Origin of the sequence: Nocardia sp. NPDC060249 (assembly GCF_042728755.1) — a bacterium.
Lineage (GTDB): Bacteria > Actinomycetota > Actinomycetes > Mycobacteriales > Mycobacteriaceae > Nocardia.
The window spans coordinates 1-230686 of the sequence record NZ_JBHXAQ010000001.1; the positions used below are offsets into that span (position 1 = coordinate 1).

Annotated in this window: 211 protein-coding genes, 3 tRNA genes and 1 other RNA gene (1 of these 215 cut by a window edge); 115 read left to right on the plus strand and 100 right to left on the minus strand. The window is 68.2% G+C overall.

Annotated elements, in window-relative coordinates; translation table 11 throughout:
- Positions 1-147: 147 nt before the first annotated feature.
- Positions 148-738 carry a DUF4352 domain-containing protein gene (locus ACFWFP_RS00005; RefSeq protein ID WP_379292288.1) on the minus strand — a complete coding sequence of 197 codons (591 nt, stop codon included), beginning with the start codon at positions 736-738 and terminating at the stop codon, positions 148-150.
- Between the two features lie 310 nt (positions 739-1048).
- On the opposite strand from ACFWFP_RS00005, the gene ACFWFP_RS00010 reads away from it, so the two are divergent.
- From ACFWFP_RS00010 to ACFWFP_RS00020, 3 genes are all read left to right on the plus strand, one after another.
- The gene (locus ACFWFP_RS00010) at positions 1049-2986 is read left to right on the plus strand and encodes an N-6 DNA methylase (RefSeq protein WP_379292289.1); all 1938 of its coding nucleotides are present in this window, start codon (positions 1049-1051) and stop codon (positions 2984-2986) included.
- A gap of 116 nt (positions 2987-3102) precedes the next feature.
- Positions 3103-4623, plus strand: a complete 1521-nt coding sequence (locus tag ACFWFP_RS00015; RefSeq protein WP_379292290.1) for a serine/threonine-protein kinase — start codon at positions 3103-3105, stop codon at positions 4621-4623.
- Positions 4624-4796: 173 nt separating this feature from the next.
- Complete coding sequence (locus ACFWFP_RS00020; protein WP_379292291.1) at positions 4797-5807, plus strand: hypothetical protein; 1011 nt, start codon at positions 4797-4799, stop codon at positions 5805-5807.
- Here ACFWFP_RS00020 and ACFWFP_RS00025 read toward each other — a convergent pair.
- The gene (locus tag ACFWFP_RS00025; protein ID WP_379292292.1) at positions 5804-6121 is read right to left on the minus strand and encodes a hypothetical protein; all 318 of its coding nucleotides are present in this window, start codon (positions 6119-6121) and stop codon (positions 5804-5806) included. The two genes, ACFWFP_RS00020 and ACFWFP_RS00025, sit on opposite strands and share 4 nt — an antisense overlap.
- A 193-nt stretch (positions 6122-6314) precedes the next feature.
- On the opposite strand from ACFWFP_RS00025, the gene ACFWFP_RS00030 reads away from it, so the two are divergent.
- Positions 6315-7172: an Ig-like domain-containing protein gene (locus tag ACFWFP_RS00030; RefSeq protein WP_379292294.1), complete on the plus strand. Its 858-nt coding sequence runs from the start codon at positions 6315-6317 to the stop codon at positions 7170-7172.
- 25 nt (positions 7173-7197) lie between these two features.
- Here the strand turns inward: ACFWFP_RS00030 and rsgA are convergent, their stop codons facing one another.
- Positions 7198-8223, minus strand: coding sequence for a ribosome small subunit-dependent GTPase A (gene rsgA, locus ACFWFP_RS00035; RefSeq protein WP_379293701.1), 1026 nt, complete (start codon positions 8221-8223; stop codon positions 7198-7200).
- A complete protein-coding gene (gene aroA / locus ACFWFP_RS00040; RefSeq protein ID WP_379292295.1) occupies positions 8199-9491 on the minus strand; it encodes a 3-phosphoshikimate 1-carboxyvinyltransferase in 1293 nt (430 codons plus the stop codon). Before aroA ends, rsgA begins: the two co-directional genes overlap by 25 nt.
- A 111-nt stretch (positions 9492-9602) precedes the next feature.
- Here aroA and ACFWFP_RS00045 point away from each other — a divergent pair, with 111 nt between their 5' ends.
- Both ACFWFP_RS00045 and entS read left to right on the plus strand, forming a co-directional pair.
- The gene (locus tag ACFWFP_RS00045) at positions 9603-10370 is read left to right on the plus strand and encodes an SOS response-associated peptidase (protein WP_379292296.1); all 768 of its coding nucleotides are present in this window, start codon (positions 9603-9605) and stop codon (positions 10368-10370) included.
- On the plus strand, positions 10367-11608 hold the full coding sequence (gene entS / locus ACFWFP_RS00050; RefSeq protein ID WP_379292298.1) for an enterobactin transporter EntS: 1242 nt from the start codon (positions 10367-10369) through the stop codon (positions 11606-11608). Before ACFWFP_RS00045 ends, entS begins: the two co-directional genes overlap by 4 nt.
- On the opposite strand, the gene ACFWFP_RS00055 is transcribed toward entS, so the two are convergent.
- The 6 genes from ACFWFP_RS00055 to ybaK form a co-directional block, all read right to left on the minus strand.
- On the minus strand, positions 11609-12592 hold the full coding sequence (locus ACFWFP_RS00055) for an ABC transporter substrate-binding protein (protein ID WP_379292299.1): 984 nt from the start codon (positions 12590-12592) through the stop codon (positions 11609-11611).
- A 28-nt stretch (positions 12593-12620) separates the two neighbouring features.
- The gene (locus ACFWFP_RS00060) at positions 12621-13436 is read right to left on the minus strand and encodes an ABC transporter ATP-binding protein (protein ID WP_379292300.1); all 816 of its coding nucleotides are present in this window, start codon (positions 13434-13436) and stop codon (positions 12621-12623) included.
- A complete protein-coding gene (locus ACFWFP_RS00065; RefSeq protein WP_379292301.1) occupies positions 13433-14518 on the minus strand; it encodes a FecCD family ABC transporter permease in 1086 nt (361 codons plus the stop codon). The genes ACFWFP_RS00060 and ACFWFP_RS00065 overlap by 4 nt, the downstream gene beginning before the upstream one ends.
- Positions 14512-15531, minus strand: coding sequence for a FecCD family ABC transporter permease (locus ACFWFP_RS00070; RefSeq protein ID WP_379292302.1), 1020 nt, complete (start codon positions 15529-15531; stop codon positions 14512-14514). The genes ACFWFP_RS00065 and ACFWFP_RS00070 overlap by 7 nt, the downstream gene beginning before the upstream one ends.
- A 184-nt stretch (positions 15532-15715) precedes the next feature.
- Positions 15716-16027, minus strand: coding sequence for a hypothetical protein (locus ACFWFP_RS00075; RefSeq protein ID WP_379292304.1), 312 nt, complete (start codon positions 16025-16027; stop codon positions 15716-15718).
- 87 nt (positions 16028-16114) lie between these two features.
- Positions 16115-16591: a Cys-tRNA(Pro) deacylase gene (gene ybaK / locus ACFWFP_RS00080; protein ID WP_379292307.1), complete on the minus strand. Its 477-nt coding sequence runs from the start codon at positions 16589-16591 to the stop codon at positions 16115-16117.
- A 240-nt stretch (positions 16592-16831) separates the two neighbouring features.
- Here ybaK and ACFWFP_RS00085 point away from each other — a divergent pair, with 240 nt between their 5' ends.
- The gene (locus ACFWFP_RS00085) at positions 16832-17467 is read left to right on the plus strand and encodes a sigma-70 family RNA polymerase sigma factor (RefSeq protein ID WP_174552018.1); all 636 of its coding nucleotides are present in this window, start codon (positions 16832-16834) and stop codon (positions 17465-17467) included.
- Positions 17468-17487: 20 nt separating this feature from the next.
- Entirely contained in the window at positions 17488-17745 is a 258-nt protein-coding gene (rsrA, locus tag ACFWFP_RS00090) for a mycothiol system anti-sigma-R factor (protein ID WP_378993575.1), read from the plus strand.
- 72 nt (positions 17746-17817) lie between these two features.
- On the opposite strand, the gene ACFWFP_RS00095 is transcribed toward rsrA, so the two are convergent.
- Positions 17818-17892 (minus strand): 50S ribosomal protein bL37, encoded by a 75-nt coding sequence (locus ACFWFP_RS00095; protein ID WP_022597109.1) that lies wholly within the window; start codon positions 17890-17892, stop codon positions 17818-17820.
- Between the two features lie 85 nt (positions 17893-17977).
- Between ACFWFP_RS00095 and ACFWFP_RS00100 the strand changes: the two genes are divergently transcribed.
- A complete protein-coding gene (locus ACFWFP_RS00100; RefSeq protein WP_379292309.1) occupies positions 17978-18193 on the plus strand; it encodes a biotin/lipoyl-binding carrier protein in 216 nt (71 codons plus the stop codon).
- Positions 18194-18224: 31 nt separating this feature from the next.
- Positions 18225-19739, plus strand: a complete 1515-nt coding sequence (locus tag ACFWFP_RS00105; protein WP_379292311.1) for a sensor histidine kinase — start codon at positions 18225-18227, stop codon at positions 19737-19739.
- Between the two features lie 116 nt (positions 19740-19855).
- Here ACFWFP_RS00105 and ACFWFP_RS00110 read toward each other — a convergent pair whose 3' ends face one another.
- Both ACFWFP_RS00110 and ACFWFP_RS00115 read right to left on the minus strand, forming a co-directional pair.
- Positions 19856-20110, minus strand: a complete 255-nt coding sequence (locus ACFWFP_RS00110; RefSeq protein WP_022567051.1) for a WhiB family transcriptional regulator — start codon at positions 20108-20110, stop codon at positions 19856-19858.
- A gap of 251 nt (positions 20111-20361) precedes the next feature.
- Positions 20362-21306, minus strand: coding sequence for a diacylglycerol/lipid kinase family protein (locus ACFWFP_RS00115; protein ID WP_379292313.1), 945 nt, complete (start codon positions 21304-21306; stop codon positions 20362-20364).
- 146 nt (positions 21307-21452) lie between these two features.
- Between ACFWFP_RS00115 and ACFWFP_RS00120 the strand changes: the two genes are divergently transcribed.
- Positions 21453-21851 (plus strand): hypothetical protein, encoded by a 399-nt coding sequence (locus ACFWFP_RS00120; RefSeq protein ID WP_378633443.1) that lies wholly within the window; start codon positions 21453-21455, stop codon positions 21849-21851.
- A gap of 1 nt (position 21852) precedes the next feature.
- Here the strand turns inward: ACFWFP_RS00120 and ACFWFP_RS00125 are convergent, their stop codons facing one another.
- From ACFWFP_RS00125 to ACFWFP_RS00145, 5 genes are all read right to left on the minus strand, one after another.
- On the minus strand, positions 21853-22530 hold the full coding sequence (locus ACFWFP_RS00125) for an endonuclease V (protein ID WP_379292314.1): 678 nt from the start codon (positions 22528-22530) through the stop codon (positions 21853-21855).
- Between the two features lie 2 nt (positions 22531-22532).
- Positions 22533-23018, minus strand: a complete 486-nt coding sequence (locus ACFWFP_RS00130; protein WP_379292316.1) for a GNAT family N-acetyltransferase — start codon at positions 23016-23018, stop codon at positions 22533-22535.
- Positions 23015-23632 carry an acid phosphatase gene (locus tag ACFWFP_RS00135; protein WP_379292318.1) on the minus strand — a complete coding sequence of 206 codons (618 nt, stop codon included), beginning with the start codon at positions 23630-23632 and terminating at the stop codon, positions 23015-23017. Before ACFWFP_RS00135 ends, ACFWFP_RS00130 begins: the two co-directional genes overlap by 4 nt.
- Before the next feature lie 23 nt (positions 23633-23655).
- Positions 23656-24891: a hypothetical protein gene (locus ACFWFP_RS00140; RefSeq protein ID WP_379292320.1), complete on the minus strand. Its 1236-nt coding sequence runs from the start codon at positions 24889-24891 to the stop codon at positions 23656-23658.
- 137 nt (positions 24892-25028) lie between these two features.
- Positions 25029-26720 (minus strand): DEAD/DEAH box helicase, encoded by a 1692-nt coding sequence (locus ACFWFP_RS00145; RefSeq protein ID WP_379292322.1) that lies wholly within the window; start codon positions 26718-26720, stop codon positions 25029-25031.
- A gap of 481 nt (positions 26721-27201) precedes the next feature.
- On the opposite strand from ACFWFP_RS00145, the gene ACFWFP_RS00150 reads away from it, so the two are divergent.
- The 3 genes from ACFWFP_RS00150 to ACFWFP_RS00160 all read left to right on the plus strand — a co-directional run bounded on the left by ACFWFP_RS00150 (position 27202) and on the right by ACFWFP_RS00160 (position 30541).
- A complete protein-coding gene (locus tag ACFWFP_RS00150; protein ID WP_379292324.1) occupies positions 27202-28254 on the plus strand; it encodes an alpha/beta hydrolase in 1053 nt (350 codons plus the stop codon).
- A 94-nt stretch (positions 28255-28348) separates the two neighbouring features.
- Positions 28349-29779, plus strand: a complete 1431-nt coding sequence (locus tag ACFWFP_RS00155) for an RNA-guided endonuclease TnpB family protein (RefSeq protein WP_379292326.1) — start codon at positions 28349-28351, stop codon at positions 29777-29779.
- 72 nt (positions 29780-29851) lie between these two features.
- On the plus strand, positions 29852-30541 hold the full coding sequence (locus ACFWFP_RS00160; protein ID WP_379292328.1) for a ferritin-like fold-containing protein: 690 nt from the start codon (positions 29852-29854) through the stop codon (positions 30539-30541).
- A 16-nt stretch (positions 30542-30557) separates the two neighbouring features.
- Here ACFWFP_RS00160 and ACFWFP_RS00165 read toward each other — a convergent pair whose 3' ends face one another.
- The gene (locus ACFWFP_RS00165; protein ID WP_379292330.1) at positions 30558-31415 is read right to left on the minus strand and encodes a helix-turn-helix transcriptional regulator; all 858 of its coding nucleotides are present in this window, start codon (positions 31413-31415) and stop codon (positions 30558-30560) included.
- A 115-nt stretch (positions 31416-31530) separates the two neighbouring features.
- Here ACFWFP_RS00165 and ACFWFP_RS00170 point away from each other — a divergent pair, with 115 nt between their 5' ends.
- Positions 31531-32067, plus strand: coding sequence for a YceI family protein (locus ACFWFP_RS00170; protein WP_379292332.1), 537 nt, complete (start codon positions 31531-31533; stop codon positions 32065-32067).
- A gap of 99 nt (positions 32068-32166) precedes the next feature.
- Entirely contained in the window at positions 32167-32394 is a 228-nt protein-coding gene (locus ACFWFP_RS00175; RefSeq protein ID WP_067450585.1) for a DUF3107 domain-containing protein, read from the plus strand.
- Between the two features lie 59 nt (positions 32395-32453).
- Here the strand turns inward: ACFWFP_RS00175 and ACFWFP_RS00180 are convergent, their stop codons facing one another.
- Positions 32454-33137, minus strand: coding sequence for a TetR/AcrR family transcriptional regulator (locus tag ACFWFP_RS00180; RefSeq protein ID WP_056812916.1), 684 nt, complete (start codon positions 33135-33137; stop codon positions 32454-32456).
- Positions 33138-33344: 207 nt separating this feature from the next.
- Between ACFWFP_RS00180 and ACFWFP_RS00185 the strand changes: the two genes are divergently transcribed.
- The 7 genes from ACFWFP_RS00185 to ACFWFP_RS00215 all read left to right on the plus strand — a co-directional run bounded on the left by ACFWFP_RS00185 (position 33345) and on the right by ACFWFP_RS00215 (position 41806).
- Complete coding sequence (locus ACFWFP_RS00185; protein WP_379293702.1) at positions 33345-34421, plus strand: DUF3152 domain-containing protein; 1077 nt, start codon at positions 33345-33347, stop codon at positions 34419-34421.
- Positions 34422-34540: 119 nt separating this feature from the next.
- The gene (gene moeZ / locus ACFWFP_RS00190; protein ID WP_379292334.1) at positions 34541-35722 is read left to right on the plus strand and encodes an adenylyltransferase/sulfurtransferase MoeZ; all 1182 of its coding nucleotides are present in this window, start codon (positions 34541-34543) and stop codon (positions 35720-35722) included.
- A 110-nt stretch (positions 35723-35832) separates the two neighbouring features.
- On the plus strand, positions 35833-36684 hold the full coding sequence (locus ACFWFP_RS00195) for a TIGR02569 family protein (RefSeq protein WP_379292335.1): 852 nt from the start codon (positions 35833-35835) through the stop codon (positions 36682-36684).
- 172 nt (positions 36685-36856) lie between these two features.
- A complete protein-coding gene (locus tag ACFWFP_RS00200; RefSeq protein ID WP_379292337.1) occupies positions 36857-38713 on the plus strand; it encodes an SCO2524 family protein in 1857 nt (618 codons plus the stop codon).
- Positions 38714-38717: 4 nt separating this feature from the next.
- Entirely contained in the window at positions 38718-39638 is a 921-nt protein-coding gene (locus tag ACFWFP_RS00205) for an SCO2523 family variant P-loop protein (RefSeq protein WP_379292338.1), read from the plus strand.
- A gap of 157 nt (positions 39639-39795) precedes the next feature.
- Entirely contained in the window at positions 39796-40797 is a 1002-nt protein-coding gene (locus ACFWFP_RS00210) for an SCO2522 family protein (protein WP_379292340.1), read from the plus strand.
- Between the two features lie 40 nt (positions 40798-40837).
- Positions 40838-41806 (plus strand): SCO2521 family protein, encoded by a 969-nt coding sequence (locus ACFWFP_RS00215; RefSeq protein ID WP_379292342.1) that lies wholly within the window; start codon positions 40838-40840, stop codon positions 41804-41806.
- Here the strand turns inward: ACFWFP_RS00215 and ACFWFP_RS00220 are convergent, their stop codons facing one another.
- The 4 genes from ACFWFP_RS00220 to ACFWFP_RS00235 form a co-directional block, all read right to left on the minus strand.
- Entirely contained in the window at positions 41807-42664 is an 858-nt protein-coding gene (locus ACFWFP_RS00220; protein ID WP_379292343.1) for a hypothetical protein, read from the minus strand.
- Positions 42661-43194, minus strand: a complete 534-nt coding sequence (locus ACFWFP_RS00225; protein ID WP_379292345.1) for a GNAT family N-acetyltransferase — start codon at positions 43192-43194, stop codon at positions 42661-42663. Before ACFWFP_RS00225 ends, ACFWFP_RS00220 begins: the two co-directional genes overlap by 4 nt.
- A 153-nt stretch (positions 43195-43347) precedes the next feature.
- Positions 43348-44832 carry an MFS transporter gene (locus tag ACFWFP_RS00230; RefSeq protein WP_379292346.1) on the minus strand — a complete coding sequence of 495 codons (1485 nt, stop codon included), beginning with the start codon at positions 44830-44832 and terminating at the stop codon, positions 43348-43350.
- Positions 44833-45037: 205 nt separating this feature from the next.
- Entirely contained in the window at positions 45038-45709 is a 672-nt protein-coding gene (locus tag ACFWFP_RS00235) for a FadR/GntR family transcriptional regulator (protein WP_379292347.1), read from the minus strand.
- A 380-nt stretch (positions 45710-46089) separates the two neighbouring features.
- On the opposite strand from ACFWFP_RS00235, the gene ACFWFP_RS00240 reads away from it, so the two are divergent.
- From ACFWFP_RS00240 to ACFWFP_RS00270, 7 genes are all read left to right on the plus strand, one after another.
- On the plus strand, positions 46090-47235 hold the full coding sequence (locus ACFWFP_RS00240; RefSeq protein ID WP_379293703.1) for an MFS transporter: 1146 nt from the start codon (positions 46090-46092) through the stop codon (positions 47233-47235).
- Positions 47236-47568: 333 nt separating this feature from the next.
- Positions 47569-49023, plus strand: a complete 1455-nt coding sequence (locus ACFWFP_RS00245; protein ID WP_379293704.1) for a nitrate/nitrite transporter — start codon at positions 47569-47571, stop codon at positions 49021-49023.
- A gap of 30 nt (positions 49024-49053) precedes the next feature.
- Positions 49054-51603: a nitrite reductase large subunit NirB gene (gene nirB, locus ACFWFP_RS00250; protein WP_379292348.1), complete on the plus strand. Its 2550-nt coding sequence runs from the start codon at positions 49054-49056 to the stop codon at positions 51601-51603.
- Positions 51604-51666: 63 nt separating this feature from the next.
- Entirely contained in the window at positions 51667-52047 is a 381-nt protein-coding gene (gene nirD / locus ACFWFP_RS00255; protein ID WP_379292350.1) for a nitrite reductase small subunit NirD, read from the plus strand.
- Positions 52044-53288, plus strand: a complete 1245-nt coding sequence (locus tag ACFWFP_RS00260) for a uroporphyrinogen-III synthase (protein WP_379292352.1) — start codon at positions 52044-52046, stop codon at positions 53286-53288. The genes nirD and ACFWFP_RS00260 overlap by 4 nt, the downstream gene beginning before the upstream one ends.
- Positions 53282-54019 (plus strand): sirohydrochlorin chelatase, encoded by a 738-nt coding sequence (locus tag ACFWFP_RS00265; protein WP_379293705.1) that lies wholly within the window; start codon positions 53282-53284, stop codon positions 54017-54019. The genes ACFWFP_RS00260 and ACFWFP_RS00265 overlap by 7 nt, the downstream gene beginning before the upstream one ends.
- Positions 54020-54097: 78 nt before the next feature.
- Complete coding sequence (locus tag ACFWFP_RS00270) at positions 54098-54838, plus strand: DUF3824 domain-containing protein (RefSeq protein ID WP_379292353.1); 741 nt, start codon at positions 54098-54100, stop codon at positions 54836-54838.
- Here the strand turns inward: ACFWFP_RS00270 and ACFWFP_RS00275 are convergent.
- Entirely contained in the window at positions 54822-55772 is a 951-nt protein-coding gene (locus ACFWFP_RS00275) for a GlxA family transcriptional regulator (protein ID WP_379292354.1), read from the minus strand. The genes ACFWFP_RS00270 and ACFWFP_RS00275 overlap by 17 nt on opposite strands.
- A 128-nt stretch (positions 55773-55900) precedes the next feature.
- On the opposite strand from ACFWFP_RS00275, the gene ACFWFP_RS00280 reads away from it, so the two are divergent.
- The 6 genes from ACFWFP_RS00280 (at position 55901) to ACFWFP_RS00305 (ending at position 63846) form a co-directional block, all read left to right on the plus strand.
- Entirely contained in the window at positions 55901-56845 is a 945-nt protein-coding gene (locus tag ACFWFP_RS00280) for an NAD-dependent epimerase (RefSeq protein ID WP_379292355.1), read from the plus strand.
- A 99-nt stretch (positions 56846-56944) separates the two neighbouring features.
- Positions 56945-61249, plus strand: coding sequence for an amino acid adenylation domain-containing protein (locus ACFWFP_RS00285; protein ID WP_379292356.1), 4305 nt, complete (start codon positions 56945-56947; stop codon positions 61247-61249).
- Positions 61246-61923, plus strand: a complete 678-nt coding sequence (locus ACFWFP_RS00290) for a DUF6875 domain-containing protein (protein WP_379292357.1) — start codon at positions 61246-61248, stop codon at positions 61921-61923. Before ACFWFP_RS00285 ends, ACFWFP_RS00290 begins: the two co-directional genes overlap by 4 nt.
- A gap of 56 nt (positions 61924-61979) precedes the next feature.
- Positions 61980-62945 carry an alpha/beta hydrolase gene (locus ACFWFP_RS00295; protein WP_379292358.1) on the plus strand — a complete coding sequence of 322 codons (966 nt, stop codon included), beginning with the start codon at positions 61980-61982 and terminating at the stop codon, positions 62943-62945.
- A gap of 35 nt (positions 62946-62980) precedes the next feature.
- Positions 62981-63313 (plus strand): TfoX/Sxy family protein, encoded by a 333-nt coding sequence (locus ACFWFP_RS00300; RefSeq protein ID WP_379292359.1) that lies wholly within the window; start codon positions 62981-62983, stop codon positions 63311-63313.
- Positions 63314-63393: 80 nt separating this feature from the next.
- On the plus strand, positions 63394-63846 hold the full coding sequence (locus ACFWFP_RS00305; protein WP_379292360.1) for a VOC family protein: 453 nt from the start codon (positions 63394-63396) through the stop codon (positions 63844-63846).
- A 55-nt stretch (positions 63847-63901) separates the two neighbouring features.
- Here ACFWFP_RS00305 and ACFWFP_RS00310 read toward each other — a convergent pair whose 3' ends face one another.
- The gene (locus tag ACFWFP_RS00310) at positions 63902-64330 is read right to left on the minus strand and encodes an Ig-like domain-containing protein (protein WP_379292361.1); all 429 of its coding nucleotides are present in this window, start codon (positions 64328-64330) and stop codon (positions 63902-63904) included.
- A gap of 177 nt (positions 64331-64507) precedes the next feature.
- Between ACFWFP_RS00310 and ACFWFP_RS00315 the strand changes: the two genes are divergently transcribed.
- Positions 64508-64729, plus strand: a complete 222-nt coding sequence (locus ACFWFP_RS00315) for a hypothetical protein (protein ID WP_379292362.1) — start codon at positions 64508-64510, stop codon at positions 64727-64729.
- 144 nt (positions 64730-64873) lie between these two features.
- The gene (locus ACFWFP_RS00320) at positions 64874-67471 is read left to right on the plus strand and encodes a LuxR C-terminal-related transcriptional regulator (RefSeq protein ID WP_379292363.1); all 2598 of its coding nucleotides are present in this window, start codon (positions 64874-64876) and stop codon (positions 67469-67471) included.
- 2 nt (positions 67472-67473) lie between these two features.
- Here the strand turns inward: ACFWFP_RS00320 and ACFWFP_RS00325 are convergent, their stop codons facing one another.
- Positions 67474-68091 (minus strand): TetR/AcrR family transcriptional regulator, encoded by a 618-nt coding sequence (locus ACFWFP_RS00325; RefSeq protein WP_378632776.1) that lies wholly within the window; start codon positions 68089-68091, stop codon positions 67474-67476.
- Positions 68092-68205: 114 nt separating this feature from the next.
- On the opposite strand from ACFWFP_RS00325, the gene ACFWFP_RS00330 reads away from it, so the two are divergent.
- The 6 genes from ACFWFP_RS00330 (at position 68206) to ACFWFP_RS00355 (ending at position 75809) form a co-directional block, all read left to right on the plus strand.
- Entirely contained in the window at positions 68206-69579 is a 1374-nt protein-coding gene (locus ACFWFP_RS00330; RefSeq protein WP_379292364.1) for a flavin-containing monooxygenase, read from the plus strand.
- Positions 69576-70724 carry a serine hydrolase domain-containing protein gene (locus ACFWFP_RS00335; protein WP_379292365.1) on the plus strand — a complete coding sequence of 383 codons (1149 nt, stop codon included), beginning with the start codon at positions 69576-69578 and terminating at the stop codon, positions 70722-70724. The genes ACFWFP_RS00330 and ACFWFP_RS00335 overlap by 4 nt, the downstream gene beginning before the upstream one ends.
- A 2-nt stretch (positions 70725-70726) precedes the next feature.
- Positions 70727-71770 carry an NAD(P)-dependent alcohol dehydrogenase gene (locus tag ACFWFP_RS00340; protein WP_379293706.1) on the plus strand — a complete coding sequence of 348 codons (1044 nt, stop codon included), beginning with the start codon at positions 70727-70729 and terminating at the stop codon, positions 71768-71770.
- Positions 71771-71781: 11 nt separating this feature from the next.
- Positions 71782-73434: a class I adenylate-forming enzyme family protein gene (locus tag ACFWFP_RS00345; protein ID WP_379292366.1), complete on the plus strand. Its 1653-nt coding sequence runs from the start codon at positions 71782-71784 to the stop codon at positions 73432-73434.
- A gap of 13 nt (positions 73435-73447) precedes the next feature.
- Positions 73448-75187 carry an amidohydrolase family protein gene (locus ACFWFP_RS00350; protein ID WP_379292367.1) on the plus strand — a complete coding sequence of 580 codons (1740 nt, stop codon included), beginning with the start codon at positions 73448-73450 and terminating at the stop codon, positions 75185-75187.
- Between the two features lie 286 nt (positions 75188-75473).
- Positions 75474-75809: a hypothetical protein gene (locus tag ACFWFP_RS00355; RefSeq protein ID WP_379292368.1), complete on the plus strand. Its 336-nt coding sequence runs from the start codon at positions 75474-75476 to the stop codon at positions 75807-75809.
- 13 nt (positions 75810-75822) lie between these two features.
- Here ACFWFP_RS00355 and ACFWFP_RS00360 read toward each other — a convergent pair whose 3' ends face one another.
- From ACFWFP_RS00360 to ACFWFP_RS00380, 5 genes are all read right to left on the minus strand, one after another.
- The gene (locus tag ACFWFP_RS00360; RefSeq protein ID WP_379292369.1) at positions 75823-76983 is read right to left on the minus strand and encodes an NADH:flavin oxidoreductase; all 1161 of its coding nucleotides are present in this window, start codon (positions 76981-76983) and stop codon (positions 75823-75825) included.
- Positions 76984-77117: 134 nt separating this feature from the next.
- The gene (gene narI / locus ACFWFP_RS00365) at positions 77118-77873 is read right to left on the minus strand and encodes a respiratory nitrate reductase subunit gamma (RefSeq protein WP_379292370.1); all 756 of its coding nucleotides are present in this window, start codon (positions 77871-77873) and stop codon (positions 77118-77120) included.
- Complete coding sequence (narJ, locus tag ACFWFP_RS00370; RefSeq protein ID WP_379292371.1) at positions 77870-78550, minus strand: nitrate reductase molybdenum cofactor assembly chaperone; 681 nt, start codon at positions 78548-78550, stop codon at positions 77870-77872. The genes narI and narJ overlap by 4 nt, the downstream gene beginning before the upstream one ends.
- Entirely contained in the window at positions 78547-80226 is a 1680-nt protein-coding gene (narH, locus tag ACFWFP_RS00375; RefSeq protein ID WP_379293707.1) for a nitrate reductase subunit beta, read from the minus strand. Before narH ends, narJ begins: the two co-directional genes overlap by 4 nt.
- A 173-nt stretch (positions 80227-80399) precedes the next feature.
- Entirely contained in the window at positions 80400-84110 is a 3711-nt protein-coding gene (locus tag ACFWFP_RS00380) for a nitrate reductase subunit alpha (RefSeq protein WP_379292372.1), read from the minus strand.
- Positions 84111-84822: 712 nt separating this feature from the next.
- Here ACFWFP_RS00380 and ACFWFP_RS00385 point away from each other — a divergent pair.
- The gene (locus tag ACFWFP_RS00385) at positions 84823-85614 is read left to right on the plus strand and encodes a helix-turn-helix transcriptional regulator (RefSeq protein WP_379292373.1); all 792 of its coding nucleotides are present in this window, start codon (positions 84823-84825) and stop codon (positions 85612-85614) included.
- On the opposite strand, the gene ACFWFP_RS00390 is transcribed toward ACFWFP_RS00385, so the two are convergent.
- Positions 85611-86444: an alpha/beta fold hydrolase gene (locus ACFWFP_RS00390; RefSeq protein ID WP_379292374.1), complete on the minus strand. Its 834-nt coding sequence runs from the start codon at positions 86442-86444 to the stop codon at positions 85611-85613. The two genes, ACFWFP_RS00385 and ACFWFP_RS00390, sit on opposite strands and share 4 nt — an antisense overlap.
- Positions 86445-86660: 216 nt before the next feature.
- On the opposite strand from ACFWFP_RS00390, the gene ACFWFP_RS00395 reads away from it, so the two are divergent.
- The gene (locus tag ACFWFP_RS00395; protein ID WP_379292375.1) at positions 86661-87560 is read left to right on the plus strand and encodes a hypothetical protein; all 900 of its coding nucleotides are present in this window, start codon (positions 86661-86663) and stop codon (positions 87558-87560) included.
- Positions 87561-87573: 13 nt separating this feature from the next.
- On the opposite strand, the gene ACFWFP_RS00400 is transcribed toward ACFWFP_RS00395, so the two are convergent.
- The 5 genes from ACFWFP_RS00400 to ACFWFP_RS00420 all read right to left on the minus strand — a co-directional run bounded on the left by ACFWFP_RS00400 (position 87574) and on the right by ACFWFP_RS00420 (position 94264).
- The gene (locus tag ACFWFP_RS00400; RefSeq protein ID WP_379292376.1) at positions 87574-88722 is read right to left on the minus strand and encodes a hypothetical protein; all 1149 of its coding nucleotides are present in this window, start codon (positions 88720-88722) and stop codon (positions 87574-87576) included.
- 9 nt (positions 88723-88731) lie between these two features.
- Entirely contained in the window at positions 88732-89427 is a 696-nt protein-coding gene (gene mtnC / locus ACFWFP_RS00405; RefSeq protein WP_379292377.1) for an acireductone synthase, read from the minus strand.
- Positions 89424-89993, minus strand: coding sequence for an acireductone dioxygenase (locus ACFWFP_RS00410; RefSeq protein WP_379292378.1), 570 nt, complete (start codon positions 89991-89993; stop codon positions 89424-89426). The genes mtnC and ACFWFP_RS00410 overlap by 4 nt, the downstream gene beginning before the upstream one ends.
- Positions 89990-91816: an S-methyl-5-thioribose-1-phosphate isomerase gene (gene mtnA, locus ACFWFP_RS00415; protein ID WP_379292379.1), complete on the minus strand. Its 1827-nt coding sequence runs from the start codon at positions 91814-91816 to the stop codon at positions 89990-89992. The genes ACFWFP_RS00410 and mtnA overlap by 4 nt, the downstream gene beginning before the upstream one ends.
- A gap of 114 nt (positions 91817-91930) precedes the next feature.
- A complete protein-coding gene (locus ACFWFP_RS00420; protein WP_379292380.1) occupies positions 91931-94264 on the minus strand; it encodes an arylsulfatase in 2334 nt (777 codons plus the stop codon).
- Positions 94265-94527: 263 nt separating this feature from the next.
- On the opposite strand from ACFWFP_RS00420, the gene ACFWFP_RS00425 reads away from it, so the two are divergent.
- The 4 genes from ACFWFP_RS00425 to ACFWFP_RS00440 are packed head-to-tail and all read left to right on the plus strand — an operon-like array spanning position 94528 to position 99834.
- Positions 94528-96105, plus strand: coding sequence for an ABC transporter substrate-binding protein (locus ACFWFP_RS00425; protein ID WP_379292381.1), 1578 nt, complete (start codon positions 94528-94530; stop codon positions 96103-96105).
- Positions 96102-97061: an ABC transporter permease gene (locus ACFWFP_RS00430; protein ID WP_379292382.1), complete on the plus strand. Its 960-nt coding sequence runs from the start codon at positions 96102-96104 to the stop codon at positions 97059-97061. Before ACFWFP_RS00425 ends, ACFWFP_RS00430 begins: the two co-directional genes overlap by 4 nt.
- A 23-nt stretch (positions 97062-97084) precedes the next feature.
- Positions 97085-97918 carry an ABC transporter permease gene (locus ACFWFP_RS00435; RefSeq protein ID WP_379292383.1) on the plus strand — a complete coding sequence of 278 codons (834 nt, stop codon included), beginning with the start codon at positions 97085-97087 and terminating at the stop codon, positions 97916-97918.
- Positions 97915-99834, plus strand: a complete 1920-nt coding sequence (locus ACFWFP_RS00440; protein ID WP_379292384.1) for a dipeptide ABC transporter ATP-binding protein — start codon at positions 97915-97917, stop codon at positions 99832-99834. The genes ACFWFP_RS00435 and ACFWFP_RS00440 overlap by 4 nt, the downstream gene beginning before the upstream one ends.
- A gap of 30 nt (positions 99835-99864) precedes the next feature.
- Here the strand turns inward: ACFWFP_RS00440 and ACFWFP_RS00445 are convergent, their stop codons facing one another.
- The 4 genes from ACFWFP_RS00445 to ACFWFP_RS00460 form a co-directional block, all read right to left on the minus strand.
- On the minus strand, positions 99865-100023 hold the full coding sequence (locus tag ACFWFP_RS00445) for a hypothetical protein (protein ID WP_378920493.1): 159 nt from the start codon (positions 100021-100023) through the stop codon (positions 99865-99867).
- A gap of 285 nt (positions 100024-100308) precedes the next feature.
- Positions 100309-102048 carry an NTP transferase domain-containing protein gene (locus ACFWFP_RS00450; protein ID WP_379292385.1) on the minus strand — a complete coding sequence of 580 codons (1740 nt, stop codon included), beginning with the start codon at positions 102046-102048 and terminating at the stop codon, positions 100309-100311.
- Positions 102049-102182: 134 nt separating this feature from the next.
- A complete protein-coding gene (locus tag ACFWFP_RS00455) occupies positions 102183-102473 on the minus strand; it encodes an MGMT family protein (RefSeq protein ID WP_379292386.1) in 291 nt (96 codons plus the stop codon).
- Positions 102474-102477: 4 nt separating this feature from the next.
- Positions 102478-103266: an alpha/beta fold hydrolase gene (locus tag ACFWFP_RS00460; protein ID WP_379292387.1), complete on the minus strand. Its 789-nt coding sequence runs from the start codon at positions 103264-103266 to the stop codon at positions 102478-102480.
- 116 nt (positions 103267-103382) lie between these two features.
- Here ACFWFP_RS00460 and ACFWFP_RS00465 point away from each other — a divergent pair, with 116 nt between their 5' ends.
- From ACFWFP_RS00465 to nudC, 4 genes are all read left to right on the plus strand, one after another.
- Positions 103383-107126 (plus strand): ATP-dependent helicase, encoded by a 3744-nt coding sequence (locus ACFWFP_RS00465; protein ID WP_379292389.1) that lies wholly within the window; start codon positions 103383-103385, stop codon positions 107124-107126.
- A complete protein-coding gene (locus ACFWFP_RS00470; RefSeq protein ID WP_379292390.1) occupies positions 107123-110776 on the plus strand; it encodes an ATP-dependent helicase in 3654 nt (1217 codons plus the stop codon). The genes ACFWFP_RS00465 and ACFWFP_RS00470 overlap by 4 nt, the downstream gene beginning before the upstream one ends.
- 117 nt (positions 110777-110893) lie before the next feature.
- Entirely contained in the window at positions 110894-111949 is a 1056-nt protein-coding gene (locus tag ACFWFP_RS00475; protein WP_378632844.1) for a potassium channel family protein, read from the plus strand.
- A 39-nt stretch (positions 111950-111988) separates the two neighbouring features.
- Complete coding sequence (gene nudC, locus ACFWFP_RS00480; protein ID WP_379292391.1) at positions 111989-112891, plus strand: NAD(+) diphosphatase; 903 nt, start codon at positions 111989-111991, stop codon at positions 112889-112891.
- A 9-nt stretch (positions 112892-112900) separates the two neighbouring features.
- Here the strand turns inward: nudC and ACFWFP_RS00485 are convergent, their stop codons facing one another.
- Positions 112901-113134 carry a mycoredoxin gene (locus ACFWFP_RS00485; protein ID WP_143876199.1) on the minus strand — a complete coding sequence of 78 codons (234 nt, stop codon included), beginning with the start codon at positions 113132-113134 and terminating at the stop codon, positions 112901-112903.
- Positions 113135-113251: 117 nt separating this feature from the next.
- On the opposite strand from ACFWFP_RS00485, the gene ACFWFP_RS00490 reads away from it, so the two are divergent.
- The 3 genes from ACFWFP_RS00490 to ACFWFP_RS00500 all read left to right on the plus strand — a co-directional run bounded on the left by ACFWFP_RS00490 (position 113252) and on the right by ACFWFP_RS00500 (position 116316).
- On the plus strand, positions 113252-115408 hold the full coding sequence (locus tag ACFWFP_RS00490; RefSeq protein WP_379292392.1) for an ATP-dependent DNA helicase UvrD2: 2157 nt from the start codon (positions 113252-113254) through the stop codon (positions 115406-115408).
- Between the two features lie 110 nt (positions 115409-115518).
- The gene (locus ACFWFP_RS00495; protein ID WP_379292393.1) at positions 115519-115851 is read left to right on the plus strand and encodes a hypothetical protein; all 333 of its coding nucleotides are present in this window, start codon (positions 115519-115521) and stop codon (positions 115849-115851) included.
- A 138-nt stretch (positions 115852-115989) separates the two neighbouring features.
- Positions 115990-116316 (plus strand): WhiB family transcriptional regulator, encoded by a 327-nt coding sequence (locus ACFWFP_RS00500; RefSeq protein ID WP_379292394.1) that lies wholly within the window; start codon positions 115990-115992, stop codon positions 116314-116316.
- 64 nt (positions 116317-116380) lie between these two features.
- Here ACFWFP_RS00500 and ACFWFP_RS00505 read toward each other — a convergent pair whose 3' ends face one another.
- A complete protein-coding gene (locus tag ACFWFP_RS00505) occupies positions 116381-116965 on the minus strand; it encodes a helix-turn-helix domain-containing protein (RefSeq protein ID WP_379292396.1) in 585 nt (194 codons plus the stop codon).
- Positions 116966-117154: 189 nt separating this feature from the next.
- On the opposite strand from ACFWFP_RS00505, the gene ACFWFP_RS00510 reads away from it, so the two are divergent.
- Both ACFWFP_RS00510 and ACFWFP_RS00515 read left to right on the plus strand, forming a co-directional pair.
- Positions 117155-118258, plus strand: coding sequence for an aryl-sulfate sulfotransferase (locus ACFWFP_RS00510; protein ID WP_379292397.1), 1104 nt, complete (start codon positions 117155-117157; stop codon positions 118256-118258).
- Positions 118246-119559 (plus strand): uracil-xanthine permease family protein, encoded by a 1314-nt coding sequence (locus ACFWFP_RS00515; RefSeq protein ID WP_379292398.1) that lies wholly within the window; start codon positions 118246-118248, stop codon positions 119557-119559. The genes ACFWFP_RS00510 and ACFWFP_RS00515 overlap by 13 nt, the downstream gene beginning before the upstream one ends.
- Positions 119560-119581: 22 nt before the next feature.
- Here the strand turns inward: ACFWFP_RS00515 and ACFWFP_RS00520 are convergent, their stop codons facing one another.
- The 3 genes from ACFWFP_RS00520 to ACFWFP_RS00530 form a co-directional block, all read right to left on the minus strand.
- Positions 119582-120931: an ABC1 kinase family protein gene (locus tag ACFWFP_RS00520; protein WP_379293708.1), complete on the minus strand. Its 1350-nt coding sequence runs from the start codon at positions 120929-120931 to the stop codon at positions 119582-119584.
- A gap of 61 nt (positions 120932-120992) precedes the next feature.
- Complete coding sequence (locus ACFWFP_RS00525) at positions 120993-121868, minus strand: TOMM precursor leader peptide-binding protein (protein WP_379292399.1); 876 nt, start codon at positions 121866-121868, stop codon at positions 120993-120995.
- A gap of 208 nt (positions 121869-122076) precedes the next feature.
- Entirely contained in the window at positions 122077-123534 is a 1458-nt protein-coding gene (locus ACFWFP_RS00530; RefSeq protein WP_379292400.1) for a zinc-dependent metalloprotease, read from the minus strand.
- A 127-nt stretch (positions 123535-123661) separates the two neighbouring features.
- Between ACFWFP_RS00530 and ACFWFP_RS00535 the strand changes: the two genes are divergently transcribed.
- Positions 123662-124687: a PDZ domain-containing protein gene (locus tag ACFWFP_RS00535; protein WP_379292401.1), complete on the plus strand. Its 1026-nt coding sequence runs from the start codon at positions 123662-123664 to the stop codon at positions 124685-124687.
- Here the strand turns inward: ACFWFP_RS00535 and ACFWFP_RS00540 are convergent, their stop codons facing one another.
- Complete coding sequence (locus ACFWFP_RS00540) at positions 124688-125266, minus strand: PPA1309 family protein (protein WP_266292347.1); 579 nt, start codon at positions 125264-125266, stop codon at positions 124688-124690.
- 156 nt (positions 125267-125422) lie between these two features.
- Here ACFWFP_RS00540 and ACFWFP_RS00545 point away from each other — a divergent pair, with 156 nt between their 5' ends.
- Positions 125423-128404 (plus strand): UPF0182 family protein, encoded by a 2982-nt coding sequence (locus ACFWFP_RS00545; protein WP_379292402.1) that lies wholly within the window; start codon positions 125423-125425, stop codon positions 128402-128404.
- Between the two features lie 73 nt (positions 128405-128477).
- Here ACFWFP_RS00545 and ACFWFP_RS00550 read toward each other — a convergent pair whose 3' ends face one another.
- The gene (locus ACFWFP_RS00550) at positions 128478-129020 is read right to left on the minus strand and encodes a transglycosylase family protein (RefSeq protein WP_379292403.1); all 543 of its coding nucleotides are present in this window, start codon (positions 129018-129020) and stop codon (positions 128478-128480) included.
- A 357-nt stretch (positions 129021-129377) separates the two neighbouring features.
- Between ACFWFP_RS00550 and ACFWFP_RS00555 the strand changes: the two genes are divergently transcribed.
- Positions 129378-129451: transfer RNA gene (locus ACFWFP_RS00555), tRNA-Met, on the plus strand.
- 71 nt (positions 129452-129522) lie between these two features.
- Here ACFWFP_RS00555 and ACFWFP_RS00560 read toward each other — a convergent pair.
- The 4 genes from ACFWFP_RS00560 to ACFWFP_RS00575 form a co-directional block, all read right to left on the minus strand.
- Positions 129523-129780, minus strand: coding sequence for an HPr family phosphocarrier protein (locus ACFWFP_RS00560; protein WP_101466146.1), 258 nt, complete (start codon positions 129778-129780; stop codon positions 129523-129525).
- Positions 129781-129806: 26 nt separating this feature from the next.
- Positions 129807-132035: a fructose-specific PTS transporter subunit EIIC gene (locus tag ACFWFP_RS00565; RefSeq protein WP_379292404.1), complete on the minus strand. Its 2229-nt coding sequence runs from the start codon at positions 132033-132035 to the stop codon at positions 129807-129809.
- Positions 132036-132240: 205 nt separating this feature from the next.
- Complete coding sequence (locus tag ACFWFP_RS00570; RefSeq protein ID WP_379292406.1) at positions 132241-133230, minus strand: 1-phosphofructokinase family hexose kinase; 990 nt, start codon at positions 133228-133230, stop codon at positions 132241-132243.
- Positions 133227-133994, minus strand: coding sequence for a DeoR/GlpR family DNA-binding transcription regulator (locus ACFWFP_RS00575; protein WP_379292407.1), 768 nt, complete (start codon positions 133992-133994; stop codon positions 133227-133229). Before ACFWFP_RS00575 ends, ACFWFP_RS00570 begins: the two co-directional genes overlap by 4 nt.
- A 263-nt stretch (positions 133995-134257) precedes the next feature.
- On the opposite strand from ACFWFP_RS00575, the gene ACFWFP_RS00580 reads away from it, so the two are divergent.
- Complete coding sequence (locus tag ACFWFP_RS00580) at positions 134258-135076, plus strand: amino acid-binding protein (protein WP_379292408.1); 819 nt, start codon at positions 134258-134260, stop codon at positions 135074-135076.
- A gap of 3 nt (positions 135077-135079) precedes the next feature.
- Here ACFWFP_RS00580 and ACFWFP_RS00585 read toward each other — a convergent pair whose 3' ends face one another.
- A complete protein-coding gene (locus ACFWFP_RS00585; protein WP_378899520.1) occupies positions 135080-135304 on the minus strand; it encodes a hypothetical protein in 225 nt (74 codons plus the stop codon).
- Between the two features lie 80 nt (positions 135305-135384).
- On the opposite strand from ACFWFP_RS00585, the gene ACFWFP_RS00590 reads away from it, so the two are divergent.
- On the plus strand, positions 135385-136560 hold the full coding sequence (locus ACFWFP_RS00590) for an alpha-hydroxy-acid oxidizing protein (protein WP_379292409.1): 1176 nt from the start codon (positions 135385-135387) through the stop codon (positions 136558-136560).
- A 134-nt stretch (positions 136561-136694) separates the two neighbouring features.
- Positions 136695-137447 (plus strand): DUF6319 family protein, encoded by a 753-nt coding sequence (locus ACFWFP_RS00595; RefSeq protein WP_379292410.1) that lies wholly within the window; start codon positions 136695-136697, stop codon positions 137445-137447.
- 1 nt (position 137448) lies between these two features.
- On the opposite strand, the gene ACFWFP_RS00600 is transcribed toward ACFWFP_RS00595, so the two are convergent.
- Positions 137449-138954 (minus strand): diguanylate cyclase, encoded by a 1506-nt coding sequence (locus tag ACFWFP_RS00600; protein WP_379292411.1) that lies wholly within the window; start codon positions 138952-138954, stop codon positions 137449-137451.
- Between the two features lie 291 nt (positions 138955-139245).
- Here ACFWFP_RS00600 and galK point away from each other — a divergent pair, with 291 nt between their 5' ends.
- Entirely contained in the window at positions 139246-140352 is a 1107-nt protein-coding gene (gene galK, locus ACFWFP_RS00605) for a galactokinase (protein ID WP_379292412.1), read from the plus strand.
- Positions 140353-140431: 79 nt separating this feature from the next.
- Here the strand turns inward: galK and ACFWFP_RS00610 are convergent, their stop codons facing one another.
- The 11 genes from ACFWFP_RS00610 to ACFWFP_RS00660 form a co-directional block, all read right to left on the minus strand.
- The gene (locus tag ACFWFP_RS00610; RefSeq protein ID WP_379292413.1) at positions 140432-142015 is read right to left on the minus strand and encodes an alkaline phosphatase D family protein; all 1584 of its coding nucleotides are present in this window, start codon (positions 142013-142015) and stop codon (positions 140432-140434) included.
- 70 nt (positions 142016-142085) lie between these two features.
- Positions 142086-142418 carry a hypothetical protein gene (locus tag ACFWFP_RS00615; protein WP_379292414.1) on the minus strand — a complete coding sequence of 111 codons (333 nt, stop codon included), beginning with the start codon at positions 142416-142418 and terminating at the stop codon, positions 142086-142088.
- Positions 142419-142483: 65 nt separating this feature from the next.
- Positions 142484-143944 carry a PepSY-associated TM helix domain-containing protein gene (locus ACFWFP_RS00620; RefSeq protein ID WP_379292415.1) on the minus strand — a complete coding sequence of 487 codons (1461 nt, stop codon included), beginning with the start codon at positions 143942-143944 and terminating at the stop codon, positions 142484-142486.
- A gap of 112 nt (positions 143945-144056) precedes the next feature.
- Positions 144057-144617, minus strand: a complete 561-nt coding sequence (locus tag ACFWFP_RS00625) for a hypothetical protein (RefSeq protein WP_379292416.1) — start codon at positions 144615-144617, stop codon at positions 144057-144059.
- 66 nt (positions 144618-144683) lie between these two features.
- Positions 144684-146342, minus strand: coding sequence for an acyl-CoA synthetase (locus tag ACFWFP_RS00630; protein ID WP_379292417.1), 1659 nt, complete (start codon positions 146340-146342; stop codon positions 144684-144686).
- A 126-nt stretch (positions 146343-146468) separates the two neighbouring features.
- Positions 146469-148097 carry an acyl-CoA synthetase gene (locus ACFWFP_RS00635; protein WP_379292418.1) on the minus strand — a complete coding sequence of 543 codons (1629 nt, stop codon included), beginning with the start codon at positions 148095-148097 and terminating at the stop codon, positions 146469-146471.
- A gap of 101 nt (positions 148098-148198) precedes the next feature.
- Positions 148199-148693 carry an ArsR/SmtB family transcription factor gene (locus tag ACFWFP_RS00640; RefSeq protein ID WP_379292419.1) on the minus strand — a complete coding sequence of 165 codons (495 nt, stop codon included), beginning with the start codon at positions 148691-148693 and terminating at the stop codon, positions 148199-148201.
- A gap of 98 nt (positions 148694-148791) precedes the next feature.
- Positions 148792-149424, minus strand: coding sequence for a hypothetical protein (locus tag ACFWFP_RS00645; RefSeq protein ID WP_379292420.1), 633 nt, complete (start codon positions 149422-149424; stop codon positions 148792-148794).
- Between the two features lie 167 nt (positions 149425-149591).
- The gene (locus ACFWFP_RS00650) at positions 149592-149969 is read right to left on the minus strand and encodes a hypothetical protein (RefSeq protein WP_379292421.1); all 378 of its coding nucleotides are present in this window, start codon (positions 149967-149969) and stop codon (positions 149592-149594) included.
- Positions 149966-150268 carry a type II toxin-antitoxin system Phd/YefM family antitoxin gene (locus ACFWFP_RS00655; RefSeq protein ID WP_379292422.1) on the minus strand — a complete coding sequence of 101 codons (303 nt, stop codon included), beginning with the start codon at positions 150266-150268 and terminating at the stop codon, positions 149966-149968. The genes ACFWFP_RS00650 and ACFWFP_RS00655 overlap by 4 nt, the downstream gene beginning before the upstream one ends.
- Positions 150269-150333: 65 nt before the next feature.
- On the minus strand, positions 150334-151317 hold the full coding sequence (locus ACFWFP_RS00660; RefSeq protein ID WP_379292423.1) for a diiron oxygenase: 984 nt from the start codon (positions 151315-151317) through the stop codon (positions 150334-150336).
- 223 nt (positions 151318-151540) lie between these two features.
- On the opposite strand from ACFWFP_RS00660, the gene ACFWFP_RS00665 reads away from it, so the two are divergent.
- A complete protein-coding gene (locus tag ACFWFP_RS00665; protein ID WP_379292424.1) occupies positions 151541-152503 on the plus strand; it encodes a DUF5996 family protein in 963 nt (320 codons plus the stop codon).
- A 22-nt stretch (positions 152504-152525) separates the two neighbouring features.
- On the opposite strand, the gene ACFWFP_RS00670 is transcribed toward ACFWFP_RS00665, so the two are convergent.
- The 5 genes from ACFWFP_RS00670 to ACFWFP_RS00690 all read right to left on the minus strand — a co-directional run bounded on the left by ACFWFP_RS00670 (position 152526) and on the right by ACFWFP_RS00690 (position 157927).
- Positions 152526-153539, minus strand: coding sequence for a TIGR03617 family F420-dependent LLM class oxidoreductase (locus tag ACFWFP_RS00670; RefSeq protein WP_379292426.1), 1014 nt, complete (start codon positions 153537-153539; stop codon positions 152526-152528).
- A 95-nt stretch (positions 153540-153634) separates the two neighbouring features.
- Positions 153635-154111 carry a nuclear transport factor 2 family protein gene (locus ACFWFP_RS00675; protein ID WP_379292427.1) on the minus strand — a complete coding sequence of 159 codons (477 nt, stop codon included), beginning with the start codon at positions 154109-154111 and terminating at the stop codon, positions 153635-153637.
- Positions 154112-154297: 186 nt separating this feature from the next.
- Positions 154298-155512, minus strand: coding sequence for an acyl-CoA dehydrogenase family protein (locus ACFWFP_RS00680; RefSeq protein WP_379292428.1), 1215 nt, complete (start codon positions 155510-155512; stop codon positions 154298-154300).
- A gap of 30 nt (positions 155513-155542) precedes the next feature.
- The gene (locus ACFWFP_RS00685; protein WP_379292429.1) at positions 155543-156940 is read right to left on the minus strand and encodes an acyl-CoA dehydrogenase family protein; all 1398 of its coding nucleotides are present in this window, start codon (positions 156938-156940) and stop codon (positions 155543-155545) included.
- 225 nt (positions 156941-157165) lie between these two features.
- Positions 157166-157927: an alpha/beta fold hydrolase gene (locus tag ACFWFP_RS00690; RefSeq protein ID WP_379292430.1), complete on the minus strand. Its 762-nt coding sequence runs from the start codon at positions 157925-157927 to the stop codon at positions 157166-157168.
- Between the two features lie 60 nt (positions 157928-157987).
- On the opposite strand from ACFWFP_RS00690, the gene ACFWFP_RS00695 reads away from it, so the two are divergent.
- Positions 157988-158392 carry a MerR family transcriptional regulator gene (locus ACFWFP_RS00695; RefSeq protein WP_379292431.1) on the plus strand — a complete coding sequence of 135 codons (405 nt, stop codon included), beginning with the start codon at positions 157988-157990 and terminating at the stop codon, positions 158390-158392.
- A gap of 22 nt (positions 158393-158414) precedes the next feature.
- On the opposite strand, the gene ftsX is transcribed toward ACFWFP_RS00695, so the two are convergent.
- The 6 genes from ftsX to ACFWFP_RS00725 form a co-directional block, all read right to left on the minus strand.
- A complete protein-coding gene (gene ftsX, locus ACFWFP_RS00700) occupies positions 158415-159317 on the minus strand; it encodes a permease-like cell division protein FtsX (protein WP_378953048.1) in 903 nt (300 codons plus the stop codon).
- Positions 159317-160006: a cell division ATP-binding protein FtsE gene (gene ftsE / locus ACFWFP_RS00705; protein WP_379292432.1), complete on the minus strand. Its 690-nt coding sequence runs from the start codon at positions 160004-160006 to the stop codon at positions 159317-159319. Before ftsE ends, ftsX begins: the two co-directional genes overlap by 1 nt.
- Positions 160007-160060: 54 nt before the next feature.
- Complete coding sequence (locus ACFWFP_RS00710; protein WP_378632946.1) at positions 160061-160216, minus strand: hypothetical protein; 156 nt, start codon at positions 160214-160216, stop codon at positions 160061-160063.
- Positions 160203-161060, minus strand: a complete 858-nt coding sequence (locus ACFWFP_RS00715) for a mechanosensitive ion channel family protein (protein WP_379292433.1) — start codon at positions 161058-161060, stop codon at positions 160203-160205. Before ACFWFP_RS00715 ends, ACFWFP_RS00710 begins: the two co-directional genes overlap by 14 nt.
- A gap of 128 nt (positions 161061-161188) precedes the next feature.
- A complete protein-coding gene (gene prfB / locus ACFWFP_RS00720; RefSeq protein ID WP_379292434.1) occupies positions 161189-162307 on the minus strand; it encodes a peptide chain release factor 2 in 1119 nt (372 codons plus the stop codon).
- Between the two features lie 45 nt (positions 162308-162352).
- Positions 162353-163210: a helix-turn-helix transcriptional regulator gene (locus ACFWFP_RS00725; protein ID WP_379292435.1), complete on the minus strand. Its 858-nt coding sequence runs from the start codon at positions 163208-163210 to the stop codon at positions 162353-162355.
- A 141-nt stretch (positions 163211-163351) separates the two neighbouring features.
- Here ACFWFP_RS00725 and ACFWFP_RS00730 point away from each other — a divergent pair, with 141 nt between their 5' ends.
- The 8 genes from ACFWFP_RS00730 to ACFWFP_RS00765 all read left to right on the plus strand — a co-directional run bounded on the left by ACFWFP_RS00730 (position 163352) and on the right by ACFWFP_RS00765 (position 170625).
- Positions 163352-163933 carry an NADPH-dependent FMN reductase gene (locus ACFWFP_RS00730; protein WP_379292436.1) on the plus strand — a complete coding sequence of 194 codons (582 nt, stop codon included), beginning with the start codon at positions 163352-163354 and terminating at the stop codon, positions 163931-163933.
- 121 nt (positions 163934-164054) lie between these two features.
- A complete protein-coding gene (hisN, locus tag ACFWFP_RS00735) occupies positions 164055-164840 on the plus strand; it encodes a histidinol-phosphatase (RefSeq protein ID WP_379292437.1) in 786 nt (261 codons plus the stop codon).
- A gap of 94 nt (positions 164841-164934) precedes the next feature.
- The gene (recQ, locus tag ACFWFP_RS00740; protein ID WP_379292438.1) at positions 164935-166911 is read left to right on the plus strand and encodes a DNA helicase RecQ; all 1977 of its coding nucleotides are present in this window, start codon (positions 164935-164937) and stop codon (positions 166909-166911) included.
- Positions 166912-167011: 100 nt separating this feature from the next.
- Positions 167012-167245 carry a hypothetical protein gene (locus ACFWFP_RS00745; protein WP_379292439.1) on the plus strand — a complete coding sequence of 78 codons (234 nt, stop codon included), beginning with the start codon at positions 167012-167014 and terminating at the stop codon, positions 167243-167245.
- Between the two features lie 321 nt (positions 167246-167566).
- Positions 167567-168175: a YdcF family protein gene (locus ACFWFP_RS00750; protein ID WP_379292440.1), complete on the plus strand. Its 609-nt coding sequence runs from the start codon at positions 167567-167569 to the stop codon at positions 168173-168175.
- Positions 168176-168304: 129 nt separating this feature from the next.
- Positions 168305-169243 (plus strand): acyl-ACP desaturase, encoded by a 939-nt coding sequence (locus ACFWFP_RS00755; RefSeq protein WP_379292441.1) that lies wholly within the window; start codon positions 168305-168307, stop codon positions 169241-169243.
- 48 nt (positions 169244-169291) lie between these two features.
- A complete protein-coding gene (gene smpB, locus ACFWFP_RS00760) occupies positions 169292-169765 on the plus strand; it encodes an SsrA-binding protein SmpB (protein ID WP_378920812.1) in 474 nt (157 codons plus the stop codon).
- Complete coding sequence (locus ACFWFP_RS00765; protein WP_379292442.1) at positions 169762-170625, plus strand: EamA family transporter; 864 nt, start codon at positions 169762-169764, stop codon at positions 170623-170625. The genes smpB and ACFWFP_RS00765 overlap by 4 nt, the downstream gene beginning before the upstream one ends.
- Before the next feature lie 4 nt (positions 170626-170629).
- Here the strand turns inward: ACFWFP_RS00765 and ACFWFP_RS00770 are convergent, their stop codons facing one another.
- Positions 170630-171928, minus strand: coding sequence for an ABC transporter substrate-binding protein (locus ACFWFP_RS00770; RefSeq protein WP_379292443.1), 1299 nt, complete (start codon positions 171926-171928; stop codon positions 170630-170632).
- A gap of 225 nt (positions 171929-172153) precedes the next feature.
- Between ACFWFP_RS00770 and ssrA the strand changes: the two genes are divergently transcribed.
- Positions 172154-172526: a transfer-messenger RNA gene (gene ssrA / locus ACFWFP_RS00775) on the plus strand.
- Positions 172527-172737: 211 nt separating this feature from the next.
- Here ssrA and ACFWFP_RS00780 read toward each other — a convergent pair.
- Entirely contained in the window at positions 172738-172968 is a 231-nt protein-coding gene (locus ACFWFP_RS00780; RefSeq protein ID WP_379292444.1) for a hypothetical protein, read from the minus strand.
- A gap of 214 nt (positions 172969-173182) precedes the next feature.
- Here ACFWFP_RS00780 and ACFWFP_RS00785 point away from each other — a divergent pair, with 214 nt between their 5' ends.
- The 9 genes from ACFWFP_RS00785 to ACFWFP_RS00825 all read left to right on the plus strand — a co-directional run bounded on the left by ACFWFP_RS00785 (position 173183) and on the right by ACFWFP_RS00825 (position 179605).
- Entirely contained in the window at positions 173183-173923 is a 741-nt protein-coding gene (locus ACFWFP_RS00785) for a multiprotein-bridging factor 1 family protein (RefSeq protein WP_379292445.1), read from the plus strand.
- On the plus strand, positions 173920-174090 hold the full coding sequence (locus tag ACFWFP_RS00790) for a hypothetical protein (protein WP_379292446.1): 171 nt from the start codon (positions 173920-173922) through the stop codon (positions 174088-174090). Before ACFWFP_RS00785 ends, ACFWFP_RS00790 begins: the two co-directional genes overlap by 4 nt.
- Positions 174091-174239: 149 nt before the next feature.
- Entirely contained in the window at positions 174240-174512 is a 273-nt protein-coding gene (locus tag ACFWFP_RS00795) for a hypothetical protein (RefSeq protein ID WP_379292447.1), read from the plus strand.
- Positions 174513-174575: 63 nt separating this feature from the next.
- Positions 174576-174848, plus strand: a complete 273-nt coding sequence (locus ACFWFP_RS00800; protein ID WP_379292448.1) for a hypothetical protein — start codon at positions 174576-174578, stop codon at positions 174846-174848.
- A 209-nt stretch (positions 174849-175057) separates the two neighbouring features.
- Positions 175058-175387, plus strand: a complete 330-nt coding sequence (locus ACFWFP_RS00805; RefSeq protein WP_379292449.1) for an ArsR/SmtB family transcription factor — start codon at positions 175058-175060, stop codon at positions 175385-175387.
- A gap of 14 nt (positions 175388-175401) precedes the next feature.
- Positions 175402-176082 carry a cation transporter gene (locus tag ACFWFP_RS00810; RefSeq protein ID WP_379292450.1) on the plus strand — a complete coding sequence of 227 codons (681 nt, stop codon included), beginning with the start codon at positions 175402-175404 and terminating at the stop codon, positions 176080-176082.
- A 2-nt stretch (positions 176083-176084) separates the two neighbouring features.
- A complete protein-coding gene (locus tag ACFWFP_RS00815; RefSeq protein WP_379293709.1) occupies positions 176085-176693 on the plus strand; it encodes a methyltransferase family protein in 609 nt (202 codons plus the stop codon).
- Positions 176694-176936: 243 nt separating this feature from the next.
- The gene (locus ACFWFP_RS00820; RefSeq protein WP_379293710.1) at positions 176937-178262 is read left to right on the plus strand and encodes a PQQ-binding-like beta-propeller repeat protein; all 1326 of its coding nucleotides are present in this window, start codon (positions 176937-176939) and stop codon (positions 178260-178262) included.
- A gap of 281 nt (positions 178263-178543) precedes the next feature.
- Positions 178544-179605, plus strand: coding sequence for a hypothetical protein (locus ACFWFP_RS00825; RefSeq protein WP_379292451.1), 1062 nt, complete (start codon positions 178544-178546; stop codon positions 179603-179605).
- A gap of 18 nt (positions 179606-179623) precedes the next feature.
- Here the strand turns inward: ACFWFP_RS00825 and ACFWFP_RS00830 are convergent, their stop codons facing one another.
- Positions 179624-179833 carry a DUF5302 domain-containing protein gene (locus ACFWFP_RS00830; protein ID WP_379292452.1) on the minus strand — a complete coding sequence of 70 codons (210 nt, stop codon included), beginning with the start codon at positions 179831-179833 and terminating at the stop codon, positions 179624-179626.
- A 111-nt stretch (positions 179834-179944) separates the two neighbouring features.
- Here ACFWFP_RS00830 and ACFWFP_RS00835 point away from each other — a divergent pair, with 111 nt between their 5' ends.
- Positions 179945-180832: a hypothetical protein gene (locus ACFWFP_RS00835; protein ID WP_379292453.1), complete on the plus strand. Its 888-nt coding sequence runs from the start codon at positions 179945-179947 to the stop codon at positions 180830-180832.
- On the opposite strand, the gene ACFWFP_RS00840 is transcribed toward ACFWFP_RS00835, so the two are convergent.
- Positions 180810-181634 carry a DUF1266 domain-containing protein gene (locus ACFWFP_RS00840; protein ID WP_379292454.1) on the minus strand — a complete coding sequence of 275 codons (825 nt, stop codon included), beginning with the start codon at positions 181632-181634 and terminating at the stop codon, positions 180810-180812. The two genes, ACFWFP_RS00835 and ACFWFP_RS00840, sit on opposite strands and share 23 nt — an antisense overlap.
- A 140-nt stretch (positions 181635-181774) precedes the next feature.
- Between ACFWFP_RS00840 and ACFWFP_RS00845 the strand changes: the two genes are divergently transcribed.
- Positions 181775-182470: a DUF6597 domain-containing transcriptional factor gene (locus ACFWFP_RS00845; protein ID WP_379292455.1), complete on the plus strand. Its 696-nt coding sequence runs from the start codon at positions 181775-181777 to the stop codon at positions 182468-182470.
- Between the two features lie 125 nt (positions 182471-182595).
- The gene (locus ACFWFP_RS00850) at positions 182596-183084 is read left to right on the plus strand and encodes an NUDIX domain-containing protein (protein WP_379292456.1); all 489 of its coding nucleotides are present in this window, start codon (positions 182596-182598) and stop codon (positions 183082-183084) included.
- On the opposite strand, the gene ACFWFP_RS00855 is transcribed toward ACFWFP_RS00850, so the two are convergent.
- The 4 genes from ACFWFP_RS00855 to ACFWFP_RS00870 all read right to left on the minus strand — a co-directional run bounded on the left by ACFWFP_RS00855 (position 183060) and on the right by ACFWFP_RS00870 (position 186102).
- Positions 183060-183458 (minus strand): VOC family protein, encoded by a 399-nt coding sequence (locus ACFWFP_RS00855; RefSeq protein WP_379292457.1) that lies wholly within the window; start codon positions 183456-183458, stop codon positions 183060-183062. The two genes, ACFWFP_RS00850 and ACFWFP_RS00855, sit on opposite strands and share 25 nt — an antisense overlap.
- Positions 183459-183510: 52 nt before the next feature.
- Complete coding sequence (locus ACFWFP_RS00860) at positions 183511-183924, minus strand: arsenate reductase ArsC (RefSeq protein ID WP_379292458.1); 414 nt, start codon at positions 183922-183924, stop codon at positions 183511-183513.
- Positions 183925-184065: 141 nt separating this feature from the next.
- The gene (locus ACFWFP_RS00865) at positions 184066-185367 is read right to left on the minus strand and encodes a D-arabinono-1,4-lactone oxidase (protein WP_379292459.1); all 1302 of its coding nucleotides are present in this window, start codon (positions 185365-185367) and stop codon (positions 184066-184068) included.
- Between the two features lie 57 nt (positions 185368-185424).
- Positions 185425-186102 carry a TetR/AcrR family transcriptional regulator gene (locus ACFWFP_RS00870; protein WP_379292460.1) on the minus strand — a complete coding sequence of 226 codons (678 nt, stop codon included), beginning with the start codon at positions 186100-186102 and terminating at the stop codon, positions 185425-185427.
- Positions 186103-186231: 129 nt separating this feature from the next.
- Here ACFWFP_RS00870 and ACFWFP_RS00875 point away from each other — a divergent pair, with 129 nt between their 5' ends.
- The 12 genes from ACFWFP_RS00875 to ACFWFP_RS00930 all read left to right on the plus strand — a co-directional run bounded on the left by ACFWFP_RS00875 (position 186232) and on the right by ACFWFP_RS00930 (position 199087).
- Complete coding sequence (locus ACFWFP_RS00875; RefSeq protein WP_379292461.1) at positions 186232-187725, plus strand: MFS transporter; 1494 nt, start codon at positions 186232-186234, stop codon at positions 187723-187725.
- A gap of 171 nt (positions 187726-187896) precedes the next feature.
- Positions 187897-188313 carry a fluoride efflux transporter FluC gene (locus ACFWFP_RS00880; protein WP_379292462.1) on the plus strand — a complete coding sequence of 139 codons (417 nt, stop codon included), beginning with the start codon at positions 187897-187899 and terminating at the stop codon, positions 188311-188313.
- Positions 188314-188377: 64 nt separating this feature from the next.
- Complete coding sequence (gene crcB, locus ACFWFP_RS00885) at positions 188378-188740, plus strand: fluoride efflux transporter CrcB (RefSeq protein WP_379292463.1); 363 nt, start codon at positions 188378-188380, stop codon at positions 188738-188740.
- A gap of 47 nt (positions 188741-188787) precedes the next feature.
- Entirely contained in the window at positions 188788-190425 is a 1638-nt protein-coding gene (gene pgm, locus ACFWFP_RS00890; RefSeq protein ID WP_379292464.1) for a phosphoglucomutase (alpha-D-glucose-1,6-bisphosphate-dependent), read from the plus strand.
- Positions 190422-191753 carry an MFS transporter gene (locus tag ACFWFP_RS00895; RefSeq protein ID WP_379292465.1) on the plus strand — a complete coding sequence of 444 codons (1332 nt, stop codon included), beginning with the start codon at positions 190422-190424 and terminating at the stop codon, positions 191751-191753. Before pgm ends, ACFWFP_RS00895 begins: the two co-directional genes overlap by 4 nt.
- A 65-nt stretch (positions 191754-191818) precedes the next feature.
- Complete coding sequence (locus ACFWFP_RS00900; RefSeq protein ID WP_379292466.1) at positions 191819-192559, plus strand: DsbA family protein; 741 nt, start codon at positions 191819-191821, stop codon at positions 192557-192559.
- 181 nt (positions 192560-192740) lie between these two features.
- Positions 192741-192813: transfer RNA gene (locus tag ACFWFP_RS00905), tRNA-Ala, on the plus strand.
- 116 nt (positions 192814-192929) lie between these two features.
- Positions 192930-193529, plus strand: coding sequence for a Uma2 family endonuclease (locus ACFWFP_RS00910; protein WP_379292468.1), 600 nt, complete (start codon positions 192930-192932; stop codon positions 193527-193529).
- A gap of 73 nt (positions 193530-193602) precedes the next feature.
- Positions 193603-194436: a DUF6585 family protein gene (locus ACFWFP_RS00915; RefSeq protein WP_379292469.1), complete on the plus strand. Its 834-nt coding sequence runs from the start codon at positions 193603-193605 to the stop codon at positions 194434-194436.
- Between the two features lie 141 nt (positions 194437-194577).
- A complete protein-coding gene (locus ACFWFP_RS00920) occupies positions 194578-194892 on the plus strand; it encodes a WXG100 family type VII secretion target (protein WP_379292470.1) in 315 nt (104 codons plus the stop codon).
- A gap of 3 nt (positions 194893-194895) precedes the next feature.
- Complete coding sequence (locus ACFWFP_RS00925) at positions 194896-197775, plus strand: hypothetical protein (protein ID WP_379292472.1); 2880 nt, start codon at positions 194896-194898, stop codon at positions 197773-197775.
- Between the two features lie 295 nt (positions 197776-198070).
- Entirely contained in the window at positions 198071-199087 is a 1017-nt protein-coding gene (locus ACFWFP_RS00930; RefSeq protein ID WP_379292473.1) for a fatty acid desaturase family protein, read from the plus strand.
- 3 nt (positions 199088-199090) lie between these two features.
- Here the strand turns inward: ACFWFP_RS00930 and ACFWFP_RS00935 are convergent, their stop codons facing one another.
- Positions 199091-199609, minus strand: a complete 519-nt coding sequence (locus tag ACFWFP_RS00935) for a winged helix-turn-helix transcriptional regulator (protein WP_379292474.1) — start codon at positions 199607-199609, stop codon at positions 199091-199093.
- A gap of 60 nt (positions 199610-199669) precedes the next feature.
- Here ACFWFP_RS00935 and ACFWFP_RS00940 point away from each other — a divergent pair, with 60 nt between their 5' ends.
- Positions 199670-200314: a dihydrofolate reductase family protein gene (locus tag ACFWFP_RS00940; RefSeq protein WP_379292475.1), complete on the plus strand. Its 645-nt coding sequence runs from the start codon at positions 199670-199672 to the stop codon at positions 200312-200314.
- Between the two features lie 141 nt (positions 200315-200455).
- Here the strand turns inward: ACFWFP_RS00940 and ACFWFP_RS00945 are convergent, their stop codons facing one another.
- From ACFWFP_RS00945 to ACFWFP_RS00965, 5 genes are all read right to left on the minus strand, one after another.
- Positions 200456-201946, minus strand: a complete 1491-nt coding sequence (locus ACFWFP_RS00945) for a DUF4246 domain-containing protein (protein WP_379292476.1) — start codon at positions 201944-201946, stop codon at positions 200456-200458.
- A gap of 78 nt (positions 201947-202024) precedes the next feature.
- The gene (locus ACFWFP_RS00950; RefSeq protein ID WP_379292477.1) at positions 202025-204544 is read right to left on the minus strand and encodes a polynucleotide kinase-phosphatase; all 2520 of its coding nucleotides are present in this window, start codon (positions 204542-204544) and stop codon (positions 202025-202027) included.
- Entirely contained in the window at positions 204545-205942 is a 1398-nt protein-coding gene (locus tag ACFWFP_RS00955; protein ID WP_379292478.1) for a 3' terminal RNA ribose 2'-O-methyltransferase Hen1, read from the minus strand.
- 47 nt (positions 205943-205989) lie between these two features.
- Positions 205990-207333, minus strand: a complete 1344-nt coding sequence (locus ACFWFP_RS00960) for a permease prefix domain 1-containing protein (protein WP_379292479.1) — start codon at positions 207331-207333, stop codon at positions 205990-205992.
- Positions 207324-207680 carry a PadR family transcriptional regulator gene (locus tag ACFWFP_RS00965; protein WP_379292480.1) on the minus strand — a complete coding sequence of 119 codons (357 nt, stop codon included), beginning with the start codon at positions 207678-207680 and terminating at the stop codon, positions 207324-207326. Before ACFWFP_RS00965 ends, ACFWFP_RS00960 begins: the two co-directional genes overlap by 10 nt.
- 175 nt (positions 207681-207855) lie before the next feature.
- Between ACFWFP_RS00965 and ACFWFP_RS00970 the strand changes: the two genes are divergently transcribed.
- Entirely contained in the window at positions 207856-208563 is a 708-nt protein-coding gene (locus ACFWFP_RS00970) for an LppP/LprE family lipoprotein (RefSeq protein ID WP_379292481.1), read from the plus strand.
- A 33-nt stretch (positions 208564-208596) separates the two neighbouring features.
- Here ACFWFP_RS00970 and ACFWFP_RS00975 read toward each other — a convergent pair whose 3' ends face one another.
- Positions 208597-209760 carry a metallophosphoesterase gene (locus tag ACFWFP_RS00975; RefSeq protein ID WP_379292482.1) on the minus strand — a complete coding sequence of 388 codons (1164 nt, stop codon included), beginning with the start codon at positions 209758-209760 and terminating at the stop codon, positions 208597-208599.
- Positions 209761-210019: 259 nt separating this feature from the next.
- Between ACFWFP_RS00975 and ACFWFP_RS00980 the strand changes: the two genes are divergently transcribed.
- Positions 210020-211108 (plus strand): alpha/beta hydrolase, encoded by a 1089-nt coding sequence (locus ACFWFP_RS00980; protein WP_379292483.1) that lies wholly within the window; start codon positions 210020-210022, stop codon positions 211106-211108.
- Positions 211109-211172: 64 nt separating this feature from the next.
- On the opposite strand, the gene ACFWFP_RS00985 is transcribed toward ACFWFP_RS00980, so the two are convergent.
- From ACFWFP_RS00985 to ACFWFP_RS00995, 3 genes are all read right to left on the minus strand, one after another.
- Complete coding sequence (locus tag ACFWFP_RS00985; protein WP_379292484.1) at positions 211173-215279, minus strand: arabinosyltransferase domain-containing protein; 4107 nt, start codon at positions 215277-215279, stop codon at positions 211173-211175.
- A gap of 118 nt (positions 215280-215397) precedes the next feature.
- The gene (locus ACFWFP_RS00990) at positions 215398-216291 is read right to left on the minus strand and encodes a serine hydrolase (RefSeq protein ID WP_379293711.1); all 894 of its coding nucleotides are present in this window, start codon (positions 216289-216291) and stop codon (positions 215398-215400) included.
- 38 nt (positions 216292-216329) lie between these two features.
- The gene (locus ACFWFP_RS00995) at positions 216330-217205 is read right to left on the minus strand and encodes a LysR family transcriptional regulator (RefSeq protein WP_379293712.1); all 876 of its coding nucleotides are present in this window, start codon (positions 217203-217205) and stop codon (positions 216330-216332) included.
- Positions 217206-217373: 168 nt separating this feature from the next.
- Here ACFWFP_RS00995 and bla point away from each other — a divergent pair, with 168 nt between their 5' ends.
- The gene (gene bla / locus ACFWFP_RS01000) at positions 217374-218291 is read left to right on the plus strand and encodes a class A beta-lactamase (protein WP_379292485.1); all 918 of its coding nucleotides are present in this window, start codon (positions 217374-217376) and stop codon (positions 218289-218291) included.
- On the opposite strand, the gene ACFWFP_RS01005 is transcribed toward bla, so the two are convergent.
- Positions 218284-218892: a TetR/AcrR family transcriptional regulator gene (locus ACFWFP_RS01005; protein ID WP_379292486.1), complete on the minus strand. Its 609-nt coding sequence runs from the start codon at positions 218890-218892 to the stop codon at positions 218284-218286. The two genes, bla and ACFWFP_RS01005, sit on opposite strands and share 8 nt — an antisense overlap.
- A 35-nt stretch (positions 218893-218927) precedes the next feature.
- Between ACFWFP_RS01005 and ACFWFP_RS01010 the strand changes: the two genes are divergently transcribed.
- From ACFWFP_RS01010 to ACFWFP_RS01045, 8 genes are all read left to right on the plus strand, one after another.
- The gene (locus ACFWFP_RS01010; RefSeq protein WP_056812467.1) at positions 218928-219335 is read left to right on the plus strand and encodes a RidA family protein; all 408 of its coding nucleotides are present in this window, start codon (positions 218928-218930) and stop codon (positions 219333-219335) included.
- Between the two features lie 251 nt (positions 219336-219586).
- Positions 219587-220792 carry an SGNH/GDSL hydrolase family protein gene (locus tag ACFWFP_RS01015; protein WP_379293713.1) on the plus strand — a complete coding sequence of 402 codons (1206 nt, stop codon included), beginning with the start codon at positions 219587-219589 and terminating at the stop codon, positions 220790-220792.
- A 197-nt stretch (positions 220793-220989) separates the two neighbouring features.
- Positions 220990-222384 (plus strand): sensor histidine kinase, encoded by a 1395-nt coding sequence (locus ACFWFP_RS01020; RefSeq protein ID WP_379292487.1) that lies wholly within the window; start codon positions 220990-220992, stop codon positions 222382-222384.
- A complete protein-coding gene (locus ACFWFP_RS01025; protein ID WP_101466218.1) occupies positions 222381-222791 on the plus strand; it encodes a roadblock/LC7 domain-containing protein in 411 nt (136 codons plus the stop codon). The genes ACFWFP_RS01020 and ACFWFP_RS01025 overlap by 4 nt, the downstream gene beginning before the upstream one ends.
- Positions 222788-223132 carry a DUF742 domain-containing protein gene (locus ACFWFP_RS01030; protein ID WP_379292488.1) on the plus strand — a complete coding sequence of 115 codons (345 nt, stop codon included), beginning with the start codon at positions 222788-222790 and terminating at the stop codon, positions 223130-223132. The genes ACFWFP_RS01025 and ACFWFP_RS01030 overlap by 4 nt, the downstream gene beginning before the upstream one ends.
- A gap of 43 nt (positions 223133-223175) precedes the next feature.
- Complete coding sequence (locus tag ACFWFP_RS01035) at positions 223176-223724, plus strand: ATP/GTP-binding protein (protein ID WP_379293714.1); 549 nt, start codon at positions 223176-223178, stop codon at positions 223722-223724.
- Positions 223724-224977 (plus strand): cytochrome P450, encoded by a 1254-nt coding sequence (locus ACFWFP_RS01040; protein WP_379292489.1) that lies wholly within the window; start codon positions 223724-223726, stop codon positions 224975-224977. Before ACFWFP_RS01035 ends, ACFWFP_RS01040 begins: the two co-directional genes overlap by 1 nt.
- A 29-nt stretch (positions 224978-225006) precedes the next feature.
- Entirely contained in the window at positions 225007-226194 is a 1188-nt protein-coding gene (locus ACFWFP_RS01045) for a cytochrome P450 (protein WP_379292490.1), read from the plus strand.
- 58 nt (positions 226195-226252) lie between these two features.
- On the opposite strand, the gene ACFWFP_RS01050 is transcribed toward ACFWFP_RS01045, so the two are convergent.
- The 3 genes from ACFWFP_RS01050 to ACFWFP_RS01060 all read right to left on the minus strand — a co-directional run bounded on the left by ACFWFP_RS01050 (position 226253) and on the right by ACFWFP_RS01060 (position 228224).
- Positions 226253-227398, minus strand: a complete 1146-nt coding sequence (locus ACFWFP_RS01050; protein WP_379292491.1) for an acyl-CoA dehydrogenase family protein — start codon at positions 227396-227398, stop codon at positions 226253-226255.
- A 22-nt stretch (positions 227399-227420) separates the two neighbouring features.
- Complete coding sequence (locus ACFWFP_RS01055) at positions 227421-228026, minus strand: QsdR family transcriptional regulator (protein WP_379292492.1); 606 nt, start codon at positions 228024-228026, stop codon at positions 227421-227423.
- Between the two features lie 125 nt (positions 228027-228151).
- Positions 228152-228224: transfer RNA gene (locus ACFWFP_RS01060), tRNA-Glu, on the minus strand.
- A 120-nt stretch (positions 228225-228344) separates the two neighbouring features.
- On the opposite strand from ACFWFP_RS01060, the gene ACFWFP_RS01065 reads away from it, so the two are divergent.
- Complete coding sequence (locus ACFWFP_RS01065; protein ID WP_379292493.1) at positions 228345-229298, plus strand: DNA polymerase domain-containing protein; 954 nt, start codon at positions 228345-228347, stop codon at positions 229296-229298.
- Positions 229299-229315: 17 nt separating this feature from the next.
- Here the strand turns inward: ACFWFP_RS01065 and ACFWFP_RS01070 are convergent, their stop codons facing one another.
- Positions 229316-229876 carry a heme-binding protein gene (locus ACFWFP_RS01070; protein WP_379292494.1) on the minus strand — a complete coding sequence of 187 codons (561 nt, stop codon included), beginning with the start codon at positions 229874-229876 and terminating at the stop codon, positions 229316-229318.
- Positions 229877-230197: 321 nt separating this feature from the next.
- Between ACFWFP_RS01070 and ACFWFP_RS01075 the strand changes: the two genes are divergently transcribed.
- Positions 230198-230686, plus strand: the beginning of a protein-coding gene (locus tag ACFWFP_RS01075; protein WP_379292495.1) for a sensor histidine kinase. Its footprint extends 708 nt past the window's final position; the window shows 489 of its 1197 coding nt (coding positions 1-489); the start codon lies at positions 230198-230200; the stop codon falls past the right edge of the window.

Here is a 230686-nt window from a genome sequence, read left to right on the forward strand (position 1 = left end):
GGCGCCCCCGCCGTCTTTTTTGGGGTGAACCCCAACATTATCCCCCCCCCCCCCCCCCTCGGCGGTTTCATCCCCAAACCCCCCCCCCCCCCCACCCCCCGGGGGGCCCCCTGGTTTGGCGGGCCCCCCCACGCCGGTGCGGGACCACTACTTCAGTGCGACGCGGGCTCCGCTCGAGAATGCCGAGTCGTGGAATTCGACCGCGGTGGGGACGGTGCCTACCGGGACGTCGAAGACGAGGACCATCGAGGTCTTGTTGCCGGGGTTGATCTCGGCGGAGAGCTGGTCGTTGACGTTGATTTCGGCGGTGGTGTCATTGGCGAACTCGCGGCCCTGAGCATCGATCAGCTTCTGGTTCGAGCCGAAGTAGCTCTGGGCGACGGTGGAGGTGTTGGCGACGTCGACGTAGACCAGGATGAATTCGCCCTGCGCGGTCTTCTGCAGGAACTGGTTGTCGCCGACAGTGGTGACCGGCGGATCCACCTTCGTCACGGTGAATCCGAACTTGCCGTCGCGCACCTCGGTCCCCGCGGGAGCCGCGATCGATGCGGTCTGCTCGGCCTCGGCGACCTCGTTGGCGGCGGTGCCGATCAATGCCGCACAGCCGCCGAACAGGACGAGCACGGCAAAGACGAACCCGCCGAGCACCCACGGCCACACCTTCATCTTGCGCGGCGGCTGCGGGTAGTAGGGCTGCTGCGGGGCGGCGGGACGGGTCGGGTACTGGGGAGTGGTCATGGTGATCGTCCTCTTCTGGGAGCGTCGTCGGTCGCCGTGGCACGACCGATCGCGGCCTCGATGGGCCGTGTGGTGCGGGGTGGTGCATCGACGAAGGAATCTGCGAGAACTGGTGTCTCACAGCGATATTCGTGTGCGGGAAGCGGCTGATCGGGTTGTCGCCGTTCCGTTGAGAAGGACGCTACACCTACGCAACGTCGATAGCAACAGGGAAACAATGTTTTCACTGTGGACGTTGAAAACATGTGTACTGACGTCGGGTTATGTCAACGATGATGTGTAAGGTTTGACCTTGACCAGAGGAGACCCCTTGTCAGACTCGACGCCCACCGTCGCCGCCGCCGAGATCTCCCGGCTGGCCGGCGTCACCCGTGCCACCGTGAGCAACTGGCGCCGCCGGCATGCCGATTTCCCCGCGCCGGTACCGGGCGGCTCCGAATCGCGGCCGCTGTTCGACCTCGCCGAGGTGCGGCAGTGGTTGCGGGGGCACGGTGTCACCGCGGCGGATTCCCCCGTGCAGCGTTTGCGTACCGTGCTGCGTTCGGAGGTCGCACCCGAGGATGTCGCCGGGCTGATGGCATTCGTGGCGGACCCGGCGGGCGAGGCGAAGGACGCGGCGCACGAGGCGGTGCGTGCCTCGATCGGCGAAGTGGGCGTGCAGCAGACTCTCGCGGTGCTGGCCGAACGCGGTCTCGACGGTCCGAGTACCGGCATCTACCCGACCGACCAACCCGTTGCCGCGTTGATGGCCGACGTGCTCGCCGCCTCCGCGTCGCCCGCTGCGCGCTCGGTGCTCGATCCGGCGTGCGGTGGCGGCACGCTGTTGCTCGAGGCCGCTCGGATCGGCGCCGAACGGCTCGATGGTCAGGACATCCTGCCCGTGCAGGCGAGTCGCACCGCCGCGCTGCTCGGCGCGCTCGCCCCAGGCGCGGTCGCGGATATCCGCGCGGGCGATGCTCTGCTCGCCGACGCGTTCACCGATGTCGAGGTCGACGCGGTGCTCTCGAATCCTCCCTATTCACAACGAGATTGGAGTGCCGACGAGCTGGCGCTGGATCCGCGATGGGTGTACTCGGTGCCCCCGCGCAGCGAATCCGAACTTGCCTGGGTGCAGCACGCCATCGCCCACCTGCACCCCGGCGGCACCGCTGTGCTGCTGCTCCCACCCGCTGTCGCGGCCAGGTCCTCGGGCCGGCGGATACGGATGGAGCTGTTGCGGGCGGGCGCGTTACGTGCGGTGATCGCCTTGCCGCCCGGCGCGTCGACACCGCGACAGGTGGGGCTGCAACTATGGGTCCTGCGTCGCCCGGGTAAGGGGAATCCGAGCGACACCCTGCTGTTCGCCGACACGACCCGGTTGCCCGATCATGGTGGGGATCAACCGGATTGGCACGTCCTCGCCGAAACAGTCGTCAACGCGTGGCATGCCTTCGACAAGGGCGACGACGCCACCGTCCCCGACGTGACCGCCGTGGTCCGCGTGATGGACGTTCTCGACGACGACGTCGACCTCACGCCCGCCCGTCAGGTGCGTGCCGCCGTCGACCCGGACAGCGCTTCGGCCTCGGCCCGCACCGCCATCGGCCACCTCGGTGCGAACCTCGCGGAACTGCATTCCGTCGTAGACGCTGTGCGCGAATGGGATTCGGCGCCCGGCACGGTGTGGCGCCATGTGGCGGTCGGCAACCTGATCGCCGGCAAGGCCGTGCGAATTGTCACGAGTACCTCCGACGCGGCGGCCGACGACGCCGCCCCGCAACGACCGGTACTCACCGGCCACGATCTGCTCACCAGCCGCGCCCCCTCCGGGCTCACCACCCCAGGCGCCCCGGTCGGCGACCCGATCGAGGAAGGTGACGTCCTGGTCTCGCGCCTGCGCGACGACCACGGCGCCGCCCAGGGCACCCGCGTCGCCGAAGGCGCCGACATCGGCGCCGTCCCCGCGCCCGGCGTCCTCGTCTTCCGCACCGACCCCACCCGCATCGACCCCTGGTTCTTCGCCGGCTTCATCGGCAGCCCCGACAACGCCGCCGCCATGTACGGCACCACCACCATCCGACTCGATCCCGCCCGCCTCCGCATCCCCATGCTCCCCCTCCCCGACCAGCAGACCTACGGCGCGGCCTTCCGCCGCCTCCACCACCTCCGAGTAGCCGCCCACACCACCGCCACCGCCGCCCACCGAGCCGCCGACCTCATCGCCACCGGCCTCACCGCAGGCGCCCTGGAACCCCACCCCGGCAACTGACCGACCCGACTCGCGTTCGGGTGCCGAGCGCGCTGTCGGTTCGACGTTGCCGCCGCAGGTCGGTGGCGCGCAGTATCGTGCGGGGAACCGTGTCGGGTGTCGGGTCGGAGGTTGGGGTGCGCGAGGTCATCGACGGGCGGTATGAGATCTCCGGGGCCCTGGGGGCCGGCGGGATGGGGCAGGTCCTGTTGGGGTACGACGCCGTGCTGGATCGGGCGGTGGCCGTCAAGCGGATCGCGGTGGGGCAGTTCGTGGCTCGGGGCGATCTGGCCGAGGAGTTCGTTGCGCGGTTTCGGCGGGAGGCCAGGGTGACCGCGCGAATTCGGCATCACGGTGTACCGCAGGTGTTCGACGCGGTGCTCGACTCCGATGCCGAGAGTGTGTATCTGGTGCTGGAGCACATCGAGGGCGTGACGTTGCGGGATTATGTGGCCGGGGTGGGGGTGCTGCCGATCGACTGCGGGGTCGCCATCGCGGCGCAGATCGCCACCGTGCTGTCGCACGCCCATGTGCTGCCGGTGGTGCATCGCGATCTGAAACCGGCGAATGTGCTGGTGGCGGGGGATGGGACGGTGAAGGTGATCGACTTCGGGATCGCGGCGCTGCTCGACGGGAGTACGAGCCGGATCACCCGGACCGGGTCGGTGCTCGGGACCGCCGCGTATATGTCGCCGGAATTGGTGAACGGGCAGGATGTCGGGCCACGGGCAGACCTGTACGCGCTCGGCTGCATCATGCACGAGATGTTCAGCGGCCGAGGCGTCTTCGAAGCCCGATCGGAGTTCGATACGCACAATCGGCACCTCTCGGAGCCGCCGACGCCACTGCGCACGCTCCGTCGCGAGGTGCCCGCGCAGATCGAACAGCTGGTCCTGGACTTGCTCGCGAAAGATCCGGCCGACCGGCCTGCCACGGCCCGCGATGTCTACGACCAGCTGCTGCCGTTCCTCCCCGGACCGGGGACGCCCGAGAGCCCCGCTCCTGCCGGGTATCCCGATCCGACACGAATCTTCCGCCGCCCCAATCCGCCCGCCGATACGGCGCCGGAACCCGCGGCGCGACGGTCTGCTCCCGGCAAGTCCGCGACCGGCGGCCTCGTCGACAGTGCGGCCCGTTACCGCGAACTGTGCGAACTCGGCCGCTTCGCCCAGGCTGCCGAGGCGCTGGTCACCGCCGTCGACGAGGCGGAGCACCGCTACGGCTCACACAGCCCTCAGCTCGGCGAACTGCACCGCGACATCGCCACCGCCTTCACCCACAGCGGCGAACACCGCCGAGCGCTGAGCGAATGGGAGCGCGTCGAGACAATCGAACGGCAGGTGGGCGCTACGAGCCGGGTGTGGCAGGCCAGGATCGCCGCGGTCGAGTGCCGGGCCACACTCGGCGACCTCACCGCGGCCGCGGCGGTGGACGAGTTGTACCGGCTGTTCGGTGAGATCCGCGCCGCGGACAACGAATTCGGTGACGCCGCCGTGGCGGTGCGCCTCGCCATCGCGGAACTCCTGCCCGCGGTGGGTGATCAATCGAGGGCCCGGCGATTTCTCACGCAGCTGCGAAACGATCTCGAAGTACTCCGGCCGCCGGAAGATCCGGTGCGTCGACGGGTCGAGCAGCTGGCTGTCGAACTGCACCGCTGACAGGTTCGGCGTTTCCGCGCGGCGCAGCTGCCGGAGCGGAAAGGGCTGCCGTCGAGGCGCGGTCACGGGCGTCTCGGTCGTCGGACCCGCCGAGTATGCTCCTCGCATTCGCCGACGGGGGAGCGCGTCGGCAGTCGGTGCGGCCGCGAACAGGTGGTTCGCACGGAAGGGGAGTGGGCCAGGTGCAGGTGTTCGCCAAGTTCGGGTGGGTCGTCGGGCTACTGGCCGGTGCCTTCAGCATTCTGCTCGGGATCGTCGGCTACTTCACCGGCATCGACCATGCCAGCATGCTCGAAATCGTGCTGGCGGTGGCCTTTCTGGTACTCGGTACCGCACTGGCCGGCGCGTCGATGTGGCAGCTCGTGGCCGGCGACCGGCATCGGCGGCCCGGCCCCGGTGTGCCACCGCCCGGCTACGGGCCGTCCTGGAATGCCGGTGCGCCCCCGATGCAGGCGCCCCCGCGTCCGGCAACGCCGCCGATCCCCTATCCGCAGGTGCCTCGCGATCCCCCGGAATCGCCGTCGTATCCGCGGTCGCCCTACACCCCACCGTCGGCGCCGATCACGCCGACGGTCGCGCATGCCCCCGAGTGGCAGACCCGCACCCGCACCGCACACCACTGGCTGCCCACCGGAATCCCCTACGCGAGCGCACCCACCGGCGTCCTCGGTTCTCCCGCCGACCTCGACCGCGACAGCTCCGCTGCCATCCCGCTACGCGTGCGCGACGCCGTCCGCGAAACGATCGCGATCGAGGGCCCCATCGAGCGCAGCCAACTGGTAGCGCGGGTCGCCCAGCGATTCGGTGTGCACAAACCCTCGGAGAAGCAGCAGATCTGTGTCCTCGGCGAGGTGCCGGAATCGCTGATGCGCGCTACCTCGTCGGGTGTGTTCGTCTGGCCGTCCGACGTGGACCCGTCGACTTGGCGCGGCTTCCGCTTCACCCCGCCGACGGTCTCGCGCGCCATCGACACCATTTCCGCCGAGGAAATCGTCAACGCGATAACCCAGGTGGCACAACGCAATCAGCATTCGTTCGACGAGATGGTCTGGGCCACACTCACCCAGTTCGGTCATGAACGCACCGGTGCCGCGGAGGACCGCATCGAAGCGTGTCTGACCATGGCGGTCCGGCGAGGACGCCTCGCCCGCGACCCCGACGGCCGCTACCGCGCACTGGTCTAGGCCGGGAGGGCGGGCAGGGTTCTCGTGTGGGTGATCTCGGGGGTGACGGTGATGATGTCGCAGGCGGCGACGATGCGGTCGGGCAGGTCGGAGCCGAGGTGGGTGAGGCTGGGGGTGACGATCGCGGCGGCTTCGGTGGTGGTGACCACGTCGAGCAGGCGGCCGATCGGGTCGGCGGTGCGGTCGCTGAAGACGACGGTCTTGGTGAAGCGGTAACCCAGACGCTCGGCTAGGGAACGGATCTGCGTTTCGTCCCAGGACTGGGCGACACCCGAGATGTCGCGGCGCAGGTATCCGATCGCCGGTGGCTTCATGGGCATGACGGTACCGGCGGACAGTGTCGTGGTTGTGAACGCGAGCGAACGCGAGTCGAATTCGAAATCTGAACGAGATCTATTTCGGATTTGGATCCGCCGGGGGACCATGGCGTGATCTACTGCTCGCCACTCGGGCGAATCAGCGCCTCGACGACGTCGAGGGCGTCCGGCACATAGTTGGAGACAGATGATGGTGGACAGAAGAGTGCAGCGAGCGGCCGTTTTCGCCGCCGCGGCGGGGCTGGCGATGACGGCGTTTCAGGGCTCGGCCGTAGCCGCTCCGGGAGCGATTACCTGGGACGACGGCAACAGCCGCTTCACCCGGACGGTATCGAACACCAACCCGGTGGTCGGCGACACGATCACCGTGACCACGAAGTTCGAGCGCACCGGCATCCCGGTGGAATACATCTACTCGATCAAGGACCTGCACCCGGCGTGCCTGACGCCGGTCGCGGGCTCGGCCAAGATGTCGGGCGACGCCGTCTCGATCGACACGTCGTCCTCGGACTGGATCCGCGCCGAGTTCGGAATCACCAAATACCCGGTGTACCCCAACATCTCGCCGAAGTCGCAGACCTTCGAGATCCAGTACAAGGTCGGGGTGAACTGCGCCCGCGACACCCCGCTGCCGACCTCGATGCACTACGGCGGGTCGCTCGGTGACGGTATCTACCAGGCCAAGGGACCGGCCGTCACGGTGTCGGGCGACGCCGTGTCCAGCACCACCATCACCGCGGTGTCGGGTGCGCAGGTCGGCAAGGCCGTCACGCTGGAAGCGAGCGTGGCCCCGGCCGCGGCGGGCGGCACGATCCAGTTCAAGGCGGGCGACAACGTGCTCGGCGACATCCCGGTCGGCGCGAACGGCAAGGCGAGCATCGTCTGGACGCCCGGCGCCCCGGGTGCCTACACCATCGGCGCGGCCTTCTCCGGGCGCAGCGGGGTGGCGAGTTCGTCGAGCAGCGCGACGGTGACCGTGGCCGAGGTACCGACCGACGGCGGTGGCGACGGCGGCGGTGGCGTCGACACGGGGTCGTTCAGCTTCTGAGCCGCACCCGGCACGGAATCGGTTGCTACCAAGCGTCGTTGGCGATCAGCGCGGTCAGCAGCGTACGAATCGCGGCGACCCGCCGTTCCGTGCCGGGCAGCTGATCGAGCGCGCATTCCGGATCGGCGGGCGGGCCGAGATGGGTGCAGCCGCGCGGGCAGTCCTCGATGGCGCCGGCGAGGTCGGTGAACGAGGCGATCACATCGTCGGGAGTGATGTGGGCGAGGCCGAACGAACGCACGCCGGGAGTGTCGATCACCCAGCCGCCTTCGGGCAGCGGCAGAGCCACCGACTGGGTGGAGGTGTGCTTGCCCTTGCCGACACCCGACACCTCGCCTACGGCCCGATACGCGTCGGGCACAAGACGATTCACCATCGTCGACTTACCGACACCGGAGTGCCCGATCAGCGCGGTGAGCCGGTCGTTCAAGATATCCAGCACCGGTTCCATCGGATCGTCGATGCCCGCGTAGAGGATCTTCAGATCGAGACCGTCGAAGGCGGAAGCGAATTCGGATTCCGCGACCAGGTCGCGTTTGGTGAGCACCAGAATCGGTTCCAGCCCACCGGCATACGCGGCCACCATCGCCCGCTCGACGAAACCCGTGCGCGGCGGCGGATCGGCCAGCGCGACCACGATGAACAGCTGCTGGGCATTGGCGACGACGATGCGTTCGAACGGATCGGTGTCGTCGGCGGTGCGGCGCAGCACGGTGCCGCGCTCGCTCACCCGCACGATCCTGGCCAGGCTGTCGGGCCTGCCGGTGAGGTCGCCGACCACGTCGACCTGATCGCCCACGACGATCGGGGTGCGGCCCAGCTCGCGGGCGCGCATGGCGACGATGCGCCGGTCGGCGTCCCCGTCGAGCACACATCCCCAGCGGCCGCGGTCGACGGCCACCACCATGGCGGCCTCGGCGTCGGCGTGCTGCGGACGGGTCTTGGTGCGGGGACGCGACGACGCCTTACCCGGGCGTACCCGGACGTCGGATTCGTCGTAGCTGGCTGAGGAGCGCCCCTGGCGGCTCAGCGCGCCACTCCCTCGCCGGATAACGCGGAAGCCAGCATCTGCTCCCACAGCGCGACGAAGGTCGGCAGGGTCTTGGCGGTGGTGCCGATGTCCTCGATCTCCACGCCCGGCACACGCAGGCCGAGAATCGCACCGGCGGTGGCCATTCGGTGATCGGCGTAGGAGTGCCACCGACCACCGTGCAGCGGGGTCGGGACGATCTCGAGGCCGTCCTCGGTCTCGGTGACATTGCCGCCGAGGCGATTGATCTCGGCGGAAAGGGCCGCGAGACGGTCTGTTTCGTGCCCACGCAGATGGGCGATGCCACGCAGCCGCGAGGGGGAGTCGGCCAGTGCGGCCAGCGCGGCGACGGTGGGGGTGAGCTCGCCGACGTCGTGCAGGTCGATGTCGATGCCGGCCAGGCGTTCGGGGCCGTGCACGGTGAGGATGCCGTCGAAGATACGGGCCTCGGCGCCCATCCGGACGAGGATCTCGCGGATCACGTCACCGGGCTGGGTGGTGCCGCGCGGCCACATCGGGATGCTCACCTCGCCGCCGGTCACCGCGGCCGCCGCCAGGAACGGGGTGGCGTTGGACAGGTCGGGCTCGATGTCCCAGTCGACCGCGCGGATCGGGCCGGGCGCCACGGTCCAGGTCTGGGCATTGCCGGAATCGGCGGGGGTCTGCACGGCCACGTCGGCGCGGCGCAGCATCTCGACCGTCATCTCGATGTGCGGCATCGACGGCAGTGCCTTGCCGTCGTGGTGGACGGTGATGCCCTCGTCGAAGCGGGCGGCCGAGAGCAGCAGCCCCGAGACGAACTGCGAGGAACCCGACGCGTCGATGGTGACGGTGCCGCCGCGCAGCGCGCCGGTGCCGTGCACGACGAACGGCAGCGCGTCACCGTCGACATCGAGACCGAGCTTGCGCAGGGCGTCGAGAATGGTGGTCAGGGGGCGCAGCTTCGCCTGCTCGTCGCCGAAGAACGCGACATCGCCCGTGGCGAGGGCGGCGGCGGGCGGCAGGAATCGCATGATGGTGCCCGCGAGCCCGCAGTCGACAGCGGCACTGCGCAGGGGCGCCGGGGTGATCTCGAGAATCTCGGCATCGCCGGTGATCTCGGTGCCGAGGCCGCGCAGGGCCCCGATCATCAGATCGGTGTCGCGGCTGCGCAGCGCGCCGGTGAGCGTGGACGGCCCATCGGCCAGTGCGGCCAGGATGAGCGCGCGGTTGGTGATGGACTTCGATCCGGGCAGGGTCACGGTCGCGTGGACGGGGACCTCGATATGGGGCGCAGGCCAGAAACTCACGTCCCCATCTTCGCTTATGTGCGGTTCGGACGCACCGGTGGTGCGCCTTTCGGCGTGGGGCGGTGTCGTCGGCGGGCCCTGATGTCGGTCCCCGCGCGTATCTTGACCTTTATGTGTGGACGATATGCGACGACCACGAATCCGGGCCGGTTGGCGGCCGAACTGGACGCTGTCGACGAGACGGGGCTCGACGAGCCGGACGCCACCGTCAGCTACAACGTCGCGCCGACCACCCAGGTGCTCACCGTCGTGGAGCGGCACGCGCACGGCGAACCCGACGACGACCCGCGCCTGCGGATCCGGCGGATGCGCTGGGGCCTGATCCCGCACTGGACCAAGGCGGCCGAGCCCGGCGTACCCGCCAAGGGCAAACCGCTGTTCAACGCGCGCGCCGACAAGGCCACCACCGCGCCCTCGTTCCGCGATTCGGCCAAGCACAAGCGCTGTCTGGTGCCGATGGACGGCTGGTACGAGTGGCTGGTCGAGCCGGCGCCGACCGGTAAAGGCAAGGCGGTGAAGCGGCCCTTCTACATGTCGCACAGCGACGGTTCCCTGCTCTACATGGCCGGACTCTGGTCGGTCTGGCGTGATCGCAGCCTGCCCGATGCCGAGCCCCTCATGTCGTGCACGATCCTGACCACCGACGCGAGCGGCGAACTGGCCGGCATCCACGACCGGATGCCGTTGCCGATGCCGCGCGAACACTGGGACGCCTGGCTCGACCCGGATCACCCGGCGCCCGCCGAGCTGCTGCGACCGCCCTCGCAGGCGGAGCTGGCGACGATCGTGGCGCGCCCGGTCTCCACTCTGGTCAACAACGTGCGCAACAACGGGCCGGAGCTGCTGGTGCCCGACGGGACCCGCGACCTCGCGCAGTGAGCGCGGTGACCTCGCGACAGTTCACGATCGATCTGGCGCCGCTGCGGACCAGCCCCGCCTTCCGCACGCTGTTCCTGGCCCGCACGATCTCGGTGTTCGGCATCGGATTCCTGGTGGTCGCCCTGCCGATTCAGGTCTATCAACTCACCGGGTCGACCGCGCGGGTCGCCACGGTCGCGACCATCATCGGGGTCTCGGCCTTCGCGGGCACCCTGATCGGTGGGACCGCGGCCGATCACTACGACCGGCGGACGGTCATCGTCGCCTCGCGTGCCGCCGCGACCGCCGGTTTCGCCCTGCTCGCGGTCAACGCGATGCTGCCCGAACCGCGCCTCTGGCTGATCTTCGTGTGCGCCGTCGTCGACGGCTTGACCGGCGGCATCTCCGAGACCGCGCTGGTCGCCGCGATGCCCAACCTGATCGCACCCGGCAAACTGGCCGCGGGCGCGGCGCTGATGGCCCTGACGGCCGACCTCGGGTCGATGGCCGCCCCCGCGCTGGCAGGGCTGCTCATCGCCTGGCTCGGGGTCGCCGCCAACTTCTGGCTGGCTGCCGGGGCGAGCCTGGTCACCACCGTGCTCATCGCCCGGCTCGGCCCGATGATCGCCGAGCGAGGGCACGCCGAATCGCCGGTGCGGGCGGTGCTGTCGGGCCTGCGCTTCGTGGTCGGGCACCGGATCGTCGGTGCGACGCTGCTGATCGGCTGCGTGACCATGCTGATGTCCGGGTGGACCGTGCTCGTCCCGGAGTACGTGAGCGAGGTGCTGCACGGCGGCGAGACGACGGCGGGTCTGCTGTTCGCCGCGCCCGCGGTGGGCGCGGTGCTCGGCTCGCTCACCTCGGGCTGGACCGGGTCGATCCGGCGCGGCGGGCAGGTGGTCTTCGTGTCCACGCTGGTGTGCGCGGCCGGGATCCTCGGCGCCGGACTCGCCGGCGTCACCGCGGTGGTCTTCGCCGGCCTGGCCGCGCACGGTGCGGGCCGGGTGGTGAGCGATATCGCGCGATTCGCGGTGGTGCAGGCCGCGACGCCCGACGAGTTCCGCGGCCGGGTGTCGGGCCTGTGGACCGCGCAGCTCACCATCGCTTTGTCGGTGGGCGCGGTGGTGGCCGGTCTGGTGTCGAGCGCCGTGCCCACCCGCGAGGTATTCCTGGTCTACGGCGCGGGCGGCTGTGCGCTGACCATCCTCGGCTGGTGCGGGCTCGGCACGCTGCGAAGGTTGGGCGGCGCGCCGCGGTGACTATCCCGCCGCGGCGATCCTGGCGAGTTGCGGTGTGATCCGGTCCAGCGCGAAGCGCAGCGATTTCGGGGTGCCGGCCGACAGCGCCTGCACGGTCGGATCGTTCTCCGGCAGTTTCACGGCGCGACCGTCACGAACCACGGCCAGCGAATTGATCAGGGTGTCGTTCTCCAGGTCGGCGAACGGCAACCCGATGGTGGTGAAGAGCGCGGTCTGCGCGTCGAGGTCGCCCACCCGTTCCACCGGGACCTGCGCGAAGAACCCGGAACTCTGTAGCCGGGTGATCGGGGGATTCGGCACGAATCCGAGCTCGGCGAAGAAGTCGAAGCGGGCGTCGCCCGCCAGGTAGGCGCCGTAGGCGGTGCCGAACTTGGCGCCGTAGACGAAGGTCTTGTTCGCGAATTCCGGGTGCTCGCGCTTGACCGTCTGCTGCGCGTCCGTGGTCTCGGCGATGATCTTTCCCGCCTCGTCGCGCTTGCCGAGGGCCGCGCCGATGATCTCGGCCTGGGTCTGCCAGTTCACCGCGTAGTCGGCGGTGCCGTCGGGCGCGGTGACCACCGGCGCGATCTTGCGCAGATTGTCGACGACCGCGCTGTCGGCCTCGGCCCGCACATCGAGGATCAGGTCGGGGTCGAGCTCCTCGATCTGCTGCATATTGAACTCACCGGCACTCTGCGCCGAGATCAGTTCGGGAGTCGCGCCCCCGAACGCCGCCGCGTCCCACTCGCCGACGCCCTTGGTGGCCGCACCGAAGCCCATCCAGTCGTAGACGGCCACCGGCGGCACGCCGAGCTCCGCCGCGACCGCGCCGTCGGACCAGCCCAGCGCCACCACCCGCGGCTGATCGGGCAGCGCGTAGCCGGGCGAGCCGTCGGGGTCGTTGAACACCTCGTGGGTGGCGTTGTCGGATTTCACGCAGGCGGTCGAGGCCAGGATCATGCTCGCCAGTACCGCGACGGCCACGCTGAGACGTCGTGTCGACATGGTTCTCCTTCTCGGTTGAGTCCGGTGGTCACACGCTGTCGATGCGGACCGCGCCCGCGGCCAGCGGAACCACCAGCGGTGTTGCGGTCTGTGGATCATCGATGACCTGGGCGTACACGCCGAAGACCTGTTCGACCAGCTCGGCGGTGATGATCTCGGCGGGCGGGCCGACGGCCGCGATCTCGCCGCCGCGCATGGCGATGATGTGGGACGCGTAGCGGGCCGCCTGATTGAGATCGTGCAGCACCGCGACGAGGGTGGTGCCGCGCCGATTGAGGTCGACGCACAGCTCGAGCACTTCGATCTGATGACCGAGGTCGAGATAGGTGGTCGGCTCGTCGAGCAGCAGGATCGGCGTCTGCTGGGCCAGTGCCATCGCGATCCACACCCGCTGGCGCTGCCCGCCCGACAGCGCCTCGACCGGCCGGGTCGACAACTCGGTGAGCCGGGTGACCTGCAGCGCCACGTCCACCGCGTGCTGGTCCTCGTCGGTCCACTGCCGGAACATCTTCTGATACGGGAAGCGCCCGCGCGAGACCAGATCGATGATGGTGATCCCCTCCGGGGCGATCGACTGCTGCGGAAGCAGCCCTACCTCGCGAGCGAACTCCTTGCCGCCGTACCCGGCCACCTCGCGTCCGTCGAGCAGCACCGCGCCGCCCTGCGGGCGCAGCAGCCGCGACAGCGCCCGCAGCAGCGTCGACTTTCCGCACGCGTTGGGCCCGACGATCACGGTGAACGACCCGTCCGGCACGACGACGTCGAGGTCGGCGATGACGGTGCGTTCGCCGTACCCGACCCGCAGTCCGGTACCGGTGAGCCGGGCCTCGAAATTGCTTGTCACGGCCTTGCCTTTCGGGACTGGGCGAGCAGCAGGAACAGCAGATAGACCCCGCCGAGCGAGGTGGTGACAACCCCGACCGGGAGCATGGTCTGTGGCGCGAGGATCGTGCGCGCCACCGCCTCGCTGGAGACCAGCAGGGTGGCGCCGACCGCCGCCGAGGTGACCAGCGGAATGCCCGCGCTCGGCGTGATCCGTGCCGCGACCTGCGGTGCGACCAGCGCGACGAAGGCGATCGGCCCGACGATCGCGGTGGTCGCCGCCGCGAATCCGACGCCGATCACCAGCAGGATCACCTGGGTGCGCGCGGTGTCGACACCCTTGCTGCGGGCCGAGTCGGTGCCGAGCTCGAACATCCGCATCCGTGGCGCCACCACGATCAGCGCCGGAACCAGCACGGCCAGTGTCGCGAACACCGGAACGGTGTCGGCCATCGTGAGATCGCGCAGATTGCCCATGCCCCACGCGGCCGCCACGCCGGCGTTCTGCACAACGGAGGTGGCGATCAGATAGCCGTTGAACGACAACAGCATCGCCGAGACGCCGATCCCGACGATGATGAACCGGAAATCGGCGGTCCCGCCGCGCATCCCGAGGAAATACACGACGAGCGCGGTGAGCAGGCAGCCGAGCAGCGCGCCGATCGTGGCGCCGCCCGAGCCGAGCCCGAGCACCAGCATCGCTGTCAGCGCCCCGGTATTGGCGCCGGTGGTGAACCCGATGATGTCCGGGCTGCCCAGCGGGTTGCGGGTGATGGTCTGAAAGATCGCACCGGACAGCGCGAGTGAGGCTCCGCCGAGAATCGCGGTGACGACCACCGGCAACCAGGTCGCGACATGATTGGCGGGCGCACCCCCGACGCGACCGGCGAGCACCTCGACGACCTGCACGAACCCCAGCCCGGGCGCGCGGGTCGTGCTCGCGCCGAGCGACCACACGCCCACCACCGCGGTCACCACCAGCAGCGCGACGGTGATCGCCACCGAGATGATGTCCACGCGCAGACTCAGCCCGATCGCGGGCACGCGCAGGAACCGCACCCGGCGGGGCCAGCGGGCGGGCAGCGGGGACTCGGCGGTCACCATTGCGCCCCCTTCGCCCGGCTCGCCAGCCAGATCAGCACCGGTGCGCCGAGGAACGCGGTCACCATCCCGACCGGCAGTTCGCTGGTCGTGGCCACCCGGGCGACGAGGTCGGAACCGACCAGCACGATCGGCCCGACCACCAGGCACAGCGGAATCATCCAGCGATGATCGGGCCCGACCACCATGCGCACGGCGTGCGGCACCATCAGACCGACGAATGTGATCGGCCCGACCGCCGCGGTGGCCGCGCCACACAGCACCGTCACCACCACGAAGCCGACCGCGCGCACCGCGGTGACCGGCACGCCGAGCGCGTTGGCCCGGTCGTCGCCGAGGGCGAGCGCGTTCAGATATCCCGACAGCGCGAGCGCGCCGACCGACCCGATCAGCACCAGCACCCAAGTGGCCGACAGCTGCGGCCACCCGCGCCCGTCGAGCGTGCCGATCAGCAGCCCGCGGATGGCGTCGAAAGTGCGGGGATGAATCATGGTGAGGCCGAACGCGAGTCCGCTGAGCATCGACGCGATCGCGACGCCGGTGAGCACGAGTTTGGCCGGGCTCGCCCCGCCGATGCCGCGCGAGCCGACGAAATACACCAGCACCGACGCGACGAACGCGCCGCCGAGCGCCCACCAGAGGTAGTCGGTGCCCGCGGCACCGACCATGACCGAACCGAGCACCATCGCGAAGTACGCACCGGAGTTCACGCCCAGAAGGCCGGGGTCGGCCAACGGATTGCGGGTGAGTCCCTGCATCACCGCGCCGGCGACGCCGAGCGCGGCGCCGACCAGGGCGGCCAGCAGCGTGCGGGGAATGCGCTGCTCCCGGATGACACCGAGAGTGGTCGGCCCGCCCTCGTTGAACAGGGCGCGCCAGGCGTCGTCGATCGTGAAGTCGCCGCTGCCGACGAACAGTCCACCGGCCAGCAGGCCGACCAGGACCGCGACCAGCGTCAACAGCACGGCGGTGCGTGACAGTGGTGTCCGCTGTGTGGTCACGGTGGCTCGGGACACAGCGGCTATTCCTCGCTTCGCGACGCTCCGGTTGGTGGCCGGGAACGTTGCTGCCACCGCTCGCAGTTAGTTTAGCCTCAGATTAGCTGCGGAGGGCGGAGCCGCGCTGTGGGCGAGGTTCGCGAACGACGCGGCCGGGCGGGGCGTCCGTGGAGACGCCGTCGCCCGGCCGCGTGCGAGTTCGTCAGAGCGAGCAGGGCACCGAATCGGTGGCGATGTTCAACCCGCACTTGATGACTCCGGTGATCAGATCGATCACCTCGGTGGCGACCCCACCGCCGAGCTTCTCGGCCTTCTCGGCCTTTTCGTCGGTCTCGGGTGCGGTCTTGGGCGAATTCTTCGGCGTGGTGCCCTGGCCGTTGAGCGGATAGTCGCCGGGTTCGGCCTGCGACGGCGGAACCACCTGCGGGACCGCGGTGGCCGGGGCTGAGGTGGCGGCGCCGACAGTGATTACCAGGGCACCGGTCAGGGCGGCGATCGTCGAACGAGCGGACATTTTCGCATCACATCCTCGGGTCGAATCGGTCGTACCGGGCGCAGAATGCGTCGAAGTTATTCGGAACGAAGCGCCGACCGGATTGCCTCAGCTGGTGATCGAGGCGGTGACGGCCGCGCACGCGCGCACCAGATCCGCGGGCGCCAACTCGATTTCGAGGCCGCGTTTGCCGGCACTGCACAGCACCCGATCCCAGTCGAGCGCGGAGGCGTCGACAACAGTGGGCAACTTCTTGCGCTGACCCAGCGGCGAAACCCCGCCCAGCACATAGCCGGTGGTGCGCTCGGCCTTGGTCTTGTCGGCCATGCTCGCCTTCGGCGCGCCGAGCGCGGCGGCCGCCGCCTTCAACGACAATCGCGCGGGCACCGGCAGGACGGCCACCGCGAGCGCACCGGATGAGAGTTCGATCACCAGCGTCTTGAAGATCTGCTCGGCGCGCACTCCCAGTGCGTCGCCGAGGGCCTCGACCGCTTCGTCGCCATAGGACTCGGCTCGCGGATCGTGGGAATAGGAGTGCACCTCGTGTGCGATACCGCCCAGGGCCTTGATCGCGGGAGTCGACATAAGCGGTCACCTTAATCGCGGCCACGCCCGGTCCGGCAACCACTTTTCTGCCGGTACGGGAACACGAATGCGGGGGTGCATGTTGCACACAGGTGACAAGCCAACGCGGCCAGACGACGTGAAGGAGAGAGAGTGACACTGCTGCTCGAGGAGCGTCCTGTCCTGCCACGGGGTGCGCGATTGCCTATCGATTCCGTCGTGCCGGTAGATTCGGCTACTACGGCGATCGAAGGGATTGGTGTGACGAGCGACGACGACGTGGTGTCCGACGGTGCGTCCGGCACAGAAGTCGACGAAGCCGAGCTGGCGGCCCGGTTCGAGCGCGATGCGCTCCCGATGATCGACCAGCTCTACGGCGCCGCCCTGCGCATGACCAGGAACCCGGCCGATGCCGAGGACCTGGTGCAGGAGACGTTCGTGAAGGCGTTCCAGGGGTTCAAGTCCTTCCGGGAGGGCACCAACCTGCGTGCCTGGCTGTACCGGATCCTGACCAACACCTACATCAACTCCTACCGCAAGAAGCAGCGTCAGCCCGCGCAGTACCCGACCGACGAGATCACCGACTGGCAGCTGGCGGCCACCGCCGAGCACTCCTCGGTGGGTCTGCGCTCGGCCGAGGTGGAGGCGCTCGACGCCCTGCCCGACGATCAGATCAAGTCCGCGCTCCAGCAGCTGCCGGAGGAATTCCGGATGGCGGTGTATTACGCCGATGTCGAAGGCTTCCCGTACAAGGAAATCGCCGACATCATGGGCACCCCCATCGGTACCGTGATGTCTCGGCTGCACCGCGGACGCAAGCAGCTCAAGGGCCTGCTCGCCGATGTGGCGCGCGAACGTGGATTCGACCGTGGGGAACGCCAGGAGGTAGTCAAGTGAGTGACGATCCCGATCTCGACATGGACTGCACCGCGGTCCTCGCGGATGTGTGGCTCATGCTCGACAACGAGTGCGATCAGGCCACTCGCCAGCGCTTGCAGGAGCACATGGATCACTGCAGCCCGTGCATCGAGGCCTACGGCATCGAGGAGAAGATCAAGGGTCTGCTCAGCCGCAAATGCGGTGGCGAGCACGCTCCCGAAGGTCTGCGCGACCGGCTGAAGCTCGAGATCCACCGGACGATCTCGGTCACCAGGATCGAGACCACCGAAGGCTGATCAGCCCCGGAAACAACAACAGCACGCTCTCGTGGAGAGCGTGCTGTTGTCGTCTGTGCGCAGCGGCACGACTCAAGCGTTAGGACGCTTGCCGTGGTTTGCGGCGTTGCCCTTGCGGCTGCGCTTCTTACGTCCACGCTTACCCATGGGAGCTCCCTTCTATGTCTGGTCGAGAGCCATTGTTTCACGTGTGGTTGGCTGTAGCTTCGGCGGATACTAACGAAGGGGTGCCATGCCTGAAGAAGTGCGCGCGGAGATGGTCTCGACCGTGCTCGCTGTCGAGGTCACTGTGGGCGAACACGTCCGGGTCGACCAGACACTGGTGCTGCTCGAATCGATGAAGATGGAGATCCCGGTGCTCACCGAGATCGAGGGCGACATCACGTCGGTCGACGTGAGCCCGGGTCAGGTTCTGCAGGCGGGCGACCTCATCGCCACCATCGCGTAAGTCACCCGAGCAACGAAGCGGTAGATCCAGCGTGTCAACACTGAGCGAGCTCCTGGCCGAACACACCGACCTTCCCGGCATCGCCGTGGACCATCTGCAACGGGTGGTGGGCGATTGGCAGTTGCTCGCCGACCTCTCGTTCTCCGATCTGCTGCTGTGGGTGGGCGCGGGCCCGGTCGTCGACGGTTCCGATGTGGTGTGTGTGGCCCAGATCCGGCCGACGACCGCGCCGACCGTGCATCTCGACGACAAGGTCGACACCACCGCCTCGCGCGCCGACTTCCCCCAGGTCTTCGATGCCCTGCTCAGCGGGAACACGGTGCGCACCGACACCGAGGTCGAGGTGAGCGGGGTCTACCACCCGAGTCCGGTGCACGCGGTGCGCGAAGCGATTCCGGTGCGCTGCGGCGACGATGTGATCGCCGTGCTCAGCCGCGATTCCGACCTGGCGCGCTCGCGGGTCCGCAGCACCCTCGAAACAGCGTATGTGTCATGCGCCGACGATCTGTGCCAGATGATCGCCGACGGCAGTTTCCCGACGCCCGAGGATCGGGCGGCCACGCACTCCAGCCCGCGCGCGGGCGACGGTTTCATCCGCCTCGATACCGAGGGCATCGTCGTCTACGCGAGCCCGAACGCGCTCTCGGCCTATCACCGGATGGGGATGCAAGCCGATCTCGTCGGCCAGGATCTCGCGGTGACCACCCGTTCCCTGATCACCGATCCGTTCGACGCCCAGGAAGTGGTGGCCGATATCCAGGCCGCGCTCGCCGGGCGAACCGGGCGCCGGATGGAGGTCGAGGCACGCGGGGCGACGGTGCTGTTGCGCACCCTGGTGCTGCGTCCGGGCTGGGAACTGGCCGGGCCCGCGGTGCTGGTCCGCGATGTCACCGAGGTGAAGCGGCGCGATCGCGCGCTGCTGAGCAAGGACGCCACGATCCGCGAGATCCACCACCGGGTGAAGAACAACCTGCAGACCGTGGCGGCGCTGCTGCGATTGCAGGCCCGCCGTACCGAGAACCCGGAAGCCCAAGTGGCACTGACGGAATCGGTGCGCCGGGTCACCTCCATCGCCTCGGTACACGAGATGCTGTCGATGTCGGTGGACGAGGAAGTCGACCTCGACGAGGTCATCGACCGGCTGCTGCCGATCATGGCTGATGTGGCGACGGTGCACACCGCGCGGATCAAGGTACGCCGCGCGGGTTCGCTCGGGGTGTTCTCCGCCGAGCGGGCGACGCCGCTGGTGATGGTGTTGACGGAACTGGTGCAGAACGCGATCGAGCACGCCTTCGACGCGGGGGAGAACGGTACCGTGACGATTCGCTCGGAACGTTCGGCGCGCTGGCTCGACGTGATCATCTCCGACGACGGCCGTGGCCTGCCGTCAGGGTTCAGTCTGGAAGGTTCCGACCGGTTGGGATTGCAGATCGTGCGCACCCTGGTGACCTCGGAACTCGGTGGCTCGATCGGTTTGCATCCCGGTGCCGATGTGGGCACCGACGCGGTGTTGCGGGTTCCGCTCGGGCGTCGTTCCGGGCGCTGACACTGCGGGAAAGCGCAGGCGGGCAACAATAAACCCGGCACCAGGAAGGTGCCGGGTTCTCACACATGCGTTACCGGACCGGGGGCTGATGGCCCGGCAACGCCAGGTCCGTCGACTTAGACGGAGGTACGCGTACGGGTGCGCGCGTTGCGCCGCTTGAGCGCGCGACGCTCGTCTTCGCTCATTCCACCCCACACGCCGGCATCCTGCCCGGACTTGAGGGCCCATGACAGGCAATCGGCCGTGACGGGGCAGCGGGCGCAGACCAGCTTGGCATCGGCAATCTGCGCGAGCGCAGGACCACTGTTACCCACCGGGAAGAACAGTTCGGGGTCCTCATCGCGACAGATGGCCTTGTGGCGCCAGTCCATTCCTCTGCTCCTTTGCGAGGGCGCCACAAAGGGCGCCTGTAGTTAGTGGATCGTTCACTTGTGCGACTCGAATGTTTCCGCACGGTTGCTTGTGAATGCTTTCACGATCACCGTAGATGTCAATAGGTCTCCGGCGCACCGTGGGGGAGATCACGCTCTAGGCCCCCACAAGGGGAACCTGCCCGGTCCTTTGTACTCGCGTCTGCGGGTTTTCGCAGCGCAACCAGGAGATTTTTCTTGCCCTCCGGTGGTCAGGACGGCTTGGGCGCCACCACGTCGAGCACGCTGGGGACGGATGTGAAATGCACCATCTTGCGTTTTCCGATGAAGTCGCCATCGATTTGCAGGCCGATCTCCTCGCCCGTCTCGATTCGCACGGACGGTACGTCGTCGGCGCGGAAAAGTATGGGCGACTTGGGGTTTCCATTCTCGGCCAGCAACTGCCGCGCAAGCAGCAGCGTGCGGGTCACACTCATCGACTGCACCGCGAACACGCCGAGGCCCGATTCGAAGGTGGTGGTGGGATTCGTGCGAATCGGACGGTCCTCGAGATAGGTCCACGGACTCGAATTCGTGACGAAGGCGTAATAGACCTGCTCGACCGGATCTCGTCCTGTGACCTCGAGGGTGACGCTCGGATCCTGGCGCCGAGCCCGGAAGAACTGCCGGACCGTGGTGCGCAGATAGCGCGCGGGCGTCGCCTTGCGGCCCTTGGCGCGCGCGGTGTCGATCGACTCGCACACATCGGCGTCGAGCCCGACGCCCGCGCTGAAGGTGAACCATCGGTCGTCGGCGAGGCCGAGCCCGATCCGGCGGTCGGCGTCGCGCGCCAGCAGATCGATGAGCTGGTTGGTTGCTGTCACCGGATCGGGGGAGATGCCCAGCGCGCGGGCGAAGACATTCGCCGAGCCGCCCGGGATGATCCCGAGCCGCGGGCGCCACACCTGGTCGTCGCCGACCTGGGGCACCGGCAGGAAGCCGTTGATGGTCTCGTTGACCGTCCCATCGCCACCGTGCACGACGATCAGGTCCATTTCCTGCGTCGATGCCCACTGGGCCAGTTCGGCCGCGTGGCCGCGATGCTGGGTGTGCGCAACGGTCAGCTGCGTTCGGCTCTCCAAGGCGTGGGCGAGCAGATCCCGGGTGGCCGGGGTCGTCGAGGTGGCATTGGGATTGACAATGAGCAGCGTCCGCACAGTGCCGAGGGTAGTGCGCGCGGGCGAACACCCGGCGCGCGCCGGGCGCCACGACGCGTCGTCGTAGGCTGGGGCACGTGGCAGAGCAGGACGTGACAGACGGTGACCAGCGCGAGGGCGGCGACCAGGTGTCGACCGGTATCCCGATGACGGTGCGCGTCGCGGGTGGGCTGGTTTCGCTGGAGGGGCTGGCCGGGGTGGTGACCGCGATCGTGCTGATCGTGCGGGCGCTGACCGGACACGATCAGTCCGCGGCCAGCGGGGTCGGCACCGCGATCTGGTTCGGGGTGCTGTTCGGCGGGGTACTCGCCGCGGGCATCGGACTGCTGCGCGGTAAACGCTGGGGGCGGGCGATCGCGGTCATCGCGAACGTGTTGCTGCTGCCGGTGGCCTGGTCGTTGCTGACCGACTCGCATCAGCCGCTGTGGGGGAGTTTGCTGGGGCTCGTCGCGGTCGCCGGATTGGCCGCGTTGTTCGCCCCCGCCACGAGTCGATTCATGGCTCAGGACTACGGCGAGATCCCCGAGGACGACGAGCGACCGTAGGTCAGGCCGTGGCCGCGCGCAGTGCCTCGCGGCACAGGTGGTCGGCTCGGCGGGTGGTCTCGGGTTGCCGGAAACCCTGCGTGAGGGCCAGTACCCGGTCGCAGGCGGTATCGAGGTCGATGCGGTGGCCGACCGAGACGAACAGCGGCTTCACCTCGTCGCGCGTGCGCAGGGCCCGCCCGACGACCTCGCCGTCGATCGTCACGTCGCTGGCGTCCCCGCGGCGCGGACCCGGCGCGCGGTATTCGCCCCACACCGATTTCGCGACACCGATGGTCGGAATTCCGGTGAGCAATCCGACGTGGCACGCCAATCCGAAACGCCGGGGATGCGCCACACCCTGTGCGTCACACACGAGCAGATCCGGTGTGGCAGTGAGCTTTTCCAATGCGGCAACCGTCGCGGGCAGTTCCCGGAACGCGAGTAGACCCGGCACATAAGGGAATTCCGAAATGCCTTGTGCGACTGCTGTTTCCACCGTTTCCATGGTGGCGATATCGATAATTACCGCGGCCGTCGCGACGGTGCCGTCGCCGGCATACGCCGAATCAATTCCGGCCGCTGTCGAAAATTGCGGCGGCGCGGGATTTTCGGTGGATACCGACGGGCGGAGTTCGTCCTGGAGGGCGATCGCCTCGTCGGGCGTCCGTGGCCACTCGTGCGGCAACGCGATGCGCATGTTCAGCTCGCGGTGGCGGCCAGCGCCGACAGTTCGGCACCGGCGAGGCGATAGCCGATCCACTCGTCTTGCGGTGCGGCGCCCAGGGATCGGTAGAACTCGATCGACGGCGTGTTCCAGGTGAGCACCGACCACGACACCCGGCTATAGCCGTGTTCGACCGCTTCGGCGGCCAGCGCCGCGACCAAGGCGCGCCCGAGTCCCGTACCGCGGGTCTCGGGTCGCACGTACAGGTCCTCGAGGTAGATGCCGTGCACGCCGTCCCAGGTGGAGTAGTTCAGGAACCAGATGGCGCAGCCGACCACGTCGCCGTCGTTGTCGGCAACGTGCGCGAAGAGCGCGGGAGCGGGCCCGAACAGCGCGGACCGCAGCTGCTCCGGGGTGAGCGTGCACTCGGCGGGCGCCTTCTCGTACTCGGCCAGATCGTGGACGAGCCCGACCATCGCCGTCACGTCGGCGGGAGTGGCGCGGCGGACCAGTGCGCTCATCGGCGGACTCCTTCGATCGGCTCGGTGCGGGTCGTCAGGTTGTGGCCCCAGATGGAGCGGGCGTCGTGGTCGAAGCCGAGCACGCTCACCGCACCGGTCGACATCGCGAACCGGCGGCCCTCGCGCACCGCGAACTCCGCCCAGCGCGCGATCAGCACCCGCGAGAAGTGCCCGTGACCGACCAAGACGACGTCGCGCCGCGCCAGCTGCGGCTCGACCCTGGCGAGCACCCGGTCGGCCCTGGCGCCCACCTGCTCGGCCGTCTCCCCGCCGGGCACGGGCGCGGTCCACACCGTCCAGCCGGGGACGGTCTCGCGGATCCGCGCGGTCGTGATGCCCTCGTACTCGCCGTAGTTCCACTCGACCAGATCGTCGTCGACCTCGATCGGCGACAGGCCCGCCAGCTCGGCGGTGTGCCTGGCTCGCAGCCGCGGACTGGTGAAGCAGAGCGGATCGCGCAGGTCGAGCGACTTCAGCACCAGTCCTGCCGCGACAGCCTGGGCTTCGCCCAGCTCGGTCAGCGGCAAGTCGGTGAAGCTGGTGTGCTTGCGCTGACTCGACCACTCGGTTTCGCCGTGGCGTAGCAGGACCAGGCGGGCATCGGGTGTGGACATGGGTCCATCATGGCAGTGCGGGTTCAGCCGAGCGCGTAGAGCTGTCCGCCACGGCGTTCGAAGACCGTGTTGCCCAGGACGGCGGTGGAGATGGTGTCGCCCCGGTAGTCGGTGCGCGCGAGCGGGATCTGGGCGACGGTCGCGCCGTTGCCGCTGTCCACCGCGAGCTGCCCGCCGGGGACCGGGACCAGCAGCCTGCCCGCCATCAGGGCGGGCGTGCCGAGCGCGTCGCGCACCGTCCAGACCGGCTGTAATGTGCTGGAGCTCAAGGCGATCAGGCTGTCGCCGGTGAAGACATAGATCGCCGAGCCGAGGCGGGTCACCGTGGTGCGCTCGTGCCACGGGGCGGCGAGCTGGTGGGTCGCGATCTCGTTGCCGGTGCCGTCGTGCACGGCGATTCTGGCCGGCAGTCCGAGGCCGGTCGCGGTGGCGGGCGTCGGCGGGTAGTAGACCGCGATCTTGTTGTCCGACACCGCGATCACCCGCGTCTCGGGTGCGTCGGCGCCCGGTGCGGTGAGCACCCGCGAACCGTACTCCTCGGGGGCGGTCGATTCCTTCGGCGCCGGATTGAGCACTGTCAGCCGGTCGGTCGCGTCACCCGGGCAGCGCTCGAGCACGGCCAGACGCGAGGAACTCGACGCGGCCGACCGCAACGCACATCCGCTGCGCGGCTGGGTATTCGGATTCACCGGGGCATCCACATAGCCGTACTCGAGGGTGCGTACCAGATCCGAACGCCACATCTCCAGCCGGTTCGCGCCGAGCGCCAGCAGGTAGGTGCCGTCACCGCTGACACGGATCTCGTCGTCCATGTAACTGCTGCGCGCGACCCGGCGCTGACCGGTATCGGCCTCCAGCATCACCGACTGGCTGCACCCACGCTGATCGCGATAGGTGGCGATCACGGTCCCGAACTGCGACTCGACCCCGCACAGCGGCATATCCCGGCGATACCACCACAGCTGATTACCGGTGACGGGATCGCGCCCACTCACGGTGCCGTGGTCGCCGGTCACCACCACATTGCCCGACGTGAGCGCCCGCCTGCTCGACTCGTCGGCGGCATGCCACTGCTCGCGCAGGGTGGTGGGCAGCTGGGTGGCAGCGGTGACGGTGGGGGCGGGGGAGGCCGCCGTCACCGAATCCGTGCCGGTGGCATCGGCGCGCGCCCATACGACGAACGCCGCCACCACGAGGGTGACGGCGATCGCGACTGCTACGAAGATATCGGCGCGCGTCCGCCGTTCGGGTGCGAGCACGAAGGCGACACTAGCCGATCGGCATCACCGGGCCGAGTTCGCCGTCGCGTGCGCGGGTGACTCGGCGGTGACGGGTTCGCGGGTGTGTGCCAGGTGGCCGTGGGAGGGCGGGGTGAATCGACCTCCCACGGGTCGGGTCAGGCGTCTACGGTGGCGGCCGCGTCGGAGGCGGTGGCTTCCGCGGGCTTGCGGCGGCGCCTGCGGCGGGCCGGCTTGGCCGTGTCGTCGTTGTCGGCCGGGGCCGATTCGGGGGCGTCGGTGGCGGGCTCGCTCGCCTCGGTGGTCGCTGCTTCGCCTGCCTCGGCGGGCTTGCGGCGGCGGCGCCTGCGGCGGGCGGGCTTGTCGCCGTCGGCCGCTTCGTCGGCGGTGTCCGCCGACTCGGTGGGCGTGGTCGGCTCGGTGCCCTCGGCCTCGGCCTTGCCACCACGGGTGCGGCGGCGGCTGCGCGAGGACTTGGGGCGCTCGGTGCGCTCCTCGACTACAGCGTCGTCGTCACGGGTGGGGGCCGCCGGCTTGCGGATCACGCCGGTGATGCCCTCGGGGATGCCGAGGTCGCTGTAGAGGTGGGGGGAGCGCGAGTAGGTCTCGGCGGGGTCGGCCATGTTCAGGCCGAGTGCCTTGTTGATCGACTCCCAGCGGTGCAGCTCGTCCCAGTCGATGAGGGTGATCGCGACGCCGGTGCGGCCGGCGCGGCCGGTGCGGCCGATCCGGTGCACGTAGGTCTTCTCGTCCTCGGGGCACTGGTAGTTGATGACGTGGGTGACGTCGTCGATGTCGATACCGCGCGCGGCGACATCGGTGGCGACGAGCACGTCGATGGTGCCCTTACGGAACTTGGTCAGCGCCTTCTCACGGGCGATCTGACCGAGGTCGCCGTGCACGGCACCGACGTTGAAACCACGCTCGGCGAGATCGTCGGCCACCTTCTGCGCGGTGCGCTTGGTGCGGGTGAAGATCATCGTCGCGCCGCGCGACTCCGCCTGCAGCACGCGCGCGACCAGCTCGGCCTTGTCCATCGCGTGGGCCCGGTAGACGAACTGCGCGGTGCGATCGTGCACCGCGGAGTCGTTGGCGAGCTCGGCGCGGATGTGCGTCGGCCTGGTCAGGAAGGTGCGGGCGAGGGTGATGATCGGGCCGGGCATGGTGGCCGAGAACAGCATCGTCTGACGCTTGTCGGGCACCATCGACAGGATGCGCTCGATATCGGGCAGGAAGCCCAGGTCGAGCATCTCGTCGGCCTCGTCGAGCACGAGCACGCCGATCTTGCCGAGGATCAGGTGGTTCTGGTTCGCCAGATCCAGCAGGCGACCGGGGGTGCCGACGACCACGTCGACGCCGTCGCGCAGGGCGGCGATCTGGGTGTCGTACGGGCGGCCACCGTAGATGGCGGCGACCTTCAGCGAACCCTGGTGGTTGGTCAGGTACTTGCTCGCGTTCTCCAGGTCCTTGGTGACCTGGATGCACAGCTCACGCGTCGGCACGATGACCAGTGCGCGCGGGGTGCCGTCGAGCGGGGTGGTGCCGGTGTCGGCGGTGGCGATGCGGTGCAGCAGCGGCACGCCGAAACCGAAGGTCTTGCCCATGCCGGTACGGGCCTGGCCGATGAGATCCTCGCCGGCCAGTGCCAGCGGCAGGGTCAGTTCCTGAATCGCGAAGGTGCGTTCGATCCCGATCTCACCGAGTGCGCGCACGATTTCTTCGCGCACGCCCAATTCGGCGAAACTCGGCGGGATGTGGGTGTTGTCCAGTTCGGCCGTCAGGAGTGTGTCGGCCAAACCGGGTTCCTGTTCGACAGTGATCTTGCTCAGTGTTCGTGCCTTCCTCGTCATTGCATCTCGCACGCACGAGGTGGGGCGGGCCGGTCGGCCCGCGACGACCACATACCCGCCTGTGATATTCACCGGGCCGGCGCCGGATAACCATCGCCGACCAGGCGTGATGCGTGGTCGTCGAGACGGTGTCATCGGCGCGGCGCTGCGGTGATGCGGATTCGTTGCGCGCACATTTTCTTCGACATTGCTGTCCGGGCAACGCCGCTGTCCGCCCGCGCTGTGCGCCGGTGGAGTGCCACGCCGCGGAGTATGTCCGGGCGTCGAAACCAGCGTTGTCCACGGAGATTGTAGCGTGATATTCTGCGGAATCCGAATTCCGACGTGGTTGAATGCCGCGTGAATACGGGCTCGCCACGGGATTACCTCGGCACGGGTGGTGTGTCGCAGCGCAATTCATCGGCGCCGGATTTCGCGCGTGTCCACCGGTGTAATCGAGCTCACTGGTACCGGCGGTACTGTGTGTGAGACATTTCTAGTCGTGAGTATCACCGACACCGTCACCACTGCCGCGCGCAACGCCTGGGCGCTGAGCTTCGGCGCGGGCATCGAGCCCGTCGACCCGGCGCCCTCGGCCGTGCTGTGGGACGAGCCGCACCGTCTGCTGCGTCGATACGATACCGAATTCCAGTCTGCCGCAAGCGATTCCGCGGTTCTGCTGGTGCCGCCGCTGGCCGCGCCCGCCACCTGCTTCGATCTGCGCCGCGACCAGAGCCTGGCCCGCTACCTGGTGGAGACCGGCCGCGCGCCCTACCTGGTCGACTACGGCGACATCACCTTCGCCGATCGCCGGATGGGCTTCGAGGACTGGGTCATCGACATCCTGCCCGAGGCGATCCTGCGCGTGAGCGCCGATCGCGGCGGGGCCCCGGTCGACCTGATCGGCTGGTCCGTCGGCGGCATGTTCTCGCTGCTCACCGCGGCTGCGAACCCGGAGTTGCCGATCCGCTCGGTCACCGGGGTCGGCCCGCCCCTCGACTACGACAAGATGCTCGGTATCCCGCAGCTGCGTGCTGTCGCCGGCCTCACCGGCGGCTGGGGCTCCACCACGGTCGTCCGGGCCGCGGGCGGCATTCCGGCGCCGCTGACCAAACTGGCCTACCGGCTCGCCGCCTACGACCGTGAACTGGCGCGTCCGAGATTCATCGCCGGCAATATCGCCAACACCGCGACCCTGGCCAAGATGGAATCCATCGATCGTTTCCAGGCCGCCATGCCCGGCTACCCCGGCCGCTTCTACAACCAGCTGTGGGGCCGGATGATGCTGGCCAACGACATCGGCAACGGCAAGCTCGAACTGCGCGACCGAACCATCGAACTCGCCGACGTGCGCGTGCCCGTGCTCCTGATCGGCGGCAAGTCCGACGTGATCACCCCCAAGGCCGCTGTCGAGGCCGGTGTACGCACACTGTCGGGCTCGCCATCGGTCACCTACGAGGTCGTGCCGGGCAGCCACCTCGGCATTCTCGCCGGCCCGCAAGCGCGCGAAACCACCTGGGCACACCTGGACAAATTCCTGGCCGAACGCGACTGAGCGCCGATCGGACCAAGCTCTAGGAAATCTGAGAACTCGGTCGGGTTGGCCTCGAACAATTCAGTGTTGGTGTTCTGTGTCACACTCTCCGATGATGAGCCGCCATACGAGCTTCCGGTATCAACTCGACCCCACAGTCGAGCAAACAGTAGTGCTCGCTCGTCATGCTGGAGCTGCTCGGTATGCGTTCAACCACAGCCTCGGTGCTGTCACAACGGCCCTCCGCCTCCGCAAGAGCTCGCCGGACCATCGGGTGCCGTGGACCGGGTTCGATCTGATCAACGCGTTCAACACCTGGAAGAAGACCGAAGCCGCCGGACGAGTAATCGCTGTCGATCCGGACGGAACAGCCGAGGTGGTGGTGACCGGGCTGGCGTGGCGAACCGAGGTCTGTCAGCAGGTGTTCGAGGAAGCTGCTGTCGACTGCGGACATGCCCTGAAAGCGTTCTCGGACTCTAGGACCGGGAAACGCGCGGGTGTGCGGGTCGGGTTCCCTCGTTTCAAGAAGAAAGGCAAGACCATCCCGTCGTTCCGGATCCGGAACAAGCACTCCAAGACCGGGCGAACGAAGATCCGAGTCGGTGACAACGACAGTCCCCGGTCGGTGACATTGTCCGGGATCGGTGCGATCCGGGTGCGGGCAGATACTCGCCGGCTGCGGCGCCTGCTCGCCGGAGACCGCGCGAGGATTCTGTATGCCACAGTTTCATACCGGGCGGCACAGTGGTGGATCAGCCTGACCTGCGAAGCTTCCGATCTGCACCCGGTTCACCGTCATCAGCCGCGAGAACTGGGTGATCACGGTGGTTGGGTCGGGATAGACCGTGGGCTGAGTGTGTTCGCTGTTGCCGCGACCGCTGGCGGGGCCGAAGTCACCCGCATCGTCGCGCCCAAACCCCTGGCCGCCGCCCTGGACAGGCAACGTCACCTGGCGAAGTCGGTCTCACGCAAACAGAAAGGTTCACATAATCACCGGCAAGCCACCGCCAGGCTGGCCCGCCACCACCACGGGGTTGCCAATATTCGTCGTCACTTCGCCCATCAGGTCGCCAACACGCTGGTCAAAACCCAAGACCGGCTCGTGATCGATGACCTGCATGTGGCGGGGATGGTGCGAAACCGTCGTCTGGCGCGGGCGATCAGCGATGCTGGATGGGCGGATTTCGCTCGCATGTTGACCTACAAGCAAGCATGGCGGGGTGGCGTGATCACAATCGCCGACCGTTGGTTCCCATCGAGTAAACGATGCTCGGCGTGCACGACGATCAATTCGACCCTGACGTTGGCGGATCGGGTGTTCGTCTGCGAGTGCGGGTTTCGCGGCGACCGTGATCACAACGCGGCGGTCAACCTCGCGCAATGGCCGATGATTCACCAAGACTTCTCACGATCCCCGGACCCCCGAGCAGGGGGCCGGGTCACCAAAGTCCGCCGACAGATCGGCTCTGACCGACACACTGTGAGTGTTGGTGAAACCAGTCTGGTTGACGCGGAAACCGAAGCTCGAACCACGCTGGTGGCATGAGCTGAGGACGCCCGAGAAGGGCGGTGTCTGGACGCGGTCAGAGTATTCAGACACGCTGTATTGTTGACGGTCATGGGAGCCCAGACCTCTGCCGCGCCGGAATTCTTCTCGACCCAGCCGCTTGCCGCGGACCACGCGGGGGTGACGGAACTGTTCGCGGTCCTCGCCTATGGCGAGCTGTCCGCGTTCTACCGGCTTGCCGAAGAGGCGAAGCAGGCGCCGTCGCTGCGCGGCCGGATCGGCGTCGCCAAGATGGCCGCTGCCGAGCTCGCGCACTTCGAGACCCTGGAAGCGGCGCTCACCGAGCGCGGCGCCGACGCCGAAGCCGCGATGGCGCAGTACCAGGGTGCGCTGGACTCGTACCACGCCTCCACCGACCCGTCGACCTGGCTCGAGTCGATGGTGAAGTTCTACGTCGCCGACGGCCTGGCCGCCGACTTCTACACCGAGATCGCGGGCGCGCTGCCCACCGAGGTCTCCGATGTGGTGCGCGATGTCCTCGCCGAGACCGGGCACTCGCAGTTCGTGGTCGACGAGGTCCGCAGCGCGGTGGCGGCCAGCCGCTCCGAGCGCGACCGCCTCACGCTGTGGGGACGCAGGCTGCTCGGCGAGGCGATCACGCAGGCGCAGTTCGTGATGGCCCAGCGCGACGAGCTGGCCGAGCTGGTCCTCGCCGCCACCGGCGACCTCAACGGCATCGCGACCCTGTTCGACCGCATGCAGCAGCGGCACGCGGCCCGTATGGCCGAACTGGGCCTGTAGCCGGGGCGATCAGTCGTCAGCCACCGATCGCGTGGTGCTGGACCAGGCGCAATTCCGGTGTGCGGGATACGGTTTCGCGCGGTAGCCAGATCACGACCTGTTGATCGTTGTCGGCGGCCAGCGTCTGCACCGTGTAGGTGATGGTGCCTCGGGTGGGGTGCTCGAAACCGAGCAGGGTGGGCAGATCCTCCGCGAGGCGGTGGGGTTGCCAGCGGCGGGCGAACTCGGGTTCCTCGCACAGGTCGGCGATGAGTTCGGCGACGCGTTCGTCGTCGGGGCGACGCAGGCGCGTTCTGGCGAGCTGGTCGGCGAGCTGGTCGGCGAACTGGGCCCAGTCGGTGACCGTGGCGCGGGCGAGCGGATGGCGGAACGCCCACAGGGCCAGGTTGACCAGGTCGGGATTGTCGAGCAGGCCGAGCGGGGCGGCCAGTTCCGACCACGCGGTGTTCCAGGCCAGCACGGTGGCACGGGGGCCGAGCGCGAACGCCGGGGTGGGGTCGAGCGAGTCGAGCACACCGCGCAGTGCGGGGGAGACCTGATCGAGGGCGGGATCGAAAGCGGTACTCGGGCACCGGGCGTCGCTGCTGGTGGTCAGGGCCAGCCAGGCGAAATGGCCCCGCTCGGTGTCGTTGAACCGCAGGGCGGTGGCGAGCGCGTCGACCACCGCCATCGACGGGTTGGTGTCGCGGCCCTGTTCGAGCCGGGCCAGATAGTCGGCACTGACACCGGCCAGCACCGCGACCTCTTCACGGCGCAGTCCGGGGGTGCGACGTCTGCCGCCGCCGGGCAGGCCGACGTCGGCCGGATTCAGCTCGGCTCGGCGGGCGACGAGAAGTTCCGCGAACGCCGAACGAGCGCCTGGATGATCTGCCATGTCTGCGCCTACCATGTCTCGATGGTGCCTGGTCATGGCGTTGTCAGCCACGCCCTGCCAGGACCAGGATAACCGCGGTCTGGTTAACGGACCGTAGTCCGGTCAGGGTGGAGACATGACTTCCTCGACACAGACCCAGCAGTTGAAGACCGGATCCTGGGCCCTCGACACCGCCCACTCCTCGGTCGCGTTCACCATTCGCCACCTCGGGATCGCCAAGGTGCGCGGCGGCTTCACCCGCTTCCAGACCGAGTTCGTCGTCGACGAAACGGGCGCGGCCACCCTCGGCGCCACCATCGAGCTCGATTCCTTCGACACCAGCAACGCCGACCGCGACGCCCACATCCGTCAGGCCGACTTCCTCGACGTCGCCAATCGCCCGACCCTGAGCTTCCGCGCCACCCAGCCGGTTCGGGTCGCCGAAACCTTCACCGTCACCGGTGAGGCCACCCTCGGCGCGATCACCCAGCCGCTGACCCTCGAGGTCGAATGGGGCGGCATCGCCGACTTCCCCGACGGCACCCGGCACGCGGGCTTCTCCGCCACCGGCGCCATCAAGCGCACCGACTTCGGCGTCGGCGTCGCCATGCCGGGCATGCTGTCGGACACCGTGAAGATCGAACTCGAGATCGAACTGATCGAGCCCGCCTGATCCGTTCGCTCAGAGCGCAGGCGGCTGTGACACCGGTGTCGGCGGCCTGCATTAGCCTGGGACCTGACAACACAGGACTCTTACGTTCGGAGGTTGGCCGTGGAGGTCAAGATCGGTATTTCGGATAGCCCGCGCGAGCTCGTGATCAACAGTGCGCAGAGCCCTGATGAGATCGAGGCGCTGGTGTCCGATGCGCTGAGCGGCTCCGCCGGTGTCGTGTCACTCACCGACGAGAAGGGCCGCAAGTTCCTGATCCAGGCCGCGAAGGTCGCCTACGTGGAAATCGGCTCCCCGGCCGTCGGCCGAGTCGGCTTCGCCACGATCTGAGCTGCGAACACAAAATGCCCCGCCGTTGCGATGGCGGGGCATTTTTCGTCTTTGCGGACTCAGAGGTCCTGGGAGTACGCGCGCTGGGCGGCGGTCAGCGGCACGTGCTTGAGGCCACCCCACGCCAGTGACACCGTGGTGTCCACGGCTTCGTCCTTGGGAACCGGGCGGTCGGCTTCGAGCCAGTAGCGCGCCGAGAACTGGCTGGCGCCGACGAGGCCGACGGCCAGGATGCGGGCGCGGTACGGATCGAGACCCGAGTCGTGGGCGACCAGATCGAACACCGCGTCGACGCACGCCTCGGTGGCCTGCTCGACCCGGCGCTGCACCTGCGGTTCGCTGGTGAGGTCGGATTCGAAGACGAGGCGAAAGCCCTGCATCTCGTTGTCGACGAAATCGAAGTACGCGGCGACCGCGGCCCGCACGCGCTGCTTGTTGTCGGTGGTGGAGCGCAGCGCCTGGCGCACGCTCGACACCAGGATGTCGACATAGTTCTGCAGCACCGCCAGGTACAGCTCCAGCTTGCTGGCGAAGTGCTGGTACAGCACCGGCTTGCTGACCCCGGCTACCTGAGAGATCTCGTCCATGCCCGCCGCGTGGTAGCCGCGCTGGACGAAGACCTCGCTGGCGGCGAGCAGCAACTGCTGGCGGCGCTCGTCGCGAGGCAGGCGGGTGCCGCGTTTGGCCGGGACCGTCTCCGGCACCGATCGGCGCGAGGGCATGCGGTCCACGAGGTCAGTCATCTCTGCTCTCTATAGTCGATTCCCCTGGCCGCCGGGTGTGCGGTCGGGTATCCCACGAACGATACTCGCACGGTGTTCGCCCTGCGTCTCGCCCTGGAAATGTAGTACCAGCCCACGGAGTTCGCCGGGCCGTAACCGGGCTAACTCCTGCGGCCGCCCGCACGGCGGATGAGCGCACTGTGAGAATGTGATGGGGTGACCGACCGGATGGATGACCATGCCGACGGCGGGCGCGATGTCGCTCGCTCCACGCAACCCTCCGAGTCCGGTGCTGTCACGTCGACGCCGGAGGGGCGGGAGTTGCAGGTCTACGACCCGCTCGGGCTCTATCAGCCCGCCGACCGATCCCGCCAGCCGCTGCGTGCCCGCTGGGATCCCACCGACCACGACAACGGCCGCCCGCGCAGCCCACAGCGTGCAGCGAAGAAGCAGAGCGCGCTCGGCCGATTCGTCTCCGCCTACGGGTGGCGTGCCTACGCGTTGCCGGTGCTGCTCGCCATCACCGTGCTGGTCGTCGTCGACGCGGTACGCACCGGACCGATCCCGCCGCCCGGCGATCCCGGCTTCGGAGCGCTGAGTCCCAAGGTGGCCCAGTCCGGCATCATCGGCGCACCCCCCGGCGACGGTAAGTTCCCCGCCGATCTGCCGTTGGGAGCGCTGCCGGAAGGCGGTGAGTACGTCGAGCGCGCGGCCGGTACCTGGCATGTGGTGCCGGGCACCAGCGCCCAGGTCGGCGTGGGCACCGAGCGCGTGTTCCGCTATACCGTCGAAGTCGAGGACGGTATCGACACCGCACCGTTCGGTGGCGACATCGCGGTGGCGAAGATGGTGGAGACCACCCTGGCCAACCCGAAGAGCTGGACCAACGACCCCAAGTTCGGCTTCCAGCGCATCGACGCGGGCCCGGCCGACTTCCGGCTCTCGCTCACCTCTCGCGAAAGCACCCGCGCCGCGTGCGGCTTCGAGATCCCGATCGACTCGTCGTGCTACAACGCCGACCTGGACCGGGTGGTGCTCTCGGAGGTCCGCTGGGTCCGCGGCGCCCTGGCCTTCGACGGCGACATCGGTTCCTACCGGCAGTACCAGATCAACCACGAGGTCGGCCACGCCATCGGCTACCACGGCCATCAGCCGTGTGAGACCGACGGCGGGCTCGCCCCGATCATGATGCAGCAGACCTTCGGCACCAGGAACAACGACATCGCCCTGCTCGACCCCCACGGCGTGGTCCCCGCCGACGGCAAGAACTGCCGCTTCAACCCCTGGCCGTACCCGCGCGGATAGTGGCCTCGCCCATGCGGGAACATGAACGGGGAAGAACAGCGCGGCAGGTCTTGTTGTAGTCAGCAGAGCGGCCACCGGTTCACGGCCGCGCCCGCCGCCATAGATACAGGAGTTCTCACGTGTCTCTTCAAGGGACGTTGCCGCCGCTCGTCGAGCCGGCCGCGGAACTGACCAAAGACGAAATCGCTCGCTACAGCAGGCACCTGATCATCCCCGATCTCGGTGTCGACGGTCAGAAGCGGTTGAAGAACGCCAAGGTCCTCGTGATCGGCGCGGGCGGCCTCGGCTCGCCTGCCCTGCTCTATCTGGCCGCCGCCGGTGTCGGCACCCTCGGCATCGTCGAGTTCGACGAGGTCGACGCCTCCAACCTGCAGCGCCAGATCATTCACGGCGAATCCGATATCGGCCGTCCCAAGGCCGACAGCGCCCGCGATTCCATCCTGGAGATCAACTCCGGGATCGACGTGCGGCTGCACAAGATCCGTCTGGAGCCCGAGAACGCCGTCGAGCTGTTCGCCGGCTACGACCTGATCGTCGACGGCACCGACAACTTCGCCACCCGGTACCTCGTCAACGACGCCGCCGTCCTCGCGGGCAAGCCGTACGTGTGGGGCTCGATCTACCGCTTCGAGGGCCAGGTCTCGGTGTTCTGGGAAGATGCCCCGGACGGGCGCGGCATCAACTACCGCGACCTGTACCCGGAGGCCCCGCCGCCGGGCATGGTCCCGTCCTGCGCCGAAGGCGGCGTGCTCGGCGTGCTGTGCGCGTCGATCGGCTCGGTGATGGTGACCGAGGCGATCAAGCTGATCACTGGCATCGGCGAGACGCTGCTCGGGCGCCTGATGGTCTACGACGCACTGGACATGAACTACCGCACCATCAAGCTGCGCCGCGACCCACAGCGTGAGCCGATCACCGAACTGATCGACTACGACGCGTTCTGCGGTGTCGTGTCGGAGGAAGGCACCGCGGCCGCGGCCGGGTCGACGATCACCGCCGCCGAGCTCAAGGACCTCCTCGACGCCGACAAGGTCGAGCTGATCGACGTGCGCGAGCCGGTGGAATGGGACATCGTCCACATCGCGGGCGCGACGCTGATCCCCAAGGACCGCATCCTGTCGGGCGAGGCGCTCTCGGAACTGCCGCAGCACAAGCCGATCGTGCTGCACTGCAAGACCGGCATCCGATCGGCGGAGGCGCTGGCCGCGTTGAAGCGCGCCGGTTTCGCCGACGCGACGCATCTGCAGGGCGGCGTGGTGGCCTGGGCCAAGCAGATCGATCCGTCGCTTCCGGTCTACTGACCCGATAGCCACCGGTTTGCGACCTCGCCGCGTGTTGCGGTGAGGTCGCAAAGTGGAGTACACAGCGTGCCTTGGGTCGCCTGCGGTGATAACGGGGTTACGGTACGGCCGTGACCTCAGTCGAACCTCCCGAGCATGTGCGAGCCACATTCGGGCTTCGCGAAGTGACACCGGTTTCCCTCGGGGACTGGGACGGTGGCTGGCGCATGGGTGACGTGGTGCTCAGCCCCGTCGCCGACCACGCCAGGGCCGCGTGGTCGGCGAAAATCCGCGAGCACCTGGCGGTCGACGGGCTGCGGGTGGCTCGGCCCGTCCGCGCCACCGACGGCCGCTATGTTGTCTCCGGTTGGCGCGCCGACACTTTTGTGGACGGCGCTCCCGAGCCCCGCCACGACGAGGTCGTATCGGTCTCGCTGCGTTTGCACAAGGCGACAGCGGAATTGGAACGCCCCCGCTTCCTGGTCCAGCCGCCCGTCGCCCCGTGGGTCGACGTGGACGTGTTCGTGGCGGCCGACCGCGCCGCCTGGGAATCGGTCCCGCTGCGCACTCTGCGGGCGGGCGGGGTTCCCGTCGCCACGACCCCCGACGGCCAGCGTTCCCTCGAACTGATCGGCCAGCTCTCCACCCTGCGCAAACCCGTCCGCAGCCCCGACCAGCTCGTCCACGGTGACCTCTTCGGCACCGTCCTGTTCACCGGCGCCCATACCCCCGGCCTCACCGACATCACTCCTTACTGGCGCCCCGCCACCTGGGCCGCCGGGGTCGTCGTGGTCGACGCACTGGCCTGGGGCGGGGGCGATGACGGCCTGCTCGACCGCTGGGCCACCCTGCCCGAATGGCCCCAGATGCTGTTACGCGCCTTGATGTTCCGCCTGGCGGTTCACGCGCTGCACCCGCGTTCGACCCCCGAAGCGTTCCCCGGCCTCGCCCGCACGGCGGACATGGTCCGTTTGGCGCTGTAAGAGCGAATTGCGCGCATCGTGACCATTGGGTCGTATGTGATCTCAAATCCGTTGAGACCCAACGTTTCCTGCACGCCCACATGCTATCTTCATCGTGCATCGCCGCCATGTGTCCTGCCCTGGACCCGGGGGACCCACCGCGGCCCGTCACGAGCGGTGAGGATTGCTACGGGTGAGAATCCAGCCCAGACAGCAGATTCTGGATATTTGGAGCGCCATGCTCTCGGCCTGCTACCGGGACGAGAAATGGCACTGGGACGGCGTCCTCGACGCCAATTCGATCAGCGATTCCGAACAGCTGCTGTGCCTGTTGTATCCGGCGACGGAGATCGAGAGTTTCGCGCTGGATCGGCCGGACGCGATGTCCGACGACGTCAAAGTGGCGTTGGAGGCTTTCGGCGGGCAGGCCAGAATCGGCATCACGGTGCTCGGGCTCGCCGAGGAGTACCTGGCCCGCAACACCGGCGAAGACGGACTACCCCGCTTCGACGCGGGTAGTTATCTGCGCGCATCCGAGGACGGCGAACCGACGCAGGCGCAGCACACACTGGAAGTGGTGGACGGATACTCGCTGTCGGTCACCGTGTGCATCGCGGCGCTCGGCTTCGCGCGCGTCTTCGATCGGTGGGCGCGCACCGAGCGGCGTAAGGACATCAGTACCCGGCTCACCGAGCTGAGCGCGGGTTTGAGCACGCGACTGACCGCGGCGATGACGGGCCTCGTGCGCAGCTTCGTGGTCAACACCGCCTCACCCCGCTCGCCGTCGGGCAAAGCGATGCTCGGGATGCTCAATCAGTCGGGCCAGCCCGAGAAGGCCGTGATCGATGCCGTCGCCCGCAGCCTCGAGCGCGTGCGCGCCCGGCTGCGCAGCGACGTCACGCTCGGCCGGGCGCCGGAATCCGAACTCGACGACGAGGATCTGCTCTTCGAGTGTGGCTGGAGCTGGGGCATTGTCCAGGGGGCCGACCCCGTCGATTTCGTGCCCGCGGCGATCGGCTCCGGCGTGGGATTCGCCGACCCCCGGCCCTATCTCTACTTCACCATCACCGCGCTCGACGGCATCAACGATGTGCTGTCGCAACGAACCAGAGAGCTCGACCTGCTCGACGAAACCCAGTACCGCCTGGCCGAGGCGCTGCGGCTGCGCTGGGACATCACCCAGCGCTACTGGTCGACCGTCGCCCGTTTCGGCACCGGAACCTGGCCGCTGGAAGACATTCCGTGGCGCACCTCCGACGGCGAGGAATCGGACTATTTCAGTCTCATCGTGTCGGCGGTGCTGATCCAGGAACTGGTGGCCCGCACCGCCTCCGATGACGATCTGACCAGAGCGATCGGCATTTTCGACGAGTTGGCCAGGCGCGGCCGCATCATCCGCAGACCGACGCAAGCCGATCCGTCTGTCGCCCTGCACTATCCGGGCGTCCGGATGAAGCTGCGCGGGAGCGAACTGGTCGAGGGCGGTGGGCCACGGCTGGAATGGATCGCCTCGGATTTCGCGCCCGTGCTGCTCAAGCGCTCGCTGCAGGCGGCTCGCCTGTCCGGCAACATCACCGCGCGCGACCGGTTGATGGAGTTGGCGAAGCAGGTGATGGATCACCTCGATCTGCGCATGATCTCAGACGGTGACGCGGCCGGCCTGTGGGACGACCCCGGCGCGGCATTCGGTGCGGTGGCCCGATCGGGGCAGACCCTGCCGTCGTGGTACATGACCGAGCGTGTCATCGAATGCCTGGTGGCCGCCGACCGCACCTACCGGGAGGCGCCGTTGCGATCGCCCGCGATGGTGGTCCGGGCGGTCGAGCTGCTCAACGAGGCCGAGCACCTGCTGAATCAGGAAATGCTCAATGTCAGCATCGAGGACACCTCGGCCAATCGCATCGCGCTCGACGGTGTCGAGCAGCAGCTGGCCAGGGCGAGAGATGTGGTGAATCTGCAACCGGGAACGGCGTTCACGCTCGCCTCGGCAGCACTGATCGAACTCGATCGACTCGCCTACGCACGCCTCGACGCGATGAGGAGCACCTGATCAGATGATCGTCTTCGCCACCTCCGACAAGGGCGGAACGGGCCGGTCAGTGACCAGTTGCAACCTGGCCTACCGGCTCAGTCTGCGCGGCATCAGTACGGCCTATCTCGACTTCGACTTCGGCTCACCCACCGCGGGCGCCCTGTTCGAGATCGGCTCGGTCGAACGCGGCACGCAGACGGGCAACGGACTGCACTCGTATCTGCGCGGCCACAACAGCCTGCACCAGCGCATCGACGTGCGGACGAGCACCAATCGGGATGCGTTGCGCAGCCAGCGCTCGCGCGGTGGCAAGTTGGTGCTGCTGCCGGGTGACGAGGGCGGTGGCGAAGCCATGTCGGCCAACGATCCCAAGGTGGTACGGCGCTGCCGTGAGCTGCTCCTCGATCTGGACAGCACCTTCAAAGTGGTGATCGTCGACCTCAGCGCCGGCCGATCGGTGGCGATGCAGATCGCGCTGGAAGCCACCCGGCCGCTGGACATGCCGGACAAGGAAGTCTGCTGGCTCGTCTATCACCGGTGGACCCGGCAGCACTTGATGGCCGCGCAGGGTTTGGTGCACGGGCCCAAGGGCTTGCTGAAGACGGGGGTCGAGCTCGGGTACGTGCCCGAAGACCTGCTGGCCCGAATCCGCTTCGTGCGCACCGCTGTTCCCCGGGTCACCGATGAGCATGCCGCCAGCGGCGGCCCGCAAGCGGCGTGGTTGCTCAAACAGAACGACGCGCTGCGTTCCCTCGCCGCGGAGTATCGGCTCGGTGCGGGCGCGCTACTGGGGGAGACGCCGGTGGAACCGGTGCTGCAATGGCGCGAACAGATCGTGCTCGACGCCGATGTCAATGCGGGTATCGCCAATCGGGCGACGGTGGAAGCTTTCGAAGAGCTGGCGCGCAGACTGTGGGACAGGGCGACGTGGGTTCGGGTGTAGTCGCCGCAGGTGCCGACCATTGACATCTGGACAAAAGTTGCGAAAGGAACTGGGGGAAGGGAAGATTCGAAACGGCGTGTCGAAATCTAATTCGCCGCTCCGTGGCTAGAATCGCACGCGGTTCTGTCCGGGAACGGTTGACAAAGGGGCTGTAGTTGTGGGTGGCGCCGTCTACGCCGAGTCGACGGCGTCTGTGCGTGTCGAAGCTGTTCCACTGGCGCACGTATCGATCGAAGTCGGTCATTTCTACATGTCCGATCTGATCAACGGTGAAGCGGCGATCACGGCCCAATTTCGCCGGGTAGCGCCCTTGGTGGAGATGTTCACCGAGGTCGCGAGACAGGAGTTCGCCGCCGCCGCCGGTGGGGCCTCCCGCGTTCGGGTGAGTACCTGCTTCCTGCTCGACGACTACTTTCAGACCGACGCCGATCCGCGGGTGATCGTGCCGAACCTCTTGCGCATCGCCGCGGAATCCGGGGTGCGGATCGACTACCTCGGCAGCGAAGCGGGCTGCAACAAGTACCTACGTCGGCAGAACGAGGAATCCCGGATTCCGTTGGCGCAGATGGTCGCTGACTCGATCATCGCCGAACCCGCACCGGACAGCGCCGGTCGCCGGCCGCCGACCGCGGAGTCCGGATGGCTCTGCAACGGTCAGCGATCCAGTGACCGCGAGCTGGAGCAGGCGATGGAGGTGACCTACCGGCCGTCGGCGGAATTCGCCGCGCGCAATCATTCGCTCTTCCTCGACGTCGAGATGTGGCGCGACCGTGGCGGGACGCAGGAGGTCCTGTGGTCGTGCCCCTTCCTGGCGTCGGTCTGGCAGCTCCTGCGTCTGGGCATGCTTCGCTACGAGGGAAAAGCCGTGGTGGATGCCGAACAGTGGGATCAGGACCGAGAATGGCCTGCTCGCTGGGAGGAATTCCCGAGTGTGATCAAGCTGCAGGAACACGCGCCGCCGTTCGCGGCGTTCAGGTCACTGTCGATCCTGCCGCAGCGTTATGTGGGCATCGAACACGCGGTGCGGATGATTCTGGGCCACGTCGAGCCCGATCCCGCCGTCGTCGAATTGCTCGCCCGGCGGGCTCGCGAGCAGCACATCGAGCTGACCGGCGACGTCACCGACCGGCTCTCCCACTTCTTTCTGAGCACCGTCTGATCCCGTGCCACCATCCATCGATACCGGATACGCTGCGGCGATGCATCTCAGCGACGCAGCGCTGGCCCTGCTGGGCGAAGTGCGCACGGGTCTGCTTCCCGAGTCGAGAGCACTGAGCCGGGCATCGGCGGCCGACCTGCTCACCCTGGTCCGTGGCCGCCGCGTGCAATCGCGGGAACGCCCGGTCACCTGGGCGCAATCGCCGGTCATCCACGAAGGCGTCGACTGCAGGCTGGCGACGCCGAACCGAAGTAAGGTGCGCGCGGTCGGCACCGTCGCCACGCACGCGACCGTGCGCGGCGGTCGTATCCTGCAGAGTTCGGCGATGGCGACGGTGGTCGCCGGTGCGGGCACACACCGCCGCAGCTGGGGCCACTACCTCGGACGGATCGGTACCGTCGAAACCCTCACGCGGCTCGCGCCCGGTATCAGCGGTCAACTGGTCGACGGATTTCTCGGCCCGCCCGATCCGGCGACGGCGACGCTGGACCCGGGTGCCATCGCGGCCCGGCTGTTCACCCGGGTACGCACCGACCTGATGCTGAACCAGAAGCCGCCCATTCAGACCAGCGCGGCGCGGCTGCGATGGGCGGCCCATGTCCGGCCGGGCGCGGCGCCGAGCCTGTCGTTCGTCCTGCTCGACGACGAGACGCGACTCGTCTCCGTCGTCGTCGGCGACGGCGCGGAACTCGCCGCGGTGCAGCGCTTCTGCGAAGATCTCGCGGTGCACGACTGGCTGCTGACGGTGCTCACCGAGGTCATCGACGAGGCCGAGATGGCCGAATTGTCGGGCAGTTCGCCCGCTCAGGTACTCGCGCCGCTGCTGGAACACCTCGTCCATCTGTGGCTTCCCGGCGCGCTCACGCCCGGACCGCTGCGTGGGTTGTGGACCTCGCTCGAGGCCGACCCCGGGTTCACCGTCCAGTGGAATTCGAGAATCGGCCAATTGCGCGACCGCGTCGCGGTGGCCACGCTGGGGGCACTGAGCCGATCCCAGTCCCGGTGGTGATCACAGCCGGAACAATTGCCGGACGAGCAGCGCGAAGAACACCGACGTGGACACGATGCCCGCGTACGACTCGACGATCAATGTCGCCTTCGCGAGCAAGCTGTCCACGCCGACGCTCTCGGGGTCGACCGGATTGAGGAAGTTGACCAATGCGATCCGTACCGCGGTGGGGAACCCGATGTCGGGGGCGGTCAGGTAGAAGGCCGTGACGAAGACCGCGATCTCCGCGGCGATCCACGCCAGCAGCAGAAACGGTCGATACCCGTAGCCACACAGCAGGTCCGAGACCGCGCCGGGTAATCGCCGCACGCGTCGACGGCGCGCTTTCGTGCGGGCACGCGCCATCTTGAGGCCACAACGATCCTGGCCGCGGGGATTCTCGGTGATGGTGTGCAGGCGGTAGGCCTGCCGGTAGGCGAGCGCGGCATGCGCGGGCAGGCTGTGCGCCGAAAGCTGTGCGCCGAGCTCCTCGTAGACATCGGCGAGCAGCGTGGATTGCGTGCGGCTCAGGCGCAATGGTCCGCGGAATTCGATCTCGGCGGCGAACAGGGCGGTCAGCACCGTTTCGCAGGAATGCTCGCGGCCGGCGGATTCGAGCGTGACGGGGTCGGCATCGCGATAGAGGTGCGCGAAGACGAGGCTGTCGCCGACCCTGCGGGTCGAGGGCGGAACGTAATCGGCGAGGAACTGTTCGACCCGATGATTGAGGTCGTCGAGCAGCGCGTACTCGTCGGGTCGGTGCGCGGCTCGGAGGAAATCGGCGACGACATCGGTGAAAGCGCTGGCATGTCTGCGGATGAGGGTGGTCTTGGACGCGACGAAATCGCCGGGCCGATCGAATCCGATGTGCTCGGTCATCGGTCGTCTACTGGTCCACGGTCTTTGAACCACCGTCGGTCGGTGGGGTCGGCGGTGGTCCAGTCGTAGACGAGACGGTGCACCAACAGGTCTCGCGGTTCGCCGATGCCGAAGTACTGGTCCTCGTGATTGGCCCAGGTGAAGCCGGAGTCCTTGTACAGATTCGACGCGGGCACATTCGACGGGCGCACGGTGATGAAGACCGCGTCGACCTCCGACGACCGGCAGTGTGCCATCGCCCGCTCGAGCAACGACCGGCCGAGCCCGCGGCCCTGATGCCCCGATGACACCGCCAGACCCAGCAGCCATGCGCTGTGCCGACCGATCGCCACCATGGCGTACCCGCACAGCGAACCAGCCAGATCCGCTACCACCCAATGGGATCCGTGGATGTCGAACAGTTGACGCAGGGCGAAGTAGGGGTAGGCGAGCGCCATGAACTCGTGGGATTCGAGCTCGGCTATCGCGACCAGATCATCGACGGAGGCGGCTCGAAACCGTGGCTCTGCCACCTCATTCGAGATGTCCAACAGCACTCACCTCTGCCCGCCCCGGTGCCAGTCTGAACTCCAGAGTAAGGGCAATTCGGGCGCGGCGGCCACAACACGGGCCGAAATGTGTTGTCACACAGCCGAAAGCCACGTTCGGGAGGGGCCGAACGTGGCTTTCGGGGAGGGGCTGGATCAGACGCTGGCGTAGGCCAGGGAGGGAACCTTGTCGGTGGCGAAGGAGGTGCGCAGGTAGCACCACCAGGTGACGGCGGCCATCACCAGGAAGACGGCGGCGTAGGCCCAGAAGGCGGGGGCCATGGTCTTGAGGTGAACGTTGGACAGGCGAAGGGCCTGCTGGACGACGAAGCCACCCGCGGCGCCGACCGCGCCGATGACACCGATCGCGGCACCGGCTTGACGCTTGGCGGAGGTGGCCGCCTCGGTCAGGTCCATGCCGTGCTCGGAGGCGTACTTCTTGGCGGTGGCGTTGAAGATCGACGGGATCATCCGGTAGGTGGAGCCGTTGCCGATGCCGGCCAGGACGAACAGGGTCAGGAAGGAGATCAGGTAGAGCGGGAAGCTCTTCATATCCACCGCGAGGACGATGAACGCCACCGAGATCGACATGCCGCCGAAGACATAGACGGTGATCTTGGCGCCGCCGCCGACCTTGTCGGCGACCCAGCCACCGAACGGACGGCTGAACGAACCGACCAGCGCGCCGAGGAAGGCGAGGTTACCGAGGGTGGTGATCCAGCCGATCTTGGCCAGGTCGGGGAAGGTGGCCTTGATCAGGGTCGGGAAGGCGAAGGAGAAGCCGATGAACGAACCGAAGGTGCCGATGTAGAGGAAGGCCATGATCCAGGTGTGCCGGTTGGTCAGGGCCAGTTTGTAGGACTTGCCATCGGACTTCGCCTCGGTGAGGGAGTCCATGAAGTACAGCGCGCCGGCCACGGCGACCGCGATGAACGGCAGCCAGAACAGCACGGCCAGGGTGATGCCGAAGCGGAAGCCGGCGGCGTCCTTGGCCATGATGTGGGTGCCGAGGGTGATCAACAGCGGTACGACCAGTTGGGTCTGCGCGACACCGAGGTTGCCGCCCGCGGCGTTGAGGCCGAGTGCGGCGCCCTTCTTGCCCTCGGGGAAGAAGAACGAGATGTTGGCCATCGACGACGAGAAGTTACCGCCACCGACACCGGCCAGCGAGGCCAGCACGATGAACACCCACATGGGAGTGCTCGGCTGGTTGACGAAGTACAGGATTCCCAGCGCCGGGACGAACAGCATCGCCGCGCTGAACGCGGTGAAGGCTCGGCCGCCGAACTTCGGGACGGCGAAGGTGTAGGGCACGCGGAGGGCGGCGCCGACCAGGGTCGGAATGGAGGTCAGCAACAGGGCGTTGCTGACCGCGGTCGGGTTGGCTTTGCCGAGTCCGGCGAGGAACTCGAAGCCTGCCGAACCCATGGCGGTGACGATGGAGCCCCAGATCACCCAGATGCTGAAGCCCAGGTTCTCGGCGAAGACCGAGAACCAGAGGTTCTTGCGGGCGGTCTGCTTGCCGCCGGCTTCCCAGAACTCCGCATTGTCGGGCGTCCACTGGTTCAGCCAGCGACCCTTCTTCTGATATTCGAAGGACGGGGATTCCGTCTCCTGGCCGGTGGCGGCGATCGCGGTCATCGGCTTCCTCTCGATCGGGCTCGATAGATGCGCATCGGCTCAGTGGCATTCGATGCGTACCTTGCGGGGTCGAGATAAAGGTAGGAGCCGGTTGTTGCGTGACAATGGCCTCAGGTGACGTTCCGGGCAACTCGGGCTCACCGCGTGCATTCGTTGCTGGTGACAGCCCGGTTACCTGGATTTAGGAACCGAACCATTGCCGATCTCAGCGATTCGGATATTCGGCGATGAGCGAGCCGAGGAAGCAGTTGGCCGCCTGGACGGCGCGCTCGGCGTCACCGTCGATGATGGCCTGGACCAGCTCGGCGTGCTCGGTGTCGTAGGCGTCGTCGGATTTCGCGGTCCGCGCGTGGATCACCTGTTCGATGATCGGCAGCAGCGAATCGTAGAACTCCAGATATACGGCGTTGTGGCTGGCGACGACGATCGCGCGATGCAACTCCACGTCGGCGGCGATGGCCACCGGGTCGGCTTCGGCCCAATTCCGGTTGCTGCGTTCGGCGAGCAAGCGCTGGAGGGTGGCGATATCGGCGTCGTCGCGACGGCGCGCGGCCAGGCCCGCCGCGGTGGTGTCGAGGGCTTGACGCAGTTCGAGGATGTCGCGTTCGTGCGCGTCGGCGAAGTACTTGCCCAGGGTGCCGCCGACCTCGGAGGTGGCGATCACGTAGGTGCCCGAGCCCTGGCGCCGTTCGAGCATGCCCGCGTGCACGAGCGCCTGGACGGCTTCGCGGACGGTATTGCGGCCGGTCCCGGTGAGCTCGGTGAGTTCCGGTTCGGTGGGGATCCGTTGACCCACTGGCCAACGGCCGGAACGGATCTCGGCCCGAAGCTGTTCGGTGACCTGGGCGATGAGGCTGGTACGCCGGACGGGTTGCACGTCAGCAAGGGTACTCACCCGCCTCGCTTGCCCGCCTCGCTTGCCCGCCTCCCCGCGACTCTTGGCCAGACTTCGGGGCGGGGAGACTTTGTGTTGGCGGCGCAGACGGGGGATGTGGCGGGGTTGGCTCGTCCCGGTGAGTTACCCATGTTCTTGCGTGTGGAGTTCTTGCGGGAGGAGATCGGTCACAGTTGCTTGGCATAGTCATAGGGTCATCCTATGATTTCTGGGTGCCGCCGCTTCGTGACTTTCAGCCCGCTTCCGGTGCCGAGTCGGCCCTTGTGGGCGATCGGCGAGACGTTGTCGTGTCCGTTGATGCTTCGGAGATCGCCAAGCGGTCGTTGATCGAAGGCCGCCTTCTCGTGCTGGCGGCCATCATCATGTCGGCGCTGACCCTGCGCGCCGCCGTCACCGCGTTCAGCCCGCTGGCCGAGACGATCGGCGCCCAGGTCGGGTACGGGACGGGGATCGTCGGGGTGTTCGGCATGTTGCCGACCGCGATGTTCGGTCTCGCCGGGCTCATCGCGCCGCTGTTCGTGCGCCGGTTCGGGCTCGAGCGGACCGTGTTCGTGGCGATGCTGCTGGCCGGCGCCGGGTCGCTGGTGCGGGTGTTCTCCACCGGGACCGGTGAACTGCTGGCGTTCTCCGGGGTGGCGCTGCTCGGTATGGGCATCGGCAATGTGGTGATTCCGCCGCTGGTGAAGCGGTATTTCGGCGATCACCTGGCCGCTATCAGCTCGCTCTACATCGTGATGGTGCAGCTCAGTACCGTTGTTCCGGCGTTCATCGCGGTGCCGGTGGCGCAGGCGCACGGCTGGCGGATCTCGATGGGGGTGTGGGCGCTGGTCGGTTTCGCCGCCGCGATCCCGTGGTTCGTGGTGCTGCGCGATCGGCGTGGTCGCGACACGGTCGACACCACCGCGCTGCCCGCCGACGCGCCCGTGACCGGCAAACTCTGGCGTTCGCCGGTGGCGTGGGGGATGGCGGGCATGTTCGGCATGACCTCGCTGACCACCTACGCGATGTTCGCCTGGCTGCCCAAGATCCTGTCCGACGCGGGCGCGAGCGCCGGTTTCGGCGGCAGCATGGTCGGCTTGTTCGCGCTGATGGGGCTGATCCCGGCGCTGGGCGCGCCCACCGTGGTCTCGCGGATGCGCAACCCGTTCCCCGTCGTCGTCGGCGCCATGGTGCTGTTCGCGACCGCGTTCGTCGGCTTGCTGGTGGCACCGATGCAGGCGCCCCTGCTGTGGGTGGTGCTGCTGGGTCTGGGCCCGTCCACCTTCCCGATGGCGCTGACGCTGATCAACCTGCGCACCCGCACCCCGCACGGTTCGGCGGCGCTGTCCGGCTTCACTCAGGGCGTCGGCTACGCGATCGCCTGCACGGGCCCGCTGCTGTTCGGCCTGCTGCACACTTGGACCGGCGGCTGGCTCGTCCCGTTCGCCATGCTGTTCGTCGCCCTCGGCGTACTCCTCGCGGGTGCGTGGCAGGCGTGCAAACCACGCATGCTCGAGGATTCTTGGTAATCGCCGACTGATTTCGCGAGTACCTGACTCGCCGGGAAAGTGGCGACGCGACGAACTTCTCACTGCCGGACTCCTGCCGAAGTGCGGCGCGCGTGATTGTGGCCTACAGTCGCTGACAAGAGGCGCAGCTCACACCCTCACCGGGGTTTCCGCTGATTTCTTGCTGCTTCCTTACGCGCGGAAATCGTTGCGACACATGCCGGAAACAAAAGGGCTGATCTCACCTCCCTGATCGGGGGAAGGTGAGAAACCGTTGATTCAAGCGACATTTCCCGCAGCATTTCGGCAATACCCATTTCCTACCGTTGGGCCATCGCACTTTTGGGAGGCCCAATCTTGAGCACGCTGAAGCGGAACCACGACATCGACAACTGGGATGCCGAGGACGTCGCGGCCTGGGAAGCCGGTGGCAAGGACGTCGCCAAGCGCAATCTGATCTGGTCGGTCTTCGCCGAGCACGTCGGGTTCTCGGTGTGGTCGATCTGGTCGGTCATGGTGCTGTTCATGCCCGCCGACAAGTTCGGCATCGATCCGGCGGGGAAGTTCTTCCTCGTCGCCATGCCGACGCTGGTCGGCGGGTTCCTGCGGATCCCCTACACCGTGGCCACCGCCCGTTTCGGCGGCCGCAACTGGACGATCTTCAGCGCGCTGCTGCTGGTGGTTCCGTTGCTGCTGACGCTGTACTTCGTCACCCAGCCGGGCACCTCGTACACGACCTTTTTGATCGTGGCCGCGTTCGCTGGTGTCGGTGGCGGCAACTTCGCCTCGTCGATGACCAACATCAACGCTTTCTACCCGCAGCGGCTCAAGGGCTGGGCGCTGGGCCTGAACGCCGGTGGCGGCAACATCGGTGTCCCGGTGATCCAGCTGCTCGGTCTGCTGGTGCTGGTCACCCTCGGCGGTGACTACGCCTACCTCATCTGCGCGATCTACCTGGTCCTCGTCGGTATCACCGCGGTCGGCGCCGCGCTGTACATGGACAACCTGACCAACCAGCAGGCCGACCTGTCCTACATGGGCAAGGCCCTGCGGGTGCCGCAGTCGTGGGCGATCGCGTTCCTCTACATCGGCACTTTCGGTTCGTTCATCGGCTACAGCTTCGCCTTCGGCCAGATCCTGCAGATCAGCTTCAAGGCCGGTGGCGACACCGCCGCCCAGGCCGCGATCCACGCCGCCTCGATCGCGTTCATCGGCCCGCTGCTCGGTTCGCTGGCTCGCCCCTACGGCGGCAAGATGGCCGACCGGATCGGCGGCAGCAGGGTCGCGCTCGGCACCTTCGGCGCCATGATGGCCGCCGCGCTGATCGTGATCGCCGCCTCGACGATGGCCGACCGCAACAACGGGGTCGCCTCCGGCGCCACCATGACCTTCCTGGTCATCGGCTTCATCGCCCTGTTCGTCCTGTCCGGTTTCGGCAACGGTGCCGTCACCAAGATCATTCCGTCGGTGTTCGAGGCCAAGTCCAAGAGCCTGCCGCTGTCGCGGGCCGAGCAGGCCGCCTGGTCGCAGAACACCGGAGGCGCCCTGATCGGCTTCGTCGGCGCGATCGGCTCCCTGGGCGGTGTCGGTATCAACATGGTGCTGCGCAGCTCCTACGCCAGCACCGCATCGGCCACCACCGCGTTCTGGGTCTTCCTGGCCTTCTACGTGCTCTGCGCCGCCGTTACCTGGACGGTGTTCCTGCGCCGTCCGCGCCTTACCTCCGACGCCGCTGTCGTGGTCGAGGCCGAGTCCCTGGTCCTCGAGGCCGAATCCCACGCTTCGTCGGCCAATACGTCGGCTCGCTGACAACCGACCACTACCAAGGAGGTCACTCTCATGAACAGCACTCGTAAGACAGCGGTCGTGGTCGGCCACGGCATGGTCGGACACCGTTTCGTCGAAGCCCTTCGCTCGCGCGACGAGGCAGGCCAGTGGCAGGTCATCATCCTGTCGGAGGAGAAGCTGCCCGCCTACGACCGCGTCGGCCTGTCCTACTACGTCGGCAACTGGAACGCCGACGACCTGGCCCTGCCCGGCAACATGTACGACGGCGACGACCTGGTCGACCTGCGACTGGGCCAGCGCGGCGAGGCCATCGACCTCGAAGCCAAGACCGTCACCAGCACCAGCGGCGACGTCATCGCCTACGACGCGCTGGTCATGGCCACCGGTTCCTACCCGTTCGTGCCGCCGGTCCCGGGCCACGACCTGCCCGAGTGCTTCGTCTACCGCACCATCGACGATCTCGACGGCATCCGTGCCGCCGCCGAAGCGGCCGGTCCCGGCGCGCACGGTGTGGTCGTCGGCGGCGGTCTGCTCGGCCTGGAAGCGGCCAACGCGCTGCGCCTGCTCGGCATGACCCCGCACGTCATCGAGTACAACGGCCGCCTGATGCCCGCCCAGGTCGACGCCGGTGGTGGCGCGATCCTGGAGAAGCTCGTCACCGACATCGGCCTCAACGTGCACACCGGTGTCGGCACCGCCAAGATCGTCTCGATCGAGGAGGAAGGCGCCGACAACGTCACGGTGCACCTGTCCGACGATGCCGAGATCAAGGCCTCGCTGGTGGTGTTCTCCGCCGGTGTCCGCCCGCAGGACGCCCTCGCCAAGGCCTCGGGCCTCGAGATCGGCGCCCGCGGCGGCATCCTCACCGACCTCACCCTGCAGACCTCCGACCCGAGCGTCTACGCGATCGGTGAATGCGCCGCGATCGAGGGCGTCTGCTACGGCCTGGTCGCGCCCGGTTACACCACCGCCGAGATCGTCGCCGACCGTCTGCTCGGCGGCGCGGGCGAGTTCCCCGGTGCCGATATGTCCACCAAGCTGAAGCTGATGGGCGTGGACGTGGCGTCCTTCGGTGACGCGCACGGCACCACCGAGGGCGCCCTCGAGGTCGTGCTGCACGACGCGGCCAAGGGCACCTACGCCAAGCTCGTCGTCTCCGATGACGCCCAGACCCTGCTCGGCGGCATCCTGGTCGGTGACGCCAGCCAGTACGCGGCCCTTCGCCCGCTGGTCGGGCGCCCGCTGCCCGCCGACGCCGCCGCGCTGATCTCCCCGGCCGGCGCCGAACTCGGTGCCGACGCGCTGCCCGACGACGCCCAGATCTGCTCCTGCAACAACGTCAGCAAGGGCGACATCTGCGGCGCGATCGCCGAGGGCGCCTGCGACATCCCGGCCGTCAAGAGCTGCACCAACGCGGGTACCTCCTGCGGTGGCTGTGTGCCGATGATCAAGAAGCTGCTCGAGCAGTCCGGCGTGGCGGTCTCGAAGTCGCTGTGTGAGCACTTCACGCAGTCGCGCGCCGAGCTGTACGACGTGGTCGCCGTTACCGGCATCCGCACCTTCTCCGAGCTGATCGCCAAGCACGGCAAGGGCTCGGGCTGCGATATCTGCAAGCCGACCGTCGCCTCGATTCTGGCCTCGACCTCGAGCGATCACATCCTCGACGGCGAGATGGCGGCGCTGCAGGACACCAACGACCACTTCCTGGCCAACCTGCAGAAGAACGGCACCTACTCGGTCGTCCCGCGGATGCCCGGTGGTGAGGTGACCGCCGACCAGCTGATCGTGATCGGCGAGGTCGCCAAGGAGTTCGACCTCTACGTCAAGGTCACCGGTGGTCAGCGCATCGACTTGTTCGGCGCCACCGTGGATCAGCTGCCGCTGATCTGGAAGCGCCTGGTCGACGTCGGCATGGAGTCCGGCCACGCCTACGGCAAGTCGCTGCGCACCGTGAAGAGCTGCGTCGGTTCCACCTGGTGCCGCTACGGCCAGCAGGACTCGGTCGGCATGGCCGTGCTGCTGGAGAAGCGTTACCGCGGCCTTCGCTCGCCGCACAAGATCAAGCTGGCCGTGTCGGGTTGCGCGCGTGAGTGCGCCGAGGCCCGCGGCAAGGACGTCGGCGTGATCGCCACCGAGAACGGCTGGAACCTCTACGTCGGCGGCAACGGCGGCCTGACCCCCAAGCACGCGGTGCTGCTGGCCGGTGAGCTCGACGACGAGACCCTGATCAGCTACATCGACCGCTACCTGATGTTCTACATCCGCACCGCCGACCGCCTGCAGCGCACCGCGCCGTGGCAGGAGGCCCTCGAGGGTGGCTTCGACTACCTCAAGGCCGTCGTCTGTGACGACAGCCTCGGCATCGCCGGCGACCTCGAGGCCGCCATGGCCAAGCACGTCGACGGCTACAAGGACGAGTGGGCGGCCGTGCTCGAGGACGAGAACAAGCTCTCGCGCTTCGTCTCCTTCGTCAATGCCCCTGACGAAGCCGACCCGACGATTTCGTTCGACGACAGCGGAGAACGCAAGGTACCAGTGCTCCTCGGTCTTCCCGGCATGCCCGTCGGTGTTGCTTCGGACACAGCACCGGCCGGGAAATAAGCACTTAACGCTGCGGAAACAGGGCGCCTGTACCAATAGATAAGGCGTTCGGAGGAGGAACCGATGACCGTGATCGACACACCCACCATCACCACTGAGACCGTGACCTGGACCCAGGCTTGCCGGCTCGATTTCCTGATCCCGGGGCGCGGCGTGGCTGTCCTGTTGAAGGGCGGCCGTCAGGCGGCTCTGTTCCTGCTCACAGACGGCACGCTCGCCGCCGTCGGCAATATCGATCCGTTCGGCCGGGCCGCGGTGATGTCACGCGGCATCATCGGTGATCGCGGCGGTGTTCCTGTCGTCGCGTCGCCGCTGCTCAAGCAGGCGTTCTCGCTGATCGACGGCCGTTGTCTCGACGACGAGTCGCAGTCCCTGCCGGTGTACTCCGTCCGGCTCGACGGCGGCGTCGTCGCGGTCTCGAACGAACCGGTGCAGACCCCATGACCTCTCCCACCGACAGTGGCCCGTGCCTTGCCGGCTTCACCATCGGCGTCACCGCGGCTCGCCGCGCCGAGGAATTCAGCACTCTGCTCACCCGCAAGGGCGCGTCCGTCGTGTCCGCCCCTGCCATTCGCATCATCCCGCTGGCCGATGACACCGAGCTCGAACGGGTCACCGAACTGCTGATCGCCGATCCGCCGCAGATCACCGTCGCTACCACCGGCATCGGTTTCCGCGGCTGGATGGAAGCGGCGGAAGGCTGGGGCCTGGCCGAGGTCCTGCGCGACACCCTCGCCGCCACCCGGATGCTGGCCCGCGGCCCCAAGGCCAAGGGCGCGATCCGCGCCGCCGAACTGCGTGAGGAGTGGTCGCCTGCCTCGGAGTCCTCGGCCGAGGTGCTCGACCATCTGCTCGCCGAGGGCGTCGAAGGCGTCCGCATCGCGGTGCAGCTGCACGGCGCGACCACCGAATGGGAGCCGGTTCCCGACTTCTGCGAGGTGCTGCGCTGCGCGGGCGCCGACGTGGTCCCCGTCCCGGTGTACCGCTGGGAGCCGCCGGCCGATCGTGGGCCGATGGACAACATGATCGAATCGATCATCTCCGGCAGCCTGGACTGCGTCACCTTCACCAGTGCGCCCGCCGTGGCGTCACTGTTGATGCGCGCCAAGGAAACCGGGCTCCTGGAGTCGGTGCTGCACGCGTTCCGCGGCCGGGTGCTCGCGGCCTGTGTCGGGCCGATCACCGCGGCCCCGCTGGAAGAACTCGGCGTGCCGACGACGATGCCGGGCCGCGCCCGGTTGGGCGCGCTGGCTCGCCATGTGGCAGAAGAACTTCCGCGTCGCGCCAGCCGCATCTACGCGGCCGGTCATCTGATCAGCGTGCGCGGTGGATGTGTTGTCGTCGACGGTGAGGTGCGTCAGCTGGCGCCCGCCCCGATGGCGTTGATGCGATCGCTGGCTCGTCAGCCCGGTCGGGTCGTCTCGCGGGAAGACCTGCTGTCCGCGTTGCCGGGTGGCGGTGACGACACCCACGCGGTGGAGACCGCGATCGCGCGACTGCGGGCCGGTCTCGGCACGCCCAAGGCGATTCAGACCGTGGTGAAGCGTGGGTACCGGCTGGCGCTGGACGCGGCCGACTGCTCCGATACGCCGCCCGTGCGCGCGGCTGTTCAGGCACCGCACGCCGCGGGGATCGGCACGCCCGCCCGCTCGCCCCGGCCCGCCCAAGCGATCGGGGTCTGGTGAGCGCCGGACAGCCGGGTGATCCGGCTCTGGTACTGGTCGCGCACGGGACTCGCAGTGCGCGCGGGGTGGAGATGATCGCCGCGCTGGCCGACGCGGTGGCCGCCGAACTCGGCGTCGCGGTGTCCTCGGCGCCGAATACCGCGCTGCGGACCGCTTTCGTCGACGTGCTCGGTCCGTCGCCGTCGGAGGTGCTGCGCGATCTCGATGGGCCCGCGGTGGTTGTGCCGGCGTTTCTCGCCTCCGGTTACCACGTGTACCAAGACGTTCCGCGCGAGGTGGCCGAGAGTGGGCACTGCGCGGTGGCGGTGACCGAGGCGATGGGGCCGGATCCGGCGTTGACCAGGATCATGGCGGTGCGGTTGCGGGCTGCCGGGTGGAAGCCCGGGGACGCGGTGGTCTTCGCAGCCGCGGGGTCGTCGGATTCGCGTGCGCGCCAGGATGTCCGGCGGGCCGCGGGGATGCTGGCCGAGCAGCTCGGCGCGCCGGTGAAGATCGCGTATGTGGCTACCGGGACACCTCGGGTGCCCGAAGTCGTGGCCGCGCTGCGTGAGTCGGGCGCCGAACGGGTCTTCATCGCTTCGTATCTGCTGGCGCACGGGCTCTTTCACCAGCGGCTGCACGATGCCGGTGCCGATGGGGTGGCCGAGCCGATCGGTGTGCATCCAGGGGTTGTCCGGTTGATCGTCGATCGGTATCGGAGTGCGGCCCGGGAGCTGGTCGGCGTTCGCTGACGCCGATCGCGCGGGCAGCCGGTGTCGGTGGCTGCGGCTAGAGTTGGCCCGACTGCACAACAAGGGGGGCACAGCTCGATGTCAGATTCGTCCGCAGGTCAGGGCTATCCATCCCAGGATGACGGGCTGACGGCGTATCCGGACGAGTCGCGTGGGACCGCGAACCCACTGGTCCCCGGCGCCTATCCGCAACCACCGAGCCAGGCTGTCCCGCGGCCGCCGTACGGTCCGGTACCGGGTGCCTACGCGCCGCCGCCGTCCTATGGACCCGGCGCTGCGTATCCCGTGCCGGGTGGTGCGCCGGTGGATGCCGGGCCTCGGGTGGTTCCGCAGAGTGTGCAGATCGCGTTCTACGTGATGCTGGCAGGGGCGGTGGTCACGCTACTCGGCATGGCCTACTCGCTCACCATGCTCGACCAGACTCGTAGCGATGCGCTCGATGCCTCGGGCGGGGTGTTGCGGGGCGACGAGCTCGACCTGCTGGTGTACGCGAGCGTCGGCGGGGCCCTCCTGAGTTCGCTGGTGACGGTGGGGCTGTGGGTGTGGATGGCGTTCGTCTGCCGGGCGGGAAAGAACTGGGGCCGGATCACGGGGACGGTCTTCTTCGGGATCAACGCGCTGCTCTATGTCAGCGGCACGGTGATGGCGTTCGTCACCTCGACGGCCGGGATCGCGCTGGTGTTCAGCACGGTCGGCCTGGCCATCGGACTCGCCGCGGTGATCCTGCTCTGGAACCGGACGTCCTCGCCCTTCTTCGCGGCTCGGGCGCCGCAGGGCTACCAGCCCTATCCGGGCTATCCGCCTATCGCGCCGTACTGAAGTTCGCACGATAGGTGCTCGGGGAGACGCCGAGCTGGCGAACCATGTGCTGGCGCAACGACTCCGCCGACCCGATGCCGCTGTGCCGCGCGACCTGCTCGATCGGCAGGGTGGTCGATTCCAGCAGTTCCCTGGCGCGGTGGATGCGCTGACTCAGCAGCCATTTCTGTGGGCTGAGGCCGGTCTCCTCGTGGAATCGGCGGCTCAGGGTGCGCACGCTGATTCGCGCGTGCTCGGCCAGTTCGCGCAGCGACAGGGGAGTGTCGAGGCGTTGCAGCGCCCAGGTGCGGGTGGCGGACAGGGACAGGTCGTCGTCGGCGGGTAGTGGTGTGTCGACGAACTGGGCTTGTCCGCCGGGCCGCACGGGCGTCACCACCGCGGCCCGCGCGGCGGCGTTCGCCACGGTGGCGCCGTAGTCGGCGCGAATCAGGTGCAGGCACAGGTCGATTCCGGCCGCCGCGCCTGCCGCGGTGGTCACCGGTCCGTCCTCGATGAACAGCGCGTCGCTGCGCACCCGGACGAGCGGATGGTCGCGGGCCAGCTCCTCGGCCAGTGCCCAGTGCGTGGTCGCGGTGCGTCCGTCGAGCAGTCCGGCCTGGGCGAGCACGAACGCGCCGCTGCAGATCGAGGTGACCAGGATGCCGCGGTCGACGGCCGCGCGCAGCGCCTTCAGCGTCACCGGATCCGCGTCGGCGCGGCTGCCGGTGCTCGGCACGATCACCGCGTCGGCGGTGTCGAGTACCTCGAGCCCGTGCCGGATCACGACGTCGAACCCACCGGGCGTCAGCGAGGGCAGCGCCCCGGGCACGGCTGTGCAGACCACCACGCGATAGCCGGGCTCGCCGTCGACCGTGATCGAGCCCATCACCGTTTCCGGCATCGACAGATCGAAGGACTTCACCGGGGGGACAGCGACCACAGCAATGGTCTTCATGGCCTGATCCTTGGGATAGCTGGCATTGCGGCCACTAGTTTAGCCGCCTCGCGAACGGCATCGTGGATGGTGCGTGGGCGGAACTCCGTCGCTCGCATTGAAAGATGTTGCCGTGAAAGGGAATTCACATGTCCACTCGTGTAGTGATCGGTCGTGGTGGCACCGCCACCGCCACCGCGTTGTCGCTGGTCGAAGCCGGGGACCACGTACGGATGGTGAGCCGCAGCGGGCTCGGCCCCGCCCATCCCGACGTGGAACTGATCGCGCTCGACGCGCTAGACACCACCGCTCTGGCCGAGATCGCGACCGGAGCGAGCACCGTCTTCAACATGGCGATGCCCGCGTATCACACCTGGCCGGAAACGGTTCCGCCGCTGTTCGGCTCGATCCTGTCGGCGACCGAGACCGTCGGCGCCGACCTGGTCATGCTGGGCAATCTGTACGGCTACGGCCCGGTCGACGGTGTTGTCTGCGAACACGCCCCGCTCGCCGCGACGGGCAGCAAAGGCGTGGTCAGGGCGCAGATGTGGGCCGAGGCGCTGGCCGCGCACGAGGCGGGCCGGCTGCGCGTCACCGAAGTGCGCGCGGGCCAATTCCTCGGCGTGGCCGCTGTCTCGGTCTTCACCCTGTTCGTCCAGTCCGCGGTCCTGGCGAACACCCCGGCCCAGGTCCCGCAGGAACTCGACCTCGCGCACTCCTACACCGCGATCGGCGATGCCGCCGCCGCGCTGGTGGCGGTCGCGCGGGACGACCGGTCGTGGGGGAGGGCCTGGCACGCCCCGGTGATCACCACGACCGTGCGCGAGATCGCGAACAGGCTCGCCGTGCTGGCCGGCGTCGCGACACCCGAACTCGCGGTGCTCACCGACGAGGAGATCACCGAATTCGCCCAGCAGGACCCGTTCTGGAGCGAACTGTTCGAGACGAAACACATGTCCCATCGTGAGTTCCTCGTCGACGATTCGGCGATCCGCACCACCTTCGGCACCACCGCGTCGACGCTGGACGAGGTGCTCGCCGAGGTGGTCGCCGCCGACGCGGCCGCGCGGCTATCCGCGCTCGACGCGGGGTAGATGCCGTAGGTTTGCCGGGGAACCAGTCAACGGTTGCTCCGAAACCCGGGAGGCCCGGTGCGGCAAGGCGAGGATGGTATCGGCGCGGTAGATGCCGTGATGGCGGCAGAAGCTGTGCCGATTCCCTTGTCTCCCGGGCAATTGCGCTGGTGGGTAGCTCATCAGCTCGCACCCGGTGTGCCCGCCACGATCGCCCTGTATCTGGATCTGCGTGGGCCACTGGACATCGAGCGCCTGCGCACCGCGATCCGCTCGGCGGCGGTGCGACTGCAGTCACCGCATGTGCGCATACGGCTCGTCGACGGCACACCGCACCAATTCCTCGACGCGGCCGTCTTCGGCGAACTCACCGAGGTCGATCTCACCGCTGCTGCGAAGGGGTCGCCGGGTGGCGGTGTGGATCATGGTGCGGCAGAGGTCGAAGCGCTGTCGCGGATGGAGGCGGATCGCCGGGCTCGGCTGGATCTGTGCACGGACGCGATCACTGTCGCGACGTTGTACCGGGTGGGACCCGAGCGATGTTTTCTCTACCTGCGCAGTCATCATCTGGTGCTCGATGGTGTCGGTGCGGCGGCGCTGCTCCGGCAGGCTGCCGAAAACTATTCGCGGGAAAGAGATCTCGACCGGGCCGAGGTGTTGTCGATCGAGGACCTGGTCGAGGCGGACCGGGTCTATCGGCATTCCTCTCGCGCGGTGGCGGATCGGGCGTTCTGGGCGAAAGAGACCGCGGAGCTGCCGGATCCGATCGGGATGGCCGGTGTCGCCGCGCCCGCGTCGGCCTGTCCGCACCGGGTGTCGGCCTGCCTCGACGAGCGCACCGCGAATCTGCTGGCCGTCGCGCGCCGGCGTTACGCGGCCAGCTTTCCGGAGCTGACCGCCGCTGCCTTCGCCGCGTTCCTCGCCAGAATGTCGGGCTCCGATCAGATCGTCCTCTCACTGCCCGTGGCCGCTCGGCCCACCGCTGCCCTGCGACGCTCGGCCGGGTCGGTCTCCAATGTCGTGCCCTTGCGGCTGCGCGACCTCGATACGGCGACAGTCGAAGAACTGATCGATCAGGTGCGCCTGCGGGTGATCGGCGCCCTGCGTCATCAGTGCTACCGCTATGAGGACATTCAACGCGACCGTGGCGAAACCCACTTGGCCCGAGGTGGATTCGGCCCCGTGATCAATCTCCTCGGTTTCACCGCTCCGCTGACCCTCGGTGCGGCTGACGGCCGGGCCCACCTGCTGAGCCTCGGCCCCGTCGAAGACCTCCTCGTCAACGGCTATCAACTCGGTCCCGACAACACCACCGCGACGATCGACTTCCAAGCCAACCCGGCCCGCTACGACGCTGCCACCCTGTCCTGGTACCACCGCCTGTTCCTCGACTGGTTCGCCAGCTTCCTGGCCGCCGAACCCGCCCGGCAGATCCACGACCTGACTACTGAATTCACCACCGCGCGCCCTTCGCGATCCCCCGCCGAGGACGCAGCCGTGAAACCAGGCGACAGCGAGGACGCGGGTGACCTCGCGCAGCGACCACTGCTCCGGCCTGTCGCGGAATCGGTCCCGACCCTCTCGCACCGGGTCGTCTGCGCGGCAACGACTTCGACGTTGCCGGAACTGTTCGGCGGATTCGATGAGGCAGGCGCCGTCGCGGTGGTGGACGGTGGCCGGTCGATGACCTATCGGGAGCTCGGCGAGTCGGCGGCGCGTTGGGCCAGGGTACTCATCGCGTACGGGGCCACGCCGGGGAGTCCGGTACTGACCGCGATTCCGAGGTCGCTCGAGTCGGTGCTGGCAGTGCGCGCGATCGCGGCGGCCGGTGCCTGCCTGACACCGATCGATGTGGGTGATCCGGGTGAGCGGGTCGCCCGGATCATCGCCGGATCCGGTGCGGTGCTGGGGTTGACGACACGGGCTGCTCGCCCCGGGCGATCCGGCGATTCCTCCGGGGTCACCTGGCTGCTGCTCGATGACGCGGAAACCCTGGCCTACGTGGCCGATCAGCGATCGGACCCGGTCACCGACGCGGATCGTCGCGACCGGCTGACCTGTGCGCACCTCGCCTACCTGATCCATACTTCGGGGACAACCGGGGCGCCCAAGGGCGTCGCGGTGACGCATCGCGGCCTCGCTCCCTTGACCGGCCACCTGCTCGACCGCTACCGCACCACGCCGGATTCGGTAGTGCTGCACGCGCATTCACCCGCCTTCGACGCGCACCTGCTCGAACTCCTCGCCGCGTTCGCCGCGGGCGCGCGTCTGGTGATCGAACCGCCCACGGTGGTGGCGGGCGCGGAGCTGACCGGGCTGATCGCCCGGCATCGCGTCACACATCTGCTCACCACGCCCGCCGTGCTGGCGACACTGCGCCCCGCTGACGTGCCGAGTCTGGCGGTGGTGGTCGTCGGCGGCGAGGCCTGCCCGCCGGAACTGGTCGCCACCTGGGCATCCCGAGTCCACTTGCACAACGGCTACGGCCCCACCGAGGCCACGGTGATGGCCACCCAATCGGCGCCCCTGGTAGCGGGGGAGCCCGTGACGATCGGCGCACCGCTACCGACAGTGGTCGCGCTGCTCCTGGATCCACGCCTGCGAGCTGTCCCCGCCGGTGCGCGGGCCGAGCTGTACCTCGGCGGACCGTGCGTAGCGCAGGGCTACCTCGGCGATCCCGCGACCACCGCGGCCCGTTTCGTAGCAGATCCCAGAGGCGGCGGCGAACGTGTCTACCGCACAGGCGATCTCGTCGGACCACGCCCCGGCGGCGGCTACGAGTTCCTCGGCCGCATCGATTCCCAGCTGGCCGTCCGCGGCCGCCGCATCGAACCGGCCGAAGTCGAAGCAGCCCTGCTCACCGACCCTGCCATCGCCCACGCCGCAGTCGACATCGCCGACGCGGGCACCCCCGCCGCCCGTCTCATCGGCTACGTCGTCCCGACCCGAGCGTCCGTCCGCGCCGGTCCGCAGCACCCCTTCGCGCCGAACACCGCAGCCGACAGTGCGTCCGTCCCGGTGCGTGGCTCGGCCGATCTCTCCGCGTCGGGCACCGCAGCCGACGGTGCCTCGGTCCCGGTCTGCGGTTCGGCCGATCCGTCGGCGCCGGACGCCACCTTCGACAGTGCCCCGGCCCTGGCCCGCCGTGGGCTGGAACATGTGTTCTCCTCGGATATCACATTCGATGCCACCGCAACCCTCGCTCGTTTACGCACGGTGCTGCCCGCGGCCATGGTCCCCGCCGCGTTGGTCACCCTCGACCGCCTCCCACTGACAGCCAACGGCAAACTCGACCGCGCGGCACTTCCCACGCCGTCCTCCACTCCTTACCGATCGCCACAAACCCCGCTCCAACACCTGATCGCCACCACTTTCGCCACCGCCTGCCATCTCGACACGGTCGGCGCCGACGACGACTTCTTCGCGATCGGCGGCAATTCGCTGACCGGCGTGAGTGTTTCGGCGCAGCTGGCCCAGTCGACGGACACCCCGATCACGGTCCGCTGGCTCTACACCGCACCGACCGTCGCCGCCCTCGCCCACCGCATCGAGACCTACCGCGCCGACGCCGACCCGGGCGCCGACGCCCTCGCCACCGTGCTGCCCTTGCGCACCGGTGGAACCCGTCCACCGCTGTTCTGTGTCCACTCCGCCGTCCCGCTCGCCTGGTGCTACACCGGCCTGGCACGCCACATCACGGACCGTCCTGTGTACGGATTGCAGGCACCGACCTTGTCCGGAACACGGTCGGGCCAGGCCGCATCAGATGCGCACGTGACCGCGCGACCCGACGCCCTTACCGTCGACTTCCTCGCGAGGACCTACGCCACCGAGATCACCCGCCTGCAACCCGACGGCCCCCTCCACCTCCTCGGCTGGTCCCTCGGCGGCCAACTCGCCCACGCCACCGCCGTCCGGCTGCGCGCCGGAGGTCGCGACGTGGCCACCCTCGCCATGCTCGACAGTGTCGTCATCCCCGATCACGCCGACCCACCCCCGCGCCCCCGCATGCGCGACCTCCTCACCCACCTGCTCGGCGACGAACCCGACGACGCAGACGCCCTTCCCGACCTCTCGGCGGAGCAAGCCGCCGCCGAATTGGCCGCCGCCGGAGCAACTCTCGGGTCCGGACTCGTCGCTGCCCAGCTGACCCGACTGCACGAGGCCTACGCCAACGGTGTTCGTCTCTCACACGGCTACCGCCCCGACCGGTTCGACGGCGACCTCCTCTACTTCTGCGCCACCCAGGGCATGACCGCCTTCCTCGACGCCCAGATGTGGCGTCCTTTCGTCACGGGTCGTCTCATCGAACATCCGGTCGACACCACCCATGCCCAGCTCACCAACGCCGACGTTGTCGCTCACATCGGCCCAATCCTCGACCGCCACCTGCGTGCGGCCGAAACCGCGACAGCCACACCATGACCACCCTGCGCTCGACGACCGGCAGGCGCACCACCGCTACTTGGTGGTGCGTTTACGACGACCCCGTCCGCTGGTCCGCCGAACATCCTCGAACGGCGCCGTTGCTGGAGTGGTTCGCCGGCACCCTGATGCGACCGGATCCCGCGCAGGGCAGGCCGGGCCCCGTCTGCCCGTTCGTCAAACCCGCTGCCGCACAACACACCCTGTGGATCGCCGAACTGGCCGACACCGGCTCGATCGCCGAGGCCGTCGACGACGCCTTCGACCTCTACCGCACCCTCGACCACACCCCGGCCGTCCTGACCGTCTTCCCCGACCTCGACGACACCACCCGCATCGACGCCGCCCACGCCACGCGAAAGAGCGACATCGTGCGCGCGGGCGCCATGCTCGGCCAGTTCTATCCCGGCTGCCCGGTGGCGGGCCTGTGGAATCGCGACTACCGACCGCTGCACGCCCCACTGCCGATGCTGGTGATCCGCCCGATGATGAACACCGATTTCCCGTTCCTCGTCGGCGAACCGGAATGGCTCTCGGCCTACCTCGCCCGGCACGCGCCCGGGCTCCCGCGCAAGCTCCGCGCCACGATTGCGGAGCGGATGCACGTCCCCGGCGCGGGACCCGCTTCGATCACCGAGCTGCGCGCCCATTATCCGGATGAACACGCACAATAGGGACACGAACCGCCCAATGCCGGACATTAGCGGGGGCATGCGGCACACTACGTCGCATGCGTCGGCTCATGTGCTGTCTGCTCGTCCTGCTCGGCTGTGGAATCGTCGTCTCACCGGCGGCGTCGGCGGAATCGGGGATCCTCGACGTCCGCCCGCTCGGTGGCAGGCAATTCGAGGTGGTCGTGTATTCCGCGGCGATGAACCGCCCGATCACTGTCTGGATGTCGCATCCCGGGTCCGGCGCGCCCGCGCTGTATCTGCTGAACGCGGTCGACGGCGGCGAGGGCGGCGGGCCGTGGATGCGGCGCACCGATGTGGTCGACTTCTTCGCCGACAAACCGGTGAATGTGATCGTCCCGATCGGCGGGCGCGCCAGCATGTACACCGACTGGCAGCGCGACGACGGCGCGCTGGGCCGCAACAAGTGGTCCACCTTCCTGACGAACGAACTTCCCCCGCTGCTCAACGATCGCTTCGGCATGACCGGCGCCAACGGCGTCGCGGGCCTGTCGATGTCGGCCACCTCGGCTCTGAACCTGGCGATCGCGGCGCCCGGCCTGTATCGCGCGGTCGGCGCCTTCAGCGGGTGCACACAGACCAGTAACCCGCTCGCGGAAACCCTGGTCCGGGCCCAGCTGGCCACCTTCGGCGCCGACGCCACCAACATGTGGGGCGCCCCCGGCGACCCGGCGTGGGCGGCCAACGACCCCACCCTGCACGCCGAGCGCCTGCGCGGCACCGCCATCTACCTGTCCTCGGGCAACGGCGCCCCCGGCCCGCACGAGGCCTTCAACGATCCGAGCATCGCGGGCAATGTCGGCGTCCTGCTCGACCGCCTGGTGGTCGGCGGCACCATGGAAGCCGTGGTCGGCAGTTGCTCGAGCCCACTCGCGGGCCGGCTGGCCCAACTCGGCATCCCGGCCGACGTCCGCTTCCGCGCCGCGGGCACCCACGCCTGGCCGTACTGGCAGGACGACGTCCATGATTCCTGGCCCATGTTCGCCGCAGCCCTCGGCATCTGAGCGTTGTTGTCGGTGCCTCGGCGCACACTGAGTCGATGGCATACGACGAGGAACTCGCCGAGCGGATCCGGGAGATCGTCTATCCACGGCCCGACCTCGACGAGCGGAAGATGTTCGGTGGTCTCGCCTTCCTGATCGGCGGCAATATGGCCGTGGCCGCCAGCGGCAAGGGTGGGCTGCTGGTGCGGGTCGCCCCGGCCGAAGGCGATGCCCTGCTCGACGGTTCGGCGATCACACCGATGGTGATGGGCGGGCGTGAGCTGCACGGCTGGCTGCGAGTGGCTGCCGAGACCGTCGACGACGACGCCGCATTGCGGGAATGGGTCCAGCGCGGGGTGGGGTTCGCGGAGACCTTGCCGCGCAAATAAGAGTTCGCCGGATGTGTCGAAGGGCGATGGCCGGCTCCGACCAGTGGGTGAAGCAAGCCACTCACATCAAGGAGCACATCATGTCCGTCAGCACTTTCCTCTGGTTCGACGCCGACGCGGAAGCGGCGGGCGAGCTCTACGCGGCGACCATCCCGAATTCGCGCGTTGCCGAGGTCACCCGTCAGGGCGACGGTTCGGCCTTCATCGTCACCCTCGACGTCGACGGCCAGGCGGTCACGCTGATGAACGGCGGACCCGGCCACCCGCACAGCGATGCCGCTTCGCTGCAGGTGATCGTGGATACCCAGGACGAGATCGACCGGCTCTGGGCGGCGCTGACGAGTGGCGGCGGCGCGCCCGGCCCGTGTGGCTGGCTCACCGACCGCTTCGGGGTGTCCTGGCAGGTGGTCCCGGCGGTGCTGCCCGAGCTGATGGGCGGCGAGGCCGATCGCGTCATCGCCGTCGGCACGGCGCTGCGCTCGATGTCCAAACTCGACATCGCCGCCCTGCAACAGGCCTACGACCAGGCCTGAACGCGCGAACGGCCGCCGCGGGGAGAGGTTCGCGGCGGCCGTCGTGCGGGTGGGGCTAGCCGGCCGAGCCCGACAGCAGCCCACCCAGCTCAGCGGAACCGGTACCGGTGCCACCGCCGGGGTCGGTCGGCTTCGGGGCGACGGTGATCGTGACGGTCTTCGAGCTGATGAGCTCCTGCACCGCCTTGATCTCGTGCGCGCCGGTGGTCTTCGGCGTCCAGGTGATGGTGGCCTTGCCGTCGGCTACCGAGACCGGCTCGCCGATCTTGGTGCCGTTGTCGGTGAAGGTCACCTTGAACAGGAACGAGGTGGCCGTGACATCGGCGGTGATGGTGTAGGCGGTATCCACGTAATGCGTGCTGCCGCTCACCGCGATCCCCTGCACGAGCGCGGATGCCTGGGGTGCTGCCAGCACGGCGGCCGCGGCCACCGCGGTGAAGGCCGTGAGTCCGAAACCGGCACGCCGCGCCTGGTAGATCTTCATGATGTTCTCCTGTTCGCGCTGTTGATGAGCGCGACATTAGCCACCGGATCGGCACCGCGTCCCGAAAACTGAAATAACTATGTTTAAAAATGTTGCGGCCGGTGACGTCGCAGGTGGCGAGCGAATTCACCCGGAGCGGATGAGGCGCCCCCGGCGACCGGCCGCGACACTGGAATCATGTCGACGACCGGCCCGCTGCGCTATCAGTTCGTCATCGAGGGCGAGCTGTCCGAGCGTGTCCTCGCGGCCTTTCCCGAGCTGCGCCCCAGCTCGCATTCGCCCACCGGAACCACCACCCTGTTCGGTCTGGTCGCCGACAGTACGGCCATGCGCGGGGTGATGGCCCGCATCGACACTCTCGGCCTCACGCTGCTGAGTATGTCCCAGCTGCCCGACTGACGTTCGCCGACGAGTCGACGTCGATATGATAACGAGCGCCCGCACTTCCCCTCGCCAGCAACCGCACAGCCGCTGATTCGCCTACCGTCGATCTCGGCGGAGGTCGGCCGCCGCGCGGTGAACAGCGTGTTCAGGAGGGTGAAGATGGCTTCGTCGTCGGGTTCTCTGGACTTTCACGGTGGCGGCTCGGTAATAGCTGTGGCGGGTGGGGCCGCTGGTCTTCCCGAGCTGTCCTTCGCCCCGGTTCGATGCAACGAGGCATTCGCCCGCTTGGATCGGGCGCAGGCCGCCGCCGGGCAGACGGTGCTGCTGTGCGGGCCCGCGGGCAGCGGGAAGACCGTCGTGCTGGTCGACTGGGTGCGCCGCCGGTGCTCGGCGCGCGTCGCGTGGCTGACCGTCGCCGAACAGCGCGGACCCGATCTGCTGGCCGACATCGCGCGAACACTCGAGCCGACCCCGGATCTCGCCCCGACCGGGATGCTGCACACGCCGATGGACCGCGCCGTGGACCTCATCGCCGCGCTGGCCGATGTCGAGCCGACCGTGCTCGTGATCGACAACGCCCACCTGCTCACCGACCCACTGCAACTCGCCGGCCTGGAATATTTGCTCACGCACCTGCCCGGCCAGGTCACCGCGATGATCGCGAGCCGATTCGACCCGCCGCTGCGGTGGCATGCCCTCGATCTGGCGGGCAGGCTCACCCGGATCGGCGCGCCCGAACTCGCGCTGTCCCCGGACCGGGTCGCGCAACTGCTCGCCCAGCACGGTTGCCGACTCGGCGACGCCGAACTCGCGGTGGTCCAGAACCTGACCCGTGGCTGGGCCGCGCTGGTCCGCATCGCGGCGATCTGCCTGTCGGCCAACGGAACCGACCGCGACACCGCCCTCACCGCGCTGGCCCGCCCCTCACACGCCGTCGCCGATTTCCTGGTCGCCGAACTGCTCGCCGCGCTGCCCGCGCCCACGCTCGAATTCTTGCTCGCCACCGCGGTTCCCGAGCAGTTCTGCCTCCCGCTGGCCGAGGACCTGGTCGGTGACGACGCGGCCCGCATCCTCGACGAACTCCTGCGCGCGAACTTCCCGCTGCACACCGTTGCCCACGCGGGCGAACTCTGGCACACCTACCATCCGCTCCTGCGCGCCTACCTGCTCGCCGAGGCCGCCTACACCAGGCCCGAGCGCCTGCCCGACTGTCATCGCCGGGTGGCGGCGTGGTTCACCGCGGCCGCGATGCCGGGGCCCGCGCTCGGGCACGTCCTGGCCGAGCCCGGCGCTCCCGGGCTGGTGCCCTTCCTGCGCGACTGGGGGTTGCGCATGGTCCTGGACGGCACGGGCCACACCCTGCTCGCCGCCGTCGAAAACCTTTCCGAACACGACACTTTCGTTCGTCTGCTGCGCGCGGCGGTCGCGGTGGAGTCGGGCGATATCGCCGCCGCCGAGGTCTATCTCGAAGCCGCCCATGTGGGCCCCGAATCGGCCGTGCCGATGGTGCCCGCCGAGTGGGTGGTCGCGCTCGACCGCGCCGTGAGCGCGGGAGTCGCTGTCCTGGTGGGTGATTCGTCTTCGATGCGCTGGCCGCTGCCGCCGGTGACCGGCCAGCCCGACCTCGACTGCTATGCCGCGCTGCACTGCGGCATCGCCGAGATCTACGCGGGCGAAATCGACAGTGGCGCAGCGTCTGTACGGCACGCGATCGTGCACTCCGAGCAGGCCGGGCTCGGTCGCGTCGCGGTCCGTGCCAGAACCGCGACGGCCGGGGCGGCCGGGGCGGCCGGCCGGATCGGTGAGTTGCGCGCGCTGGCGGCCCAGGCGATCGACTGCGCCGGACGCTACGAACTGGCCGGCTCGGCCGAGGCCGCTCCGGCCAGGGTGCTCGCGGCCTATGGCGCCTATCAGCAGGGCGTGGATTTCGAGCGGCCGTTGCCGGGCCTGCCCTGGGTCGCGGCCGACGAGACCGTGGTGCCCGCGCCGGTGCGTCAGGTGGCGATCATGACCGGCGTGCTGATGTTCGCCGACGCCGCGGATCGGTCGGCCGCGGCGGTCGCGCTCGCCAAGCAACTGCACCGCCTGCTCGACGAATCGCCGACGCTGCACGGCACCGGCGACCTGGTCACCGACGTGTTGTGGCTGCTGCTGCGGGTGCAGGCCAGGGCCGACGCGCAGCAGTTGGTCGACCACGCGACGCGCGTGCTCGGCCGGACCCCCGAGATGGCTGTCGCCGAAGCGGGACTGGCGCTCTACGCCCATCGCCCCGCCGTCGTGTTGACGGTGCTGGAACCGCTGCTGGTGGCCCCGCGCTGTTCCTCGCGCTCGCTGGTCGCGGCGTGGCTGCTGGTCGCGGTCGCCGCCGACCGCCTCGATCGCCCCCGCAAGGTCGACGATGCCTGCGAACAGGCGCTCGCGCAGGCATCGACCGAACAGCTGACGCGCCCGTTCCTCGACGTGCCGGAGGCCGCGGAACTGCTCGCCCGGATCGGCGCGCGCTTCGGCCAGTACGCGGCGCTGGTCGACCGTATCCGTGCCCACCGTGGCGCGACCGCGGGCGCACCGCAACTCACCGACACCGAACTGGTGGTGCTGCGCCAGCTTCCCTCGGGGATGACCGCGGGCAATATCGCCACTGACCTCGGCGTCTCGGTGAACACCGTCAAAACGCACCTGCGTGGCATCTACCAGAAGCTCGCCGTGAACGCGCGCGCCGAGGCGATCGCCCAGGCTCGCGTGCTCGGTCTGCTCTGATCTCAGTCCGGCGCCTGGAGGGCCGGAAACCAGACATCGGTGAGCACGGCCGCGGCCTGGGCGGCCGAGACGTCGATGGTGCCCTGCATCGCCCAGCGGGTGAAGAACCGCTCGAGCTGGGCGACGAGCAGTTCGATCCGCAGCCGGGCCTCGTCGCGGCGGTGCTCGGGCCAGCGGGCGAGATAGGCGGGCATGGTGTCGGCCAGGGTCATGATGCCCTCGCGCGCCACCGCGCGGAATTCGGGTTCGAGCGCGGTGGCCTCGTCCCAGGCCGGGAGCATGTCCTTGTTCGTGAAGAACCAGTCGATCGCGCGAGTCATCCAGTCCGCGAACGACTCCCGGGAACCGATGGTGAGGACCCGGTCCAGGTCGGCGTAGAAATCCCGGACGCTGGCGAGGGTGCCTTCCTGGGCGATGGCGCGCAGTACCTCGCCTTTGCTGGTGAAGTGCAGGTAGAAGGTGGCCCGGCTGCACCCGACGGCGGCGGCGATGTCGTCGACGCGGACATCGGAGTAGCCCTGCGTCTCGAACAGGGTGCGTGCGGTCTCGACGATCCGGGCCTTCGTCAGACGCTTCTGTTCCTCGCGGAGCGAGCCACGGCGGGCGGGTTCGGTCGTCATGGGGTCATCTTAGACGATCAGCCCATTCACTGGACATGATGTCTAGTGAGACGTTATCCTGTGGTCCACATCACGGCATGGTCATCGATGACCGAGGCCGCTCAGGAGTTGTGCATGGATACACGCGAATTACCCAAGGTGTGCGTCATCGGCGCCGGACCTTCGGGTATCACCGCCGCCAAACGGCTTGCCGAGAACGGAATCCCGTTCGACTGCTACGAGGCATCCGACGAGGTCGGTGGCAACTGGTACTACAAGAACCCCAACGGCATGTCGGCCTGCTATCAGAGCCTGCACATCGATACCTCGAAGTACCGCCTGCAGTTCGAGGACTTCCCGGCCCCGGCGGATTGGCCGCACTTCCCGCACCACTCGCAGCTGTTGCAGTACTTCAAGGACTACGTCGACCACTTCGGCCTGCGCGAGCGCATCCGGTTCAACAGCCTGGTCACCTCGGCCGAGCGTGACGACGCGGGCCTGTGGCGGGTCACGACGGCAGCGGGCGATACCGAGGTCTACGACGCGCTGATCGTGTGCAACGGCCACCACTGGAATCCCCGATTCCCGGACTATCCCGGCGAATTCGACGGCGTGCTCATGCACAGCCACGCCTACAACGACCCGTTCGACCCGATCGACATGCGCGGCAAGCGGATCGTCGTGGTCGGCATGGGCAACTCCGGGCTCGACCTCGCCTCGGAACTGTCCCAGCGGTTCATCGCCTCGAAGCTGTTCGTCTCCGCCCGTCGCGGCGTGTGGGTGCTGCCCAAGTACGTCAACGGCCGAGTGGGCGACCGTGCGTCGATGCCCGCCTGGATTCCCGCCAAGATCGCGCTCAAGCTCAAACAGCGCTTCGTGCGCAAGAACCGCGGCGAGATGTCGACCTACGGTCTGCCGACGCCGGATCACGAGCCGTTCGAGGCGCATCCGTCGGCGAGCGAGGAATTCCTGCACCGGGCCGGCTGCGGTGACGTGGAGTGCAAGCCCGCGATCACCCGATTGGCCGGCGACACCGTGCATTTCGCCGATGGCACCAGCGAGCAGGTCGACGTGGTCGTGTGCGCCACCGGCTACCACATCAGCTTTCCGTTCTTCGCCGACACCGAGTTGGTGCCCGACGCAGCCAATCGGTTCCCGCTGTTCCAGATGATGATGAAGCCCGGCGTGGACAATCTGTTCTATCTCGGTCTGGCCCAGCCGATGCCGACGCTGGTGAACTTCGCCGAGCAGCAGAGCAAGCTGGTGGCGGCTTACCTGACCGGCCGCTATCACCTGCCCCCGCGCGCGGAGATCGACGAGGTGCTCGGCGCGCAGGAGGCCAAACGCACCGGACGCTACTACGATTCGCCCCGGCACACCATCCAGACCGAATTCGAGCCGTACGTGCGCTCGATGACCAAGGAGCTGGAGCGCGGCGCGAAACGTGCCGCCGCCGCGGGCAATACGTTGCCGGTGCCCGCTCGGGTGACGATCGAGGCGGCGCGATGAGCACTTCTTCGGGCTCGTGCCGTGACGAATTCGCCGGTGTGCGTGCGGCCTTCGACGAACACCTCGCCTCCGGCGCCGAACTGGGCGCCGCCCTGTGCGTCACCGTCGACGGCGATCCGGTGCTCGACCTGTGGGGTGGCTACGCCGACCCGGAACAGACCACGCCGTGGGCGGCCGACACCTTGGTGAACGTCTTCTCGGTCACCAAGACGATGACGGCGCTGTGCGCCCTGCTGCTGGTCGACCGTGGTGAACTCGCCGTCGACCAGCGGGTGGCCCACTACTGGCCCGAATTCGCGGCGAACGGCAAGGCGGACATCGAAGTTCGCCACCTGCTCTCGCACACCTCGGGTGTCTCGGGCTGGGACAAGCCGATCGAGCTGTCCGACATCTACGACACCGATGCCGCCGCCGCCCGGCTGGCCACGCAGGCGCCCTGGTGGGAGCCGGGCACCGCCTCGGGCTACCACGCCATCAACTACGGCCATCTCATCGGCGAACTCGTCCGCCGCATCACCGGTCGTTCGCTCGGCACGTTCTTCGCCGAGGAGCTGGCCGGGCCCTTGGGCGCCGATTTCCACATCGGCACCGGTCCCGAGCACGCCGATCGGATCGCCACCCTGGTCCCGCCGGAGATGCCGGACTTCGACCTGTCGACCCTCGACCAGGACAGTGTGCTGATCAAGACGCTCACCAGTCCCTGGCTCGAGGTCGCCGAAACCGCCACGCCGGCCTGGCGAGCGGCCGAGATCGGCGGCACCAACGGGCACGGCAACGCGCGCTCGGTGGCCCGCATCCAGTCGCTGATCGCCAACGGCGGCGAGCTGAGCGGCAGGCGGTTCCTCTCGCCCGCGACGATCGAGCTGATCTTCCGCGAGCAGGCCGACGGCATCGACCTGGCGCTGCTGGCTCCGCTGCGTTTCGGCATCGGCTACGGGCTGCCACGACCGGAGACGTTCCCGCACATCCCCGACGGGCGGGTCTGCTGGTGGGCCGGTTACGGCGGGTCGATGGTCGTCAACGACCTCGATCGCCGAATCACCTTCGCCTACACCATGAATCGCATGGCGACCGGACTGATCGGGTCCGATCGGTGCGACAGCTATCTGAAGGCCACGTTCGACGCGGTAGGAGACGCCCGATGACCATGCGCGCGATGCAGTTGACGGCCCCGGGCACGCTCGAATTGCGGACGGTGCCCGTCCCCGAACTCGGCCCCGGCGATCTACTGCTGCGGGTCGGCGCGGCCGGGATCTGCCATTCGGATTCGTTCGTGCTGAGTCTGCCGTTCCCGATGAGCGAGAAGCCCCTGACCTTGGGCCACGAGATCGCGGGCACGATCGAGGCGATCGGTTCGGCGGTCGATGGCCGCAGCGTCGGCGAACGCGGGATCGTGTACCTGTGCTGGTCGTGCGGCGAATGCCGGGAGTGCCTGCGCGGCAACGAGAATGTATGCCTGGCGGCGGGCCGCACCGCGATGCCGCCGTGCCCGGGCCTCGGTCCCGACGGCGGCATGGCCGAGTACGTCCGCATCCCGGCGCGCTCGTTCGTACCGATCGCCGACGACCTCGACTTCGTCCACGCCGCGCCGCTCGCCGACGCGGCCCTGACGCCGATGCACGCCATTCGCGGCGCCATGGATCAGCTGTGGTCCGGTGCCACCGCGGTCGCCATCGGCATCGGCGGACTCGGTCACGTCGCGGTCCAGCTGTTGAAGGCGCTCACCCAGACCACCGTGATCGCGGTCGACGTGGACGCCGACAAGCTCGCCCTGGCCACCGAATGCGGCGCCGACATCGTGCTCAGGGCCGACGAGAACACCGCTGCCGCCATCCTGGAACTGACCGGGGGACGCGGTGCGGAGGCGGTGTTCGACTTCGTCGGCGCCGATCCCACGGTCAAGATCGCCGTCGAGTCCGTCGCCCCCAACGGCGCAGTGCGGCTGGTCGGTCTCGGCGGCGGCGCCACCGGCATCGACTCGGGACCGGCGGGCGGACCCGGATTGCCCTGGGGTGCCACGGTGCGAAAGTCCTACGGCGGCACCAGATCCGACCTCACCGATGCCGTAGCTCTGGCGGCCGCCGGCAAGCTCCGCGCCCAGGTCGAGCAGTTCGACCTGGCCGATGCCCGCACCGCCTTCGACCGACTCGACTCCGGCGCGATCCGCGGCCGCGCCGTCCTGATTCCTTGATGGAGAAGAACATGACCGATGCTGTAGACCCACAGGAATTCGTGGCCAAGGTGGCGGCGGGCCTGACCGCGCCGGGCGCACCGTTCGAGATGACCGTCGAACCCGTTCTCGGCGTATCCATTCCGGTCTTCGCCCACCGCCGCGCCACCCTGCGCGAACTCCTGGAGCACTCGCTGACGTGGGGCGATCGCGACTACCTCGTCACCGAGGATCGCCGGATCTCCTTCACCGAGCACGCCGCGGCCGCGGGTGCGCTGGCCACAGCCCTGGCCACCAGGTACGGCGTCGGCAAGGGCGATCGCGTCGGCATCCTGGCCGCCAACGGCCCGGACTGGGTGATCGCGTTCTGGGCCGCGCAGTGCCTCGGCGCGATCCCGGTCGGCTACAACGCCTGGTGGGCGCCGCCGGAGATCGCCTACGGGCTGGGCCACACCACGCCGGTAGTCGTCGTCGCCGACGCGAAAAGGGCCGCGCTGCTGGCCGAGACCGGCACCGAACTGCCTGTCTTGACCATGGACGAGGATCTGCCCGCCCTGATCGCCGAGTTCGGCGGCGGCGAGATCCCCAGCACGCCGGTCGGCGAGGACGATCCGGCCGTGATCCTCTACACCAGCGGGACCAGCGGCAGACCGAAAGGCGTGGTCCATTCGCAGCGAAACATGGTGGCGATCAGCGACTATCACCGTTTCACCGACGCCATGCTGGCCGCGTTCATGGGACAGGAGCCCGGCGACGCTCCCAGCGATCGCCGCTACCTGGTCACCGCGCCGCTGTTCCACATCGCCAGCCTGCACAACCTCGTCATCCCGCGCCTGCGCACCGGTGCGGCGGCGGTGTTCCCGCACGGCGCCTTCGACGTCGGCCGGGTACTGAGCCTGGTCGAGCGCGAGAAGGTCACCAACTGGGCGGCAGTGCCGACCATGGCCGCACGACTGCTGGAACACGAGGTGGACCAACACGATCTGTCCTCGCTGAGCGCGCTCTCGCTGAACTCGGCGCCGTCCTCACCCGCGTTGCTGGCAAGCCTGCGCGAGAAGATGCCGACCCTGCAATTCTCGCTGACCACCAGCTACGGCCTCACCGAGAGCGGCACCGCGGCGACGGTCGCCACCCCGCTGGACCTGGCCGCGGACGACGCCTCGGTCGGCAGGCCGATCATCGGGGTGGCGGTGGAGATCCGCGACACCGAAGGCAACGCGGTCGCCGACGGTGCCGAGGGCGAGATCTGTATCCGCAGCCCCTACGTGATGCTCGGCTACTGGAACGACGACGCGGCCACCGCGGCCTCGATCGATGACCAACGCTGGTTGCGCTCCGGGGATTTCGGCACGATGGACAACGGCAGACTCACCGTGTCGGGCAGGCGCACCGACCTGATCCTGCGCGGCGGCGAGAACGTGTACCCCACCGAGATCGAGAACGTGCTCGTCGAACACCCGGCCGTCGGCGAGTGCGCGGTCTTCGGCGTCGCCCACCCCGAGCTGGGCCAGGAAGTGGCGGCGATCGTCGTCGCCGAACCAGGGGCGGTGGACCCGGAGGAGCTGCGCGCCTTCGTCGCCGATCGCCTCGCCTATTTCAAGGTGCCCGCCCGGTGGCGGATCACTTCGGACGCGCTGCCGCGCAACGCGACCGGTAAAGTCACCCGGCGCGAGCTCGCGATCTGAGAAGGGCCACACAATGTTCGACAGCATCATCAAGTGTGCCCGTTGGTTCGACGGCACCGGCGCCCCGTCCGCGGTTCGTCACCTCGGCATCACCGACGGCAAGATCGCCGAGATCTCGCAGACTCCGCTCGACGAGACCGGCTGCTCCCGCGTCGTCGACGCGACCGGCAAATGGGTGATCCCCGGCATCATCGACATCCACACCCACTACGACGTCGAAGTCCTGCTCGACCCGTCGCTGTCGGAGTCGGTGCGCCACGGCGTCACCACCGTGCTGCTCGGTTCGTGTTCGCTCTCGACCGTGCACGTCGACGGTGAGACCGCCGGCGACCTGTTCGGCCGGGTCGAGGCCATCCCGCGCCGGTACGTGGTCAGCGCGATGAACGACGTCCAGACCTGGAGCACCGCGGGCGAATACGTCGACGCGCTCGAACAGTTGCCGCTCGGGCCCAACCTGGCCGGTTTCATCGGCCATTCCGATATCCGGGCCGCGGTGATGGGCCTTGACCGCTCCACCCGCAAGGACGTGACACCGTCCGGGGACGAGCTGGCCCGGATCGAGCGCATGCTCACCGACGCGCTCGACGCCGGCTTCGTCGGAATGTCCTCACAGCAGCTGCTTTTCGACAAGCTCGATGGAGAGACCTGCCGTTCGCGGACACTGCCGTCCACCTATGCCAAGGGCAAGGAGCGCCACCGGCTCAACACGATCCTGCGCAAGCGCGGTCGCGCCCTGCAGGGCGGTCCCGACATCACCAACCCCAAGAGCTTGGTATCGATGGCGGTGTCGAGCATCGGTCTGTGGCGCGATCCGCTCAAGGTGAGCCTGCTGTCGGCGGCCGATGTGAAGGCGGTGCCGGGCGCGTCGAAGATGTTCCCCGCCGTCGGCAAGATCATCAACGGGCTCGACGGCAATTTCCGCTGGCAGCATCTGCCCGTGCCCTTCGAGGTGTACTCCGACGGCATCTCGCTGCCGGTGTTCGAGGAGTTCGGTTCCGGCGCGGCGGCTCTGCACCTGTCCGATCACATCGACGAGCAGCGTCACCTCATGCAGGACGAGGAGTACCGCCGCACGTTCCGCAAGGACTACGACAACAAGTACGGCCCGCGCGCGTGGCACCGCGACTTCTTCGACGCCGACATCGTCGAATGCCCCGACGAGACTGTCATCGGCAAGACCTTCGGGGAGGTCGGCGTCGACCGTGGCGGTCTGCACCCGGTCGACGCGTTCCTCGACCTCGTCGTCGAACACGGCGACAAACTGCGCTGGCGCACCACCATCTCCAACCACCGACCCGAGGTGGCCGACGTCCTGGCCGCCGACCCGTCGGTCCAGCTCGGTTTCTCCGACGCGGGCGCCCACCTGCGCAACATGGCCTTTTACAACTTCGGGCTGCGCCTGCTTCGTCGCGTCAACGACGCCGCGACCAGCGACCAGCCGTTCATGACCGTCGAGCACGCGGTGCACCGCCTCACCGGCGAACTGGCCGACTGGTACGGCCTGGACGCCGGCCACCTGCGCGTGGGTGATCGCGCCGACGCCGTCGTGATCGACCCCGCCCACCTCGACGAAACCCTGGACGCCTACGCGGAGAGCCCGCTGGCCGTCTTCGGCAACCTCTCGCGCATGGTCAACCGCAACGACAGCACGGTCACCGCGGTCTTCGTCAACGGTCGCTACGTGTTCGGCGAGGGCGAAGCGGATCCCGTCCTCGGCACCGAACGAGTGGGAACCTTTCTGCGCGCGGAGTAGGTGAGCCCGGTGCGCACCGCCCCCGCACCGATCTGCGACCCTCAGCTGATGACCGATCGGCGGGCGGCCCGCACCGGGGGGAGCGCCGACCGATCCGCCGGGCCGGAGCGTGGGGGCGCGACCGGGGGGGGGCGGCTCGGGGGGGCGTGGGGCGGGGGTTGTGGGCGCGCGGGGCGCCCCCCCCCCCCCCCCCTCTCGGCCCCCCCCCGCGGGGCCCGGCGGGGGGCCCCCCCCCCCCGGGCCCCCCCCCCGACCGAACACCCGGACATCAGCGAGAGGACTCGACATGTCGGACGCGAAACGGATCACCTGGGGCGCACCGCGTCATCCCACCGACGCCGACCGCGACGCGCTGCGCGAGGATCTGCTCGCCAAAGCACGCGCCGTGCGCGGTGACGGCTGGGCCGATCACCGCGCCGAATGGCCCGCCGGTCAGGTGGCTGTGGTCGCCTATGTGCTCGACGACGCCGAAGTCCTGGCCGACCTCGAGGAGAACGAGAGCACCGTCCTGAGCCGCTACGCCGCCGACCTGTTCGGCTTCGCCGGCGGCCGCAAGGACAACGAGAAGGGCCTCGTCGACACCCAGGCCTGGTTCGACACGGTGCGCGAAGCCCTCGCCTAGCCCCGCGTCGTGGCTAGGTGCGGAGCACGCATTCCGTGCGTGAATAGATGGTCGGCACGCATTCGTTGCAGTGCGTGCACAGGGAACGGGTCGTCGCGTCGGTGTGCCAGCGGCGGATCAGGTCCGGTTCGCGCAGGAGGGCACGGCCCATGGCGACGAAATCGAAGCCGTCGTCGATGGCCTGCTGTGCGGCCGGGCGGTCGGTGATGCCGCCGAGCAGGATGATCGGCAGCGTCAGCTCCTCGCGGAACCGGCGCGCCTTGTCGGCGAGATAGGCCGGGCGGTAGGGGTATTCGCGGAGAAACCCCTTGCCGACGAGCTGGAATCCCCACCGCACCGGCACCGGCAGTGTCTTCGCGAAGTTCTTGCGCGGCGCGTCACCGCGGAAGATCGCCATCGGATTGAGCAGCGAGCTGCCCGCGGTGAGTTCGAGGGCGTCGATCGCGCCGTCGTCCTGCAACCAGGTCGCCACCTGCAGCGACTCCTCGATCGAGAACCCGCCCCGCACACCGTCTTCCATGGTGAGCTTGGCCGTCACGGCCATCGTGTCGCCGACGGCGTCGCGCACGGCCTTGACCAGTTCCCTGGCCACCCGCGCCCGATTGACCAGCGACCCACCGTAGTCGTCCTTGCGCCGATTGAGCATCGGGCTCAGAAACGAGCTCGCCAGGTAGTTGTGCCCGAGATGCACCTCGACGGCGTCGAACCCGGACTCGCGCGCGAAGCGCGCCGCCCGCGCGTGCGCCGCGACGACCTCGGCGATCCCGAGCGCGTCGGGCACCTTGGTGAAGCGCATCCCGAGCGGATTGAACATCCGGCTCGGCGCCAGCGCGGGCGCCTGATTCGACTTGGCGTTGGCGACCGGCCCGGCGTGTCCCAGTTGCGCGCTCACCGCCGCGCCCTCGGCGTGCACCGCGTCGGTGAGCCTGCGCAGGCCGGGTACCGCTTCGTCGCGCATCCAGATCTGGTGCCGGTCGGTGCGCCCACCCGGCGCGACCGCGCAGTAGGCGACCGTCGTCATCCCGACCCCGCCTTCGGCGACCTCCCGGTGGAACTCCACCAGGTCGTCGGTGGCGAGTGCGTCCGGTGTCCGCCCCTCGAAAGTGGCGGCCTTGATCACCCGGTTGCGCAGGGTGAGCGGACCGAGAGTGGCGGGGGCGAGGACATCGCTCATGCGCAAAAGTGAAACACGTTACAGTCCTGCGGGCAATGGGGGATCTCCCGCTGAGTGGGCCGAAAAGACACCGGCCCGCCTGCGTGGAGAGCAGGCGGGCCGGTGCAACGGGCGATCGTGTCGCCTACCGCGCACTACCAGCGGTCGGGCGTGACCGGGGAGTCCCAGGCCTTCGCGAAGCGGGTCTTGTCCTTGGTGTCCACTTCCTTGCGGCGGTAGACGATGTAGGGGCGGGTGAGGTAGCCGATGGGGGCGCTGAACATGTGGACCAGCCGGGTGTAGGGCCAGGCCGCGACCAGCGCGAGGACGACGAGGCCGTGGAGCTGGAAGGTCCAGGGGACGCCGACCATCAGGCCCGGTTCGGGGTTGATCGAGAACAGGCTGCGGAACCAGGGGGAGACCGTGGTGCGGTAGTTGTAAGTACCCCACAGCAGGTTGGAACCCCAGGTGTTGAGCAGGCCGGTGACCAGGGCCGCGGTCAGCAGCGTGTACATCATGACGTCGTTGCGGCTGGTGTTCTTGCGCACGGCGGGAATGGCGATGCGGCGGTAGCACAGGATGGCCACGCCGAGCACGACCATCAGGCCCGCGATCGACCCCGCGCCGACCGCGACCAGGTGGTACGCGTGCTCGGAGATGCCGATCGCCGCGGTCCAGGATTCGGGAATCAGCAGCCCCATCACATGCCCGCCGAACACGCCGAGCATGCCGAAGTGGAACAGCGGGCTGCCCAGTTGCAGCAGCTTGGACTCATAGATCTGCGAGGACCGAGTGGTCCAGCCGAACTGGTCGAAGCGGTAGCGCCAGACATGGCCCAGCACAAAGGACGTCGCCGCGATATAGGGCAGGATCAGCCACAGGCCCTCGGGCAGGGGGATGGTTGCGTTCATCGGCGGCCTTCTGTTGCTTCGAAGAGGGCGGGGTCCATGGCGAAGGGTTCGAGGCCGACCTCTTCCTCGGGGGGACCCTGGGCGGCGAGTTCGGCGATGCGCCTGCGGTCGGCGGTGGTCACCGGCGGCAAGGTGGTGAGCACTGCGGCGAGGACGCCGCTGTAGGGAGAGTTGTTGTCGCCCAAAGACAGTCGCAGCAGCTCCATGACCGGGACATGCTCGCCGAGCAGGCGTTCACCGCCGATCGGGTCGATGGTGGCGGCGAATTCCAGCAGCACCGGCAGGTGGTCGGGCAGTTCCTCGTCGCCGAGTTCCACCCCGGCCTGGCGGTAGGCGTGCTTGAACCGCAGCAGCGCCATGCCGCGTTTGCGGGTGTCGCCGAAGGCGTAGAACGTCAGGTGCAGGCTGGCGCGGCGGCGCATGTCGAAGGTCTCGACGTAGCTCTGCGCCACCTCGATCGCCGGGGTGTCGCGCAGGTAGGCCAACAGCGCGGCGAAGTGCGCCCGCACCTCGTCGGGCAATTGCGCTGCGGCGCCGGACAACTGGTCGAGCATCGCGAAGGTCTGCTCGCCCGGGTAGTCCAGCAGCAGCGCGGCCAGCCGCCACACGACCCTGCGGTCGTGCTCGGGCATCGCCGTCACCGGTTCGGGCCGTTTGCGGATGGAGAGCAGACTCATGGCGCGACACCGCTCACGGGCGAGTCGGCGACGGCAGCGCCGTTGCTGCCGTTGCCGTTACCGGCGCCGTTGCCGGTACCCCCGTTGCCGTTCGTGGTCGGCACGAGTCCACTGGTGCTGCGCCCGTCCCAGTTGAGCAGGTTGATCCGGCCCGACTTCTCCTCCGGCGCGGCCTGATTGGTGTCGGACAGGGAGAACTTCTCGACGACCTGGTCGAACGCGGTCATACCGGGTCCGCCGTCGGTGTCGAGACTGCACCCGGTGGCCAGCGAATCCAGTTCGTGCGCCTTGGACGTCGCGCCCATCGGGATCACGTACCGGTGCTCGTACTTGGCGATGGCGAGCAGCCGGTACATGGCCTCGATCTCCTCGGGCTCGAGCCCGATCGACGGCGCGATACCGGGCTCGGGTTCCTCACCGAGGTTGACCGACCGCATGAACGCCCGCATCCCGGCCAGCCGTTGCAACGACGAGCGCACCGGGCCGATCTCACCGGCGGTGAACAGCTCGGCCAGGTACTCGATCGGGATGCGCAGCGCGTCGATGGCGCCGAACAGGTTGCCCGCGTCCTCGCCGTCGTGGCCGGTCTCGCTGAGCACGTCCACCACCGGCGACAGCGGCGGCACGTACCAGACCATCGGCATCGTGCGGTATTCCGGGTGCAGCGGCAGCGCCAGCTGGTAGTCGACGATCAGCTTGTAGACCGGCGAATCCTGGGCGGCCTGAATCCATTCCGGCGAGATCCCGGCCTTCTCGGCTTCGGCGATCACCCGCGGGTCGTGCGGGTTGAGGAACACCCCGAGCTGCGAGGTGTACAGGTCCTGCGGATCGGTGACCTGGGCCGCTTCGAGCACCGCGTCGGCGTCGTAGAGCATCACGCCGATGTAGCGCAGCCGTCCGACACAGGTTTCCGAGCACACGGTCGGGATGCCGACCTCCACACGCGGGTAGCAGAAGGTGCATTTCTCCGCCTTGCCCGTCTTGTGGTTGAAGTAGATCTTCTTGTACGGGCAGCCGGTGATGCACTGGCGCCAACCACGGCACTTGTCCTGGTCGACGAGCACGATGCCGTCTTCTTCGCGCTTGTAGATCGCGCCGGAGGGGCACGACGCGGCGCACGAGGGGTTCAGGCAGTGCTCGCAGATGCGCGGCAGGTAGAACATGAAGGTCTCTTCGAACTCCAGTTTCACCTTGGTCTCGAGCTTGCCGAGCAAGGGGTCCTTGCCGACCTGCTCGGGACCCGAACCCAGGTCGTCGTCCCAGTTCGCGCCCCAGGTGACCTTGGTGTCCTCGCCGGTGATCAGCGACTTGGGCCGTGCCACCGGGGTGGTGTCGATGGGCGGCGACGACAGCAGGTTGTCGTAGTCGTAGCTCCACGGCTCGTAGTAGTCGTCGACCGTGGGCAGGTCCGGGTTGGCGAAGATGTTCATCAGGCGCTTGAACCGCGAGCCCGACTTCAGGGTCAGCTTGCCGCGCTTGTTGAGCGTCCAGCCACCCTTCCACTTCTCCTGGTCCTCGTACTGGCGCGGATAACCCTGTCCCGGACGGGTTTCCACATTGTTGAACCAGACGTACTCGGTACCGCCACGGTTGGTCCACGCCTGCTTACAGGTGACCGAGCAGGTGTGGCAGCCGATGCACTTGTCCAGGTTCATGACCATGGCGAGCTGTGCCATAACGCGCATGTCAGTTCCGCCTCTCCGAGTATTTTGCGCACGGCTGAGAGCCGGCGACCGTCGTGTATGCGGGCATGCGGTCGAGTGCCGAGCCTGTTCTGGGCGTGCCCGGAGAGTTACCCGGACGGTTCGAAATCAGTTGTCGCCTGTGCGGACGAACAGCCTGGTGCATGTCAGTACTCGACTTCCTGGCTGCGGCGGCGGATCGTGGTTACTTCGTCACGCTGGTTTCCGGTGGGGCCGTGGTAGTTCAGGGCGAAGGACTGCTGGGCGTAGCCGCCGATCAGGTGCGAGGGCTTGATCAGGACCCGGGTCAGCGCGTTGTGGATACCGCCGCGCTTGCCCTTGGCCTCCTTGGTGGTGTCCTCGGCGCCTTCGATGCGCGGCACGTCGACCGCGCGGTCCTGGGCGTGGTACATGAAGACCGTGCCTTCGGGCATGCGGTGCGAGACGATCGCGCGGGCCACGACCACACCGTTGCGGTTGATCGCCTCGATCCAATCGTTGTCGGCCACCCCGATCTTCTTGGCGTCGACGTCCGACATCCAGATCGTCTGACCGCCGCGCGAGAGCGTCAGCATGTGCAGGTTGTCCTGGTAGGCCGAGTGGATCGACCACTTGGAGTGCGGGGTCAGGTAGCGCACCGTGAGGCCGTTGCCGCTCACGTTGCCGATGCTCGGTTCCGCGAACAGCGCCGACATGTCGAGCGGTGGACGGAAGATCGGCAGTTGCTCGCCGAGTTCGATCATCCAGTCGTGGTCGAGGTAGAAGTGCTGGCGACCGGTGAGGGTGTGCCACGGCTTCTTTCGCTCGACATTGATGGTGAAGGGAGAATACCGGCGACCACCGGATTCGCTGCCCGACCATTCCGGCGAGGTGATCACCGGAACGGGGCGAGCCTGGGTGTCGGCGAACGTGATCCGTTTGCCCTCGGCTTCCTTGGCGAGGTCGGACAGTTCGGTGCCGGTCCGGCGCTCGAGCGCCTCGAACCCCTCGACCGCCAGGCGGCCGTTGGTGGTGCCCGACAGCGACAGGATCGCCTCGGCGGCGTGGGTGTCCTTGGCCAGCGACGGACGGCCCGCGGCGATGCCGGAGACGATGGTCCCGTTCTGCCCGGCCAGGTACTCCACTTCTTCCTCGGGGAAGGTGGTGATGCCCTTGGTCGTCAGACCCAGCTTCTCCACCAGCGGCCCGAGCGCGGCCAGTTTCTCCGCGATCTTGGTGTAGTCGCGTTCGATCTCCACGATCTTGGGCATGGTCTTGCCCGGAATCGGTTCGCACTCACCGGCTTTCCAGTCCAGCACCTTGCCGCCCGCTTGCGCCAGCGCATCGGGGGAATCGTGCTGCAACGGCACCGCGACGATGTCCTTGCGGGTGCCGAGGTGCTTTTCGGCCAGCCAGGAGAAACCGCGCGCGATCCGGTGGAACGCCTCGAAGTCGGTCTTGGCCTCCCACGGCGGGGAGATGGCGGGGGAGAACGCGTGCACGAACGGGTGCATGTCGGTCGAGGACAGGTCGTGCTTCTCGTACCAGGTGGCGGCGGGGAGCACGATGTCGGCGAACAGCGTGGTGCTGGTCATCCGGAAGTCCAGCGCGAGCAGCAGATCCAGCTTGCCCTCGGCGCCTTCCTCGCGCCATTCCAGCTCCTGCGGGCGTACCCCGGTGGCATCGGTGGTCTGCAGGTTGGAGCCGCAGCCGAGCAGATGCTTCTGGAAGTACTCGTTGCCCTTGCCCGAGGAGCCGAGCAGGTTCGCGCGCCACACGGTGAGCACGCGTGGGAAGTTCTCGGGGGCGTCGGGGTCTTCGCAGGCGAAGCGCAGGTCGCCGGACTTCAACTTGTCGACGACGTGCTCGGCGGGGGTCCTCCCGGCTTCGGCGGCCTCGTCGGCCAGGTCGAGCGGGTTGCGGTTGAACGTCGGGTAGCTGGGCATCCAGCCGAGCCGGCTCGCCAGGGCGATGTTATCGGCGGCGGTGCGACCGGCGAACTTGCCCTTGCCCAGCGGCGACGCGAACGAGTCCGAGGTGAACGGGTCGTAGCGCCACTGATCGTTGGTGAGGTACCAGAACACGGTGCCCTGCATCTGACGCGGCGGCCGCTGCCAGTCACTGGCCGATGCCAAGGTGGCCCACCCGGTGACGGGACGGCACTTCTCCTGGCCGACGTAGTGGGCCCAGCCACCACCGTTCTTGCCCTGACAGCCGGTGAGCAGCGTGAGGGTGAAGAAGGCACGGTAGATCTGATCGGAGTGGAACCAGTGGTTGGTACCCGCGCCCATCAGAATCATCGAGCGACCGCCGGAACGTTCGGCGTTGTCGGCGAATTCGCGCCCGATGCGGGCGGCCTGCACAGCGGGGACGCCGGTGATGGTCTCCTGCCAGGCCGGGGTGTACGGCGACTCGGCGTCGTCATAACCCTTCGCCCACTCGCCGGGCAGACCGTCGCGGCCGACACCGTACTGCGCGAGCAGCAGGTCGAAGACCGTGGTGACCCGCTTGCCCGCGACGATCTTGGTCGGCACACCACGGATGATCGACCCGGCGACGTCGGTGTCGAAACGCGGCAGCGCGATGGTGACCGGTGCGTCGTCGGAGTGACCGAGCAGGGTGAGCAGCGGGTCGACACCCTCGAGGTCGAGGTTCCACTTGCCCGCGTCGCCCTCACCGAAGCGGTGGCCCAGCGAGCCGTTGGGCACGATCGCGTTGCCCGCCTGGTCGAGCAGGACCGGCTTGTGTTCGGCGCCTTCGCCGGTGTGGCCGAGATCCGCTGCGGTGAGGAACTTGCCGGGGAGAGCACCGTCCTGATCTGCCGCCTCGTCGAGGCAGATCAGATACGGCAGATCGGTGAAGGACTTGATGTAGTCGGTGAACATCGGAGTCTGCTTCTCGATGAAGAACTCCTTGAGCACCACGTGGCCCATCGACATCGCCAGCGCGGCATCGGTACCGGGGCGCGCGGCCACCCACTCGTCGGCGAACTTGGTGTTGTCGGCGTAGTCGGGGGAGACCACCACGACCTTCTGGCCGCGGTAGCGCGCCTCGGTCATGTAGTGCGCGTCCGGGGTACGGGTCACGGGAACGTTGGAGCCCCACATGATGAGGTAGCCCGCGTCGAACCAGTCGGCGGACTCCGGCACGTCGGTCTGATCGCCGAACACCTGCGGCGAGGCCACCGGCAGGTCGGCGTACCAGTCGTAGAACGACAGCATGTAGCCGCCGATCAGCGAGACGAAGCGGGCGCCGGTGGCGTGGCTGACCATCGACATCGCCGGGATCGGCGAGAAGCCGGCCACCCGGTCGGGGCCGTACTGCTTGATCGTGTAAACATGCGCGGCGGCGGCGATTTCGGCGGCTTCCCACCATTCGGCGCGGACGAAACCGCCCTTGCCGCGCGCGGTCTTGTAGGCCTTGGCCTTGGCCGGGTCCTCGACGATGGACTCCCACGCCAGTACCGGGTCCTTGAGCTCGGCCTTGGCCTTGCGGTACAGGTCGAGCAGCGTGCCACGCACATACGGGTAGCGCACGCGGGCCGGTGAGTAGGTGTACCAGGAGAACGACGCGCCACGGGGGCAGCCGCGCGGCTCGTACTCGGGCTTGTCCGAACCCACCGACGGATAGTCGGTCTGCTGGGACTCCCAGGTGATCACGCCGTCCTTGACGTAGATCTTCCAGGAGCACGAGCCGGTGCAGTTCACGCCGTGGGTGGAGCGCACCACCTTGTCGTGCGACCAGCGGTCGCGGTAGAACTCGTCGGCATCGCGACCGCCGACCTTGTAGACGGAACGGTGGTCGGGCGAAACCTCGCCCCGCTGGAAATACTTACCGAGGTTCAGCAATGTGTCGCCGAAATCGGCGGGCGACGGACCTTGCGTGCGCGAATTAACCACGACGCCCCCTTCGAGCTGTGAAATCGGGCTGTTGGGAAAACTGTAAGGAGGCGGACTCCTTCGGCAAAACGAACTTTTCACATCCGGATTCGAGCCTCGGTGAGCTGTGAGGTCGGCGAAATGTCGTGGTCACGGGGGAGGTGCGCGACGACGCTCGCGATCGGGGGCTCACCAGGGTGAACGAGCCGCGAGCTGGCCGAACGCGGTGATCGGGGGGTGCGTGGCCGGGCCGGCGGTGATGCTTCGGAAACGACTGGTTCTCTCGCGGTTTACATTTGTTTACACACGCGGTGTGCCCGCTGAACAGCGCTGATGTGACGCCACACACAACTATGGTCGGGATGAGCCCGCCCGACGTGGTGCTCGAGTCGGTCGGGAGTGGCGGCTGCGTGGCCGAGCGCCGAGGCGTGTGCGGGTCGATCCGTGGTGAACCGGGATCGGCCGTTCGGCGGCGGGGTGTCCGGCACGGTGGCGACCACGGCGGTCGTGGCCGGGCGGTGCGGAATCCTATAGCACTGCTGAACGGAACGAATTGGAATCCTTTTAATTCGGTTCGGCACACCGCATTTCGTGACCACGAACACAGTTGCCCAGCGGTAACTACCCAAACGGCGGGGCGTCAATATAAAGAAACAGCATCTTTTCCGGTCGGCGGTTGGCTCGAGGTTGAATAGTCATCCAGGATGAGCCCGTGCAGACAGGGAGGGTTGGGGTGATACCGAAGCCATCGTTCGACGGGCCTGACGGGCCGCCGAAACCGCCGACGCTCGGCGGGTTGCTGCGGCGACTGCGCGACGATCGGCGGATTTCCAGGGAAAAGCTCGCCTTCGCGGCGGGGGTCAGCTCCAGCTACATCACGCATTTGGAGAGTGGGGACCGGGACCGGCCCACGCACGCGGTGGTCGAGGCGCTCGTGCGCTACCTCGACCGGATCGCGCCGGTCACCGATATCGAGCGCAGACATCTTTTCGATCTTGCCGGGCTCGCTCCGGTCGACAACCCGACCGTCGAGGATCTGCGAGCCGAGATCAGCACCGAGATGCGCCGCACCTTGGCGCTGCAGGAACCCGATCTGGCGGCGTACGTCGACACGCGCTGGAACGTGCTGGCGGCCAACGAATCCTATGACCGCGCGTTTCCCGGATTGGTCGAGGACGTCAATATTCTGCGCTGGTTCTTCGGCAACCCGTTGTCGCGCAAAGTAATGGTCGATTGGGAGACGGAGTCCACGCTCACCGTGCACTGGCTGCGGGGTCTGATCGGCCAGCAGGGCGGCAGCGACTGGGCCACCGAATTGCTCGACGAAATGGCGCAGTATCGCGATTTCCGCCGCATCTGGGACGACGGCGACACCGTGTACGGCCGCGAGCACACCGCGATGCGGCTGTGCGATCTGCACACCGGCGAGAACTACACCGTCGACGTCCAGCTGTTCCGGCTCGACTCCGTCGCCTATCCCGGTCGCATCCAGTACTACCTGGGCGTTCGCGGCCCCGACCGCTAGATCCCGGCGACCGCCACCGGCTCGACGGCGTGCGGGTCGCAGGCTGTGACCAAGCCGGCCAGTGCCGCGGCGACCTGCTCGGGATGGGTCAGCGCGCAGCCGTGGCCCGCGCCCGCCACCGTGCGTACCTCGCCTGCCCCCGACAGCCCGTCGGCCAACCGCGCGCATTTGTCCACCGTGCTGCTGTGGTCGTGTTCGCCGCGCAGGACGAGCGCGGGCACGGTGATCTCACCGAGCCGCCCGCGGACCGAATCGCGGCCGATCAGGCATTCGGCCGCAGGCCGAATGGCGCTGCGATCGCCGGTCAGCCAGCGGGTGATCCAGGTCTGCCAGATCTGCGGATCGGTGCCGCCGATCAATCGTGGCGCGAGGTCTTCGGCCAGCGGCCGCAATGCGCCCGTGCCGCACCATTCATCGAAGAAGTTCTCGTAATAGGTTTCGTCGTCTCTGGTGCACGCGTCGGCCTCGGTATCGAGCAGTGCCAGTCCGGTGACGCGCTCGGGAGCGAGCAAGGCCATTCGCAATGCCGTGTAACCGCCCTGGCTCATGCCGCCGACAATCGCGTGCTCGATGCCGAGCGCGTCGAGTACCCGCAGGCCGTCGGTGGCCAGATCCCAGTAATCGAAGCGCGGGTTGTCGCCGTAGCCGGTGCGGCCGTGACCCCGGGCGTCCCAGGCCACGACATTGATATCGGTGTGCGCCAGGACTTTCCGGATCGGGTCGAACATGGATTCGTCCATGAGGAATCCATGGGCGAGCAGCAGCGTCGGACCGTGGACGGCATCGGTGCGGAAATGGACGTTCACCGAATCGGAGTGCACGAAGGGCATAGTCGAAACATACAAGCCAACCGGTCGCTTTCGCCGGTTGCGGACTGAATGCGGTACTCCCCGTGCGGGGGACCGCCGGTCCTGTGAATTCACTGGCGAGTGTATGTACCTCACCGGGGAAAACTATTTGAGCGCGCCCTGTGGACATGTGTGTTCATGGCCGATTGGATAGGGGGCGTACCGATATTCGGCTCGAATCGGAAAATGGGGATTTTGATGAGGGTGACGGAGCAGGGGCTGGACGCCCATATAAGTCTGGCCGCGGCGGGCGACAGCGTCTCGGCGACTTTCGCGGTCTGCGACGCGGAGGGCAGGGCGATCTGGTACGGCCCGTTCATCGACGCCGACGCCGACCATCCGCGCGGCGACCAGCTCGCGGCCACGACGGGGGCCGCGGGCCGCGCGATCTGGCTCGCGGGCCGAGCACGCGAGGACACCGGGGTCGAGAACGTGACGCTGCATTTGGCGGTCAGCGAGGAAGGTCTCGACGCCATCACCCTGGCCTGCACCGCGTCGATAGCCGGGTTGGCACTGGATCTGGTTGTCACCGATGACAATCCGGCACTGGACTGGTGCCAGGCGTTCGGCAGGCTCGATTGGTCGTCGGGACCGTTGACCGGTCTGGTCGATCCGGAGATGCCACAGTCGACTCCGGCACTCCGGGCGATCACCGGTGGCCTCGACCAGCAGACCGAACCACAGGAAAGGCTCGTCATGCACGAACCAGCACTCGATCCCTCGATGGAACTGCGCTCAGCGCTGGAGAGTCTGCTGCTGCACGACGCTATCGGCATGGACGCCAAGATGCGCCACGCCGTCGCCGCCGTTGTCCACCTCGCCGTCGACACCCCCCACGGCCCGCCCGAGGACGCCGAGGAATTCCTCGGCCGTCTCGACGCCTCCTGGCTGGTCGCCGCCTGGCTCGGCAACGACACCGAGCTGTCCCTTATCGCCACCCTCGCCGCCGGCGAGATCCCCGCGCTGTCCTGGTGCGAACTGATGTTCACCACCACGCTGGCGCCGTGGTCGACGAGCCCGGTCGCGGTCCACGCGCGACGGGTGTTCGGGACGGTGCAGCGGGGGACGTTGGGCGCGGTCCGGGCTCAGGTCGGCTGAGCGGCGCCGGAAGTCAGCGCTCGACGACGGTGACGCCGAGTTCGCGCAACCGGGGAAGGACTTCCGGGGCGAACAGCGCTCTCGGCAGGACCAGCGGCGTGGTGCCGTATTTCACGACCGCGCAATCCGCGCGCACGACCACTTCGGTGACGATCGAATACGGTGCACGCAGCAGGAACGTGGCACCGCCGAGGACGACCGCGTCGGTGCCGAACTGCGCCGTGAGGCCGGTCGCGACCGGGAACATCCCTTGATATTGGCCCGTGGCCTTCTCCGAGGGCCGACGCATCCAGAACCGCAGGGCCAGCGCGAAAAGCGATGCGATGACCACTGCCCACAGCGCACCGAGGACGCCGTATGCCAGTGCACCCAGCGCACCGGCCTCGATGAACAGAAACACGGTGGCGATGCGGCCCGAGATCCGCCGCCACGGTTCGAGGCGCCGCGCGATGGTGAGCCGGTGCGCGGTGTCGGCCGCGATGACCGTGTGCACTTGGGGCTGAGGGAGCCGAGGCAACGGCGGCAGTGGGGACGGACGGGCCGCGGGCTCGGTATCGATGAGCAGCCGCAACCGCGTGAGCAGTGCGTCAGGGAACAGCGCCCGAGGCAGGGCGAGATGGCGATTGTCGAAACTCAGTGTGACGACGCGGCGGCTGGCCCGGACCGAGCGAATGCGGTCGTACCCGATCCGGGTGCGTGACGAGGCCTCAGCCAGGTCGAGCGCGTCGGCGCCGAGCGTGACGGCGCAACTGCCGGTGGTGATATCGGACCGGGACAGGCTCCGGAACTGGCGCCGGAGTGAGAAGAACATGGCGAGGAACACGTACGCGACGACCACACCCTCGATCACCAGTATCGATGCCAGGGGAAGGCCGATCCAGAGCAGCACGATCATGCTCGCCGGCACTGCGATCGCGAGGACGATACCGATGTAGCGTGGCGCCGCGCGCAGCGCATTGTGCCGGGCGAGCTGTGCGGCAGTGCCGGGTGTCAGCGCGATGGTCGCGTCCGGGGCGTCCAGGCCGGGGATTTCGGGTGCGGGTCGGCTGAACGGGTCGACATCGGGCTGTGCGTCGGTCGATGGCATCGGCTGGACGAAGGCCGCTGTCGGCCGATCTGTTCGCTGCGGGGCGGATTCGAGGCTTGGCCCCTGGTCGTTCATGGAAGCAGACTAATCAGGTGCAAACCGCGGATCTATGTCGGCGAAGGAACTCACCCACAGGTGAGGTGGGCGTGGGGGGTTGGGTTCGCCGGGGCGGTGTACGCCGACGACCTGCCAGCCTGCGGTGACGGCGGCGTCGAGTTCGTCCGGGTGGTCGGACAGGAACAGGATGTCCGGTGGGGGGACGCCGATGCGGTCGGCGATGGATTCGTAGGAGCTGGGTTCGCGTTTGGGGCCCGCGGTCACCAGGTCGAAGTGGTCGACGATGAGGCCGGACAGATCGCCCGCGTCGGCGAAGGTGAACCAATCGCGTTGATTGCGTTCGGACCCCGAGGAATAGACGAACAGCTGCAAGCCGTTGGCGTGCCACGCTTTCAGGGCGGGTGCCACATCGTCGAAGAAGCGTCCGTGCAGTGCGCCCGCCCGGAAGCCCTGGGCGCAGATCGCGCCCTGAGCGGTCTTGAGCGGTTCGGCCTTGACGTCGGATTCCAGCCAGCCGCGCAGGATCTCGGCGACGCGGTCGGGCCCCGCATCGGGTTCACCGGCGAGGTCGCGGGTCGCGGTGAGCACCGAATCCGCTGTGCCGTCGGTGTTCTCGGACAGCCAGGTCGGCAGGTGGGCGCTGGTGTAGCCGTAGAGGTCGGTGCGGACCGCGTCGGTGGGGCTGGTGGTGCCCTCGATATCGAGGACGATCGCGCGGGTCACGCGAGCAGTTCGTCGAGCGTCGGGAAGCCCGCGCTGATCTTGTCGCCGGTGAAGTCGCCGACCCAGCCGTCGGCCTCCTCGAAGAACCGGATGGCGATGAAGTCGGGGGTGGTGCCCATGTCGAACCAGTGCAGCGTGCCCGCGGGGACGGAGAGCAGGTCGCCCGCTTCGCAGACGGTCGCGAGCACCGCGTCGCCCACGTGCAGGTAGAAGCAGCCGCGACCCGCGGCGAAGAAGCGCACCTCGTCCTCGGCGTGGCGGTGCTCGTCGAGGAACTTCGCGCGCGCACCGGCGGCGGTGGCGGGCCATTCCGGGTTGTTCGCGTCGGGGTGGATGCGCGCGACGTCGATGTGCTGGTAGCGGCCTGTGGTGTTGAGTTCGGCGATCTGCGGGCCGTAGTGGGCGAGCAGGGTGTCGGAGTCCGTGGCGGCGGCGTCGGCGCGGACGTCCCAGTGCGAGTACGCGATGCCGTGCTCGGCCAGCGCGGCGCCGATCTCGGTGGGGTCGGTGGTGCGCACCCGGACGTCGGCGGCGTTGTCGGCGGCCATCACTTGCAGCAGGGTCATGTCGGTCCGATCTCGAGGGGCGTGGCGTCGGTACGTCCGGTGCGGGCGATCAACTCGCACAGGGCTTCCAGGCATTCGGCGCGATCACGCGCCTGGGCAAGAGTGTCACCCCAGGTGGTGATCCCGTGCCCGGTGATGAACAGAATCGGTGGTGCGTCAGGGTTTTCGCGCAGGTAGGTGTCGATGTCGGCGCCGATCCGCGCCACATCCGGCCAGTTCGGGAACACCGGGATCACGACCGTCGACGGGTCTGCCAGTCCGAATCCCTTGAGCAGCTCGAATCCGCTGATCCGGAGCGGGGTCACCGCGGCGCCGGGTCGCGCGGCGGTAGTCGCCAGCGCGGTGGCGAACGGGGAGTGCACGTGCACGACCGCGCCGGCGGGCCGGGTGCGGTAGACGGCGGTGTGAATGCTGGTCTCCGCGGAAGGCTTGCGGCTCTGGCCTGGGCGCACGGTGGTGTCGGCGATCGCGACGAGCACCATGTCGTCCCCGCCCAGCTCGCCTTTGGACAGGCCGCTGGCGGTGACGAGGGCATCGGCACCCGAGGTCGTGACTCGGCCTGATTCGGCGTCGGCCGGGTCGATTCGCACCGAGATGTTGCCCGCGGTGCCCGGCATCCAGCCACGCTCGTAGAGCTGGCGTGCGGTGGCGGCGATCGCCTGGCCCTGAGCGGCGAGGGGCCTGTCGGTGTGCTCGGCGGTGGCGGGCGAATGCGCGCGGCCGTGCTCGTCGAAAGCATCCGAATTGCGGTAGACCACACCGTTTTCCGTGACCACGGCGGTGACCAGATCGGTCGGCGTCACATCGAAGGCCGGGTTGAACACCGCGGTGCCCGCCGGTGCGGTGTCCACGCCGCCGAACCCGGTCACCTCGGCGGACGTCCGCTGCTCCACCACGATCTGCGCGCCGGTGGCCATCGCGGTATCGCGGGTGGACTCCGGGGCGACCACGATGAACGGGATGCCGTGGTGGCGCGCGGCCAGGGCCAGGGTGAAGGTGCCGATCTTGTTGGCGACGTCGCCGTTGGCGGTGATCCGGTCGGCGCCGACCAGCACGGCGTCGACCTGACCGGTCGCCATCGCCCAGGCGGCGGCGGAATCGATGGTCAGGCGATGCGGAATACCCGCCTCGGCCAGCTCCCACGCGGTGAGCCGCGCACCTTGCAGCAGCGGGCGGGTCTCGTCGACGATCACGTCCGCGACGGCGCCGCGTTCGTGCAGCACCCGCAGCGCGCCGATCGCGGTGCCGAACGCGCTGGTGGCCAGACGGCCGGTGTTGCAGTGGGTCAGTAGCCGGAGCGGACGCTCACCGCACAGCCGTTGCACCAGGTCGGCGGCATGGGTGGCGGCGGAACGGTTGACCAGACCGTCCTCGGCGAGCAGGTCGAAAGTCTCGGCCAGTACCGCGTCGGCACCGTCGGCGATCCGGCTGCGGACCCGGTCGACCGCCCACGCCAGATTGACCGCCGTCGGTCGAGCCGCGGCGATCCGGTCGGCCTCGGCGTGCACGGCGACCACATCGATCACACTGCGGCCGCGACTGCCGCTGTCATCGAGTGCGCCGCCGGTCGAGCCACCTGTTGTGCCGGTCCGGCCATCCGCCTCGCCGGATACGTCGTCGTGAGTGTGCGCCCTGGTCGCGATGACCACGCCGAAGGCGCCCGCGATCCCGATCGCCGGAGCGCCGCGAATGGCGAGGGTGGTGATCGCCTCGATGATCTCGTCGACGGTGCGCAAACGCAGGTGCCGCACCTCGTGCGGCAGTCCGCGCTGGTCGATGGTGACGAGCGCACCGTCGTCCCAGTTCAGGGAACTGTCGTCCATCTCCGGGGTCCTGTCTGCGTGGCATTTCTGGCTGGTAAACGGTATCCGACCTGGTCGCGACTCGATCTGCGGGGCCCGCGCTGAGCGGGCGCTCGCCGAGGAAACGGCGGTCCGTTATTCCGCGGCGTACTCGGCCTCTCGCTCCACCGCGTCGATCGTGCGCTGCGGAACCTGCACGGGGCCGGGCGTGTAGGTGATCGCGCGCAAACCGCCGGTATAGCGGAAAGGTCCGCGGCGCTCGCGGAGATCCCACGAGACCGGGCCGCGCGCGTCGACGCCGACGGAGATCCCGGTCCACGGCGCCATCCCGACCAGCTGGACCTGGTCGGTGAGCTCCGCGAGCGGCGTGCCGTCGACCTGGATGGTGAAGTCCCAGCGCAGCCGCGGCTCGACGGTGGCTCGCACGGTGATTTCGCGCGTCCCGATGGGCAGCGGCACGCCGACGGAGGCATACCGTCCGTAGCTGTTCACGCCGAGCACGACTTCGCCGTCCTCGATGTAGAGCAGGTACCCGCCGAGCGGGTCGCCGTGTGCGACGAGGACTCCTTCGTCGCCGGGCTGGAAGCCCTGGGCGGCGAGCCGGCGGGCGCCGGTCAGCTCGGCGGTGATGGTGAAGTCGCGGTAGGCGATGAGGCGCTGGGAGCGGTAGCGCTCCAGGGTGGGGGTACCGGGCAGCAGCCGCACCGGTGCGGCGAACCGCGCCTCCTCCGGGCGACGGCGGAACAGGTCGGCGCGGGTCAGGAGCGGGAACACGGTGTTGGCCCACGCCGATTCGTCCCAGGCGGCGGCCAGTTCGGCGGCCTTGTCCGGGTACTGCGCCGCGAGATCGTGTAGCTCGGTGGGGTCGGCGCGCACGTCGAACAGCTGCCAGTTCGGCGCGTCGATGGCGGCATCGGTTTCGTGGAGCGACAGCAGTTTCCAGCCGTCGCGGTAGAAGCCACGATGGCCGGTCATCTCCGAGTACTGCTCGGTGTGCCGCGTCGGGGCTGCCTGATCGCGCAACAGCTCGGCCGCGGAGACGCCGTCGAAGTCTTTGGCGGGCAACCCGTTACGCACCGAAGGACGGTCCAGGCCCGCCAGTTCGAGCAGGGTCGGCGCCAGATCGGTGACGTAGGCGTATTCGTGGCGGATACCGGAGTCGGTGCCGGTGCGCGGCAGCCCCTTCGGCCACGACACGACCAGCGGCACCCGCACGCCGCCCGCGAAGGTCTGGCCCTTGTAGAACCGGAACGGGGTGTTGGACGCCTGGCCCCAGCCTCGCGGGTAGTGCACACCCAGTTTCGCGGTGCCGATCAGGTCCTCGTCGTGCGGGACATCGCCCACCCAGTCGGGATCGTCGACGTGGGCGAACTCGGCGAAATACGAGCGCGTGCCCTCCGGTCCGCCCTCGGCGGTGCCGCCGTTGTCGGAGGTGAACACGATGATGGTGTTGTCGAGTTCACCGAGGTCGTCGAGCAGGTCGACGATGCGCCCCAGGCTCTGGTCGATGCTGTCGACCATGCCCGCGTACACCTCCATGTACTTGGCGTAGCGCCGCTGCTCGTCGGCCGGCAGCGAATCCCACTCCGCCGCTTCGTAACCCGGCTCGGTATTGCGCGGCTTCTGCTCGGTGCCCGGTGGGAACAAGCCCTGGGCCAGCTGCTCGGCGAAGCGTCGTCGGCGCAGTTCGTCCCAGCCCTGGTCGTAGCGACCCCGATACTTGGCCTGATCCTCGGCCTTGGCCTGCAGCGGCCCGTGCATCGCCACGTGCGCGAAGTACAGGAAGAACGGCTTCTCCGTGTCGTGCGCGCGCAGGTCTTTGATGTAGGACAGCGCCTTGTCTGTCAGATCGTCGGTGAGGTAATAGCCCGGCGGGTATTCCTCGACGTCGACCACCGAGCTGTCCGAGACCAGCTGGTTGGGGTAGTAGAAGGAGTTCAGACCCTCCAAAGACCCGTAGTAGCGGTCGAATCCGCGCTGGGTCGGCCAGGAGTCCCGATGCGCCGACGGGTTCATCGTGGCGTCGCGCACCAGATGCCATTTGCCCACCGCGTAGGTGGCGTAGCCGTTGCCGCGCAGGATCTCCGGGAGCGTGAGCACATCGTCGGCCAGTTCCAGGCGCAGGCCGGGGTAGCCGGGGTCGGCGTTGGCCACGAAGCCGAAACCGGCACGGTGGGAATTGATCCCGGTCAGCAGCGCCGCGCGCGAGGGCGAGCACAGCGGCGTCGTGTGGTAGTTCGAGAGCCGAACACCCTCGGCTGCCAGACGGTCAAGGGTCGGCGTCTCGATCTCCGAACCGAACGGGCCGATATCGCTGTAACCCATGTCGTCCACGAGCACGACGACGATGTTCGGCGCACCGGCGGGCGCGGTCGGTGGATACGTCCAGTCGGGGGTCGACTCGGCGGACGTGCGACCGGCCGAGCCGCCGAAAGATGCGTAACCGCGAGCATGGGGTGGAACAGGCATTCTGGCAGTAAAGGCGACATATCAGCTGGTCACCAGGGTTATGTGCAGTGTGCGTGGAATCGGTGACCGGTCCGTCGCAACTTGTTAGCGTCACTGCCGTGCCCACGAATCAGCCACCCTGCTGCTGTTCGTGTCGCGTCCTGCGCGGCTGACGAACGCCCCACGACGTTCGCGGCCGACCCGATGTGTTCCCTTTCCTGCGGTGCGCTGTGCACCCTCCTCGGCCCGCCGCGCGGGTCGATGCGTCTTCGAGGATCTTCACGATGAGCTCAACCCCCAGTGGCTTCGGCCGCCGAAACTTCCTGCGCACCAGCGGCATCGCCGCCGCGGCCATCTTCGGCGGTGCCGCACTGGCGGCCTGCACCTCGGCGGTCTCGGAACAGAAGGCGGGCGGCGGCGACGCCACACCGGTGCGCGGCGGCACCCTGAAGGTCGGCATCCGTGAGGACCTGGTGCCGGCGAACCTGCTCACCAACACCGCCGCGACCCCGGTCGTGATCGGCCTGGTCTACGAGTCGCTGATCCGCTACCCGAACGACAAGCTGGAACCGCAACCACTACTGGCCAAGTCGTGGCAGCTCGCCGCCGACGGCCGTTCGCTGAGCCTGGACCTGCGCGACGACGTCAAGTTCCACACCGGGCGCCCCTTCACGGCCAAGGACGTGGAGTTCTCGCTGCGCACCTACGCCGACGCCAAATGGTCGGCGCAGCTGCGTAGTTCGGCCGCCGCTGTCACCGGGTTCGACATCGTCTCGCCGACGCGGATCGTGTTGCAGCTCGCCCATCCGCTGAGCAACATCTACGACCTGCTCGACACCGTGCCGATCCTGGACAGTGAAACCGCGGACAAGCTCGGCACCGGGGACACCTACATCGGCACCGGCCCGTTCAAATACGTCCAGCGCGTGCCGAACTCGCAGTTGATCTTCGAGAAGAATCCGGACTACTGGGTCCCCGAGCGTCCCTACCTGGACCGGGTCGAGGTGTCGATCATCCCCGACCCGAACGCACTGCTCAACGCGTTGAAGTCCGGTCAGATCGCCGCGGCGCGCGAGCTCGGCTACCGCGATGCCGAAAATCTCGGCAAGAGTGGCGGATTCACGGTGCACGACCTCGAAGGCGCCGAGCTGCAAGCCTATGTCGGCGTCAATGTGACCGAACCCACGCTGGCCGATGTCCGGGTGCGCCAGGCCATCGCCTACTCGCTCGACCGCGAACGCATCATCAACGAGGTATTCCGCGGCGCGGGCTATCCGCTGAATGTGCCGTGGCCCAAGAACTCGCCTGCCTTCGACGAATCCCGCAATACGAAATTCAACCGTGACATCGGCAAGGCCAAACAGCTGCTGGGTCAAGCGGCCAAGCCGCCGAAGCTGCCGCTGACCTTCGCCCCCGGTTACGCCGAGGTCGCCCAGATCGTGCAGGCCAACCTCGCCGACGTGGGCATCGAGGTCGACCTCGACCCGGTCGACGCCGCCACGTTCGTCAAGCAGCTCACCGGCCAGCAGTTCCGCGGCCTGTGGGTCACCGACCATTCGTGGGCGCAGTTCGTCCCGTCGACCCTCACGGTGAGCGCCTACCCGTTCAATGCCCGCCGCAATGCCTCGCGCTACGAATCGCCCGCCTACACCGCGGCCGCCGACACCGCATGGCAGCTGGCCAAGGGCACCGGGCCCGAAGCGGTGCGCGCGTATCAGGCTGTCACCGATCAGCTGCTCGAAGGACTGTTCCTGATCGAGATCGGTGTGCGTTTCCAGCAGTACTCCACCGTCAACAAGGTGCACGGTTTCGCCTGGACCAAGCGGCGCGAACCCGTTCTCACCGACACCTTCCTGTCATGACGCGCTACCTGCTGCACCGGCTCCCCTCGGCGCTGCTGGTGCTGTTCGGCGCCTCGGTGCTGATCTTCCTGCTGCTGCGGCTCGTTCCGGGAGACCCCGCCACCATCCTGGCGGGCAACGACGCGACGCCGCAGACCATCGAGGTGATCCGCCACCAGCTCGGTCTCGACCGATCCATCCCGGTGCAGTATCTGCACTGGCTCGCCGACGTGTTCACCCTCGACCTCGGTCGCTCCTACATCATCGGCGGTGAGATCACCGACCTGGTCGGCCGCGGGCTCACCAACACGCTGGTGCTCACGGTGACCGCACTGCTGCTGGCCGTGCTGGTGAGTCTGGTCGTGTCGGTGGCGTCGGTGCTGTGGCCGAGTCGCTGGCTCGAGACTGTGGTCGCCGCGGCCAATACGATCGCCGTCGCGCTACCGACCTTCGTGGTGGGACCGCTGCTGGTGCTGGTGTTCGCCGTCGCGATTCCGGTGCTGCCCGCGGGCGGGGTGCCGCCGGACGGCTTCATCGCGCGCCCCGATATCGCCGTGCAGTACCTGCTGCTGCCCGCGATCTGCCTCGCGTTGCCGGTGTCGGCGGCGCTCACCCGGTTCCTCACCGAAGCGCTGCGCACCGAACTCGCGAAGCAGTATGTGCTGACCGCGCGTTCGCTCGGCATCGGGTACCGCGAGATCGTCACCCGTGGCGCGCTGCGCAATGCGCTGCCGACCATGCTCACCGTGCTCGGCATCCAGACCGGGCAGCTGCTCGGTGGTGCGGTGCTCGTGGAAGCGGCCTTCGTGTGGCCGGGGATCGGCCAGCTCATCGAGCAGGGGATCAGCCGGCGCGACTATCCGCTCGTGCAGGTGCTGTTGCTGCTGTCGGTGGCGGTGTTCGTGGTGATCCAGCTGATCACCGATGTCGCGCACGCGTGGCTGGACCCGCGGATTCGCATCGGAGGACGCTCGTGACCGTCACGAAAAACGCTGTAACTGTGCATGAATCACCACGGCACGAGGGACCCTTGCGCGCGCTGCGCCGTGGGCAGGGACTGGCCGGGGTACTGCTGGTCGCTGTGGTGGCACTGGCCGGGGTGTTCGCCGGGTTGCTCAGCTCCTACGATCCGCTCACCCAGATCCCCGGCGCCAACCTGCTCGGCCCCAGCGCGCAGCACTGGCTCGGCACCGACCACCTCAACCGTGACGTGGCCGCGCGGGTGCTGGCCGGTATCCGGATCGACCTGCTGATCGCGCTGCTCGCGGTGCCGATCGGCGCCCTGATCGGTGCGCTGGTCGGGCTGGCCGCGACCGTCCACCCGATCGCGGACGTGACCGTCCAGCGGGTGTTCGACCTGATTCTGGCCTTTCCGACACTGATCTTGGGGATCACGCTGGCCGCGATCACCGGGCCCGGCTGGCACGCGGTGGTCATCGTGATCGTCGCCGCCGAGATCCCGATCTTCGGCAGGCAGATCCGCACGGCGGTACTGGCCGTGCGCGAACAGCCGTTCGTCGAAGCCTCCGAGGTGATCGGCGCCGATACCTGGTGGACCTTGCGCAAGCATGTGCTGCCCAATGTGATCGAACCGCTCGGCGTGCAATTCGCGCTGTCGCTGTCGGTGGCGGTGTTCATCGAAGGTGCGATGAGTTTCATCGGGATCGGCGTGCTCCCGCCGCAGCCGTCGCTGGGTTCGCTGATCGCGGGCTCGATCGCCAACCTCGACGCCAACCCGTGGATCGCGATCGGACCGCTGGTCGTGGTGGCCGCGCTGACCCTGGGATTCCTGTTGATCGCCCAAGCATTGGGCCGGGCAAGGAGATTGGCATGAGTACACCATCCGACCAGCTCGACCCCGTGCTCGACATCGACGAGTTGACGGTGAGTTTCGGCGACAAGACGGTGGTCGACCGGGTGAGCTTGCGGGTTCGCCGGGGCGAAGTCGTCGCCCTCGTCGGGGAGTCCGGCTCGGGCAAGTCGCTCACCGCGCGATCGGTGCTCGGGCTGCTGCCGGAGACCGCGCGGGCGGGCGGGTCGATCCGGCTCGCGGGCACACAGGTCGTCGGCGCCGCCGAACCGGTGTTGCGGGACCTGCGTGGAACCAAGGCCGCCATGGTCTTCCAGGAGCCGCAGACCGCGCTGAACCCGGTGCAGAAGATCGGCACCCAGCTCGCGCAGGCGCTGCGTGCGCACGGCGTGACCGACAAGGCCGCCGCGCGAACCCGCGCCATCGAACTGCTGACGGCCGTGGATATCCCGGAGCCGGACAAGCGCCTGGACTGGTACCCGCATCAGCTCTCCGGCGGGCAGAAACAGCGCGTGGTCATCGCGCTCGCCCTGTCCGGTGAGCCGGCACTGCTCATCGCCGACGAACCGACCACCGCACTCGACGTCACCGTGCAGGCCGAGATCCTCGCACTGCTGCGCTCCCTGCAACGCCGGCGCGGGACGGCGATCCTGTTCATCACCCACAACCTCGGGGTGGTCGCGGAGATCGCCGACCGGGTCGTGGTGATGCGCGAGGGGCGGGTGGTCGAGGAGCAGACGGTGTTCGGGTTGTTCGCCGAACCGGGCGAGGACTACACGCGGACGCTGCTGGCGGCGGTGCCACGCTTGCCCGCGGTGTCGTCGCGGGGTGCGGAACCGGAACCTGCCGCTGACGCGGATGATGCGAACCGGGTCGACACGGGCAATGCCGAGGTCAGTGAGGCTGCCGACGTGGTCGGCGCGTCCGATCGCCTCGACCTCGAGACGGAGGCTCTCGCGGACGAACCGGATGACAACGCCCCCGCAGAACCGTCGGAACGCGGTGTTCGCCGGATTCTGCGACGGGTCGTCGTGCGTGGGCCTGCTGTTGTCGCGGAAAAGGGCGGCGGGCGAGGCGAATCCGAATACCGCGACGTGCTCCGGATCGACGATCTGTCGGTGGTGTACCCGGGCCGCCACGGCGGTGCGCCTTTCCCCGCGCTACAGGATATTTCGATCACCCTCGGGCCCCGTGAAGTCCTCGGGCTGGTCGGTGAATCCGGGTCGGGCAAGAGCACGCTGGGGCGCACCGCGCTCGGGCTCGTCCCCGCGACCTCGGGACGGGTTGAGCTGCAAGGTGTTCCGCTGGCCGGACTGTCGCGGCGCGAACTACGTGGACTGCGCAAGCATGTCGCGCTGGTACATCAGGATGTGAGTGCCTCCCTCGATCCGCGACGCACTGTCGCCGAGTCGATCGGCGAACCGTTGCAGGTGCATCGGGCCGCGTCGGGGACTCTGTTGCAGGCGAAGGTCGAGAACCTGCTCGAATCGGTGCGACTGCCCAGGGATTACGCGCAGCGCAGGCCGGGGGAGCTGTCCGGCGGGCAGCGTCAGCGGGTGGCGCTGGCCCGCGCGCTGGCCTTGGCACCGCGACTGCTGGTGGCCGACGAACCGACCAGTGCGCTCGATGTATCGGTGCAGGCGCAGGTGCTCGACCTCTTCGCCGACCTACGCGCCGAATACGGCTTCGCCAGCCTGTTCATCAGTCACGATCTGGCCGTGGTGCACCAGGTCGCCGACCGGGTTGTGGTGCTGCGGCAGGGCCGGATCGTCGAAACCGGCGAGGCGCGCGGTATTCGCCGCACCGGCTCAGGAGTACACCCGCCGCCTGGTCGACGCGGTGCCCGTTCCCGATCCGTCGACGGCTCGGCGTGGGCGGGACGGATCCGAGGCAGGCGAGCTCCTGAGCATCGGGGCATGACGTGGACGAGCCGCCGGTAGCGATACCGGCGGCTCGTCGACACACGTCTATCAGTGATGGCCGGGGCGGCGCTGCTGATCACGCCGATCGTCCTGGCCTGCTCGCGTCATCCCTTGCGAGTCCTGCCCCTGCTCCTGCCGCTGCTCCTGCTGCTGGCGCGGCATCTGCTTGGGCATTTTCTTCGGTGCTTTTTTAGACTTGTCAGCCATCTCCACACGGTCCTTTCCGAGGGATAAGTGATTAAGCCTTCAACGCACTGTCCGACGCAATCCACCTCGCGTGCGGGGCGTCCCACGCCTGACTGGTCCAACAATAAGCACCATCACGGCACGTGGATAGACCTGCGGCAAAAATAGGTTTCTGACCTGTGTGAATGCGGCGTGTCAGGCATGCTCCGGCGTGATTGCCCGACCAATTTATCCGGGACTTCGCCATTCTGTGACAATGCGAGAATTACCGCGAGATCGGATCTCGTTCATTGTCAGAAGTCCGGGTCATGAGGGGAGCGGGATGAATTCGACTGTTGATCCGTCGGTGGCATTCGGGGCGACGATGACCAGGCCGTCGCGGTCGATCAGGCCGGCGAGGTGGGCGGTGCGGACGGTGGGGTCGCCGAGCCAGCCGCCGTCGGGGGCATAGCGGGCGGGGGTGATGCGTGGGACCGGGGCCGCGATGTCGGCGGCGTTGTGGAGCGGGCCGAGGATCTTTCGGGGCAGGGGGGCGCCGGTGCGGGCGGCGACGATCGCGGGGGTGAGGGCGAGGAGAACGGCGATGGCGGCGAAGGGGTTGCCGGGGAGGCCGAGGACGGTCGGGCCGGTGGGAAGTTCGGCGACGACGGTGGAACCGCCTGGGCGCAGAGCGAGTCGGGGAACCAGGACGCGGGCTTCGGCTCGGGCGATGGCGGTACGGAGTTGATCGGCCGCGCCGCCGCCGGTGGCGCCGACCACGACCAGCAGGTCGAAATCAGCGGTGCCGGTGAGCATGTCGTCGAAGCCATGGGCGGTGTCGCGCAGATGAACCCGGTCGGTGACGCGAACGCCGCAGCCCGCGAGCAGATCTGGCAGGACAGGCCCGATCGAGTCGCGGGTCTGGCCGGTCTGGAGTGGGCCGGTGCTGCGAATCTCGTCGCCGGTCATGACGATTCGCGCACGCACCGGTCCGCGCACCGTGCCGGTGGTGACCTCGACCGAGGCCGCCGCCGAGCGCAGGGCGGCGGTGACCCGCGTGCCCGCCGGTGCGACGAGGTCGCCGATCTTCCTGTCCTCGCCGCTCTTTCGGACATCCCCGCGGATCGGGCTGTCGGGGAGGCGGGCCAGCTCGTCGCCGGTGATCGCGGCGAATTCGTCGCGCACCACCGATGTGGTGCCGTCCGGAACATGGGCGCCGGTGGCGATGCGCACCGCCTCGCCGGGGCGCAGGCCCTGCGGCCGCGCGCCACCCGCGAATCCGATGTCGCGGCGCAACTGCCACGGGCCATCGCCGCACACGGCGTAACCGTCCATGGCCGAGACATCGAACCGGGGGAGCGGGCCCGCGGCGGTGATCGGGGCCGCCAGCGCGGCACCGCAGACTTCGCCCAGTGCGGCCTCGTAGGTGATCAGGGGCGTCAGGCCGGAACCGATACGCTCGCGCGCTTCGGTGAGGTCGAGGCGGGCCGACTCGCGGTCGGTGGCCAAGAACTCGCGTGCGCGGCGGACCTCTTCTTCGGTATCGCAGTCGGCGATGCCGGGCAGCTCGACCAGGACGGTCTCGGCGGGCACGATGGCCTTCATCGGCTGGTTCACCAGCGAATCCAGTCCGGCCAGCGCCGCCACCAGCGCACTGCGCCGCCAGACACCGACGAGGTACTGCGGGCGACCGGAAGCGTCGATCGCGAAAACGGCATCGGCGGTGGACTCGGTAGCGCTGCGCAGCAATTCGTGGACGGTCACCTCGGTCAGGAAGGGCATGTCGGCCGCCAGCACGACGACGAAGGGCGCGGTGGAGCCGAGTGCGGTGAGGCCGGTGCCGATCGCCGCGACCGGGCCCGAACCCGGCGGCACCTCGCGAACCTGCCCGAACCGCGCATCGAGTGCGGGGCGATGGGGGCCGACCACGACGACCTCGGCGCAATCGCGCACGGCGTCCAGCGCGGCGTCGAGCATCGACCGCCCACCGATCATGATCGCCGGTTTGTCGACCCCACCCATCCGACTGGCTCGCCCACCGGCGAGCACGATCGCATCGGCGGTCATCGACTGACTCGGAATCGGGTGATCGGCACGAAAGTCATGCTAGTGGGCGCGGCCCCGATGCCCGAGCCCCCGCAGCCGAGCGTGCCGCTCCTGTCCCGCCGGGAGCCGGCGGGCGAATGCGGAAACGATCGCGCTCAGAGCCGCGCGGTGCGGAGAACGACCCGGCCGTCGACGATCGGAACACCCTCCTCGGCGAGGATGCGGAGCTGACGAGCCGCCAGGTGGGCGGCGGGACGTCCGGACGCGCCGATGACCCGGTGCCAGGGGAGGTCGGCGGAATCGATGCGCATGATCCAGCCGACCGTGCGGGCAGAGGAGAGTCCGGCCGCCGCGGCGATATCGCCGTAGGTGCTGACCCGGCCGGGGGGAATCGCGGCGACGAGTTCGCGGACCTTCTCCACCTGTTCCTCTGTCGTGACGGCCATCGGGCTACAGCACCGCGGCGATCAGCGCGGCCGTCTCGGCGGGGCGGGCCTGGGCGACCATGTGGTCGCAGTCCCAGACCTCGGCCGTGAACGTGTCGAGGTGGGCGGTGAGGGCGTCGAGGAACTCCGTGGTGACGTACGGCGGCTGTACCTTGGCGGCGCGGACCAGCACCGTCGGCAGGTCGGCGGGCGGCAGCACGAACGGTCGCGCCAGCTGACCCCAGTACGAGGTGATCGCCGGTTGGAAGATGCGCCAGCCGACCCGGCCGCCCTCGGTCGGCACGAGGTGCTCGGCCAGCTCCCGTTCCAGCGCCTCGGGATCGACCTCGTCGGGTCCCCACGCGCTGACCTGCTTGTCGGAGCGGGCTTCGGCGAGATCGGTGTAATCGGGGGAGGCCAGGTTGGCGAGGGCGACCTGCTCGATCAGCTTCGCGTCGATGCCGATGGCGGGATCGAGCAGGACGAGCGCCCGCACGAGACCGGGGTGCTGCCGCGCCAGATGGATGCCGGTGGCGCCGCCGAAGGAGTGGCCGACCACGACGACCGGGCCGTCGGTCTCGGCGCGCAACAGCTGCGCGAGATCGGCGACGATCGTTTCGAGATCCCAGGGCGGCAGCGAGGTGGAACGGCCGTGTCCGCGCAGGTCGGGGGCGATGATCCTGGCTTGGGGCAGATGCTCGGTGGCGAGGGTTTCCCACCGGTTGCCATGGCCGGTGAGACCGTGCAGGGCGAGGACGACGGGACCGTCGGCGGGGCCGAATCGGTGCACATGAAGCGACGACACAACTGCCATTCTGGCCGGTCGCGCCCGGTCACGCAGCGCGTCCCCGGCGGTAGGGGTGCGCCGGTGTGTCGGACTGGTCTGTTGCAATAGCCGATGTGGTGCGATCGGATAGCTCGGTGCGACTCGTGCGCCGGACAACGCGGGCGCCCCGGCCGCGGGCCTGGGGTGCGTCCGTTCGCGCGCTGTTCGCCGAGCAGGCCCAGCCCGCGCCGCCGCGTCCCGGGTGGCGTCCGTGGCAGGTGATGGGCGGTCCGGGCACGGGCAAGACGGCGCTGCTGGTCGACCTGGTGACCGCGCGGATCGTCGACGGTGCCGACCCGGCGTCGGTGCTGGTCCTCACCCACACCAAGCACGCGGCCGCGGCGTTGCGGGACGCGATCACCCACCAGCTGGGGCCCGCCGCGGGTGGTATTCCGGGCGCGAGCCGGGAACCGATGGTGCGCACGCTGCACTCCTATGCGTTCTCGGTGCTGCGCCGGCACGCGGATCTGCACGGCAATCCGCCGCCGCGGCTGCTCACCGGCGCCGAACAGGACGCGGTGATCCGGGAGATGCTGCGCGGCGATCTCGCCGACATCGACGCCGGGGCGGGCGGCTTGTGGCCGCCGCGATTGCAGCCCGCACTGGCCCTGGGCGGGTTCGCCGAGCAACTGCGCGACCTGATGCTGCGCGCGACCGAGCGGGGGCTCGGCCCGGAAGACCTGATGGCACTCGGTCGCGAGCACGACAACGACGCGTGGGTGGCGGCCGGACGCTTCTTCCAGCGGTACGAGCAGGCGTCGATGCTGCGCTGGTCGGTCGGTGTCGCCGCGCCCGAGGCCACCGCGCCCGCTCTCGATGCCGCGGAGCTGGTCGGCGCGGCGCTGGACGCTCTCGCCGGAGACCGGAACCTGCTGGCCGCCGAACGCGATCGGATCCGCTACCTGCTCGTCGATGACGCCCAGCACCTCGACCCGCAGGCCGCGACGCTCGTGCGCGCCATCGGCAGCGGCAGCGCGAGCACTGTCGTCACCGGCGACCCGGACCAGGCGGTCTTCACCTTCCGCGGCGCGGATTCGCATTTCCTCACCGATCTCGACACCGTCGCGCAGCGGCGAATCATCCTGCGCCACAACCATCGCAGTGGTGCGCCGATCCGCGTGGCGAACGCGCGCATCGCGGCGAGGTTGCCGGGGAGTGCGCGGCACCGGATGCTCCCGGGACAGGAGAACGAACCACCCGAGCCCGCTGCCGGCCAGGATCGGGAACTCGACGGTGAGCCTGATCTGTTCGCGCATGTGGGCCCGAGCGCGGAACCAGATCGGTGGCCGGCGCCGCAGGATCTGCCGCCCGAGGACGAACCGCCGCCCGATGACGAGTGGGCGCCCCCGGCGGATCTGCCGCCCGCCGACGAGTCCAGTGTGCGAGTGCGGGTGCTGTCGACTCCGGCGAAGGAGGCGGCGCTGATCGCCGACCATCTGCGCCGCGCGCACCTCACCGATGGTGTGCCGTGGTCGGCGATGGCGGTGATCGTGCGGTCGGTGCCGTTGTCGCTGGCGCCGTTGCGGCGGGCCCTGCTGGCGGCCGGGGTGCCGGTGCGAAGGCCCGCGGTGGCCGAGCCGTTGGCCCGCCGGCGCGGCGCGGCGTGGATGGTGCTGGCGCTGCGGGTGTTGCTGGCGGGGGATTCGTCGCGGCCGGGTTCGCGGCGGGCGATCGATGCGATGTTCTCGCCCGACGACGCGATGGATCTGCTGTCCGGGCCGCTCGGCGGGGCCGACCAGATCGCCCTGCGCCGGTTGCGTCGCGGTGTGCGGCGCAGCGTGCTCGACCTGGAACGCACAGGTGCGCTCGCCGAACCCTTCGTCGACGGCGGCGACCAGTTCCTGCTCTGGGACGAAGCCGCGCCCGCGCCCGACATCGCCGAACCCGAACCGGATCCGGTCGACGACGACTGGTTGCCGCCCCCGGACCCGGAGGATCCGCTGCGCCCGGAACCCGAACCGGACTGGGATCTCGCCGAACGGCTGCCCGACGATATCGACCTCCTCGATGCCGAAAACCCGCCCGCCGCGCACACTGTCGTGGAAACCGTGCGCCCGGAGTCGCCCGCGGTGCCGCTGATCGATCAGTCCTCGGCCGAGGTGCTGCGCGACCTGATCGTCGGTATCGGCGAGGAACGCCTGCTCGACGGGCTCACCGAGGTCGAGGCGGCGCCGCTGCGTCGCGTGTTGCGTGCGGTGGCGAAGGCGAAACAGACCCAGGCCAGGGGGCAGGGTCTCGAAGACGTGCTGTGGACGTTGTGGACGAATTCGCGGCTGGAGCGACGCTGGTTCCGGCAGTCGCGACGCGGCGGGGCGCCGGGCATGCAGGCCGATCGCGATCTCGACGCGGCCGTCGAATTGTTCGATGCCGCAGCCGCTTACGTCGACCGGTTGCCGAAGGCGAGCATCGACGGTTTCGTCGAATATCTGTTGCACCAGCAATTGGCGCAACAGGGCAGGCCGCTGACCGCGGAGGGTGAGGCGGTGACCCTGCTCAGCGCGCATGCCGCGGCGGGCCGGGAATGGGACGTGGTGGCGGTCGCGGCCGTGCAGGAGGGCATCTGGCCCAACCCGCGCTCGCGAGGCACGTTGCTGCACACCGAGGATCTGGTCGACCTGGTGGCCGGGGTCGATCCGAGCGCGACCGTGAGCCGGGCGGCGCCGATCCTGGCCGAGGAACGCAGGCTGCTGCTCGTGGCGTGCAGCCGCGCACGGCGATCGTTGCTGGTGACCGCCGTCGAATCCGTGGCGGGAGACCAGGATCTGGTGCCCTCGCGGTTTCTCGCCGAACTCGTCGGCGACGACGACAGCGGCGAACCCGGCGCGCTGCCGGTCGCCGATCCCGGGCGGGCGCTGGTGATGCACGCGCTGGTCGCCGAACTGCGCGGGGTGGTGTGTGATCCCGGGGCCGACCCCGAGCGTCGTGACCGGGCCGCACGGCAACTGGCGCGTCTCGCCGACGCGGGCGTGCCAGGTACCGACCCCGGCGACTGGTACGGCACCGCCGAACTCAGCTCGCAGCGCGAACTCTGGGACGACGACTCGCCGATCGGGTTGTCACCGTCGACGGTCGAACTGCTGCGGACTTGTCCACTGCGCTGGGCGCTGGAACGGCACGGCGGCACCGACGGCGACAACCCGCATGCCGTGAAGGGCAATCTCGTGCACACGCTCGTGCAGGCGCTGGCGGGCGATGTCCCCGAGGCGCAGGTGCGGGCGGCGCTGGATCAGGCGTGGAAAACGGTCGACCCGGCCGACGGCTGGCATTCGCGCCAGGAACTGCGCCGCACCGAGACGATGCTGGAGACCTTCCTCGCCTGGGTGCGCACCACGCGCGGCGAACTCACCCAGGCCGGGGTGGAGGTGCCGGTGGACTGCGTGCTGCCCGCGCGCACGGAAGGCGCACGGGCCGTGCGTATTCGGGGGCGCATCGATCGGCTCGAACGAGATGCGCAGGGGCGCTTCGTCATCGTCGATGTGAAGACGGGCAAGACGCCGGTCAGCGAGAAGGCGGTGGCCGATCACGCGCAGCTGGCGACCTACCAGGTGGCCGCCGCGCACGGGGCGCTGGACGAGGACGAGTCCGACGAGCCGGCCCCCGTGGTCGACCCCGGTGGCGCGCGGTTGGTCTATGTCGCCAAGCCGAACCGCAAGACCGGCGCGGCCGAGCGGACACAGAGCGCGCTCGACGGCGACGGTCTCGATCAGTGGCGCACCACCATTCACGACGCGGCCGACGCGACCCGCGGACCCGGCTATCTGGCGGTGCGCAACGACGGGTGCAGGCACTGCCCGGTCGCGGGCAGTTGCCCGGTGCAGGACACCGGACGGCAGGTGACCGACGAGTGAGCGGCGTGCGCGTCACCCCGCAACGGTTGGCCGACGCGCTCGGCCTGCCGCCCCCGACCGATGAGCAGTCGGCGGTCATCGCGGCGCCACCGGAGCCGACACTGGTCGTCGCGGGCGCGGGCGCGGGCAAGACCGAGACGATGGCCGCGCGCGTGGTGTGGATGGTGGCCAACCAGCTGGTGGCCCCGGACGAGGTGCTCGGGCTGACCTTCACCCGAAAAGCCGCCCAGCAGTTGACCTCCCGGATCCGGACCCGGCTGGCCCGGTTGGCGGGAGCGCCGCTGCTGCGCGAGATCGATCCCAGTGGCGCGTTGCGCACGATCGTCGCCGGAGCCGAGCCCGAGATCAGCACCTACCACTCGTACGCGGGCAGGCTGCTCACCGCGCACGGGCTGTTGTTGCCGGTGGAGCCCTCCGCGGCGCTGCTCACCCAGACTCAGCTGTGGCAGCTCGCGCACGAGGTGGTGCGTTCCTGGGACGGCGATCTCGACACCGATCGCACGCCGGTCTCGGTGACCGAGGCGGTGCTCGCCCTGTCCGGGCAGCTCGCCGAACACCTGGTGGAACCGGAGCAATTGGCCGAGGCACACGCGGAGCTGGAGAAACTCGTCTACACGCTGCCCGCGGGCCCCCGGCAACGCGGTGGACCGAGCCAGGCATTGGCCGGCGTGGTGACCGCGCAACGTGAGCGTGTGGCCCTGCTCCCGCTGGTTCGCCAGCTCGCCGAGGCCCTGAATCGCCGTGGCGCACTGGATTTCGGCTCCCAGATGTCGCTGGCCGCGCAGTTGGCCGTCGACCATCCGGAAGTCGCCGCCGCCGAACGCGCGCGCTTCAAGCTGGTCCTGCTCGACGAGTACCAGGACACCGGCCACGCGCAACGGGTGCTGTTGTCGGCCCTGTTCGGCAATGCCGAAGCGGTACAACGGGATCGGCAGCGACAGCCGGTGCGGATCCGTGGTGAGGCGCACCCCGCTCGAACACGGGAAGCCGACACGTTGTTCGCGATGGACGAGCGGGAAGACGCCATGGTGGGCACGCGGTCTCCGGCCGATCACCATGGCTCGCAGATGCCGAGCGCAGATGAGCGTGGCGGCGAACGGCCGCGAGGCGAGCCGTCGGCTCGCGACGGCGGCAGTCGCACCGTGCCGGAGGCAGCCGCCCCGCGAGCGCTCGCGGTGACGGCGGTGGGTGACCCGATGCAATCCATCTACGGGTGGCGTGGCGCCTCGGCGGCCAACCTGCCGCGATTCGCCACGGACTTCCCCGCTGCGCCAGGGGTGCCCGCGCCGGTGCTGCCGCTGCTGACCAGTTGGCGCAACCCGCCCGAAGCACTGGCATTGGCGAACCTGGTGGCCGACCCGCTACGGGCGGTGGCGCGGGCGGCCGGCGGGGCGACGGTGGACGCGTTGCGGGCCAAGCCGCAATCGCATGCGGGGGTCGTCGAGTTCGCGCTCACCGAAACCATCGCGCAGGAGCGGGACTGGATCGCCGAGCGGATCGCGCGCGAGTGGGCGACGGCGCGGGAGAACGAGGCCCCGCCGCCGACCTCGGCAGTGCTCATCCGGCGCAACGCCGATGCGGCGCCGCTGGCAGAGGCGCTACGGGAGCAGGGGTTGCCGGTGGAGATCGTCGGGCTCGGTGGGTTGCTGGCGACGCCGGAGGTCGCCGATATCGTCGCCACCCTGCGGTTGATCGCCGAGCCGGGGACCGGGAGCGCGGCGGTTCGGATTCTCACCGGGGCCCGGTGGCGGATCGGGGTGGCGGATCTGGCCGCGCTGGCGCGGCGCGCGCAGATGCTGTCCATCAGCAGCGTCTCGGGTGCCACCGACGCCATCACCGACGCGGCCGGACTCGCGACGGCGTTGCGCGAGGTCGCCCCCGAGCCGACCGAGAAGGCCGGTCTCGCCGACGCCATCGCCGATCCCGGTGCGGCGGATCAGTATTCCGAGGCCGGGTTCACGCGGATCGCGGCCTTGAGCGAGGAGCTGGCCGCACTGCGGGAACGCAGCGGGCAGCCGCTGGTGGAACTCGTCGCCGATGTCGAACGGACCATCGGCGTCGGGGTCGAGACCCAGGCCAGGCGCGCGATCGCCGGTGGCGGCGCGGGCCGCGAGCATCTCGACGCCTTCGCCGAGGTGGTCGCCGGGTACGCGGCCGATTCCCGGGCATCGCTGAGCGGCCTGCTCGCCTTCTTCACCGCGGCGGAATCGGTCGAAAACGGTTTGGAGCCGGGCGAAGTCGAGGTCGCGCGCGACCGGGTGCAGGTGCTCACCGTGCACGCCGCCAAGGGTCTGGAATGGGAAGTCGTCGCGGTGCCGCACGTGAGCGCCACGGTGTTCCCGTCGACCACCGCACTGAGCACCTGGCTCGGCGCGCTCACCGAACTCCCCACCACGCTGCGCGGCGACCGCGCCCAGCCGGACGCGTCCGAGGGCGTGCCCGTCCTGGACTTGAGCGCCGTGGGTGACCGCTCCGAACTCGAACGCGCGATCGCCGATCACAAGGACGCGCTCAAGAGCCGCCGACTCGACGAGGAACGGCGCCTGTTCTATGTGGCGCTCACCAGAACCGAACGGGTGCTGCTGGTTTCGGCCTATCACTGGCCCGAGACGGGGACCTCGCAGAAGGGCCCGTCGGACTTCTTGCTCGAGCTCAAGGAGGCGAACGAGAACCCCGGCAGCGAGGCCTACGGCGTCGCCACCATCGCCCGCTGGGACGACAAGCCACCGCCGGACGCGGTGAACCCTTTCGCCGACAACCCGCCGACCGCCCCGTGGCCCCGTGACCCACTGGGCAACCGTCGCGATCCCATCGAGCAGGGCGCCGCGCTCGTGCGTGACGCGCTCGACGAACTACGCAGCGGCACAGCCGTTGCCGACAGCACGCAGGGCGATCAGGTCGAGATCGACGACCCCGAGGGCTGGGTCAACGATGTCGACGCGCTGCTCGCCGAGTTCACCGCCGCCGAGCTCGCCGAGCAGCGGGTGGAACTCCCGGGCCAGCTTCCCGCCACCGCGCTCGTCGAACTTCGCGCCGACCCGACCCGCCTGGCCGCCCGCCTGCGCCGCCCGCTCCCGTACCCCCCGAACCCGATGGCCCGGCGCGGCACCGCCTTTCACGCCTGGGTGCAATCCTGGTTCGGCACCGAACAGCTGCTCGGCCTCGACGAGCTGCCCGGCGCCGCCGACAGCACCACCGAAAGGGGACGCGCCGACCAGGAACTCGCCGCCATGCAGTCCGCCTTCCGCCGCTCACCGTGGGCGCACCGCAACCCGGTCGACGTGGAAGTGCCCTTCGAAACCAGCATCGCGGGCACGGTGATTCGCGGCCGCATGGACGCCGTCTTCGCCGAACCCGGTGGCCGCTGGATCGTGGTCGACTGGAAGACCGGCGCCGAACCCGGCCCCGCCGACGAGCCGGCCGTCGCCGTGCAGCTGGCCGTCTACCGCCTCGCCTGGGCCCGTCTGATGGCCGCCCGCACCGGCGAGACCGAGGCCCGGATGCTCCAACGGGTCGGCGCCGCATTCCATTACATCCGCTCCGGCCGCACCATCGCGCCCGCGCAACTGGCGGGCCCCGCCGAACTGGAGCGCCTCATTCGCGACGCCGCACCCGAAAACGCCGACACCGATCCACACGAGCCCCATTGAGCCGATAGTGTTGCGATCGCCGAGACAAGCTCGAGGTGAACAAGGCCGGTCGCTCGGCGGCGCAGTCGCCCAGGCCGAAAACCCGCGGCGCCCAGCCGCCAGAAATACAGGAGCAGCATGTTCGGTGACACGCGCAACCCGGTCGGGTTGAGCAGCAGTCCCGACTACGCCCTGGTCGGTCTGTTGCGGATCCCGGCGGCGCAGTCCAGCCCGTGGGTCTCGCTCACCCGTCGCGTGTTGTTCGCGATCGCTTTGCTGTTCACCGCCGCGACCGTGGTCTACGTCGGCCGCCACGGCTACAGCGACAACACCGGCGACGAGCTGTCGTTCCTGGACGCGATGTACTACGCCACGGTGTCGCTGTCGACCACCGGCTACGGCGATATCGCCCCGGTGACCCCGTCGGCGCGGTTGGTGAACATCATCGTCATCACCCCACTGCGCGTCCTGTTCCTCATCGTGTTGGTCGGTACCACTCTCGGCGTGCTGACCGAACGGTCGCGGCAGGCATTCAAGATTCAGCGATGGAGGCACACCGTGCGTAATCACACCGTCGTCGTCGGCTACGGCACCAAGGGCCGGACCGCGATCGATGCGATGGTCGGTGACGGGATCCAGGTGTCCGACATCGTGGTGGTCGACACCGACCCCATCGCGCTCGAGGCCGCCGCCGCCGCGGGCTTGGTGACCGTGCACGGTTCGGCGACCAAGTCCGATGTGCTGCGACTGACCGGTGTGCAGCGGGCCGCCGCGGTCGTCGTCGCCACCAATCGCGACGACACCGCCGTGCTGGTGACGCTCACCGCGCGCGAACTGAACAAGACGGCCAAGATCTCGGTGGCCATCCGCGAAGCGGAGAACACCCACCTGGTCCGTCAGTCCGGCGCCGACTCGGTGGTGGTGTCCTCGGAGACCGCGGGCAGGTTGCTCGGTATCGCCACCACCACACCGACGGTCGTGGAGATGATGGAGGACCTGCTCACGCCCGAGCAGGGCTTCGCCGTCGCCGAACGCGAGGTGGAGGCGAGTGAAGTGGGCGGATCGCCGCGCCATCTCAGCGACATCGTGCTCGGTGTGGTGCGCAACGGCGCGCTGATCCGGGTCGGCGAACCCGAGGTCGATGCCCTCGACACCGGCGACAAACTGCTCTACATCCGTCGCGCCGGAAAGTAGTCGGCCGCCCGGCCTGAGCCGTACCTGCGTCTTCGCTCTATGCTCGGCACTGTGTCGTTCCGGCTGAAAAACGTTCCGCTGCTGTCACGTTCCACCATCGACCGGGCCGAGCACGCCCGGCTCGATCCCGGTGCCCTGCGCGAAGGGTGGGGGAAAGCGAAAATTCTGCGTATCGACGCGCGGGGGAAAGTGCGGGTGGAGGACGGCAAGATCGTCCTCGACGCGGCCGTCTCGGTGGCTCAGGAGCCCGGTGAGGGGGCGGTGTTCCTCGGCGCTGTCGAGGGCAGCCACCTGTGGGCGGTACGAGCGAACGATCTGGACGGCACCCTGAAGGATCTGCGGACCCTCGGCGCCGTCGACGACTTCACCGCGGAACTGCTGTCCACGGCGTACGCGCTGCTCAACTGGCACGATCGGGCCGGGTACCACGGCGGTGACGGCACGGCGACCACGTCGGCGCGCGGCGGTTGGTCGCGACTGACCGCCGCGGGTGAGGAAGAGTTCCCACGGATCGACCCCGCCGTCATCTGCCTGGTCCACGACGGCGCCGATCGGGTGCTGCTGGCCCGGCAGCAGAGCTGGCCGGAGACGATGTTCTCGCTGCTGGCCGGCTTCGTCGAAGCGGGCGAATCGCTCGAGCACTGCGTGGAACGCGAGATCCGCGAGGAGGTCGGCGTCGACCTGCGCGATATCCACTACCTCGGCAGCCAGCCGTGGCCGTTCCCGCGCTCGCTGATGGTCGGCTTCGCCGCGGTCGGCGATCCCGCCCAGGAACTCGTGTTCTCCGATGGCGAGATCGCCGAGGCGCATTGGTTCACCCGCGACGAGGTCCGCGCGGCACTGCGGGTCGGCGACTGGTCGGCGCGCGAACCCGGCGCCCGGCTGCTCGTGCCCGGGTCCATCTCGATCGCGCGTTCGATCATCGAGTCCTGGGCGGACTGACTCGGCGAATCAGGCCTGCTGCGCGGCCAATGCCTGCTTGACCGCGGCCAACGACGGGTTGGTCGCGGTGGAGCCGTCGCGGTACTTGATCGTCGGCACGACGTGGTTGCCGTTGTTGACGCTGCCGACGAACTCGGCCGAAGCGGGGTCGTCCTCGATATCGATCACCGAGTAGGTGATGCCCGCCTCGTCGAGCTGGGTCCGCAGGCGCCGGCAGTAGCCGCACCACGTGGTCGAGTACATCGTCAGATCTGGGGTTGCTTCAGTCACGCGATGTGCAACGTCGCAAGGGTGCGCGGTGTTCCTTGCCGTAGCCGCGGGATCGGCGGGCGTCGCGGGAAGTTGTCGGGGGGCGCTGTCATGATGGTGCGCGTGCCAGCACTCGATCTCACCGCCCTCGACCCGGAACAGGCCGCCGCGGTGCGGGCACCGAGGGGGCCGGTGTGTGTTCTCGCCGGTGCGGGGACCGGTAAGACCAGGACGATCACGCATCGGATCGCGCATCTGATCGCGGGCGGGCACGTGAAGGCCGACCAGGTGCTGGCGGTGACCTTCACGGCACGGGCGGCGGGGGAGATGCGCAACCGGTTGCGCACGATGGGACTCGGGGGCGAGGCCGGGCAGGTGCAGGCGCGCACCTTCCACGCCGCGGCGCTGCGGCAGTTGCGGTATTTCTGGCCACAGGTGGTGGGGGATGTGCCGTGGCGGTTGATCGACAGCAAGTTCCCCATCGTCTCGCAGGCCGCGCAGCGGGCGGGGCTGCGTGCCTCCACCGAAATGGTGCGCGATCTGCTCAGCGAGATCGAATGGGCGAAGGCCTCGCTGATCGCTCCGGAGGACTATCCGGCCGCCGCCGCCAGACATCATCGCGACGCGCCGGTCGACGTGGCCAAGGTCGCCGAGGTGTACCAGGGCTACGAATCCGCGAAAGCCTCCGCCGACGGCCTGCTGCTCGACTTCGACGACCTGCTGCTGCACACCGCGGCCGCGCTCGAGGACTACCCGGCCGTCGCCGACGAATTCCGCGGTCGCTATCGCAGTTTCGTCGTCGACGAATACCAGGACGTGACGCCGCTGCAGCAGCGAGTGCTCGACGCGTGGCTGGGCGAGCGCGACGACCTCACCGTCGTCGGCGACGCCAACCAGACCATCTACTCGTTCACCGGGGCCACCCCGTCCTACCTGCTCGACTTCTCCCGGCGCTTCCCCGACGCCACCGTGGTGCGGCTCGAACGCGACTACCGGTCGACACCCCAGGTGGTAGCGCTGGCCAACCAGGTCATCGGCGCCGCGCGCGGACGTATCGCTGGTACCCGCCTCGCCCTGATCGGTCAGCGGCCGGAGGGTCCCGAACCGGAATTCGCCGAGTACGCCGACGCGCAGGCCGAGGCTGTCGCGGTCGCCGGGCGGATCGAGAAATTGATCGCCGCCGGAACGCCCGCGTCCGAGATCGCGGTGCTCTACCGGACCAACGCCCTGTCCGAACCGTTCGAACAGGTGCTCGGCGCGCGGGAGATCCCGTTCCAGGTGCGCGGTGGCGAGGGATTCTTCCAGCGTCAGGAAGTGCGGCAGGCGGTGTCCGCGCTGCGTCAGGTCGACGCCCGCGACGACCTGCCCGACGAGGCGCGCAGTGGATCGGCGCTGATCACGCTGGTGCGGGCCGCGCTGGCGCCGGTCGGGCTCACCGCGGAGGAACCGGCCGGTGCGCAGGCGAAGGAACGCTGGTCCTCGCTGCTGGCGCTGGTGCAGCTCACCGAGGAACTGGTCGGCCACGACGACGACATGGACCTCACCGCGCTGCTGCGCGAGCTCGCGACGCGCGCCGAGGCCAAGCATCCGCCCACCGTCGACGGTGTCACCCTGGCCTCGCTGCACGCGGCGAAGGGCCTGGAATGGGACGCGGTGTTCCTGGCCGGGCTCACCGACGGCACGCTGCCGATCTTCCATGTGCTCGGCCGGAAGAACGCACCCGTCGACGAAGCCGGGCTGGAGGAGGAGCGCCGGCTGCTCTACGTCGGTGTCACGCGGGCTCGCGAACATCTGAGCCTGTCGTGGACCCAGCGGCGGCTGCAAGCGGGTGGGGATTATCGGCCGGTGACCCGGTCGCGCTTCCTCAACGGGTTGATTCCGGACAGTTCCTCGGCCTCGCGGGTCGCCGTGGAGGTCCCGGTCGGGGCCGACACCCCACGTCCGCTGTGCCGGGTGTGCCTCAAGCCGTTGATCGGCACCTATGCCACCATGCTCGGCCGCTGCAGGCGCTGCCCGGGCGAGGCCGACCCCCAGCTGCTCGAAGCGCTGAAGGAATGGCGCGCCGAGAAGGCCGAAGCGCTGCAGCGGCGCGACTTCGTGGTGTTCACCGACACCACCCTCACCGCGATCGCCGAACAGCTGCCCGCCGACGACGCCGCGCTGGCGGCCATCGCGGGGATCGGCGCGAAGAAGATCGAACAGTACGGTGCCGATGTGCTCGCCATCGTTGCGTCACGTTTGCGGGCAACAGCACAAAACCCCAGGTAGAAAATAAGTTGTTAGGTTCTCGATCATTGCCTATGGTGGAGAACACGCACCGAGAGTGATCCCGGTGCGCGGTAATTGTTCACACACGAGTTCAGGAGGGAGGCAGACACATGAACACGAACACGAACACCACGTTCGATGCGATGAGCAATCGCGTCCTGGTGAACGCATTTGTCATGTCCGCCTCCCGGGGGGTCCTCGCTCTGCAGGGGACCGGCCTGTCCGGCGGCGCTGTCAAAGCTGTGCCGATGACTGTCATTCATCAGCACACTCCGATTCGTCTCCAGGACAAGCCCAGCGTGGGTTGGCAGCCGGCCGCCGTCTCGGCACCGGCAGCACTCGCTGATGAAGCCGGTTACGCACCGGAGTTCATCGGCGCAATCCGCCTCCGCGTCCACCCAGCGACCGTGATCAGGTCTCGACAGAAATGTCGAACTAGGTAGGGAACACCTCCCAGACCTCCTGGCCACGGATCGCGAGAAGCGAAATCCGTGGCCATCTTTATTTCGGCTCCTCAGCCGTTGGCACCGGGTTCGCACACCGAACATTCGACCGCTGCAAACGAGCTGAAGGAGAACGACGTGTTCACCGCCCAGGACTGGCCGACGGCCACTACTGACGTGACATGCCGAACCGTGGCGCAGACCCCTCGCGTCCGTGAGGTCACCACCAAGACTCTGCCCTGTAGGGGCGGAAACCCCGATCTGTGGTTCGCCGAGAGCCCCACCGATCTCGAGCAGGCCAAGGAACTGTGCGCGGCCTGCCCGATCCGCAAGGGCTGCCTGACCGCGGCCATCGATCGTGCCGAACCGTGGGGCGTGTGGGGCGGTGAGATCTTCGACCAGGGTGTCGTGATCGCCCGCAAGCGCCCCCGCGGTCGCCCGCGCAAGGTCGCGATCATGGCATGAACCCGGGAAAAGGGTTGTACCGCAAACGAACCGCTCACCTCGTCATGGTGAGCGGTTCGTTTTGCTATATGCGGGATGCGCGTTTGACGGTGCGACCGTCGGCGACGGCGAGGACCAATGTGGTGGTGTCCGGGGAGTGCGCCCACCACCGGTGCTTCTCACCCGCGCGGCAGTAATAGGTGTCACCGGCGCCGAGGTCGTGTTCGGTGCCGTCGGCGATCAGTGAGATCCGGCCGCGGATCACGTGGATGATCTCATCGGATCGGTGGACGAAATCGCGGTCACCGCGATCGGTGCCGCCGGTGAATTCCAGGGCGCGCAAGTCGCGGTCACCGTGGACGAGGGAACGGACGGTGCCCGCGCCGGGCTCGGTTTGAGGCAGGGCGGTGTCGTCGGCGGCGCGGACCACGGCCGCGGGCGCCGTGTCGTCGGCCGCGGCCAGCAGGGCTGTGGCGGTGGTCGAGAGGGCGTCGGCGATCAACTGGAGCGAGCGCAGGCTGGTGTTGGTCCGGCCGTTCTCGAGTTGGCTCAAAAATGACTGGGACAGACCGGTTTCGGTGGCGAGGCGGGCAAGGGTGTACTCAGCGGCGAGGCGCCGATCGCGGATCACGGCGCCGAGCTGCCGATTCCGGATGTGCTCACTGGCCACTGATCGCCTCCGTGTCCTCGGTCTTGCCTGTGACTGTAGTGAATCTTCAGTGCCCGCAAGCGGTGCTGGTCCGCTGTTTCGGTGTCCGACCAGGGGGTGAGCAGGTTTCGCGCACCATGATCGGAACGGTTCCTGTTTCCATGATTCTACTGAATATTCAGTGGGGTTGAATATTCAGGAAGAGGTGGCATGGAACAGAACACCCTCAAGCGCCGGGGCATCGGGCTGATCGGCAGCGATGCCGAGCTGGCCTCGCCCGGCTTCACGCTCTACGCGCCGCTGGCGGGCAACGGCCGAGTCGACCTGGTCGACCTCGACGGCGAGATCGTCCACCAGTGGCACCTGCCCTACCGCCCGGGCAGACACGCCCGCATCCTCGCCGACGGCTCCCTCGCCTACAACGGCGCGACCCTGGCCCGTGCACCCCTGTTCGCCATGTGGCGCAAGTACTCCGGCGGTTCGATGGCCCGATACGACCACGCCGGTGCCCAGCTGTCCGAGATCCGCGACGATCTGGCCCACCACGACGCCCACCACTACGACGACGGGCGCGTGCTCTACGCCGCCGTGCAGCCACTCACCGGCGCCGACGCGGCACGGATCCAGGGCGGTGTGCCCGGCACCGAAGCCGACGGGATCGTCTGGTCCGATGTGATCCGCGAGGTCGGCCCCGACGGCGCGCCGATCTGGGAGTGGCGCGCGGTCGAGCATCTCGATCCCGCCGAATTCGCGCTGCAGCCGCACTATTGGCGTGAGCACTGGCCGCTGATCAACAGCGTGCACCCGCTCGACGAGCACACGGTGGTGGCCAGTCTGCGCAGTGTCTCCGCGGTGATCCTGATCGATCGGCGCACCGGCGTGGTCACCGAGCTCGCCGACCGCGACACCGTCGCCCAACAGCATCACGCCACCCCGCTCGGCGACGGCAAGATCCTGGTGTTCGACAACGGCACCTTCCGCACCGGTGAGTCGGTCACCTACAGCCGCGTCGTCGAAATAGACGCTGTTACCGGTGAAGTCGGGTGGACCTATCAGGACTCCCCGCGTGAGGCTTTCTTCACTCCCTTCATGGGTGGCGCGCAGCGGCTGCCCAACGGCAACACGCTGATCACCGAGGCGGCGTTCGGCCGAATCTTCGAGGTGACCCCGGAACGGCAGATCTGCTGGGAGTACGTGGTGCCCTCCTTCACCGAATACCCCGATCCCGATACCGCCCAGGTGTTTCCGGGTATCTCCAACGCGATCTTCCGTGCCTATCGTTACCGCGCCGAGGAACTCCCATGGCTGCGGTGACCGAACCGGTGGTGGCGCCGGTCGACGAGATTCCACCCGCGGGAAGGGCTTTCGCCGGTGCGCTCCAGCACCTGGTGGTGATGATCGCGATGCCACTCACCTCGGTGCTGCTGATCAGCCGCAGCTTGAACCTGGACGACGAGGCAGCCCGCGCCTTGCTCTGTGGCGCACTGCTTTTCAGCGGTATCGGCACCATCCTGCAGTCCGGTGGCCGGTTCGGCCTCGGGGCCGGACTGCCGTTCGTCATGCTGCCCGGTGGCGCGGCGGTGGTGCTGTTCATCCAGACGGCGCAGACCTACGACCCCGCCACCGCCACCGGCGCGGTCCTGATCACCGCGGTCGCCGGCATCGCGCTGGTACCGATCGCGCGCAAACTGGTGCGGTTCCTGCCGATGGTCGTGATCGCCGCCATGATCCTGGTGATCGGGGTGAACCTGGTGAAGGTCGGCGCGAATCTGATCACCTCCGCCGACGACCCCACCCCGGTCAGATCGGTGACCATCGCCGGGGTGACCATCGCGGCGACAGTGCTGGCACATCGCTTCCTGCCTTCCGGCTGGCGACGGGTGTCGGTGCTGATCGGAATGGGGGTCGGGGCCGCGGCGGCGGCCGCGCTCGGCCGATTCACGCTCGCCCCGGGTGACGCGATAGTGCAGCTGCCGCAGCCGTTGCTGTTCGGCGCGCCGCATTTCGACCTGCTGGCGGCCGTGCCGCTGCTGGTGTTCAGCATCGGCTCGATGGCCGAGGCCACCGGACAGACGGTGCTCAACGCGCAGGTGGTCGGCAAGCAGATCGACACCGCGCCGACGGTCGGGCGCACGATCCGCGGTGACGCTATCACCTCCCTGTTCTCCGGGCTGTTCGGTGGACCCACCATGGTGACCAGCGGTGAGAACATCGGGCTGATCCGGCTCACCGGTGTTCGCAGTCGCTACGTCACCGCGCTGACCGGCCTGATGTTGATCCTGGCCGCGTTCGTGGCCCCGGTCGGCCGCATCGTGAATTCCCTGCCCGGCCCGGTCGTCGGCGCGACGGCGGCCATCGTGTTCGCCACGATCATCGCTTCCGCGATCGGCCTGTTCCGCGAAGTCGACCTGAACGACGACGCCACCCTGCTCACCACCACCGCGGCCCTCACCGCGGGCCTGCTGCCGATTCTGGTTCCCGCCCTCTATCGCGGCTTCCCCGCCGATCTGAAGCTGCTACTCGGCAGCGGAGTCACGATGGCCGCCGTGGTCGGCATCGCCGTGCACGTGCTGTGCACGGTGGGCCGACGCTCGTCCAGGGCATCTGTCGACTGAGACGCCCCGGGCGAGGGGCGCCCTACGAAGCTTGTTCGGCGCGGAAGCCCGGCACCCAGGTGCGGACCAGGTTCATGAAGCCGAGTTCCGCGTCGAGCTGGGCCAGGATGCCGACCGAGCCACCGAGCACCCGGAAGACGGTGAGGTACTCGGCCGGAAGTTGCAGGGCGCGAGCGGTTTTCATCTCCGGGCTGGAGAACTCGGAAGCCTTGCCCGCCACCCGCTGCATCCATGAGCGGGTGAAGTGGAACGTGTCGGTGCGAATCGGGTCGCTGAACGGGCGCAGGTACGCCTCGATCTCCTCGTGGGTCACCACGCGGCCCGGAATGACCCAGCCGTGCTCGTAGAGCAATTCGGTGAGGGCAGCGTGCTCGTCGGCGACAGCGAGGGCCAGCATGCGGCCCAGGATCTCCGGGAAGCCGTCCGGCATCGGCGCACAGGCGCCGAAGTCGAGCACGGCCAGGGTGCCATCGGCCCGCACCAGGAAATTGCCGGGGTGCGGGTCGCCGTGCAGCAGGCCGACCAGTTCGGGCGAGCTGAAGTGGAAGGTCCCCATCAGCTCGGCGATCCGGTTGCGCTGGGCCAGGGTGCCCTCGGGGTCCTCCGCGCCTGCCTTGATCAGCGCCGACACCGGGGTGCCGTCGAGCCACTCGGTGACGATCACCTTCGGGGCGCCCGCCACCACCTTCGGGATCGCGATGGTGGGATGGCCCTCGAACGCGGCGGCGAAGCGGCGCTGGTTGGCGGCCTCGATGCGGTAGTCGAGTTCTTCCTCGGTGCGTTCGGTGATCTCGGCGAGCAGCGGCTTCACATCGGCGCCGGGGATCACCGACGAGAGCAGCCCGGTCATCCGGGACAGCGTCTTCAGGTCGGCGCGCAGCGCGTCGTCGGCGCCCGGATACTGCACCTTCACCGCCACCGCGCGCCCGTCGGACCAGACCGCGCGATGCACCTGGCCGATGCTGGCCGAGGCGGCGGGGGTGTCGTCGAAGGACGTGAAGCGTTCCCGCCACTTGGTGCCCAGCTGCTGGTCGAGCACGCGGTGCACCGTCTCGGCGGGCATCGGCGGTGCGGCGGCCTGGAGCTTGGTCAGCGCCTCGCGATAGTGCTCGCCGAATTCCTCCGGGACCGCGGCCTCCATCACACTCAGCGCCTGCCCGAACTTCATCGCGCCGCCCTTGAGCTCGCCGAGCACGGTGAACAGCTGCTCGGCTGCTTTCTGGTTCAGGTTCGCGTTGATCTGCTTCTTGTCACCGCCGACGAGCTTCTTGCCGAACCCGACAGCGGCTCGTCCGGCGATGCCGAGCGGAATCTTGGCCAACTTGGCATTGCGGCTGGAACTGCGGCGCACGATCTCGGACACGGTACCCATCATGGCCGAACTCGCGGGGTGTGTGCCATAAGAATGCTCACACCGACCGACGCGACGCTCGTCACCGGGCGATTTCCGGCGTTCGTGAGGTCATGTTCCGGCATCCGCATTCCTGATGCGGCAGCCACGGCCTGCGCTGGATCTCGTGGGTGTCGAGGTTCAGTTCCACGGTGGCGTCGAGAGTGCGCGGTGGACGCCGGGGTGAACAGGCGGCGATCGCCTCCAACTCGCCGAGCGCCAGCGCGGTCGTCGCCGCGATGCCCGCCGGGGAGGCGTGCCCGGTGCGGCCGAGTAGCTGGGCGGCCAGATGCGGCCAGTCGTTGTCGAATCCGGCCCGGGTCAGGTCGGCACAGCGCAGGCAGCTGGTCTCGCCGGGCAGCACGAGCGGGCCGACCACGCCGACCCCGTCGCGGACCCGGACCTGCAGGTGCGGCACCCGGCGCAACACCAGATCCACCGACAGTCCGGGGTCGATCATCAACGCGTCGGTGAGGACCACCAGATCGCCCGCCGCGGTACCGAGCGGCCTGTCGGGCCGGTACTCGCGCGAGCGGGTGGGGCGAAAACCCATGCGCCGCAATCCGATCGCCAGGGCATCCGAGAGCGGGCCGAGGCCGTGCACGGTGACGGCGCGGATCTTGCCCAGCGCGGGTTCGGGCTCGAGCAGCAGGCCCGCACGCTCGATCGCGGTGAGCATGCCCATGGTGCGATCGGGGCTGATGCCGAATTCGCCCGCCCGCCAGATGATCTGGGGCCGCGATTGCAAGCCGTCGAGCAGGCGAAGGAAAGCGAGCACGGTACCGGTGTCGTGCTCGGTGGTTTCCAGCAGCAGCGCGCGTTCGGGGTCCCAGCCCAGCTGGACCGTGCCGGACGGGCGAACCAGGGTGGTCACTCGCGGATTGAGCATCGGCCCGCGCAGTGGGGATGTGGTCGTCATGCCAGAAGTATCGGCATCCGAGGGCGGCGCGAAGTGCGTCGAAAGTGCGGTTATCCACAGGCTTTCGGCGTGTCGGCCAGCGAATTCCGACCTGTGAACAACCGCTGTACCGCGGGTCGTCGCCGCGTGTCGCGACAAACGTTAGCCATGGAACCGTGTTGCGCCACCGAGATCGGAAGTTTCTCGCCGACCTCGGTGGCGATGCGGATCAGGACTTACCGGAGTCCGTGTCGGAATCGCCTTCGTCGCGCGGGGTTTCGTCGGAATCGGGCTCCTCGGACTTCGCTGTGTCGAGACCGGCCGCGTCGCGCTCGCGCGCCTCGGTCGCGGCCAGCTGGGCCAGCGGGTCGTCGAAAGCGCCGGTGCCGCCACCGATCATGGAGTCGATGAACCCGGCGGGTGAATCGAGATCGGTGGAATCGGGCAGCAGATCGGGGTGTTCCCACACCTTGTCGCGCCGCTCCATCCCCGCGTCGGTGGTGAGCCGGCGCCACAGCGCCGAGGCCTCACGCACCTTGCGCGGCCGCAACTCCAGTCCGACGAGGGTGGCGAACGTCTGCTCGGCGGGTCCGCCCGTCGCCCGGCGGCGGCGCAGGGTCTCCGAGAGCGCGTTCGCGCCCGGCAGACGCTCACCCACCGCGTCGGCGACCACGACGTCGACCCAGCCCTCGATCAGCGCCAGCAGGGTCTCCAGACGCTCGAGCGCCTGCTTCTGCTCGGGTGTGGTCTGCGGTTCGAACGTGCCCTGGGAGAGCAGTTCCTCCAGCTTGGAGGGGTCGCTCAGCGACATCGGGTCGATGCCCTGCGCGGCTTCCTCGATCGCGGAGAAGTCCATCTTGATGCCGCGCGCGTAGTCCTCCACGGCGCCGAGCACCTGCTGACGCAGCCAGGGCACGTGCGCGAAGAGCCGCTGGTGGGCGGCCTCGCGGGCGGCCAGGAAGACCATGATCTCGCTCTCGGGCTGCTCGAGCCCCTCGCTGAACGCCGAGATCGCGGTCGGCAGCAGCGCGGCGGTACCGGCCGGGCCGAGCGGCAGACCGATATCGGTGGAGGTGAGCACCTCCTTGGCCAGCTGGCCGAGCGCCTGACCGAGCTGGGAGCCGAACGCCAGCCCGCCCATCTGACCGAGCATGCCGACCATCGGCCCGGCGAACTGCTTGGCCTCCTCGGGCAATTGCGCGGTCCACATGCCCGAGATCTGCTCGGCCACCGGATCGCACAGGCGCTTCCAGGTGGGCAGCGTCTCTTCGATCCAGTCGTTCGGGGTCCACGCGACCGTCTTGGTGGCGCCCGCCGGCAGCACCGTAGCGCCGTCGAGCCACAACTCGGCCAGGTGCGCCGCGTCGGTCACCGCGGTGGTGGTTCCCGCGGCGATCGGGGCGATGGTGGAGCCGAGCTGCTGGCGGGCCAGTCGCTTGGCGACGTCGTAGTTGACCGGGCCGGACTGCGAGCCGCCGGGACCCATGCCCTGGCCCATGCCACTGATCATCTGCCCGAGCTGGCTCAGCATCTGGCCCAGCTGCGACGGATCGAAGCCGCCCGCACCGCCCGCGCCGCCCGCTCCGAACCCGAACGGATCGTTTCCGCGGGGTCCGTTGCCCTCGTCGCGACGCTTGCCGGAATCGTCGTCGTCGCCGGTCGAGAAGCCGAAGGGGAGATCGCTCATACCTCTTACGTTACGCGGGACCCCCGGGCCCACGGTGTTCGCGCATCGCGAAATCGCGCGGCGGCGCCCACGCCGTAAAGCGTGCCACTGCCGTCGGTCACGGCCGTTGATCACTACTGTGGTCCGAGTGAATCGTCGGATCCTCACCCTGATCGTCGCCCTCGTCCCTGTCCTGGTGCTCGGTGTGGCAGGCAGCGTGGTCACCGTGCCGTTCGTCGCGCTGGGCCCTGGCCCCACCTTCGACACCCTCGGCCAGGTCGAGGGCAAGCAGGTGGTCGATGTCACCGGCGCGCCACTGGATCCCACGAACGGGCAGCTGAACATGACGACCGTCTCGGTGCGCGACGGGCTGAACCTGTTCGAGGCGTTCGGGTTCTGGGTCAGCGGTGAGCACGGCCTTGTCCCGCGCGCCGAGGTGTACCCGCCCGGCGTGTCACGCGAGGAGGTCGACAAGTCCAATCAGCAGGAATTCAAGGATTCCGAGAGCGATGCCGAGGTCGCCGCGCTGCACTACCTGAAGCTGCCGACGGTGGTGCTGGTCCGCGGACTCGGCGAGGAAGGACCGGCCAACGGCGTGCTCGAGGTCGGTGACGAGCTGATCAGCATCGACGGCGCCCCGATCACCACGCCCAAGGCCGTGGTCGACATCGTCGGCACCAAGGCGCCCGGCACCACCATCACCGTCGTCTACAGTCGCGGCGACGCCGAGCGGACCAGTTCGATCACCCTGGCCCCCCGTCCCGGCGACGAGGCGAAGGGCTACCTCGGGATCACCCCGGGCGAAGGCGGACGACCCCCGTTGCAGGTCGAGTTCAACCTCGCCGATATCGGCGGACCGTCGGCCGGGCTGATGTTCAGCCTCGCGCTGATCGACAAGCTCTCGCCGGGCGAACTCAACGGCGGCAAGTTCGTCGCGGGCACCGGCACCATCGACCAGGACGGCAAGGTCGGCCCGATCGGTGGCATCCAGTACAAGATGATCGCGGCGCGCGAGGCAGGCGCGGAAACGTTCCTCGTGCCCGCCGACAACTGCAACGAGGCCGGTCAGCGGGCTCCGGAGGGCCTGCGCCTGGTGAAGGTCGACACCCTCGACAGCGCGATCACCGGACTGGCCGAGATCAACGCGGGTCGCGAGGCGATCAGCTGCGGGTAGTCACTCCAGCGTGTGGTGCAGGGCCTCGACCAGGCCCGGCGCCAGGTTGGGGTAGGTGCGCAGGTCGAGATCGCCGAAGCCGTCGTCGTCCTCGGGACGGATCTGCAGCAGGCACAGGGTGGCGCCCTGGCGCAGCACGCCCGCGATGAGCCGGGCGTCGCGGCGACCTGGATGCGCGTGCGCGGCGGCGCGCCCGGCCGCGTCGGCGGCCTCGTCATCGGCGAGGAGCGGAACCAGTGCCTCGTCGAGATCGCTCTCGGCGTCGGGCGGCAGCACCACGATCTCCTGCACCAGCACGCAGCCTTCCACCGCGGGCGGCCAGGTGGTGGTGGCCAGGAACTCGTCCAACGCCATCGACCCGCCGGTGATGTCGTCGGGGAAGGCTTCCTGGGCCACGGGGGTCAGCTCGCTGCCGTCGTCGAGCTGGTCTTGCAGGTCCGGTTCGGCCGCGGCCAGGTCGGCGGTCGGCACCAACGCGAACATCTGCGGCGGGTTTCCCCAGCCCTCGGCGTCGGCGAACTCGACGACCTCGCGCACACAGCGGGCGAGGAGAACTTCGGCGTGCTCGTCTTCGGTCACCCGCACATCCAATCATTTTCGGCCCAGACGCTTGCACGGTGTCCGATTTCCGTAGAGTGGGCGCAAACGGTCCGGTAACGGATCACCCGCAATATTCGGACTGCGGTGACTGCGCCGATCACGGTGCGGAACCGCCGGAGCATGGAGAGTGGCACCGTGGGCATGCGGCCCCCCACCGGCTTACCTTCGTTGTCCCGACGCAGCCGTGTGCTGCTGGTGACGGCAGTCGTCCTCGCGGCGCTGCTGCTGCTCGGGCCCCGCTTCACCGATGCCTATACCAATTGGTTGTGGTTCGGTGAGGTCGGTTATCGCAGTGTGTATCTCGGCGTGTTGCGCACGCGGCTGATGCTGTTCGTGGTCGTGGCGTTGCTCGTCGGCCTGGTGGTCTGGGCCGCGCTGTTGCTGGCCTATCGGTCGCGTCCGGTCTTCGTGCCGGTCGCGGGGCCCAATGATCCGATCGCGCGTTACCGCACGACCGTGATGAGCAAGCTGCGGCTGTTCGGCGTCGGCATCCCGGTGCTGCTCGGCGTGCTGTCGGGACTGGTCGCGCAGTCGAACTGGGCGACGGTGCAGCTGTTCCTGCACGGTGGCGAGTTCGGTCAGCAGGACCCGCAGTTCCACCTCGACATCGGTTTCTACACCTTCGACCTGCCGTTCTACCGGATGGTGCTGAACTGGCTGTTCGTCGCCGTGGTGATCGCGTTCTTCGCGAACCTGGTGACCCATTACGTGTTCGGCGGCCTGCGGCTGGCCGGGCGTGAAGGCACGCTCACCAGGGCCGCGCGCGTGCAGCTCGCGGTGATCGCCGGAATCTTCGTGCTGCTCAAGGCGGTGGCGTACTGGTTCGACCGGTACGACCTGTTGTCGAGTACGCGCAAGGAACCGACGTTCGGTGGTCCGTCGTTCACCGATATCAACGCGGTGCTGCCCGCCAAGCTGATCCTGCTGTCGATCGCGGTGATCTGCGCGATGGCGTTCTTCGCCGGGATCGTGCTGCGCGATCTGCGGGTTCCCGCGATGGCGGCCGCGCTGCTGGTGCTGTCGTCGATCCTGGTCGGTGCGGTGTGGCCGATGGTGGTCGAGCAGTTCTCGGTGCGACCCAACGCGGCCGAGAAGGAGAGTCCGTACATCGAGCGCAATATCCAGGCGACGCGTGCGGCGTACGGGATCACCGACGACAAGGTCGAGTATCAGGACTATCAGGGGGAGAGCCGCAAGAGCCCGCTCGAGGTGCCCGCCGACGCGGCCACCATCGGCAACGCCCGCCTGCTCGACCCGAATATTCTCTCGCCGACCTTCACCCAGCTCCAGCAGCGCAAGAACTTCTACGGCTTCCCCGAGTCGCTCGACATCGACCGCTACAGCCTCAACGGCGACGTCCAGGACTACATCGTGGCCGCGCGTGAGCTGCATCCGGCCGCGCTGTCGGGCAACCAGAAGGACTGGATCAACCAGCACACCGTCTACACCCACGGCAACGGCTTCGTGGCCGCGCCCGCCAACCGGGTCAACAAGCCGCAGTCCGAGGCCCAGAGTGCCACGGGCGGCAGTGATTCGGGCTATCCGCTGTTCATGGTGAGCGACCTGTTCACCAAGGTCGAAGACCAGCAGATCAAGGTCGAGCAGCCCCGGATCTACTACGGCGAGTTGATCGCCCAGACCGATCCCGACTACGCCATCGTCGGCACCGCGGAGGGCCAGGCGCCGCGTGAGTACGACTCCGATCAGGCGCAGTTCACCTACGACGGCAGCGGTGGCGTGCCGATCGGGAACTGGTTCAACCGGCTGGCCTTCGCGGCCAAGTACGCCGAGCGCAACATCTTGTTCTCCTCGGCGATCAGCGAGGACTCCAAGATCCTGTTCAACCGTGGTCCGCGCGACCGGGTGCAGAAGGTCGCGCCGTGGCTGACCACCGACGGCAATGCCTACCCGGCGGTCGTCGGCGAGCGCGTGGTCTGGATCGTCGACGCCTACACCACGCTGGACAAGTACCCCTACGCCCAGCCGACCTCACTCGACGGCGCGGTCGAGGACAGCATCGACAAGAAGACCGGGCGGGTCATCCCGCGTAAGGAAGTCAGCTACATCCGCAACTCGGTGAAGGCCACCGTCGACGCGTACGACGGCACCGTCACCCTGTACGAGACCGACACCACCGACCCGGTGCTCAAGGCCTGGCGCGGCGTGTTCCCGGACGCGGTGAAGCCGCAGAGCGAGATCTCGCCCGAACTGCGCGCGCACTTCCGCTACCCGGAGGATCTGTTCAAGGTCCAGCGCGACATGCTCACGAAGTACCACGTGGACAACCCGCGTGAGTTCTTCACCAACAACGCGTTCTGGTCGGTGCCCAGTGATCCGACCATCGAGGGCGGCACGTTCAACCAGCCCCCGTACTACGTGTTGCTGGGTGACCCGAAGACCAACAAGCCGGTGTTCAACCTGACCTCGGCGATGGTCGGCTACAACCGGCAGTTCCTCTCGGCCTACATCTCGGTGCGGTCGGACCCCGACGGGTACGGCAAGTTCACCGTGTTGCAGCTACCGGTGGAAACGCAGACGCAGGGCCCGCAGCAGACACAGAACTCGATGACCACCGCCGACGCGGTCTCCCGAGAGAAAACCCTGCTGTCGAACTCGAACAAGATCCGCTACGGCAACCTGCTCACGCTGCCGGTGGCCGACGGCGGCATCCTCTACGTGGAACCGTTCTACAACGAGCGCAACACCGGTTCGTCGACCTTCCCGCAGCTGCTTCGCGTGCTGGTGAGCTATCGCGACGCGGCGGGCAGCGTGAAGGTCGGCTACGCGCCGACGCTGGCCGAGGCGCTGAACCAGGTGATGCCGGGTGCGGGTTCGCTGGCGACACCGTTCGGTGGCGATCCGTCGGTGAAGCCGAAACCGGGGGCGACCCCGCCGGTCGACCAGGGCACCGTCACTCCGCCCGGCAACGGCGCCACCCCGCAGCCGGGGACGACTCCGCCCGCGGGGTCCACGCAGGAGGCCGCGGCCGCCGAGCTCAGCCGCAAGATCGAGGCGGTGCGCACGGCGATGCGGACGGGCAACTTCACCGATTTCGGTAAGGCGCTGGAAGAACTCGACGCCGCGGTGAAGGCGTATCAGGACGCGGGCGGCCGGTAGCCGGCCGCAGCGCAGCAGCAAGAAAGGCCCCGTCTGGTCGACGGGGCCTTTCTTGTGCAGGGGGAACGGTGGATCAGCCGCCGATCGAGTCGATCAGCGCAGCGTTGGCGTCGAGCAGGTCCTGGTACTGACCCGCGACACCGTACTGGTCGGCCAGTGCCTTGCCCGCGGCCTTGGCCTGGTCGACGGCAGCCTGGACCTCGGTCTTGGCCTCGGCGGGCAGCTCGACGGGCAGTTCGGCGGCGGGCTCCTCGACCACCTCGGGCTCGGAGGCGCCCGACTGGAGGAACTGGCCACAGTGCGGCCATGCGCCGACGCCCTGGCTGGCGAGCACGTTCTCCGCGACGCGGATCTGCTCTTCCTTGCTGGCGTTGTGGGCCGAGCCCTGGCCGCCGTTGGCCGCCCAGGTGCTCTGCGAGAACTGCAGGCCGCCGTAGTAGCCGTTGCCGGTGTTGATGCCCCAGTTGCCGCCGCTCTCGCACTGGGCGACGCCGTCCCAGTTGTAGGCGGCGGCGGAGGCGGTGCCGGTGGCGAGGCCGAACGGAACGGCAACAAGGGCGCCTGCGATGGCGGCGACGCCAAGGGCGCGGGTGCTGAATTTCCGGGTCTCAGTCATGGGGGAGACGCTAACCAAAGAATCGATTCCGATCACATCTTGATAACGAGCGGATTCTATGAATGGAATAGACGTCTTTTTAAGGTTTACGCTGCATAGCCAGTGGGAATACCTAGATTCCGGGCGGTCTGTTATTGGACCGTTATGTGTTCGGGATCACGGGGTGATAGTGACGCCGCTCACCGAAATTCCGGCCGGTTGCCCGCGATTGGCGAAATATGTGATGGCTGCCACAGTTGTCGGACTCGAAGCGCGGTATCGCCCCGGCGAGGATTGCGCGTATCGGTCGCAAAACCCGTGCTGACCTCACGATTTGGCGCCTGCGCGCACCTGTGTGTAATGTTGTGTTCACACCGACGCGGGGTGGAGCAGCTCGGTAGCTCGCTGGGCTCATAACCCAGAGGTCGCAGGTTCAAATCCTGTCCCCGCTACAAAACGAAAGGCCCGGAACCACTGGTTCCGGGCCTTTCGCGTTTCTCGGATCCTTCTCGTGCGGGTCGGTTCAGGCATCGAGGTCGCTGGCGACGAGCTCGGCGATCTTGTCCAGGGTCGGCTGATCGTCGCTGGTGATCACCACTTCGGCGCCCTGGCCCGCGCCGAGGGTCATGATCATCAGCGCGGAGCCCGCGTCTACGGGGTCGCCGCCCGTGACCGCGATGGTGACGGGTACGCCCGCCGCGCCGACCGCTTCGGCGATCAGGGCCGCGGGGCGGGCGTGCAGGCCGACCGAGGAGCCGACAGTGACGGTGGTGCTTGCCATGGGATATCTCCTTGTGTGCGAATGGATTACGCGGTGGTGAGAACGGGGGCGACGGACTGCTTGCGGGTGAGTTCCTTGGCGAGGGTGACGCAGGCCGCGGCGACGACCGTGCCCGCGACCAGCGACACCAGGAACCAGCCGAGGTGCCCGATCGCGAAGAACACGAAGATGCCGCCGTGCGGTGCGCTCAAGGTGACGTCGGTGGCCATGATCAGCCCACCGGTCACCGCGCCGCCGACCATCATCGACGGCAGCACCCGCAGCGGGTCGGCGGCGGCGAACGGGATCGCGCCCTCGGAGATGAACGAGGCGCCGAGCAGCCAGGCGGCCTTGCCGTTCTCGCGTTCGGCCTCGGTATAGAGGCGCGGGCGCAGGACGGTCGACAATGCCATCGCCAGCGGCGGCACCATACCCGCGGCCATCACCGCGGCCATGATCCGCAGGGTCGCGATGTCGGTCACCGACAGCCCCGCCGCGGCGAACGCGTAGGCGGCCTTGTTGACCGGACCACCCAGGTCGAAGCACATCATCACGCCCAGGATCACCCCGAGCGCGATGGCGGAGGTGCCGGACAGGCCGTTGAGCCAGTCGGTGAGTCCGTTGGTCACGGCGGCGAGGGGCTTGCCGAGCAGGACCAACATCAAGATGCCGACGATCGCCGAGGCCAGCAGCGGGATCACCACCACCGGCATGAGCCCGCGCGCCCACGTGGGCACCGGCAGCTTGCTCACCCACAGGGCCGCGAATCCGGCCACCAGGCCACCGACCAGACCACCGAGGAATCCCGCACCGACGAACACCGCGATCGCGCCCGCGGTGAAACCCGGTGCCAGACCGGGACGGTCGGCGATCGCGAAGGCGATGTACCCCGCCAGCGCCGGGACCAGGAAGCTGAAGGCGAGTGAGCCGATCTGGAAGAGCACGGCGCCGAAATAGGTGCCCAGACCACCGTCGGGTAGGTCGGTGATCGAATTGTCGAGCACGATCGTCTTCGCGCTGTCGGAGATCTCGTAGCCGCCAAGCAGGAAGCTCAGCGCGATCAGCAGACCGCCCGCCGCGACGAACGGGATCATGTAACTGACGCCGGTGAGCAGGATCTGGCGCAGGCGGGTACCCCAGCCGATGCCCGTGGCCGAGTGGGCGGGTGCGGGTGCGGTCCCGCCGACGGTGGCGGCGCCCGCGGCGCTACTCGCCGCGACGGCCTCCGCGATCATCGTGTCGGGCTCGTTGATGGCGCGTTTGACGCCGGACTCGATCACGGGCTTGCCCGCGAACCGGCTGCGGTCCTTCACTCCGACATCGGTGGCGAAGATGACGGCGTCGGCGTCGGCGATCGTGGCCGGGTCGAGTTTGTCGCCACCACTCGAGCCTTGAGTTTCCACCGCCACGTCGACTCCGGCGCGTTCGCCCGCGGCGACCAGGGCGTCAGCGGCCATGTAGGTGTGGGCGATACCGGTCGGGCAGGCGGTGACCGCGACGATCTTCTTCGGCGCACCGGACTTCGCTGTGCTGACGGCCGGTGCATCTCCCGCGGTGGCGCTTCGAGTTGACGCTGAATCCTCGTCCGGGTCCCCACCCGAGGCGGTCGCCGCGCCGGAAACGGCCGCGCCCGATGCGGCAGTACCGACCGCCGCCGCGCCGGCTCCGGCGGCCGATGACCCGGAGACGGGAGCCGCGGCTTTGTCGCCCGCAGCGGACGAGTTCCCCGTTCCGCCGTCGGCGGGAGAACCGCCACCGACCGGACCGGTCGACGGCGTCGTGGCTGTGGCACCGGCGGTGGAAGGGGTGGTTGCGGTCGGTGGGGGATTGATGACGCCGTCGACCAGGGCCACCACGTCCGCCGGGGTCGCGGCAGCGCGTAGCTCGGCGACGAAGGTGGGCCGGACCAGCGCGCGAGCCAGCGACGACAACAACTTCATGTGCTCAGCGCCCGCGCCTTCCGGTGCGGCGATCAGGAAGACCAGATCGGCAGGTCCGTCAGGGGCGCCGAAGTCGACGGCGGGCGCGAGGCGGGCGAAAGCCAGCGATGCGCTACTGACGGCGGCCGATCGGCAGTGCGGGATCGCGATGCCCCCGGGTAGCCCGGTCGCCGATTGCGACTCCCTGGCCAGGGCCGCTTCGGCCACCGCGTCGACATCGGTCGCGCGGCCCGTGGCGGCGAGCTTGTCCGCGAGCGCGGTGATCACGGCGTCCTTGGCGGTGCCGAGATCGGCGTCGAGCGCGATCAGGTCTGGGGTGATGATCGAATCGGCCATCGTCGTGTCTTTCCGGAGTGGGGGTCGAGCAGGGGCTTGTCGGGTCCGGTCGGCGGGGTTATCGGCGTCGGCCGGCTGGTGGACGTCTATCGGTGGTGATCGCCGGATGGGGTCGGATCTCGGATCAGCGGTGGACGAACGCGGACGTCGCGGCGGTTCGACTTCGGCGATGGGCGAAGACGCCGGGCGACGACCGTGGGGGTACTCATGCCGGGGCCGATGGTCGGTCGGCGGTGAGCGGGTGAGCGGTGACGGCTTCGAGGACGACGTCGGCGGGGCCGGGTAGTTCCGTACCGGGGAGCGCGGTGGCGGCGCTGCCGTAGGCGACGGCGGTGCGCAGGCGGTCGGCGGGGGGTTCGCCCGCGAGGTCGGCGAGCAGGTAGCCGGCCAGGGCCGAGTCGCCCGCGCCGACGGTGCTGCGCGCGACGATCGGCGGGGCGGCGGCGAACCACGCTGCCTCGGCGGTGACCAGGACCGCGCCCGCCGCGCCCAAGGTGGCCAGCACCGCGCCTACGCCACGGTCGAGCAGCGCCATGGCGGCTTCGGCCGCGGCTATCGGGTTGTCGAGGTCGACGGCGTCGAGACCGGTGAGCTGAGCCAGCTCCTCCGAGTTCGGCTTGATGAGATCCGGTGCGGCGAGGGCTGATTCGGTGAACAGAGCGAGCAGCGGAGCGTCGGAGGTATCGACAGCGACGCGAGTGCGACGCGTTCCGTTCGGCGATACGCGCGGTATGGACAACGCCGCGACGAGCTGCGCGTACCAGTCGACGGGCACGCCCGGCGGAAGCGATCCCGACAGCACGATCCACTCGGCTCCCGCGGCCACCTTCACGACCAGCGCCGTGAGCTCGGCCAGCTCGCGCGCCGCCAACGGACGGCCGGGCTCGTTGATCTTGGTCGTGGTGCCGTCGGTTTCGGCGATGGTCAGGTTCACCCGCGGTCCGCCAGTCACCGGCACCGTGCGGAAGTCGATTCCCGCCGTGCGCAATCCGTGCACCACGGGGTCGTCATCCGCGCCCGGCAGCACCGCCGTGACCGCCGCCCCGCTCCCGGACACCACCCGCGCGACATTGACCCCCTTGCCGCCGGGGTGCGATGTGACGCTCGCCGCGCGATGCACCTGCCCGCGCCGCAACGGCTCGGTGAGGGCGATCGTGCGGTCGACACTCGGATTCATGGTCAGCGTGACGATCATGCGAGCACCACCTCGATGCCGTCGGCGACCAGTTCCGCGTGCGCGGTGGCCGGGATATCGGTATCGGTGACCAGGACGTCGACCTCGGCGGCACTGCCGAAGCGCACGAAGTCCTCGCGCCCGATCTTGCTCGCGTCGGCGACCACGACGACCCGGTCGGCGGCGGCGATCATCGCGCGTTTCACGGCGGCTTCCTCCGGATCGGGGGTGGACAGTCCGTGCCGCACGGTCAGCGCGTTGGTGCCGACAAACGCGACGTCGACCCGTAGTTCGCCGAGCAGTCGCACGGTCTCGGCGCCGACGGCGGCCTGGGTGACTCCGCGAACCCGCCCGCCGAGCAGGTGCAACCGCACACCCGCGAACCCGGTGAGGCGCGCGGCGACCGGCAGCGAGTTGGTGACGGTGACCAGGTCGACGTCGACCGGCATGGCCGCGGCCACCCGCACGGTCGTCGTGCCCGCGTCGAACAGCACGCTGCCGCCCGCACGCGGCAGGTACCGCTGGGCGAGTTCGGCGATCCGGTCCTTCTCCGCGGCGCGCGTGCTGTCGCGCTCGGCGGTGCCCGGTTCGAAGGTGGTGAGCGCGCCGGAACCGACCGCGCCCCCGTGCACCCGCCGGATCACCCCGAGTCGGTCGAGCACCGCCAGATCGCGGCGCACGGTTTCGGTGGTGACCCCGTACTGGTCGGCGAGTTCGGCGACGGAGACGCGCCCGCGGTGCCCGATGAGGGTCGCGATCGCCTGCTGCCGTTCCTCGGCGTACATGGAGTTCCTCCGGTCTCGATGAATCTTTACTTATGTTGTTTTATGCCCATTTGTGTGGGTTTGTCAATGGAATACGGTGAGGTGAGTCACAATCGTTGCCGCCTGTCTATCGGTCGAATGGTGCCGACGGTCACACCCAAACGGCACGGGTGTGCAAGATCACCGGGAAAATCGGTGCAGGTCAACGGCTTTCGCACGTGCTTTCACGTCGCTGTTACGCACCTCGTCGAAGATCGACACGAAGGCCGGAGACGCTGACCCCCATGTGGCGATTCGCAGTGCGACCCCGTGTCACGGTCCTGGCCTGCGAGGTGTGCGGCCGGCTGCCGCATCCGGGACGGACCAGGCTCACTCTCGCCAAACTCGCGGCGGTGTTCCCGGTGGAGCTGGCGCTGCACGCGCTGGTCGTGCACCTGCACCCGCCGTACCTGCTGACCGTCGCCCTGCTCACGGTCACCACCACGATCCTGGTGATCTGGGTGGTCGAGCCGTCGGCGATGCGGATGCTCGGCGGCTGGCTGCACAGCCCGGAACTACGCCACCGCGACCGCATCGACTCCGCGCCCGCGCTCTGGCGGATCCGGGTGCGCCTGGCCGACCGTCCCGGCGCGCTCGAGACGCTGGCCAAACATCTCGCCCACCGCGACGCCAACATTCTCACCGTGCACGTGCACCAGCTGGAGGACGCCGTCCTCGACGAACTCGTCGTCGCCGCCCCCGCCGAGGTCACCGCGCACGCGATCACCTCCGCCGCGGAACACGCGGGAGGTTCCGGAGTGCGAGTCTGGCCCGCGACCGTGCTGTCGCTGATCGACGGTCAAACCAAGGCGCTGGCCATCGCCGCCCGCATCGTCGGCGATCCGGACGAATTGCCCTTGGCCGTAGCCGAACTGCTGGGCGCGCGCTACCTCGCGCCCGGCACACCGCAGGTGACCGAACCGGGCGAGGGCACGCTGCTGGAACTGGACCGCGACGATCGTCGCTGGGGTTTCGTGCGCCCGGACGAACCGTTCACTCCCGCGGAGATCGCCCGCGCGCATCGGCTCGCCGATCTAGCGGCCCTCACCGTGCGGCGACGGTGAGGTTCAGTCGAAGCCGAGGTCGCTGGTGAGCGGATCGCGCAGGGCGCCCTCGGCGGCCCGCAGACGATCGGTGACCGAGGTCAGCAGATCCATCGAATCCTGGGACAGCCCGAGCGCGAGGCGGGTCAGGTGACGGGTGGCATCGCAATGGAAGCGGTCGGCGAGTAGAGCGTCCGGGTCGGCGGGCGCGGCCGAGTGTTCGACGACGGTCACGGCAGGGGCACTCACAATCTCGTATTTTCGAGTATGACGCACCTTACATCCACCCTGCGGTCCGTGAACCCCGGTCGGCGTGCGAAAGTGCAGCAATGAGTCAGTTCGCCGACTATCAGAACGAGATCTACCTGGCCGCGCTCGGTGGGATCCAGCCCGAATTTCCCATGGATTACGCGACACTCGAACGCAAAGCCACTGCGGCACTGCCGGATTCGTTGCTGAACTATATCGCAGGCGGGGCGGGCGACGAGCTCACGCAGCGGCGCAACGCCGAAGCGTTCGCGGATTGGGGTCTGGTGCCGCGAATGCTGGTCGGCGCCACCGAGCGCGACCTCACCGTCACCGCCTTCGGTCACACGTTCGCCAGTCCGCTGTTCCTCGCGCCGGTCGGCGTGATCGGCCTGGTCGGCGAGAAGGGCCACGGTGACATCGCGGTGGCCGAGGCGTCGGCGCAGACCGGTGTGCCCGCGATGTACTCGACGCTGATGGAGGATCCGCTCGAGGACGTGCGGCCGCACGCGGGCGACACACCCTCGTTCTTCCAGCTGTACACGCCGAAGAACCGTGAGCTCGCCGAGAGCCTGGTGCACCGCGCCGAGGCCGCGGGGTACGCGGGGATCACGGTCACCCTCGACACCTGGGTGCCCGGTTGGCGTCCGCGCGACCTGGCCAGTGGGAACTTCCCGCAGCTGCGTGGGCACGTGCTGAAGAACTACACCAGCGACCCCGTCTTCCAGCAGATGGTCGGCTCCGATGATCCCAAATTGATTGTCCTGCACTGGATCGCGACCTTCGGCAATTCGCTGACCTGGGACGACCTCGGCTGGCTGCGGTCGATCACCGATCTGCCGCTGATCCTCAAGGGCATCTCTCACCCCGAGGACGCGCGCAAGGCGATCGACTTCGGCGCCGACGGCATCTACTGCTCCAATCACGGTGGGCGCCAGGCCAACGGTGGGCTGAGTGCGCTCGAGACCTTGCCCGCGGTCGTGGCCGCCTGCGACGACCGGGTGCCGGTGCTGTTCGACTCCGGGGTGCGCTCGGGTGCGGATGTGGTGAAGGCACTCGGACTCGGCGCGACGATGGTCGGGCTCGGCAGGCCGTACGTATACGCGCTCGCGCTGGGCGGTGTGCGCGGCCTGGTGCATCTGCTGCGCAGCTACGCGGCCGAAGCGGACCTGCTGATGGCGGTCAACGGCTATCGCGACGTGGCCGCGGTGCGCGAGAACATCCGGCCGACAACGCGCGGCAACGCCACTCTCGGCTGACGACGCCGCGGCCCGGAATTCCCGCGCAGGAGGGTTTTTCGGGCCGGGTGGGCGGCTCGGGGGAGAACTTGTCGGTGCGGTGCGGCATCATCGGTGCGAAGACCACGCTGTAGCACCAACCCCCGGAGTCCACGATGTCCTCGCCGAGCACCAAGTCCGCATCCCGCCGATCAGCACCGCCGGTACTGTCCGACGCCGAGCTCGCGCGTATCGCAGGCGAGCTCGCCGAGGGCAAACCGCCGATGGTGTGGTTCACCGCCGCCGCTGTCGGTGTCGCCGAGGGGAAGTCGGGCAAGGTCGTCGCGCTCGACGACCCGTCGGCAGGCGACTTCCTGCAGGTGCGGCCCACCGGTTCCAAAGATGTGCTCTCGTTCGGCCCGAGCGAGGTGACGCTGACCAAGCCGGCCCGCGGGACTACCGTAGCGCCGGGCGGATCCGCACGGACCCGCCCGGACAGTGTCCCCGCGCCGAGCAACCGAAAGGACAACACTGTGACCCAGCCGTCGACCCTGCCGAGCGCCGCTACGCCCGCGCCGAGGTCGCTCGCCCCGGTATCCGACGATCCCAAGCCCGCCCCGGCAGCGCCGCGGCCGGCGAAGGCTCCCGCGGTGCGCAAGGCCAAGGTGGCCGAGGTGACCGTCACCCTCACCGGAACCGCCGACGGTGAGTGGACCGTCGATGTGATCAACGGGAAGAAGCGCAGTGTGAAGGGGTTGGCGGTCAGCAGTGCGGCCGTCGCGCAGGCCGCGAAGATCCTGCACCCGGAGGTGGAGGAGGTGGTGGCCGGAATTCTGGAGGCTGCGCGGGGGGCTCAGCAGGCGAAGGTCGCGCAGTTGCAGGCCGAGCTGGAGGCGGCTCGGAAGCTGTTGGAGGAGTTGGGGGACTGACCTACTGGGCCACGCGCTGAATGCGCGGGGAGGCGGAGATCCGCCGCCGCGTCGACGGCTTGCTCAGTTCGTCGTGGAAGCTGAGGCCGAGGCGGTATTCCTTGGCGTGGTACATGGCGGCGTCGGCGGTGCGGATCAGGTCGTAGATGGTCGTCTCGGTGGGGCGGGTGGCCAGGCAGGCGACGCCGATGCTGGCGGTGATGGGGATTTCGCCGCAGCTCAGTTCGAAGGGGCGGATGAAGGCGCCGAGGATGTGTTCGGCCAGCACGGCGGCTTCGGTGCGGGTGCGCGGTGCCAGGACGACGAATTCGTCGCCGCCGTAGCGGGCCGTGAGGTCGGCGCTGGTGGTGGTACGGCGGATACGGGACGCGGCGTTGGCGATGAGTTCGTCGCCGACGGCGTGACCGTAGCTGTCGTTCACCATTTTGAAGCCGTCGAGGTCGATGAACAGCAGGCACAGCGGCTTTCCGGCCCACTGATCGCGATAGCGGTGTGGTGCGCGGAGCAGGGCGGCCCGGTTGAACAGGCCGGTGAGCAGGTCGTGGTCGGCCTGGTACTGGGCGCGGCGTTCGCTGCGTGTGCTGCGCGCGATGGCGCGTTCGCTGCGCACCAGTACACCGGCCAACAGCAACGTGAGCAGCGCGCAGATCACCACACGGTCGACCACCCCGAGGTCGGCGCCGACCACGCTCACCAGCGAGGCCGCCACCAGCGCCACCGCGATCATCCCGGCCCGCTGCCGCGATCGGTGCGGTCCCACATCCTCGGCGTCGCGCAACGCGCCCATCGTCGGCTGTACCGCGGCCAGCCCGGCCAGCAGATACGCCCACTGCTGTGGCACCAACGCGAACTCGGGATCGACCGCGATCGTGCCTGCGGCAGTGAGGCTTTCGATCAACCCACCGATGAGGACGGCGATCAGCGCAGCCTGCAGCAACCGCAGCGACGTCTCCGAGCGAACCACCGTCGCCAGCGAATGCGCGAGCACGGTAGCCAGCAGCGCGTGGATCAGCGGGTAGCTCGCGGCCAGCGCGGTATCGACGAACCCGGTGCTGTGCCGCAGAATCGGCGAGATCAGGAATGTCCACGAGGCCAGCAGCGCGCTGAGCCCGATGAGCGTCGAGTCCAGCCAGAGGTCACGGGCGTTGCGGAGCCGGTGCGGCTGCAACCAGCCGACGGCGGCCAGGCCGAGGCACAGCGAGGCCGCCAAGGTACACAGATCGTCGGCCGGGTGCCAGCTCGGGTGCAGCCCGAGCGCGCGTATCGCGGTGCCCGCCGCGAACAGCGGCACCGACGCGGCCAGCAGATACCAGGGCACCCGGTGCGCGGGTCGATGGCAGTACATGCCGTACCCGATCATCCCCAGCGATCCCGCGACGATCACGATGAGCAGCACAAACGGCAGCGCCCGCCCGCCCGCCAACGGCGCGATCAGCACGGCCCCCGCCGCGCCGAGCAGCACCACGCACCGTCGCAGGCTCCCGTAGCGTGTCTCGCCGATGGTCATCAGCCCCCCTCGATCTTGCTGCGCACGCGACGAGCGTCGATCGAATGTGAGGCCGGTGAAGCACTCGAAGTATCGGCCGAGAGCACCGAGTGTTGTTGTCCGAGCACGATCCCCAGCCGGCAGTGCCGACGCTCAAAACCTTTACAACTCAGTCGATCATGACACGTCCACGGCCCCGCTGTCGATGCGTTGAGAGCATTGCCGCATACCGATTCGGCACCCGGTGCTGCACAGTTGCCCGCCACGGTGTTCGGTGGTGGCATCGTCGCAGGAAGCGGAAGGGAAGTACGGGTGGACAAGTGGATCGCGCCGGGCCGGGTCACCATCATCGGCGAGCACACCGACTACAACGACGGGTTCGTGTTGCCGATCGCCCTTCCGCTCGGTGTCGTCTGCGCGGCAGGCCCGCGTGGCGACGGGCTGGTGCGGCTCACCTCGGCGCAGCGGCCCGGTGCGGTCATCGAGGTGCGCGTAGACGCGCTTGCGGCACAACGGGATCGGCTGCCCGGCTGGGCCCGCTATCCGCTGGGTGTCGTCGACGAGTTCGTCCGTGGCGGTCATCGCGTCACCGGGCTGGACCTCGCACTCGACGGCGCGGTGCCGATCGGCGCGGGCCTGTCCTCGTCGGCGGCCCTGTGCTGCGCGGTGACGATCGCGCTGCGCGATCTGTTCGCGCCCGCGCTCACCGCTCGGCGCATGGTCGAGATCGCCAGGGCGGCGGAGAACGGATTCGCCGGGGTCCCGACTGGCCTACTCGACCAGTCCGCCTCGATTCTGTGCACCGAGGGCCACGCCCTGTTCCTCGACATCCGCGCCTTCACCAACTCTGAATCGACTGCCGCCGAACAGCTACCGTTCGATCTCGACACTGCCGGTCTGACGCTGATCGTCGCCGACACCGGCCACCCGCACGATCTGGCCGACAGTGAGTACGCCCAGCGCAGAGCGCAGTGCGAAGCCGCCGCCGACGCGCTGCATCTGCCCGCCCTGCGCGATGCCACCGCCGAAGACCTGCCACGCCTGCGAGATCCCGTGCTGCGTCGTCGCGCGAGGCACGTGGTCACCGAGAACGCCCGGGTGCTCGCGGTGGTCGACCGGCTGCGGACCGGTGCGGATCCGCGAGCGATCGGTGAGCTGCTCACGGCCTCGCATCACTCGCTGCGCGAGGATTTCGAGGTCTCCGCGCCTGCGCTGGATCTCGCGGTCGAGGCGGCACTCCACGCGGGCGCCCACGGTGCGCGCATGGTCGGCGGTGGCTTCGGCGGCAGCATCATCGCCCTGGTCGAACACGCCGACGAGGTCGCCGAGAACATCATGAACAGTTTCGCTACAACGGGTTTCGCCCCGCCCCGTGTCTTCGCCGTCGAGCCGGCCGCGGGGGCGCGCAAACTGGTGTGAAGAGTTGCCCAGTGTTCTGTGCGATTTCGCTGTGCGGCGCAGGAGGGGCGTGCACTGTGCCGCCGAAGGAAAGTCGTCCTCACGCTGACCTGACCGCGCCCGGAATCCCGTCCTCGACAACGAAACTCGCCCGCGTGCTGATCGGGGCGCCCGGGCGGCTGACGTAGGGCACCACGCGGAAGTCGTTGCGCCACTGTCGATGATCGAGGTCGACGCGAACATAGCCGCGTTGCCGGTTGTAGAACTTCAGGTCCGGATTGGCGGCCAGCAGTGTGCGGCCCGCGTCGGTGAGGTCCGCGCCGTCGCTGCCGGTGCTGATCGATGTTCCGGTGAATTCGGTTGCCACGACGGGTGATTCGGGATCGGCGTAGTCGCGGCGTAGATCGGCGACGTAGTTCTCGTGGCGGTCGCCGGTGATCACGACCAGGTTGTCGACAGCGTGGTCGGCCGCTGCGGCCAACACCGTATTGCGGTCTGCGACATAGCCGTCCCAGGCATCGGTGCCGAGCAGCAGATCGGGGCCGGGGTCGTAATCGGACTGGGCCATGGCGACCTGATTGCCGAGCACCTGCCAGCGGGCAGGCGAGGTGGCGAAGCCGTCTACGAGCCAGTCACGTTGGGCCGCACCGAGAATGGTGCGGTCGGTGGCGAAGCGATCGGCGCATCCGATGACCGCCGAGCCGTCACCGCAGGCCTGAGGGGTGCGGTACTGCCTGGTGTCGATCATGGTGAATTCGGCCAGATCACCGAATCGGTAGCGGCGGTGCAGGTGCATCGACGGGCCCGCGGGCAGCTGCGCCAGGCGCATCGGCTGATGCTCGTACATGGCCTGGAACGCAGCGGCCTTGCGGCGGCGGAACAGCGGCGCAAGGCGGTAGACGTCGAGTCCGAGGCCGGGACTGTCACCGGCCCAGTTGTTGTCGAGTTCGTGATCGTCGAGGGTGACCAGCCACGGGAACGCCGCGTGCGCGGCCTGCAGCGGCGCTTCGCCTTTGGCCTGGGCATAGCGCAATCGGTAGCCCGCCAGATCCACGGCCTCGCCGGCGAGTTGCGGTGGCAGCTGCGCGCCCCGGCGGGCCAGCACCCAGGAGGACTCGTAGATGTAGTCGCCGAGATGCACGACGAGGTCGAGATCTTCGGCGCTGAGGTGTTCATAGGCGGTGTAGTAGCCCGAACTCCACGACTGGCACGACGCGAAGGCGAACCGGAGCCGCGCGGTCGGGCTGTCGAGCGCGGGCGCGGTGCGGGTGCGCCCGACCGGCGAGATCGCCGAACCGGCCCGGAACCGGTAGTAGTACCACCGATCCGGCGCCAGCCCGGCGACCTCGGGATGCACACTGTGCCCGAGCTCGCGGGTCGCCACCGCCGAGCCCCTGACCACGACTTTGGTGAACCGCTCGTCCTCGGCGACCTCGTAGTCGACGGTCACCGGGGCGACGGTCATCCCGCCGTACCCGTCGGGTGCGAGCGGATCGGGGGCAAGTCGCGTCCACAGCACCACTCCGTCCGGGGTCGGTTCGCCGGAAGCGACCCCGAGCGAGAACGGTTCGCCGAGCCGCCGGGGCGCGGCGAACCGCGCGCTGCTCACCGCGGACACCCCCACGAGGGCGGCGATCGAACCTCCGATGCCGCCGTGCAGGAGTTGTCGGCGAGACAGCGTCATTCACTGATCCTTTCACCGCGGACCCGAACCATCCACCGATCGTGTCCGGTTCGGCGTCGCGGTGCGGGTGTCAGAGCCGGAAGATCCGCGAGCCGACGGCCCACCCCGCACTGGACCAGTTCGGACCGAAGCACGCCACCGTGCCGGCCTGGCCGACCGGCAGGTCCTTGCGGATCGTGTACGGCCCGACGGCGAAGGGCGCGATGTTGTAGCCGATGCAGTCGACCTCGAGCCGGTAGGTGCCCTCACCGCCGTAACAACCGCCATTGAACGCCCACGGGCCGTTCATCGAACCCTGGCAGCCGGGGTCGGCGGCAGCTGTGCCTGCGGCGACACCGGTCAAGGCGACCGCGATGACCGGAGCGGCCAGGCACATCGCAACGGTGCGAGCTGAGGTTCTCATGGGGAAGCTCCGATCATCGAGTGTCATGGGTTACATGGGATGTTTCCTCGATAGTTAGCCATGCGTTACACCTTGTCCGCGCGAGCGGCCAGGCCCAAGGCGACATCGACGATCAGGAAAACGATCAAGCTCACCCCGATGAGCGGGAGGAACCAGCCGATGGCGACCGCCACGCCGACCAGCGGAACGGTGATCCACGGCGACGTGCGGCGCAGCACCCCACGCCGTGGCGGGACGGGCAGAGCGGCCCTGCGGGTGGGTCGACGCTGCCACCACATGCGGTAACCGAGCACGATCACCGTCACCAGGCCGGCCATGATCGCGAGCAGCAGCAGCTGATTGACCAGGCCGAACAGCAGACCCATGTGGAAGGCGATGCCCCAGTTGGTGAGCTTGGCCATCAGCGGCCAGTCGGCGAACGCCAGTCGGTCGGTGACGGTGCCGGTCGTGCCGTCGACGGCGAGCGAATCGACGGTGTAGGTGCCGGGCAAGCGCCGTTCCTTGATGCCGAAGGCCTTCTCCGGCGTCGCCGGGATAGCGATTTCGATGCCCTGGGTGAGACCTTCGGCGCGAGCGACCTCGTACACGCGATCGAGTTGCGCGATCCGCGCCGCGGAGTCGACCGGGGCCGGAGCGGTCTGCCCGCCGCTGTGATGGTCGCCGCCCGAAGACTGGGCGGGACCGGCGGTGCCCGGCAGCTTCACACTCACCGAGGGCGTGGTCCAGCTGAGTTCTTCGCGCAGCTTCGTGACGTTCTCACCGGCATAGGTCGACCAGGTCATGCCGGTGGCCGAGAGCAGCAGCACCACGGGCAGGATCCAGACGCCGATCGCGCCGTGCCAGTTCATCTTTCGTCGCCTGGTCTGGGACAGATCTGGCTTGAGCAGCCACTGGGCCGACCTGCGGTCGCGCCGCTTGCGCACCCGGTGCACCCACAGCACCAGCCCGAACAGCGCGATCACCCACAGCCACGACGCGGCCAGTTCGCTGTAGAGCCTGCCGGGTTCACCCAGGTGCAGGCTCCGATGGAACTCGCTGAGCCAGGTGCGCAATGGCAGCGCGCCACCACTGCCGTAGACCACGGACTCGCCGACCGGCTGGGCGGTGTGCGGGTCGACGAACACCGACAACCGCTCGGAATCGCCGAGCGCCGGATCGTTGAACAGGACGCGCGTGGTGTCGCCCTCGTTCGGGGCGGGAGCGACAGCGACCGGCGTCAGATCGGGGCGAGCCGCGACGGCAGCCCCGACCTGGGCCGACAGCGCCTGATCAGGTCCGGTGGTGTCGACCTGGAGCAGATCGCGCGAGACGAACCCTTCGATCGTCGGCGCGACCGCGTACAGCGCACCGGTGATCGCGGCGATCAGGATGAACGGGGCGACGAAGAACCCCGCGTAGAAGTGCAGGCGCAGGGCCAGCGGAGACAGGCGTAAGCCCCGGCGGGCGCCGGAACGCGGACCGTCACCGGAGATCGGTGGTGCCGAGGGTGAGTTCTCCTCGGCCGGACGAGTGTCCGTGATGCTCATGCTGATTCATTTCTGGAGTACTGGAACCCGATGCGCGCACGCGACAGCCAGCCGGGTGCGCCGATGCGCGAAGACAGCGCACAGCGAAATCCGTGCACCGGGTGAGGGAAGGTCAGAAAGGAATCGCGAGCGGGGGAGCGCGGGTTCGCGGCGACGACGTGGCGAAGATGCGCAGGATCACGCGGTCGCGGTGGGTCAGGCGCAACGGCGCCGGGTCGGGGATGCGGGGAGTGCGGTAGCGCAGCGGCAGGATGCGCGCCAGAACGGCGCTGCCGATCCGGTACGCGGCCTCGGCGCCCACGATGACGACGGCCGCGAGCAGCGCGGCGACGGTGTGGGCGGTGAGCATGCCGAGTCCGAGGGAGTCGTCCGCCGAGTGCGAGTGACCGGACCAGCTCATCGTGGTGTGGCCGATCAGCTGACCACCCAGCAGCACCGCGGCCAGACCCAGCGCACCGTGACGCAGTGGTCCGATCCCGGCCACCAGTGCGCCGACAACCGCCGAGGCCGCCGCCAGCAACACGATCGCCGTGCTCCCCGGCAGCGCCCCACCGGCGGCCATTCCGTGCGCGGCCAACGACAGCGCGCCCGACATCGAGCCCGCGCAGGCGCCGCGCAGCCGCGCGCCGACAGCACGCGACGGCGCGCACGCCTGCTCGAACCCGATGATCACGCGCTGATAATAGTCGACGGACGAGGCCCGCTCGGCGGCAATAGAGCGGGCTACGTCCAGTCGTTCTCAGTCCGTCTCGACCGGCATCTCGATCAGCGGCTTGCGCAGGAGCTTGCCCGTGGCGTTGCGCGGGAGCTCGTCGACGAAGATCACCTCGCGCGGCACCTTGTAGCGGGCCAGGTTCTCGCGGACGTATTCCTTGATCTCCTTGGCGTCGCGCTTGGACTCCGGGCCGGGCACCACGATCGCGCGCAGCCGTTTGCCGTAGTCGTGGTCGTCGACGCCGACCACCGCGGCCTCGAACACATCGGCGCGGCCGGCGATGAGGTTCTCCACTTCCAGCGGGAAGACGTTCTCGCCGCCGGAGACGATCATGTCGTCGTCGCGGCCGTCGATGTAGAGCAGACCGTCGGCATCGAAGTGGCCCACGTCGCCGCTGGACATCATGCCGTCGACCATTTCCTTGGTCCGGCCGTCGGTGTACCCGGTGAACGCGAACCCGTTGTCCACGAAGATCGTTCCGGTGACGTTCGGCGCGGTGATCGGCTTGCGGTTCTCGTCGAGCAACACGATCCGGATGCCGACCGGCGCCTTGCCCGCGGTCGTCGGCGCCTTGCGCAGATCCTCCGGAGTGGCCACGGTCATCACCGCGCATTCGGTGGAACCGTAGAGGTTGTAGAGCGAATCACCGAAGTAGTCCAGGGTGCGGGTCACCACGTCGGGCGCGATCGCCGAGCCCGCGGCGAAGATGACCTTCATCGTCGACGGGTCGTACTTCGCCAGGACCTGCTCGTCCAGATCGAGGATGCGTTGCAGCATCGTCGGCACCACGACCAGCGAGTCCGCCCGGTACTTCACCACGTTGGCTAGGGTCTGCTCCGGGTCGAACCGGCGCTGCTGGAAGATCACCCGGTTGCCGAGGGCGAGCCCGAGGGTGAACTGCGACAGGCCGGTGCCGTGGAAGATCGGCGCCGCCATGATCATGGTGCCGTTGTTGGGCAGCGGCACCCGATCCACGAACTGCGCCGACGCGAACGGGCTCACCTTGTCGCGCGGGGCGCCCTTGGGGGTGCCGGTGGTGCCGCTGGTCAGGATCACCATGCCGCCGGGCTTGCTCGGGGCGGTGATCGCGGCGGTCGAACGATCCGCCGACAGCGATGCCACGGTGGGGATCGACGGGTCGGCCCCGTGCGCTTCGTCGACCCAGGTGAGCACGCGCGGGATCTCGGTGGGGATGGCGCTCATCAGGTCGAGGAACTCGCTGTCGTGCAGCACCGCCTTGACCTTCTCGCGGGCAGCCACGTCGGCGAACTGCGGCTTGGCGAACCCGGTGTTCATCAGCACCGCGCGCACACCGAGCTTGCCCGCCGCGAGCAGGCTCAACACCATGCCGCGATGGTCACGGGCCAGCACCGCGATCACGTCGCCCTCGTTGATCCCACTGGCGCGCAGGCCGCGGGCGAAGGCATTGGACTGCGCGTCGAGTTCGCCGAAGGTGATCTCACCCAGCTCGTCGACGATCGCGCCCGCCTGCGGCCTGCTCTGCGCGGCGTGCATGACGACGCCGGCGAAGGGGCCGAACTTCGAGACATTGCGGAACGAACGGGCGGCGTGGTCCAGGCGCAGCGGGTTGAACAGCTTGCGATCCACCATGACCTTGACGCCGAGCGCGAAGTCACCGGCACGTCGGGCGGTAGTTCCTAGCGCGGGCAGAGACAGAGACATCGAACAGCCTTCCGGCAGACCGAGCCCACGCAGAACCGCAGGCCGGACCGCGTCTTCGAGATCCAGTGCTGTTGCTAACACTAGCAAGCGATCCGGCCTGGCTGTCTACTCCGCGGTAACCAAGACCTATCCCTGTGAGACCTCATAGTCGATGAGGGTGCGGCGCACGATCTTGCCGGTGGCGTTGCGGGGCAGTTCGTCGAGGAAGATCACCTCGCGCGGCACCTTGAACCTGGCCAGATTCGCCTTGACATGCGCCTGGAGTTCGGCGGCGTCGACGGTGTGGCCCTCCTCGAGCACGACGAACGCGCGCAGGCGTTTTCCGAACTCCGGATCGTCGACGCCGATCACCGCCACGTCGAAGACCTCGGGCCGCTCGACCAGCAGGTTCTCGACTTCCTGCGGGTACACGTTCTCGCCACCGGAGACGATCATGTCGTCGTCGCGGCCGTCGACCATGAGCAGCCCGGTGTCGGTGAAATGGCCCATGTCGCCACTGGACATGAAGCCGTCGATGATCTGCTTGTGCCTGCCGTCGGTGTAGCCCTCGAACGGTGCGCCACTGCGCACGAAGATCCGCCCACGCGCGCCCGGCGTCTTGACCTGCTGGTCCTGGTCGTCGTAGAGGCGGACCTCGCAGGTGATCGGCGATCGGCCGACCGTGCCCGGCGCTTCCGCCAGCTCGGCCGGGTTCGCGATGGTCGCGATGGCCACCTCGGTCGACCCGTAGAGGTTGTAGAGCACCGGCCCGAAGGCCTCGGTGGCCTTGATGCACAGCTCCGGGGTGAGCGCGGAGCCGGCGAACAGGATGACCTTCAGCGAGGACAGGTCGTATTTCGCGCGGACGTCGGCAGGCAGCTCGGTCATCCGATGCAGCATCGTCGGCACACACACGAGCATCTCGACCTTGTGCTCGGCGATCGCGGCGAGGGTGGCCTCGGCATCGAATCGACGGCGCATGACGATCTTGTTCGACAGGATCGAGTTGACCAGCCAGGTGCCAAGACCTGTGCTGTGGAAGATCGGCGACACGATCATCGCCGTGCCCCGCTTCGGGAACGGCACGCGGTCGACGAACTGCGCGGTGGCCATCGGCGTGACCTTGGTGCGCGGTGCGCCCTTGGGCAGGCCGGTGGTGCCGCTGGTGAGGATGATGAAGCCGCCCGGCTTGCTCGGCGCGGGCAGATCCTCGGTGGAGTTGTTCGCGATGAGGTCGTCGAACGTCGTGGCGCCCGCGGGGAGTTCGGTGCCTTCGTCGACCCAGGTGAGGTAGCGCGGCAGGTCGACGGGCAGTGCGTCGAGCAGGCCGAGGAACTCGCTGTCGTGCAGCACCGCGCGCACGTTCTCGCGTTCGCAGACCTCCGCGAACTGCGGTTTGGCGAAACCGGTGTTCATCAGCGCGATGCGCGCGCCCAGCTTGCCCGCGGCGATCATCGACATGATCAGGCCGCGGTGATCGCGGGCCAGCACGGCGATGACCGTGCCCTCGCCGATGCCCGCTTCGCTTAACCCGCGGGCGATGGCGGTGGATTGCTCGTCGAGTTCGCGATAGGTCAACTCACCGCGCTCGTCCACGAGAGCCACCTGATCGGGGGCGACGCGGGCCGAATGGCGCACGAGGGTGGCCTGCGGGCCGTAGATCTTGGACTCCTTCATCGTCCGCAGGGTCTCGAGCGGTGTCTTGGGATCGGAGACACCACGCGCGCGCAATACCCCGATCGCCTTCACGCTTTCGAGCAGATGTGACAGGTTCACTCGACTACCTCCGCAGCATTGTTCACTCGACGTTCACCGTAGCAGTCGATGTGCCTTGCGTCACAGTAGCCTAACCGGGCAATTGGGACATCTCCACAAGATCAGCGCTGGGCCGCCGCCAGCACCGCCAGGAGCGGGACCAGCCTGCCCTCCGGCACCTCGAAACGGCCCAATCCGGCGGTCTGCAACCAGCCGACGGCGGCCAGCTGGCGCAAGTGCTGGTAGATCTCGGGTGAGGTGCCCAGTTCCGCGATGGCGGCGAGATCGGCGGCGGTTCTCCGCCCGTAGACGATTTCCTGCAGCAGCCGCAGCCGAACCGGATCAGCAAGAGCGGCAAGACAATTGGCCGCCTCGATGGTCCAGACATCACCGACGATGGCATCGGTGGGGTACTGGGCCTGCCAATCGAAGCGCTCACCGGTGGGCAGTTGCAACGCGCCCGCCAGCAGCACACCGCCGGTGCGTTTGCCTGCATCGTCGAATTCCCGCCGCAGGCGTGCCACCGCCCACGGCAGTTGCGCGTGCTCGGGCTGCGCGCTCTCCAGCGCGGCAACGCGACGTTCCAGTTCTTCGAGTCGGTCGACCAGATCCTCCACGCCGGTCAACCTACGCCACACCGAAGCTGTTGCGCTGCTTCATCGAAACGACGACGCACCCCGGGTCACCGGGACCCGGGGTGCGCGGTGGGCGAACGTCAGCGCGTGACAGCGCCGAACGAGGGCTGCTGGACGGTGCCGAGCTGGTAGGCGAACCCGTCCGGATGCGCCTCGTCGACCGGCACGGACCAGCGGTGCCACAGGTTGCCGTAGACCGCTGCCACGACCAGCCCGGCGCCGGTGTTCAGTGGCGCCGTGCGGATGGTGGTGTCGACCGGCACGTCCTGGTGTTCGGTCAGGACCGCGGTGCCGCTCTGCCCGCTGGACAGATTCAGCCACATGACCTCGAGCTTGGCGTTGCCCTGATTGGGCGAGATGGTGCCGGGCCCGCCGAAGAAGCCGAAGCGGAAGCCGTCGAGATCGAGGGCGATCCCCGAGCCGTACACTCCGGGGCCGCCGCCGTTCTGGCCGATATCGGAGGTCGCCGGGATCTGGAACGGCTGCGCGGGCAGCGCGACATCGACCGTGCCCTCGGCGGCGAGCTTGTCGAGTGCGGCGAGGGCGCCCGGATTGTCGGCGACCGACGTACGCAGCTGCGCGACGGCCGCGGCCACATCGACAGTCTGTGGCGCCGGTTCCGCGACCGCGGGGCCCGCGAAGACGATGGCGACGGCGGCCGACGTGACGGCTACCGCGGTGGTGAAGCGACGCATGAAACTCAGATGATGCATAACCAGCTCTCCTCGAGTGTTCCTGGTACTGCTCTTTCCGGGTAATTCGTCCGCTGTACGGGGCCGGCCGGGCTCTCCGCTGCCGACCACCTGTGCACGGTACCGACAGCCGATGTGGGATCTGTCACTACCCCGGGGTGAGCCGAGTTCAGGACCTCGAGGGTCGGTCAGGGCATGTTCGCGATCTCTACTTTGTAGCCGCGATAGAGCTCGGGTTTGGCGGTGAGGACCGGCATGTCCAGATTCTGCGCGGTGAACACCACGGGCGCGATCAGCGGCCAGTCGAGATGGTCGTCGACGATCGGCACGGTGGTGCCGATGCGGATCGCGGTGGGGGCGTCGAGTTCGGCCCAGCGCACGGCGACGCGGTTGTCGAGCAGGCGCCCGAGTTCGTCGATGTTGTCGACGGCGCGCATCGCGGCCATCAGACTCACGGTGGGCACCACCAGGATTCGGCGCTGCTGGGTGAACTGGCGCATGATCACCTGCCCGAACAGCGGCGACAACGCCAGCGCGGTGAGCGCGGTGTGATCGGCGACGCTCACTGGCGACTGTCCAGCGCGCCCATCAGCTTGCTCAGTTTGGCTTCCGCCTCGGCGATGTCCTGCGCGCAGTGCTGGGTGATCCGGTCGTCGAGCTTGCCCAGGATCTGCTCGCGCAGATCATCGTTGAAGTACGCGGGGGGCAACGCCCCGTGCCGCAACACCTCGGCGGGTACCACCGCGACCAATTCTTTCCCCTCCCGCGTCACGATCACCGGCCGTCCGCTCGCGGACACCCCGTCGAAAACACTACCCAGCTGTCCGCGTAACTCGGTCAGGGGCACACTGTCGTAATCGGCCATAGTCAACTGTACATCGCTGTGTACAGCTGACTACGGCCGAACGGTACTCCGGCGGGAGGTCCTGCTCAGGCGACCTTGCGGGCCGGTTCGCTGCGGTAGCGGGTCACCGGCCCGTCGATGCCGAGTAGACGCCAGGTCAGCTTGGCGACCGGGTTCATCAGGCCGCTGTTGGTGGCGAGGGCGCGCACGTCGCCGAAGATGTTGCGCATCGTGGTCTGCGATTCCTCGCTGCTCCAGTAGGCGTCGCGCATGACCTCCGCCGGGATGTCGAACTTCTCGACGAATTCCTTGGGCGGGGTCATGATCATGTCGAGCATCACCCGCATGGCGATCGGGAAGGCCACGGACAGCACCGATTTCATGATCGGGTTCATGCCGGGCACGTTGCGCCGCAGGTATTCGTGGGCGAAGGAGATGTGCCGGGCTTCCTCAGCCACGTGGATCTGCATCACCCGCTGCACCATCGGGTGCAGATCGACGCCGGCGCGCAGCAGCGACTTCTGCAGGTGGTCGATCGGCTCCTCGCCGCCGAGGATCATCGTGAAGAACAGTTCGGGGAAATACTTCACCGCGGGCCAGATGGCCATCGTCAGCTTGCGATCGATGGTGCCCATGCCGATCACATCGCGGTAGCCGATGCGATTGATCATCTCCTGGAACATCATCGTGTGGTTGCACTCTTCGGCAGCCTCGTGGGTGATGTACCGGAATTCCGGGTCGCCGTTGGGGACCGACACCAGGTACTGCATCAGCCCGCGGATCAGCAGCTGCTCGAAATCCAGGCCCACCTTGGCGATGCCGGCCTGGCGCCACATGCCGATGGCGATCTGCTTGTCGATCGGCTGGGCCTTGTACCAGGGGTGACGGCCCAGTGGGTCCTCTTCGGGCATGATCCAGCGCGGGTCGTCGCTGTGCACGGCGAATTCGGGGGAGTCCCAGTCGATGTCGACGTAGGGGTCGAAGTGCCGGTTGACCGAACCTTCGGACAGATTGCGCAGGATCTCGTGGTATTCGGGATCGGTGGCGGTGTTCTTGATTGTCGACAGCATCAGCGGTGTCTCCTTCGGTGTGGCGCGATACCTACGTTATATGAGACTCAGAGTCCCACACAACCCCACCGATGGTCGGGATCGTCCCTGCGGCGCGATCTACCAGCGCCGACGTACGATGAAACCGTCGCAGGACACGCCGAACGGTTGACCAATCAGCCAGCGCACCTGGCTGTGAACGGGCGGGGCCCACGGGCTCGCGCACCGAGAGAGCGAGGATCCGATGGCACGTTCGACTCCCGCCAAGGCCGTCTGGCCGGCCCTACGCGTCGATGACTGGTCCGACACGCGCGACACCTTGCACATGTGGTCGCAGATCATCGGCAAGCTGACAATGGCGGGCACACCGCTGGTGAACCACTGGTGGAATGTCACGTTCGCGGTCAGCGCGCGCGGGATGACGACCGGTGCGATTTCCGTCGACGGCCGCCTGCTCGACATCGAATTCGACTTCGTCGACCACGAACTCGTCCTGCGCAGCAGCGACGGCCGCCACGCCACGATCGCGCTGCGACCGCGCACGGTCGCCGACTTCTACGCCGAACTAGGCCACGTGCTCGGCCGGCTCGACATCGTGGTCGACATCGAGGCCTCGCCCAACGAAGTCGACCCGGCCATCCCCTTCGCCGAGGACACCACCCACCACTCCTACGACGCGGACGCCGTCCACCTGTTCTGGCAACAGCTCGTGCAGATCGAGCGAGTGTTCCAGCTCTGGCGTGCCGGTTTCGCCGGGAAATCCAGTCCGGTGCAATTCTTCTGGGGTTCTTTCGACCTGGCCTGCACCCGCTTCTCCGGCCGCCCCGCGCCCCTGCACCCCGGCGGCGCCCCCAACTGCGCCGATTGGGTGATGGAGGAGGCCTACTCGCGCGAATGCGCGAGCGCGGGCTTTTGGCCCGGTGGTACCGAAGGCACCTTCTATGCCTACTCCTACCCGGCTCCGGACGGCTACTCCGCTCGTCCCGCCGGTCCCGACGGCGCCCAGTGGGACACCACCCTCGGCGAATTCGTCCTCCCCTACGACGTGGTCCGCAAGTCCCCCGACCCCGACGCCACCCTCCTGCACTTCCTCGATACCACCTACGCCTCCGCCGCCGACCTGGCCCACTGGGACCGCCCGCTCCTCGACGTCGATCCCCACCGCCTCGATCGTCGACTCCACGTCGACGACACGACTGCGCTCTGACCCGTCGACATGCCGCGCGACATCACATCTCCCGCAACAGTTCTGTCAGCAGCGCCGGGTCTACCCGATAGGGCGTGTTGAACCCGAGCCGCTCGACGATTCCGTCGTAGCGTTCGTGCAGTTGCGCCGCCGCGCGGGCGGGGTCGGTGGCTGTGATCGCGACGGCGTCGAGGAAATCGTCGTCGACGAGGTCGGCCATCCGATCCCATTCCCCGTTCTTGGACATCGCTTTCAGGCGGGGTCCGAGTTCGGCCCGATCGTGCAACTGGAGAATCGGCCAGTAGGCCGGAGTCGATCCGTAGAACGCCAGCTGCTTGCGGACGGCCTGCCTGGCCGTGGCCAATTCGCTCGCGGATCTGCCGGTCGCGACCATCGCCGAATGGTGGATCACGATGTCGTCCACGGGTTTACGTGCGCGCGCCGCGCCCTGCGCCAGGGCGGGCAGGGTCACCTCGCGCAGAAATCTCGGCGTGCAGAACGGGTGCGACATGAAGCCGTCGGCGACTTCCCCCGCCACCGCGGTCATCGCCGGCCCCACGCCCGCCAGATAGATCGGCGGTGGACCGAACCCGGCCACCTCGTCGGCCGCGGGGCGGAACAGCGGCGGCATCAGGGTGTGCTGATAGAACTCGCCCTGGTAGTCGAGCCGCCCGCCCTGCTCCCAGCTCGTCCAGATGGCACGCACCGCCAGCACCATGTCGCGCATCCGGTCGGCCGGTCGGCTCCACGGCATCGAGTAACGCCGGGTGACGTGCGCGCGGATCTGGCTCCCGAGGCCGAGCACGAACCGGCCACGCGAAAAGGCCTGGAGATCCCAGGCGACGGTGGCGAGCAACAGCGGATTACGGGCGAACGCCACCGCGATCGAGGTACCGAGCTCGACCCGCTCGGTGTGCTCGGCGGCCAGCAACAACGGCAGAAACGGATCGTGCGCCCCCTCGAACGTCCAGATGCCCGCGTACCCCGCGGCCTCCGCGGCGGCGGCATCCTTGCCCATCGTGGCCAGCCCGCCGGTCAGCGTTGTGTCGATCTTCAAGACGCGCGTCCCATCACTGTCGTTTGCCGTCCAGCGATGTTGTGACAACGCGGAACAATCCGACCATCACCGTAACGCCGCGCGGAATCAGCCAGCTAGCTTTCCGTGGTGACGACGGTGGACCGATAGTCGGTGATCTTGTGTCCGGTTCGCCAAGGGCGGGCCGCGCCGGAGGCCCACCATCGCCACCACAGGGATGGGTGCCCGAGGACCTGGCCGAAGACTGGGAACGGGTCGAAGTAGTTCGTCCGCACGATGGCTTTGCCCTCTCGAAGGACGAAGCGGTCAACGTTCGGCCATTCGATGAGTCCACGGCCGACCCTGGCTCGGAGACGGAACTCGATGAACAGCACGTCGGAGTCACCACGCCATCGGTCGATCTGCGCGTGCAGATCCGGCAGCAGTCGCCAGATCCCCCGGAACTCTTCGCGGGCCGCGTCGATGCCATGCATCGGTGCGCTCAACGGCTGCAACAACACGATGTCGGGATGCAGGATCTCGGGTATCCGGTCGACGGACGGATTGCCCCAGAAATCGATGAAATTCGCGACGAACTGTTCGTGTTCGAGCACGTGCCTTTCCTTCCCCCCAGCAGACAGGCCTCGGGTCCAGAGAAGCGGACGGCGGCCAGGTTCGCAACCGGAGCGGCCACTTGATCGGCCTGAGTGACGATGAGCCCGAACCCCACGGCCTCCGGAACCAAGAAATCCGGTGCGAGTCAGCAAATTGACTCGCACCGGATTTCATTGTCTACCTGGTCACTTCAGTTCGGAGCTGGTCTTTCCGAGCACGCGGCGAGCCACGATCAGCTGCTGGATCTGCTGGGTGCCTTCGAAGATGTCGAGGATCTTCGAGTCGCGGGCCCACTTTTCGAGCAGGGTGCGCTGGGAGTAGCCGATGGTGCCGGCCAGTTCCACTGCCTTGAGGGTGACGTCGGTGCCGGTGCGGCCCGCCTTGGCCTTGGACATCGAGGCCTCGAGGGAGTTCGGCTTCTTGTTGTCGGCCATCCAGGCGGCGCGCAAAGAGAGCAGGTAGGCCGATTCGTAGTCGGCTTCCATGCGCAGGAACTCGGCGGCCGCCGCGGACTGGTTCATCGCGGGGGTGTCGTAGGAGATCTCGACACCCGCCTCGGTGAGGACGGTACGCAGTTCCTCGAGCGCGGCGCGGGTGACGCCGACGGCCATGGCCGCCACGAGGGGACGGGTGTTGTCGAAGGTCTGCATGACCCCGGCAAAGCCCTTCTCCACATTCACTTCCGGCGAACCGAGGATGTTGTCGGCGGGGATGCGGCAGTCCTGCAGCAGCAGCACCGCGGTGTCGGAGGCCTTGATGCCGAGCTTGTGCTCGAGCCGGGCCACCGACAGACCCGGAGCGTCGCGCGGGACGACGAAGGACTTGATCGCGGCGCGACCGAGGCTCTTGTCGACCGAGGCCCACACCACGATGTGGGTGGCGCGCTCACCGCAGGTGACGAAGATCTTCTCGCCGTTGAGGACCCACTCGTCACCGTCGAGGGTGGCGGTGGTGGTGACGGCGGCCGAGTCGGAACCGAAGGACGGCTCGGTGATCGCCATCGCGGCCCACACCTTGCCGAAGCGCGAGAGCTGCTCGTCGGTCGCGACCGCGGCGATCGCGGCGTTGCCCAGCCCCTGGTAGGGGATGGTGAGCATCAGGCCGACATCGCCCCACGAGGTCTCGAGGGCGTTGAGCAGCGCGGACATGTTGCCGCCGTTGGCATTGGCGGTCAGGTCGGTAGCGGCCTCGTCGTTACGGCCGCCCGCGGCGCCACCGATCTTCTGGGTGCCGGAATCGGCGAGCCCTTCGATCATGGCGGCCATCGTGTCGAGCTCGACCGGGTAGTCGTGCTCGGCGAGGTCGTACTTGCGGGAAATGGGACGGAAGATCTGCGAGGCGACCTGGTGGGCCTGGTTGGCGCTCGCCTTCAGCTTCTTGGGGAGTTCGAGATTGATCATGAGGGGGCTCCTGGAAGGTGAGAAACGGGCCTAGACCAGCACGATGCCTTCGGCGACACCGACGGAACGAAGGTCGCGGTACCACCGCTCGACCGGGTGTTCCTTGGTGAAGCCGTGGCCGCCGAGCAGCTGCACGCCGTCCAGACCGATCTGCATGCCCTTGTCGGTGGCCAGCTTGCGCGCCAGCGCCGCCTCGCGGGCGAACGACAGACCCTGCTCCGCGCGCGACGCGCCACGCAGGGTGACCAGGCGCAGGCCGTCGAGCTCGATCGCCATGTTGGCGACCATGAAGGCCACCGCCTGACGGTGCGAGATCGGCTCGCCGAACGCCTCACGCTCGTTCACATACGGGATCACGTAGTCGAGCACGGCCTGGCCGGTGCCGATGGCCAGCGAGGCCCAACCCAGCCGGGCGAGCTGCACCGCGTCGCCGTACTCGGCGGCACGGGTCTTGGCGTCACTGTCGCCGAGGACGGCGTCGGCGCCGACGGCCACGTTGTCCAGAATCAGCCGGCCAAGGCCCGCGGCGCGCAGACCCATGCTCGGGTCGGCTTCCACGGACAGCCCGGCGGTGTCGGACTCGACGATGAACAGCGCGGGGCGCCCGTCGAGCTCGGCGGCCACGATGAACAGTTCCGCGTCGGCCGCGGCCGGGACCAGGCTCTTCACACCGTTGAGCTGATAGCCGCTGGGGGAGCGAACGGCCTTGGTCTGCAGGGCGAACGGGTCGAACAGGGCGCGCGGCTCGTTGATCACCACGGACGCCTGCGGCACGCTCTCACCGGTGAAGGCGGGGAGGTAGGTCTGCTGCTGGGCGTCGGTGCCCCACTGTGACAGGGCGACGGTGACACCGCTCGGCGCCAGAATCGGCAGCGCCAGACCCATGTCGCCGTGCGCCAGCGCCTCGGCGACCAGGGAGTTGGTGACGGCGCCGCGCTCGGAAGCCGCGCCTTCCAGCTCCTCGGGCACGTTGATCAGGGTGATGCCGAGTTCGGCGGCGCGCTCGAGCAGGTCGCGCGGGGCCTTGGCGGCATTGTCGGCGTCGTAGGCCGCGGGACGCAGGATCTCGCCCGCGAAATCACGCACCGTCTCGACGATCATCTGCTGCTCGTCGGACGGGGTGAGATCGAAGTAGTCCTTGGTCTTGGACTCGTTGTCGACCAGACGCTTGGGCTCACCGCCGCCCGCGACCTTGGCGAACGTACGAGTGGCCGCGCCCAGGGTGCGGAACCCGGTCTTGGTGCCCTCGTAGGTGACTCGCTCGATCGGCTTGCGCAGGTTGTACTTGCCCGCGAGCTCCGACCCGGTAATGGTCGTCAAAGCGCGCATCGCGGCGCCCATCCAGTCCCGTTTGGGCTGGCTGAGACCGACCGCGGACGTGTCGTTCGGACGTCGCTTCGTCGCGCTGTCTCGAGTGCTCATCATCACCTGATTTCCTCGGCTGTCGGGGTGCCTTCGACCCCACCATCTTACTCTTCGGTAAGTCTATCTTACTCCAGAGTAAGATGTGCGCTGACCCAAAGTGGGATCGCCGACCTCTGTCACGCTGGTCGGCAACTGGACTGGTCTTACCCCGATCGGCCGCCGTTGTCGCCGTTTCTGGCCAGACTCATGGCTGCGGTCGAGCCCGATTCGTTATGTGTCATGAGATTGCTAGAGCCCGTGGCGGTCGAGGAATTCGGTCAACAGCTTCCGCCACTCGTCGGGACGCTCGACCATCACGACGTGGCCTGCCTCGATCTCGGCGTATTCGGCGCCGGGAATCGCCGCGGCCAGTGCCCGCGAGTTCGCGGGATCGACCAGCAGGTCGGCGGTGGTCGCCACGACAAGGGTGGGCACCGTGACGGCGGACAGGTCGGCCGTGGTGTCCACCGACTCGACCAGCTTCGCCTGTTGACGGGTGCCACCGGGAATCGAGGCGGCAGTCTGACCGACGATCTCATCGATCGCGGTCGCGGGCAGCGTGTTGACGAACCCGGTGGAGAAACCGGTGAGCACTACGAGACGAGCGAAGGATTCGTGGTCGCCTCGATCGAGGAGGTCCTGCCAGAACCGCACGATGAGCTGGGCGCGACTGTCGGGGGCGGCCAAGCCTGCGGTGAGCAGAAGGCCGGTGACGCGGTGGGGGTGGCGCACGGCCGCGCGCACAGCCACCGCGGTGCCGAGTGAGAATCCGATGATGGTGAAGGTCTCGACGCCGGCCTCGACAGCGGCCGACACTAGGGCGTCGGCCAGGTCGTCGAGGGTCAACGGGGTGTCGTCGCCCGGGTAGTCCGAGGCCACCACGGTGTGACCGTCGGCGAGCGCCGCGATCACGGTGCCGAAGTTGCTCTCGATCCCGCCGCCCGCGCCGTGCGCGAGGACGATGCCGGGGCCGGAACCATGGACGGTGGTGTGCAGGGGAATCGTGGTCATGGCGGCGACGTTAGGGATTCACATGGGTGTGAAGGTCAAGCCGAAGGTGCCGGTGGTCACATGCTGATCGGCGAACTGGCGCGACGCACCGGGGTCGCCACCCGGCTGCTGCGCTACTACGAGGAACAGGGTCTGCTGCATCCGCACCGGGACAGCAACGGTTATCGAAGTTATCCGACATCGGCGGTATCGACCGTCGCACGGATCAGGGAACTGCTGGCCGCAGGGCTGAACACCGATGACATCGCCCTGCTCATGCCGTGCGCCGAGGACGCGGGGCCGGTCCAAGCCTGCGAGATGTCGGTGCGAATCATGGCCGACAGAACCGCCGACCTGGACCGTCGCATCGCCGACCTCGACCGTCAGCGATCTCAACTCGCCGCTCAACTCGGCGCCAGCCTCGCCCACGCCGGGGAGCGGCCGTCGACGGGCCCGAAACAGCCCCACGTGGCGGGACCGATCTAGCCGGGCCCGCCGCGCGCGAACCTTATTCGCGCACGTAGTAGCGCAGCGTCAGATAGGCGGTGACGGCGGCGAAGACGATGCCGACGGGGGCGATCGTCAGGGCGACCACCGCGATGTCGTCGCCGGTGATTCGCGGGAAAACATTGCTGTCGAACAGCGGGCCCAATGCCCGATCGATCACCAGCGGCCGGGCGATGACCAGGCCGAGGATCGCGAGCACCGACCCGACGAAAGCGGCCGCGACCGCTTCGAGCAGGAACGGTAGCTGCGTATACCAGCGGGTCGCGCCCACCAGGCGCATGATGCCGACTTCCGTGCGCCGGGTGAACGCGGCGATCTGCACCATGTTCAGCACCAACAGCATCGCGGCCAGCGCCATCACCAGCGCCAAGCCGAACGCGGCATTGCGTAACCCGTCGAACAGGCTGGTCAGCCGGTCGACGAACTCCTTGTCATTGGCCACGATCCGCACGCCCGGCCGCGTCGCGAAGCTGTCGTAGATGTGCTGATACTGATCGGCGTCGGTCATCTTCACCCGCAACGAGGCGGGCAGGGGTGAGTCGGCGATGTACTGCACCATCTCCGGCTGATCCGCGAACAGCTTCTTCGCCTCCTCGAGCGCGTCGGCGCGGTTGAGGAACTGCACGCTCTCCACACCCGAGGTCTGCTTGAGGTCGGCGAGCAGCGACTTGCACGGGTCGGCGGCGCAGTCGGGATCGGTGTCGGACACCGCGTCGTCGAGATAGAAGCGCACCTCGAGGCGGCCGATGAAGAAGTTCTCGGTCTTGTCGGCCATCCGCACCGACAGCATGCCGCCGCCGAGCATCATCAGCGAGACCGCCGTGGTCAGGATCATCGCGATGGTCATCGTGAGATTGCGGCGCAGGCCGTCGACGACCTCGGTGAACAGGAAACTCAGTCGCATTATCGACCCACCCCGTAGACGCCGGTCGCTTCGTCGCGCACGAGTCTGCCGCGGTCGAGTTCCACCACCCGCCTTCGCATGGCGTCGACGATGTGATTGTCGTGGGTGGCCATCAGCACCGTGGTGCCGACGCGATTGATCCGTTCCAGCAGCGCCATGATGTCGGCGCTGGTGTCGGGGTCGAGGTTGCCGGTCGGCTCGTCGGCGAGCAGGACCAGCGGCCGGTTGACGAACGCGCGCGCGATCGCGACCCGCTGCTGCTCACCACCGGACAGCTCCGACGGCAACCGCTGTCCCTTACCGCCGAGCCCGACCATGTCGAGCACCTCGGGCACCGTCCGTTCGATGAACTGGCGACGCTTGCCGATCACCTCCAGCGCGAACGCCACGTTCTGTTCCACGGTCTTCTGCTGCAACAGCCGGAAGTCCTGGAAGACGCAGCCGATCCGCTGCCGCAACTTGGGCACCTTCCGGCCGGGCAACCGGTCGACACGGAAATCCGCGACCCGGATCTCGCCCGATGTCGGCGCCTCCTCCTTGAGCAGGAGTCGCATGAAAGTCGACTTGCCCGAACCGGACGGGCCGATGATGAAGACGAACTCGCCTTTGTCCACATCGACGGAAACGTTGTCCAGCGCCGGTCGCGTCGAGGTCTCGTACGACTTGGTCACGTTGCGCATGGTGATCACGGGGAGCCAGTGTAACCAGCGAACGAGCCGTCTCAGCGGGACGCGGCGCGCCGATCAGGGTTGGGGGTCGGCATTCACCCAGGTCGGTACGGCGTTGAGGAACGTCGTCGGGCCTTCGGCGGCGGTATCGGTGGGTTTGACGAACAGGTAGACGACAAACGTCGACAGCCACGCCGCCATCAGGATCGCTGTGGACTTACGTGGTTTCACTGATTCCCTCCTTACGCAGGGCCGCGGCGACGCGCACGCGCAGTTCGCGACCCACTTCGAATTGTTTGCCTGGCAATGTGCGGGCAACCATCCGGATGTTCATCACGTCGAGCGAGAGATCTTCGACACCCATCACCGACGGCTCGTCGAGCAGTAGTGGCTTGAGGCGGCGATCCTCGTAGGCCTTGGTGCACACCGCGTGCAGGATCTCGTTGATCTTGGTGATATCGGCCTGTGCGGAGACCGGGACGTCGATCGCGGCGCGCGCCCAATCCTTGGACAGGTTGGTGACTTTCACGATCTGCCCGTTGGGGACGATGATCACCTCGCCGTCGGAGTTGCGCAGCGTGGTGATGCGCAGCGTCACGTCCTCGACGGTGCCCTCGGCCGGATCCGCGGAGCCGGTGACCGAGATCTGCACCACGTCACCGAAGCCGTACTGGCGCTCGGTGATCAGGAAGAACCCGGCCAGAATGTCCTGGACGATGCGCTGTGCGCCGAAACCGAGCGCGGCACCGAGCACCGCCGCGGGCGCGACCAGACCCGTCACCGCGAAGCCGAGCCTGCGCAGCACCTCCATACCGACCAGCACGTACACGATGGTCAGCACCACCCACGTGACCACCTGGGCCAGTGCGTGACGATGCTTGGCCGCTTCGGTACGGACCAGGGCGTCACTGGTCTGGAAACCCGAGTCGATCTTGGTGGTCACCCGGTCGCGTAAGAACGCGGCGAACCGGCCGAACAGCATCGCGCCGACGATCAGCAGGACGATTTCGAGCCCACTGGAACGCATCCAGTCGGTGATCTCGGGTCCGCTGTTGGCCGCGAGGACGTCGGTCATCGCGTCTCCTTCATGGACCTGCACAGGCACAGTTTCGGTTCGGTCGAACGCACACCAGAAAGGTTACAGGTCGGTCACGGCGTGCGGTCAAACGTGGTGAAAGGCACGGTTTGTGAGCGAACAGCTGGCTACGCGTCGTCCTGATCGCGCATGCGCCAACGGATTCCGGATTCGATGAAGCCGTCGATGTCGCCGTCGAGCACCGCGGTCGGGTTGTTGACTTCGTGGTTGGTGCGCAGGTCCTTGACCATCTGGTACGGGTGCAGCACGTAGGAACGCATCTGGTTGCCCCACGAGGCGCCCTCGTTGGTCTTGAGCGCGTCCATCTGCGCGCGCTCTTCCTGGCGCTTGCGCTCGAGCAGCTTGGCCTGCAGCACGCGCATGGCCGAGATCTTGTTCTGCAGCTGCGACTTCTCGTTCTGGCAGGTCACGACGATGCCGGTGGGAATGTGGGTCAGGCGCACCGCGGAGTCGGTGGTGTTGACCGACTGGCCGCCGGGGCCCGACGAGCGGTACACGTCGACCCGGATCTCACCCTCGGGGATCTCGATGTGGTCGGTCGTCTCCACCACCGGCAGGACCTCGACCTCGGCGAAGGAGGTCTGGCGGCGGCCCTGGTTGTCGAACGGGCTGATCCGGACCAGGCGGTGCGTGCCCATCTCCACCGACAGCGTGCCGTAGGCGTAGGGCGCCTTCACCGCGAAGGTGGCGCTCTTGAGGCCCGCCTCTTCGGCGTAGGAGGTGTCGTAGACCTCGACGGGGAACTTGTGCCGTTCGGCCCAGCGGATGTACATGCGCATCAGCATCATCGCCCAGTCGGCGGCGTCGACGCCGCCGGCGCCGGAACGGATGTTGACCAGCGCGTCACGCTTGTCGTACTCGCCCGAGAGCAGTGTGCGTACTTCCATCGCCTCGATGTCCTCGCGCAGGGTCGCGCGGTCGGCATCGGCGTCGGCGATGGCTTCGGCGGCGGCCGCGTCTTCTTCGGCCTCGGCCAGCTCGTAGAGCACCGGCAGGTCCTCGAGCCGCTGGCGCAGATCCTCGACCCGGCGCAATTCGCTCTGCGCGTGCGAGAGCTCACTGGTCACCTGCTGGGCGTGCTCCTGGTTGTTCCACAGCTCGGGATCGGCGGCCTGGTGCTCGAGTTCATCGATGCGGCGGCGTAGCTCCTCGACATCGAGAACCGACTCGACCGTCTTGAGCGTGGTGTCGAGTTCTGCGAGGTCGGCGATAACGTCAGGATGCACGATGTCCTAGGCTACCGGTCCCCTCCGACACCGTGCCCAATCGCCTCAGCTTGCGATGGACCGCAGGCCGCCGGGGCGGCGTCCGACCAGCTGGTCCAGGGCGGTGGCGCTGGCCTCGTCGGCCGGGAGCAGGACGTAGAGCGACTGGTCGTCGTCGATGGACAGATCCAGCGATTCGTAGGCCAGCCGCAGGGTGCCCGCCTCGGGGTGGGTGAGGCGATCGATACCGCCCGACGGCGGTAGCCCGGGCAGCGTCGCGAGGCGATCGGTGAAGCTGCTGCCCGCTGTGACGGTGAGTTCGTCGACCAGGGCGGCGACTATCGGGTCGGCGCGGAACGGGCCCTGTTTGAGCGAAGCGACCAGCTTGTCGGCGGCGGCGTCCCACTCCGGATACAGCTCGCGGGCGCCGGGGTGGGTGAACACGAATCGGGCGACGTTGGCGGGCTCGCCCTGCTCGAACAACCCCGCGGGCGCCATCAATGTCCGGTACCCCTGGGTGCAGGCCAGGATCTCGGTGAAGCGGTTGGTGATCACGGCGGGCGCCGGTTCCAGCTGGGCGAGAATCGCCAGGACCGTCGGACGCACCGTGCGATTGGGGCCGTTCTCGGCAGCCCCACAACTGAACCCGGACACACCTTTGCTGAGTTGGTGCAGATGGACGCGCTCGCGTGGACTCAGCCGCAACGTCTCGGCCAGCGCGGACAGCACCTGAGCGGAGGGATGGCTGTCGCGACCCTGCTCCAACCGGATCAGATATTCGACGCTGACCCCGGCCAACATCGCGACCTCCGCGCGGCGCAGGCCCGGCGTGCGCCTGCGTTGCCCGGCGGGCAGCCCGACCTCGGCGGGGGAGACCGCTTCGCGGCGGGTCCGCAGGAACAGCCCGAGTTCGTTGTCGCTCACCTCTTCGACGGTACCCAGCGCGGTGCCGCGCAGAGTGGCCGTGCCACTACCACTCTCAGCGTGGTCTCCCTACGACCCTCACGGTCCGCGAGATTTGGTCGTACCGGCTGATCGGGCCGGTACGACGAAGAGGAGAACACTGTGTCCACGCTGAAACTCGCGATCATCATCGGCAGTGTCCGTGACGGCCGCTTCGGCCCGGTCGTCGCGAACTGGTTCGCACAGCAGGTCGACGACCGCTTCGAGGTCGACATCATCGACCTCGCCGACACCGCCCTGCCAGCTCTGCCCGCCGTGCCGCCCGCCCTCGATCCCGACCCGGTCCGCCCCGCCGACATGCGCGAGCTCACCGACCGCCTGGCCGCCGCCGACGCCTACGTGATCGTCACCCCCGACTACAACCGCAGCTACCCCGCCGCCCTCAAGGCCGCCATCGACTGGCACTTCACCCAGTGGGACGCCAAAGCGATCGGCTTCGTCGGCTACAGCGGCGGCTCCGGCGGACTCCTGGCCATCGAACACCTGCGCCAGGTCTTCAACGAACTCAACGCCCACACCGTGCGCAACTATGTCTCGTTCCCGCGCTACTACATGCTCTTCGACGAGGCCGGCCGACTGCACGACCCGCAGGAACCAGCAGCCGCCGCCACCGCCCTCCTCGACCAATTGCACTGGTGGACAAGTGCTCTGGTCGCGGCGAAAACAGCCCAGGTCGCGGCCTGAGCAGGCGCTTCGCCACGTTCTCGCACACCCGGCCGGAGCCGCTGAGCTGGGGCAGTCAACGGCAACGGCGTTCGCGGCGCCGCGAACCCGAGCGCGCCGGCTCGGCGAATACACTCCCACCGTGGCTGCCTACTCCGCTGACCTGGACCTTGCCCTGCGATTGGCCGACCAGGCCGACGCCATCTCCCACGATCGCTTCGGCGCCGTCGACCTCACAGTCGACTCGAAACCGGACCTCACCCCGGTCTCGGATGCCGATCTCGCGGTAGAACAGCTGATCCGCCGCGTCCTCGCCGACGAACGCCCCGGCGACGCCGTCCTGGGCGAGGAATTCGGTGGAGACGCCGAGTTCAGCGGCAGACAGTGGGTGGTCGACCCGATCGACGGCACCAAGAACTTCGTCCGAGGCGTGCCGGTCTGGGCCAGCCTGATCTCGCTGTTGGAGGACGGTGTCCCGGTGGTCGGCGTGGTGAGCGCGCCCGCACTGGGCAGGCGCTGGTGGGCCGCCGCCGGTTCGGGCGCGTGGGTACAGGTCCACCCCGGTGCGCCGAAGCCGATCTCGGTCTCCGCGGTCGCCGGCCTCGACGCCGCGAGCCTGGCCTTCTCCAGCCTGTCCGGCTGGCACGAGCGCGGCCTGCGCGAGAAGTTCATCGACCTCACCGACGCGGTCTGGCGGGTTCGCGGCTACGGCGATTTCTTCAACTATTGCCTGGTCGCGGAGGGTGCGGTCGATATCGCCGCCGAACCGGAGGTCTCACTGTGGGACCTGGCCGCCCTCGACATCCTGGTCCGCGAGGCGGGTGGCGCGTTCACCTCCCTGGACGGACGCTCCGGCCCGCACGGCGGCGACGCCGTGGCCTCCAACGGTCTGCTCCAAGACGAGGTCCTCGGCCGTTTGCGCGGGTAAATCGAGTTATCCACAGGTGCACAACTTCGGCATCCGCCGCCGTCGGCTCCGGTCGACGGGCTGCGCGACCGGCGCTCGCTCGTAGGATGGCCCGGTGAGCAATTCCGGCGCCACAGCCCCCGATGTCGACGACTTCCCGCCCGACGACGCGTACCCGTCCGACGGCGGGTACGTCTCCGAGCACGACTTCGCCGACACCGGCGACTTCCACTTCGACGATCTCGCCCCGGCCACCCCGGGCCGAATCGCGGCTCCCGACCGCGCCGAGACCGCCGACGAGGTATTACGCCGCGTCTTCGGCTACGACAGTTTCCGCGGCGACCAGGCGGCCATCGTCGAACAGGTCGTCGGCGGTGGCGACGCGCTGGTACTGATGCCGACCGGCGGCGGTAAATCCCTCTGCTACCAGGTCCCCTCGCTGGTCCGCGCGGGCGCCGGCGTTGTCGTCTCACCGCTGATCGCGCTCATGCAGGACCAGGTCGACGCGCTGAGCGCGCTCGGCGTGCGGGCCGGATTCCTCAACTCCACCCAGTCGCCGGATCAGCGGCGGACGGTGGAAGCGCAGTTCGTCTCAGGTGATCTGGACCTGCTCTATCTGGCGCCGGAACGCCTGCGACTGGAAGCCACGCTGCGGCTGCTCGACCGCGGCAAGATCGCGCTGTTCGCGATCGACGAGGCGCACTGCGTGTCGCAGTGGGGCCACGACTTCCGGCCCGACTACCTCGCGCTGTCGCTGGTGCACGAGCGCTGGCCCGACGTCCCGCGCATCGCGCTCACCGCGACCGCCACCGAGAAGACCGCCGCCGAGATCGTCGAACGGCTCGATCTCGGTGCCGCGAAACAGTTCATCTCCAGCTTCGACCGGCCCAATATCCAGTACCGGATCGAATCGAAGAATCGCGCCGATCGTCAGCTGCTCGACTTCATCCGCGCCGAACATCCCGGCGACGCGGGCATCGTCTACTGCCTCTCGCGTAATTCGGTGGAGAAGACCGCGGCCATGCTCAACGAAAACGGCATTCGCGCGGTGCCCTATCACGCGGGTTTGGATTTCCGGACCCGTGCCGAGAACCAGTCCCGATTCCTGCGCGAGGACGGCCTGATCGTGGTCGCCACCATCGCCTTCGGCATGGGCATCGACAAACCCGACGTGCGCTTCGTGGCTCACCTCGACCTGCCGAAATCGGTCGAGGGCTACTACCAGGAGACCGGCCGCGCGGGCCGCGACGGCCTACCGTCGACAGCCTGGATGGTCTACGGCCTCAATGATGTTGTGCAGCAACGCAAGATGATCGACTCCAGCGAGGGCGACGCGGCACATCGCAGGCAGTTGCAACTGCACCTGGACGCCATGCTCGCCCTGTGCGAGACCGTCGGCTGCCGTCGCGCGCGGCTGCTCAACTATTTCGGCCAGACCGGTGGCGCCTGCGGCAACTGCGATGTGTGCCTGAATCCGCCCGAGACCTGGGACGGCACGGTACCCGCGCAGAAGCTGCTGTCCACGGTGCTGCGGCTCAAACGCGAACGCGGACAATCGTTCGGCGCGGGCCACCTCGTCGACATCCTGCTCGGCAAAACCAACCAGAAGATCACCCAGCATCGGCACAACGAGCTCTCGGTGTTCGGCATCGGCACCGATCTGCGCGATACCGAATGGCGCGGTGTGGTGCGGCAGCTGCTCGCGGGCGGGTTGCTCGCGGTGCAGGGCGAATACGGTGTCCTCGCACTCACCGACGAGAGCAACGAGGTGCTGTTCGAGGGCAGGAAAGTGCCGATGCGGCGTGAGCCCGAACGCGCCGCACGCCCCGCGCGCAGCGCGAAGTCTGCCAAGGCGACCGCCGACCTGCCCGCCGCCGACGTCGGACTGTTCGAGCGACTGCGGGCCTGGCGGGCCGCGACGGCGAAGGAACAGGGCGTACCCGCCTACGTGGTGTTCCACGACGCCACCCTGCGCGAGATCGCCGCGCGTAAACCCGCCGACCTCGCCGCGCTCGGCACCGTCGCCGGCGTCGGCGAGAACAAATTGGCTCGCTACGGCGAGGGGGTGCTGACCACGCTGGCCGGGGAATAGCGGGGCTGCCTCGCCTGGCGCGCCCGCACCCAGCAGGGCGTACACGCGCGGCGGAGAGGAACCCGCACCGAATCGGACGACGCCGAGTTACTGTCGAGTCATGGCGAACGGTGAAGGCTCGGACGACGATACGTCGGGCAGCAGCCCGAGCGCGGGAGCCGATTCCGCGACACCCCCGATGCCGCATCGCCACATCGATCCGGTTGTCGCGCCGTCCCTGCTCGGCGTTCACCACGGCGTGATCCACCGCGGCAGGCCACGCTGGTCGACCCTCGCGCTGATCGCCATCTTCACCGCCGCCCTGGTCCTCTACCTCGTCCTGAGCCCGGGCTGACATTTCACCCCTCGACGACCGATCGTTCGCGTTCGACAACTTCCCATAGGCGGCTGTCGATTCCAGTGCCGTCTCACTGACAGTCGTATTCCACTGATCGCCCTGGATGTCAGCCCTTCGGTCGGGGTGCGCGCCAGGTCCTCATAGGCCCGACGTCCGATTCCGGAAATTTTGCGATGCCCCGCACCAGAAGCGGCCGACATGCGCATGTGAGTTGTCGTAGCCGCAGGTCAAAGGGATACCGGCCCTTGCCCACCCGGCGCACCGTTGCCGAGCGGGACCGATCACGGAGATCGGCCCGAGCTCGAGGAGGCGACGGCAATGACGCGGTGGACTTGGGGCAAGCGTGTGGTGTGCGCGGCGATAGCGGTCACGGGGTTGGCGTGGGTGCCGGTACCCGCCGGTGCCGACCTTCCGGCCCCACCCGGACTCGACTTCGCGCGGGCGCTGGGCACGCCGACCCTGCCCGGCATCTACGGCCCCGACACCGCGGTGGTGGTCCTCGGCTACGGCCTGACACCGGAGGGCACGATGCGCGACGAACTCGTGCGACGTCTGCGCGCCGGCCTGGCCCAGGCAGTCTTCGCGCCGTGGTCGCCGATCATCGTCACCGGCGGCAACCCGCAAGCCGGTCTGTCCGAGGCCGACGCCATGGCCGGGTGGCTGGTCGCCGCCGGCATCGACGAGAGCCGGATCCTGCGCGAATCCGCGGCCGACTCGACGGTGGCCAACGCCCGCAACACCGCGGCGATGCTGGCAGAGCGGGGTTTGCGCTCGGTCGTGCTCGTCACCTCGGAGGACCACGTCGCCCGAGCCAGAGGCGCCTTCGCCGACGCGGGTGTGCACGTCGTCGGCGACCTCACTCCCGATCGTGTCCAGTGGGACTCGGTGCCGCTGCATGTCGGCGGCTTCGGCCCGGTGACCCGATGAGGCGTACCCGCGCCTGGGCGCAGAGGTGGCTGTGACCGATCATCGCCGCCTGCAGACAGGGTGATGAGTAGTCGCCGAAATCTCGGCAATCACGCGGAGAATCCACCCCCGGACTCGTAGCGTCGACCCATGACGCTCCACCTGTCCGACAGCGACATCCTCGCCGAGCTCGAGCCGACGGCCGAAGCCAATCTCAACGACCACCTGTCCAAGGCCAAGATGTGGCACCCCCACGACTACGTGCCGTGGGACGAGGGCCGCAACTTCGCGGCCATGGGCGGCGACGACTGGGACCCCGAACAGTCGCGGTTGAGCGAGGTCGCCAAGGCGGCGATGATCACCAACCTGCTCACCGAGGACAATCTGCCCTCCTACCACCGCGAACTCGCCGACACCTTCGGCTTCGACAACGCCTGGGGCACCTGGGTCGGCCGGTGGACCGCCGAGGAGAACCGCCACGGCATCGTCTTGCGTGACTACCTCGTCGTGACCCGCGCCGTCGATCCGGTCGCGCTCGAAGAGGCCAGGATGTCGCACATGACCGCGGGCATCGCCAAGCCGGAAAAGGGTTCGCAGTTCCTCAAGGGCGTCGCCTACGTCACGTTGCAGGAGCTCGCGACCAGAATCAGCCATCGCAACACCGGCGCCCTGTGCAACGACCCGGTCGCCGATCGCATGCTGGCCCGGATCGCCGCCGACGAGAACCTGCACATGATCTTCTATCGCAAGCTCTGCGCGGCGGCGCTCGACCTCACCCCCGACGAGGCCATGCGGGCCATCACCGATGTGATCCTGCGTTTCCAGATGCCCGGTCTCAACCAGCCCAACTTCCGCCGCAACGCGGTGCTGCTCGCCAAGCACGGCGTCTACGACCTGCGCCAGCACCTCGACGTCGTCCTGCGCCCGACCCTGCGGATCTGGCGAATCTTCGAGCGCACCGATTTCGGCCCCGAGGGCGAAATCGCCCGCGACGAGCTGCACGCCTACCTGCTCGACCTCGAGGTCAAGTCGGCCCGTTTCGAGGAGCAGCGCGACCGCGCGCTGGCCAGGGCGGCCGCCCGGGTCTGAGTCAGCCATGGAATAAAGCGCTGGCGCCGTCACTTACAGTTGACCGTTATGAAGGAAAAGGGGCGCAAGGTCATCGCGACCAACCGCCGGGCGCGGCACAACTACACGATCCTCGATGTCTATGAGGCGGGGATCGCGCTGGTCGGCACCGAGGTGAAGAGCCTGCGCGAGGGCAAGGCCTCGCTGGTCGACGCCTTCGCGACCGTCGACCACGGTGAGGTCTGGTTGCGCGGTCTGCACATCCCGGAGTTCAGCCACGGCACCTGGACCAACCATTCGCCGCGCCGCACCCGCAAGCTGCTGCTGCACAAGCGTGAGATCGAGCACCTGGTCGGTAAATCGCGCGAGGGCAACCAGACGCTGGTGCCGCTGTCGATGTACTTCTCCGACGGCAAGGTGAAGGTGGAGCTCGCGCTCGCCAAGGGCAAGCAGGACTACGACAAGCGTCAGGATCTGGCCCGCAAGCAGGCCGAGCGCGAGGTCACCCGTGAAATAGGTCGGCGGGTCAAAGGCATGCGTTGATCTCCGTAGTGCTCGCCCTCGTCGCGGCGGCGGGCTACGGAGTCAGCGACTTCTTCGGCGGGATCGCCGCGCGCAGAGTCACGGCGCTGCGTGTGGTGGTGGTGTCGTATCCGTTTTCGGTGCTGCTGGTCTTGCTGATCGCGCCGCTGGTGGGCGGGCATGCCGACACCGCCTCGGTGCTGTGGGGCCTGGCCGCCGGTGTGGCCAGCGGCCTGGCGGTGTGGTGGTTCTACGCCGCGCTCGCCGACGGTCCCATGTCGGTGGTGTCGCCGCTGACCGCGGTGCTGGTCGCGGGCATCCCGGTCATCGCCGGGCTCTTTCTCGGCGAACGGCCCGGCTCGATCGCGATCGCGGGCATCGCCGTGGCCCTGGTGGCGGTGGTGCTCGTCAGCCGGGAGGCACCCGACGAAACCACCGAGGAGATCATCGGCGGCAGGCAACTGCGTTTCACCCGCCGGGTCGCGCTCCTCACGATCGGGTCGGGTGCCGCGTTCGGTTTCGCGTTCTACTTCCTGCACGAGACCAGCGCGAGCGCGGGACTGTGGCCGCTGCTCGCCCAGCGTGTGGCGGCCACCGCGGTCGTGTGGACATCGGCGCTGGCAGCAGGCGAATTCCGCGGCCTGCACGGTGAACCGCTGCGCCTGGCGCTGGCGGTCGGCGTGCTCGATGTGATCGCCAATGCCGCGTTGCTCTACGCCTTCCACGGCGCGATGCTGTCGGTGGTGAGCGTGATCGGCTCGCTGTATCCGGCGGCGACGGTGCTGCTGGCGATGGTCCTGCTCGGCGAACGCATCAGTGCCACCCAGAAGCTCGGCATGGTGCTCGCGCTCACGGCGGTCGCCATGATCGCCGCGAGCTGATCTTCTACAGCCGCGTGCAGGGCTCGTGCAGGTTCAATCGACCCAGCGTCTTGCCCTGATAGCCGACACTCACCGCTCTGGCGCCCATCGGCGCCTCCCGGTCCGGTTCGAACACCGCCGACCACTCCGTCTCCAGATCCGGTTCGGCCGCGCCCGCCGGGTGGATCACGACCATGCCCTCACCGTCGGGTTTCATCGCGCCGACGCTGCGGCGCAGGCCGGCGCGGGTGAGTTCGCCGTTCGCCGCCGCCACGGTGAGCAGGGCTTTGAGTGGATAGGTGATCGCCCAGCCCAGCGAGTAGCCGAAGTTGGCCGGTTCGCCGGTGATCGCGTCGCGGGCGTGTTTGGCGCCCACGCTGTCGCCGGCCCAGCTGTCGACCGGGGTCGTGTAGTTGTAGAGCGCGGTCAGCGCGGGCGCGGCCGCCGATTGCAGCAGTGCCGCGTTCCAGGTGGGCAGCGAGCCGAGGAACCGGCCGGTGAAGCCCGACTTCACGAGCTTGCCCACGATCTCCGCGGTCTCGGCGGGTCCGGTGGCCAGCATCACCAGGTCCGGCGCTGCCGCCAGGATCTCCGCCACGGGCCCGTCCTGGTTGCCGACCTCGGCATTGGGTCCGGTGTCGATGCGATCGGCGATGGTGGCGTCGTTGGCCAGCGCCCACTTCAGCGCGCCGCTGGCGTAGTCGCCGCCGTAGTTGCCGCGATAGGCGACCACGGCGATATTGCGTGGCGCGTAGTGGGTTTCGGCGAACCAGTCGAGCCCGGTCACCGCTTCGGTGCAGTAGGAGTAGCCCGCGCTGAGCACCAGATTGCGGTCGGCGCTGCGATAGTTCCACCCCGACCACTGAGTGGCCGCGGTGCTCACCATGTCGTCATCGTCCATCTGGTTCAGCATCGCGACGGTCTGCGCGGTCCCGAAACTCATCGACAACGCGAGCACGTTCGGCTCGATCTCCTCATACGCGCGGCGATGGGTCCGCGGATCGTAGGAGGTGTTGCGGGTGTAGGTGCTGATGTCGATGTCGTAGCCACCGATGCCGCCCGCCGCGTTCACCTGCTTCCAGAACGCCACCTGACCGTCGTTCATCGAGGCACCGAGCGGGGTGAACGGCCCGTTCGCCAGATCCGCCAGCACCCCGAGGTAGATGCAGCCGCGATCGGTGTTCGGCGAACCGGGACAGGGCGTGCTGGTGACGCCCGGCGCGGCGGTGGACTCGCCCGACGAGCAGGCCGCGGCCAGCACGAGACTCGCGACAGCCGGGATCGCCGCGAATCGGCGCAGTCCACGCTGACTGGTGAATGCCATGAGATAACTCCTTGCTCCAGTCGCCCAGGACTTTTCACCGTTCCGGGGCGGCCGAACGAGAACAGTACCCGTCACCACCGGCGGCCCGACCCGGATTCGCCGAGGCCATCTGGCGGGGTTCGCTACAAGATCACTCCGGCGCCACCGCGGGCTGGCAGAAATAATGGGAAGATCTGATGCCGCGCCGGTGTTAATATGACTAGCCCGCACGGTGCGGGCACGTACGGGGCTGAACGGTTTCGACTGCGTACGTTGATTCAGGGGAAGCGTGTCGGTGCAGGCAAGAGACCACCGTAAGCGTCGCTGCAACCAATTAAGCGCCGATTCCAATCAGCGCGAGTACGCCCTCGCTGCCTAAGTAGCCAGGTCGTCTCTGTCAGTCCGGGTTCGTCCCTCGACCCGGGTACTGGCATCAGCTAGAGGGAATTACCGTTCGGCTCGGTCGCGGAGTCGGATGGGACATCAAACAGCGACTGGGATCGTCATCCAGGCTTGTTCGCGAGACTTGGAGATCCGAGCAGAGACAGAGCGAACTGCACACGGAGAAGCCCTGAAGACGCGGCGGAGGACCCGGGTTCGATTCCCGGCAGCTCCACTGAAAGCCCTCCACCTGTTAGAGCAGGTGGAGGGCTTTTTTCACGCCCTGACCACCCGAAGAACGGGCCATGTGCTCACATCTTGCCCGGACTTGTCGGCGGGTTGCTCGCAGTCCAACGCCCACCCGGTCGGCTCGTTGCCTCCCACGGCTGCGAGCACCGCCGCAACATCGGCGTCCAGCTCTGCCAGCTCCCATGCGGGATGTTCGCCTGTCACATCGATCCGTTCGACGGTCGCGGAACGATTCGCCCCGCCGCGACAAGCGCGTTCCATGCTGCCGCCTTGCGCGGGCACAGCCACCGCTCACACGCGCGATGCGTCTGCATGACGGTGTGTGCCTGTTCGTCGGTGAGAGGTTCCTGCGGCGCGAAGTGATCGAGCACCGGCGACGGCCGACCATGTTGCTCCGCCTCACGCGCCAGCCGCGCGGCGATGTCGCCCACCGATACCTGCGGCGGTATCGCCCTCTGTCTCCACATGATTCGCCCCTCGCTGCTCGGTTGGATGCTCCACCCGGCGCCGAGGTTTCGTGCGCCCGACGCCGGGGAGCAACGTCAACGTTGCCGCTCGTCGATGTGTGTGCGCGACGACGGCACGGGCGTCAATCGGCACGTATTAGGGGCGACATTCCGACGTCATTCGGGTTACCGTTGCACGATGCGGACCACTCCGAACACGGCACTGCGCGCCGCACGTACGGCCCGGATCATGAGCCAGGACGACCTCGCCCGCGCGCTGCGCGACGCCGGTTGCACCAGCGCGACAAAACGCCTTGTGCAGCGGTGGGAGTCCGGCGAGACGGCACAGCCGAGGCCGAGCCATGCGCGCGCCCTCGAGCGGGTCATGGGTCTACCGATCGAAACCCTCGGCTTCGGCATGGTGCGTGCCGGTCACGGCATGGGTGGAAGTCTCGACCACAGCCATGACGTCGACTCACCGATCGGTGCTCCACCGCCGAGCCCTGGCGCGGTGAATCCCGCGCGCACTGTCGGCGACTTCTCGGGAGTGTGGTTGTCGCGCTACGAGTACTACTCGAGCGGGCGTGATTCTTCGTTCACCGTGGCGCACTACGCCGTCGTGCTGCAGCACAGCACTCAGGTGACTGTGCGCAGCCTGCCCGGTTCCTCACCCTCGACGATCGAGCTCGATCTCACCCTCGACGGCAGTGTCGCCACGGGTACCTGGGCTGAGCGCACTGCGGTGGAGGGCTACTACCACGGTGCCCGGTACCACGGTGCGCTCCAGCTGCTCGCCGATCCGACCGGCAACCGGCTGGCAGGAAAGTGGCTCGGCTTCGGCAAGGATTTCGAGATCAACTCCGGCCCGTGGGAACTGTTGCTGCAGAGCCCGAGCACCAGCAAGGCCACCCTCGATAGCTACCAACGGCCCCCGACATGAGCGCGCTGGAAAACGACCACCTCGGCCTCCAGTGGGTCGAGGTGGAACCGGAGGAGACGACTCGTCTCCGGCGCGACACCGAGCAACTGATCGGCCGCAAGCTGCCGCCGGGACCGGCCGAAATCGCGGCGTACGAGAGGGCATGCCTCGAGCCGCCGAAGGAGTAGCGATGCTCTACGCTGTGATTCTGCCGGGGGTCGCGGTTTGTCGGTAGGTGATCGGCGCATGACACCGGAAACCCGGTGTCGTCCGAGTTGGTCCCGGCGAGCTCTGCCCACATTTTGCACACACAAGGTGTGATAGCGTCGCCGCTCTGATGGCTGGTGGTGCGGCGTTCTGGGCGTGGGAGCGACGGCTGGGCGCCGCTATCGGCTGGACGATCGAGCTGTTGGCGACGGCCGGAACCGGTGCTGCGCACGTCATTCCCGCAGCGCTGCGGCGTATCGCCCGAGACACTCTCACCGTCTCAGAAATGTTGGGAGATCTGAAGCGGGTCTTCACCGATCTCAAGACTCTGGTAGAGCCGATCGCCAAGGTCGGAGCAATTCTGACCGGTGGTTCTGGAATGGACGAACCCCAGCCTGCTTAGTGGGAACTACTGAAGAAGAGCAGCGCATCAGCTGGGAGTCAGCTGTCCAAGGATGGAGACACGATGAGTAACGGCATCCGATCGAGGACCGAGGGGCCTGGGGCAAAGGACGCGATCTTCGGAACCGTGTTCACGCTGGTGGCAATCCTGTCCGTGGCGATGGGTGCCCGGGTTGCCGCGCCGGTGTCCTGCGCTATCGGCGTCGGCCTCTGCATTTCTTCGGTCGTGTTGTCCAGGCGCGCACAGATTACCGCCAGTCGGCTCGCCCTCGTCGGCCTGGCTGTCAACGCGTTGATCGGTGTGTACATAGTTGCTGACGCCCTGCTTGGGGCGTGATCGACGAGGGGGCGATCGGGCGCGGCCGCGTCGAAACCCGCTCGAGGAGATCGCATCTTCCCGCAGCATTGTGGTCGAAACTCGTTGCTAGACCTTGTCTTCACGCACCGACAGGATTCGGCTGGGCGGCACGCTGGCCCGGTTCTGCCCAACTGAACGCGCGCTAATCCATAATTCCATGAATTCAGATACTGATGTACTATTTGAAGATGGACTCCGCGGTGCAGATCGACGCTCTCTCTCGGTTCGGGTACGCCCTCTCGGACTCGACCAGAACCAAGATCCTGCTGAGTCTGCGGAAGGAACCCGGCTATCCGTCGGAGCTTGCCGAGGCGATCGGTGTCTCGCGTCAGATCCTGTCCAATCATCTGGCCTGCCTGCGCGGATGTGGCTTGGTCACCGCGGTTCCCGAGGGGCGGCGCAGCCGGTATGAGCTGGCAGATCCGCGGATCGGGCGGGCCTTGGACGATCTGGTCGGGCTGGTGCTCGCCGTCGATCCGGCCTGCTGCCCGGCGGCGGAATCGGACGGGTGCTGCTGATGGATTCGATCGGGATGCCTGTGCTGGTGGCGTCGAGTCCGGTGCGCAGGGCCGTGCTGACGAAGCGGATCCGGTGGTTGGTCGCCGCGACGATCAGCTACAACGTGGTCGAGGCGGTTGTCGCGCTGAGCGAAGGCGCGCGGGTGTCCTCGTCCGCGCTGATCGGGTTCGGGCTGGATTCGGTGATCGAGGTGTCCTCGGCGGCCGCGGTGGCGTGGCAGTTCGCCGGGCGCGATCCGCAGGCGCGGGAGAAGGTGGCGCTGCGGGTCATCGCGTTCTCGTTCTTCGCGCTGGCCGCCTATGTCGCTGTGGATGCCGTCCGTTCGCTGCTCGGAGTCGGTGAAGCGCGGCATTCGACGGTCGGGATCGGGCTGGCGGCGGCGAGTCTGGTGATCATGCCGGTGTTGTCGGCCGCGCAGCGGCAGGCCGGTCGCGAGCTCGGGTCCGCCTCCGCCGTGGCCGATTCCAAGCAGACTCTGCTGTGCACTTATCTCTCCGCCGTGTTGCTGGTGGGCCTGCTGCTCAACAGTCTGTTCGGCTGGTCGTGGGCCGATCCGCTCGCGGCGCTGGTGATCGCGGTGATCGCGGTCAAAGAGGGAATCAACGCCTGGAAGGGCGAAAGCTGCTGCGCGACAACGTCTACCGCTGCCGTTCCTCGTGGCTGCTGTGACAACGACGATCGAGGGAACACATGATGATGGCGATCTGCGCACTCGGCCTGTACCTGGTATTCGGCCTGCTCGGCTTCGGCTGGCGTAGCTGGCGCCAGTATCAGGCCACGGGGTCGACCGGTTTCCGCGGCATCAGCGGACGCCTCGGTTCGCTCGAATGGCTCGCCGGTGTCGGTTTCGTCGTGGCGATCGTGGTCGGCACGGCGTCGTCGCTGCTGCAGCTGGCCGGTGTCGTAGCCCCGATCGCGGCGCTGTCCGCGATGCCGATTCAGACCGCCGGATTCGTGCTCGCCGTCGCGGGTATCGCGGCCACACTGTACGCACAGATCGAGATGGGCGAATCGTGGCGTATCGGGGTCGATCCCAGTGAGACGACAACGTTGGTCCACACCGGTGTGTTCGCTCTGGTTCGTAACCCGATCTTCACTGCGATGCTCGTCTTCGCGGGCGGTGTCACACTGATCATCCCGAACACTGTCGCGATCGTCGCGTTCGCCCTGTTGCTGGTGACGATCGAGCTCCAGGTCCGGGCCGTCGAAGAGCCCTATCTGTCGCGCGTCCACGGCGCGAACTACCGCGCCTACCTCGCGGCCACGGGCCGATTCGTCCCCGGCATCGGACGGGCGACGACCTGACAGGAGGTGGGACCGGTTCGGCTAGCCGACATGGGGGCACAACTTTCCGAGACAACCAGTGTCTTGAAGTGCCACCCCTTGGCCCGATTGTGTCCCGACAGAAGTTGAGCGAGTACGGCGGTTGTCGAAGTGCCCCGCGGACAACGGGTATCGTTTCGACGCATATGTCTGCGGCGCTCGAGGTTCTGGGGGGGGAATGTGCGGAAGACGATCGTGATCGGAGTGGTCTTCGCGTGCCTGACGATGACGGCATGCGGTGGCGGATCAGGTGAGTCCAGCGGCGTGGGGACAACCACGCCGCTCACCCCGGAGATCGCGACGTCGACCTCCCCGGTGGCGAAAAGTGCTGCCGCGTGGTCGGTTGTCGGCGGTAGGGGCGGTGACTCTTCGATGGTGGCGGTGGTCGGTGATGTTGTGCTGACACCGCGATCGACGGCAGTGGTGGCGCTGGATCGCAAGTCCGGCAAGGAGTTGTGGCATCGCGAGCACAGCGGCGGCGACTACAACAGCTATCGGATCAGTGGACCCCTGGTCGTGCTCGTCGACAAGCCGCAGAATTCTTCCGGGCCGTATTTGTTCGAGGTTGTCGAGGTCGCGAGTGGGTCAACGCTCTGGCAGGCCAGCGCCGACGAGGTGACGGTCTTCGACAAGGCCGTCTACACCGCCGATTGCCCGAAGTCGGACGGACGCAGTGAGCAATGCGTGACCATGCGGCGCGACCTTCGCGATGGGAAGGCGACCTGGACTGCGCCGGTGACAGGGAAAGTCAGCGATGCCGAGATCGAAGGGAGTAGCCAGCAGGCCAACACCGAACGACCCTATGTCGCGTTCTCGGTACCATCCTCACCGTCGGATATTCGATGGACACTGCTGGAGACAGCGACGGGCACAGTGCTGCCGGTCCGCGCCGAAAATCATGCATGGCACGAAATCGCTGTCGAGAATTCGCTTATCGTCACCGATAACAGTGATGTCCGCGGCGAAGGGCGGTGCCCCGTATTGCTCGAGGCGTTCGACGGTCCCAGCGGAACAAAGAAGTACTCGACGAAGGTCAACAGTGGTCGCCGAAAAGACGGCGAGTGCGAACACTCCCTCGGTCCGACGCCTTCCGATGGATTCACCGGCAACGGGTCACGCGTCGCGGTGGTCAGTGACGAGGGGGCGGTTCGACTCCTCGACCTTGTCGATGGAAACGTGACGTGGACTTCCGAGATCAAGGGCACCGCTCTTGACGCGGACGACCGATCACTGCTGATCTCCGAGCATGCGGACCAGGGCTCGCTGACCCTCGTCGACATGGCCACCGGTCAGCGAAAATGGTCGGTAGCCGATCCAGGCTTCATCGGATACCCGTCCGAGCGAACGACTTCGGTCCTCGGCGATCGGATAGTCGTCGGTGGGCAAGTTGCTGTCGGCAAGAACAGCACACCGCCGGTCACGATCGTCTACGACCGCGAAACCGGCAGGGAGCTGTCCAAATACGACGGAGTGCTGGCAGGTGCGGGCGCTGACTGGGTCGCCATCGGTCGCCACGATGGACAAAAGGGCGTTCTCGAGTTCCACGCCTGAGCGGAGACCTCGAGACCCGCTTCGGAGATTATTGCTCTCGCCACAGCCGCACCATCTTCTCGACTACGCCGAGTGGAATGGGTTCCTTCCTTCGACCACTCTCTCAGTTGTTCGTCGGTGGATAGTTCGCCCTTTGCGGGAGAGGACTGCGAGGTTCCTCGCCTCGGCGGCAGTAAAGCCGCTGGATGAACTTCGACACGCCACCGCAGAACGGGCTCGCGCTCGGACCGTGCCGACCCCTGGTGAAAGCCGGTGCGCACCGGCCACGTAGAACTGAGCGAATGACGCGGTATGCATACGACTCGGGGGCGGGAACGCTGGTCGCCACCTGGGGGACCGGTCGCGGTGATGTCGCCGAGACGATCGCCGGGGTGCCGGGTGCGGAGCACGGGGTGGAGCTGGCGGCGGCGCTGGCGAGTCTGGCGCGGTTCCAGTGGAGGACCTACACCCATCCGGCGACCGCTGCCGGGGATCCCGATGTCGTGAACGGGGAAGCGTGGCGGCGGGCGGAGGAGCGCAATCGCTTCGCGAAGGTCGAAGCCGCGCTGCGCACCCCCAATCTGCCCGATGACGACGGGTGCATGCTGGTCTTCTACAGCCCCATCGAGGAATCCGCGCACCACGTGGGCCGCGTGCTCCATGCGATCGGTGACGCGAGCCTGGTGGACCGGGTGGTGAACGAGGTGCTCACCGAGCAGGCGGCGATCCAGGCCGCGGAACTGGGCGATCTGGCAGGTCGGGCCAGGCAGGCCGTCGAACTCACCCGCCCGGAGATCTCCCCGGTGCAGGTGCACGCGGCGGACAGCCTGCTCCGGGCCAATCCCTTGGGCACGATCGATCTGTTCACCGAACTCGACCCCGCCGCCGCCTCCGTCGCCGCCGCGCACTGGCTGCGGGCCGCGGCGACGGTGGCAGGCGAGGTCACCGGCCTCGAACCGGTGGACGTGGTCGCCGAGGCGGACGACATCGAAGCACTCCAGGTCGAAACGCCGACCGTAGTCCTGGAACGGCTCGGCGCGGGGGAGACGCCCACGCAGGTGGTGGTCGACCTGATCGCCGATGCCATCGCCGTTTCCGAAGGCAAGGTTCGCGATCTGGACGGAATCATCGAGGCCGCGCAGGAAATCGAGGAACGCGACGACGAGGACGACGATCTCGACGACTGGACCGACGGCTACCGCATCTGCCGCCTCGACCCCACGCGCCCCGCGATCGATCTGCTCGAAGACCTGCTCGGCGCCATCCGGGGATGCTGGCTGGTCTTCAGCGAAGCCGACAGCGGCGCCACCTTCGAGAACGCCGTGCGCACCGAAGCCGACGCCGATACCTCCCGCTTGCAGTAGCTCCCGCCCGGGGCGAGACTATCCGCCGGCGCGACGGCGGAAGGTGCGCTTCCCACCCGCCTGCGCATGCGTCCCACGCACTTTGGCGGAATTCTGGGCGGCGCCACCCACGGAGGAGTGGCCGTTCTTCCGCTCGAGCGCCTCGCGGAACCTGCGCTTCGTCGCCTCCGCCGGGGTTTCGATCGCGTCCGCGGACTGTTCGGCGGAGATTTCCTGTTCATCGGGCATGCGTACAGCCTGCCACCTCGGCGCACCGTCGAACACCATCGGCAGGACCATCGCCCCGCCCGCGACGACCCCTCGGTAGGATCCACCGATGCGGGGCAGGCCAGGAGGGACGTGGCTTTGATCGAAGTATGGGGTGCGCGAGTCGCGGTCCGGTACGCGAACGGGCGGTTGGTGACGACGCCGCTGCGCGCCGACAACGAGATCGCCCTCGATGTGGGAGTGGCCGAGCTGGGCAGGATCGCGCTCGCGAACACCGAGGACGGGCAGATGGCGCTGCTGCTGTTCTTCCGGTCGGCGCAGTTCGTGGTGAACGGTGCTCCGACGGATCGTCATCCGGTGCCGGTGTTCCTCGAAACCGGCCTCCGTGAACAGGCGCAGGCACTGATCAGAGCGGTCGAGCGCGACCTGGTCAGCTTACGCAGGGTGTTCCCGCCGCGCCCGAATCTCGTTCCGCCGCACTCGGTGCCGGGTTCGAACGGCCCACGACGCCCCGATGTCACGGCGGCCGCACGTCGAATGCGGCACGCGGGCAACTCCTTACGCGAGATCGATATCCTGCACGGCTGTGCCCGGCCCGACGAGTACGTCCTCGAACTGGCCCAGGCGGGCCACGAGGGCGCTCCGGGTCTGGTCGCGATCACCACGTTGCGCCTGCTGTTCGTCTCCGCGTGGGCGGTCTACGAATTCCCGGTCTCGGTCCTCACCGGCGCCGAAGTGCTCACCGCGCCCGGACAGGTCGCGACCCTGCGGATTTCGGGCGGGGGCACCGACCTCGATTTCGTCGACTGGGAACCCGCCGACTTCCTCCGCATCACCGAGGCCGTCCACCTGGCCTGCGAGATCGAGCACGTCGACGGATCCATCGCCCAGTCGTTGCCCTGCTCGGCCGACCTGTTCGGCGAATGGCAACTGCTGGTGGAACGCCGGAAACTGGGCATGGTCGACGACGACCCGTTCCGGCGTCAAGCCGTCGGCATCATGCTGACGATGCCGGGCTGAACACCGGCGCACCCGGATGCAGCGACACTCGCCGCCACGGGCTCGACGGCCGCAGGTGCAGTCCCGCGATCATCCGCCTCCGTTCGGCGACTTGGCTTTTCGCGGCTGACAGATCCTGCGTGGCCGCCCAGAAGATCGCACCGGTGAGGAACCCGTCGCCGAATTGGCGCCAGTTGCGATAGTGCTGACGCGCCCGATCCAGCCCGGTCAGCATGTGTTCCCACGCCTCGTCCTCGGTCAGGTATCCCGCCGTGCACGCGGCGCGGGCGATGAACACCAGCCGTGCCAGATCCCATGCGGTGGCGTCGATCTGGAGCGGTGTCGGCAGGCTGTCGGTGATGCCGAGTTTGATGGCCTGTAGCCAGGCGTCGTAGTCGCGATCGATCCCGGCGGGCCCGCGATAGCCACGGAAACCCGAGAGTGTGTGCAGGAATTCGCGATGCTCGTCGGCCAATCCCGACCGATCGACCCGGCCCGTGTCGGTCGCGGCCATGACGGCGAGCGGATGGACGAGCTCGAACAGCGGCGCGTGCATTCCCGCCAGCAACCGCCGCACCGTGTCGTGCGCGTCGTCGGCGTTGTCGACGCCCCACGACTCGTGCAGCCCCTCGATCGCGGTCTCGCGCCGCGTCGACGCGCTGTCGGGCTCCTCCGGAAGGAACGCGACACCGTCGCATTGCGCACCCCAGCTGCGTCCGTAGTACGCACCGACGGCCAGCGCCCTGATCCGGTCGTCGTCGACGGCTGCCCCCGACCACACGTCCGGCTCGATATCGATATCCGCACCGGGAAATCCCGCCACCCGTGGCCGTCCACCCCGCACTGATGCTGTCGGTTGCATTGGCACCCCTCTGCCGAGCCGAACGTCGTGCCGTCAGATCTTACGGACCGGGTATTCACGGTGCGCCGCTACCTGTCGGTGGGCGGGACTACCGTCGAAGTGTGACGGAATACCGGGAACGCGAATCACGGCTGGACCGAGCGGTGGTCTGGTCGCGAACCATGCCCGCCGACACCGGTCCCGTCACGGTGTTCCCCGACGGTTGCATGGACCTGATCTGGACCGAGGGCACGCTGATGGTGGCGGGTCCGGACAGTCGCGCCTTCCTCGCACCGACCGCGCGGGCGCGAGAATTCGTCGGCGTCAGGTTCGCGCCGGGCAGCGCACCCGCGTTGCTCGGGATTCCGGCGGTAGAACTGCTGAACCAGCGGGTCGACCTGGCCGAGATCGCACCGTCGCGCACCGCTCGCGAACTCGTCGATCGCATCGACAACGCGCCCGACCGCGTTGCCGCCCTGGAAGCGATCGCATTACGATTCGCCGCCGACCACGGCCCGGCCGATCCGGCGCTCACCGCTGTCGTCGATGCTCTTTCGGCGGGCGCGACGGTCGCCGAAACCGCCGCTCGGACGAGCATGTCGGCCCGAATGCTGCACCGGCGCTCGCTGTTCGCCTTCGGCTACGGACCCAAGATGTTGGCTCGTATTCTGCGATTTCAACGTGCGCTCGCGGCGCTTCGCACCGGAATTCCGGCGGCGCGAATCGCCGCCGTGACCGGCTTCGCCGACCAGGCGCACCTGTCCCGAGAGGTCCGTGACCTGGCGGGATGCTCGGTACGTACGCTCCAAACCCGCTGATCGGGCGTCGCACCGCCCGGAAAGTCTCATTCGGCACGGCGTGAGGGGAAGGTTTAGGCTCGATAGTGCACGCCCCGTCGCAAGTGCTCAGTGCAGTCCGAACACCGACGAGAGGATGTGACCTGATGATCGACGAATCCGTGTACTCCACGCTCCGTATCGAGGCTGAACGAGATGAAATCCGCCGGCTCGTCGTCGGCGCGGTCGTCGTCCGCCATCAGCGAGTGCTCATTCTGCGCCGCCGACGATCGGATTTCCTGGGTGGGCGGTGGGAGTTGCCCAGCGGCGTCGTCGAGCCGGGTGAGGCACTCGACGAAGCGCTGGCCCGCGAAGTCGCGGAGGAAACCGGGCTGCAGGTCACCTCAGTTGCCGACTACCTCGGTGATTTCGACTACCTGACCGGGGCGGGTGCCCGCACCAGGCAGTTCACCTTCGTCGTCGACGTGGCGGCCACGGGACCGGTGACGCTCACCGAGCACGACGCGCACCTGTGGACCAGGCTCACCGGAGAACCCCCGGTCAGCGACGAGGTCCGTGAGATGCTCGGCCGCTATCTGCAGCGTCAGCGCGACCCCCACGACTGGTCGTCCTATTCGGCGGGCAACGGCGCGTAGAGATCGATGCCGTGCCCGTCGGGGTCGGCGAGCGAGGCGTAGCGCTGACCCCAGAAGGCATCCCACGGGGGGAGTTCTCCGTGATGGCCGGCGTCGACGAGCTCGGCGTAGAGCTTGTCGACCTCGGCCGGATCGGCGCAGCGGAACGCGAGACTGCTGCGGCCGGGACCGGTCGGTGGCTGCCAGCCGGGCGTGAACGAGGCGATGGTCGCCTCGGTGTCCAGCGCCAGCCGAAGACCACCGCCGATCACGGCCTCGGCATGCCCCTCGGTTTCGGCACCGTCCGGGAAGACCAGTCCCAGCCTGCGGTAGAAGGCCACCGAAGCGGCCATATCGGAAACTACAACGGACACGACATCAAGCTGTGGAGTCATATTCGCAGCGTAAACACCCGATCGCGGGTACGTCTTGAACGAATCGGACGTGTCAGCGGGCGGGCACCGGCAGCAGTTCGGCGATCAGATTGCCGATCAGGATCTGCAGGTGGTCGCGAATGCCGCGTACCACCTCGATGGGCTGCCCGGCCGGATCCGACAGCACCCAGTCGCGATAGCTGATCCCGGGAAAGTATGGACACACCTCGCCGCACCCCATCGTGACCACCACATCCGAGAGCCCGACGACATCGTCGGTGAGCGGTGTCGGCCGTTGGCCGGCGATATCGATCCCGAGCTCGGCCATGGCCACCACCGCGGTGGGGTTCAGCGCGGCGGCCGGTTCACTGCCCGCGCTGCGCACCTCGATCCGGCCACCGGCCATGGCGCGCAGCAGGCCCGCCGCCATCTGCGATCGGCCCGCGTTGTGGACGCAGACGAACAACACGCTGGGAGTGTGGGCCATGGTCGCCCTTTCGGCGCAGGGGCGAAGTGCTTGTGGCGCTTCGGATATCACCTGTCATCATTCCATCAGCGTGCCGCGGAGGTGACGGTGTGGTCGAACCGGCGCCCCTGTTGTCCGAGTTGTGTCCGCACCGCCTCGGCGTCAGTCGAGTGAACCGAGTACCCGGTGCACGTAGTCGTTGGCGAATACCCCGGTGGGGTCGAAACGGCGTCGCACCGCGGTGAAGCGGTCCCAGTCGGGATAGCGCGAGCGCAGTGTTTCGGCGGTCTGGAAGTGGCGTTTGCCCCAGTGTGGCCTGCCGTCGTAGGCGTCGAAGACCGCCTCGCAGGCGCGGAAGTACGGTTCCCACACCATGCCCTGGTACTGGTGCACCGCGATGTAGCAGGTGTCGCGTCCGCCCGCGGGGGACAGGAAGGCGTCGTCGGGCGCGACCCAGCGCACCTCGATCGGCATCGGTGTGCCGAATCGTCTTCCCAGTGCGAGGATCTCGCGAATCGCCTCGGCCGCGTGCGCGCGCGGGATCGCGTATTCCATCTCGTTGAACTTCACCAGCCGCGGGGTGGAGAACACGCGGTAGGAACGGTCGACCTGCCGGTTGTTGCTCCCGGCGAGCGTGGCCGCGCGGTGAATCATGGGGATGGCGGCGGGAATTCGCCGACCCAGCTTGCACATGCCGTCGTAGACATGGTTGGCGATCAGGATGTCGTTGATCCACTCGCTCAACGCGGCGCGCGGCTGTTCGGGCGCCTCGGTGCGATCGATGGCCTTGGTCATCGCGGTGGCGCTGTGCGGGAACGCGAAGAACTCGAAATGATCACTGCCGTCGGCGAATTCGTCGATGTCGGCGAGCACCTCGTCCAGCGGCACCGGCCGCTCGACGCACTCGAGTACGAACGACGGCTCGAGTTGCAGGGTGGCCGCGGTGACGACGCCGAGCGCGCCGACGCTGACCCGCGCCGCCTTCCAGCCGTCGGCGTCGGTCTGCTCGTTGAGCTCCACCCGGGTGCCGTCCGCGCGCAGTACCTCCACCGAGTGCAGTGCCGCGGAGATGTTGCGCAGGCGGGAGCCGGTGCCGTGGGTGGCGGTGGCGGTCGCGCCCGCGAGGCTCTGGGTATCGATGTCGCCGAGATTGGGGAAGGCCAGGCCGTGCCCGTGGAGCAGCGGGCTCGCCGCGTGCAGCGAGATCCCGGCCTCCACCCGCACGCGTCCGGTGGCGGAGTCGACGTCGAGAACCCTGTCCAGACCGCTGAGGTCGATCAGTGTGCCGTCGGTGAGCACGGCGTCGGTGAACGAATGGCCCGACCCGGCGACGCGCACGGTTCGCCCCGCGGCGGCCGATTCGATCACTATCGCGGCCAGTTCCTCGACGTCGCGCGGCGCGGCGACGACAGCGGGTGTGCAGCTCTGCTGGCCTGCCCAGTTCACCCAGGTGCTCTTGGTCATGTGTCCAACAGTAGAGGATGCACTGTGACGCGCGCTACTGGTCGGGTGGGTTTCGGCTCAGCGACGACGGCCGAGGCAGCCGGCGGCCTTGGCCTGCTCGACCTCCTCGTTGGTCATCGGCGCAACCAGCAGTGGCCTGCGCGGCACCGCGTCGGTGCGGACGCCGTTGAGCGCGATGGCCATATACCGTTGCCACACTTCGGAATTGATCGGCGCCGCGAACTCCGCGAGGGAATTGACCATGTGGATCAGGGCGAAGAAGTCGGTGGTCGCGATGTCGGGGTCCACCGCGCCCGCCGCGCGCGCACGATCGATGATGCCCGCGACCGCCGGTTGGATCCGGTCGCGCAACTCGGCGAAACGGGCCGGATCTTCCTCGAGTTCGAGCATGACCTCGCCGAAACCGCGGTTGGTCGCCAGGTGTTTGCACGCACTCTCGAAGAACTCGACGAGCGCGAGCCAGGCGTCCGGGTTGCTCATGGCCGCGTCGGCCGCGTCGGCGAAGTCCTTCACGTGCTGGTCGAAGACCTCGGCGATGAGTTCCTTCTTGTTCGCGAAGCGCCGGTACACCGTGCCGACGCCGACTCCGGCGCGCTCGGCGACGTCGTCGAGGGTGATCTCGAGGCCGTGATCGGCGAATAGCTCACGGGCGGCCGCGACGATGCGTTGCTGATTGCGCGCGGCGTCGGCGCGCAGTCTGCGGGGTGGTGTGGCAGTCGTCGTGGCGTGATTCACAAGTACATCCTATCAATCCAGGGATTAAGTGGAGGTCGTTTCTCCGTTACTCTGGTAGCTTCGAATGAAGCGGAGGCGGTATCTCCGATTATGCCACCAGAAACCACCCGCAGACCTACTAGGGGAGTTATGACCACCACACTCGACACCGGGCTCGAGAGCCCCGCGGATACCGGTCGCCGCGGCTCGCACGCCCTGCGCTGGTGGGTGCTTGCCGTACTCGGCATCGCCCAGCTGATGGTCGTGCTCGATGCGACGATCGTCAATATCGCACTGCCCGCGGCGCAGGCAGACCTCGGCTTCGGCGACGGTGACCGGCAATGGGTCATCACCGGCTACGCCCTCGCCTTCGGCAGCCTCCTGCTGCTCGGCGGCAGGCTCAGCGACCTGTTCGGTCGCCGCAACACCTTCATCGTCGGCCTGGTCGGCTTCGCGGTCGCGTCGGCCATCGGCGGTGCGGCCACCAGCTTCGAGATGCTCGTCGCGGCCCGCGTCGGCCAGGGTGTGTTCGGTGCTTTGCTCGCGCCCGCCGCGCTGTCGCTGCTCACGGTCACCTTCACCGAACCAGGTGAGCGGTCCAAGGCGTTCGGCATCTTCGGCGCCGTCGCCGGTGCCGGTGGTGCGATCGGCCTGCTGCTCGGTGGCGTGCTCACCGAGTGGGCGTCGTGGCGCTGGGCGATGTATGTCAACCTGATCTTCGCCGCCGTCGCGTTGATCGGTGCCGTGCTGTTGCTGGCCAAGCACACGTCGGCCTCGCGTCCCAAGCTCGACTGGTACGGCACGATCACCGTCACCGCCGCGCTGTTCGGCATCGTCTACGGCTTCTCGCACGCCGAGTCCAACGGCTGGAGCGACCCGACCACGCTGGCCTTCCTGATCGGTGGCGCCGTGCTGCTCGCGGCCTTCGTCTGGATCGAGACCAAGGTCGCGCATCCGTTGCTGCCGCTGCGCATCGTGGCCGACCGCACCCGTGGCGCGTCGTACCTGACCGTGTTCGTCATGGGCATCGGCATGTTCGCGATCTTCTTGTTCCTCACCTTCTACATGCAGCTGACCCTGGCGTACACCCCGATCGTCACCGGTCTGGCCTTCCTGCCGATGGTGGCGGGCATGGTGGTCTCCTCGACCACCGCGCCGTCGCTGCTGCTGCCGAAGATCGGCCCCAAGATCGTCATCAGCGGTGGATTCCTGGTCGCTGCCGCCGGCATGCTGTGGCTCACCCAGATCGGTCTGGACTCGGGCTACGTCACCCATATCCTGCCCGCGCTGGTACTGCTCGGCCTCGGCCTCGGTGGTGCGATGTCGGTCGCGTTCCAGGGCTCGACGGCAGGTGTGCAGCACGAGGACGCCGGCGTCGCCTCGGCGATGGTCAACACCAGCCAGCAGGTCGGTGGGTCCATCGGCACCGCGCTGCTCAGCACCATCGCGGCCTCGGCGATGACCGATTACGTGTCCTCGCACCAGCCGGGCCCGCTCACGATGGCGCAGGGTGCGATCGAGAGCTACACCACCAGCTTCTGGTGGGCGACGGCCACTTTCGTGCTCGGCGCGATCGTGATCGCGGCGATCATGCCGAACACGGTGCCCGCCCCGGCCGAAGGCGAGCCGGTGCTGGCGCACTGATCCCGGACAACTGAACGACGATGGCCCGAACCGACAATCGGTTCGGGCCATCGTCGTTCGCCGGTGGGCTGCTGAAAGTTTGCTACGGGCGCACCGCTCGCCCGGGTGTCGGTGGGTCTCGATACGATGAGCGACGACCACCACACGGATCGGCCGACGGGAGGGCAACGCATGGCAGCGCGGCCCCCGGCGCTCGATCCGGCCGTCCTCGCGGCGATCTCGGTGGGTGGCGGGCTCGGTGCCACCGCTCGTTTCGGCGTCGCGCACTGGTGGCCGGTCCTCCCGGGCCGATTCCCGTGGTCGACGTTCACGGTGAATGTGCTCGGCTGCTTCGCGATCGGGGTGCTGATGGTCGTGGTCACCGAACTGTGGGAAGCACCGAAACTCGTGCGGCCGTTCCTGGGAATCGGTGTGCTGGGGGGCTTCACGACTTTCTCCACCTATAGCCTCGAGATTCGTAGACTCATCGGCACCGGTGCGACGGGCACGGCGCTCGCCTATCTCGGCCTGTCGGTGCTCGCGGCACTCGGTGCTGTGGCAGTCGCCATGAGCGTGACCCGCTGGGTCGCGCGGCGGGGGTTCGCGTGAGTTCGACGACGGAAGGGGGCCATCCGATGGTCGAGATGTGGGCTCCCACAGGGGGAGGCGCGGCATGACGGTGGCGCTGGTGATGGCCGGTGGCATGCTGGGGGCACCCGCCCGGTACCTGATCGACCGGCAGATGTCGGCGTGGTTTCCGACTGGGCTGCCGTGGGGGACACTAACCGTTAACATTGTCGGTTCGGCGTTGCTCGGGGGTCTGATCGGCGCGAGTGCGGGCAGTGCGCTGCTGGCATTCGCGGCAACCGGCTTCTGTGGTGCGCTGACCACGTTCAGCACGTTCGGCTACGAGACGGTCCGTCTGGTAACCGAGGGCGCCTACGTGTACGCCGTGGGCAATGTCGCGATCAGCGTCGCGGCGAGCCTGGCCGCGGTGTACGCCGCCGCGTCCCTGACCCAGTGGTTGTGCGCATGATTCTCATGACCAGCCGCGCGCAGCCGACACGGAAGGGAACACCCACCATGGCCCACGATCGCGCCGGACGGCCCGCCCGCCCGACCGACCTGGTGGATATCGCTCACCTGGTCACCGCGTACTACAGCCTCGTCCCCGATCCGGACGAGCCGAGCCAGCAGGTGGTGTTCGGCACCTCGGGTCACCGTGGGTCCAGCGAGGACGGCGCGTTCAACGAGGCCCACATCATGGCGATAACGCAGGCGATCGTCGAATACCGCGCCACCCGTGACATCACCGGCCCGGTCTACCTCGCGCGCGACACCCATGCCCTGTCCGAACCCGCCTGGACCACCGCGCTCGAGGTCCTGGCGGGCAACGATGTCACTGCGGTGATCGACGCCCGCGGCCGCTACACCCCCACGCCCGCACTGAGCCACGCTGTCCTGAACCACAATCGCGGCGGAACCAAGCACCAGGCCGACGGCATCGTGGTGACCCCCTCGCACAACCCGCCGCGCGACGGCGGCTTCAAATACAACCCGCCGCACGGCGGCCCCGCCGACACCAAGGCCACCGACGCCATCGCCGCCCGCGCCAACGAACTGCTGCGCGGCGGCCTGGCCGGGGTCAAACGGGTCTCGTTCGATCAGGCGATGAACACCCACGTCCAGCGCTACGACTACCTGGACCAGTACGTCGGCGACCTGCCGAACGCGTTGAACCTGGACGCGATTCGTGGCGCGGGCATCCGGATGGGCGCCGACCCGATGGGCGGCGCGAGCGTGGACTACTGGGAGGAGATCGGCCAGCGGTTCGACCTCGAGCTCGAAGTGGTCAATCCGTTCGTCGATCCCACCTGGCGTTTCATGACCCTCGACAGCGACGGTCAGATCCGGATGGACCCGTCCTCACGCCATGCCATGGCGGCCCTGGTCGGCATCAAGGACGACTACGACATCTCCACCGGCAACGACGCCGACGCCGACCGGCACGGCATCGTCACCCCCGACGGTGGCCTGATGAACCCGAACCACTTCCTCGCCGTCGCGATCGAATACCTGGTCGCGAACCGGATGTGGTGGGACGCGCTCACCAAGATCGGCAAGACCGTCGTCACCTCGTCCATGGTCGACCGCGTGGTCGGCGTGCTCGGCCGTGATGTGTACGAGGTGCCGGTCGGGTTCAAGTGGTTCGTGCCCGGATTGTTCAGTGGCAGTTTGGCTTTCGGCGGTGAGGAGAGCGCGGGCGCGTCGTTCCTGCGGATGGACGGCACCGTGTGGACCACCGACAAGGACGGCATCCTGCTCGCCCTGCTCGCCGCCGAGATCGCCGCCGTCACCGGCCAGACCCCGTCGGCCAGGTACGGCGAACTCGAACGCCAATACGGCAGCCCCGCCTACGCGCGGATCGATGCCGCCGCCACCGGTGAGCAGAAAGCCAAGCTCGCGCGGCTGACTCCCGAGGCCGTCTCCGGCACCGAGATCGCGGGCGAGGAGATCACCGGCATCCTCACCACCGCGCGCGGCAACGGCGCGCCGCTGGGTGGGCTGAAGGTGACCACGGAGAACGCCTGGTTCGCCGCACGTCCCTCGGGCACCGAGGACAAATACAAGATCTACGCCGAGTCGTTCCTCGGCCCCGAGCATCTCACCCAGGTACAGGCCGCGGCCGAGGAGATGGTGAACCAGGCGCTGATCGAGTGAGCGCTCCGGCCAAAGTCCGGCTACCGGCCGAGATCTGGGTACTGATCGCCGCGGCCTTCGTGATCGCGCTCGGGTTCGGTCTCGTCGCGCCCGTACTGCCGCAGTACGCTCGCGAATTCGGGGTGGGCATCGCGGCGGCGTCGGCGATCGTGAGCGCGTTCGCGTTGATGCGGTTGCTGTTCGCGCCCGCCAGCGGCCGGCTCGTGCAGAAGCTGGGCGAGCGGCGGGTGTATCTGGCGGGCATCGTGATCGTGGCGCTGTCGACCGGGGCGTGCGCGCTGGCGCAAACGTATTGGCAACTGCTGGTGCTGCGTTCGCTCGGTGGCATCGGGTCCACGATGTTCACGGTGTCGTCGATGGCGCTGATCATCCGGGTGTCACCGCCCGCCGCGCGCGGCCGGGTTTCGGGGGTCTACTCGACCAGTTTTCTGATCGGGTCGTTGCTCGGGCCGCTGGTCGGCAGCAGTTTGGCCGGTTTCGGGCTGCGTGCGCCATTCCTCATCTACATGGCCGCGCTGCTCGTGGTGTGTGTGATCGTGTTCGCCGGGCTGCGCGAATCGCCGGTGCTCGCGCCCGAGAGCGGCGCGAAGCCGGTCGAATTCACCTTCCGTCAAGGGTGGGCCGAGCCCGCTTATCGGGCGGTGCTGCTGTCGAGTTTCGCCGGCGGCATCGCGGTGTTCGGTGTGCGGATGGCCTTTGTCCCGTTGCTGGTCGTGGAAACGCTGCACCAGGAAGTCGGCATGGCCGGTGTCGCGCTCACGGTCTTCGCCGCGGGCAACGCGGCCGTGTTGTTCGCCTCGGGCAGGCTCTCCGACCGGCTCGGCCGGAAACCGTTCCTGATCGCCGGGTCCGTCATCTGCGCGCTCGGCACCGGCGCGCTCGGTTACGCGCCGACGCTGCCGTGGTTCTTCGTCGCGTCGTTCATCGCGGGCCTGGGTTCGGGGATGTTCAGTCCGGTGCAGCAGGCGGCGCTGGCCGATGTGATCGGGTCGCGGGCCCGCGGCGGTCCGGTGCTGGCCGCGTTTCAGATGTCGGCCGATCTGGGCACCGTGCTCGGCCCGATCGTGATCGGCTGGTTGGCCGAACGCACGTCGTTCGGGGTGGGTATGGCAGTCACCGGTGCGGTGCTGGCGGTGTCGGCGGCAGTGTGGGTGTTCACGCCCGAGCCCTCGCAGATCAAGCACCCCGAAGATCCGGAACACCCCGATCACGCGGGCGACGGCATCGACCCGCAATGCGCCTGCGATGGCAGCCCCGACGGTAAGCCGGTGGTGCGTGACGGCATGGTTCCCGCCGGTCGACCCAGCGATTACCACAAGCCGCAGTAGCAGGTCAGCGCCATTTCGGTGTGCCCGCGCGGCGCGCCGCCGGCGACTCGAGGCAGAGTGGACGGGTGAGCACAGCCGGTTCTTCGCACAATCCGCGCCCTGTTTCCAGCAACACCACCTATGCGCTGGCCGCGGTGGCGGTCGTCCTCATCGGATTGATCGTGTTCGCTGCCTACAAGTGGAGCGCGGAACCGCCGCCCGCCGTCCGCAACGAGGGCTACGGTCCCGTTCGCGAGGCCGCCGTGCAGGTCAGCACGACCCCCGAGGGTGTCATCCGGCTCGGGCGTCCCGACGCCACCGAGACCATCGACATCTTCGAGGACCCCATCTGCCCCGCCTGCGGCGCGATGGAAACCGCCTACGGCCAGGAACTGGCCCAGAAGATCGACGAAGGCAAGCTCGCGGTGAACTACCACCTCGTCACCTTCCTCGACCCCCAGTCCAAGAGCAAGGACTACTCCACCCGCGCGACAGCCGCGAATCTCTGTGTCGCCCAAACGGGTTCGGGGCCCGTCTACAGCAAGTTCCACGAAACCCTGTTCACGAAGAAGCAGCCCGCCGAAGGCGGCTCCGACCTGAGCAACCCCGCCCTGGCCACCATCGCCACCGAATCCGGCGCCCCCGAATCCGTCGCCGCCTGCATCAACAACAGCACCCAGTCCGACGCCGCCAAGGCCGCCGCCGCGAAGAACCTCGCCGACCTCGACGCCCGCACCGGCAACAAGGCCGCCACCCCCGCGATCTACGACGGCACCACCAAGATCAACTGGCAGGACGAGAACTGGGTCGTGAACCTGGCCCCCTGAGCCCCCGCGTGAGGTTCGGCACATTCTACCCCTGACCAGCCGATCCTTCCCGCCCCACAGGCCACTGCACCCCCGCCCGTAACCCCACATTTTCGCCGTCTACCAGCCGATTTGTTCTCTCTCAGAGGCATGGTGTAACTTCATTCAGGCAGCAGCGAGAGCCGCTGAAACAACTGAACACGGGGCTATGGCGCAGCTGGTAGCGCACCACACTGGCAGTGTGGGGGTCAGGGGTTCGAGTCCCCTTAGCTCCACCCAACAGCAAAGGTCCGGCTTTCGAGCCGGGCCTTTGCTGTTTAGCGGCTTATCGCCTACGTCTGGCAGAGGCAGCTGGGTCCGCTGTGAATCTCGGCCTGCAATGATGGGTGGTATGAGCACCCCTGACCAGCATCGTGACCAGCGATTGACCGCCGCGGAATTCATGGATGGTGCTGCGGACGGGCTGGGCGACATCGAGATCGTCGATGGTCGGGTCGTGCAGGTGATGGCGCAGAGCCCGCTGCACAGCCGGGTGGTTCGGCGACTTGCTGGGCTGCTCGAGGCGGGGCGGCGGGACGGCGGGCCCTGCATGGTCGTTGACTCCGACGTCGCCGTACGCTTCGCTGATGCCGAATCGTCTGCCACCGATCGGCGTTTGAATATTCGCTACCCCGATGTCTGGATCCGCGACTGTGAGCTGTATGACGTCAACTCTGTGCGCGACCACTTGTTGCTGGTCGTCGAGGTGACCTCGGAGTCGACGATCGACGCCGACATCACCGACAAGCGGATCCAATACGCGGCCGCGGGGATTCCGCGCTACCTCATCGTCCGACTCGATCAAAAGGAAGAACGGATCGAGGAAATCGAGGAATATCGCCTCGATTGGTCGGGGCGCCGCTACCGAGTGCACACCGTCCACCGCAGGGTTCTGCTCCTCGACGAACCGGTGGAAGTGACCATCCCGTTCGACATTCTCGAACAAGCCTGACGAGGCTTCCCCACACGTCAAAGTTTCGTCAAGGACGGGCGTCGGAGCGGGTGGGCGCGGGCAGGCTGTGGGCATGATCGGCGAGCAGGAATACGGTGGACAGCGCGAGGTTGTGACGGGGCATCCGGACAGGGAATTCGGGGTTCGCGGTGCCGCCGCGCGGGCGGATCTGGGGCGGCATCGCGCGACTTATCTCGCGGTGGAACCGAGTACGCGCCGACTCGTCATCGAGGCGGTCGGTGTTCTTTTCTTCGCGGTGGTGACTGTGATCGGGTTCGCGACGGGAGCGGACATCCTCGCCATTCTCGGACTCGCGATCATGGGGGTGGTCGGTGGTCGGTTGCTGTTCGATCTGCTGCGGTCGGGGTATGTCATCATCCGCAACCGCACAGCGCGACTGGATCTGTACGAGTATGGACTCATCGTGATCGTGCGGGGGACGCCACGGATCATTCGCTACGACACCACCACGCTGAAGCGCAGTATCGTCCAGCTGGTCAATAATCCAGCACCGGAACAGGTTTCGCATTCCTACACTCTCACGGACTCCGTTGGTGATCTGATTGTGTTGCGGCACACGATCGCGCATCCGGCGGAATGGGGTCCGGCGATCGACAGTGCCGTGACGGCCGCGCAATTGCCTCGGTCGATCGAGGTTCTCGGCGCGGGTGGACGGCTCGACTTCGAACACTTCTGGATGACGTCCACGCGGATCGGTGCGGGGAAGCGATCGGCCGCATGGTTGCAGGTGACCGATGTCGAGGTGAGTAGGGGGTGGGTGCGCATCCATGTGGCCGGGCAGTCCGCACCGCTGGAATCGCTTCCGGTGAGCCTGATTCCGAACTTCACGGTATTTCTGAGGCTGGCCGAGCGGATACGAGCGGGGTGCGGCCCGCTGCCGTCGTAGCGCGTATCAGCGTTGCGTCAAGACGAGATCAATTGCACCGCAGTGCATATCAAGGATGCGTCAATTCTCGGCAGCGAGTCTTTCCGGCCCTGCGGGCCGGTGCCATCGTATGGGATCGGTTCATCGGTGGAAGGGTGCGGCGTGGTATCGAAAGTTGGCGTAACCCCGGAGCAATTGCGTGGTGCGGCAGGGAAAATGGGTGATCTGCGCGATCGGATGAACACGATCCTCACCACCTTGGAGTCCTCGCTGGACGCCAAGGGCGCGGCCTGGGGCGGTGACGGTTACGGCGCCACCTTCGCGGACGGTGACCAGGGTTATGTCGCGGCGCGGGAGAACCTCACCGAGGGCATCGGCAATACCGCCAAGACCTTCGACTCGTACTCCGACGGGCAGTACAAGGCCGCGGGCATCCTGGCTCGCACCGAACAGCGGTCGACAGAGTCGTTCCGGTAACGGATGTCCATCACTATTCCCAGTGAGCTGGAATGGCTCGGCTGGATCGCCGGCTCGGATTGGCCCGACGGCGACGAAGACCAGATGTGGGCGATTGCCGCCGATTGGCGCAAGGCGGCCGCCGAAATCCGGGACCTGCTGCCCGATTTGGCCTCTGCCAAGAAGGCGACGGTCGAGGCGTACCCATGGGGCGACGGCGTCGAGGCAATGACCACGGCACTGGACAAGCTGGACAAGGGCCCGGAGTCACTGGAGGAACTGGCCAAGGTTCTGGACTATGTGGCGGATTCCGCGGATGCCTTGGCCACCGAGATCGAGTACACCAAGATCCTGGTCATCAGCTCACTGGGCATGCTGGCCGCCGAAATCGCGTTGGCATGGCTGTTTCCGCCGACCGCACCTGCGGTGCAAGCGGCAGCCATCGCTCTCACCCGGGTGGCGGTGCGGCTGCTGGCGAACCGGGCGATCGCCGCCATCGCGCGGTTCGCCGCGAAGACCGGAATCGCCGCGGTCGCCAAGTTCGCGGTGAAGCATGTCGCTCTCAGTACCGTGCTCGGGGCCGGGCAGGATCTCGCGATTCAGGCGTACCAGGTCGGCAAAGGGCATCGCGACGGGATCGACTGGGAAAGGGTGGGCACCACCGCGTACACCGCGGCAGCGGCAGGTGCGGTCGGTGGTCCCGCCGGCGCGCTGTTGGGCAAGGCTGCCGGTAAATTGCCTGTGCCCGATGGGAAATGGACCGCCAAGGGTGTCAATGGTCTGAAAGGCGCGGCTATCGGCGCGGGATCGGGCATGGTGGGCGCGTTGGGGGCTTGGGGCGTCGGCGGTATAGCCAATGGCTGGACCTGGGATCCGCGGCTGCTCACCAGCGGTGCGGGCTACGGTGTGTTGACCGGTGGCAGTAAGGGTTTGCGTCATTCGCCGATCGGTGGTCGGTCCGGTGCGGACGGATTCGATGCGGCGGACCCCGCATATTTCGGTGGGTCGGACGGCAGTAGCGCACCGGTGCGCGGGGGTCATCGCGCCGGGGATCCGGCTGTCAATACTGCCGCGGAGAATCAGCAGAACAATAGGGCTGGAAGCGGGAATCCGGTTGGCGAGAGCGGTTCCGGGTCGCGGGCAGCGGAGGCGGAAAGCAACAATTCCGGGAATAGGACTGGGCAACTGCCGAATTCGGGCGGTGAGACCAGCAGTCCGGCCGGCGAAACCCGTTCCGCTATTCCTGGCGGGTCCGAAAGCGCGGGCGCCCAAGAGGGCTTGTCCGGGCAGGTTGCTGGGAACGAGTCCGGGGCTTTGCCGAAGGGGGCGCCCGCGATGCACGGTGGCGGCGACTCAGCTTCGAATCCGCGGTCCGAGAACGGAACACATTCGGTGTCCGAGTCGTCAGCGCAATCCCGCAGCGCCGGTGACGGTGCTGTCAACGGTGAGGGCTCGAACGGCTCGGTCAAAGAGGTGCATACCGATGGTGGCCGCACTGGTTCGGAAACCGTTGTGCAGGAGGGGAACAACGGTGCGCATTCCGGTGGCGAGCCTGTCGGTGGCGCTCGTCAGGAGCCGAACCCCACACGAACTCCCGCTGTGGGCGACGGCAGCCATGCCAAGCCGGTCGGCGGTGCGGAGAACCGCCCGCAGTTGACCTCGCCGAAGAGCCACGAACCGACCGTGCCCAGGTCGGGCGGCCCCGACCTGCGCGCGGCGGGCTCCGAACCACGAGCGGGAGCCGTCGAACGTCACACGAACCTGTTCGAAGCTCTGCCGGGTGTCGAGGCCGGTCCCGCCGGGAAAGAAGCCCCACCGTCGGCACACCCCGAAACTCGTTCTCCGCGAGAGGAACAGCCGCAGCAGGCGGTCGCGCGGAATCCGGAAGGCGAACAGTCGAGGAATCCCGAGTCGGCGCTCGATTCGGTACGGGATCGGTTGCGCGGGTTGGGCATCGATCCGGACGGTCTGGGTCCGGATCAGATGCGAACTGCCGCGGACGACGCGATCTCGAAGCGTGTCGACGAGTTCGCGGAGCGGACCGCGGCACTCGAGGGGGCGGGCTTGCGGCCGAACGAACTGATGGCGCAACGCCGGGAGTTGCAAGCGCAGATCAACGAGTTCATGAACCAGCGCCGGGAACTACGGGCGGAACTCGACGGCCTTCGACCTACCGCCGAGTCGGGGCCGAACCCGCGATTGAAGCCCCAACCGGCGCCTGAGTCTCAGCCGACCCCCGACGGGGGACTGACACCTGTCAGGGAGCAAACACCCGAGGGCGAGCAGATACCCGCACGACAAGAGAAGCCCGACGAGTTTCCCGACACTACGTCGAAGATTCCGTATACGCCGCGGTACTTCAGCGTCCCGCCGATCGAGGAGTACGAGGCAGCTGCTCCTCCCGATGATTCTGTTTGGGAACCCGAGCCCGAGCCGGAGCCGGAGCCCGAGCCCGAGCCCGAGCCCGAGCCGGAGCCGGAGCCGGAGCCCGTGCCCGAGCCGGAGCCGGAGCCCGTGCCCGAGCCGGAGCCCGTGCCCGAGCCGGAGCCGGAGCCCGTGCCCGAGCCGGAGCCGGAGCCGGAGCCCGAGCCGGAGCCCGATCCCGAGCCGGAGCCGGAGCCGGAGCCGGAGCCGGAGCCGGAGCCGGAGCCGGAGCCGGAGCCCGAACCGGAGCCGGAGCCGGAGCCGGAGCCGGAGCCCGAACCCGAACCGGAGCCGGAGCCCGAACCCGAACCGGAGCCCGAGCCCGAGCCCGAACCGGAGCCCGAGCCCGAGCCCGAACCGGTGCCGGTGCCGGTGCCGGTGCCCGAACCGGAGCCAGTGCCCGAATGCCCTCTTCCGACTGTGGGAGCTGACGACCGAGATGCTGGACAGTCCCTATATCTAGAAGCTGACCCCCGGTAAGCAGGCGAACGCCGAATATCTCTCGATTCGGTCCGGCAGATCAGCGCCACGGCGAGTGACCAAGAGTGCGCAGGCGAACAGATGGCGGTGGACTCGTGGCCATCCTCGGCAGCGATGCGGGCGGTGCACTGCTCGGGGTGGGTGTTCAACACTGCGCGGCAGTTGACTCCGGCGATGACGGCGGCTGCCGTCGAGATCACCGCGGATGGTTGTTCCGAGTAGCCGATGGGGCTCGGTCGTCATCGATCTGCAACCCGTTCACCCGGACGTGGCCTGCATGCGCCATGCTTGTGGCGTGGTTATCGCGTCTGATGTCGTTCCCGTGCGTGGCAGTGAGTACTCGGTCCTGTTGCGTCGCGTCCGGGCGGCGGACCTGCTCGACCGGCAAGTGGGGTATTACGGATGGAAGAGCGCGCTGACCGCGGTGGCCTTCGTGGCTGGTTGGGCGGCATTTTTCGCCATCGGTGACTCCTGGTGGACGCTGGCGGTGGCTGCGTTCCTGGCCGCGGTGTTCTCGCAGATCGCGTTCCTCGGGCACGATGCCGGGCACAAGCAGATCTTCGCCGGGCGGCGGGCCAATTACCTGTACGGGCTGATCGCGGGCAACCTCGCCATCGGACTGAGTATCGGGTGGTGGACGAGCAACCACAACCGGCATCACGCCCACCCCAATACCGAGGGCATGGACCCGGACGCGATGGGAGTGCTCGCGTTCTCCGGCGACCGTGCGCGAGCCGGAAAGGGCTGGCGGCGATTCATTTTCCGCTACCAGGCGTGGTTGTTCTTCCCGCTGCTGCTCCTGGAAGGCGGCAGCCTGCACTGGAAGAGCATCGTCGCGGTGTTCCGCTGGCCGATCCCGAACCGTCTCTGGGAGGGCGCGCTACTGGCTGCGCACTTCATCGGCTTGCTCTCGGCCGCGTTCCTCGTGCTGTCGCCGGGTAAAGCGTTGGTGTTCATCGCCGTTCAGCAGGGTCTGTTCGGTCTGTACATGGGCTCCACCTTCGCGCCCAACCACAAGGGCATGGAGGTTCTGCCGGACGGCGACAACACCGACTTCCTGCGTCGCCAGGTACTCACCTCGCGCAATGTGCGCGGCAGCTTCCTCGTCGACACCGCGATGGGTGGCCTGAACTACCAGATCGAGCACCACCTGTTCCCGTCGATGCCGCGCGCCAACCTGCGCCACGCCCAGCCGATGGTCGCCCAGTTCTGCGCCGAGATCGACGTTCCCTACTGCGAGACCGGTTTGTTCGAGTCGTACCGCCAGGCGATGGCTCACCTGAACGAAGTCGGCCGCCAAGCGGCTCGCTGACGCCTACTCACCGACCGCCTCGAGGTAGGCGGCGGTGAGTTCTGCGAGCACCCCGTCGTCGGGAAGCGGCGCGCCACGCAGATGGGTGGCGCGCAGTTCCTCCATGAATCGTTCCCACATCGGGGGCCCGCCCTCGGACAGTAGCTCCGCGCGCACTGTCAGCTCCGGCGCGGTGTGCAACCAGCGCGCGCCCCACGCCCCCAGCGCGGCCAGCACCGGGACGAGCTGAATCGCGGCCTCGGTGAGGTGATATTCGACCTTCTGCCGATGACTGGGGTCGTCGTCGCGAGTGAGTAGCCCCGCGGCGACGAGTTTGGCGAGCCGCGCGGCCAGGATGTTCGAGGCGATGCCCTCGATGGACCCGGTGAGTAGTTCCCGGAAGTGCGTATGCCCGCCGAACATGATGTCGCGCAAGATGATCAGGCTCCAGCGGTCGCCGAGGAGCTCGACCGTCAGGTTGATCGGGCAGCCCGACTTGCCCGGCGGCACCGGCAACTTTTCCTGAGCAACTGGTTGCGACATAGGATCAGTCTAGGATACGTTCGTCACTGCTTGCACATTGCAATCAGAAAGGGCACCTCGATGGCTCAGATGGTTCGCGTTCAGAACTTCAGCATTTCCAGCGACGGGTACGGCGCGGGGGAGGGTCAGAGTCTGGAATGCCCCTTCGGTCACGCCGACCCCGCTGACTTCATGTACTGGGCAGGCGCCACCGCGCACTGGCCCAACCGGACCGAGCCCGGTGGCACCTACGGTCTCGACGACTACATCACCCGCGACTTCGCCTTCAACATCGGCGCGGAAATCATGGGCCGCAACAAGTTCGGCCCTCAGCGCGGACCGTGGGAGAACTACGACTGGCAGGGCTGGTGGGGTGACAACCCGCCGTTCCGCACTCCGGTCTTCGTGCTCACCCACCATGAGCGCCCGTCGTTTACCTTGGCCGACACCACTTTCCACTTCATCGATGCCACCCCGAAGGACGCGCTCGCCCAGGCGCTGGACGCCGCCGACGGCAAGGATGTACGCATCGGCGGCGGCGTCGCCACAGTCCGCGAATTCCTCGCCGCCGACCTCGTCGACGCCATGCACATCGTCGTCGCACCGGTGGAAATCGGTGCGGGCGAACGACTGTGGGACAGCCCCGACGACTACGACGACCGCTTCCACCATGAGCAGGTCCCCAGCCCCAGCGGAGTCGTCCACCACTTCTTCTGGCGTCGCTGAGTCGTCAGTTCTGGCAGACGGGGAAGGCGGCAGTGGGCGGGGCAGGCGAGGATGTAGCACGTGTTGCCCAGTAACAGGCACTCCTCGAGGGCGGCTTGGTCGGCGGATTCCTGATGGCCGACGAAAGCTGTGGCATCGAGATCAATGCTCGCAGAGGGAGAATTCGCGTTCGTACAGTTCGTTGTTGTGTTCGTCGACGAAGAACTTTCGCTCTCGCATCAGTTCTGTGCGGAAAGCGTCGGCTTGGGCCGCGGTCATTGTCGATGTCGGGGACCAGGGCTGTTGGGGCGGGATGTCGGAGGTCGAGATGATGGTCACCGAGGGGTCGACCAGGAAGAAGGCCAGGATCTTGCGGTGGCCGGGTCGGGTCGGGTCCTGGAGCCGGAACGGTGCGACGCGATGCTGGAGGATGTTCGGGAATGCCACGCAGCGACCGGCTTCGGCTTTGACTGATCCCAGGTCTTGGTTGAGGGCGTCTTCGTCGGCGAGACCGAAGACTTCGCGCATTCCGGTTTCGTCGTTCTGGTCGTATTCCGGGTCGTCGATCGCCGCGCGGAAACCGAGCCGGCTGTCGGTGATGTTCTCGGTGTCCCAGTAGTAGATTCCGGTGGCGACGATGCGTTCGTTGAGCATTGCCTCGACGTGCCACGAACCGCCCGGATACTCCGGCTGCTCGGGTGTGAGATGAATGGCGGCGAGTTTGACGATGACCTGCAATCTGCGCCCGGTGAGGTCGACGCGAACGGTGTCGTCGACGGGTGTGGGCGGCTGGAAAGCGGGGGCGTCGGGGATGGTCGGGCGGCGATTTTCCCACCATTCGTCCCACGCGACGTCGAAGGCTTCCTTGGCCTCGTCGCTCTCATCGGCCGGCTCGGTCGGTTCGGAGTCTTCGTACCAGGTGAAGGGGTTGACATCGATCCGCACCGGTCGTGGTCGGCGAAGATCGGTCAGCACGTTGGCCAGCAGCGGGAGCATCCGGGCGAACAGTTCCGGCAAGACGGATTCGAGTGCGTGATGGCGGGCCGGGTCGACGTTGTTGACGTAGGAACGGAAGGTGACGTCGCCGGTGTCGGTGACATCGACATCGGTCGGCAGCCATTGAAACTTCTGCGAGTACGCATACTCGGCGTCGTTTTTCGCTGGGCCGGGCCATGGTGCGTCATCGGACCGGCTGACGCCGCGAACCAGGCAGTACAGCGACGGATGGACGAGATTGCGTACCTGACCGTTCGATCCGGGATGCCAATCCTGTTCTGCCGCTGGAACATCTTCGAGCACCTGACACGCCGCGCGCAGGCGATCCCGTAGCGCGCCGTCGATCAGGGTGTCCGATTGCCACACCCCATCGACAGCGGATACCTCGATCCCGGTCCCTTCGTCGCGCAATCCGGCGTAGTACGCGAGTTCGTCGAGCACATAGCGGATTTGAGCTTCCGTCATGCCGGACTCGGCGGCCTCCCTGGTCCATCGGGCGACGATGCCGGAGTCCTGTGCCTTCCGATGCCACTGCGCTTTCTCCCGAACAGCGGCGCTCAATCGCATCATCTCCAGCTCGCGCACCGTCCTGACCGGTGCGACAGCCACCAGATGAGCGGCACGAAAGGGCAACGGAAACGGGGCGAGCAGGGTCAATTCTCTATTCTCTCAACAGTTCTGGCGAGTCACGCGGTGCGAATACCGGAGCTGACACTATGTGACCGTCGGCAAGGCTCACAGGCGAGGGTCGGTCGGTACGGATTCCATGGCCAGGATGGCGAAGACCAATTCGTGGACGCGCCACAGCGGTTCGCCCGTGGCGACGGCGTCCAAGGCGGCCAGGCCGAGGGTGTGTTCGCGCAGGGCGAGGGTGCGTTTGCGGCTGAGGGTGCGGTCGCGGAGCCGGGTGAGGTGTTCCGGGGTGGTGTAGTCGGGACCGTAGATGATGCGGAGGTATTCGCGGCCTCGGCATTTGATGCCGGGCTGGACGAGTGTGCCTTTGCTGCGGTGGGCGAGGCCGGCGTAGGGCTTGATGACCATGCCTTCGCCGCCTGCCGCGGTCATCTCGAGCCACCAGGCGGTGGCTTCGGCTTCAGCGGCGGGGTCGGACAGATCGACGATTCGGCGGGCGGTCGGGCGGAAGGTCACAGGGTCGGCCGCAACAAGACGGTCGCTGATGTCGAGGTGCCAGCCGTGGTCGCGGTCGGCATAGCCCGCGCCCTCGGAGGCCAGGAGGGCGAACGGGGCGATCTGGACGCCGTCGAGTCCTGTTGTCGGCCAGCAGTATCGGCGGTACGCCGTGGTGAAACTGTCCGCGTTCTCGGTGCGGGTGGCGGTGCGGGCACGCAGTGCGCCGAGGTCGAGCCCGCGGGCCAGTCCGGCGTCGAGTGCCGCGACCGCGGAGGGCAGGGCGGACCGTGCGGCGGCGCCGGCGCCCGCGTACTGGGTGCGGATCAGCCCGGCGGCCTTGGCGGACCAGGGCAGCAGCTCGCAGTCCAGCAGCAGCCAGTCCGACTCGAGTTCGTCGAAAAGCGGTGCGGCCGCGACACGGACGCGGTCCAGCAGGGTTTCGGTGAGGGACCCGTCGTTGAAGAACGACCGGCCCGTGCGGGTGTAGATCGCCCCCGAGCATCCGTCGCCGACCCCGAAGCGGGCCGCTGCCCGGTCCCGGCAGACGAGCACCACGGCCCGTGACCCCATGTGCTTCTCCTCGCACACCACCTTGTCCACGCCCGCCGCGCGATAGTCGGCGAACGCCTCGGTGGGGTATTCGAGATACCCCTCGACGGTCGATGTCGACGGCGGGGACATGGTCGGCGGCAACCACAGCAACAGCCGGGGATCGATCGCGAACCGGCTCATCACCTCCAGCGCGGCCGCCGAGTGCTCGGCATCGACGATCACCGTGCCGTGCTCGGTGCGGATGTGCCTGCGCCCGGTGACATCGGCGAGGTCGAGCGTCTCGTCGTCGCGCGCGGATTCGGCCTCGGCGAGCGGCCGGATCGGCTCGTAGTACATCCGCTCGGCCTGCACCGCGACGAACGTCTTCTCGGGGTAGCGCAGGGCCGTCAGTTCGCCGCCGAACACCGCGCCGGTGTCGAGGCAGACGGTGTTGTTGATCCATTCCACCTTCGGCGTCGGCACGTGTCCGTAGACGACCGTCGCCGCACCGCGATAGTCCCGTGCCCACGGATAGCGCACCGGCAAGCCGTATTCGTCTGTCTCCCCGGTGGATTCGCCGTAGAGACAGAAGTCGCGAACCCGCCCGGACGCACGACCGTGGTAGGCCTCCTTCAGTCCGGCGTGCGCGACCACGAGCCGCCCGCCGTCCAACCGCAGGTGGCTCACGAGGTCGTGGATCCAGTGCGCGGCGGACTCGATGAACTCCGGTGTCTCGCCGTCCAATTGCTCGAGCGTCTCGGCGAGGCCGTGGGATACCGTGACGTTCTTGCCACGCAACTTCTTCAGCAGCTTCTGCTCGTGATTGCCCGGCACGCACAGCGCGTTGCCGCTCGCGGTCATCCCCATCACCAACCGCAGCACGCCCGGTGAATCGGGCCCGCGGTCGACGAGGTCGCCGACGAAGACCGCCTGACGCCCCGCCGGGTGCGTGGCATCGACAGGACGACCTGCTTCGTCGCGAACCAGCGTCCACCCGAGTTCGCCCAGCAGCGTTTCCAATTCGGCCCGGCAGCCGTGCACATCGCCGATGATGTCGAACGGCCCCGTGAGCTCACGCCGGTCGTTCCACGCCTTTTCGTAGGTGATCGTCACCTCGGCGGGGTCGCGGACGACATGCACCTTGCGGAAACCCTCGCGACCGAGCTCGCGCAGGGAACGCCGCAGGTCCTGACTCTGCCGCTTCAGTACATTGCGCCCGAAGTCGCGATCGGTGCGGCCCTGAGTACGTTCCCACGCCACGGCTTCGGGCGTATCGAGGACGATCGCGACGGGCAGCACATCGAAAGACCGGGCCAGCGCCACCAATTCGGCCCGCGCGTGCTTCTGCACATTGGTGGCGTCGATGACGACGCGTCGACCGGCACGCAGCCGGATCCCGGCGATGTGGCCGAGCGCGTCGAAGGCGTCCTTCGTCGCGGACTGATCGTTCTCGTCGTCGGCCACCATCCCACGGAAGAAGTCCGACGACAGCACCTCGGTGGGCTTGAAGTGCGCACGGGCGAACGTGGATTTGCCGGAACCGGAGATGCCGACGAGGGCGATGAGCGAGAGCTCGGGGAGGTCGATGTTCACTTACGCGGCCTTCCGGAAAAGCGCGAGCTGGGTGGGGGAGCCGGTCTGCGGGTCGTGGTCGCCGACCGGGCGGATATCGACGGTGTAGCCGAAGGTCTCGGCGACGCGGGCGCACCAGGCGGCGAATTCCGCACGGGTCCACTCGAATCGGTGATCGTCGTGGCGGTGACCGTCGAGGGTTTCGTAGTGCACGTTGTATTCCACGTTCGGCGTCGTCACGATCACGGCGCCGGGCGCGGCGTGCCCGAAGACGGCGCGTTCGAGCGCGGGCAACCGGGACTCGTCGACGTGTTCGATCACCTCCATGAGCACCGCCGCGTCGAAGCCGCGCAGCCGGTTGTCGTGGTAGGTCAGCGCGGACTGGATCAGGGTGATCCTGGCTCGCTGGCGGTCCGACATCCGGTCGAACTTCAACCGGCGCTCCGCCATCGAGAGTGCGGCGCTCGAGACATCGGCGCCGACGATCTCGGTGAACCTGGCCTCGGCTTGCAGCGCGAGAAGCAAAGCGCCCGGGCCACAACCGAGATCGAGGACACGCGATGCGCCGGTCTCGGCGAGCGCGGCGAGTACCGCCTCTTTACGGAGCTTCACCAAGGGCGTGCGGCGCTCGGCGGCTTCGACGCGTTCGACCGCGTCCCCGGGGATCTCGGCATCGTCGACCACCTCGTCCGCCGAGCGCAGGCGTTCCAGCGCGGACAACATGAGTGTTCGTCGTCCGGCCAGATAGCGTCGCGCGATCAGTTCGCGGTCGGGGTGGTTGCCGAGCCAGCCCTCGCCCGCGCGCAGCAGTTTGTCGACCTCGTCGGCATCCACCCAGTAGTGCTTGGCGTCATCGAGCACCGGCAACAGCACGTAGAGGTGGTTCAGCGCCTCTGCCAGCCGCAGCGTCCCGGTCAAACGCAGATGGGTGTAGGGCGATGGACCCCATTCCGGGAACTCCGGATCGAGGGGCGCCGACGTGGTCGACACCGTCCAGCCCAGTGGCGCGAACAGCCTCTCGACGATCTCGGTTCCGCCCCGGCACGGCACGGCGGGCACGTCGATCTCCAGCGGAATCGCTGTCCGCGCCAGCTCTGTACGGTCCCGGCTCGTGCCGTTCAGCGCCGACCGGAACACCTTGCCCAGTGCCACCGACAGCAGGCTCGACGCCACATACGGCCGGTCGTTGACGTAGCGCCCGAGCGCGGATCCGTTGTGCCCCTTGCTCGGTCGCGCCAGCTCCACCGGATCGACCTCCAGCAGCAGGGCGACGGTGCAGCGGTCGACATCGGCCTGCGGATAGAAGACGTGGGCCGTGCCGCCGGTGGTCGTGAACGACTGCACACGGTCGGGATGCTTGACCACGAGGTATCCGAGGTCGGTCGCCGGCGTGTGAGTCGTGGAGATCGTCAAGAGCACTTGATGATCCTGTCACGGACCGCCAGCGATTTTCGCCGACTGCCAGATCATCGGAAGTCGAACGACGGCGGGATGGCGACGATGACAGCGGCCGCCCACACGCCGTATACGGGGAGGTAGTCGGTCTGCCAGCGCTCGAGGGCGGCGAAGGGCTTCGTGCCGCGCACGAAGCCGAGCCCGAGGTGGCCCGACCACACGAGGTTCACCAGCAACACCACGTTCAGTCCGAGCGCGACCACTTTGTTCGGGGTGGAGCCGAACTCGGCGATCCGGGTGAGCATGGCGGCCAGCATGATCACGTCGACGACCAGCGCCGTGCCCACCAGCACCAACTGCAGCCGGTCGAACAAGCCGGGTGGGGTCAGCGGATCGCGGGCGGAGATCGTGTAGAGGAGCAGGCCGAGGACCAGCACGAGGATCAGATCCATCATGATGAGCAGATCGCGGTCGATCGCGGTCAGGCTGCGGGTGGTCGCGAGGGCGGCGAGCAGCGCGACCAGCATGACGATGGTGAGCGGGGTGAAGACCCGGGTGAGCACCGGCGCGATGTTCTCCACGACGTTCTGTTTGGCTTCGACCAGCCAGGCGGCGACGATCACCGCGCCCGCGGCGCCGAAGGGCAGCACCCAGTTTTCGATCACCGGCTCGATGCTGAAATCGAGGGTTCCGAACGCGCCGACCGTCAGTCCGATCAGCACGCCGCCGCCGAGCGCCAGCAAGGTCAGGTAGACGAACCACTCCCCGGTGAACCGGATGAAGTCCATCCGCCGCCGCCCGCAGCGCCAGTCACCGCCCGCGTACGCGAGGCCGACCACCAACCACAGCAGGATCGGTGCGTGGATCGCCGCGATGATCTCGGTCGCCCCTTCGGGCTCGAACGGATACAGGTTCAGCACGAGTGCGGTGAGCACGACAGGCACGAGCAGCACGGCGCCCACTCGCGCGGGAACCTGGCGTTTCCACGCGAAATAGCCTGCGAGGAAGGGTAATACGAGCAGGCTGAGGTTGAGGCCCAAGGCGGGGCCCTCGAGCCAGGTGAAGCCCGCCTTCACCGTGAGCGCCGCTCCGACGGCGAAGGCGAGAACCACCAACAGCTCTCGATGGCCCGCACCGCCCTCGGGTTCCTCCGGCACCAGAACGAGTTGCTTCCACAGTCTTTCGGAGTGCTCGAGCGCGAACTCCCGGGAGATCGCGTCCATGCTGCCCATCCGTTTCACCGCGACCAGGAATGCCTCGTCGCCGGACAGCCCCGCGGTTCGCAAGGTCGAGATCTGTTCGCGCAGATGGTCTTCCATCTCGTCGACGTCGGCGACCGAAATCGCGCGATGCCGCTGGACGTACCCGCGCCACTGGTCGATGTGGGCCTGCAGCTCGGTCTCCATCACGCCCATCCCTTCGCTGCCGGCGGGGTGGCGCTACGCCAGATCTGGTCGAGGGCCTCGGCGACCACACTCCACTGGGCTTGTCGTTCGGCGAGTGCCGCCCGGCCCGACTCGGTGATCAGGTAGTGCTTGCGTCGACGTCCGCCCTCGGACACCCGCCATGTCGACGACACGTGCCCGAGCCGTTCCAGTCGGTGCAGCAGCGGGTACAGCATCCCGTCGGTCCACTGCATCCGCCCGCGGGAGAGCTGGTTGACCTGCTCGAGGATGGCGTAGCCGTACGACTCACCCTCGGCCAGAATCCCGAGCACCAGCGGCGTCGCCGAGGCCGCCACCAGGTCTTTGTCTATGCGCATCGCACTCCTATACCTAGAAGATCTATGTCATAACCTAGCAGATCTAGGTATATGGGTGTGGATGTCGCACCCTAGGGTGAGGATTTCGTTGAATCGCCTAACGACCGTGTCGAGGGCCCCGATGAAGTCTGCATGTACGCGCTACAGCGCGTAGGGGACACAGAATCGAGGAACCATGAAGAACGCAGTTCGGATGGGCGCGCTGATCGCCGTCGCCACGGCACTGGTCACAGGCTGCACCGACCAAAATGGTTCGGGGACAACAACATCGACCTCCCGTGCGACGGTCGCCTCGTCGACCACGCGCGCACCCGCGCCGGGTACCCAGGCCCCGGGGCCGACCGCGCCCGAGGAGACCGCCGCGCCCCGGCCCGGCGCCACCATCGCGCCGGAGCCCGAAACGCCGCCGGTCACACAGGCTCCCACGCTGATCCCGGCCCCCGGCACCACCTCTCCCGGCCCCGCTGACAACATCAGTGGCCCGGGCCGCTGCATCGACCCGGCTTCGGCCGGTGTGCAGAATGCCCTCGCGAGCCTGCAGGGAAGCTGGGTCGCCGGACAGGCTTCGAGTGATCAGCCGGGTAGCTGTGGACAGCTGCTGTATGTGCGCGCCATCGGCGGCAACTCCGCGGGCGCGCCGATCCACATCTTGTTCTTCCGCAACGGAAAGTACTTGGGCACGGGCACTTCTGAGCCGTACGCCTTCACCACCGTTGTCGGGTCGAGCAACAACGCGGTCACCGTCGACTACCGCTGGCTGGCCGGTGACGAACCCTTTGCCGCACCGCAGGGAGGCCCCGCGACGATCACCTATTCGTGGAACGGTTCGAAGGTGGTGATGGGCGGCACGCTGCCGACCGAAGTCACCCAGCCGCACCGCTGATCCGATCTCGGACGCCTCGCTCGGAAATCGGGTTCAGTTGTGCGGATGCAGCACCAGCACCGTGATCTCACTGGGGGCGAAGACCCGCAGCTGCGGACCCCAGAAGCCGGTGCCGCGGCTGGTGTAGAGCTGGGTGTTGTTCGCGTGCCTGCTCAGGCCCGCGACCACCGGCTGGTCGAGCCGGACCAGGTAGTGGAACGGCCAGATCTGCCCGCCGTGGGTGTGACCGGAGATCTGTAGCGCGACGCCCGCCGCGGCGCTGTCGGCGATCTGCTTGGGCTGGTGGGCCAGCAGGACGACCGGCAGCGAAGGGTCGGCGCCCGCGAGCGCGGCGGGCAGATCAGGGCCGTGACCGGGCAGGCCGACGCCGGTCGGGTCGTCGATGCCGGCGATGACGAGCCGGTCGCCGTCGCGGGTGAGGACGCTGTGCTGGTTGTGCAGCGGCTGCCAGCCGAGCGAGGCCATGTAGTCGATCCAGCCCTGCGCGTCACCGAAGTACTCGTGATTGCCGGTGATGTAGAACCGGCCAAGCGGCGCCTCGACCTTGCCGAGCGGATCGACCTGCGCCTGGCGTTTGACGACCGAGCCGTCGGCGAGGTCACCGGCGTGGCACGCGATATCGGGCCGCTGCGCGTTGACCACCTCGACCACGCGCTCCGACCAGCGCCGCCGATTCAGCGCGGCGAAGTGGGTGTCGGTGACGACCACTACGCGCAACCCGTCCAGTCCCCGCGCCAGCCCACGAATCGCGACGTCGACCGTGCGCACCCGGGGCACCCGGCGCGCCTCGTACACGCCCCACCCGACCAGCACCGTCGAGGTCACCAGCACCCCGGCGGCCACGATCCGGGCACCGTCGACCCCGCCGGCGGCCAGCGCGCCCCGCGCGAGCAGCCCGATCACCGACCAGGAGAACACCACCCACACCACCCCGAGCAGGGTGTCGCCGACGATCACCGCCGGGTCGGACTGCGCGGGCCCGTGGCCGAGGAACATCGTGAGCGGCAGGCACACGAGGGCGGCCGCGGCGATCGCCGTCCCGATCCAGAACAGCGTCCCGCTGCCACCGGTCGGCGCAGAGACCAACGTCCACCAGGGGAGGCCGAACAGCAGGGCGAGGACCAGCGACAACATCATCAGGCGTACGGCGAGCTTCACGGCGGTCCCGTTCTGGGCAGGGCGGCCGGGCACGGCCACGAATCGACCTCCCAGGGTAGCGCTCCGTCCGCGCCGCCCCTCGCCGAGAATCCGCAGTTCGCAGCGGGCGCCCGAAGCAAGCTGCCCCACTTCACAATTCGATGTACCCCTGGGATCGGCTGCGCGCTATGCTGCCCGACAGGGCCCCGCGCGCAGGTGTGATACCGCGGCGGGTCGAGTGGGGAAGCGGCGAGGCCGCACAGACGGGAAGGTCAGAACACCGATCATGCGTGGGGTAAAGAGAGTTCTTCGGCGAGTGATGGCAGGCGCCGTCGTGGCTGTGGTGCCGTTCGGCGCCTCGGTCACGCCTGCCGCCGCCGATGCCGACCCGTCCGCGATCGACTTCCGGGTGGATACATCGATGGGGGAGATCAACACCAGGATCATCCGCGCGGCCGACGGCAACACCGATCGGGTGGTCTACCTGCTCGACGGCGAACGCGCCGAGGACGACCTCAACGGCTGGGAGAAGCACACCACCATCCCGGCGCAGATGGCGAAGTTCAACATCAACGTGGTGATGCCGGTCGGCGGGCAGTCCAGCTTCTACGCCGACTGGGAGCAGCCGAGCAACTTCTTCGGCGTCAACCCCGACGGGTCGATGCTGCCCAGCGCCGACTCCGGCTCGGCGATCGGCGGCTGGGAGGACACCCAGGGCAAGGTCAACACCTACCAATGGGAAACCTTCATCACCAAGACGCTGCCGGAGGCGATGAAGGCCCGGCTGGGCTTCAGTGCGACCCGCAACGGTGTGGTCGGCCTGTCCAGCGGCGGTAGCGCGGCGATGCTGATGGCGGCCTACCACCCCGAGCAGTTCACCTACGCCGGGTCGCTGTCGGGCTACCTGCACATGTCGATGCCCGGTATGCGTGAGGCGCTCGGCGGGGCGATGATCGCCAGCGGTGGGTACAACATCGAGGCGATGGCCCCCGCGGGCAGTGAGAAGTGGAAGCGGATGGACCCGTACGGGTTCGCCGAGAAGCTGATCGCCAACAACACCCGCCTCTACGTCTCCGCCGGTAGCGCCAAGCCCGCCGATCAGGACCTGTCCTCGGTCGACGCGATCACCCAGGGCATGCCACTGGAGGCGATCGCCCTGGCCAACACCCGCTCGTTCGAAAAGCGGGTCACCGCACTGGGTTACGAGAACGTCAGCTACGACTTCCCCGACATCGGGATCCACAACTGGGGCACCTGGGAACAGGTCGCCATCCGCCTGATGCCCGACATGGCGCGCAACATCGGCAAGCCGCTGCCCGCGGGCGCCACCCCGCCCGCCGGTGGCGCGCCGCCCGCCGGCGGACCGCCGGCCGGTGGCCCGCCCGCCGGTGGCGAACCGCCGAAGTAGGCTCTGCCGCAACCGAAACCGCCGCTACCCCTGTTTGGGTAGCGGCGGTTCGTGTTCGGCGAGGTCAGCTGGTTTTGATCGGGGTTTCGGTCGTCAGGCCCCAGCGGCTTTCGGTGTGGACGGTGATGTCGGCCGGTGGTGCGGCGACGGTGCGGGTGAGGCGTTGGAGCTCGCCCCAGTCGCGGGTCCAGTCGTCGGCCAGGTAGGCGGGGATGGTGCGGGCCTGCATGAGCATGCCGGTCCAGCCGAGGGGGCCGCCGCCGGTGTCGCCCTGCCAGGTCTCGGAGACCTGGGCGTTGAGCTTGTCGGGCTGGATTCGCCAGATCGGCATCTGTGCGACGCCGTTGTGGTGGTCGAACGGGCGCTGGCACGGGAAAGCCAGTCCCACATGCCAATCCGCGAGGACCGGGTCGGCACTGCCGACGACGGTGTTCAGGCTCGACAGTTTCGGCAGGCGCGGCGGGGTGATCGCGAGCCACTGCATGGGGTCGGGCTCCGTCGCGTCGACGACCAGTCGAAGGGCAGTGGTGCCTGCGGGAATTCGATCCAGTGCGACCGGGAGGTTTCGCCAGCCCGGCGCCCCACCCACCGTCGGCGGGATCGCATCGCCCAGGGCGGCGGTGGTTCCGTCCTCGGCACGACTGGCGAACTCCACTCGCAATCGCCTGCCCGGCATGCGGGAGCCATCGGGCGCCGTGGACTCGATCCGACCGGCCACCGTCAGGATCACCACGCGGTACGCCGGATTCTGCTGTGCGGCAGCCAGATCCAGCCGATACCACTGGGTGGTCAACTGCGACCGCTGTGGTTCGCCGGTCGAGTAGCTACCGAGCACCGGTGTTCGTTCCGGGGCGAGCCCGAACGGCAATGCCACCGTGCTGCCGTTCACGCCGGCCACGGCGGGACCGGACGCGCCCGGCGCTCCGAGTGGTCCCGCGTTCGGCCCGCTCGGCGGTGCGTCGGTAGAGCCGCCGTTGCTGCCCGGCATCCCGTTCACGCCACCCGGAGAACTGCCCCCACCAGGTGCTGAGCCGCCGGGGCTCGCACCGCCGGGTCCGCTTGCGCCGGGGCCTGAGCTGCCGGGTGCGCTTGCGCCGGGGCCTGAGCTGCCGGGTGCGCTTGCGCCGGGGCCTGAGCCGCCGGGTGCGCTTCCACCGGGGCCTGAGCTGCCGGGTGCGCTTGCGCCGGGGCCTGGGCCGCCGGGTCCGCTTCCACCGGGGCCTGGGGCGCCGGGTCCGCTTCCACCGGGGCCTGGGCCGGAACCCGAAGGCGGAGCCGAGGATTGGCCGGGGCCGGGATCGGGGGCGAGGCTTCCGACACCGTTCGGGGTGAAGCCGGTGTTCGCGGCGGCCAGCCCGTCGGCGACGGTGCCGCTGTACGGAGTGAGCAGCGAGTCCGCGGTATTCGTCTCGACGAGAACGTCATCGGCCATCGCGCACCGGTCACCCGTCAGTGCGCGCAGATTCGACAGTCCGACCGAATAGGCCGGGTACTGCGAAACCGCGGCCGTGGCAAGCGAACCCACCTCGAACAGCACCATGGCCGCCGCGGCGACGGTCAGCGGCGCGACAGCCGGGATCCTGCGACCGGTCCTACGGCTACCGATACCGCCACCGGGCTTCCGCTGTCCGCCGCGTCCGCGTTCGAGTACCCGACTCGTGTCAGAACCGGCTGCACCTGCGGCATCGCCATCGGTTCCGCCGTCATCGCTCGGGCCACGGAGGTCATCGGCATCGTCTCCTGCTGCCGAGGCGGCGATGCCCGCACGGTAGTACTGGAACAGGGCCATGAGGAGGGTCGCGGCCGTCGCGGCGAGGAAGAGGGACGACACCTCGATGCCGCCGAGTGTGGGGGCGCGGTCGGGCCACGGGACTCCGTAGCCGGAGACGTACCACCAGCCGTTGGAGCCGGTGAAGCTCACGGCCAGCAGGAACAGCACCGCGGCGGCGAACAGCGTTCGCAGATAGTTCCGGCTAACGCGGGCCAGTGCCACCGCCGTGATCGCGGCTAGTGCGGCTGCCAGGCCCGCGTAGACGCCGAAGTGGTGGGTCCACTTGGTGGGGGTGAACATCATCAGCAGCAGGGCCATGAAGACGACGGCGAGGATTCTGGTCACCGGGCCACGGGCGGTTGCCGGGATGCGACCGCGACGCAAGGTCGCGACGACGCCGACCACGAGGCACACGAGCATCGCGAGGACGCCGAAGCGGCGGGCCAGGGAGCCGTCGGGGTTGACCGACAGCAGGGAATCCCAGCGGGTGCGTTCCTCGAACCAGGACATGTCGGGGCCGACCAGCTGGCGCACGCGGGTGGCTTCGAGGACGGTCGAGAAGGTTTGGTCGGCGAAGACGACGACCAGTACCAGAGTGCCCGCGGCGAGGATCGGCGCGACGAGTGCGGCGTAGCGGAGAGCCATGGCTCCGCGAGGGGCCGCGCCGGGGCCCGAATCCGATCTGGTGCGGGCGATGATCGTGCGCAGCACCGGTCGCGAACCGGCCAATAGTGCCGCCACGCAGATCAATCCGGTGGGACCGGCCGCCAGGGCGAACGCGGCGATCAGCACCGCGACGGCTGCGGGCAGCAGACGGCGGGTGGCGATCGCCCGTTCCATCGAGCACCAGGTGAGGAGCGCGCCGACCGCGATCAGGGGTTCGGGTCGCAGGCCGTTGTTGTAGGGGAGCCAGATCGACAGGAACACCAGGGCCGCTGTCCAGCGCGCTACCCGGCTCGCGCCCACGCCGGAACCCAGGCGCGGCAACACTTCCCGGCTGAGCACCAGCCAGCACACGAACCCGGCGAGCAACGCGGGCAATCGCATCCACACCCCGGTCTCGCTGATTCGCGTCATCTGGGCGAGCACCTCGTACGGCCACCCGAACGGCGCCTCGGCGACCTGGAACCACCGGTAGTAGTTGGCGGTGTAGCCCGCTTCCTTCGACGCGCGTGCCATAGTGAGGATGTAGCCGTCGTCAGAACTGTTGGCGCCGATCACATGCCAGCTGACCAGCGTGCCGGCGACCAGCGCGTCGAGACCGGTGAACCGCCACCAGCGGGCGGGCAGCACGCGGCGCGCCCGGCGTCCGTCGCGAGCGTCGCCACGGTGCAGGCAGGTCAGCGCGAGCAGCGCGCTCAGCACAGCCCCGATGATCGCCGCCAGCTTCCAGCCACTCGGACTCGACGAGAACCGCGCATCGATGTCGGCATGCAGCCGAGCGTCTCCCATCCGTCCGCGATCCAGCTCGGTGAAGACTCCGACCACCTGTGGCCGCACGTCGGCGTCCACGGTCGTCCTCATCGGCGATCCGTCGGCGCGGGTCATCCCGGTGAGCTCGGCGGTCGTGCTCGACCCCGTGGAAACCACGGTCAGCGCACCGCATCGAGCGTTGCGTGCGCCCTCGGGCACGGCTTCTCCGGGTGCGCCCGGCCCGGCATTCGGACCGGCCGGCGGTTTCGCTGTCGAGGCCGGCGCACCGGTCGGCCCGTTCGCCGACACCGCGCCCGAAGGGGGAGTGCTGCCAGGGGTGGGAGCACCGTTGGGCGGGGTGGTGCCGAGGGGTGGTGCACCGTTGGGTGGGGTGCTGCCGGGGGGCGGCGCGCCGTTAGTCGGGGTGGAGCCCGGGGGCGTGGCACCGTTGGGTGGGGTGTTGCCGAGGGGCGGCGCGCCGTTAGTCGGGGTGGAGCCCGGGGGCGTGGCACCGTTAGGAGTGGTGTTGCCGAGGGGCGGTGCACCGTCGAGTGGGCTGCTGGCGGGAGGCTGGGCGCCGGTTGGACCCGCCGGCCGGTTCGCGTCGGTAGGCGGCGGTTGCGTGCCGCCCTGCCCTTCTGCGGTTGGGCCGGGCGCTCCCTCCTCAGTGGGAGCATTTCCCGCGATATCCGCGATCGACGCGCTCAACAGCAGCTTGTCGCGCAGCACCACCGACAATGTGCGCCCGGCTGCGGGCCGGTCCTCGATGCGCGCGACCAAGCCTTTCGACCCTGCTCGCGGCGCCTGGGCGGGAACGGTGGACAGGACCGTCCCGCCGGTCATGTCGCGCAACGCCGTACACGGAATGCTCACATCGAGCGACAACGGCACGTAGTCCACCAGCGGCGCGCTGAGTTGCATCGACTGGGGCTGTGGCCAGTCCAGGCTCGCGCGCTGCTGCTGAACCGGCAGCAACGGAGTCGCCACCGACAGAATCACACTCAGCGCCCCCGCCGCGATCCCGATTTTCCGCACTCGGCCGAAGCCGGAAGAATCTCCACCCACAAACGACGATGCTAGCCATGGTTGTCAGGTAGTTGTCACCTCAGCGCGGGCGGCGCAGTTCGGTGACGGCGATCCGGGCCGCCTCGCCGATCGCGGCGTCGACCACCGGCAGCATCGGATCCGCGCGGGCGGCGCGGGTGAACACCGCCACCGCTACCGGTGTTTCGCCGGGGAACTCGATGACGGCGACTTCGTTGCGGATCACTCCGATGGTGCCGGTCTTTCCCGCGACGAGCACTCCGCGATGGGGGAATCCGGCGGCGATGCGGTGCGGCCAGATCTGCTTGCTCATCACCGCGCGCGCGAATTCCCTACCGGCCGTGGACAGTATGTCGCCCGACCACAGCTTCCACAGGAACCGGGTCATCTCCTCGGGGGTGGTCGCGCTGGCGTAGGAGGGGTCGTAGGCGGAGACGGTCCATGCCTCGTCGTTGTCCGCCAGTACCGCGAAAGCTTCTGCGGTGCTGTGGGTATCGGTATCGCGGACCAGACTGCGGTGCTGGTCGGCCGTGCCGCCGACGATCCGGGTCTCCGGCAGGGCGAGCTCGTGCACGAGCTCGCTCACCGCGGCGAGCCCGACCTCGCCGAGCAGGACGTCGGCGGCGGCATTGTCGGACACGGTCATCATCGATGTCGCCAGATCGCGGCGGCTCAGCGTGACCGGGTCATGCAGTGCCGCAAGGCCGGTGGGACCCGGAGTGCAGTCGGCGGGGTCGATGGTGAGCCGGCCCGCGGGGTCGATCAGGCCGTGGTCGACTTGTCGCAAGAACGCTGCCAACAGCAGCAGTTTGTAGACCGACGCGATCACCACGCGGTCGTGCCCACCGACGCAGACCTCGCCGGAGGATCCATCGCAGCGCCGGGCATGCAACCAGCCGACGCAGCCCGCGTCGGCGAACACGGCACGGATCCGGGCGCTCGCCGATTCCGGCATGCCGCGATCGCCGTGTGCGGTGGCCGCGTCGAACACGCTCATCGCAGCCGCTCCCGGTACAGCACCCGATCCAGGGCGTCGGCCTGCGTTCCCGCGTCCGCTCGGCGAATCACCCTGACCCGCACGGCAATCGACTGCGGTGCCACCGTGAGCCACGCCACCCCCGGCGTCGGCGTCGGCGAGGTGGTGGTGACGCCGAAACTCGTGCCCGCGGCCACCGCGGCCAACACCGCGCGATCGTCGGGAGCCGCGAGCGGCGGTGCGTCCAGTCCACGTTCGCGCAGCAGATCGCTGATGCTGTCGAAGGCGGGCGGGTTCGCGGCGCGCGGTGGATGCGCGAAGTTCAGTCCGGCGAGCATCGGGAAGGTCGGTCGTTCGGCGGTGGTGGTGCGGTGCTCGGCGGGCACCACCAACCAGCGCGGCAACCTCACCACCGGACCGGCCTCCACCCCGTCGACCAGCGCCGGATGTTCGATCACCGCCACATCGCACACGCCCGCGCGCACCTGCGCGACGAGATCGACGGTCGTGGCCAGTGTCGTCGCCACGCTGCCACCCGCGGCACGCAAGCCCGTGACACACGCGGCGACCAGACGATCGGGCAGTGCGGTCGTCGCCGCGAACCGCACGGTTCCGCTGAGCTGGGCGATCCGCTGTGATTCGGCGAGCAATCGGTCGGCGTCGTCGACGAGCAGCCGGGCACGCGGCAACAGCTGCTTGCCCGCGGTGGTGAGCAGCGCGCCCTGGCTGGTGCGGCGAATGAGTTCGACGTCGAGATGTTGTTCGAGGCGGCGCAACCCCTGCGACAGCGGAGGTTGGGTCATGTCGAGCGCCGCTGCTGCCCGCCCGAAGTGGCCCTCGTCCGCGACAGAGACGAAGAACCGGAGATGGCGGATCAGATCCATATCGGCCATTGAACCAGCGCTCTTGCCGCGACTCGGTCGATCTGCGGTGACGAGCTGGTGGGGATCGGTCATCCATGTCGCCTTACCGCTGTCCACCTGCGGTGATATCAGGTGCGACTCGTCCAGCCCGCTGTCCGATATTGGCTTCGAACCGGCCCGCGATGATTGCGTGCACCGGTGACTTCCTCCCTATCGATGCCCCGCCTCCGCACCAGGATCGCCGCCGTCGCGCTGGCGATCTCGGCCGTGACGTGCACCGCCTGCTCGAGCAACGACATCGCACCGGCACCGAGTACGTCGGCCACTGTGCCCGCCACCGCGACATTCGCCGACCTGGAGGCGAAATACGGTGCCCGACTCGGCCTCGCGGTGGCCGACACCGGAAGCGGAGCGACGGTCGACTACCGGGCAGGAGAACGCTTCCCGATGGCCTCGACCTTCAAGGGTGTGGCGTGCGGCGCTCTCCTGCAAGCACATCCGCTGTCCACCGGCTATTTCGATCAGGTCATCCGCTACACCGCGGCCGACATCGTCGTGAACTCGCCGGAGACGGAGAAACACCTCGACACCGGCATGACCGTCACCGCGCTCTGCGATGCGGCGATCACTTTGTCCGACAACACCGCGGGCAACATGCTGCTCCGATTGCTCGGCGGCCCAGCGGGATTCACGGCCTTCCTGCGCACCCTCGGCGACACCGTGTCCCGTCTCGACCGGTGGGAGCCCGAACTCAACACCGCGATCCCCGGCGACGAACGCGATACCACCACCGCCGCCGCGCTGGTCGCGAACTACCGTGCTCTCGTCGTCGGCACCGCCCTCCCCGAACCCGAACGCGCCCAGCTCGCCACCTGGCTGAAGGCGAGCAAGACCGGCGCCGAACGCATCAAGGCGGGTCTGCCCACGGACTGGATCGTCGGCGACAAAACCGGCACCCCGGCGTACGGCTCCGCTCTCGACGTAGCCATCGCCTGGCCGCCCCACCGCGCGCCCCTGGTCCTCGCCGTCCTCACCACCAAGCCGGATCAGAACGCCGAACCCGCCAACGACCTCGTCGCCGAGGCGACGACAGCCGCTGTAGCCCAGATCAGCTGACGCTCCAGCCCGATGCCACCGACCGCGCGCAGCGTTGCGGATCATCACCGGCTCCCACGAACAATGCTGTGAGCAGGGGAATTCCGTAGCTCAGCGCGGCCGCCGGCAGCGGCCCGGTCGCGACCAGACCTGCCAGCCCGTGTCCGATGGTCCAGCTCTGTGTGGCCAGAACCAGCGGATCGATATCGGCCTCGAACCGTCCGATCGACCTGGCCGAGTCGGCCGCCCGAACCAGACGATCCAGGGTGGCATCGGCGGCTTTCGCGTCTTCGAGCGCGAAGCCGGCGTCGAACATCACCCGGTAGAGATCGGGATTGGCCAGGGCATTGGAGAGGTAGGCGCTGCCGAGTGCGGCCAGATCGTGCACGGGATCCGCGGTGACCGGCACGCCCGCCAGCCGCGCCGCCAGTCGGGTGAACCCCTCCTGTCTGACCGCGCGCCACAGCCCGTCCATTCCGTCGAAATAGGTGTAGACGGCCATCGTCGACACCTCGGTACCCGCGACAAGGCCGCGCAGGGTGACCGGCTGTCGTTCGCGCAGCAGCTGCGCCGCCCGGTCGATCAGCATCGACCGCACCGCGGGATTCTTCGTCCTTGCCATGGCCTCAGATTACATATCAATGTTATGTTATCGGTATGACGGTGGAACTGGTGAATCCGGACGGGCTGCCCAAGCCGGAGGTGTATCGGCAACTCTCGATCGCGACCGGGTCGCGGCTGGTGTTCCTGGCGGGGCAGGTTGCTCGGGACGGTGCGGGGAATCCGGTCGGCGCCGGGGACTTCGCGGCGCAGGTGGAGCAGGCCTACCTCAATATCGGTACCGCGCTGGCGGCGATCGGTGGCTCGTTCGACGATGTCGCGAAGCTGACGATCTATGTCGTCGATTGGAGTGCGGAGAAGTACCCGCTGCTCGGTGAAGGTGTCGCCAGGGCGGCGGCGAAGCTCGGAGTGGATCCGGTCAAGCCGATCACGTTGATCGGGGTGGCCGCGCTCGGTGAGCCGGATCTGCTCGTCGAGGTCGAGGCCACGGCCGTGCTCGACTGAGATTCGGCACGCCCGCTGTCAGGACCTCGGTCGGCGTCGCGGTAACGGCCCGGCGCCGTGCCGAATTCGCGTTCGAAGGCGCCCTCGCCACGCCCGGCGGCGAGGGCTCGCGCGGAAGTAGTCGCCTCGTCTTCCAGAATCACCTTCCTACTTCCTGACGAGACGGAACCCAGTGCAGTGATGAAGTGTGCGCGACCCCGCGTGCTCGACGCCCTCACGCCTTTCGGCACGACATGGTCGCTGCGTTGACGGTGCGACTACGGTGGATCGCCGTACCCATCGCTGCCGTGGCCGCGCTGGTCCTGGTGGTGTTCGGGGCTCGCGACACCGAGACTTCGTGGTCGAGTGCCTGGACGACCGCTGTGCAGTACCCGGTCTACCAGAACTGGTCCGCGATGGGTTTCGCCGATCAGACTGTGCGACAGGTGTTTCGCCTGTCGAAGGAGGGGTCGCAAGTCCGGGTTCGGTTGTCGAATCGCTTCGGTGACTATCCCCTGCCGGTGTCAGCGGCGACGGTGGCCGCCAGCGCGGGTGGAGCGGCGGTCGCCCCGGAATCGGTGCGGGAGTTGAGCGTTGGTGGGCAGTCCACCTTCGTGATCGCGCCGGGGGCCGAAGTGGTCAGCGACGCCGTGCGCACCGTGGGGGCATCGATCGCGGTCACTCTCTACTTCGACCGACCCACCGGACCCGCGACCCAGCACGGCCAGTCGCTGGCCACCAGCTACCGAGCGCACGGCGATCACGCCGCCGACCCGTCGGCGGCGCCGTTCACCGAAACCTCGCAGTCCTGGTACTACGTGGCGGGTATCGAGACGCTGCGGTCGAGCACCGGCGACGTCACGGTGGCCTTCGGCGATTCGATCACCGACGGCTACCGCTCCACCCTCGACGCCGACCAGCGCTACCCCGACCAGCTCGCGGCGGTCGGCCACCACGGCCCGGTGGTCAACGCTGGAATCAGCGGCAACAGACTGCTCACCGACTCGACGGTGCTCGGTGACAGCGCGCTGGCTCGGTTCCGTCGCGACGTTCTCGACCAACCGGGCGTCGGCACCGCCGTCGTCCTGATCGGAATCAACGACATCGGCCTGTCGGACAGCGCGGGTCCGGACGGGGTTGTGTTCCCGCCGGTTTCGGCGGACCAGCTCATCACCGGATACCGCGCGTTGATCGCGCAGGCGCGAGCGGCGGGGGTGCGCATCGTCGGCGCGACCATTCTGCCGTTCGCCGGGTCGGCCTACTACTCGCCCGAGCGGGAGCGGTTGCGCGCCGAGGTGAACACTTGGATTCGGGATTCGGGCGCCTTCGACAAGGTGGTCGATCTCGAACAGGCGCTGGCCACTCCCGGTGATCGCACCCGCCTCGCCGACGCGTTCGACAGCGGTGATCACCTGCATCCCAATGATTCCGGCTATCGAGCCATGGCAACGGTCATCGCACCGGCTCTCGCCACGTGATCGCCGTCTCGTCCCACCTGGGGTGACCAGGCCGGATGCTGACCCGTACCCCAACGGCCGGTGAACCCTGATCGGTCGAGTGGCAGGTCGGGCGGGGGCTCGATATGCTCGACTCCGACTTCGAAACAGGCTGCCTTGCTGCGTGTTTGATCGACCACTATGGCAGGGGGCCTGTGAGTACTGCGGAAGTACTGCCGATGGCACAGACAGTAGCTGCGCCGAAGGCTTCCGGCGGCAGCGCCGGATCTGTGGTACTCGGCGCCGGCGTGGCGGTGGTGGTGATCGCCGCCGTGACCGCGGTGTTCACGCCGCAGGCCATCGGCATCCCGGTGCTCGCCGCGGCGGTGGCCGCGGCACTGATCGGTTGCCCCGCGGTGTGGTTCGCGCTGCGTCAACGCGCGCAGGCGCGGGCGAGTCTGGCCGCCGCACAGCAGGCCGAACAGCAACTGGCCGCCACCGTGGCCGAGGCGAGCGCGCGCCTGACCCAGGCCGACGAGCACACCGCCGCGTACGCCTGGGAAGCCCAGGAGAACTCCCGCCGGGGTGCGGCGGCGCTGGCCGCCTTCGCCGGTGCGGCGGGCCGCATCCAGGCGATGACCACCTCGATGCTGGCCGAGCTGCGGGAGATGGAGCACCGCCACGCCGACCCGCGCGTACTCACCGACCTGCTCCACATCGACCACCGCACCGCCCAGGCGGGCCGCCTGGCCGACAGCATCGCGGTCCTGTCCGGTGCGCGCACCGGCCGCCGCTGGGCGAAACCGATCGCGATGGAATCGATTCTGCGCGGCGCGATGGGCCGCGTCGCCGGGTATCAGCGGGTACGGCTGCGGGCGATCGCCGAGGTCGGCATCGCCGGGCACGCCGCCGAAGGCGTGATGCACACACTGGCCGAACTCCTCGACAATGCCTGCAACTTCTCGCCGCCCACCACCGAGGTGCACGTCTACGCCGCCGAAGTGCCCGCGGGCGTGGTGATCACGATCGAGGACAGCGGCCTGATCATGAGCGATTCCGCGCTGCGCCGGGCCGAGGCCGCCGTCAGCGGGCGCGATCACAAAGGCAAGGGCGTCGACCTGGCTTCGCTGTCGGGTACCCGGCTCGGCCTGGCGGTGGTCGGGCATCTGGCGCGCAAACACGAACTCACCGTGTCGTATCGGCCGTCGGCGATCGGCGGCACCGCGGTCGTCGTCGTCATCCCGCGCGAGCTCACCGCCCGCGCCGAACGCCGCAGCCGCAATGTGGTGGCTGCGCCGCGCTTCGCCGAACCGGCCACGCTGAGCCAGTTCGACAGTCCGATCCCGCGCAGAACCGACACCGGCACCATGGATTTCAGCGAACCCGTGGGCCAGCACGCGCGACCGGAGAACGACAGCGTGATCCCGGCCTCGCCCACACTGCCGAAACGTCGCCGGGGCGACACCCTGGCTCAGGTCCACCCCGAAGGCCTCGCCGCCGCACCCGCCGCCAAGGCGGCACCGGCCAAGCCCACCGCCCTCGGTGCCTTCCAGCGCTCCGCGCCGGGCCGCACCACCACAAGCCACGAACCGGGCAGCGCCGCCGCGGCTCCCGACCCCATGGAGGACCGATGACCACCACCGCCCCCGCGAACCTCGGCTGGCTGCTCGAGAAGCTGCTCGCCCGCACCCCGCGCGCCAGGCACGCCCTGCTGCTGTCCGGTGACGGGCTCAAGATCTGCCACACACCGGAACTCGATGTGGACCGCGCCGATCAGCTGGCCGCCATCGCCGCCGGATTCCAGAGCCTGTCGCACGGGGCATCCGTGGAGTTCGGTGACGGGCGTGGCGGGGTTCGCCAGTCGATGACCGAGTTCTACGGCGGCATCCTGTTCGTGGTCGAGGCGGGGCGCGGCGCGCACTTGGCGGTGGTCGCCGCCGAGGACGCCGACGCCGGTCTGGTCGGCCACACCATGCACGAGCTGGTCGAACAGCTCGGCGAGCATCTGGCTGCCCAACCCAGACGCGGAGCGATCGAGTGACCAGGGCAGGTCGCGACGACGATCCCGACCGTTTCTATACGCTGACCGGCGGCCGCGCCCCCGCGACCGAGGACTTCGACCTGGTCACCCTCGTGGTCAGCGAGTCCGCGCCCACCCCGGGCATGTCCTCGGAGCAGGCCGCGGTCCTGGATCTGTGCCGGGCGCCGACCGCGGTGGTGGAGATCGCGGCCGAGCTGCGCCTGCCCGTCGGGGTGGCCACGGTCGTGCTGTCGGACCTGCTGGCCGCGGGCAAGATCACGGTGCGCCCACCGCTGTCGGCGGCGATGTCGCTGGACGCTTCCACCCTCGAGAAGGTGCTCGTTGGACTTCGCAAGCTCTGAGAATGTGCCCGAGCGCGCCCGAGCGCCGCTGCACAGCACGGCAATGCACGGGTTGAAGATCGTGGTGATCGGCGGATTCGGGGTCGGTAAAACGACCTTGGTGCGCTCGGTGAGCGAGATCCGGCCCCTCGACACCGAGGCCACCATGACCGACGTCGGGCAAGGTGTCGACGACACCAGCGGTGTGCCCGGCAAGTCGACCACCACCGTCGCCTTCGACTTCGGCCGCATCACCCTCGACGAAGAACACGTGCTGTATCTGTTCGGCGCTCCCGGGCAGCAACGGTTCTGGTTCCTGTGGGACCGGCTGTTCGCGGGTGCGCTCGGCGCGATCGTGCTGGTCGATCAGCGCCGGATCAGCGACTCCTGGTACGCGATCGACCGGCTGGAACATCAGGGCACCCCGTTCGTGGTCGCCTGCAACGACTTCGGCGATTCCCATTCGCCCGGGGCTGTGCGTGACGCACTCGATCTCGATCCGGCCGTGCCGCTGGTGATGTGTGACGCGCGCTCGCGCGAATCGAGCAAGCAGGTGCTGATCACACTCGTCGAGCACCTGTATTCCGCTGTTCCGCAGGGAGAAACCGTCTGATGAGCACACCGACCGGCGCCTGCCCGATCACCGGCGCGGTGCCGTTGAGCGGGCCCGAGTTCCACATCGAACCGCACGAGGTCTACCGGCGGATGCGCCGCGACCACGGCCCGGTCGTCGAGGTCGAACTGCCCGGCGGTTTTCCGGCGTGGCTGATCATCGGCTATCGCGAGCTGCACCAGGTGACCAGCGACCCGCTGCTGTTCCCGCGCGATGTGTCCCTGTGGAATCAGTGGGGCCGGGTCCCGGAGGACTGGCCGCTGCTGCCGATGATCGGGCACCCGATGCCCTCGATCTACTTCACCGCGGGCGCCGAGCACCGCAGGCACCTGGCGATGGTGGAACCGGCGCTGGACGCGGTCGATCATTTCGAATTGCGCAGAGCCTGTGAGGAACTGGCCGATCGCCTGGTCGACGGGTTCTGTGGTCGCGGCAGCGCCGACCTGATCGCCGAGTTCGCGGTGCCGCTGCCCGCGCTCGCTCTGGCGCGCATCCTCGGACTACCCGACATCGATGCCGCGGACCTCGCCCTGGCGATGAAACAGCTCGCCGACGGTGGCGCCGACGCCCAGTCCGGGCACGCACGCTTCGCCGAACACATGGCGCGCCTGGTCGCGGCGAAAAGGGCACGCCCCGCGGGGGATCTGGCCTCGATGATGCTGGCCGACCCCGAGCCGTTCACCGACGAGGAATACATGAACGACCTGATGGCGATCGCCGCCGCGGGTCACCTCACCACCGCTGACTGGCTCGGCAGCTCCATGCGGTTGATGCTCACCGACGACCGGTTCGCGAACGCGCTCGGCGGCGGCAGGCGCAGTGTCGGCGAGGCCATGAACGAGGTGCTCTGGGAAGAGGGGCCCACCTCGATTCTGGCGGGGCGCTGGGCCGCGCGCGACACCCGTCTGGCCGACAAGACGATCCGGGCGGGCGACCTCCTGCTGCTCGGTCTCGCGGCCGCCAATCTCGATCCGCATGTGCGCCAATCGTTTACCGAGGGCGGCTCGGTACCCACCGGCAACAACGCCCACTTCGCGTTCAGTTACGGCGAGTACCGCTGCCCTTTCCCGGCGCAGCAGATCGCGGAGATCATCGCCAGGACCGGAATCGAGGTGCTGCTCGACCGGCTTCCCGATGTCGACCTCGGCGTGCCCACCGACCAGCTCACCCGGCGACCTTCGGCTTTCCTACGGGGCATGACCGCACTGCCCGTTCGTTTCACACCAGTTCGACCCGTCGGAGGTTTCTCGTGAGTTCGCCATGCCCATTTGCCATCGACCCCATGGTCGGTGACCTCAACGGGGAAACCGCCCGACTTCGAGCACTCGGCCCGATCACCCGGATCGACCTGCTCGGCGTGCCCGCCTGGACGGTCACCGATCACGCCGTCGCGCGTCAGCTCACCACCGACACCCGGCTGGTCAAGGACATCAACGCGTGGTCGCTGTACGCCGACGGCGTGGTGACCAACCAGTGGCCGCTGATCGGGATGGTCCTCGTCGACCGCTCGATGTTCAGCGTCGACGGCGCCGAGCACCGCCGGTTGCGGCTCAAGACAGCCCAGGCACTGGCCCCGCGGCGGCTGGAAGAGCTACGTCCGGTGATCGAACAGCTGACCGCCGACCTGCTCGACGATCTCGAGGCCGCCGGTGCCGGCGGCGCTCCGGTGGACCTCAAGCAGGTCTTCGCCTACCCGCTGCCGATGCGCGTGGTCGGCGACCTGATGGGCGTCGCGCGCGAAGACCACGCGCAGCTGCTCGAGTGGTACAAGAAGTTCTTCTCGGTGATGACCCCGCAGGACGAGCGCCTCGAGGTGATCGACGGCCTCGATGTGTACTTCACCGATCTGGTCCGGCAGAAGATCGCGGACCCGGCCGACGATCTGACCTCGGCGTTCGTCACCGCCGACGAGGGCGGCGAGCCGCTCACCGAGGAAGAGGCGATCGGCAACATCAAGGCTCTCGTCGCCGCCGGCCACGAGACCACCGTCAGCCTGATCATCAACACCGTGCGCGCGCTGCTCGCCGAACCCGAGCAGCTGGCGAAAGTCCTTGCCGGGGACGTGGAGTGGAAGCAGGTCATCGAGGAATCGCTGCGCTGGGACGGCCCGGTCTCGCACCTGCTGATGCGTTTCGCCACCGAGGACATCGTCGTCGGCGACACCGTGATCGCCAAGGGTGAGGGCGTGGTGATGTCCTACCGTGCCGTCGGCCGCGACACCGCGGTGCACGGCGAGACCGCCGACGAATTCGACGTGACGCGCTCGACCGCCAACCGCCACCTGGCCTTCGGGTACGGCCCGCACATCTGCCCCGGCGCCGCGCTGTCGCGGCTGGAAGCCGCGATCGCGCTGCCCGCGCTGTTCGCCCGCTTCCCGCAGCTGCGCCTCGCCGTACCCGATAGTGAGATCGGCAACCTGCCGGTGCTCACGCAGAACGATCTGGCCGCGTTGCCGATCATCCTGAGCTGACCGGCGTCGCGTCGCGCCCGGTGGTTGTTTCGCCGGGCGCGACGCTTTCCTTGCGCTCCTACAGGCCCAGATCGCGGCCGATCAGTTCCTTCATGATCTCGTTGGAGCCCGCCCAGATCTTGGTCACCCTGGCGTCCATCCACGCCCGCGCGACCCGGTATTCGCGCATGTAGCCGTACCCGCCGTGCAGCTGCACACACGCGTCGAGCACGTCGTTCTGCACCTGCGCCGACCACCACTTGGCCTTCGCCGCGTCGACCGCGGACAGCTCACCGGCGGCGTGGGCGACGATGCCCTGATCGACGAACGCCTGTGTCACTTCGATCTTGGTGACCAGTTCGGCGAAAAGGAACTTGTTGTACTGGAAGCTGCCGATCTGCTGCCCGAATGCCTTGCGCTCCTTGGCGTACTGCAGCGTCTCGTCCAGGATCGCGGCGGCGTGCGCGAGGTTGGAAACCGCCGCGCCGATACGTTCCTGCGGCAACCGCTCCATCATGGCGATGAAGCCACGGTCCACTTCGCCGAGCCGGTTGGCGTCGGGGACACGGACATTGTCGAAGAACAGCTCGGCGGTATCGGATTCGGGCTGACCGACCTTGTCGAGCTTGCGTCCGCGGGTGAAGCCGTCCATCCCGGTCTCGATGACGAACAGCGTGATGCCCTTGGCCTTCTTCTCCGGGCTGGTCCGGGCGGCGACGATCACCAGGTCGGCGTTGAAACCGTTGGTGATGAACGTCTTCGAGCCGTTGACGATCCAGTCGTCACCGTCGCGCACGGCGGTGGTCTTCAGCGCGGCCAGGTCGGAACCGCCCGACGGCTCGGTCATACCGATGGCCGTGATGATCTCGCCGGTGCAGAACTTCGGGAGCCAGCGCTGCTTCTGCTCATCGTTGGTGAGCTCGACCATGTAGGGCGCGCACACGTCGTAGTGGATGCCGAACGAGGACGCGATCGCGGCGCCCGCCTTCGACAGCTCCTCGCCGAACACCGCGTTGAACCGGTAGTCACCCGCGTCGCTGCCACCGAACTCCTCGGGCACACCGAGGCCGAGGTAGCCCAGTTCGCCTGCCGCGAGCCAGGTTTCACGGTCGATCGCCCGTTCCTCGACGAAGCGTTCGGCATTCGGCTCGATCGAGCGCTTGACGAACTCGGCGACCGACGCGCGGAAGGCGTCGTGGTCCTCGGTAAAGATGGAGCGCTTCATGGTGTCCTTTCGCTGACCTGACTTACTGTTCGGGCCGTTCGCCCAGCAGAACCAATGACGCCCGGACAACTCTGGCCGCGTCGGGTTCCTCACCGCTGATCACATCGGTGTAGATGAAGGTCTCGGTGATCCGCACCAGCAGCAGCGCCAACTCGGACACCGGCAGCAGCGGATCGAGAGCACCGGCCGAAATCTCTTCGGCGAGTAGGTCTTCCACGATCGCGACGATGCGGTGCTGCACCGTCCCCGCGCGCGTGGTGAGCAGTCGCAGCGCCCGTTCGGGTTCGCGCAACAGGAACTGGCGGAAGGCATCTGAGGTATTCGTGGTCTGCGCGAAATCGCCCAGAATCGTCGCGATGCGGTAGGCGCCGCGACCGGGCGTCGCGGCGGCCGCACGCCGCAAGGTCGGCTCGGCGACCGACCAGATCACCTCGGCGAGCAGTTCGTCGCGCCCGCCGACCCATCGGAACAGGGTCGCCCGGTTCACCCCGAGCGCGACGGCCAGTTCCTTCATCTCGAGTCGGTGCCCGGCCAGGAACACGGCCCTGGCGGCGCGGAACGCGCTCACGGCATCGGGACGCGCCGCGGCGTCCTGGAGTCGCTTCTCCAACGCCGTCTGCTCGATCACGTCACCTCCATGCACCGTTTCCTACAGTGTATGAACTGTGCAACGTCTGTCAATGTGTTGCACTCCGGGCACAAGGTGCGAGCACAAAAAAACTCCCCGGTCACATGACCGAGGAGTTCTCTCTGTAGCCCCGACGGGATTCGAACCCGCGCTACCGCCTTGAGAGGGCGGCGTCCTAGGCCGCTAGACGACGGGGCCAGAACTACAGCTCACCGGGGTGAGCCGCGCGGAACATACGATAGCCGACGACCTGGTCATCGACCAAAACGGGTGGTCGCCCCGGTTGACCGCCCCTTGGCGGCGGGGCACAGTGGGGCCATGACCAGCAAAGAGCTGCGCGGTGGGGTGGAGATGAGCAATCTCGATCAGCCCTTGTTCGACGGGGCCGAGGCGACCAAGCGGGATCTGGTCGACTATCTCGAGTTCGTGGGGGAGCGGCTCGTTCGGGTGTTGCGGGGCCGGGCGCTGTCGGTGGTGCGCGTGCGGCCGGGGCAGGAGCCGTTCATGCAGAAGAACCTGCCGAAGTACACCCCGGAGTGGGTTCCGCGCGCGACGGTGTGGGCGGAGAGTTCGCGTCGCGAGGTCACCTACGCGCTCGGCGACGACGTGCGCACGCTGCTGTGGTTCGGCAATCAGCGCGCGGTGGAATACCACCCGCTGCTGCTGCCGGTCGACCACAGCGCGGGACCGACGCACCTGGTGCTGGATCTGGATCCCTCACCGGGACAAACGTTTCGCGACGCGGCCGCCGGTGCGCATCTGATCAGGGCCGCGCTGGAAGCCGACGGCCTCGCCGGTGCGGTGAAGACCAGCGGCGCCAAGGGATTACACGTCTACGTGCCGATCGAGCCCGGCGTCGCGATCGAGGACGCCGCGGCGGCGACACGGGCCGTCGCGGCCAGGGCCGAGCGCATCGACCCCACCGTCGCAACCACCGCGTTCATCCGGGAGGACCGCGCGGGCAAGGTCTTCCTCGACTCCACGCGAGCCGGTGGCGCGACGGTGATCGCGGCATACAGCCCGCGCATCCGGCCGGGAGTACCGGTGTCCTTTCCGTTGCGCTGGAACGACATCGACTCGGTGACCCCCGCCGACTTCACCCTGCGCACCGCGCCGAACCTGCTCGGTGACGCCGACCCGTGGGCCACGGAAATGCCCGCACCGCAAGCACTTCCGGCCGACTTGATCGCCGAGGGTCACACCATCCCGATCGCCCGGGTGCAGGCGATGCACGAGGGCAAACGCCGGGCCCGCGCCCGCCGCACCGAATGAACACCGGCAGATCCTGATCAGCTACCGAGCGACGCGACGCCCGCCTGGGCGAACTTCTCGTCGAGGTCGCCGCTCGGAGCGCCTGCCACGCCGATGCCCGCGATCGGGGCGTTGTTGGACTTCACCGGCGCGCCGCCACCGAGGAAGAGGGTGCCGTCGATATCGGCCAGATGGGGAGCCGACTCGAGGCGCTTGGCCAGCTCGGTGGTGGGGGCGTTCCAGGAGACGGCGGTGAAGGCCTTCTGCTGGGCGGCGTCGTAGGACTGCGGGCCCGCGCCGTCGCCGCGCAGGGTGACGATGACATTGCCGTTGCGATCGACAACCGCGACGCTCACCCGCTGGTTCTCCTTGGCGGCGGCGTCGAGGGCGGTCTGCGCGGCTTTGGTGGCGGCGGCGATCGACAGGTGCGTCGACTGGGCCAGGTTGGCGTCGGCGGCGTTGACCGCGACCGGGGTGCGCGTCGCCGGGTCCTGATCCTGCGCCTGGACCGTCACCACGCCGACCACACCGGCGGCGACGACACCGACGGTGGCGCCGGCGATGATGAGACGGTTGCGGGTGGTGGACTTGGCGGTCATGGCTGCTCCTGTGCGGATCTCGGCCGGCCGGCGGTCTGCCGTGGCCTGTTGATATCCATCCTGTTCGCTCTGCGGCTCCCCGGGATCGGCGTACCGGCTGCACTCCGCGGCCGGATCGGCCGACACCGGGGTCAACCGATCGGATGACCCGCCGCGGGCGATCATCGGGAAGAATCACAGTTCGCCCAGGTCGAGCTGTTTCTCGGCCGCCTCGACCCGGACCGACCGGAGGGTGCGACGCCAGAATGCTCGCGGGAGGCAAGATCGAGGTCGAGAAGCCGGCAACCGCGGCGGCAGCCGCCGAGAACCCAGGTGGATGACATGGCTCAGTTGCTCGGCGCCCAGCGAGATGACACACGCTTGCTCGCCGTCATCGTCCACAGCGCGTTCTATGTGCTGCTCGCCGCGTCGTTGATGCGCTGGCTGATCCGGCACAGCGAGACGCGGTCGACGCCGCTGATCGTCGTCCTCTCCGTGGTGCTCGCGGTGCTGTACGCGCTGAGCGAGCTGCGTCAGTCGGGTCGGCTGGTGTGGTTCGCGATGCTGGTGCTCACCTGGTCGGTGCTGGTGGTGCTCGCGCCGAGTTTCGCCTGGTGCGCGGTGCCACTGGTGTACACCGGGCTGCGGATTCTGTCGGAGCGGGTCGCGGTGATTCTGGTCGTGGTACTCACCGCGCTGGTGGTCTCGAGTCAGGTGCGCATCGCCGGCTGGCTCGATCCGAATCTGGTGCTCGCCCCGCCCGCGGTGGCGGCGGTCACCACGGCGCTGTTCGTCGGCATGCGCCGGCAGGCCGAACGGCAGGCCGCGCTG

Coding starts and splice junctions, on each gene's coding strand:
- ACFWFP_RS00005 (WP_379292288.1), bottom strand. CDS start 738: ATGACCACTCCCCAGTACCCGACCCGTCCCGCCGCCCCGCAGCAGCCC.
- ACFWFP_RS00025 (WP_379292292.1), bottom strand. CDS start 6,121: ATGAAGCCACCGGCGATCGGATACCTGCGCCGCGACATCTCGGGTGTC.
- ACFWFP_RS00030 (WP_379292294.1), top strand. CDS start 6,315: ATGGTGGACAGAAGAGTGCAGCGAGCGGCCGTTTTCGCCGCCGCGGCG.
- ACFWFP_RS00045 (WP_379292296.1), top strand. CDS start 9,603: ATGTGTGGACGATATGCGACGACCACGAATCCGGGCCGGTTGGCGGCC.
- ACFWFP_RS00055 (WP_379292299.1), bottom strand. CDS start 12,592: ATGTCGACACGACGTCTCAGCGTGGCCGTCGCGGTACTGGCGAGCATG.
- ACFWFP_RS00065 (WP_379292301.1), bottom strand. CDS start 14,518: ATGGTGACCGCCGAGTCCCCGCTGCCCGCCCGCTGGCCCCGCCGGGTG.
- ACFWFP_RS00075 (WP_379292304.1), bottom strand. CDS start 16,027: ATGTCCGCTCGTTCGACGATCGCCGCCCTGACCGGTGCCCTGGTAATC.
- ybaK (WP_379292307.1), bottom strand. CDS start 16,591: ATGTCGACTCCCGCGATCAAGGCCCTGGGCGGTATCGCACACGAGGTG.
- rsrA (WP_378993575.1), top strand. CDS start 17,488: ATGGACTGCACCGCGGTCCTCGCGGATGTGTGGCTCATGCTCGACAAC.
- ACFWFP_RS00100 (WP_379292309.1), top strand. CDS start 17,978: ATGCCTGAAGAAGTGCGCGCGGAGATGGTCTCGACCGTGCTCGCTGTC.
- ACFWFP_RS00110 (WP_022567051.1), bottom strand. CDS start 20,110: ATGGACTGGCGCCACAAGGCCATCTGTCGCGATGAGGACCCCGAACTG.
- ACFWFP_RS00120 (WP_378633443.1), top strand. CDS start 21,453: ATGACGGTGCGCGTCGCGGGTGGGCTGGTTTCGCTGGAGGGGCTGGCC.
- ACFWFP_RS00125 (WP_379292314.1), bottom strand. CDS start 22,530: ATGCGCATCGCGTTGCCGCACGAGTGGCCACGGACGCCCGACGAGGCG.
- ACFWFP_RS00130 (WP_379292316.1), bottom strand. CDS start 23,018: ATGAGCGCACTGGTCCGCCGCGCCACTCCCGCCGACGTGACGGCGATG.
- ACFWFP_RS00135 (WP_379292318.1), bottom strand. CDS start 23,632: ATGTCCACACCCGATGCCCGCCTGGTCCTGCTACGCCACGGCGAAACC.
- ACFWFP_RS00145 (WP_379292322.1), bottom strand. CDS start 26,720: ATGACGAGGAAGGCACGAACACTGAGCAAGATCACTGTCGAACAGGAA.
- ACFWFP_RS00155 (WP_379292326.1), top strand. CDS start 28,349: ATGAGCCGCCATACGAGCTTCCGGTATCAACTCGACCCCACAGTCGAG.
- ACFWFP_RS00160 (WP_379292328.1), top strand. CDS start 29,852: ATGGGAGCCCAGACCTCTGCCGCGCCGGAATTCTTCTCGACCCAGCCG.
- ACFWFP_RS00165 (WP_379292330.1), bottom strand. CDS start 31,415: ATGGCAGATCATCCAGGCGCTCGTTCGGCGTTCGCGGAACTTCTCGTC.
- ACFWFP_RS00170 (WP_379292332.1), top strand. CDS start 31,531: ATGACTTCCTCGACACAGACCCAGCAGTTGAAGACCGGATCCTGGGCC.
- ACFWFP_RS00180 (WP_056812916.1), bottom strand. CDS start 33,137: ATGACTGACCTCGTGGACCGCATGCCCTCGCGCCGATCGGTGCCGGAG.
- ACFWFP_RS00185 (WP_379293702.1), top strand. CDS start 33,345: ATGGATGACCATGCCGACGGCGGGCGCGATGTCGCTCGCTCCACGCAA.
- ACFWFP_RS00205 (WP_379292338.1), top strand. CDS start 38,718: ATGATCGTCTTCGCCACCTCCGACAAGGGCGGAACGGGCCGGTCAGTG.
- ACFWFP_RS00215 (WP_379292342.1), top strand. CDS start 40,838: ATGCATCTCAGCGACGCAGCGCTGGCCCTGCTGGGCGAAGTGCGCACG.
- ACFWFP_RS00220 (WP_379292343.1), bottom strand. CDS start 42,664: ATGACCGAGCACATCGGATTCGATCGGCCCGGCGATTTCGTCGCGTCC.
- ACFWFP_RS00230 (WP_379292346.1), bottom strand. CDS start 44,832: ATGACCGCGATCGCCGCCACCGGCCAGGAGACGGAATCCCCGTCCTTC.
- ACFWFP_RS00240 (WP_379293703.1), top strand. CDS start 46,090: ATGTCGGCGCTGACCCTGCGCGCCGCCGTCACCGCGTTCAGCCCGCTG.
- nirB (WP_379292348.1), top strand. CDS start 49,054: ATGAACAGCACTCGTAAGACAGCGGTCGTGGTCGGCCACGGCATGGTC.
- nirD (WP_379292350.1), top strand. CDS start 51,667: ATGACCGTGATCGACACACCCACCATCACCACTGAGACCGTGACCTGG.
- ACFWFP_RS00260 (WP_379292352.1), top strand. CDS start 52,044: ATGACCTCTCCCACCGACAGTGGCCCGTGCCTTGCCGGCTTCACCATC.
- ACFWFP_RS00270 (WP_379292353.1), top strand. CDS start 54,098: ATGTCAGATTCGTCCGCAGGTCAGGGCTATCCATCCCAGGATGACGGG.
- ACFWFP_RS00275 (WP_379292354.1), bottom strand. CDS start 55,772: ATGAAGACCATTGCTGTGGTCGCTGTCCCCCCGGTGAAGTCCTTCGAT.
- ACFWFP_RS00280 (WP_379292355.1), top strand. CDS start 55,901: ATGTCCACTCGTGTAGTGATCGGTCGTGGTGGCACCGCCACCGCCACC.
- ACFWFP_RS00285 (WP_379292356.1), top strand. CDS start 56,945: ATGGCGGCAGAAGCTGTGCCGATTCCCTTGTCTCCCGGGCAATTGCGC.
- ACFWFP_RS00290 (WP_379292357.1), top strand. CDS start 61,246: ATGACCACCCTGCGCTCGACGACCGGCAGGCGCACCACCGCTACTTGG.
- ACFWFP_RS00295 (WP_379292358.1), top strand. CDS start 61,980: ATGCGTCGGCTCATGTGCTGTCTGCTCGTCCTGCTCGGCTGTGGAATC.
- ACFWFP_RS00300 (WP_379292359.1), top strand. CDS start 62,981: ATGGCATACGACGAGGAACTCGCCGAGCGGATCCGGGAGATCGTCTAT.
- ACFWFP_RS00305 (WP_379292360.1), top strand. CDS start 63,394: ATGTCCGTCAGCACTTTCCTCTGGTTCGACGCCGACGCGGAAGCGGCG.
- ACFWFP_RS00310 (WP_379292361.1), bottom strand. CDS start 64,330: ATGAAGATCTACCAGGCGCGGCGTGCCGGTTTCGGACTCACGGCCTTC.
- ACFWFP_RS00315 (WP_379292362.1), top strand. CDS start 64,508: ATGTCGACGACCGGCCCGCTGCGCTATCAGTTCGTCATCGAGGGCGAG.
- ACFWFP_RS00320 (WP_379292363.1), top strand. CDS start 64,874: ATGGCTTCGTCGTCGGGTTCTCTGGACTTTCACGGTGGCGGCTCGGTA.
- ACFWFP_RS00325 (WP_378632776.1), bottom strand. CDS start 68,091: ATGACGACCGAACCCGCCCGCCGTGGCTCGCTCCGCGAGGAACAGAAG.
- ACFWFP_RS00330 (WP_379292364.1), top strand. CDS start 68,206: ATGGATACACGCGAATTACCCAAGGTGTGCGTCATCGGCGCCGGACCT.
- ACFWFP_RS00335 (WP_379292365.1), top strand. CDS start 69,576: ATGAGCACTTCTTCGGGCTCGTGCCGTGACGAATTCGCCGGTGTGCGT.
- ACFWFP_RS00340 (WP_379293706.1), top strand. CDS start 70,727: ATGCGCGCGATGCAGTTGACGGCCCCGGGCACGCTCGAATTGCGGACG.
- ACFWFP_RS00345 (WP_379292366.1), top strand. CDS start 71,782: ATGACCGATGCTGTAGACCCACAGGAATTCGTGGCCAAGGTGGCGGCG.
- ACFWFP_RS00350 (WP_379292367.1), top strand. CDS start 73,448: ATGTTCGACAGCATCATCAAGTGTGCCCGTTGGTTCGACGGCACCGGC.
- ACFWFP_RS00355 (WP_379292368.1), top strand. CDS start 75,474: ATGTCGGACGCGAAACGGATCACCTGGGGCGCACCGCGTCATCCCACC.
- ACFWFP_RS00360 (WP_379292369.1), bottom strand. CDS start 76,983: ATGAGCGATGTCCTCGCCCCCGCCACTCTCGGTCCGCTCACCCTGCGC.
- narI (WP_379292370.1), bottom strand. CDS start 77,873: ATGAACGCAACCATCCCCCTGCCCGAGGGCCTGTGGCTGATCCTGCCC.
- narJ (WP_379292371.1), bottom strand. CDS start 78,550: ATGAGTCTGCTCTCCATCCGCAAACGGCCCGAACCGGTGACGGCGATG.
- narH (WP_379293707.1), bottom strand. CDS start 80,226: ATGGCACAGCTCGCCATGGTCATGAACCTGGACAAGTGCATCGGCTGC.
- ACFWFP_RS00390 (WP_379292374.1), bottom strand. CDS start 86,444: ATGCCCTTCGTGCACTCCGATTCGGTGAACGTCCATTTCCGCACCGAT.
- ACFWFP_RS00395 (WP_379292375.1), top strand. CDS start 86,661: ATGAGGGTGACGGAGCAGGGGCTGGACGCCCATATAAGTCTGGCCGCG.
- ACFWFP_RS00400 (WP_379292376.1), bottom strand. CDS start 88,722: ATGAACGACCAGGGGCCAAGCCTCGAATCCGCCCCGCAGCGAACAGAT.
- ACFWFP_RS00410 (WP_379292378.1), bottom strand. CDS start 89,993: ATGACCCTGCTGCAAGTGATGGCCGCCGACAACGCCGCCGACGTCCGG.
- mtnA (WP_379292379.1), bottom strand. CDS start 91,816: ATGGACGACAGTTCCCTGAACTGGGACGACGGTGCGCTCGTCACCATC.
- ACFWFP_RS00420 (WP_379292380.1), bottom strand. CDS start 94,264: ATGCCTGTTCCACCCCATGCTCGCGGTTACGCATCTTTCGGCGGCTCG.
- ACFWFP_RS00425 (WP_379292381.1), top strand. CDS start 94,528: ATGAGCTCAACCCCCAGTGGCTTCGGCCGCCGAAACTTCCTGCGCACC.
- ACFWFP_RS00430 (WP_379292382.1), top strand. CDS start 96,102: ATGACGCGCTACCTGCTGCACCGGCTCCCCTCGGCGCTGCTGGTGCTG.
- ACFWFP_RS00440 (WP_379292384.1), top strand. CDS start 97,915: ATGAGTACACCATCCGACCAGCTCGACCCCGTGCTCGACATCGACGAG.
- ACFWFP_RS00445 (WP_378920493.1), bottom strand. CDS start 100,023: ATGGCTGACAAGTCTAAAAAAGCACCGAAGAAAATGCCCAAGCAGATG.
- ACFWFP_RS00450 (WP_379292385.1), bottom strand. CDS start 102,048: ATGACCGCCGATGCGATCGTGCTCGCCGGTGGGCGAGCCAGTCGGATG.
- ACFWFP_RS00455 (WP_379292386.1), bottom strand. CDS start 102,473: ATGGCCGTCACGACAGAGGAACAGGTGGAGAAGGTCCGCGAACTCGTC.
- ACFWFP_RS00460 (WP_379292387.1), bottom strand. CDS start 103,266: ATGGCAGTTGTGTCGTCGCTTCATGTGCACCGATTCGGCCCCGCCGAC.
- ACFWFP_RS00475 (WP_378632844.1), top strand. CDS start 110,894: ATGTTCGGTGACACGCGCAACCCGGTCGGGTTGAGCAGCAGTCCCGAC.
- nudC (WP_379292391.1), top strand. CDS start 111,989: ATGCTCGGCACTGTGTCGTTCCGGCTGAAAAACGTTCCGCTGCTGTCA.
- ACFWFP_RS00485 (WP_143876199.1), bottom strand. CDS start 113,134: ATGTACTCGACCACGTGGTGCGGCTACTGCCGGCGCCTGCGGACCCAG.
- ACFWFP_RS00490 (WP_379292392.1), top strand. CDS start 113,252: ATGATGGTGCGCGTGCCAGCACTCGATCTCACCGCCCTCGACCCGGAA.
- ACFWFP_RS00495 (WP_379292393.1), top strand. CDS start 115,519: ATGAACACGAACACGAACACCACGTTCGATGCGATGAGCAATCGCGTC.
- ACFWFP_RS00510 (WP_379292397.1), top strand. CDS start 117,155: ATGGAACAGAACACCCTCAAGCGCCGGGGCATCGGGCTGATCGGCAGC.
- ACFWFP_RS00515 (WP_379292398.1), top strand. CDS start 118,246: ATGGCTGCGGTGACCGAACCGGTGGTGGCGCCGGTCGACGAGATTCCA.
- ACFWFP_RS00520 (WP_379293708.1), bottom strand. CDS start 120,931: ATGGGTACCGTGTCCGAGATCGTGCGCCGCAGTTCCAGCCGCAATGCC.
- ACFWFP_RS00525 (WP_379292399.1), bottom strand. CDS start 121,868: ATGACGACCACATCCCCACTGCGCGGGCCGATGCTCAATCCGCGAGTG.
- ACFWFP_RS00530 (WP_379292400.1), bottom strand. CDS start 123,534: ATGAGCGATCTCCCCTTCGGCTTCTCGACCGGCGACGACGACGATTCC.
- ACFWFP_RS00550 (WP_379292403.1), bottom strand. CDS start 129,020: ATGACTGAGACCCGGAAATTCAGCACCCGCGCCCTTGGCGTCGCCGCC.
- ACFWFP_RS00560 (WP_101466146.1), bottom strand. CDS start 129,780: ATGGCAAGCACCACCGTCACTGTCGGCTCCTCGGTCGGCCTGCACGCC.
- ACFWFP_RS00565 (WP_379292404.1), bottom strand. CDS start 132,035: ATGGCCGATTCGATCATCACCCCAGACCTGATCGCGCTCGACGCCGAT.
- ACFWFP_RS00570 (WP_379292406.1), bottom strand. CDS start 133,230: ATGATCGTCACGCTGACCATGAATCCGAGTGTCGACCGCACGATCGCC.
- ACFWFP_RS00575 (WP_379292407.1), bottom strand. CDS start 133,994: ATGTACGCCGAGGAACGGCAGCAGGCGATCGCGACCCTCATCGGGCAC.
- ACFWFP_RS00580 (WP_379292408.1), top strand. CDS start 134,258: ATGTGGCGATTCGCAGTGCGACCCCGTGTCACGGTCCTGGCCTGCGAG.
- ACFWFP_RS00590 (WP_379292409.1), top strand. CDS start 135,385: ATGAGTCAGTTCGCCGACTATCAGAACGAGATCTACCTGGCCGCGCTC.
- ACFWFP_RS00595 (WP_379292410.1), top strand. CDS start 136,695: ATGTCCTCGCCGAGCACCAAGTCCGCATCCCGCCGATCAGCACCGCCG.
- ACFWFP_RS00600 (WP_379292411.1), bottom strand. CDS start 138,954: ATGACCATCGGCGAGACACGCTACGGGAGCCTGCGACGGTGCGTGGTG.
- ACFWFP_RS00610 (WP_379292413.1), bottom strand. CDS start 142,015: ATGACGCTGTCTCGCCGACAACTCCTGCACGGCGGCATCGGAGGTTCG.
- ACFWFP_RS00615 (WP_379292414.1), bottom strand. CDS start 142,418: ATGAGAACCTCAGCTCGCACCGTTGCGATGTGCCTGGCCGCTCCGGTC.
- ACFWFP_RS00620 (WP_379292415.1), bottom strand. CDS start 143,944: ATGAGCATCACGGACACTCGTCCGGCCGAGGAGAACTCACCCTCGGCA.
- ACFWFP_RS00630 (WP_379292417.1), bottom strand. CDS start 146,342: ATGTCTCTGTCTCTGCCCGCGCTAGGAACTACCGCCCGACGTGCCGGT.
- ACFWFP_RS00645 (WP_379292420.1), bottom strand. CDS start 149,424: ATGCATCATCTGAGTTTCATGCGTCGCTTCACCACCGCGGTAGCCGTC.
- ACFWFP_RS00655 (WP_379292422.1), bottom strand. CDS start 150,268: ATGGCCGATTACGACAGTGTGCCCCTGACCGAGTTACGCGGACAGCTG.
- ACFWFP_RS00660 (WP_379292423.1), bottom strand. CDS start 151,317: ATGCTGTCGACAATCAAGAACACCGCCACCGATCCCGAATACCACGAG.
- ACFWFP_RS00665 (WP_379292424.1), top strand. CDS start 151,541: ATGGCACGTTCGACTCCCGCCAAGGCCGTCTGGCCGGCCCTACGCGTC.
- ACFWFP_RS00680 (WP_379292428.1), bottom strand. CDS start 155,512: ATGATCAATCTCGAACTCCCCAAGAAGCTGAAGGCGAGCGCCAACCAG.
- ACFWFP_RS00690 (WP_379292430.1), bottom strand. CDS start 157,927: ATGACCACGATTCCCCTGCACACCACCGTCCATGGTTCCGGCCCCGGC.
- ACFWFP_RS00695 (WP_379292431.1), top strand. CDS start 157,988: ATGCTGATCGGCGAACTGGCGCGACGCACCGGGGTCGCCACCCGGCTG.
- ftsX (WP_378953048.1), bottom strand. CDS start 159,317: ATGCGACTGAGTTTCCTGTTCACCGAGGTCGTCGACGGCCTGCGCCGC.
- ACFWFP_RS00715 (WP_379292433.1), bottom strand. CDS start 161,060: ATGACCGACGTCCTCGCGGCCAACAGCGGACCCGAGATCACCGACTGG.
- ACFWFP_RS00745 (WP_379292439.1), top strand. CDS start 167,012: ATGGCGAACGGTGAAGGCTCGGACGACGATACGTCGGGCAGCAGCCCG.
- ACFWFP_RS00750 (WP_379292440.1), top strand. CDS start 167,567: ATGACGCGGTGGACTTGGGGCAAGCGTGTGGTGTGCGCGGCGATAGCG.
- ACFWFP_RS00755 (WP_379292441.1), top strand. CDS start 168,305: ATGACGCTCCACCTGTCCGACAGCGACATCCTCGCCGAGCTCGAGCCG.
- smpB (WP_378920812.1), top strand. CDS start 169,292: ATGAAGGAAAAGGGGCGCAAGGTCATCGCGACCAACCGCCGGGCGCGG.
- ACFWFP_RS00770 (WP_379292443.1), bottom strand. CDS start 171,928: ATGGCATTCACCAGTCAGCGTGGACTGCGCCGATTCGCGGCGATCCCG.
- ACFWFP_RS00785 (WP_379292445.1), top strand. CDS start 173,183: ATGCGGACCACTCCGAACACGGCACTGCGCGCCGCACGTACGGCCCGG.
- ACFWFP_RS00790 (WP_379292446.1), top strand. CDS start 173,920: ATGAGCGCGCTGGAAAACGACCACCTCGGCCTCCAGTGGGTCGAGGTG.
- ACFWFP_RS00795 (WP_379292447.1), top strand. CDS start 174,240: ATGGCTGGTGGTGCGGCGTTCTGGGCGTGGGAGCGACGGCTGGGCGCC.
- ACFWFP_RS00800 (WP_379292448.1), top strand. CDS start 174,576: ATGAGTAACGGCATCCGATCGAGGACCGAGGGGCCTGGGGCAAAGGAC.
- ACFWFP_RS00805 (WP_379292449.1), top strand. CDS start 175,058: ATGGACTCCGCGGTGCAGATCGACGCTCTCTCTCGGTTCGGGTACGCC.
- ACFWFP_RS00810 (WP_379292450.1), top strand. CDS start 175,402: ATGCCTGTGCTGGTGGCGTCGAGTCCGGTGCGCAGGGCCGTGCTGACG.
- ACFWFP_RS00815 (WP_379293709.1), top strand. CDS start 176,085: ATGGCGATCTGCGCACTCGGCCTGTACCTGGTATTCGGCCTGCTCGGC.
- ACFWFP_RS00820 (WP_379293710.1), top strand. CDS start 176,937: ATGACGGCATGCGGTGGCGGATCAGGTGAGTCCAGCGGCGTGGGGACA.
- ACFWFP_RS00825 (WP_379292451.1), top strand. CDS start 178,544: ATGACGCGGTATGCATACGACTCGGGGGCGGGAACGCTGGTCGCCACC.
- ACFWFP_RS00830 (WP_379292452.1), bottom strand. CDS start 179,833: ATGCCCGATGAACAGGAAATCTCCGCCGAACAGTCCGCGGACGCGATC.
- ACFWFP_RS00850 (WP_379292456.1), top strand. CDS start 182,596: ATGATCGACGAATCCGTGTACTCCACGCTCCGTATCGAGGCTGAACGA.
- ACFWFP_RS00855 (WP_379292457.1), bottom strand. CDS start 183,458: ATGACTCCACAGCTTGATGTCGTGTCCGTTGTAGTTTCCGATATGGCC.
- ACFWFP_RS00860 (WP_379292458.1), bottom strand. CDS start 183,924: ATGGCCCACACTCCCAGCGTGTTGTTCGTCTGCGTCCACAACGCGGGC.
- ACFWFP_RS00865 (WP_379292459.1), bottom strand. CDS start 185,367: ATGACCAAGAGCACCTGGGTGAACTGGGCAGGCCAGCAGAGCTGCACA.
- ACFWFP_RS00875 (WP_379292461.1), top strand. CDS start 186,232: ATGACCACCACACTCGACACCGGGCTCGAGAGCCCCGCGGATACCGGT.
- ACFWFP_RS00880 (WP_379292462.1), top strand. CDS start 187,897: ATGGCAGCGCGGCCCCCGGCGCTCGATCCGGCCGTCCTCGCGGCGATC.
- crcB (WP_379292463.1), top strand. CDS start 188,378: ATGACGGTGGCGCTGGTGATGGCCGGTGGCATGCTGGGGGCACCCGCC.
- pgm (WP_379292464.1), top strand. CDS start 188,788: ATGGCCCACGATCGCGCCGGACGGCCCGCCCGCCCGACCGACCTGGTG.
- ACFWFP_RS00910 (WP_379292468.1), top strand. CDS start 192,930: ATGAGCACCCCTGACCAGCATCGTGACCAGCGATTGACCGCCGCGGAA.
- ACFWFP_RS00915 (WP_379292469.1), top strand. CDS start 193,603: ATGATCGGCGAGCAGGAATACGGTGGACAGCGCGAGGTTGTGACGGGG.
- ACFWFP_RS00925 (WP_379292472.1), top strand. CDS start 194,896: ATGTCCATCACTATTCCCAGTGAGCTGGAATGGCTCGGCTGGATCGCC.
- ACFWFP_RS00935 (WP_379292474.1), bottom strand. CDS start 199,609: ATGTCGCAACCAGTTGCTCAGGAAAAGTTGCCGGTGCCGCCGGGCAAG.
- ACFWFP_RS00940 (WP_379292475.1), top strand. CDS start 199,670: ATGGCTCAGATGGTTCGCGTTCAGAACTTCAGCATTTCCAGCGACGGG.
- ACFWFP_RS00960 (WP_379292479.1), bottom strand. CDS start 207,333: ATGGGCGTGATGGAGACCGAGCTGCAGGCCCACATCGACCAGTGGCGC.
- ACFWFP_RS00965 (WP_379292480.1), bottom strand. CDS start 207,680: ATGCGCATAGACAAAGACCTGGTGGCGGCCTCGGCGACGCCGCTGGTG.
- ACFWFP_RS00970 (WP_379292481.1), top strand. CDS start 207,856: ATGAAGAACGCAGTTCGGATGGGCGCGCTGATCGCCGTCGCCACGGCA.
- ACFWFP_RS00980 (WP_379292483.1), top strand. CDS start 210,020: ATGGCAGGCGCCGTCGTGGCTGTGGTGCCGTTCGGCGCCTCGGTCACG.
- ACFWFP_RS00990 (WP_379293711.1), bottom strand. CDS start 216,291: ATGCCGGAATCGGCGAGCGCCCGGATCCGTGCCGTGTTCGCCGACGCG.
- ACFWFP_RS00995 (WP_379293712.1), bottom strand. CDS start 217,205: ATGGCCGATATGGATCTGATCCGCCATCTCCGGTTCTTCGTCTCTGTC.
- ACFWFP_RS01005 (WP_379292486.1), bottom strand. CDS start 218,892: ATGGCAAGGACGAAGAATCCCGCGGTGCGGTCGATGCTGATCGACCGG.
- ACFWFP_RS01010 (WP_056812467.1), top strand. CDS start 218,928: ATGACGGTGGAACTGGTGAATCCGGACGGGCTGCCCAAGCCGGAGGTG.
- ACFWFP_RS01020 (WP_379292487.1), top strand. CDS start 220,990: ATGGCACAGACAGTAGCTGCGCCGAAGGCTTCCGGCGGCAGCGCCGGA.
- ACFWFP_RS01025 (WP_101466218.1), top strand. CDS start 222,381: ATGACCACCACCGCCCCCGCGAACCTCGGCTGGCTGCTCGAGAAGCTG.
- ACFWFP_RS01035 (WP_379293714.1), top strand. CDS start 223,176: ATGCACGGGTTGAAGATCGTGGTGATCGGCGGATTCGGGGTCGGTAAA.
- ACFWFP_RS01040 (WP_379292489.1), top strand. CDS start 223,724: ATGAGCACACCGACCGGCGCCTGCCCGATCACCGGCGCGGTGCCGTTG.
- ACFWFP_RS01045 (WP_379292490.1), top strand. CDS start 225,007: ATGGTCGGTGACCTCAACGGGGAAACCGCCCGACTTCGAGCACTCGGC.
- ACFWFP_RS01050 (WP_379292491.1), bottom strand. CDS start 227,398: ATGAAGCGCTCCATCTTTACCGAGGACCACGACGCCTTCCGCGCGTCG.
- ACFWFP_RS01065 (WP_379292493.1), top strand. CDS start 228,345: ATGACCAGCAAAGAGCTGCGCGGTGGGGTGGAGATGAGCAATCTCGAT.
- ACFWFP_RS01070 (WP_379292494.1), bottom strand. CDS start 229,876: ATGACCGCCAAGTCCACCACCCGCAACCGTCTCATCATCGCCGGCGCC.